Raw genomic sequence first — 230,686 nt, forward strand, 5'->3', positions numbered from 1 at the left:
CGAAAATGGCGGTGTCACGCGGTCGGCACTTTAACTGGCGCCGAGGATCATCTGGCTGTTCACGATAGTGCCGGGTCATAGCCGTCCCATCTGGGCACGCTTCGTCATGCATCAGATGACCGGCCTGCGTTTCCACATCGCGGCCTTCGAGGCTCTCGGCGGCGCTCCGCGGGAGTGCTTTGCGACCGGATGAAGACTGCCGTCATCGGTGAGCGTCAGACAGAAGGCATCGTCTATAACCGTGCCACCACCAGCCTTAGCCCCAACCAAAGCCACGCGGACGGCCGCTGAAACATCCTAGTTGGTGGGATCCCACACCGCAGGCGAATCCATCACCTCCTGTCCTCCGATAGTCTCCAACGAGCTGGGAGAAACTGCTGATCCAGGCTGAATGAAGACTTTGTGTGGCTTTCCCTGGCGACGAGCTTGCTGCCCCCTCTCCCGGCGTAGCTGGCTGACCCAGTGCTTGGCATAGACATTGCAGGGGATGAATGCGGCGGTAACTCGTTGGGGTCGGAAGTCGTCAAACTGCTTTCCTAGGCGTCGGCATTGCCTACCGAGCACCTCGCCAGACGGAAGCACGATCGATCTGGCACGTATGTATGCGTACGGGATCATAACCATAGAGGAGTTGAAACGATGGCGGATATTCTTACATCTCTAAACCCGCTCCGGTGGATTGAAGCGCCATCCACGGAACTGGACAGCCAAGTGACCCAAAGTCTATTCCCGATGTTCCAACGCTTGGCGGCAGCGGGCGCTGAAACCGCTAAAATTCTGCAGGTTGCCTTATTGCGCCGCGTGCAAGTCATGTGCGACACCCACTCTACCCGCCAGGGAAAGCTCTTTACTGAGGCCGAACGTCTTGCCGAGAGTCTACGCGAGGTGCACGGCAATGGGAATTTGGGCCACGCTTGGGCGGAATACCTGCGCGACGCTAGTGAGCGCGCCATATTGTGCATGGATCTTCTCCGACAGCGCGGCGACATCTTCCTCGAACATGAAGCGGCAGGCTGTCCGCCGGTTTTCTTCTGCGACTACGAGACAGTTATGGATGGAAACGATCTGCCCTTGAAATCCAATTACGTGTTACTTCGAATGATCCCGCCCCAAGGTGTTAACGTCGATGACACGAAGCGCCCCTTCATAATCATTTGCCCGCGCGCCGGACATAGTCCCGGCGTCGGTGGCCACAAAGAAGACAGCCAGGTCGGCGTGGCGTTCCGGGAAGGTCACCCGGTTTATTTGGTGTCCTTCCGCCGAGAGCCAGAGGGGGGGCAGTATCTCTCTAGGCGGTGTGGACTCTTGGGATTCCCAAGGCTGAGCAAATCAGATTCAAGACTGTCTTTTGGAGGCAGTCATGGGTGTTTTGGATCGTCTGATCCTTCGGGACGAGCAGTGGGAGCGGATATCGCACCACATCATTGGTGACGAGCGCACACGCGGTTCGTCCGGCCGCGACAACCGCATGTTTATGGAAGCGGTGCTTTGGATTGTGCGAACGGGCTCGCCCTGGCGCGATCTGCCAGAAGTGTTCGGCGAGTGGAACAGTGTCTTCCGTCGTTTCAGCCGCTGGAGCCGGAAGGGCATCTGGTGGCGCATATTCGAGGCGATGGCGGACGATCCAGACTTCGAGTACTTGATTGTTGATTCCACCATCATCCGCGCCCATCAGCACGCTGCCGGCGCAAAAAAGGGGCTGAAGATCAAGCCCTTGGCCGCTCCCGCGGCGGATTGAGCACCAAGATCCACATGGCCGTGCGGGGTCTCGGTTGCCCGGTCCGCTTCACATTGACCGCAGGCCAGAAGGGCGATGCGCCGCAAGCCGACGCCCTGATCGAGGGCCTACCCGCCGACATCATCATGGCCGATACCGCCTATGACAGCAATCACCTGCGCAATGCCATCGCCGATAAGGGCGCCGTGGCAGTGATCCCCAACAATCCTTCGCGTGCGCGAAAATACCCGCTCGACAAACATCTCTATGCTCAGCGACACCTGATCGAATGCTGCTTTTCTAAACTCAAGCAGTTCAGAAGGGTCGCGACGCGCTTCGAGAAAACCGCCGAAAACTACCTCGCCGTCGTCACTATCGCGGCGACAATGCTATGGATCAGATAACTGTCCACACGACCTAATGTCACGTATGCGGAAGCGGCCTTTGTTCGTGAGGTCATGCGCCTGCATCCGCTTGCCCGCCTTCCAGTCGTAGTCGGCAACTGCCAAGCTGGCTGGGCTACCCTTCTGATGGTTGCGACAAATCTCGACTTAGCTGGCCCGATCATCCTCAACGGATCGCCGGTGACACCTACCTCGGGAAATATCGGCGAAAATACCCTCCGCTACATGGCGGGCCTCTTCGGGGGAGCTTGGATAACCATGTTTTTGTCAGATCTGGGCGGAGGCATCTTCGACGGCGCCCATCTCGTACAGAATTTCGAAACGCTCAATCCCGAGCGCCAGTTATTCATGAAGTATGTCGAACTGTTCCGAGATGTGGATGCGGCGAGCGAAGCCTTCCTTAAGGCTGAGAAGTGGTGGGGCGGCTTCTGCCTGATGCGGGGAGACGAGATCCGCTGGATAGTTGAGCACCTCTTTGTTGGTAATCGACTGGCGCACAACAAGGCGTATGGGGAGCCGGACCGGCGGCATTTCGACCTTAAGAAGATCAGGGCGCCTATTATCATATTTGCCAGTCATGGCGACAATGTAACGCCGCCGCAGCAGGCGCTGAATTGGATCCCCGAAATCTATGACAACGAGGAGGAAATCCGCCTTCTCGGCCAGCACATTATTTATATGGTACACAACGACGTCGGTCACCTCGGTACATTCGTTTCCTCGAGAGTAATCAACAAAGAATACAATGAGGTTGCAAGCACGCTCGAGGCAATTGAGGCGTTGTTGCCTGGCCTTTACGAGATGCGCATCACGGACATTCAAGAAGATGCTGGACACAAGAGCTATAGTGTTGAACTGATCGAGCGCACCTTCGAGAATATCCGTGAGTTTAACGACGGCCATGACGATGGAGGTCCCTTCGCTGCCGTCGCCCGCGTCTCTGAACTGCAAGCGCAGATCTATCACACAGTTGCCCGCCCCTTTGTGCAGGCCGCGGTCACAGACATCTCAGCAGACGCCAGCCGAATGTTCCATCCAAAGCGGCTGGAGCGATCGCTGCTGTCTTCTCAGAATCCGATCATGGTTGGCTATAAGTCAATTTCAGAGCAGGTACGGAACTCCCGGGCGAACGCAGCAGCGGAAAATCCTTTCCTGGCTGCGGAAGCGCTCTATTTCAAGGCTGTCGAACAGGCGATCGTGGTCATGCGCGACTGGCGCGACATGGGTTATGAGCTCGCGTTTCACATGATCTGGAACAACCCTTGGCAGCGATATTTTGACAATCCCCACGAAGCATACCGCAAAGGGACGACACTTGACGATATGAGATGGCAGCCGGACATCGCCAATGCGCTCAGGAGGATCGCGATCGGCGGACTCGCCGATGCCATCATCCGTATGGTCGTACTCCTGGTGAGCGATCGTGGCGGGATCCGACGCGACCGCCTGGCGCGCTGGTCACGGGTGCTGACCGAGGACGAGCCCTTCCGCTCACTAAGCGCTGATCATTTGGCCGAAATCACTCGCGTGCAGACGGCTATCGTCACCTTTGAGCCGGAGCAAGCAATCGAGACGCTGCCGCTGTTGCTAACGGAACCGAGGCAACGGCAACTCGCTTATGCAGCCGCTTGCTATATCCCGGGCTCCAGGGCGGAGATGTCATCGAGTACTGTTGCCATGCTACAGCGCTTCGCGGACGTGCTTGGCCAGCCATCGATCGTCGATGTGATTGAGGATCCGCTGGCAGTGACATAGTTTGTTCGTAGAGTAGCGTCTCGATCTCACCGAATCACATAATTATTGGTTTTCGCTCGTTGGTCACGGAGGCGCTTGAAACAATTCCATCGCAAATCCAGCCAGGACCGCAGATCGGAAAATTGCCATTGGACATCCGTCCTTTACAACGCAACGATGCCGTAATCCGGTTCAGTGATCGGGCCGGCAGAGGGCGGATTGAAACTGTGGAGGAAGGCTCTCGTCATAGGGCTGGCGCTCGCTGCAAATCATCGTGATCGAACGCACTGGCCATACGGTTGATCTCGGCTGACCGCGCACCGACCGCCTTGGCGGTCTCGCGCCACCTTGCGGTGTCGCGACTTCCTTAATGATCGCGCGAGCCTCGGCGAGCGTTAGGGCGTAGAGCCCTGCAGGTTCTTCCAGCAGGTCAAGGGAGCAGGTGCCTTCATCAAGATCAATGTTTGTCGTCAGCGCGCGCGCCTTGACATCCGTAGGCACTGGATTGAGGTCATAGGCAGGGGACAACGACCAGCTGGCTTTATTGAGCCACAGAAAGCCGTGATTTTTCTCCCCAGCTCAGAGCTAGAGCGGGCTGCAGCGAGAAGCGGCCCGGGTCCTCGAGCCAGGCACGATCATACTCAAACACGATTGTTTCGGCACCACGGGCGCGATTGCTCCGGGCCAGATGGGACGTGTGCGGCCGTGAAGGTCGAGATGAACTTCGAAATCAGCCATCGCGTGACGATCCCGGTGATCGCCTTGGGTGAGCGTGCTTGGGCAACTCTGCATTGGCCAGAGACTGGCCGACGCTGTCGTCACCGATGTCGGCGACTTGGCTCAGCCCATCTAGCAGGCCGAGTGCCTGGAGGACGCCTGCATAGATGCCGATGCTGACATTGGTGTCGCCGGCCTCGATCTTTTGAAGCGTTGAGCGTGAGGTGAAGGCACGTTCGGCTACTACCGCCATAGGCAGGCGGCGACGTCGACGTGGATGTCTGCGCCCAGTTTGCGCAGCGCGCGCCGCACCCGGAGGGTTGTGAGGTGTCGGAATTTGTCACCTTCGCACTACAGATTGCACTAGATATGTAGCACGAAGGTTACAATTTTTCAAGAGAGATGGTCAGAGAGAAAAGTGGTTAGAATGGGAATTGCGGATAGCGCAAGTACGAGCCAGGCTGGCAGGCGAAGAAAGATGGCGGATCTTGAGGCGCTCAAGATCGATGCCGCCTCCGGACCGGAGGCGCGATCGGAACCACTATCGTCTGCTGATGCGGCTTTTGCCGATTGCCAAGCTGCACCCGGCCGTTAGTCGAACGGGTGCTCCTGGAAGATGCGGTGGTGTCGGTGACCGTGGACACCTCGTCGATCAGGGTCGCAACGTGGCTGGTTTTGAGAAATCGGCGGGCGGACATTGTCGGCCATCAGGACACCAATTGAACTAGGCCATTTGGACTAGAATTTCCACTTATGGCGCGCCAACCGATCGGTTCCTCATGGATCGGGAAGCCGACCTCTACACAGCGGGCTCAATCCTCGAGAATAGTTGCTAATGACCGCTCATCAGACAATCTGATTGAAAGTTCCCCGCGAAGCAGCCATATATTGCTCAAATTCATTAGTGCTACGTAGGACATTGATCATGGTAGATGTGGAGCTGCAGGTCGCTCGGCAAAATGCCTCTCTTCGAGTGCAAGTCGAAGAAAGGCTCAGACAGGCTATTGCGACGGGCAAGTTCAAGCCGGGGCAAAGGCTCGTCGAGCGCGAGCTTTGCGAAATGATCGGCGTGGGTCGCACGTCCGTCCGTGAAGCGCTTCGGCAGCTTGAGGCAGAGGGATTGATCACAAGCTTCCCCCACAAGGGTCCAGTTGTCAGTATCATAACCTATGAGGAGGCCGCTCAGCTCTACACCGTCCGCGCGCTGCTCGAGGGGTTTGCTGGTCAGCAGTTCGCCGAAAATGGAACGGCGGAAGATATTGCCACTTTGCAAGATGCCGTTAGAGAATTCGAAGCGTCGGCGGAAAGCGGCGTGGGACACAGGCTCATCGCTGCCAAAAACGCCTTCTATGACTGCTTGATGGATGGCAGCAAAAACGTCTTCGTCAGGCAAATGCTAACATCGCTGCACAACCGGATCAATCTTCTGCGCATGACTTCGATGACACAACCGGGGCGCCTCAAACATAGCATTGCAGAAATCAAAGAGATTGCCGAAGCGATCCAAAATCGCAACGGACCCAGGGCTGCGGCCGCTTGTAAGCACCACATTGATATGGCTGCGAAAGTCGCACTCGAGTACCTGCGCAACAACACCTCAGGCTGATGCCATAAGATTTTCCGAAAATTGACAGATTGTCTGATGCTGGAGGTGGCCGGGTGTAATTAAATCCTTCAGGCACGGTGCTTTTGACAACGCAACAACCTCTCTGGTGTCCATCGGACGATAAGATGGGTGCTGCTTGCACGTCATTTTAAGTGAGGTGATTGAAGAAGCGACGGCAAAATTGGCGTCGTAGCGAGGGCGCGCCGGCCCAAGCATGAATTTTCCGATTGACAGATTGTCTGATAGGTCGTTAACTACTCCTCACTAACGGAGGTAGCTGATTGTGCTTGCCTCACATTCGGGAGCGGGACGTTGTCACCACGAAAAAATCTGCGCGTCGCCTTTATTGGTCTCGGCGCAATGGGCGGGCCGATGGCACAACATCTGTTGTCGGCTCAATTCGAAGTCACTGGCTTTGATCTATCGGCCGAGGCTAGGGAAAGGTTCGCGGCCGTCGGCGGCGTTCCGGCAGAGACGGTAGCGGAAGCATTCAATGGGGCCGATGTTGCGGTTACCATGCTTCCCAACGGCAAGGTTGTTCAAGACGCGCTCTTCAAGGATGGGGCCTGGCAATCCCTGAGTGCTGACGCGCTTGTCATCGACATGAGCTCATCGGCGCCCAATGATACTCGTGAGCTCGCAGAGCGCTTGCATCAGAAGGGCTTGCGGCTGGTCGATGCTCCCGTGTCAGGCGGAGTGAAGCGAGCCGTCGAAGGCTCTCTTACTATCATGGCAGGCGGTGCTTCTGACGATATCGATCAAGCTGATCCCATCCTGTGCGCCATGGGCGGCCAGATTTTTAGGACAGGCCCGATCGGCTCAGGGCACGCCATGAAAGCCATCAACAATTTCGTATCGGGAGCCGGGGTTCTGGCAGCTATCGAAGGCGTTCTTCTTGGCCGAACGTTTGGTCTCGATCCTAGAACGATCGTCGATATTCTCAACTCGTCGTCTGGCAAGAACAACGCAACAGAAGTGAAGATGAAGCAGTTCATCCTCTCGGAGACTTTTGGCTCTGGTTTTGCTTTGGGGCTTATGGCGAAAGACATTAGGATTGCAGCGGACTTGTCGAAGGCGCTCAATCTCCAGCTGCCGACATTGGCCGGTACCGCTGATGCCTGGGATGCTGCTCGGCATGCTTTAGGCCCCGATGTCGACCATACGAAAATTGCGCAGTTCGTGAAAGATCAGGCCTGACCGCGAAAAACTACGCCAAACTGACAGTTGAAAATTGTCTGATAATCTGTCAAATATGATGAAGGGAGCGAAACCCAATGGCCACTTTGGACAGGAAAGATAAGGGGTCTAAGGCCGGCGAGCGAACAGCTCCATCGGAGCAGTTCAAGCGCGGACTTGCTACTCGTCGGCAGGTGATGGGGGACGCTTACGTTGATGCGGCCCTCGGAAAGGCGACCGACTTCACCTGGCCGATGCAGGAACTCGTCACCGAGTATTGTTGGGACAATATCTGGAACCGACCTGGCCTCGACCGTCGCGCTCGATCGATCCTCAACCTTGGAATGATAGCGGTTTTAAACCGACCGCACGAGCTCAGAGGCCACATCCGCGGCGCCATCAACAACGGTGTTACGAAACAGGAGATCCAGGAGATCTTCCTTCAGGTGGCTATCTACGTTGGTGTGCCAGCAGGCATCGACAGTTTCAGGCATGCCCAGGAAGTATTCACCGAAATGGGCATTTGAGAATGTGCTGTCCCGTGAGGGGGCATGTACAACATGCGCGGAGTTCTCAGCGCTTATCAACAAGGGAGGAGCCTAAAATGGCGATAGATCTCAAGAAATTCATAGAATTCGTGCGGGAGGATTTCGAGTTCAAGCGCGAAACTCGTTATCTTAACGGTATATTAAAATGCGATTTCCCTACCCGCAGTGTAGCGCTTCATTTCGAGGACGGTACGTTGCTAAAGGTGGAAGAGGCCGAATACGACGACGACAAGTGCACTATCGTCATACGCGGGACCGGTTCACAGTGGGAGGCGCTGCTTCAGCACAAACCCTTGCCGTTTTATCAGTGCTTGCAGTCATCAAACATCAAGCATGGCCTCTACCTTAGCAGTAACAACGAAACCTTCGCGTATCTGCCTGCTCTCAACCGCATGACCACCCTGATGCGCAATGCCCGTTCTGAAGGAGCAGCAGCATGACCAAGTTTGACCCCATTATCGGCCGTTATCTCTATCTCACCGTAGAAGGTATCGAGTACCGCGTCTATTACGAAGAAGCGGGCCAGGGGATTCCGCTTCTCGTCGGTCATACGGCAGGGTCCGACGGTCGCCAATACCGTCATATGCTTTGCGATTCCGACGTGACGAAAAATTTTCGCGTCATCGCGTTCGATCTGCCGTATCACGGCAAGTCCCTTCCCCCCTACGGCGTTCGCTGGTGGGAGAAGGAATACAACATGACCAAGAAGTTCATGATGGACTTCCAGCTCGAACTCTCAAAAGCGCTCGACCTAGACCGCCCCGTTTATTTGGGCAGCTCCATGGGCGGCCATCTCGCGATCGACCTGGCATCGAACTATCCGGACAACTTCCGCGCCACGATCTCGGTCGAAGGTGCGTTGCGCTCGGCGGCGGAGTACGTCGACGTCGGTATGGCTGGCATCCGCAGGGAGTTCGACAATCCAAACGTCAATCGCACCTCCATCGGTGCGGCGATGATGCTGAATATCTCACCGTACTCGCCAGAAGCGAATGTCCGTGAAATCCAGTGGGAATACAGCTGCGGTGGACCGGGAATCTTCGCGGGTGATCTTTATTACTACTACTACGACCACGATGTGTCGCCAGAAGAAGCCAGCAAAATCGATACGTCGAAATGTATGCTATACTTCCTCACGGGCGAATACGATCCAAACACGTCCCCGGCCGATACCAAGATTGCTGCAGACCTGGTCAAAGGCTCCAAGTTTTGGACAATGGAAAAGCTCGGACATTTTCCCGTTACTGAGGACTATAGCGAGTTCCGGAAGTATCTGTTGCCGATTCTTGAGGAGATCCAACAGTCATCAGCAGCCCGGTCTAAGGTTGCCTGATCCTTTTCTCGGGAGGAGAACTTCAATGAGGTGCATTCTGAATGTCACACTTGGGGCGCTGATCTCGGTTAGCGCCCTGGCGACAACCGCTTACGCGGATGGTGTCGATCAGCTACCGGCTACAGAAAAGAAGATCTATGAAACTGTAGATCCGCAGATTCCATTGGGGGCGAGCGCCTACAAAGACTTCAAGCCCAAAAAGGGTCCTCCGTGGAAGATCGGCTATGCAAGCAGCTACGCTGGCAACACCTGGCGAGCCGCAGCTCTCGATGCGGTCATGAGCGATCTTTTACCGCGATCAAAGGCTGCGGGCCTGGTGTCTGATGTCGTGGTCACCCAGTCGGATCTTAAAGACGCCGTTCAGATCCAGCAGATGCGTCAAATGGTGGACGAAGGCGTCGATGCAATCATCATCTGCTGCTCGAACGTCACGGCTCTTAATCAGACGATCGAATATGCCTACAAAGCCGGTGTGCCGGTGTTCTCATTTTCGGGCTACGTGACGTCGCCATACGCCATCAATGGCGCGGCCAATCACGCGCAGGGCGGTGCCGAGATGGCGACGTGGCTGGCGGAAAAAATAGGAAAGAAGGGCAATATCCTTCTCGTTTCTGGTATTCCCGGTTTCGCTTCTTCGGACAGCTTTGACAAAGCGGCTAAGGAAGCACTTGCTAAGTACCCCGACATAAAGATCGTCGGTGAAGTTGCAGGGAAGTGGACCGACCAGGTGGCCCAGGTCGAAGTTCAGAAGTTTCTTGCGACGAACCCGACGAAGATTGATGGGATCCTCACGCAGGGGGCCCAAGAGAACGGCGTTCTCAACGCAATGCTGCAGTCAGGTCGAGACATGATCCCGATTACTCTCGGGGGGAAGCTTCCGCCGCGTGCTACTGGCGCAAGAACCCCGAGTTTGTGGACAGGAGTTTCCATATTTGGCCGCCGCGTCGCGAGATGCAACAGATGTGGGAGATCATGCTCCGCACATTGGAGGGACAAGGCCCTAAGGTTCAGTCCTTCCTTCGACCCGTCTTGCCTTACACCATCGATGAAGTCCGCGCGGCGATACCAGAAGATTGCGACTTGAACTCGACAGACTTCGTGGAGCCCAAGGCGGACGGGTGGTTTCCTGCTGCGATTGCTGCAGACTACTTCGAACGCCCGGCTGATCCCTGGAAGCCTGTGTCGAAGTGAAACTGTTCTGCCCGGTGGGTCTTGCCACCGGACAGAAGTTTCTCTTGTGGGAGGACCGCCTCGCGCGGCCGTTGGGATTAGAGGATCTCCGATGCAAAACCAAACTACGATCAAGTTGATCAATGTTGCCAAGTCTTTCGGCGAGACTAAGGCCTTAAAGAAGTGTGATTTTGAAGCCCGGGCCGGAGAAGTGCACGCCATCGTCGGAGAGAATGGAAGTGGCAAAAGCACGATGGCGAAGATCATGTCTGGAGTGTTGCACCCAGATTCCGGGAGCGTTTCGGTCCTTGGAGAAGAGATTTCGACTCCGACTGACGCCAAGCGCATCGGGCTGACAACGATCTTCCAGGAAGTGCTGGTGGCCGACGAGGCCAGTGTATTGGAAAACCTGTATGTCGGGCGCGACGGCATCTTCCGCTCGCAGGGCGGCAGTGGTCGGCGTACCGAGGCTGAGGAGATCCTGAAACGCCTCGTCGGCAAGCCCGTGGATCTCGATCAGAACGTTGGGGCATTGCCTCTGAGCGTCAAGCAATGGATAGTTATTGCGCGAGCGGTCTTGCGCAGGCCGAAGGTCCTCATCCTCGATGAATCGTCTGCGGCATTAGACCTCGATTCCACGATCCGCCTCCACGAGGAAATTGATCGTCTCCGTAGGGAAGGTGCGACCGTGCTGATCGTAACGCATCGGATCGCTGAACTTGTCCGCATCGCCGATCGAGCCACGATCCTTCGCGACGGCGTCACCATTGGTACGCTCGAGAAGCATGAAATAACTGAAGAGAACCTGCTTTCAATGATGACGCCCGCGGACCGAAACGCAAGCGACGCGAAGGCGTACGAATCAAAGCAAGTAGGCGCCGCCGCGCCGGCCGTGGTAGCGGTAAGAGACCTCGTTACTCACAGCGCGGCAGCGCCCTTCGATTTCGATCTACCGAAAGGAGCGATCATCGGTGTTGCAGGACTCGACGGGCAGGGGCAGGACGCTTTCGTACGCGCCGTTGCGGGTATCATCCAGCCTTTTGGTGGTAATGTCCAAGTCTGGTCATCCAGCACCGAGAGAATGAAAAAGGTCGCATCGCTCGAAGACGCTACCAAAGCAGGAATCTCGTATATTTCCGGCGACCGCAAGCGTGAAGGTATCTTCCCTCAGCAGAGCATCTTCGAAAATCTTGCCATCGGCGTCTATCGCAAGAACCTCGGTCCTCTTGGTATAATCAATAAGGCCGGCCTCAAACCCATGTTCAAACGCGAGGTGGATCGGCTCCGGATTAAGATTGGAAGTCCGGCGAACAAGATCACCTCACTGTCGGGCGGAAATCAGCAAAAAGTTTTGATCGGCCGTGCCTTTGCAAACGAACCGTCCGTCATCGTCCTTAACGATCCCGCTCGCGGTGTCGACCTCGGAACGAAGCGCGATCTCTACCGCGAACTGCGCCTGTTCACGGAGAAGGGTGGCAGCGTGATTTATCTATCAAGCGAAATCGAAGAGTTCATCGGCTTTGCGGACCGCGTCGACGTCTTCTTTGCTGGAAGGCTTTTCCGGTCGCTAGCAGGCGAGGACATAGCGGAAGAGCCAATCTTGGCCGCAATGTTTGGAAAATCGCCAAACGCCTCCATCGAGTTCGATCTGGAAAGGACTGCATGATGTCTGGAATCGCATTCCGTCAAATCACCCAGGACCGTTCCCTCTTCGTGCCGGCCGGCCTATTCATTGTCCTTTTGGTCGCCGTTGCCCTACGCGGACACGGGCTATTCACGAACAACGGCCTCGCAGGTGCAATCCTTGTCGCCACGCCCTTGATTCTAACGGCGCTTGCCCTCACCCCCATTGTCATGGCGGGTCGTGGAGCAGTGGACCTTTCAGTTGGCCCCTTGATGGGGTTCATCAACGTTACCCTTATTACCTGGCTTGTGGGTAACGGAATTACCAACCCTATCGCAGTGATAGTATGGGCAGTCGGCCTGGGAGCGGCATTCCAGCTACTCCAGGCGCTGGTTATCATTTATGTGCGTGTCGCTCCGATAATCGTTACGCTGTCGGGTTTTCTTGTCCTCTCCGGGTTGAACCTGATGGTGATGTCCCGACCGGGTGGAGTCGCGCCCGACTGGATGCTTAGCTGGGGGGCGGGGACCGACATCATGTCACCTGTTTTGCTGTTGCTGGTTGCAGCGTATGCATTATGGCTCCTTCTCAGGGGGACTATGTTTTACCGCAACCTTCGCATGACGGGTGCGGATGAGCGCATGGCGTATACGAGCGGCGTTCGAGTGGACGCAGTCCGCATCATCGCCCACGTTGTTGGTGGAGCATTCGCTGGACTTGCCGCCCTCAGCTACACGGCGCTGATCTCCTCTGGTGATCCGACGCAGGGCAGCACCTACACCCTTCAGGCTGTTACGGCCCTGGTTCTCGGAGGTGCGAGCCTCTCCGGTGGTCGTGGTGGAGCACTTGGATCTACGCTTGGCGCGATCAACATGTTCCTCATCTCCTATCTCCTCTCCACCTTCAACTTCGGCACGGTTTCGGGGTTCGTTACCCAGATGGCATTCGGCTTAATCCTCGTCGGATCACTTCTCGTGAACGTCTTTGTCATCAGTCGCCGCGCGGTTGTGTAAGGAGCAAGATAATGGTCGCGACAGTTATGAATTCCGAAATCAAATCGGCTCAGAAGTCTAACCCGCTCAAGGCTCATCGGAGCATCGTCATTGGCTTTGTTCTTCTGGCCTCTCTCTTAGCACTCGGTGCATTGCTGGTCCCCGGCTTCGTATCATCCCAAAACGCGCGTTCAATCCTTCTTCTCGCAGCGTTTCTGGGGCTTGCCTCCATTGGCCAGACCCTGTGCGCTCTGGTCGGTGCGCTCGATCTTTCGATACCATATATTATTGGAGGCGCGAACATCCTCCTTCCCAGCCTTATGGTCGCAGGTATTCCCGCTCCCCTCGCGATGCTGGTTGTCATGCTCCTCGGTGCGCTTGTCGGGGCCGCCAATGGCGCCCTGAGCTTCCGTCTCCAAGGGCAAGCGCTGATCATGTCGCTCGGAGTTGGCTTCGCGGCCGTCGGTGCGGTCCAGATCTACACCTCACTCGGCTCGGCGTTTGGTGGTACAGTGTTTGCTCCGGTACCCGAATGGCTGAGGAACATTTCGGCGTTCAACGGAAAGTTTTTCGGCCTGTCGCTGCCTCCGGTCATCGTGATCTGGGCTATCGTCGCCATCGCGCTTGGATGGTTCATGTACAACACCTGGTTTGGCCGCAGCATTTACGCCGTCGGCGGAAGCCGGACGGCGGCCGCCCGCCTCGGAATCTCCGAATTCAAGGTCTGGACCGTCATCCATAGCGTCAGCGGTGCCATGTCTGCAATCACGGGCATGCTGCTACTAGGGTTTTCCGGTGGTGGCTTCGTCGGCGTGGGCGACCCTTATCTTTTCACCACCGTAGCAGCGGTGGTGATTGGAGGGACGTCGCTTCTTGGTGGGGCGGGCGGCTATGGCGCGACAGTGCTCGGTGTTCTTGTCCTGACTGTACTGACCTCGCTTCTAGTTGGCCTCGGACTGAACTTTCCGGCGCAGCAGGCTGTCGTCGGTCTGCTCATCGTTCCGATGGTCGCGATATACGCACGGTCACCACACATTCGAAATCAGATATGATCAATGCATAGAAAGGAAGATCCATGGCAATCTCCAGCACCCTGCTAGGCCGTTTAAAGGACCAGACTCTCGTTCGCGAGCAGATGCTGGTTGGAGGAAAGTGGTCGAGCGAAGGGGTAAACGGCACACGCATCAACGTGCTAAACCCCTCCACGATGGACGTCCTTGCCTCTTTGCCTAGCGCTGGCCTTGCTGAAGTGCGAGCCTCTATCGATGCTGCAAAGGCTGCACAGAAGAAGTGGGCTAAGGTTTCGGCGAAGGAACGCTCGCTGATCATGCGGAAGTTCTACGAAGAGGTGGTAGCTAACGCTGAAGACCTGGCCGTAATTCTGACATCGGAAATGGGCAAGCCACTGGCGGAAGCGCGTGGCGAGATTGCTTACGGCGCTTCCTACATCGAATGGTTCGGTGAGGAAGCCAAGCGTGTCTATGGTGACACCATTCCAGGTCACCAGGCCGACAAGCGACTGCTTGTCATCAAGCAGCCGGTTGGCGTTGTGGCCGCCATCGCTCCTTGGAACTTTCCGTCGGCGATGGTGTGCCGCAAGATCGCGCCGGCGCTCGCGTCCGGCTGCGCGATCGTATTCAAGCCTGCTGCCGAGACTCCGTTATCGGCGCTTGCATTGGCGATCCTCGCGGAGCGTGCCGGAATACCCGATGGCTTGTTCAGCGTCCTCCCGACGGATAATGCAAGAATGTTTGGCGAGGAGGTCTGCTCCAACCCGGTCGTCAAGAAACTGACCTTCACCGGTTCGACCGAAGTTGGCCGTATCTTGATGGCGCAAGGCGCCCAGAAGATCATGAAGCTGAGCCTGGAACTCGGCGGCAATGCGCCGTTTATCGTTTTCGACGATGCAGATCTCGACCAGGCGGTCGAGGGGGCTATGCTTTCTAAGTTTCGTAACGCGGGTCAAACCTGCGTGTGCGCGAACCGTATTTACGTACAGAGCGGGATCCATGACAGGTTCGTCGAGAAGCTGGCAATGCGCGTGAGTGCCTTGCAGGTTCTTGACGGGTTTGAGAGCGGGGCGACGATCGGCCCGTTGATCAACGATGAAGCGGTAGCAAAGCTCTATGGTCATATCGATGACGCTGTGACCAAGGGTGCGACTGTCGTGGTTGGTGGTGACCGCGATGCTCGCGGAGGCACGTTCGTCCAACCAACGCTTCTCTCGGGTGCCACAAAGGATATGAAGGTTGCGCGTGAGGAAACCTTCGCGCCTCTGGCTCCGGTGTTCAAGTTCGATACTGTCGAGGAAGTCATCGAACTCGCGAACGATACGGAATTCGGCTTGGCAGCCTACTTTTTCGCCAACGACCTCAGGAACGTTTGGAAGGTCACAGAGGCGCTGGAATACGGCATGGTTGGCGTGAACACGGGTCTGATTTCCACCGAATTAGCGCCATTCGGCGGCGTCAAGCAATCCGGCTTCGGCCGAGAGGGCTCAAAGTACGGAATGGATGACTTCTTATCCATGAAATACGTCTGCATGGGCGGGATCGGCGCATAGCGATCGCCCAAGGGTCGCTCGCCGACTGAACTTAAAGGGGGAGAGGTCTGTTGAATAGAGGCAGGACAGCAACATCCTCTCCGCCGGTTGCGAGGTCTCAAAAGGCTGGACTTTTCTAGAGGTTTCGCGGGAGCTGTCCTACGGATCTTCCCTTCCGACCCCTTCTGGGGCCGGCCTTGCAGACGAGATTTCTGCCTGTCTTTTCGATTGTCGATCCTTCCGCCAATGCCCTACAAGGTAAGTCTTTCCCAGATAGCTTGTAGCCTTCGAAGAGGTAACACGACATGAACGAGCTGTTGCACCGTGGCGTTGTCGTTTCAACGTATCGGAGTCCTGAGCAGGAGCATGATCACCACCCGATCGATGCACGCGTTCGTCCTGAAATCGATCAGGCCGACGATGCTGCACGTGCCAGCGTGGAGGGTCAAGCGAAAGCCATTCGCGTCAACCAGCGACGCGTCAAGGTGTAGTTGTCGGCGGCCGCACCCTCAGTGTCGGTTTGACGTAGCCGCCGATCTTCGCCGGCGCCAGGCCTTTATGGTAGATCCGGATGCGTCCGGGTCATCCAGACGTCAAACGCGTAATGCAGGAAGAGATTCGATAGGATCGGGCTGACCACGCCCCCTTGCGGGGTACCACGCATCCGCTCAATGACTTCTCCGTTCTTTTCCATAGGCGCGGTCAACCATCTTTCGATGTAGAGCAGAGCCCAGTTGCATTTAACGTCTTTTCTGACCGTCTTCAGCAAGAGATCATGCGGAAGATTGTCGAACAGCTTTGATGTCGGATTCCGGATCAATCATCTGCTTGACCACCATCTGCGCGATCCGATCACTGACCGCCGGTTCCAGATCTTGTAGAGATTTCTCGCAAGGTCTTTGTCAAACATCTCCAGGGTCTCACCGTCCACCCGGCTGCACCACGGTTGGCTTTGACCGCTTTGTAAGCTTCGTACACTTGCCGCTTCTCAATCCGAAACGGCTTGTCTGTCGTACCTATCGAAGTCATCCTGTTTCCAGTTGTTCCAAACAATACGACCACCTGATCCGATCCCTTTGCTCCGGCCCCATTACAGGGCCCTCAACGCTCATACGGATCGGTCCGCCCCAGTCTCCTGCATCGGTACTCTCGCCTTACGGTTTCTCCGCTTGGGCTTCTCCCTTGGCATCAGGAGCCTGGTTCCTGCAGTTCCGGGTGAAAGCCTGTGTCCAACTCACGCCCCCTCTACGCCGGTCGCCGCCCGCCCAATCATCAGGCACCCGGCGGACTTGTCCCAGGATTGTCAGTACCGGAGCAATACTCCTCATTAGTGCCGTTTGAATCTTCCCCAGGTGCTGCGGCCGCCGGTCTTCCGGGGCGCGCCCCGGAAGACCGGCGGCGCGTCATCGCCGATACTCCTTCCGATGGTCGGAAGGGGGATATTGGTGATCAAGCTGAGGGAGACGATCATGATCCTGGATCTGCATCAGCAGGGGCTGACGGTGTCGGCTATTTCCAGAGAAACTGGCATCGATCGCAAGACGGTGCGCAAATACATTGAGCGAGGACTTGAGGCTCCGGCCTATGGTCCAAGAAAGCCTCGGGCGACGGTCATCGACCCGTTCGCTTCTTACTTGCGGGAGCGGGTCAAATCCTATCCCGGTCTGACCGGCAGTCGATTGTTTCGAGAACTGCGTGAACGAGGCTATACCGGCGGCTACACGGCTGTGACGGATTTTCTCCGCGATGTACGCCCCGTTGCAAGTCAGGGCTTTGAAGTTCGTTTCGAGACGCCGCCTGGTGAGCAGGCCCAGGTCGATTTCGCCCAGTTCCATGTCGTCTTCACCGACGAACCGATGACGCCGAGGATCGTCTGGCTGTTCTCGATGGTGCTGGGTCATAGCCGCCTCATCTGGGCACGCTTCGTCATGCATCAGAACCTGCCGACCGTCCTGCGGTGTCATATAGCGGCCTTCGAGGCCATTGGTGGCGCTCCAAGAGAGGTGCTTTACGACCGGATGAAGACGGCCGTTATCGGCGAAGGCCAGACAGAAGGCATCGTCTATAACCGTGCCCTGATCGACCTGGCACGCCACTACGGTTTCCACCCGAAGGCCTGCAAACCTTATCGGGCCAAGACGAAGGGCAAGGTCGAGAGACCCTTTCGCTATATCCGCGAAGACTTCTTCCTCGCCCGTTCGTTTCGCAACCTCGATGATCTGAACGCCCAGCTCCGGCACTGGCTGGATACCGTCGCCAATCCAAGGAAGCATGCCACGACCCTGCGTGTCGTCAATGAAGCCTTCGCCGAGGAGCGGAAGCACCTGCGACCGTTACCGCTGGCTCCGTTCAAATCCGTTCTGAAGCTGGAGCGCCGGGTATCGCGGGAGGGAATGGTCAGCGTCGGCGGCAACACCTATAGCGTTCCGGATGCTACGCGAAGCCGAACGGTGGAAGTCCATTCTCTCGCTGACGAGGTCCGCATCTTCGAGAACGGCGTGCTGATCGCAGCCCATCCCGTCCTGGAGGGCCGCAAACAGCGCCGAGTTCATCCTGAGCATCGACGAACACTCGCGCCGCAACATCGGTCCAGGACGCGCGACGACGCCATTGTCGTCAAGCCCGCCGGCGACACCGTGCTTCAGAGATCTCTCGCCTTCTACGATGCCGTCGGCAAAGTCCTGGCACAGGAGAATCGCCCATGAGCGCGGCCCTCGATGCCATTCCGTCCATGATCGATCGTATCCGTCATGATCTCGTCGGCCTGAAGATGCCACGTGCACTCGAAGCTCTCGACCACGTCGTTCGACGCCTCGAGCACGGTGAGCTTTCCGCGCTGGAAGCCATTGATATCCTTCTCTCCGAGGAACTCACCTTACGCGAGAACAGCCGGATCAAGACCGCACTGCGAATGGGCAGGCTTGCGACGATCAAGACGCTCGCCGGCTTCGACTTCACCTTCCAGCCTTCGCTTGATCGAGATCGGATACTCACCTTGGCGCAGCTCGGCTTCGTCGATCGTCACGAGGCCGTTCATTTCCTTGGTCCGCCGGGAACAGGCAAAAGCCATCTCGCCACAGCGCTCGGCGTCGAAGCCGTGAAGGCCGGAAAGAGTGTGTATTTTACGACGCTCGCCGATCTGATCGGCTCACTTGCCCGCTCCGAGCGGGAAGGCAGATTGCAGGAGCGCATTCGCTTCTTCTGCAGGCCCAGCCTGCTGATCGTCGACGAGATCGGCTACCTGCCCGTCGTCCAGGGCGGCGGCAATCTGTTCTTCCAGCTCGTCAACGCGCGATATGAACGTGGCGCGATGATCCTGACGTCAAACCGCGGCTTTGCAGAATGGGGCGACGTCTTCGGAGATCCCGTCGTCGCAACGGCGCTGCTCGACAGATTGCTTCATCATGCCGTGGTCGTGCAGATCGAAGGATCAAGCTATCGGCTGCGGCAGCATGCCGAGCTGATGCCGGAGCATGTCCGATCCAAAGCCCTGATCGCACCGCCGGCGTTCGCTCCACCTCAAAAGCCACGTGGACGTCCGCCAAAAAATCCCCAAATCTCCGTGGCGTCCACATCGGCATAAATGGGGAATTTTACTTCGGCACTTCTGAGGAAAATTCACGCGGCATTGACAAGGATGACGAAACAGTCCTGGTTTCGACGACGCTTATATTCATAACGGCGCGTCTTCGGAGGGTTCACTTTCGTTCGTCTTCGGACACGCACCTGCTCGGATCTCGTCCGAACTTTTCATCCGGCGCTCACCACCACGGCTCTTTACCGCAGCAGCTCGGACTGGTTTGAGACCCGCTCCTGAAAGCCGATCCCGGAGGGCCATCCTCCATCATTCACGCAGCTTCACGTTACGGGGTTAGCTCACACTGAACTCCTTCCGTGCCTCTGCAGCACACTTTCGTCGATGAAGATCAGTTTCTCCGGATCGAGGTCCAATTGACCATCGAACCAGGCGCGCCGGCGCTTCAGGACGTCCGGTCGGTCCTGCTCCAGTGCGTGTGCGGTCTTTTTTAAAGGTCCACCCACGGCTTCGAAGCCAAGCGCCAAGTGCGCTGCGGCTGATCTTCACCTGCCGCTCGACGGACAAGCGCTCAACCATCTCATCGAGCGTCACATCCCTACGCTCGTTGATCAACGCGACAACGAATTCCTCGTGTGCATCCACTGCCGAAGGTCGTCTCCAGCCCTGTGGCCGAGCAGTCAGCTCACCCTCTTTCGCTCTTGCAATCCAGCGGATCGCCGTCGAAATCCCAACTCCGAAACGAGCCGCAGCCTGTCGAGCCGACATGCCCGCCGCAGACGCTTTCAAAACCCGTATTCGAAGATCATCGCTCAGGGCCTGTCCCATCATCCACCTCTTCTCTGTGGAGTTGAATCAGCTTCGATGGACGCCGTCACATCACAATCGATTCATCGATCGCAGGACTTGCTCTAGGTCGCTCGTGGCGGGGCGAAACTCGGTTGCTGAAAACGATGATGCTCTTCGAACGGCGCCAAATAAAATTTTGCCGGCTGCATCCTCCTTGTAAGCGCGGACGATCCATTGGACGCCTGACTATCCTTAAAACGTCGTCTTTTTGCATTCGAGACGGGCAGGAAAGGCTTCATTAACCAACGCAACCAATAGGTATTCTCAGCTATGTCACAGACCCACAAGATTGATCTGCCGTTCGAATGAATGAAACGGCAATTGGAAGATTTGAGTAGACAAGTCGATCGTCCACCTCACCTAAAAGGTTTGCCTTTATGCCCAAGTCCATTAGACTCGCTTTATCTTTGATATTTGTTCTGCTCTCTCTTCTCGCGGCGGGCCAGGGCATCGTGAGTATCGTCAAGCTGCTGTCCATTAGGAGCAATATATCCGAAGTTGCCAGCAACTGGCTGCCATCGATCGATGTGATAAATCGGATCAATACGATCACCGGGGACTACCGCATCCTGCAGTTCAGGCTGGTGACAAACTCATCAGATTCGACGAGCCTTGCGCATAATATCACCACCTTCCGCCAGAAGATGGAGGATCTCGCGAATGCCCGTGGTGAATATGAGCCGATGGTGACATCCGGCGAGGAGCGTCAGGCCTATGACGCGTTCTCCGCTTTGTGGACGCAATATCAGGAGGATGGCGAGCGGATTGTTAAACTAATGCAGGCAGGCAAGAAGGATGAAGCATTTGCTCTTCTAACGAGTGACGCCACGACGAAACTGTATAATGATAGCGGAGCGCTCCTTGACCAGGATGTCGCAGTTAACAAGCGTGGTGGAGTCGCGGCCGTCGGAAACACGATGGGCGCCGTTTCATCGACGGTTTTGGTCACCATTCTTGCCATGGCGCTGGCAACTACGACGGGCATTATAGCCCTGCTTTACTGCATCCGGAAGATTACCGATCCGATCTCGCGGTTGACTACCACGATGGGCGTACTGGCAGATGGTAATCTCGACACTGAGGTTCCTTTCGCAATGCGCGCCGACGAAATCGGCAAGATGTCGAGAGCCGTTGAGGTATTCAAGCAAAACAGCATCAAGGCCCGCGATCTGAACGCGCAGGAGGCCGCGTTGCAGGCCAAGAGCGCCGACTTGCAGTCGAGCATTGCCGAGGTGGTGTCAGCCGCCGTAGCCGGTGACTTCACCCATCGCATCACCAAGAAATACGGCGATGCGGCTCTCGACCGTTTTGCAGGAAGCGTCAACGAGCTGGTCACCTCTGTTGACCGGGGCATCGCCGAAACTCGCCGAGTTATCTCAGCGCTTGCCGATGGGGATCTGACGGAAAACATGTGCGGCGAGTTTCAGGGAGCCTTTGGTGAACTGAAGAGTAATGTCAACGCCACCATGGCAGCCCTTCGATCCGTATTAGGCGAGGTTCGCTCCGCCGTCGACACGATCAACGGCGGAGCCGGCGAGATGCGCATCGCCTCAGGCGACCTTTCAAAGCGCACGGAACAGCAAGCCGCGGCCCTGGAGGAGACCTCTTCGGCGCTTGAGGAAATCACGGTGGCGGTAAAAAGCTCGACAGAAAGAGCCACGGAAGCCAGCCATATGGTCGATGAGGCACGCAGAAGCACCGAGCAGTCGAGCGCGGTTGTCAAAGACGCGGTCGCCGCCATGGGCCGCATCGAGCAGGCCTCGGATGAAATCGGCCAGATCATTAACGTCATTGACGAGATCGCCTTCCAGACCAATCTTTTGGCCCTTAACGCCGGCGTCGAGGCGGCGCGTGCGGGTGACGCTGGAAAGGGTTTCGCCGTTGTGGCTCAGGAGGTGCGTGAACTGGCACAGCGCTCCGCCACTGCCGCCAAGGATATCAAGGCGCTGATCAACCGGTCCGGCGACGAGGTCAAAACTGGGGTCAGGCTGGTAACGGCCACAGGCGATGCCCTTGGTCTAATCCGAGGCCACGTGATCAAGGTGAACGAGCACGTTCATACGATCTCGACGGCGGCACGAGAGCAATCGACCGGGCTGGCGGAAGTCAGCACTGCGGTCAACCAGATGGATCAGACGACCCAGCAGAATGCGGCGATGGTGGAAGAATCGACGGCGGCCACCAACCGGTTGGCGGATGAGGCTTCCAATCTGGCGCGGCTTATTGCGCGCTTCAGGCTCGACGGTTCGACTGTTGTACGGCGTGTTGCCCACCAGAACGGTAAGCCGGCCGCCTCGCCAGCGCGTGCCCTCTCCCAGAAGCTTGCCGGCGCCTTCGGCGGACGTACTACAGCCGCTGTCGCGACTAAGGAATGGGAAGAGTTTTAATGAATCATGTCATAATTCACCGCAGGATATTATCGGTTTCCATCTGGCAGCCAGCAGTTCTGCATGAAGACGACGTTGATCCCGGAAATCCGGGGGTTAGCAGAGGCGACGCCGCTGCCCCTAACGCATGTTCTCGGTTCAGGGATCTGCCGGTTCTGTCATTCCGGTGATAGAGCTTGCTGCCGAGATAACCAATCCCATCGGTCTAGCCACAGCGCCATTGTCGTCGTTGAGGTAGCAGATGGTATCATCGGCCCGGTCGTCGATCAGGTCTCTGGCATTCTATCGATCAACGGCGATCGGATCCAACCGGTTCGGACTTAGGCGCGACTTCGACCCAACCTTCAGCTACGGAATCACTCCGCTTGAACAAGGGATGGAATGCTTCCTTAGTTTTGAGCAAAGGTTTGGCACCAATCAGGACGCATCGCAGCTGCCTAGCAGACTTTTGCTTTTTCACCTTCCGCGACTGTCTTCCTTCAAGACGCGGAGTATTAACGAAATTCAACGAGAGTTCGAAGATGTCCAAAGTTATCGCAATCAATTTCGGGCAACAGGCTAAGACAGATACCCACTTAGAAAGCCACGAAGATGCACAGTCGCAGCGCCTGGAGCAAGAGCGGCTGCAAATGATCCAAATCACCAATCACCTTGAAGCACTGTACGCTCGGCTGCTGACCGTCTGTGGCGACAGACCGAAAAATTAAGGGCGCAGCGATGGTATAGCCCGGTGGAGCGCTGCGAACCACAGCGCCATCGCGAAGGGCTATTTCCGGGTCAGCTTTCGGGCGGAGAGGCCTGCGAAGCACACATAGATCGCCTATGCGGCAGAACATCGCTCATATGCACTGTTTTAGATGGCAGTTCGCCGTAACGTCTCTTGTACTCTGCAGCAAAACGGCCGAGGTGTGTGAAGCCCCACTTAAGCGCTATTTCCGAAACGCTGATTTTAGCGCCGTTTTGCAGCAGTTCCTGTCGAGCTGCGCACATACGCAAGTCTCGGAGGTGCATTGTGGGGCTGGTATTACGAAATTGTCGGAAGCCGTGCTGCAAAGTCCGCACGCTGACCTTGGCCGCAGCGGCGATATCGTTAAGGGAAATGGGTTGAGCCATATGCTCTTCCATAAACTCCATTGCCCGTTTCACGTGGCGAGGCGTGGGAGACGGAGACGGACGACGAAGTTCATCGGTATAGCGATGCATACAGCTTTCGATCAAAAGGTACTCTATCGCGTCGAGGAGCGAGCTATAGGCCGACGGGCATTGTCGCAGAGCCCCCCGGCACTGAGGCCGCGATGGGCAGACAGGGCTAGTTCTCGCATGAGCGTTCCCGCGCTCGATGCAAGATCAAGGGTCGGCTGAATTTGCAGATTTCCGCTGATCGTCCGATCGAGCATGCGAGAAAGCTTGTCACGCAAGGATTGCGTATCGATCGTCAATGACAGTTGAGATCTTATGCCATCTTGTCGGGCATTCAGCGGAGCATTTGCAACATGCGGCGACTCTACCTGTTGCCCAGACCAATGAAAGACTGCATTCCCGGACGCCGGCAGGAAGACCGTTACGACGTCAACTGGGGAATCTATCATGACCGAGAACGCCCCTTCATGATGGGCATCCGCAACGCCAAAACCATCAAGGGAAATTCGACTGCAGCGAGAGTTAAGCGATCTACTGTCGTGTTGAGCAAGGTCAGAGGACGCCAGGGGCGATGATATCAAAGGCAAAAGACGTTCGGGATCGGAGCCCTCGATAAAGTTGTCTTTCACTAAGGTCCCTTCATCGGGCTTGCTGAACAAACTTTCGGTCATCCAATATAAACCTATCTATGAACACCAACTCGCACATGCCGGGACTAGTTTTCCAAACCTTCAAAGCTCGAGACCGGATGGCGTGCGAGCGATTTTGATCGCGTACATGACCGATTCGGACCTTTGTGGAGGCCGGTTGAATCTCTCATTCCCTAGGCTTTCGTCATGGCGGATCATCACCAGCACCGACATCCACGTTCTCCCGCTCGAGATGGCCTCCTAGTTTTTCAGCGCTGCAGTTGGGAAGCCTCTAATGATGCGATGACTGGCTTCCACAAGCCTCGAACAGATTGACAGATTGTCTGATATACGTTAATGCTATTCCTGATCAAAGGCAAGGCAGCATCAGGGAAATCTGCCACGGTTCTAGTGGAGTTCCCGCACGGCAAATCAATCTAAAGATGCCTCCCAAGGCGAGGGGTGACGGGCTGCTTTCGATCGCAGCCCGTCACGGGAAGGGTGGGAGTGCTATGAGTGGGAGAGAACCTACGCCAACCGACCTTGGAGGCCGTTGAGTCGACACGGAGAAAAATGATTGTGCTGTAGGATGGCCCCACGATTTCGCCACACGCTGGTCCTCTTAACCTGCGCATCAGCATACTTCGGTTATGACGTATAAGAGAGGCACGCTCCAGGCTCAACACTCGGAGACGCAAAGACGTCGACGAGTTCTTTTGGCCTACTAAGCGAGGCGGTCGCGGCAAATATCAATGCGTAAGCCGCGCCTCGTCGCATTGAGTTGACTTTGCGCTCTTCTTAGCGGGTACGGACTCCGGGCGTCTGATTGGGCAAAAGAAGAGCTTAAGGACGAAACCTGATGATGGTCAAACAGCTTGTGCTGCCATAGGCGTGCTGTTGTCTGTGCCGCGCGAACGCGAAAAGCGCGATCAAATCGGAACGTGGCGGCGAGAGAAGACTAACAGGAAAGACCACATCAAACTCAACCGGGTGTCGGAATACCGATGCTTACGGCATTGCGTGCATGAGGCCTCAAAATGACGCCGGTCTCGACATGTGTCCGCCGAAAATCGCAAAAAAGGAATTGACAGATTGTCGGACAAAAATTTTACTATATCGCCCGCGCATTGCTTGTTCGCGGGAGACGCAGCGACGGACCGGGAGTTATAAGTGCTAAACTTGGCCAAAAATGCACAAATTGTCGACCTTCTTAATCTGCCGGAAGCGGCGACCGGCGCGTGATACAAGCGTCTCTGACTCACAAGGCGTGTCATACTCCATCGACCGAGGTACTGGTTGAACGTGACAGTGACGCCAACATTTCTCCTGGGGAAAAAGTCTGTGTCTTGATAGGCGCGTCAAATCCTGTTGGTCTTTGTTTGGCGCGCTCATTTATAGAAAAAGGCTATCGGGTCGCCGTAGGCGACGCCAATCCCGCCGACTTCGCCTCCCTGGCTGAAGGCCAGGGAAACAATTTTTTACCGGTCAAAGTCAACCCGAACAGAGACGTTTACGTCAACTCAATGGCTGACCAGGTGTATTTGCGCTGGAGACGGGTCGACGTTCTGGTGAACATAGTTTTCCGCAGAAATGAAACAACCCAAACTGTAACGGGATCGCTATCCAGCGCGAATCTGGGGCTTGATGCCGTATCCAATCTAATCAGAGTTACAGGTGCCTTTAGCTCTCGACTTCAGGGCGCGGAGCTTGCCGTAGTGGACGTCGCATGGTTCGAAGAGACGACCTCGCTGGAAGCAGAAGCCGTCCTTCAAGCGGCGTTGCGCACTACTACCTCCGCAATTGCTAGGCAATATTTCGGTTCCGGGCTGAGGATAAATGCTGTACACGCCAGCGATGTGAACTCTACGTCTTCAAGCGAAAATGACGTGCTTCGAACAGTGATCCACGCCGTGCAATTCCTGGCGAATTCGGAACTGTCCGGAAAGCTGACAGGGAACGTGCTGGAGATCGATCCTCGGTGCAGATAGATCCACTCCCACGTTCTGATCCGGCAAATCTGCAGGTATTAACCTTCCGTTAAGTTTCTCGAAAGACGCAATGGGTAAGAGGTCAAATCCTAACAACACGTAAAAAAGTTTCGATTGTTTTAGTGAAACTCTTATCCATGTTCGTTCAGGCTCAAACATTACTATTCCAAAAGCGAGGCCCCAGCACCGTTTGAGCCCTTTGGAGGTAAGTATGTTCGTCGATCGCCTGTTATCCACCTTTACCATAAGAGCAAAGGTGTTATTGGTACTTGTACCCTTGATCCTGATATTGGCGGCAGTTGGTGGGGTCGGCTTAAAAGCAACTGGCTTGCTTCAGTCTCGTCTTCGGCTTTCAAATGAGGTTCTTCAGACCTTGAGCGGGTTTCGAAGTGTCGCGGAAAGCATGAACCGCTTTTTGGCGCAAAGCTCAACGGAGTACCGAGATGAGGCGCTGACAAGTTTAAACGGGCAGAGCGCAACCATGCAGTCGCTCCAGGAAGCGGCGGCAGGTAGCGGGAGCGAAACTGGTGCGCTCGAAAACAGTGTATCGGCAATGTCCGTTATCTCGGGCAGCATCGGCCGCATGTGGTCTTTGCATAATGACGAGGAATCCGTTCGCAGCGACATTGTTTCCAACTTGTCGAAGATCAAGGAGGTCGGAGGCGCCCTTAAATTGGCTGCGGTTGATGTGCGCTCACAAGTACGCAATCAGGAGAACTCCGGGAAAACCATGCTCCGGGAGGCTACCCGCTCACTCGATACGGCATCAGTTATGCAACACATGGCGGAAGACTTGGTGAGCTTGCCGGACGGAGCGAAGCAGCCTCCGACTGTCGCCCAGCAAGGGCTTGTGATCAAAAAGTCGCTAAAAACAGTTAAGCGGGTAGTCTCGACTGCTGACGAGCAGGCCGTTACTAAAATTGAGAGGACTATCGCCAAGCTAATCGCCAACCCCGAATTTGTCGACCCTTCCACACGGCTTGCCGGCTCTGACCTACAGAGCTTTGCGACGAACCTGCGAGTGGATGCGATCCAGCACATGATTGAAGGAACAAATGCGATCCGGGCGTTGGATAAAGCGTTGACGGATTCCGAAATGCTTGTTGCGACGGCGACAACGATCGGCCAGGACGCCGATTCGATCGAAATCGAAATCAATAACCTGTTCCGTACAGCCAACGCAGAGAATCAGCAGCGCCTCGTTGAGCAACTTACAAAATTGGCGCGTGACACCGTGGCAGTTGGAGGCGTTGCCAGCTCGATATCTGGCTTCGATAAAATGCAGGAAGATCTATTCGCCCAGGTGGATTCTATCCAAGAGAACACAGAGAAGCTGGTCAAGATAGCGGAAGCCCGCCAAGCGCAATATTCTGAGGCGGACAAAACCGGTCAGGAGATCTGGAAAAACCTCGTAACTTTTGCAGCAACTCAGGAAAACGATGCTCGCAATGAAAGCAATCTTGCCCGCTTGCTGTCAACTATCGCCACAGTGTCCGGCGTCTTGGTAGCCTTGGCGGCTGGCGCCGGCCTGATGGCGACACTTCGCGCCCCGATCGAACGGATCGCGAAGCGCATGCAAGAGCTGGCAAAGGGCGATCTTCGATCGCAGATTGTCGGACGTGACCGGAGAGACGAAATAGGTGAAATGGCTCGCGCACTCGAGGTTTTCCGTGAAAATGCTGTCTCGAAGATGGACATCGAGACACGAACGGAAGCCGATAGGAAAACCGTTGAACAGGAGCGGATGGATCGTGAACGCGAACGCGCTCAGATGGAGGAGGAGGTCGCAACTGCCGTCACCATTCTAGGAGAGGCGTTATCTCGATTGGCGCGTGGCGACATCTCTCAAGAAATTGACCGCCAATTCCATCCCAATCTTGAGCCGCTGAGGCGCGATTTCAATCACTCGCTTTCGATCCTGAGAGAGACAGTGTCTCATATCGACGAGAATACCAATCAAATTCAATGGGGAACCAGCGAGCTTTTCAAAGCCTCAGATGATCTGTCGCGGCGAACTGAATTGCAAGCCGCCTCACTGGAGGAGGCTGCGGCCGCCGTCGAACAGGTGACGGTCACGGTCAGAAAATCATCCGAGAATGCCTATGAAACCCAGGCTTTCGTGTCCGTTGTTAAAGAACACGCCGAGGGTGCGGCAACCATTGTGACCGATGCGATCAACGCAATGGGCAGAATAGAAGACGCGTCCCACAAGATCGGCCAAATCATTGGTTTGATCGATACGATTGCGTTCCAGACAAATCTTTTGGCACTAAATGCTGGTGTCGAGGCGGCTCGTGCTGGAGATGCCGGAAAGGGTTTTGCAGTCGTAGCCCAGGAAGTGCGCGAACTTGCCCAGAAATCATCAGCTGCAGCCCGCGAGATTCGCCACCTGATTTCGGAATCCTCTTCGGAGGTGGCGATCGGCTCAGATTACGTGGGGAAAGCAGGTGAGGCGTTACACAACATAACGGCGTCGATCTTGAAGATTTCCGATCGGATTGATCAAATCGTCAATTCGAGCCGCGAGCAAGCGGCGTCCCTCGCCGAGATCAACAATAACGTCAATGTACTTGACCAGGGAACACAACAAAACGCTGCCATGGCCGAGCAGACAAATGCCGCGGCAAAGACTCTCTCGGATCAGACTAACGAACTCAGCGAGCGGCTCGCTTCATTCAAATTGACCGAAGATAAGTCGACGCGTCGGGTTAGGTTAGTGGCGTAAGCTACGCATCGAACGGGACTGCCACGCGTCGGATGGCCACTGTGATAGCGGCGTTCTACTGAAGGGAAATCCGCTTACGGAAGCGAAATCCGGCCTTAGGCTCTTGGTCTCCCTTTCGCCGCCCGTCTGACTGTAAAAAACCCACCTAGAGCCGATCAACCTTCAAGAGATCAACTGCTTTGCAATGCTCAGAGACACGAGAGGTATCAAATCCGTGCGCATACGTGAAATTACAAGAGCCATTATTCTAATCACCGGCTTGGTGATCCCTTCTGTAGCGGCCGCCGGTGGCCTTACGGAATTGCCGCGGGAGGAACGAAAAACCTACGAGTTGCTCGATCCAAAGTTGCCTACAGGTGAATCTGTCTTCCGCACGTTTAAGGCACAGCGAGCACCGCCGTGGAAAATTGGGTACGCATCGACATATGCTGACAATTCTTGGCGTGCGAGTATTCTTGATGAGTTCACAAACAAGATTGTTCCAGCTTTCAAGAAAGCGGGGCTGGTCTCCGAGTTCATCGTCACCCAGTCAAATCTTGAAGACGCTGTCCAGATCAGGCAGATGCGGCAGATGGTAGACGACGGCGTTGATGCAATTATTATCTGCTGTTCGAACCTCACGGCGCTTAATCCTACGATAGAGTATGCGTATTCAAAAGGAGTGCCTGTGTTCTCGTACTCTGGTTACGTAACATCGCCGTTCGCCGTCAACGCAACTGAGAACAACATGCAAGGCGGGTTTGAGGCGGCGAAGTGGCTCGCTGAAGAAATCGAAGGAAGTGGCAATGTGCTTCTCGTTTCGGGGATCTCCGGCTTTGCCTCCTCGGACAGCTTTGACGTCGGCGCAAAGAAGGCTCTGGAGTATTATCCCGAGATAAAGATCGTAGGTCATGTCGACGGGAAGTGGACAGACAAGGTCGCGCAGGCCGAGGTGCAAAAATTCCTTGCAGCGAATCCCGGTCGAATTGATGGTATTATCGTTCAGTCGGGAGCTGAGAATGGTGTTATCAACGCGGTGCGCCAGTCCGGGCGCGACATGATCCCAATCGTTCTAGGGGGCGAAGCTTCGGCAGCCTGTTACTGGCGACGGAACCCCGACTTCGTAAGCAAGAGTTTTCATTTCTGGCCGCCGCGCTCTGAGGCGGGTTTCGTATGGGACGTAATGATGCGAACTCTTGAGGGACAGGGCCCCAAAATTCAGACAATCCTGCGGCCAGCAATTCCCAGTACCATAGAGGATGTAATGGCGGATTTGCCAGCTGATTGCGATCCTAACTCTGAGGATTGGATCGAGCCGAAGAATACAGCTTGGTGGTCTGCCAGCGCTGCTGCTAAATATTTCGATAACCCAGCGGATCCGCTCTCCTGGAAGCCGGCCGATTGAAGATCGCATGCGGGGTCTGTGTGGAATGCGGTGCCTTCATGATCGGCTCTCGTGCAAGGTAGGCTGCGCTAAGGAATGACAGTTCAAATTGGGAAATGCCCGGGTCGCCTCAGGAGACATGAGACAAGCGATCCGGTTCCAACGAACATATTTGCTCCGCGGTAGCATTCTTCCTCCGGCCCTCCTCTCGCCAAACGGGACAACATACTCATTGCGCCTTTCAATCTACGTGCTGCCGCGAAGGTTGTTGCTTCGAATGTGAAAGCAAAGTTCATTTCCGACCGCACTATCCGGCTCAGGCCGACGCGCGGTTCGACGCCTTACTGACATATCTGCATCAATTTGTTGCTCGAATGATTTGGGTGGCGTTCCCGGAATTCCTGATCGGATGGATGATGCATCTGTCTTGGCCCTCGGTAAGGAGCTTCACGATGAATTCGACTTTACAACCGCTTTGGCAACGCTCCTTTTTTCAGAAAAGGCGCAATCGCCGGAGAGACGAAGCGCTGCATCATGATACCTCAGCCGACCGAGGAGCGCTGCTTGAAGCATTGATCGGCGTGTTGCCCCTCCCAATTTTCTTCAAAGATCTGCACGGTCGCTATGTCGGTTGCAACAAGGTTTTCGAAGATCTCCTCGGTCGCTCGCGCGACGAGATCATCGGGAATACAGATTTTGATCTCAGTTCAACGCAACTGGCGGAAATTTATTCTATTGAAGAGAAAGGCCTTCTTGAAAGGGGTGGAGCCCAAGTCTCCGAGCGTAAGATCGCTCTCGCAAACGGCGCCATCCTGGATGTTGTCTGCAACAAGGCAGTTTTCAGAGGTCACGACGACGAGCCCGCGGGTCTGATTGGCGTTATCATCGACATAACCGAACACAAGTTGGCGGAGCAGGAACTCAAAAACGCTCTCGAACTAGCCCAAGGGATCGTCACCGCTATTCCAGACGTTCTGTTTGAGGTCGACGAGGATGGGCGATATCTTCAGGTCTGGACCAGAAATCCCGAACTACTAGCCCAGCAGCGGGAAATGCTACTGGGTAGGACGGTCGACCAAGTTCTTGCGCCTGATCAAGCGGCTATTGCAATGGAGGCGCTTCGAACTGCAAGCAGTGAAGGAGTTGCCTACGGTCGATGCATTAGCGTATCCTTGCCAAACGGCGAGACCCGATGGTTCGAGTTGTCGGTGGCTAGACGACCAAGCGCCGATCCTGACGCCGCCACCACGCTCCTGGCATTTTCGCGTGATGTCACGGAACGAAGGCAGGCGGAAGACGCCATCAACTCCGTGCGGACGCAATTGCTAAGTGTGCTGCAAACCATTCCTGACATGGTTTGGGTAAAGAATGTCGATGGCGTACACCTGTTGTGCAATCATGCATTTGAGCGGCTGACCGGGAAATCGGAGGCGGAGGTCGTTGGAAAAACGGACCTTGAATTGTTCGGGGCTGAGAGAGCTCACATTTCCGGAAAATCTGATGAGGCCACGATCGAAGCCGGTGGCATACTTATCGACGAGAATTGGGTGGTTTCCCCGGAGAACGGTCAGTCCATTCTTCTCGAAACACGTAAACTTGCGGTCCTCGGCGCCGGGGGAGAGGTTACAGGAGTCCTCGGGGTCTCTCGCGATGTCACGGAACTGAACGCCTCGCGGGAAAAAATCAGGCAAATGGCCTTTTACGATCCGGTGACTTCTTTGCCGAACCGCTTGCTGTTTAACGAGCGATTGCAAAAGGTCGTCAGTGACGCGTCGTCTCAACGTCGGCGGACAGGGGTAATGCTGATTGACATCGACCATTTCAAAGTCGTGAACGATACGATGGGTCACCCTGTGGGTGATCAACTACTCTGCCAGGTCGCTACCCGGCTTAAGAAATCTGTCCGCGATCTCGACACGGTTGCGCGTCTCGGCGGCGACGAGTTCGCGATTCTGTTGCCGGAAATCCAGACAACCGACGATCTCGATTGGGTTGCGTGCTCGATCCTCGAGAGATTCAAGGAATCTTTCCTATTGGATGGCAAGGAAGTCTACGTGTCATGCAGTGTAGGCATCGCGATCTCGCCCGACGACAGCACAGATGTCAACGATCTGGTGAAATACGCCGACTCTGCGATGTATCTTGCCAAACGCTCGGGGAGAAACAGTTTTCGCTTTTATTCGAAGGATTTGACTGTGGGCGTGGAGGAGCGCATGCAGTTGGAATCTGAATTGCGCCGCGCTATCGAGCGCGAAGAATTGGAGCTGCACTACCAGCCCAAGGTGCTTCTGGACAGCGGCGTAATGATAGGATCGGAAGCGTTGTTGAGATGGCCTCATCCCGAGATGGGCATGATTCCGCCGGTTCGATTCATTCCGGTCGCTGAGGATACCGGGCTGATCGTTGAACTCGGGCGATGGGTGCTGCGTGAAGCGTGCAAGACGGCGAAGGAGCTGAACGCCGATTGCCACCACCTGCACAAGATTGCAGTCAACCTTTCGGGTAAGCAATTCCAATGCTCACGGTTGGTAAACGAGATCGCTGCAATCCTCGGTGAAACCGGTTGCCGCGCGGAATGGATCGAAATCGAAATCACGGAGAGTCTGCTTCTCGATCGGAAGGGCGAGACCCTGCAGACGCTTCTTAAGCTGCGTCAAATGGGATTTTCGATTGCTATCGATGATTTTGGCACCGGTTACTCGGCGCTCAACTATCTAGCCCGCTTCCCGATCGACACGCTGAAGATCGATCGGTCATTCATAAATAGCTCGGACAAAAGGAACGAAGAATTGGTCAAAGCGATTCTGTCCATTGCACAATGTCTTGGGCAGGACGTGGTGGCGGAAGGTGTTGAGACCGCCGAGCAGGCAGCATTTCTCGCAGCGAACGGATGCGGTTCGGCGCAAGGCTTCTTTTACAGCAAGGCCCTGCCGAAGATGGAATTGATCGCTCTTTGGGTGCGCGCGTCCGCCACCGGCTTCGTTTCAGATCGTTACGCCGCTTCGCGATGATGAGCGCGAATAAGGGAAAATGTCACCTGTCTGATGGACGGTGATGCGGTGCGCGCTGTGAGACAACTCAACTTGAGCCTCGTCAATCTCTGAATGTCTGCGGTTTTTCGCGGAACAGGGGGCAACGCTGGGTCAACGACCATGCGTTGTGCGGCCCCGCGAGCCGCATTCTCGAATGCTCTGCTCCTACTGCGCGGCATTCGGTAGGCCGGGGAAAACGCGGTACACCGGCTCCTAAAGCAAGGCAGTCGCTCTCGATATGGCTTTCTTCAAAAATATTTGACAGATTATCATACAATCTGCCAAAAATGTCGCCAAGCACCTGATGGGAGGAAAATCAGTGTCTCTTAGTATGCATCACCTGGCCAAGCTTCCGTATTTTTATCCGTTCGAATTTGGCGATGGAAAAATCACGGTACTGTCCGACGGGCCGTTAGAGCTAGGAGATCCTCGCCTGAACTTCTTGGGGGTAGAGCCACGCACGGTCAGCCTGATGCTAGAGGACAATTTCCTGCCAACGAACAAAGTTGTACTCGAGCAAAACGTGCCGCTTGTTGAGATAAATGGAAGAACAATTCTATTTGATACCGGGATGGGGTCTTCCAAAGCTTTCGGGCCCACCACAGGTCGACTCCTAGCCAGCCTGAGAGAGGCAGGTCGAGATCCGACGGAGATCGATGCGGTGGTTCTGTCGCACGCCCATATCGATCATATCGGCGGTCTGTGCGATGGCAATGGAAGGTTAAATTTCCCGAACGCCGACATCTTCATCAGTGAGCGAGACTTCACGGACTGGACGGACGGGTCGTCGATCGATTCTTCATTTCAATTTCAAATCGATAACGCTCGGCGAAACCTGCTTCCCCACAAGGATCGGACCTTCTTTTTCAAAGACGGCGAGGAGTTCTTGCCGGGCGTTCACGCGATTTCGGCCCCCGGCCACACGCTCGGTCATCATTGTTTTATGCTGCAGTCGGGAAACGATCGCCTCTGTTTTCTCGGCGACCTTACGCACCATCATATCCTGTTGATGGAGAGGCCGATGATGGAATTCCGATACGACACGGACCCGAAGCTGTCAGCTAGATCCCGCACGCGCGTGCTTGATATGCTGGCGACAGATCGCATTGCGGTAATGTCCTATCACTTCGCATGGCCAGGTGCCGGGCATGTGGTGCGAAACGGAGACGGATTCCGCTATATCCCCTCTCCAATGCAGTTGCTTGCACATCGATAAGGAATTTCAAAGATGCAGATGCGTTCGGTAATCCTCAGGGAGTCGGGTCTGCCGAAGCCCTATTCAAATTCGAAACCTCTTAAGATTGAGCTTGTGGAACTGACGCCGCCTGGCCCCATGGAGGTGTTGGTCAAGATCAAGGCTGCCGGTGTCTGCCACTCTGACCTGTCCGCAATCAATGGGGACAGACCGCGTCCGCTTCCAGTCGCTCTAGGCCATGAGGCATCTGGCGTCGTCGCAGCAATCGGACCGAGTGTCGAGAAGGTTGAGGTTGGTGACCATGTAGTCATGTCATTTCTGCCGGTTTGTGGCCATTGCTCATATTGCGCTGAAGGCCGCGCCAGCCTCTGCGAACCGGGCTACCAGGCCAATGCTGCAGGAACGCTTCTATCCGGCGGCAAGCACATCCGTTTGAGAGGATACGAAATTAACCACCATAGCGGCGTTTCTGCGTTTTCCGAATATGCTGTCGTGTCGGCGAGCTCGGTAGTCAAAGTGACCAAAGATATCGATTTGGCGACAGCTGCTCTCTTCGGCTGTGCCGTTATGACCGGCGTTGGAGCTGTGATGAACACGTGTGGGGTCCGCCCAGGCCGTAGTGTGGCGGTAATCGGGCTCGGCGGCGTAGGCCTTTCGGCGATACTTGGCGCTGTTGCGAGCGGTGCAAGCGATATCGTGGCGATCGACCTAATCCAAGCGAAGCTGGATCTTGCCAAGGAGCTGGGAGCGACGAAGACTTTTTTGGCCACCTCGCCGAATATTGTTGCCCAAGTAAAAGGCGCGACAAGCGGCGGGGTAGACTACGCGATAGAGATGGCTGGATCCAAAAAGGCATTCGAGCTTGCATATGAGATTACCCGGCGCGGAGGGATGACCGCTACGGCCGGACTGGCCAGCGCAAATTCCCGTTTCGAGGTTTCGCCCTTGCCGTTGGTCGGAGAGGAGAGAACGATCAAGGGCAGCTATATGGGTTCCTGCGTGCCATCGCGCGACATACCCCGCTATATCGACCTTTACCTCAAAGGTAAGCTGCCAGTGGACAAATTGCTGTCGAGCACTGGCCCCCTTGATGAGATCAATGAGGTTTTCGACCGTCTTGACAGGGCCGAGATCAATCGACACCTAGTCTTGATGGACTGATGGCGGGGAGAATTCTCTTGAACGAGTGGACAGTGCTCGCCATCCATTACGGCACCGCGCAAAGACCAGTAAGTGACCTGATACTAGAGACGAATGACATTCATGATCGTCCATCACAAATCGACTACTTCGTGTGGCTGATCCGTCTCGAGGACCGATTAATTCTTGTTGACACTGGTTTCGAAGCCGGAGAGGGCGCGGCCAGAGGGCGGACCCTCTTGATCCATCCGGTGGCAGCACTGAGCAGCCTTGGCATCAAATCCAGCGAAATTACTGATGTCGTTGTGACACACCTGCACTACGATCACGCCGGAAACCTCCCGGCCTTTCCTAACGCCACTTTTCACATTCAGGATCGGGAGATGGCGTATGGAACGGGGCGGTGTATGTGCCATGAGCGAATGCGTCGGCCTTTTGCTACAGAAGGTGTCGTCGACGCGGTCCGGCTCGTTTTTCAGTCACGGGTACGGTTCCATGATGGGGATGGGGAAATTGTTCCTGGATGCAGGGTGCATCTGGTTGGCGGTCACTCGAAAGGTTTGCAAGTTGTTACGGTGGCAACAGGCGGCGCTTTGCTGGTTATCGCTTCCGACGCGCTTCATTTCCAGCACTATCTTGAAAATGACGGCGCGTTTCCCCTGTTTGCAGATTACCTAGAGGTCATCGAGGGTTACAACAAGCTCCGCGTCCTTGCCGGAGCAAACGGACTCATCATTCCGGGTCATGACCCTGAGGTGCTACAGAAATTTTCTCCCCTTGCGCCAGACCTCCAGTTCGCTAGAGTTCTCCTGTGACCCACAATAAACCGATTGAAATTTTTTGCTGTTTGCAGACAATCGGGTTGTCCTACGAAACGCTCCGGCAGTATATTGATTCTGTGCGTCACTAGAAATTTCATCGAAGGTTTGTTGTGAATGGGAACGATCGACCTCCAGATTAGACGTCAAAACGCCTCTCTTCGAATCCTTGTTGAGGATAAGCTCCGGCAGGCTATTTCAAGTGGCCGTTTCAAGCCCGGGCAGCGGCTGGTGGAGCGCGAGTTGTGCGAACTTATCGGGGTTGGCCGAACTTCAGTTCGCGAGGCGCTACGCCAGTTAGAAGCTGAAGGGCTTATTACTAGCTATCCGCATCGGGGGCCGGTTGTCAGCACTATCAGCTACGAGGAGGCTAGGCAGCTTTATAGTGTACGCGCGCTGCTTGAAAGCTTTGCCGGCCAGGAGTTCGCCGAGAACGGTTCGAATGAAGAGATCGTTGCTCTCCTCGAGACCGTGGAAGCGTTCGAAGCCGCAGCCAAGAGCGGTTCCGGAACGCGGATCATCGAAGCCAAGACCGCTTTTTACGATTGTTTGATGACCGGCAGCAAGAACGTGTTTGTGAAGCAAATGCTCACGTCGTTGCACAACCGGGTCACATTGTTGCGGATGACATCGATGACCCAGCCAGGGCGGCTGCAGAACAGCGTTTTCGAAATAAGAGAGATTGCGGCCGCTATTGCGTTGCGTGATGGCGACAGGGCAGCCGCGCTTTGCAAGCGCCATATCGAAATCGCGGCTAAGGTGGCGTTGGACTACTTGAGCAAGAACCCCGTCGAAACCTCCGAGTAGTTCCACAAAACGAAGTTCAGGCGACGGCTAAGGTTGACAGATTGTCTGAAAATCTGCTTACCTCTCTTATGGGAGGTGAGACACAGGAAGTGCGGCTTCCCAACAACATCATTTTGTTAGGGAGGACGTATGGGCGCCCATGCCGAGCTGATTAAACGCGTAACCCTGGCGATCGAAGATCCGGAGCTACCGCGACTGACCCCAGGTCTTACAACACGGATCTCGTTGCAAGTTGGACCAGAAAAGTCATCACTTGCTGTGGGAGGCGGGATAGTCGCACTGGACGGCGCGGACGAAAATGCTGACGTCATACTGAGTGCCCCAGAAGGAGCTTGGGAAAAGGTTATGCAGGTGCCGCCGCCGGCAACCTACCATTCGTTCACCGCCTTTCAACTCGCTAACCCTGAGTTCACGTTATCTGGTTCGCCCGTAGCAATCGCTCAAGCGCGTCCCGCTCTGGAGCGACTGTTCGAAATCGTCGTAGCGTCTCCGCCCCTAGTTGCGCCGAAGGTCGATCGAAATATTGAACAGGTCACCGGACGCTATAAGCGGGTAGAGGTCGGCGGCGTAGAACACGATATCTTTTACGAGGAAGCCGGTGCAGGAACTCCTATCCTTTTCCTCCATACGGCTGGCGCAGACGGCCGTCAGTTTCTACCGCAACTCTCCGACACTGGGTTTGCGCGTACGAACCGATTGATCTCAGTTGATCTGCCGTTTCACGGACGTTCGATGCCTCCTTTAACTTGGGACGGCTCGCCCTATCAACTCACAACGGATCTCTACCTGACCTGGTGCACGGCGATACTCGACCAGCTCGTCGGAGACAGAGCTATCGTCGTTGGAGGATCTATGGGCGCGGCGATGTGCATGGTGCTGGCGGCGGAGCGACCGGAACGTCTAATGGGTGTAATTGCGGTCGAGCCGCCGTTGAAGTCAAAGGGCCGTCGCAACCCCTTTCAACACAACGTCAACGTTCATGGGTCGCTTCATAACTCAGCCTATGTCCGCGGAATCATGAGCCCGCTCAGCCCGCAAGAAGAGCGACGCCGCGCCAGTTGGATCTACTCGCAGGGTGCTCCTGGAGTTTATCCCGGCGATCTTTCGTTCTACAGCGACGAGTTCGACGGTGCCGTCGTCGGTCCGAAGATTGATGCCAAGCGAACACCGACCGTTCTTCTCTCCGGGACCTATGACTACTCTGCGACGCCTGCAGACGGAGCAGCGCTAGCGGCCCTCATTCCTGGCAGCCGTCATGTCGTTATGGAGGGGCTTGGGCACTTTCCGATGTGCGAAAATCCTGACTATTTCCGGAGCTTCTTGCAAGACGCTATTCGGTTCGTCGAAGATAACGGCTGATCACAAAGCAACCGCGTTGGCCATTTACCGATCGTGTCCCAGTACGTGGCGTAGGTGACGGTAGGGAGTAAAGCCGAGCGCCCGCGCGCTTCTCGTTGCGCTGTAGCGGGTGATCGGCTTTGCGGGCGGCCATCAGTGTTTTCCGCTAGGGTCGGGTTGTTCAAGACCAACCTGACGGAAAGATCACCGATGACCAATGACATGATGAACGTGCGCTCCCTTGTTGAGAAGAGTGCCGATGCAGATTTGTTGCGTGAGATGATTGGCTTTGCCGCCGAGCGGCTGATGGAGTTGGAGGTCGGCTCGGCTACGGGTGCTGACTTCGGTGTGAAGAACCCCATGCGGCTCACTCAACGCAATGGCTACCGTGACCGCGATTGGGAGACGCGGGCTGGCACCGTCGAGCTTCGCATTCCGAAGCTGCGCAAAGGCAGCTACTTTCCGAGCTTCCTTGAACCGCGCCGCATGGCAGAGAAAGCTCTGACGGCCGTTATCCAGGAAGCGTATATCCAGGGAATCTCGACTCGTTCTGTCGACGACCTGTGGTGGATGCGACCTATCTCAAGGTCCGGCGTGGCGGCCGCATCGTCTCAGTCGCCGTCATTATCGCGGTCGGCGTCAATAACGACGGTCGGCGCGAGGTCCTGGGTATGGAAGTTGGCACCTCGGAGGCCGAACCGATCTGGACGGAATTCCTGCGCAGGCTAACGCGCCGCGGTCTACGCGGGGTGAAGTTGGTTGTCTCTGATGCACATGAGGGCATCAAGGCTGCCGTTTCCAAGGTTCTCAATGCCACTTGGCAAAGGTGCCGGGTTCACTTCATGAGGAACGTGCTCGCGCATGCTGGAAAGAGCGGCAGGCGGGTCGTATCCGCCTTCATCGCGACGGCCTTTGCCCAGGAGACCCCGGAGGCAGCAAGCCGCACAATGGCGCAGTGTCGCCGATCAAATCAGGCCGAAAGTGCCGAAGCTTGCCACCATCATGGACGACGCTGAAGAGGACGTGCTCGCCTACATGACCTTCCCGAAAGAGCACCGGGCAAAGCTGCACTCGACGAATCCAATTGAGCGTCTCAACGGCGAAATCAAGCGACGCACCGAGGTCGTCGGCATCTTTCCGAACGACGAAGCCATCGTCCGTCTCGTCGGCGCACTGCTGCTCGAACAGAATGACGAATGGGCCGTTCAACGCGCCAAGTATATGACGCTTGAGACCATGGCCCAAATGAGATGAGCCCCAAATCAGCCTGCCCCGCTGTGGCACGCTGATATCCCCTTCCGACCCATGTCGGGAAAGCACGGCCATCAGCCGCGACCTACACCACCTCCCGGGACACGATCGTATCACCTTGTATTCCGGACTAAACTTATGCCGACAGCGTTGCGATAGAGGGCATTCGGAACCAGCATGCGGCTATTCCGGAAGGTCGGCACTCGCATGACGTCATCTGACCGACATCGTGGGGTTATTCGACAAAAATTGCGAAATGTCCTTGATCCAGTTTCCGCTGTTAGATCTCGTTGTCGCCGGCAGTCCTTCTCCTTCTCTATCATATTTGCTGGAGCGTGCCGCAAGTCCGACAAGAGCTGCGCCTAGGCCAACAGCTCTGTGCTGTCATTGACGGGTTAGGAACACGTCAATGATCAACGAGGCTGGAGCCTTATACCCGGTGTTCCTGCCTCAAATGTAAGGGCATGACGAGTGCCGCCCTTTCCTTCACTTGACCAGGTGGTTTCCGATCGAGGAGCCGCCATCGACCGTCAGAATGCTACCGGTCGCGAACCTCGAACGATCGGACGCAAGAAAAAGCATTGCTTCAGCAATCTCTTCAGCTGTCCCCATCCGATCCATGACGGCACGGGCGTTGAAATCGCTGCGAAGCTTCGCGGGGTCCTTCGCTTCGGCGAAGATTTTCGTGAAGTAAGGAGAGTCGATTGTCCCTGGAGCGACCGCGTTGACACGAATTCCCTCTTTCGCATGATCCATGGCCATCGCGCGCGTCAGCGAAGATATTGCTCCTTTCGATGCTACGTAGGCAGTCCTGTCCGCGATTGCTGAGGTTGCGGTGTAGGAAGTCGTATTGATGATCGAACCTCCGCCGTTCCGTCGCATAACAGGAATGACGTACTTTGAGCAAAGGAAGATCCCTTTGACGTTTACGGACATAATCCGGTCCCAAGTTTCTTCAGGAATGGTCACCACATTCCCCGTCGTTCCGAACCCGGCATTATTGACGAGCACGTCGACCCGGCCCCACTTTGCGGTCGTCTTCTCAACCATGCTTTCCGCGTCCTTGGCGGACGAGACGTCGACGCGAACACCGAAAGCCTTCGAGCCGATCTCGTTCGCCACACGAACCGCGGCGTCTTCATTGACATCAGCAACAACCACATAGGCGCCGTTCTTTGCGAAAAGCTCGGCGGTCGCACGACCAATGCCGCTGCCGCCCCCTGTGACGATACAAACCCTTTGATTCAAATCCATCGACCATCTCCTCATTTTTGGGTGCCTTAGAAGACATTTTAGCAGACAATCTGTCAATTGTGAAAATCCAGTTGACAGATTGTCTGCTGATCTGTTTATCTAGGCTCGATCGAATTTGGCCGTGGGAGGACAATATGGCCGATACCAGCACTGAGGCGCAGTTGGCTTTTAAGGCAGCTATGCGTCGGTTCACATCAACCATCTGCTTGATCACGACCGAACTCAACGGGGTCCGTCATGGCATGGCCGCCACCGCGGTCCAGTCGGTTACCGCGGACCCACCAACTGTTCTTGTCTGCATCAACCAATCGGCTTCGGTGAATCAGCCTTTGAAGATCTCCGGGAAGTTCGCCGTGAACATGCTGCATCTTTCACATGCCGATCTTGTGCCGCTGTTCAGTGGGCAATTGAAGGGTGAAGAGCGCTTTCATTACGGCGAGTGGCTGTCTCTCGACGGCATGCCGGTCCTGTCCGATGCGCAGGCGGCGTTTGTCTGCAAGCTAAAAGATGTCGTTCACGTTGGAACGCATGATGTTGTGCTCGGAGAAGTGCTCGAAGCACGGTTCATCGAGTCAATCGCGCCGCTTCTCTACGAAAACGGTCAACTCGTCAGGTCGTCGTCCATCAGTGGATCGGCCGCATAGTAGGTGGCTTTAACCACCAATCACATCACTCATCGAAAGCCCAAGGGCGGCAAGGAGAAAAGCGTGAGCAATATGGCACCCGCAAGAGAAATTCATGGACGTGAAGTCACAGAGCGCTTTGAGCGCGGACTAAAGACCCGGCGCGAAGTCTTGGGGGGGGCCTATGTTGATGCGTCGGTCAGCAAAGCCACCGACTTCAATTGGCCGATGCAAACCCTCGTCACGGAATACTGCTGGGACGCGATTTGGAATCGGCCGGGCCTGGAGCGCAAGCAGCGCAGCATCCTCAATCTCGGGATGATTTCGGCCCTCAATCGTCCGCATGAGCTGAAACTGCATGTTCGCGGAGCAATCAACAACGGTCTTACCAAAGAGGAAATTCGGGAGGTTTTCCTCCAGGTTTCGATTTACTGCGGTGTTCCTGCGGCCATCGACAGCTTCCGCGTGGCAGCGGAAGTTTTCGACGAGATGGGCATCTAGTTATTCAACGCATTTGAGTGGGCTGAGCATCATCCGTTGCCAGCCCGAGGAGGGACTACAGTGACCGCACAAGACGATTTCCGCGCTGCCGGAAACCCAATGTTCAATGATAACAAGCTCAAGCTCGGCGTATTTGGCACGAATTGCTCGAATGCATGCGCGATTACGCTCGCTGAGACAACGTTCGAACCTACCTTCGACCACAACGTCGAGATTGCAAAGAAGCTTGAGGCAGCCGGTTGGGAATGCATGGTGCCGATTGCACGCTGGCGTGGTTTTGGCGGTCCTTCAAACTTCAATGGCGTGAACATGGATACGTTCACCTGGGCGGCCGCTCTCGCGGCGGTCACCACGAAGCTCCAGTTCTTCTCAACGACTCACATTCCGACGCTAAACCCGATTGTTGCAACCAAGATGGCGACAACAATCGATCACATCTCGAAGGGTCGATACGGCCTCAATCTCGTGACCGGCTGGTTCACTCCCGAAATGGAAATGTTCGGAGTTCCTATGATGGAGCACGACACCCGCTATGAATACGCCACTGAATGGATGGATATCGTCGAGACGCTCTGGAAACGCAATGGCGTTACCTTCGAAGGCGAGTTCCTCAAAGTCAAAGACGCCTTCAGTGAACCCAAACCCTACAACAAGGCGGGTCGCCCGCTCCTGATCTGCGCCGGCGCCTCGGGCAAGGGACTGCATTTCACCGCCAAGTTCTGCGACTTCAACTTCGGCTTCATGCAAGACATGGAATCCGGCGCTGCCTGGGTCAAAAAGGTGAAGGACCTGGCGCGTACTGAATATAACCGTGATCTTGGCACATTCACAGCTTGCCCCGTTATCGTTCGCGAAACGGAGAAGGAAGCAAAGGAATACTACGACTACTACGTCAACCAGAAGGGTGACTGGGAGGCATGCGAGAACATCTGTGAAGTTCTGCAGGTGCAATCTCAAAACCATTCTGCCGAAATGTATCAAAAATTCAAGGAACGCTTCGTCGCTGGCTGGGGTGGATACCCGATCGTCGGCAATCCAGAACAAGTCGCCGACAAGCTCGTGGATCTCAGCAATACAGGCGTCAACGGCGCCTTGCTGACAATGGTCGATTACAACGAGGAACTTCCCTTCTTTAACGACCGTGTCATGCCGCTGCTCAAGCAAGCCGGTCTGCGCAACTGAACCAGTCCTCGGGACGGCGATTGCCGTCCCGACACGAACTCTGCCAGATTCTGGCAGGATTTTCGCGGCTGGCGGCCAAAGGGGCCGGCGGTTGAGCGGAACCACAAGGGGAGGAGGCCCTGAATGCTGAAGAAAATCGTTGCAGCGCTTTTTACGCTGTCGAGCCTTTATCACATGAACGGCGTGGCGAAGGCTGACGGCCTCGATTCGTTGCCGCCGGACCAAAAGGCGCTTTACGAGAATATCGATCCCGCCATTCCGCTCGGGGGGACGGTGTACAAGGATTTTGTTCCAAAACGTCCACCGCCGTGGAAAATTGGTTATGCATCCACATATGCCGGTAATACCTGGCGCGCGAACATCCTGGACGAATTCACCAACGTATTGCTTCCGAAATATAAGGAAGCAGGCCTAGTCTCCGATCTAATCGTCACGCAGTCTGACCTCAAAGACGCTGTCCAAATCCAGCAGATGCGGCAGATGGTTGACGACGGTGTTGATGCGATCGTCATTTGCTGCTCGAACATTACCGCACTTAACAAGACCATAGAGTATGCTCATTCGAAAGGCGTGCCAGTCTTCTCAGTCTCGGGCTATGTCACATCACCCTACGCAATCAATGCCACAGAGAATAACACCGACGGTGGCTACAAGGCTGCTGAATGGCTTGCCAAGGAAATCGGTGAAAAAGGCAACGTCCTGATGGTATCGGGCATCCCCGGTTTCGCATCATCGGACAGCTTCGACATCGGCGCGAAGAACGCGTTCGATAAATTCCCCGGTATCAAAATTGTAGGCACGATAGCTGGCAAATGGACCGACCAGGTCGCCCAGGTTGAGGTTCAGAAGTTTCTTGCCACCAATCTTGCTGAGGTTAATGGCATTCTCGTTCAGTCCGCTTCAGAAAACGGTGTCGTGAACGCAGTACAGCAATCCGGCCGCGACATGATGCCTATCGTGCTCGGGGGTGAGGCTTCGGCAGCCTGCTACTGGCGTAAGAACCCTGATTTCATAAGCAAGAGCTTCCATTTCTGGCCGCCGCGGTCTGATGCCCGCCTTGTGTGGGACGTCATGATGCGAACGCTCGAAGGCCAGGGACCAAAGATCCAGTCGATTCTTCGTCCTGCGCTTCCTTACACCATTGATGACGTGAAGGAAGTGCTGAAGGAAGATTGCGATCCCAATTCCACGGATTGGATCGAGCCGAAGAACAACGGCTGGTGGCCTGCAGACGTCGCTGCAAACTACTTCGAACGTCCTGAAGATCCGTTAGCTTGGCGGCCGAAGAAGTAATGAATGTTCTCCGGAAGGAGACCTCCCAGCCTCCCGCGTCGGTTTCTATAATCGGCGCGGGAGGTATCTGCGATTTGATTGGAAATAGTGTGCTGGACTTTCACAGAATTCAACGTTTGCCGCCTTATGTTTTCGAACAGGTCAACCGTTTGAAAGCAAGCGCGCGAGCGGGCGGCGCCGATATCATTGATCTCGGCATGGGAAACCCTGACCTTCCCACTCCTCAGTCGATCGTCGACAAGCTGTGCGAGGTCGTGCAGGATCCGCGCACCCACCGCTATTCCTCCTCCAAGGGCATTCCGGGGCTGCGCCGTGCCCAGGCCGCCTATTATGCCCGCCGATTCGGCGTCAAGCTCAACCCGGATACCCAGGTGGTCGCCACCTTGGGCTCCAAGGAAGGCTTCGCCAACATGGCGCAGGCGATCACCGCGCCCGGCGACGTGATCCTCTGCCCGAACCCGACCTATCCGATCCACGCCTTCGGTTTCCTGATGGCGGGCGGCGTGATCCGCTCGATGTCGGTTGAGCCGGATGAGAGCTTTTTCCCGCCGCTGGAGCGGGCGGTCCGACATTCGATCCCGAAGCCGTTGGCGCTGATCCTCAACTATCCGTCGAACCCGACGGCCCTCGTCGCGACGCTCGATTTCTATAAGGACGTCGTCGCCTTCGCCAAGAAGCATGACATCATCGTGCTTTCCGACCTTGCCTATTCCGAGATCTACTTCGACGGCGCTCCGCCGCCATCGGTTCTCGAAGTGCCTGGTGCAATGGATGTGACCGTCGAATTCACCTCGATGTCGAAGACCTTTTCCATGCCCGGCTGGCGCATGGGCTTTGCCGTCGGCAACGAGCGGCTGATCGCGGCGCTCACCCGCGTCAAGTCCTATCTCGACTACGGCGCCTTCACGCCGATCCAGGTGGCCGCGACCCATGCGCTGAACGGCGACGGTTCCGACATTGCGGAGGTTCGCAACGTCTACAAGCGTCGCCGCGACGTCATGGTCGAAAGCTTCGGCAAGGCCGGCTTCGACGTGCCGCCGCCGGCTGCCACCATGTTCGCCTGGGCGAAGATCCCGGAAAAGTTCCGTCATCTCGGTTCGCTTGAATTTTCCAAGCTGCTGGTCGAGAAGGCCGACGTCGCCGTTGCACCGGGTATCGGCTTCGGCGAAATGGGCGACGACTACGTCCGTCTGGCGCTCGTCGAGAACGAACACCGCATCCGCCAGGCTGCGCGCAACATCAAACGCTGGCTTAGCGGCGACGAGAAATTTGAAATCAACGTAATGAATCAGTGAAAGGATACCCGATGCCAATCTTCGGATCATGCCAATGCAAAGCGGTTACGTACCAGGTTCAGGAAATTGATGGACCCATGTGGAATTGCTTCTGTCAAACATGCCGGAAGTCACACGCCGCTGATCACAATACCGCTGCGAAGGTGAAAAGCGAGCACTTCAAGATCCTTACAGGCCAAGATACGCTTCATAGCTTCGAATCGACGCCTGGAAAGCTGCGGTGGTTTTGTTCGGTATGTGGCTCGCACGTTTATGCGGAGCGGCCGGCCAGCCCGGAGCTCAAAGTCGTTAGAGCCGGCACGTTCGATACCGATCCTGGAAGTGTGCCGATGTCAAACGTATGGGTATCGCATGCGAAACCTTGGCTCGCCCATGATCCATCGAAGGCAAGCTCACCAGAGTTCCCGTAAGTGACCGGGATACTACCTGTCGTAACTGAGGTGGAGCCACGGCGACCGTATATCAAGCGGCAACGCCTCATTCCGTGTCCAGGAGGTTCTAACGCAAACGTGCTGGGTCGGTAAAAGCGGCAGGGATTGCAGACAGTAGGTGCGCTTGCACGGCGAGCCCACCCATTGAGAGAATAAAGTCGTACGAGACAGAAGACTTCTGCGAAGCAATCCAGCCTTCGAGGTTGGGAAATTACGGGTTGTGAGGGCTCAGGACACCGCAGGACTATTTTTGCCCCCACGGGTCCTCAACGACCTCCATTGCGGTGAGTGAAAATTGTAAGATTGTCTTATGCGAGAATGTTGGGAGTCCTGTGACATGAAAGTTGTTGTAATAACGGGGAATTTATCGCGCCCCTCGAAAACCCGGGCCGTAGCAGACTTCATGGTGGATCGGGTGCGCGCGTCCGGCAACGAAGCAAGCTGCTGGGACCTTGTCGACCTTCATCCGCACCTTGGGGCAACAGTGTTGCCCTCCAGCGCCGCTGAGATTGTTAAAGCGGCACTCAACGATATTTTGGCTAGTGACGTGCTAGTTGTTGGTAGTCCGGTCTACAAAGCATCTTACACTGGGTTGCTGAAGCATTTATTCGACCTTGTCGACATGAAAGCGCTTAAGGGCCGCTATGTGATCCCTTTTGCAACCGGTAAAGCATCGAGTCACAAGCCGCTCGTCGAAGCCTCGATGGAAGCCTTATTCGACTTTTTCGAAGCGCAAATACATAGCCGTTTCATTTTCGCTCTCGATGAAGATTTTCAGAACGATGCTCTTTCTGAGAACCTGCGCGCGCTTGTCGACAGAGAGCTCGATGCCGCGCGTCGCGCCGTCAGCCCATAATAAGGAGGAGGATTCCATGTCTTTTTCGAGCATAGATGAGGCGATCGAGGCGATCGAAGCGGGCGAGATGGTTATCGTGGTCGACGACGAAAACCGGGAGAATGAAGGCGACCTAGTCGTTGCTGCCGAAAAAATAACAGCTGAGCACATCGCTTTCATGATGAAATATGCGAGAGGCCTTATCTGCGTGCCACTTCCAGCCGAACGTCTCGACAAACTCGAGATCCCCCTGATGGTCACACGTAATTCGGACTCACTGCAGACGGCATTTACCGTTTCCGTCGATTGCAAACACGGCACAACGACAGGGATTTCAGCCGAAGATCGAGCAGCAACCGTCAAGTCGCTCATCGATCCGCAGACGCGGCCGGAAGACCTATCGCGACCGGGTCACATTTTTCCTTTGCGTGCAAATCGTCTCGGTGTCCTGGGCCGTCCTGGCCACACCGAAGCTGCCGTGGATCTTGCACGACTTGCCGGCCTGGCGCCGGCTGGCGTAATCTGCGAGATCGCCAATGACGACGGAACCATGTCTCGACTGCCAGATCTCGAGAAGTTCGCAATCGAACATGGCCTGCACATAGTAACGATCGACGCTTTGATTGAGTACTGCAGGAGTCGTGATACGAGGGTAAAGCGTTACGCGCAGTCCTTTATGCCAACGCGGTTTGGGGATTTCAAGGCAATTGCTTATCGCGATAGTTTGACGGGAACTGAACACTTAGCTTTGACACTTGGCGAGTTGTGCGAGAAGGAAGACGTTCTGGTACGGGTGCATTCTGAATGTCTGACAGGTGAGGCGTTCCGGTCCATGCGATGCGACTGCGGTCAACAGCTCGAAATGGCTCTTCGGGCGGTCCAGTTAGCGGGCGCTGGTTGCGTGATCTACATGCGTGGGCAAGAGGGGCGTGGCATTGGCTTAGGAAACAAAATTGCGGCTTACAGCCTGCAGGATCATGGTCGTGATACTCTTGAGGCAAATCGGGAACTCGGCTTCGCATCTGATTCCCGCGAATATAACGCAGCGGCGGATATCATCCGCGACCTCGGTATCGGCAGCGTTCGGCTTCTGACCAACAATCCTACAAAAATAGAGGCGCTGCGAACGTCAGGCGTCATCGTGTCGTCTCGCCAGAGTCTGATCGCCGCATCTAGCGCGTCCAACATCACTTATTTTAAGACAAAGCGCGATCGGTTTGGCCACCTGTTGGACCAGGACACGTCAGCTGAACACGTCGGCCGGAGCAACGTCTTTTCAGTGTTTGGCGCGCAGGTGTTCTCTGGACCCCTTGGATAACGGAGCCGCCCTCGCCACTTACCTGCCGGTGATTGTAGGGGGCCGCCTTTGACCGGCAGAGTCCTAGAGCTTTTGCGTGGGCCCTGCCAGCACATCATTCGTGCAGGCCTATCGGAGTGATGTGGCCCGCGATTGCATCGAAAGCAGCGTTCGACCATATCTCGTCTTGAGCACGGCTGTTCCGACGGATCGCATTTAATCGCGGTCCGTCTTGTCTTTCGAAAAGTCTCGCAAAACTAATGCTTCATGCGAAGGATCGGCTTAATGACTTTGCCGCTCTCGGAATCAGCCATCGCCTCGTTGATCTGGTCGAGGTCATAGAACTGAACCAGTTTGTCGAACGGGAAAAGTCCCTGCTGCCAATACTCGATCAACTGCGGGACGAACTCGGACGGAACGCTTTGTCCTTCGACAACGCCGATCAATGTGCGGCCGAAAAGGAAGTTCCCGATATCGATCGTGCCTTCAGTGCCGAGAGCGGACGAGCCAACGAGACCGCATGTTCCCGGCGTACCAAGGCAGTCGACTGCCTGACGGAAAACTCGCGGCGAACTCGTGCATTCCAAGCTGAAATCAACGCCTGCGGGGACGATCTTCCTGATCGCGGCAACGCTGTCCAATTTGCGGGCATTTATCGTGTGCGTCGCCCCGAGTTCGCGCGAAAGTTCCAGCCGTTCATCGTTCAAGTCGATCACGATGATGGTCGCGCATCCGGCGATTTTCGCGGCCATCGTAGCCGCCATGCCAACCGCACCAGCACCGAACACTGCTATTGACGAGCCGGGCTTCGGCTTGAGGCAATTCAGTACCGCGCCAGCACCGGTCTGAAGCCCGCACCCGAGCGGTCCGATCAACTCGAGTGGAACATCCTTTGCAACCTTCACGGCGTTTCGTTCGCTGGCGATGGCGTAGGTTGCAAATGACGACTGCTCGAAGAAGCAGCCACTAATCTGTTTCCCGTGAGAATCATGGATCGGGCAGGTGCCATCCGGACGAGTGCCGCGGAAATTGCGACCGAAGAAGTCCTCGCAGTAGAAAGGTGTACCGGAAAGGCACTTTTCGCACTTGCCGCAATAGGCGTAGCTCAAAGCAACGTGATCACCGGGCACAAGATCTTTAACTGCGCTCCCGACGGCCTCGACGACGCCAGAGCCTTCGTGTCCCAACACAACAGGTTGAGGTACGTCATATCCCTGGTCCCTGACCACCAGGTCGGTATGACATACCCCCGATGCGACGATGCGGACCAAAATCTCGTCTGCACGAGGTTCCTCAATCCCTATGCACTCCAAGATCAAGGGCTTCGCCTTTTCGCGCGAGACCGCCGCATATGCCTGCTTCATGTAACTGTTCCTCCAAGGCTCACAACGCAATTCGCGCGAACGTACTCATCGTCAGACAATCAGTCAATAATTACTCTATTAAATTAGATCAGTTCAACCGGAGCAGGGCTGCATTTTTGCAAAGTCACGAGTGAACGCTGATTTGAAGTGATCAAAGGGTTCCGATGCATGTTCGAAAGGGAGCATGCGTCTTGTCCCGCTTTGGGCTGAAAGATCGGCAGACGAAAATTTAGTAGCAACGTGTGAGGCGAGCCGGATGGCGTCGCTTGCCGACGTCGAGCCGGTTCTGAAGGCTATCGACAGCTTCGAGACACCGGTATTGCCAAGTTCAACCGACTACAAACGATGCTACTGCCAGCCAGGCTTAACAGACAGTACCAACCAGGACGTTAGTCTTCTCGATGATCGAGAGGTCCGACGCAATCCGGTATACAGTTGGCGCGGCGGTCGGTGACTCAATAGCGAGCGTATCCTGGATCGTGAGGCGTTCGATGCCCTGCTTTAGTGACCTGATCGTATTCCCGTGGGCCACCACAAGAACCGATTTCCCTCTCAACAAGGGGGGGAACACTTCGCTTATCAAAAAGGGCAGAACCCTCGCGCTTATGTCCCGTATGCTTTCTCCCCCAGGTGGTGGAGTGCTGTACGAGCGGCGCCAAACCTGGACAACATCCTGGCCCCACCGCTCACGTGCCACGTTCTTGTTGATGCCGGTGAGCTGTCCGTAGTCGCGTTCGTTCAACTCGGTTCTCCTGATTGGCTCCAGCAGATCGCCGTTGGTTTCGTTCAAAATCGCTCTGCAAGTGTCGACTGTGCGCAAGAGGGCAGAGCTAAACGCAATATCGAACGAGATGCCGAGGTTCGCGAGCAGTGAGCCGGCTCGCCTGCTCTCAGACCAGCCCTCCTGTGTGAGCGGCACGTCGCTCGTACCCGTGAACTCCCCGCGCGCGTTCCCTTCGCTTTGGCCATGCCGGACAATCACCAGAGTGGACATTCATAACCCTCCCATCGATTTAGCGAACACGAATATTGTCGCACTATCGGACAATCCGTCAAGTGCGACTATGTGCAAGTGAAAACAAAACGATGTCGAAAAAACAAACGTCGAAGTTTATATTTATTGACAGATTGTCTGATAGCTCATACCAATGCACTCCGCCGTATTGAGGAGAGTCCGGCACGGCTTGGGAAGGCAAGGCTCTCGCCTTAACAGACAATGCCGCCCAGAGCGGCCGGAGGAGGAATTTTCATGAAGAGACGTACATTTCTACAAGCGAGCGGGGCAATTGCTGTAGCCGGCACGTTCGGAATGGCGGGGATTCTTCGCGCCGACGACGCGATCAGTCTCCTACCTGACACTTGGCCCTCCGAAGGCGCCAACCCAATTGTCGACGCGGGTAAGTTCAAGAAGTCAGGCCCGTGGAAGATCGGACACAGCCACTACGGCCTCGCTGGTTCAACGCATACCTACCAGACGGCGTTTGAAGCCGAATATGAAATAAAAAAGAACAAGGATCGGATCGCTGATTACCAGTTCCGGAGCGCTGATCTCAATGCCTCCAAACAAGTTGCCGATATCGAGGATCTGATCGCCCAGAAGGTCGATGCGATCATCATCGCACCGCTAACCACCGGTTCCGCCGTCGAGGGCATCAAGAAGGCAAAGGCTGCTGGCATTCCAACCGTAGTCTATCTCGGACGCGTCGACACCGAGGAGTTTACGGTTCAGGTCCAGGGCGACGACTTCTATTTCGGGCGCGTGATGGCTCAGTTCCTCGTCGACAAGCTTGGCAACAAGGGCAAGGTATGGGTTCTGCGTGGCGTCGCCGGGCATCCCATCGATGCAGATCGTTATGCAGGCGCCATGGAAGTCTTCAGCAAGTCTGGACTTCAGATCACGTCGACCCAGCACGGAAGCTGGTCTTATGAGGACTCAAAGAAGATCGCCGAAAGCTTGTATCTCTCCGACCCAGATGTCGCGGGCATCTGGACCGATGGAGCCAACATGTCTCTTGGCGTTTTGGATGCCTTGCAGGAGGCTGGCGCCTCAACGATCCCGCCAATCACGGGCGAAGCACTTAACGGCTGGATGCGTCGTTGGAATGACGAAAAACTTTCCTCGATCGGTCCGATTTGCCCACCCGCTCTGTCTACTGCCGCGCTACGGGCCGCCTTCGCCTTGCTGGATGGGAAGCCGATTCAGCGTAACTGGACGAACCGCCCCAAGCCGATCACCGACGAGACGCTCTCCCAGTTCTATCGCGCAGATCTCACTGATGCGTACTGGGCGCCGACCGAAATGCCGAACGAAAAGCTCCTTGATTATTTCAAGGCTTGATGAACTACGGGCACGATCACTCGTGCCCGTATCCCTGTCGAAGATGGAAATTCCCATGAGCACGCTTGTCGAGATGGTCGGCATCAACAAATCGTTTGGTTTCACGAAAGTCCTTTCGGACGTTCGCTTTTCCCTGGAACGTGGCTCCGTGCACGCTCTGATGGGGGAAAACGGCGCGGGGAAGTCCACCCTGATGCGTATTCTGGCGGGGGTATATCAGCCGGGCGCAGGAAGTGTTCGGCTCCGCGGGGAGGAAGTCAATTTCCGTTCCCCTAAGGAGGCACGGTTGGCGGGAGTGTCGACGGTGTTTCAGGAGTTTACCCTGATCCCCAATCTCACCGTTGCTGAGAACATGTTCCTGGGCCACGAACCTCGTCGCATTGACGGTTCGATCGATAGCGTCGAGGTAGTGAAACGCGCTCGCGCTTTGCTGGCTGACGTATTTCCACAGCTCGACGCAACCGCGATCGTCGAGACACTGACTGTCGCGCAGCAGCAGGCAGTAGAGATCGCGAAGGGACTTACGTCGAACGCGGACGTATTCATCTTCGACGAGCCAACGGCGGCGTTGAACTCGACCGATGTCGCGCATCTTTTCAAGGTTATCCGCGACCTTAAGGCTCAACATAAGGCTGTCGTCTACATCTCTCATCGCATGAATGAAGTCTTCGAACTATGCGACACCATCACCGTCATGAAAGATGGCGCTTGGGTAAGGACTGCAAGAGCGCAGGACTTCAACTTGCAAACGCTGGTAGCGACAATGGTTGGTCGCGAACTTCAGAACTTCTTTCCGCCGCGCTCGCAGGCCACCGGAGCGGCAATGCTGGAGGTTTCGGACTTGCGCCTCGACGACAGCAGCTCGACAGTCACTTTCGTTGTCAGAAAAGGTGAAATCATCGGGCTGGCAGGGCTCGAAGGACAGGGCCAGCGAGAGATAATGCGTGCCATTGTGGGCGTTGAATCGCCAAAGGCCATCGCCGTGTGGCGTGCCGGCCCCGACAACAGCATGCACGTGGTGAATGTAGGGTCAGGGTTCGCTCGCGCGGTCGCATCAGGAATCGGTTTTATCCCTGAGGACAGGAAGCAGGAAGGGCTGTTCCTGCGCCTGCCTATCTACGACAACATCGCGCTGGGAAAACAGCTCAATCGGAATATGGCAAGCGTTGCGTGGCGATCGGTGTCGAGGGTCCGCGAGGTGATCAAGTCGTTACGAGTTGCGGCCGCCGATCCCAATGCGCCCGTAGGTAAACTCTCGGGCGGGAATCAGCAGAAGGTGCTGCTGGGCCGCTGGTTGCTCTCCGGAGTGGACATCCTCGTTATTGAGGAGCCCACGCGCGGCGTCGACGTCGGTGCAAAGGCAGAGATTTACAGATTGCTGCGGGACTTCAGTGATCGTGGCGGTGCGGTCGTGGTTTCGTCGCGCGAGCACGCTGAGCTTATAGGGCTCTGCGACAGCATTTTGGTCGTTCATGACAGGAAGATCGTCGGGCAGATGTCCGCAGAGGGGGCGACCGAGGAAAGAATCCTCGAGACTGCGCTGGGGGCGAGTGCGTCACCGGATCCCCGTGCTGCGGTGCATTGAGGAGGATAACTTATGAATTCATTTGCCAGTCGCCTGAAGCTCCCTTATCGCGCGGGAGCGATCGGGCTTTCCATTGGAACGCTCCTGGTGATGGTTGTCGCCTCGGTAATATTATTGCCGGACTTCATGGATCCGGAGAATTTGTCTAATCTCCTGGCGCAATCGACGGTGCTCGTCATCTCGGCTCTCGGTCAGACGTTCGTCATTCTCACTGGCGGCCTCGACGTGTCGGTTGGGTCCGTCATCAGTCTAACGACGACGATCATGACGCTTGATCTTCCTGAGATAACCCGCGTGCTTATCTGCATCGCGGTGGCGATGGGGTTCGGAGTAGCGAACGGTTACGGTGTCGCGCGCCTCAATGTACATCCAATCATCATGACGCTGACAACAATGGGCATCGGCCAAGGTATCGCGTTGATCATTTTGCCAATCCCAGGCGGGCGCGTGCCGGAGTGGCTTTCCGGCTCGGTAGCCGGATCCATCGGCCCCGTACCTAACTCATTGTTTTGGTTGATCACGGCATCGCTCTTCGCATCCTGGATTCTCTATCGTCGTCCCTTCGGCCTCTACCTCTTCGCTTCCGGCGGCAATGACTTCAACGCACGGATGAACGGTGTTCCCGTCGAGCGCACCATCATCAAAGCGTATGTTCTTTCCGCTCTATTCGCATGCGCTGCGGGGATGTTTCTTGCAGGTCGCCTTGCATCGGGTGATCCTAAGGGCGGCGCTTCATTCGGGATTGAGTCTGTAACGGCTGCAGCATTGGGTGGGGTCCACCTCGCCGGGGGCATCGGAAGCATTGTGGGAACCGTCGTTGGCGCGGCGATCCTCGGGACAGTGAATAATGTGATGAATCTGGCCAACGTCTCTGCATTTCTTCAGTCGGTCGTCAAGGGTGTGTTGCTTCTCGTACTCGTCGTTTCGCAGCGACGCAAAACAATCGGACTTTGAAAGAAATGGACTTCTCGATGACCACATCAGACTCGAAAACTGAAGCACCATCTCGCTCATTGAGGGGTAAGAGCGCCATTTCGTGGATACTCGGGCTACCGCCCGCATACTATGTGCTCGCAATCCTGGTTGCGGTTGCTCCAGCAGTGAGCGCCACGCTCATAAATCCCAACTACTGGTTTGTAATCCTCAAGCAGTCAGCGCCGCTCGGGATCGCGGTGCTCGCCCAGTCGCTTGTCATGCGGGTGCGATCCATCGATCTCTCTGTCAGCGGTATTTTCGCGTTCGCGATTTATCTGGCCAGCTCGGGCCAGCTCAACAACTATCCACCGCTAATGACCGTCCTCATGCCTGTTGTGATTGGGCTAGCTGTGGGGGGTGTAAACGGAATACTCGTAGCATACGTGCGCGCTTCTGCCGTTATCTCCACACTAAGTGTTTCGGCCATTCTGATTGGGATCGTCCAATACATGAGCGCCGGCCGCGCGCCCGGTTCAACGCCAAGCTGGCTTCGAATACTTACGAGCGGCAATATCCACGGCCTTTCCTATTCCGTGGTCCTGTGGATCGTCATCGCCGCCCTGATTTCTATCGCATTTCGCTTTCTCATCGTCGGGCGTTACTTCAGGGCCGTCGGCGACAATCCGAGGGCGGCGGAAACTACAGGAATTCCGTTGGCACGTACGATTTTTGTCTCGCACACGCTCGCGGGCGCCCTGACAGGCATCGCGGCCCTGGTCCAGGTATCCGCGTTGGCGGTCGGCACCATCAAGCCAGGCTTCGACACCTTCATGAATGCTCTCGCCGCCACGATCCTCGGCGGTGTGACGTTCGGCGTCGACCGGGGCGGCGTCGCCGGGCCGTTCGTTGCCGTCGTTGCCTTCAGCTTCCTGTTCGCGATGCTGACCGTCTTCGGCATCCAGGAGCCGGGCAAGCTTATCGTCCAGGGCGTGATCATTGCATTTGCCGCAATCATCTACGGTGCGCGCGCGGGTCGCGTCTAGTCCGTCGGGCCGATCAAGTCATTCCCGTAGCAATTGCGGGAGAACGCAGGAGAATATAATGGTGAAAATCACTGCGGCTGTCGCCGTGAAGCCAAAGAGCCCGCTGGAGTTCCGTGAACTCGAACTGGCTGACCCCGAAGGCAACGAGATCCTGGTTCGCACGGTTGCGAGCGGGATCTGCCACACGGACTTGCTGCTTCGCGACGGTATTTTTGGCCCGCCGGCACCGGTGATCCCGGGGCACGAAGGCGTCGGCGTCGTCGAGGCGGTCGGACCAGAAGTTCAGAGCCTCAAAGTGGGTGATCACGTCGCACTGAGCCAGAGCTCATGCGGATTCTGCGCCGACTGCCGCCGTTCTCACCCAATGAACTGCCAAAATTATACCCAGTACAATCTTACGGGGCTTCGTCCGAATGGTAAGAAGGCATTGCTCTGCGATGAAGTTGGCATTGGCAGCAATTTCGTGGGCCAGTCGTCCTTTGCGACGCATATCCTTGCGACTGAAAACAATGCAGCGCTTTTGCCGAAAACAGACCTCGACCTTACCGACGCTGCGCCACTCGGGTGCGGCATGGCAACGGGTGCAGGAACAGTGATAAACGCGATGAAGCCGGAAATAGGGTCGACGATAGCCGTTTTCGGCGCAGGTGCTGTCGGCATGGCCGCCGTGATGGCCGCCAAAGTTCGTCGGTGCAGCAAGATTATCATCATAGATCTGAATCAGCAGAGGCTAGACATGGCCATGGGGCTTGGTGCCACACATGCGATCAACGGCAAAGATCCCGACGTAGTCAACCAGATCCATGCGCTGACGGGCGGCGGTGCCGACTTCGCGATCGACGCAGTTGGCATCATTCCGGTTATTCTGAACTCGATCAAGTGCACCCGTGCCGGCGGGCACGTTGTCTTGCTCGGCCTCGACGCGCTCGGTAACGACATTCCCATCCCCCTCGATCTAATGGTGTTCAATCGCAAGATCCAGGGTGCGATCCTTGGTGATCAGATTCCACAGCTGTTCATTCCGCAGATGATGGATCTTAATCAGGCTGGGCTTTTCCCCTTCCAAAAATTGATCACCAAGTATCCCTTCGAGAAGATCAACGAAGCGATCGCGGACGCCGAAGCCGGGCGAGTGATCAAGCCGGTCGTCGTTTTCAATTAGGAGCCAGCGCAAATGACATCGAAGAAGTCAGAGGAACAGCACCTTGTCGTGGAATTCAAAACCACGTCCCAAAATCGAAATCGCGTAAAAGAACTCCTTCAGGAATTCATTGGACCCGCCCGCGAAGAGTCTGGTTGTCTCTACTACGACCTCTACCAGCGGTCGGACGATCCGAACACTTTCATCATCTTAGACGGCTGGCAGAATGAGGCGGCTGTCGTTGGCCATGGCGAACATCCTAATGTCAAGCGGGTGCTGGAGCCTCTTCTTCCACTGTTGGTGAGTCCACCGTCGATTAATGTAAATACCCGTATCAGCGACTGATCGGGCGCAATGGCCATTTCTACGAGGCGCGCGCCCCGAGCGCGCAGGTTTGAGGGAGACGAAATGGATACGCATCGAGTTGTCGTAGTCGGCGGTGGCTTTGCCGGACTCCAGTTAGCGAAGGACCTCAAGTGTCCCGACACTTCCATAACGATCGTCGACAGGCGCAACCATCACCTCTTTCAACCGCTCCTCTACCAAGTTGCCACGACTGTATTGGCAACCTCGGAGATAGCCTGGCCCATCAGAGCATTGTTCAGAGGACGAAAGGATGTATCGACGCTGCTGGGCGAGGTTGTTGGCGTTGATACCGAGGCACGCGTAGTATCGCTCAAGGATGGGAATGCTATTCCCTATGACACGCTCGTTCTCGCGACAGGTGCAAGGCACGCCTATTTTGGCCGGGACGAGTGGGAGCCGTTTGCGCCCGGGCTAAAGGCACTCGAAGACGCGACGACCATCCGGCGGCGGCTTCTTCTCGCGTTTGAGAAGGCCGAATTGGAGGCTGATCCCGAACGGCGGAAGGCAATGCTCACGTTCAGCATAATCGGAGCAGGCCCGACAGGCGTGGAGATGGCTGGGATTATAGCGCAACTGGCCCAACGAACTCTTGTTGAGGAGTTCCGTAGCATCGACACCAGATCGGCGCGCATCCTTCTCATCGAGGCAGGTCCACGTGTCCTACCCGTGTTCCCGGAGGCACTTTCGAGATATGCCGAGCAGTCGCTAATCAAGATGGGCGTCGAAGTGAGAACAGGCATTCCCGTGACGGCATGCAACGAGAACGGCATCGCGATCGGAGATGAGTTCGTTTCAAGCCGGACCGTCATCTGGGCTGCGGGGGTGCAAGCGTCGAACGCCGCCGCCTGGGTCGGTGCTGAAAAGGACAGGGCGGGTAGGGCGGTCGTGCAGCCAGATCTGACTGTTGGCGGTAAGCCCGAGATTTTTATTATTGGAGATACTGCCTCCGTGAAGGCCGCTGATGGAACACCCGTCCCCGGAGTGGCTCCCGCCGCCAAACAGCAAGGCAAATATGTCGCTTCGGTAATTGAAGCACGACGTCTGGGTACACCCACTCCAAGTGCGTTCAGATATAGGCATCTGGGAAACCTGGCTACCATCGGGCCGAATTCGGCTGTTATCGACTTCGGGAAGATCCGGCTCAAGGGCGGAATTGCATGGTGGATTTGGGGGCTTGCCCATATCTACTTCCTGATAGGTACGAGGAGCAGATTGGCAGTGGGACTAAGCTGGCTATGGATCTTTGTTTCCGGCCATCACTCCGCACGTTTGATCACGCAAAAAGAAACCTTAAAGGATGAGGTTTAGTCGCTAGCGCGAGCACGCCCGAGTCTGCTGGGCCGTGAATGGAGACCATCAAAGGCCAGACATTTGGGAATCGGTTGCGAAGCGATGGTTGGCAGCAGGTAACAATTCTGTCGGAGTTCCATATATAACAATGATTGATCTTCGCACTATCAACTTAGGCGACTTCGACTGCGTCGAATTCACGGCGAGGACTGGCCGCGACAAGTCAATTGCCCTGTCCGCCTGTCGTTAGCGATAGGCGGGCCTCATGCTTGAATACCGTTTCGGGAAGGAAGTGATGATGTGGAGAGTTGAGAGTGTCCCCCTCTAAGATTGACCATTTCTCGCTCAAAGGTACCTGCAGCGAGGAACTCGCGGCAGCGCTTTCGAGGCTTTCCCCGCAATCTGAAGCGCATGTACATGGCGATAAGACGATCGCCTACGATGTACATGCGATTACCAATGGTCCGATTGCAGTTATTGCCGCGCACTACGAGGGCGACCTAACGGTCCAGCACCGGGGACCGGCGGAGGCAAACATCATCATGCTTCCACTACATGGGCGATCGGTCGTTACCGTTGACGGCAGACAAATCCCCTCAGAGGGAACGCGGGGCGTTTTCGTGAACAGTATGTCGGCGAGTACGACCCAATTCATTGGGCCCAGGAAACATTTGGGGCTTAGGATCGCCCATGATGAGCTGACGCGCCGTTTGGGATGTCGGCTCAATACGCCAATAAGAGGCAGCCTCGATTTTTCGCCAGAAATCGACCTATCGGTCGGGTTCGGCTCCCTTTTGGTTCAACTGGTACCAGTGCTGTATGCTGGATTACGAGACGGAACCCTCCTTCAATCACCGATAGCACTTCATCACCTCACTGAAACGACGATGGAGCTTTTGATTGAAGCTGCGCAGCATCGCTACTCATCTGAGTTATGCCGCGTTGCTGAATCACCCTTACCCAAGGCCGTTAAGCGGGCGGTCGACTATATGCGTGCCAATATTACTCGGCCGCTATCTCTTGAGGAAATCGCAACGGCTTGTGGCGTAAGCCGACGCACTCTTCAAAGCGGTTTTCGCAACTTTCGGAATACGACCCCTCTGGCATTCCTGCAGCACCTACGGTTGGAATTAGTGCATCAGGAACTGATGACAGGCGAACCTGGCCTCTCGGTCACGCAGGTCGCTCTGAAATGGGGCTTCGTGCATAGAGGCAGATTTTCTGCGGACTATCGCAAGCGCTATGGGGTACTTCCCTCGGAAACATTGCGTATATCATAAGCAGATTGCGCCGACCGAGCTACGATCAGCCGGCACGCTCGACCGTCCTCAAGGCTTGCAGCAACAGCACTCTCCAGAAAAGCCGACTGCCTCGGCCCAAGATCTGTCTTGCAGTTGATCCCCTGAACGCGACGATGTTCCGATCTGCGCAACGCAGTTCAAGACCACTACAGGGGTTAATCTTATAGTAATTATGCCGAGGTCATCTCACACATAGCGGTCAATGTCGCAATGTTCTGGACCGCGTCGCTAATGGAAGCCGGTGTAATTTATAGTCGTCTATGAGGAACATATGTCGAGACTGCCGCTATCTCTACTTTTAATGATTTTGGCAATTATCCCGTTGACGGCGTTCGTAATCATCGGAGTATCAACATCACTGGGATATTACCGAGAATACTCTACCTTCCGCAGCGCACAAACAACGCAGCGACTTGGGCGGGAAGGCGGATTCCTCGCCCAAGCTATAGCGGCGGAAGCGTTTGCAGGCGCCGACGTGCGTCGGGCAAAGCAAGCTGCATCGGACAGGGCTTTTACAGCGGTCTTTTCCGCTTACGACTCTTGGAAAAAGGCATTCGACGATCCGGCCATAGAACGGGCGGTACAGATCATTCGTGAAAGGCGGGACAATATCGATAGCTTCCGCCGGCGCGTCGATGACGGAACGGCTAGCGAGGCGGAGGGAGCTGTTGCTTTGCGCCCGGCTGCCCTTGCGGGCTTGGAGCTCGTCCGTCGCACTGGGGCGACTGTCAATGATTTGGATTTAGCACGCCAAATTACCGGTTTTCACGCGCTCATGCAGATCACGGAAGCTAGTTTGCTGGAGATCAGGCCCGGCCGAGCCTACGTCAAAAATTCAGCCATGTCCGTCGATCTATTTTCGTCCCTCTTACAGTCAAAAAATCTAAAGCAGCTTTATGTGCCTGCGATGCAGGAATTTCTCCCCGCCGATCTCGTCAAATCTTATGACGACTTCGAGGCCAGCGCCGCAGGCAAGTTCATCGCGGGCGTTCGCGATCAGATGTATGCAAACCAGCCAGGCGTTTCCTTCCCCCCGAGACGTTGGATCGATGGAATGAAATCACCCAACAGCGGGCTGCTTTGTTGACCGCACTCATTATGCGCACCGGCGACGAGTTGGACGAGATGGCATTTCAGCGTTACGCCGATCTTCGCAATGCCTTTATCGGCTACTCCGGCGCCACGCTTCTGATCATGTCTACGGTACTCATTTTGTGCATTTCGGTCGTTCGGAGAATTTCAAGCTCCATTCGGACTCTGACAAGCCGAATGAAGGCACTCGCAGAAGGCGATACGTCGGCGCCGGTGCCCTTGACGATCCGACGCGACGAGATCGGGGACATGGCGCGTTGCCTTGAGTTTTTCCGCGGCGCGGCCATACAGAAAAGTAACCTGGAGACATCCGCGGAAGCTGAGCGCATTCGTTCTGACCAAGAGAAGCTGGATATTCAGGTAAGGGCGGAAAAAGAAGCAGAAGAGCGCCTCATCCGAGCGACGACGGCATTGGCAACCGGGTTGAAGCGGATGGCGGATGGAGACTTGATTTATGAGATTGAGGAGCCGTTAGCGCCACAGTTTGAAAGTTTGCGCAGGGATTTCAACGCTTCCATTCGTCAGCTCCGGGACGTGCTTGTTACCGTCGGCCATTCAGTCGAAACGGTCACGAATGGCAGCTCGGGCGTCTCGGCCGCATCTGAAAATCTTTCAAGACGCACGGAGCAGCAGGCGGCTTCGCTCGAGGAAACTGCAGCGGCGTTGGAGGAGATAACCGTCAACGTTGCATCGACCACGAAGAGGACGGCTGAGGCGCGCGGAGCCGTCCAACAGATGCGAGATCATGCGGAAATGTCCGGTCGGGTTGTACGCGATGCTATCGGCGCCATGAATCGCATTGAAAACTCCTCCAAGCAGATTTCCCAGATCATCAGCGTCATCGACGCGATCGCCTTCCAAACGAACCTCCTGGCGCTGAACGCCGGCGTCGAAGCAGCGCGTGCTGGCGACGCGGGAAAAGGCTTTGCGGTTGTTGCCCAGGAGGTCAGGGAGCTTGCACAGCGCTCAGCGACAGCGGCAAAAGAAATCAAGGATCTCATCGGCAATTCAGCTCTTGCCGTCGACGAAGGCGTAAGGCTCGTGAGTGAAACCGGATCGGGCCTGAGAACGATTGAAGAGCTTGTGCAGGATGTAAATCTTCATATGGACGCAATCGCAACGGCCTCCCAGGAACAATCGTCGGGCCTGCGCGAGATCAACGGCGCGGTTAACCATATGGACCATGCCACTCAAGAAAATGCGAGCATGGTCGCGGAGATGAATACTGCAGGATCGCACCTCGCTCAAGAGAGCCAAAGCCTAGCCGCACTGTTGAAACATTTCCACTTCAAAGACGAGAGCGGGAAGCCACAGAAGGTCACGGGCGAACTTGGGAAGAGCTTCCCGCCCGGTCAGACAATGGTTGACCGCGGAGACTATCCGATGCGCCGTGGTAACCTGGTGCTCGCGCCTTCGAATGATGATTGGCAAGCGTTCTAAATGATATGGGCGGCGTCGCCGACCACATGCAAATACACGTCTTTGATGATTCTGAATGAGAGCGATATCCCGGTGGGGTAGCGGCATGGTACTCCGCCAAATGACTTGTGCGGTCCTAACAAAATGCTGGCTTGACGGATGATTGCTCAGCCACGTGACAAAGCAGGACAGGCACATGAAACACGTACGTCAATCGGAACGCACATCCCGCCCCGAACAGCCTGTGGAAGTGCAGATGGCGACTGATGCTCAAATCGACCAGGGGCGTGGAGCCTTCCGCAACGCGGTCAATGCCAGCCCTCCGCTTGCCACGGGCACGGCCCCGCCATTTTCGGAAGCCTCCGTTGTCCGGCCATCGCACGGTCACGACGCAGATGTCGCAAGTCTGAAGCAACCGTTTGAGAAGGCTTTCCGGGCGAATCCCCGGCATCCTGCGACAAACGTCGACTTGCCATTCAACGCCGAAGAGATGTCCAGTGCCGTCGTACTCGACGCGATCCCGTTACCCGTCTTCTTCAAAAACAGAGATGGGATACACCTTGGTTGCAACAGGGCCTTCGAAAGCTTCTCCGGCCGCTCAAAGGGAGATATTATCGGAAAAACCGTTTTCGATTTGGTGCCCGCACCCATAGCCGAGACGTATGCCGCGTTGGACGAGGCGCTTTTTGCAAATGGCGGTGTTCAGCAATATGAAGCAAAGGCCACCACCGAGAATGGTGGTGTCGTTGATCTTTTACTCAGCAAGACCGCAATCACTGATATCGCTGGTAACAGGATCGGCTTGGTTGGCGTGATGTTGGACATCACAGAGCGAAAACGTGCGGAGCATGATCTCAAAGAGGCTCTTGAATTCGCAGAGGGAATTATTGCCGCCATTCCTGACGTTCTGTTCGAGGTAAATGCCGACGGTCGCTACCTGCAGGTCTGGGCAAGGAATCAGGAGATCCTGGCGCAGCGAAAAGAAGTGCTGCTCGGCAAGCTTGTCCGCGATGTGCTCCCTCCAGATCAGGCCGACATCGCTATGCTGGCTCTTGAAGAAGCCGATGAAACCGGCGCCTCCTACGGTCGTTGTGTCCGTATAGCCCTACCAAACGGCGAATCCCGTTGGTTTGAACTGTCGGTCGCAAGGCGACCAAGCAGCAATCACTCAACCGTCACTTTTCTGGTGTTATCTCGCGATATTACCGAACGAAAGCACGCCGAGGGCACGACTATTGAAGCTCGGGCTCGCCTCCTAAGTGTCCTGCAGACCATTCCGGATATGGTATGGCTGAAAGACGTAACAGGCAAATATCTGTTGTGCAATCATGCCTTCGAAGAATTGGTCGGCAAGGCAGAAGCGGAAATCGTCGGGAAAACGGATTATGACCTGTTTACTCCCGAACTCGCCCAGTTTTTTCGTGACAAGGATGAGGAGGCCATGCAAGCCGGCCGTATTCTCATCAATGAGGAACGGTTTACCGCTCACGAGGACGGTCGATCAACGCTTTTGGAGACTCGTAAGGTTCCGGTATTCACGGGGGGAAAGCTGATGGGGATCCTCGGCGTCGCCCGCGATATCACCGAACTGGACACGTCCCGTAAGAAAATCCATCAGATGGCATTCTACGATTCTCTGACCGGCCTGCCTAACCGGACACTTTTCAATGAACGGCTACGCGAGATGATCGGGGACGCGGCTTCGGCGGGCCAGCGAGCCGGGGTGATGCTGATCGACATGGACCATTTCAAAGCGATCAATGACACTATGGGACATCCCGTCGGTGACGAGTTGCTGCGGCAGGTGGCGACACGCATGAAAAAAGGCGTCCGTGCCAGCGACACCGTGGCGAGACTCGGTGGAGATGAATTTGCAGTCTTGCTGCCCAATGTTCAGGACAATGACGATTTGGCTCAAATTGCCAGCAGAATGCTTGCCGCATTCGGCGAACGCTTCATGCTTTCCGACAGGGAGATCTTTGTATCCTGCAGCATCGGGATATCGGTATTTCCAAATGACGGCGACGCTCCCGACGATTTGGTGAAATATGCGGATTCTGCGATGTATTTGGCGAAGCGCTCGGGGCGTAGCAACTTCCGCTTCTACTCAAAGGATCTCACGATTGGGGCTGAAAAGCGCCTAGCGCTAGAATCAGACCTACGCCTAGCTTTGAAACATGAGCAACTTGAACTCCATTATCAGCCAAAGGTCCTATTGGACAACGGAAAGGTGATCGGTTCAGAAGCACTGCTACGATGGCATCATCCGAAGATGGGAATGATCCCTCCGGGAGAATTCATAGGTGTCGCCGAGGAAACGGGATTGATCATCGATCTTGGACGATGGGTGCTGCATGAGGCGTGTTGCACGGCTGCCGTCATGAATGCAGATGGACTGCCCCCGCACAAGATTGCGGTAAATTTGTCTCCTAAGCAGTTTCAATGCCCGCGTTTGTCGCAAACGGTGGCGGACGTATTGCAGGAAACCGGTTGTCGTGCGGAGTGGATCGAGGTTGAAATAACTGAGAGTCTCCTGCTCCATAACTGCGAGGGCGTTTCGACGACACTCTCTCAATTGCATGCGAGCGGAATTTCCATAGCGATCGATGATTTCGGCACCGGCTACTCATCTCTGAGCTATTTGGCTAACTTTCCCATTGATACCCTCAAGATTGATCGGTCATTCATCAATCGATCCGACAAGCGAAGTAGAGAACTGGTCAAGGCAATTCTCTCAATTGCGCGCTGCCTAGGGCAAAATGTAGTCGCTGAGGGCGTGGAGACGGTCGATCAAGAAAAATTCTTGGTTGAAAGCGGCTGCGCTGTGGCACAGGGGTTCTACTATAGCAAGCCCATCCCGAAGTCCGAACTTCTCGCTGCAAACGCAGTGCCCGAGTTCTCTCGCGGTGATTCCCATCTTACGCCGATGCCCGCAGAGGAAGGGGTGGCACTCATGCGCTTGCCGCCCGCAACTGTTGGGACCCGAACCGCGTGAAGCCTACGGCTAACAGCGCGCAGGATCCACGCCACCTGCGGCGCTGTTTATACCGCACTCATCCAACGGAAGCCCAAACTACTCTGGGCGAATGGATAAAACGCGGACCAATAGGAACTACTGAAAACTTCAGGTGCTTTGATGTTCCGAAATATGCAAGCCCTGTACCGAATTGCGCGACGAAACATACGTTGACGTGTTTTCGCTTTCGATTGCCATTGCAAAGACTTGCCCAGTACAATCTACTATTCTGAGTCAATATCGTCAAAAGCATAACCGTGCAAAAGCTCATCCCATTTCCCCATCCGAATAGAAATTCTGCGGATTTGAAAAGTTCAACTGCGAATTCGAATGGCTCCGGACATTTCGACATCATCCAATCGCTGAAATCGGAACTTCACGATTTGGCTAGTGCCGTAAATCAGTTGGAGGCGCTATGTGAGTCATACCGATCCCAAGCTGATACGTGCTCGCAACCTAACTGAACGACTGAGCGTCCGCGCTTGTCATCGTATTCCCTATGACCCTCTCTGGGCGTGGCGGCCAGTGGTTCGTTGAATCTTGCCAAACGTTCCCGGATCCCACCACTTCCCGAACACGGGAGCTTCAATTCGATCAACTCGAAACTTTCGGCCATTTGAACGGGTGGCGGAAAAAAACGTCAGCGATTGCGCCGTGATTTCGTAATGGTTCTGCCTATTTGCTGAAGGCGGTCGGCCGATTGGAATGCTCCATCAGACCTCAACTTACCGGCAGCAAGGACTGCAGGTTCGATAGCTTCTTTTCGTGGATGAGGATATACGGATCCTCGAACTCTACCCGCATCTTGTCCTGGTTGGCGACGAAGTAGGGGCTGAGGTACGGGTCGAATTGCATGCGCGCGAAGACTACGAGTTTGGTCTCGGCGGTCTTGGCTTCCTCGACGAAATGGCACTCTCGTTGCTAACCTTCTCCATTGCGTCGACGAGGAACGGCCGCGCAAGGTCGATGCCACGCTTCGGGTCCATCGATTCATCCCGGACGCTCCCGCCTTGCGTAATAGACTGGATTTTTCATTTCTGCCTGGGTTTCAAACCTGTCTCGCCGTGGTGTTGCTGCATCCCGTCCTGCCCCGGCTTTTGGTCCTGCCAGGCTCGCGCTGCCCGCAACGGCTTTGCCGTCCTTCACTTCGTTGCGGCCCTGCGGGTGCTGGCCGCACTTGCAGCCTGGCTTTTGGACCGCCGTAGCAGGTCGCGATGGCCGCGACCTCGAACGGAGGTTCAGAGATGAACAGGCAGCAATCCAATCAACGATCCGATATCTACAGCCGCATCACCACCAAGATCATCGCCGATCTCAAACAGGGCGTCCGTCCATGGACCAAGCCATGGACGACGGGAGGCTGGACAGCCGAGGTCAGCCGGCCACTGCGCCACAATGGCCAACCCTACACCGGCATCAATGCTCTGCTCCTCTGGTCTGAAGCCATCGCCCGCGGCTTTGCATCACCAAGGTGGATGACGTTTCGCCAGGCAATCGAGCTCGGCGGCGCCGTCCGCAGGGGCGAAACCGGCACGACCGTCGTCTTCGCCAGCTCTTTCATCCGCGCCGAGACGACGGAGACAGGCGCCGAAATCGAACGCGACATCCCCTTCCTCAAAACCTACACCGTGTTCAACACCGACCAGATCACCGGCCTTGATGGCCTTGCCCATTCCATCGCGCCTGACCAGGATTGGATGAGCCGCATCGGTGCTGCCGGCCGCTTCTTTGCCAATACCGGCGCCCTGATCCGCCATGGAGGATCGGCGGCCTATTATGCTGCTGCCCGTGACTACATCCAGATGCCGTGCTTCGACGCCTTCCGGGACGATGCATCCTATGTCGCCGTTCTCAGTCACGAGATGACGCACTGGACCGCTGCACCGCGAAGGCTCGATCGGGATCTCAGCCGCTATGCGAAAGACAGGAGCGAACGCGCCCGCGAAGAGCTCATTGCCGAACTCGGCAGCTGCTTTCTCTGCGCCGATCTTGGTATCGTCCCCGAGCTCGAACCACGCCCCGACCATGCAAGCTATCTCGATGACTGGCTCAAGGTTCTCGGCAGCGACAAGCGTGCCATCTTTTCAGCGGCAGCTCATGCCCAGCGCGCGGTCGACTATCTGCATGACTTGCAGCCGGACCTCAACGAGGAGGAGGCGGCGTGAGCCGTCTCCTTCTTAGCCACCCGGACGCCGCCCACTGCCGCGACCCGACGGCCGCAAGCTCCTATCCCGCGAACCGGCGTCTAAAATCGTCAGGCATTGACCTCGCGCAGCTAGTGGGGCGTGTTCACCGGCATATTGAAAGTGACGCGCGAAGTATTCCGACGGCGTCGTCATGCGGCCCGTGGTGAGAACCAGCGCATCCCCTCGACCGTCGATGCTGAAAATCACGCGACTGTGCAGGCTTGCAACCTCCTCCGGCAGATCCTCCCTTAGCATCGCGATGGCGGAAGCCATCGTCCGCCGAGGGCGAACGAGAACGATGTCCCGCGCGAACGAGTCGTCGTGCGTAGCATCGAGAGAAGCGTTGATGACAGCGGGTCGTCGGATGATCTATTTGGAACTAGCAAAAAATATTGCTTTGATAAATTTGCGCTGACAGCTTTGGCCGCGGCCTCAACACGAGCGGGTGCCTGCAGCCGCTGGCGCGCATTGGAAAGATGGAGGCGGACGGTTTGAATGGATAAGTTTCAGTCTCCTATGGATAGCACCGTCACTATCGCCGTCGGATAAAAGCTACAAACAACGTCTTTCCTGTTTCGTCGTAAGCCTCCGGTGAAGGCCGCAGGTCAGGCCGCTTGAGCGTTGACGGTCGGCGGCGTCCAATTCCACGGACTGCTCCAGCCTGGTAATCGACGTATCAGCGATGCGGGCAAGAACGTCGGCCAGCCACACCTGCGGATCGATGTCGTTGAGTTTTGCCGTCATAATCAATGTGGCCATGAAGGCCGCACGATCTGCACCGCGGTCTGATCCGGCGAAGAGCCAGGATTTTCTGCCGAGCGCAATGCCCCGTTCATTCTGCCCATGTCGGCGATGAAGTCGAGGTTCACTATCGCTGGCATCCATATTTTGGCCAGAAGGTTTCCATTCGTCGCGTCGAAGAACGAGCGACAGGCCGGTTTTTGAAGGTTCTGGGGCCGACAGGTGTCGTCATCGCGATCTCAGGGTGGATGATCGATCCCGTGGTCTGCCGCGGCATGACCATGGGAACGCCACGCGTCGATCTTGCGACGCTAATCGAATTGAACAGGCTGGTCTCTGGCGGCAGCAAAGCGGCACCCTTCCGAAGTGGACGTAGAATCACTCAGGAGGACCATGATGAGATCCCGCAATACGCTGGTGCCGGCGTCGGGCCGGCAGCTCGACCTGATATTCAAAACTCGGATGCTCGACGGACTGAGCGACAAGGAACGCAAGAAGGCGATTTCAACGCTGGCTTGCCTGCTGATGCAGGCCGCAGGCCTCGTCGTCGAGGAGGTCAACGATGACCAGCACTGATTTGATTCCGACAGCGCTGCTCGCGCGCAAGGCCGTCGTTTATGTGCGGCAATCCACGCAGTCGCAGGTTATAACCAATCTGGAAAGCCAGCGACGGCAGTATAATCTTGTTGACATTGCGCGACACCACGGCTTCAGCGACGTCGAGGTGATCGACGACGACCTCGGGCGCTCTGCCAGCGGAACCGTCGCCCGTCCGGGCTTCGATCGTCTCGTCGCCCTACTGTGCGCCGGCAAAGTTGGTGCCGTTTTCTGCTTCGATGCTTCACGGCTTGCGCGCAACGGTCGGGACTGGCATCACCTGCTCGAACTGTGCGGCCTGGTCGAAGCCCGCGTCATTGACATGACGGCGTCTACAATCCATGTCGACCCAACGATCGGCTGCTGCTGGGAATGAAGGGCAGTATCAGCGAGTTCGAACTGGGCGTGCTGAGAGCCCGGATGCTCGATGCCGCCAGGTCGAAGGCGCGCCGTGGCGAACTGCGACTTTCCGTTCCGTTCGGCTACATTTGGCATCGGGAGGCCGGGCTTGGGCTCGATCCTGATCTGCGTCTGCAAGAGGTAATTCGATCCATCTTCGCCCGCTTCCACGACCTTGGAAGCGCGCGTCAGGTGCTGCTGTCGATGACGAAAGATCACATTCACTTCCCTCGGCCGTCGGATGAAGGGCGCATGACCAACTTCGTATGGATGCCAGTACGTTATCGCAATGTGATCGGCATCCTCAAAAACCCCTTCTACGCCGGCGTTTACGTCTATGGGAAGAGCGAGAAGCGGACTGCCATCGTCGATGGACGGGCTCGGCGCAGTTACGGGCACGGCAAGCCCGTCGGTAGCTGGGAGGTGATGATCCGGGACCATCACGAAGGTTACATTAGTTGGGGCGAATACGAGCGTAACCAACAGCAACTGGCCCTCAATAATTATGGCCGCTCGGGTGGGACTAAATCGGGCCGCGGCGGCAAAGCATTATTATCAGGTCTCCTGACCTGCGGACGGTGTGGACGGCGACTGAGTGTTGCCTATACGGGAAATCCACAAAATCCTGTCTATCGCTGCTATAAACAGAACCTGATGATGGGCTTGCCCCGTTGCATGACGTTCGGCGGCTCGAAGGTCGATGCGGCGGTTGCGCGCGAGTTGTTGCGCGCGGTAGAACCATTAGCGATCGAGGCGACTTTTGAAGCAGAGCGGATGCACCGGGAGCGACAGGAAGACCAGCGCCACATTCACGATCTGGAGCTACAACAGGCCCGCTACGAGGCTAGCCTCGCCGAGCGCCGCTATGCGGCATGCGATCCCGACAACCGCCTGATAGCTGCACAGCTTGAGAAGAATTGGGAAACGGCGCTACGCCGCGTCCGTGATCTGGAAGTGCGCGGCCTACCGAAAGTCCTTCAACCATCGAAGTTGACCCAGGCACTTTCGCAAACCTCGCCGACAATCTGCAGGCGGCCTGGGAGTCGCCGGATGTCACCATGCGCGTGCGCCAGCAACTGCTACGTACATTGATCGCCGACATTGTTGTCGATGTCGTGATGAGGTGCGCGACGTGGTGCTGACCATCCATTGGAAAGGCGGTCAGCATTCGGAGCTCAAGGTTCGCAAGCCCCAGACGGGTGAACACGGGTGCGCCACAACGGAAGATGCTTTGGCAGTGATGCGGAGCATGGCAGGACGCTGGTCCGATGAACATATCGCCGCGTCGCTCAATCGAATGGGAATGCCCACGGGGCAAGGAAAAACCTGGACTGCACACCGGGTCGCTTCCGTAAGGCGGGTCCGGGCCATTCACGCGTACAAATCAGCCGATAAAGAGGGCGAATGGCTGACCATGACAGAGGCGGCGGCGGTTTTGGGCGTGACCAACCACCGAATACGCCACCTGATCAAGACGAACGTGTTGTCTGCCGAATTGCTGACACCGAGACGCTTCCAATGTTTACAGATACTTAAAGAGGGAGTGCACAATGACTCAGGTCCGGCAAAGCCTCTGAGCGCTCGCTCTGCCGCATTATTCGTCAGGCAAATCCGGCCGTCCTGCAGAAATGATGTGAAGCCATCCCAGCGCTTGAGCATGTAGTCGATCGCCTCCGCCACCGGAGAACTGCGTGAGAGCTTTGCCCGCTCGGTTTGAAGCCAGACCTGCAGATCATCGACGAGTGGCAGACAGTCTCTCCGGCGACGCTCCAGGCGTTGATCGGCCGGAAGCCCGTTGATCTCGCGCTCAATATCGAACAGGCCGTCGATCCGTTTGACGGCTTCGAGCGCCATAGGGGAGATCGGCGCGGCGTTCTTTCCACGCTTGGCATTTGCGGCAATGTCGGCGAGCACGAAGAACTTACGCCGCGAGTGTGCCCAACAAAACGCCTGCCTTAGAGGATTTGGATCGCGATCAACCTTGAACAGCGGATTGTAGCCGCCATAGGCGTCCGCCTGCAGAATGCCTTTGAAGGTCTTCAGGTGGCGCTCCGGATGCTCCTGCCGTCGGTCCCGCGAGGCATAGTAAAGGGCCGCCGGCGGAGAGAGCCCTCCGAACGGCCGATCGTCCCGGACATAGGTCCAGATGCGGCCCGTATCGGTCTTTCCCTTGGCCAGGATCGGCACGGTCGTGTCGTCGCCGTGCAGACGTTCGGCAGCAAGGACATGCGCCTCGATCAGGGAGTGAATGGGCTTCAACGCCGCGGCACATGCTCCAACCTGATCGGCCAGCGTCGACAAGCTGAGGTCGACGCCCTCGCGGGCGTAGCGCTCGCTCTGGCGATTGAGCGGCTGGTGCTGGGCGAACTTCTCAAACAGGATCATCGCCAGCAGGTTCGGCCCGGCAAAACCGCGGGGTGTCACATGGAAGGGTGCGGGTGACTGCGTGATCTTCTCACACTCGCGGCAGGTGAACTTCTCCCGCACCGTCTGGATGACCTTCCACTGACGCGGGATGACTTCCAAGGTCTCGGTAATGTCTTCGCCAAGCTTCGACAGTTTAACCGATCCACAACAGGCGCAATTCGTGGGAGCGGCGATTACGACGCGCTCACGCGGCAGGTGTTCGGGAAAGGGCTTGCGTGACGGACGCTTGCGCTCGAAGGCTTTGACGGCTGAAGCTTTGGCTGCGATCTCCGCCGCCAGTTCATCTTCACCGGCGTCCGCTTCCAACTCCTCGAGCTGCAGTTCCATCTGCTCCAGGAGCCGCGCCTTGCGCTCGGACCGGCTGCCGTAGAGTGCACGGCGAACCTTGTCGATCTCCAGCTTCAGCCGCGCGATCAGCGCCTCGGAATGCGATACGAGTGCCTTTGCGCTGGCGGCTTCTGCCTTGGCGGTCGCTGCTTCTGCTTCGGCTGCGACACGTCGAGCGCGTTCCTGGGCCAGCAGTGCAAGCGCACTGGCAAGGTCGTCCGGAAGCTCTTCGGTCGCATTGCTCATGACAGGATGGAATCATATTCGACCCTGTCATTCCAGTGTTTTTGGTTATCCGGCCGACGTCGGCCGCCAGGTCTTTTGCGGCATCCGCCAGTCGATACCTTCCAGCAGATAACCGAGCTGCGCAGGCGTGATCACCACCGTGCCATCGGCCGCTGATGGCCAGATGAAGCGGCCGCGCTCCAGCTTCTTCGTGAACAGGCAAGCGCCCTGGCCGTCATGCCAGATCACCTTGATCAGACCGCCACCGCGGCCGCGGAATACGAACAGGTGTCCACACATCGGGTCGCGCTTCAGCGCCTCCTGCACCATCAACGACAAACCGGGGAAGCCTTTTCGCATATCGGTGTGGCCTGTCGCCAGCCAGACCTTCACGCCACTCGGAACCGGAATCATCGCAGCCCCAGCACGCAATCGAGAATCCGCCAAGGGCATCCGTATCGATGTCGCTATCCACGCGCACGCGCCGACCCCGTCCAAGCTCGATTGTCACATCGCTACGCTTCCGACGAGGGTGGGATGTGGTGGGCGATTCCGGTTGAACGGGAGAGACTGTCGAAGCGGCCTCGGATACGATCACCGGCACCAAAGTCGCCGTATCAGACCTTGGCTCCTCGATCCGGCAAAGCTCTTTGCGCCAACGGAACAACTGGCTGACATGGATGCCGGCCGCGCGGGCAATCTCGGAGATGACCGCGTCTGGCTCAAAGCACGCAGCGACAAGGCGCTCTTTATCTTCGCGTGACCAGCGCCGACGGCGCTCTACAGACGTGATCACCTCAATTGGGTAAGCGACAAGCAGCCCCCGTCTGGCATTGATGGCGGCGATTCCGGTATTGCGGTGAGACGATTCACGAACTGTGAGCTTCTATGTCTGCGCCTAGCTCTGGAACTAGAAACTTCCATATGATCGAGGCCGTTCCGGAACGGCTTGAAGGTGCGCCGCGACAGTTTCGGCGGCGCTGGTCCGACGAATTCAAAGAACGGGCAGTGGCCGAGGCGATGGAGCCCGGCGCCAGTGTTTCGGCGATCGCACATCGCCTAGAGATACATCCCTCACAGCTATTTGGTTGGCGCCGTGATGCTCGTGACGGACGCCGATCTGCGCGGCAGGATCAGGCTACGGTATCGAGAACGACGTCAAGTGGTGCGCTTGCGGTGATCGACGTGATCATCGGCGACGTTGTGATCCGGGCTGGCGCTGGGATCGATGAAGCACACCTGCAACGGGTTATCCGAGCGGTGCGCTCGGCATGATCCCGTCGAACGTAAAGGTCTTTCTCGCGAGCCATCCAATAGACTTCCGCAAGGGGCCAGATAGCTTGCTATCGCTGGTTCGAGATGCCGGCAGCGATCCGTTCAGCGGATCTCTCTATGTCTTCCGGGCGAAGCGAGCGGACCGGATCAAGATTGTATGGTGGGATGGATCCGGGGTTTGCCTTTATGCCAAGCGGTTGGAAAAAGCGCAGTTCTGCTGGCCGCGCATTGGCCACAGCCGGGTCCAGCTCAACCATGCCCAGCTCTTGGCATTGGTCGATGGAATGGACTGGAAGCGGGTTCGCTTTACGCCCGTCAAACCGCCTGAGATTGTTGGGTAAAACCACTGCGGCGAAGTGAATCAGGGGCCTGAAACTACGGGCGGATCACGGCAAAATATGCTCTGATCAGATCCATGACGCGACCCGAGATCGAGCTCCCGGATGATGTTGAGGCCCTAAAGGCCATGGTCCTTGCCATGGCCGAAAAGGCAGCCCGTGTCGATGCTTTGGAAAAGCAGGTCGATGACCTGGAGGCCCGCAATGCTGACGCCGACGAGCGTATCGAGAGGCTGACGCAGATCCTCAAGGCCTTCGATCGGGCTCGCTTCGGACGGCGCTCGGAAAAGCTCGGCGCATCGGCTATCGACGATGAGCAGCAAGCCTTTGTCTTCGAGGAGATCGAGACCGGCATAGCCGCGATTAAAGCCCAGGTCACGAAAGGCAGCTCGAATACGGATGGCAAACGCGCACCGCGGCCACGCAAGGGCTTTGCACCGCATCTTGAGCGCGTCGAGGTGGTGATTGAGCCGGAAGAGTTACCGGAACACGCGGGCAAGCAAAGAATCCTGATCGGAGAAGACGTCTCCGAACGGCTAGATGTCGTGGCGGCGAAGTTCCGTGTCATCGTCACGCGCCGTCCCAAATACGCTTTTAAGAACGAAGACGGCGTCATCCAGGCTGCGGCCCCGCCACACATCATTGAAGGCGGCATTCCAACAGAAGCACTTCTGGCGCAGATCGCCGTTTCCAAATATGCCGATGGTCTACCCCTCTATCGCCAGGAAGCGATCTACGCGCGGGACAAGGTCGAACTCGACCGCAAGCTCATGGCTCAATGGATGGGCAAGCTGGGGTTCGAGCTCGATATTCTTGCTGATTACATCCTGAACGAGATCAAGAAGGCAGAGCGGATCTTTGCCGACGAAACGACCTTGCCGACGCTTGCACCTGGATCCGGATCGGCAAAGACGGCGTGGCTATGGGCCTACGCGAGGGACGATCGGACCTTTGGAGGCAGCGGTCCGCCGATGGTGGCCTATCGCTTCGAGGACAGCCGAGCGACCGAATGCGTTGCGCGGCACCTCAGCGGCTATCACGGGATCCTGCAGGTCGATGGATACGGTGCCTACAGCAAACTGGTCCGCAAGGATGGAGGCAACGACGGCGTTGTCCTGGCTGGCTGCTGGTCACATAGCCGCCGGAAGTTCTATGAATTGCATGTTGCCAAGAGCTCGAAGGTCGCCACAGAGACGGTCGAGCGCATGGCAAAGCTTTGGGAGATCGAGGAAACCGTTCGAGGCCAAAGCCCTGAAGCTCGTGTCGCGGCGCGACAGAAGAGTTCGGCGGTGATCGTCCGTGACCTCTTCACACTTTGGCAGGCGACCCTTCCGCGGGTCTCGGGAAAATCCAAACTCGCCGAGGCTCTCCGGTATGCCATCTCGCGTCGAGACATCTTCGAGCGCTTTCTGACGGATGGGCGCATCGAGATTGACTCCAACATTGTTGAGCGGGCAATCAGGCCTCAAGCCATCACCAGAAAAAATAGCCTCTTCGCTGGTAGCGACGGCGGCGGCAGGACATGGGCGACGATCGCGACCCTGTTGCAAACGGCAAAAATGAATACCGTCGATCCTCAGGCTTGGCTGACCCAAACGCTTGAGCGTCTCGCAAACGGATGGCCCAGCAGCGAGATAGATGCCCTCATGCCATGGAACTACACGGCCTGAACGGCCTCAGCTTGCCGCTTACTCAATTGGATGCTTCGTCATATGACTACTCCTAGTGTTACCACTAGGACGGGCAGTCAGAAGCCCTCTATCGCAAGACGGCCTTCACCGTGGGCTTACGTTTCGTCAGATCCTGCCTGGGATTAGCGATCTCTCCGTCCAAACGCGTTGGACCTGTTCATGAAATCTGTTTTCGCTTGGCGCGTAATGCCGGATAGACACTGGAGAGCCAACCATCGGCGCCCTCACCGGTAGGTCATGTTTCAGCCGAGTTCGCCGGTGCGCAACGCGCTCCATATGCTGAGCGGCGACGGAGATAGGGAACGCACGGGCGGGGGCAGTCGGTCCCGCCTCCCTTGACGGCCGCTATGCTGAGGCTCCTGCGGCTGCCCTTGTTCCGCCCTTAGCGTGGCGAGAATTCCCGAAATCCGCCTCACGGCGCCGCTATGCTGATTTCTCCGATACTCTTCATTGTTTGATTGCAACCCGCCTGCGGACGGGTTGCCTGATCGTCCCTGATGACTACCGGCAGCCATGCGATCGGGCTGGCGGATGATTCGCATCTCACTCCATTAAAGCCGAAGATCAGTCAGTTTAACCCCGCCTCCTGGCTGACGCGGAAAGAGCTCAGCTTGCTCAGGAGGTCCTGAGAGATCTCGAATTGCCGCGCCGTCCCCCGGCCCATGGCGTTCTTCCCCATCGTCTCCACCAGCATTCCCCGCTTTACCAAAAGGTCGACCGTCTCCTTCACACCGCTGCGTGTTAGCTCGGTAATCTCAATTATATTAGAGAGGGTTAGCTTCTGATGGGCCTGAGTCATCGTATAGAGGATCGTCATCATGCCGATCTGCTTCAGCCGCGCCTGCGGCGTCTCGTCCTCCAGCGGATGGTCAAGAATCTCATGGAGAATGAGGCCGGAAAACGCAAGGTTGTGCCATTGAGTTTTAATCGCGCTTGTCATGTGATTTAACTGTGTTATATAAGTCAGTATAAGCACGGGCAGTCAAAGTTGACCTCCCCGAATGCAAAAAGGGCGTCGTCGTCTCGAAGGGTCCTGTCCATGAAAAGCCTTCTGCTGAATTCACTGCTTGCCATCTGCTGCACGGTGCCACCCTATCTCATTTCCGGCGATAATGCGCGGGCCGAAGAATGGGGATGCCAGGTTATCCTATGCCTTTCCAATCCCGGCGGGCCAACCCAATATGCCGAATGCCGGCCGCCGATCCAGAAGCTGTGGCGGGAGCTTGCCGAGGGGCACTCATTCCCGACCTGTAGCGGCGTCGGTTTTCAGAGTTCGCGGCCGGGCTTTGAACCCTATTATTGCGATGCGGGGTACAAGCTCACGACTGATAGCGGTCGCGGCGGTCGGCAAGCAACCTGCGTGTCGACATCGCCGCAGCCGGTGAGCAACAGCCTCTGCTGGGATGGGAACGACTATACTTCCCGCGACAATTCGGTCCTGTCGCCACATTGGCAGCGCGTGGACGGGCACCGCCAGTGCATGGGCTATCCGATAGTGCGCCCCAATGTGCGATCGCAGCCGCATTATATCGACGTTACCATCGACGGCGCCGGTAAACAGCGCGTCTGGTATTGATCCATGGCCGCGGCATTCGTTGACATTGCGCAAACCTGCGCGCCGATGGTTCAGGTTGAGACGCTTGCCGGCATTGTCAGCCTTGAGAGCCGGTTTCAGCCGTTTGCCATTCGCATCAACAGCGGTCCGCCGCTTGCCGCCCAACCCGCATCGAAGGCGGAGGCGATCGAGGTCGCCACGTCTCTGATCGCCGATCATCAGGATATCCAGATCGGCCTTGGCGGTATCGGGATCGAGCAGCTTCAGAAACTGAAGCTCTCTGTCGCCGACGCCTTCGATCCCTGCATGAACCTCAAGGCCACGGCTACGCTTCTCGACGGATACTACCGCGCCGCACTACGCGCGGGGGATCCGGCTCAGGCCGAAAGGGTGATGCTCCAGTCCTATTATGGCCGCGATGATCCATCCATCGGCGCCATAGTCAAATATGACGAGCAGGTACGCCAGGAAGCAAAGCAGTTATCGCCGACGCTTGCCTCGCTCACCATTGGCGAACGAGGTGACCAGGCCGGGTCTGGCGGGCAGCCACAGGATGAGGTGATACCAGCACTTCGCGAACCGCCTTTACAACCCACCCAAACCGTCGAGGCAGCATCCTGGGACGTGTTCAGCTCAGGGCGGCAATCCTCGGTTCTCGTTTTCCAGAATGATCGATCGGAGCTAAGCGAATGATCTCCAAAACCAGACTTCGCCTCCTTGCCGCATCCACGCTCATGGCGGCCGCCATTGTCATCTGCCTGGTCGAGCCAGCCTTCGCCCAGGCCGCCGGCATCGAAACCGTGCTGCAGAATATCGTCGACATGCTGACCGGCAATATCGCCCGTCTGCTGGCCGTTATCGCCGTCATCATCATCTGCATCGCCTGGATGTTCGGTTACATGGACCTCAGGCGCGCCGGCTTCTGGATCATCGGGATCGGCGGGATTTTCGGCGCCACCGAGCTGGTCAACACCATCGTCGGCAGCTGAGCGTGTCATGACGATCATTCCGAGCCTTGAAGACGATACGCTGTTTCTCGCCTGCACGCGCCCGGCAATGATCGCCGGCGTGACGATGGAGGCGATGGGCGTCAACATCATGCTGACGACCATCCTTTACATCACCGCGGGATCAATCGCCTACGCGCTGGTCGGGATCGTCTTCCATGTCCTGTTTCGCGCGCTCGTCAAGCACGACCACAATATGTTTCGGATCCTGATTGCGTGGGTCGAAACCCGTGGCCGCTCCCGCAACGTCGCCTATTGGGGCGGCGCCACGCTCTCGCCTCTGACGCTCACCCGGCGTTATGACGAAAGGGATCTCAGCTTTGTCTAACATTGCGACGCTCCGGTCGCGCGAGCTCGGGCCGGAGACCTTCATTCCTTATGTCAGGCATGTCGACGAGACAACCATTGCGCTCGAATCCCGAGCGTTGATGACGATGATCGCTCTCGACGGCGTTTCTTTCGAGACATCAGACGTCAGGGACCTCAACGGCCTGCACCGCAGCCTGAACACGCTCTATCGCAATATCGCCGACGAGCGGCTGGCGCTCTGGACGCATGTCGTGCGCCGCCGTGACAATGCCTATCCCGAGGGACGCTTCGCCAATCCGTTCTCCAACGGTTTGAACGCAAGATATCGCGAACGGATGGTGCGCGAAGACCTGTTTCGCAACGATCTCTACCTCACCCTTGTCTGGCATCCCGGCCGGGATCCTGCCGAAAAGGCGGCCAGGCTTCTCTCTCGACTCAGCAAGGCGCGCCGATCCGATACCGAGCTCGACGGGCAGGCTCTGAAGCATCTGCGTGACCGCGTGGCGGATGTCGTCGCCGGCCTGCAGCGCTTCGAGCCGCGGCTGCTCACCCTCCACGAACATGACGGGATCCTGTTCTCCGAGCCGAGCGAAGTTCTCCACCAGATCGTCGGTGGCCGGCGGGAACCGATCCCGTTGACGGAAGGACGAATTTCTTCGGCGATCTATTCCGACCGGGTCATTTTCGGGCGCGAAACCGTCGAGATCCGTCACGAGGCCGACAGCCGCTATGCCGGAATGTTCGGCTTCAAGGAATATCCGGCGACGACGCGCAGCGGCATGCTCGACGCAGTCCTGACCGCACCTTTCGAGCTCATCCTGACGCAGTCCTTCGCCTTCGCCTCGAAGGCCGATGCCCGAACGATCATGGGCCGCAAGCAGAATCAGATGGTCAGCGCCGGCGACAAGGCGGCCTCGCAGATCGCCGAACTCGGCGAGGCGATCGACGATCTTGAATCCAATCGCTTCGTTCTCGGGGAACATCACCTTGCGCTTGCCGTCTTCGCGCCCTCGGTCAAGGAACTGACCGATCACATGGCGAAGGCGCGCGCCTACCTCACCAGTGGCGGCGCGGTTGTCGCCCGCGAGGATCTCGGGCTCGAGGCTGCCTGGTGGGCGCAATTACCGGGCAATTTCCGCTATCGGGCGCGCTCGGGAGCGATCACCTCCCGTAACTTCGCAGCCCTGGCGCCCTATCATTCCTATCCGGCGGGCAAGAAGGACGGCAACGAGTGGGGACCGGCGGTCGCCATGCTCAAGACCGCGTCTGGCTCACCCTTCTATTTTAACTTTCACCACGGCGACCTCGGCAACACTTTCGTCTGCGGCCCGTCGGGTACGGGCAAGACGGTGCTGTTGAACTTCATGCTGTCGCAGCTCGAAAAGCACGATCCGCATATGGTCTTCTTCGACAAGGACCGCGGCGCGGATCTCTTCGTCCGTGCAGCCGGCGGTACTTATCTACCGCTGAGGAATGGTGTCTCCACCGGCTGCGCGCCGTTGAAAGCACTGGAATTCACGGCGGAAAACAAAGTATTCCTCACCGGTTGGATCGCCAAGCTGGTCCGATCCGGATCTGGCGAACTATCGATCACCGAGTTGCGCGACATCGCCTCGGCGATCGACGGGGTGGCGGACTTGCCGGTGGAGCGTCGCTCCATCGGCGCCCTGCGCACCTTCCTCAATAACACCGATCCCGAGGGCATTGCCGCACGTCTGCGACGCTGGGAGAGGGGCGGGCCGCTTGGTTGGGTCTTCGACAACGAAGCCGACGGTATCGGCATCGGCGCCAGGTTCATCGGCTACGACATGACCGATTTCCTCGACAACGAGGAGATCCGCACACCGTTGATGGCTTACCTGTTCTATCGCATCGAGCAGCTGATCGACGGGCGTCGCATCATCATCGTCATCGACGAGTTCTGGAAGGCGCTACAGGACGAAGGCTTTCGCGATCTCGCCCAGAACAAGCTCAAGACGATCCGCAAGCAGAACGGTCTCATGCTGTTTGCGACCCAGAGCCCGCGCGACGCCATTGTCTCGCCGATCGCCCACACGATCATTGAGCAGTGCCCGACACAGATCTTCCTCCCGAACCCACGCGGCGACCGGGCCGACTATGTCGACGGATTCAAGCTGACCGAGCGCGAATTCGAGCTCGTCTCGCGCGAGCTGTCCGTCGAGAGCCGCCGGTTCATCGTCAAACAAGGGCACAACAGTGTTGTCGCCGAACTGAACCTCAACGGTTTCGACGACGAGCTCGCCATCCTCTCCGGCCGGGCGGCCAATGTGGAACTGGCCGACACGATCCGATCTGAGATCGGCGAGGGACCGGAGGACTGGCTTGCCGTGTTTCACCAGAAAAGGAGGACAGCATGATCCATACAGGCAGATTGAGGCCGTTGCTTGCATCGGCCGCCTTTGTGGCTTCAGCGGTGCTGACCTATGCCCAGGGTATCCCGGTCATCGATCAGACCTCGATCGCCAAGCAGATTGAGAGCATCACGCAGCTCAAGTCCCAGCTCGACACCTTGAACCAGCAGCTGCAGCAGGCCCAACAGCTCTACGGATCGCTGAACAAGATCACCAACATGGCTGATGTCGCCAACCTGCTGAACGATCCGTCGATCCGCAAGGCGCTGCCGCAGGATTTCAACGCGATCGAGGGGCTGTTCAAAGGGTCTGGCAGCGGCGTCTTCGGCAGTTCCGCCTCGAAATTCCTTCAGGACAACTCCAGCTATCGCACCGATGCCGATGATTTCTATGCGCAGGAACTGTCGCGCATCCAGAACCAGAACGCCGGCCAGATGAGCCTCGGCCAGCAGATCTACGATGCGGCGACCAAGCGCATCGACGGCATCGATGAGCTTCGCCAGAAAATCTCAAGTGCTGCCGACGCCAAGGACATCGCCGATCTGCAGGCCCGCCTCCAGGCCGAAACCGCCTTCTTGCAAACCGACGTCTTGCGCATGCAGGGCCTGCAGATGGTCCAGCAGGCCCAGGTGCAGGTCGATGACCAACGGAAGGCCGAGGACTGGCGCAAGCGCATGGACACGATGGGAGCGGCGCTCAAATGAAGTGGCTTCTTTTTAGCGCGGCAATGCTTTTTCTGGCGGCCTGCTCCCCGCAGGCGGAGAAGATTTACACGGTCGATGAGTTCATGGCGGACGATGCTCTGCTCGCGAAAATCATCGGCGAATGCCGTAACAATCCCGGAGAACTCCGTGATACGCCCAATTGCCGCAACGCCGAGGCGGCCGACGGCAAGCTGCGGCTGGAGCGGATGGGCAAATCGTTGGGAGGCTGACGATGTATCAGGTCTTCAGCTTCGTCGACGGGCAGTTCAAGGCACCGCTCGAGAACTTCATTTCGTCGGGCACCTCCAATATCGCCAGCTGGGTCAGCGGCCCGCTGACGGCCGCACTTACACTTTATGTCGTGCTCTACGGTTATCTCGTTCTGCGCGGCTCCGTGCAGGAACCGATCCTCGAATTCGCTTTCCGAGCGATGAAGCTCGCCATCATCGTCATGCTGGTGAGGAATGCCGGCGAGTATCAAACCTACGTCACCAATATCTTTTTCGATGCGCTGCCGCGCGAAATCTCGCAGGCGCTGAACTCCGGCGCGGCGCCGAGCGCCTCCACATTCGACAGCCTGCTCTTATGTTCATTTGCAAGCTTTTTGGTCATGATTTTCCTTTCCGACTTTGACGACGGAGGGACCAGTGTGAAGCTGTTGAACAAAGGAGGAGACAGGGCGTTTTGACGACGGCTGGCATACTCTTATGCGCGGGTTGGATACCGCATTTCCGTTTGTTCGTCTGGGGCTACCTCGATCTAGGATCGGGCATGGACGGTGTCCGCCACATAGTAGGCGCGAGGATTCCCCACCGGAGCCCTGCCTCCATCTTTGTCCAACAGCAGATGACCTTTATGTTTCCACTAAAGCGTTGCTCTTCAAGCTGACCGATGAGGTCTAGCCTTTTGCCGTGGGTGCGACCTCCTGCCCGATCGCCCACAGGAATGCTGCCATTTCCCGAGCAATGGCAGTGACTGTGATGACCTTCGGCTTGCCTGCCGCCATCAGCTTGCGATACCGCGCGCAAAGCCTCACTTGGCCTTTCCAGGCAATCTCTCGAACTGTCCTCGGTAATCCCTCTAGCCGGGTCTGGATCTTCGGACTTACACGTGCGGGGAAGCGATACGTCCAGGCGCCTTCGATGAGGACCCGACGCACCCTTGCGTTGCCCGCCTTGGTGATCCCGCCCCGCTTGATCCGTGCGCCGGTTGAGCTCTCCGATGGCACGAGACCGAGATAGGCCATCAGCTGACGAGGATTGTCAAAGCGCCTGACATCGCCGATTTCGACGACAAAGGTAACCGCCGTCATGAATGCAACGCCGCGCATCGATTGGTAGGCGGCCACAACCGGGGCCATCGACCAGGATGCTGCAGTCTCCACCACCAACTCGGTCAGCCGGTCCAGGCGTACGCCGGCATCTTCGATGGCTTGGCAATATTCCGCCAACAGGATGTGGTGGGCGGGGTGATCGAAGGTCTGGCGTGCCAGCCATCTTGTATGGGCGCGCGTCCATGGGGTGCGACCGGTATAAATCCGGCCGTGGCGCAGGAGAAAAGACTGGAGTTGCTGGCGTGCCTGCTTCAACGCGCCGTTGGCAGCCTCGCGCGCCCGCACCAGGTCGCGGATCGCCTCATGAGCTTCATCCGGAACCCAGACCGCGGTCAACTCGCCCGCGCGGTGCAGGCGCGCCAGGCTGACGGCATCCCGGCGGTTGGTCTTCACCCGGTCGCCCACTCGCTTGGGCACCAGCGACGGCGCCACCACCACGCAGTCATGCCCCAGTTCGACAATCTGCCGGTAAAGACCGTAACCGGTCGGACCTGCCTCATAGCAGAAATGAAGCTTGGCTCCACGCTTGGAAAGCTTGTTGACCATCGATGCCACCGACGCCGGCTCCGAGGAGATGTCGCCGAAAAACCGCACCTCGCCGTTGCGCTCTCCATCCGCAACCGCCACTGAAATCTTCAGCTTCGACGTATCCAAGCCGATGAAAGTTACGCTATTCTCTTCCATGGTTCGCCCTCGCTTAAGCGTGGGGCTCGGCTCCGGCCTATCCAGAGCAATCCCCGAATTCAGCTTAGCGCGGGGGCGGGCCACCTTCACCCCACGAACATACGGTCTAGATAAGGGCCAGAGGTGCGCCAAAGAGATATGGTCGCGGGGCTCGTGGCCTATCGATATCGTCACCGGCGTGGGCGGCCTGCTGGTTATCGGCGCAAGTTTTCTTGTCGCGGCGATCGGTTATATAGTTTCGCTCTATGCCCGGCTGGCGCTTGCCATCGTGCTGGCAATAGGTCCGATCTTCATCGCGCTCGCCATGTTCCAGTCGACCCGCCGATTCACGGAATCCTGGATCGGCCAACTCGCCAACTTCGTCATCCTGCAGGTGCTGGTGGTGGCGATCGGCTCGCTGCTGATCACCTGCATCGACACGACGTTTACGGCGATCGAAAGCTATAGTGACGTGCTTATGCGGCCGATCGCGCTCTGCGCCATTTGCGTTGCCGCACTCTACGTCTTCTACCAACTGCCCGGCATCGCTTCAGCTCTCGCGGCGGGCGGGGCGTCGCTCACCTACGGCTACGGCGCCGCCCGCGATGCGCATGAAAGCACGCTCGCCTGGGCGACATCCCACACAGTCAGAGCGGTCGGCCGCGGCGCGCGTTCCGTCGGCCGCCGCCTGACTCCAGGCCGGACCGAATGACGGCCACCAATGCTTCAGATAATTGAACAGGTTTTTTGGATGCTCCGAATCGTTTTATCGCTTTTTCTGACCGCTGGTCTCGTAGGCTGCGGTTCGATGTCCCACCCGCTGCCGAAATGTGATGGTTATTCCCGCCGGCCGCTGAACCGCGCCATGTGGCAATGGCAGGACAGTGGAGGCGAGCAGCCGGCGACGCGGGGCGTTCCCGCTGAACCGACAAGCCACGCTGCCTCCTATGTGTCGGAACCATCTTCAGGCACACCGGCCGCTTTCGGGCATTTCGATGTCGCGGGCTCCTACCGTCCATGCGAGGGCGAGTGACATGGTGACCACGAATAACCTCAAAAGTTACTTCGACAAAGCCCGCCGGTTCGATCAGGACCGGATGATCCAGGTCGAGCGTTCCGCCCGCATCGCTTGGTTCGTCGCTGCTTGCGCCGGCACGCTTGCTGCCGTTTCCGTCTTTGCCGTTGCCGGCCTCACTCCTTTGAAAACCGTCGAGCCCTTCGTCGTGCGGGTCGATAATTCCACCGGCATCGTCGATGTGGTCTCGGCGCTGACATCCACCGCCGGCACCTACGACGAGGCCGTCACCAAATATTTCGCGGCCAAATATGTCCGCGCCCGCGAGGGCTACGTCTGGAGCGAGGGCGAGGAGAATTTCCGCACCGTCGCCTTGCTGTCGACGCAGCCGGAACAGACTCGATTTGCCGCAGTCTACCGCGGCAGCAATCCCGATTCCCCGCAAAACATTTATGGCCGCAGCGCCACGTCGCGGATCAACATTGTTTCCATCTCGCTGATCAACGCCAATGTGGCATCCGTCCGCTATATGAGGACCGTGACCCGCGGTGACGAGGTGCGCACCACGCACTGGGTTGCGACCCTGACCTTCTCCTATGCCAACGCTCCGATGTCCTCGACCGACCGGCTGACCAATCCGCTCGGCTTCGTCGTCAGCGAATATCGCGCCGATCCGGAGACCATCAATTGAGACCGCACTTTCTCCTTCCGCTCATCCTGGCCACCGGGTTTTCGTCTGCAGCGCTCGCCCTCGAGACGCCGCGCGGCGCCACGCAGGACAGCCGCATCCGTTTCGTCGACTACCAGCCCTATAACATCACCAAAGTCGTCGGCACGCTGCGGTCTTCGGTGCAAATCGAATTCGCCGCCGACGAGGAAATCGCTCATGTGGCGCTTGGCAACAGCGTTGCTTGGGAAGTGGCGCCGGCCGGCAACATCCTGTTCCTGAAGCCCAGGGAAAATCAGCCGGTGACGAATATCTCGGTCGTGACGACACGACGGGACGGCTCGACCCGCAGCTATCAGATGGAACTCACCGTCCGCGACGGCAGCGTCGAAGCCGGTCAGAACACCTATTTCTATGTGAAATATCGCTATCCCGCTGATGAGGCGGAGCGGCGGCGCCAGGAAGCAGCTGCGCGCGCGCAGGCGGCACAGGCCGGCGAGGCCGATCGCGTGCTTGCCCTTCACGAAGCTTATGGACCGCGCAACTGGCGTTATTCGGCGCAAGGGTCCCAGGCGCTCGAACCGCAAGCGGTCTATGACAACGGCAAGGTCACCACCTTCGCCTTTGCCGGCAACCAGGAAATGCCGGCGATCTATACGGAAAATTCCGACGGCAGCGAAAGCCTGGTTCCGAAGTCAGTCGACGGCAATCTCGTCCTCGTTCACGCGATCAGCCGCAAGTTCATACTGCGCCGTGGCGGCGACGTGCTTTGCGTCTTCAACGAAGCCTACGATCGCGTCGGCACCAATCCCGAGACTAACACGACGTCACCATCGGTCGAGCGCGTCGTCAAAGTGCCGCCCGGCGCGGCGCAATAGGAGGTGACATGGCCGAGGAAGAGATGACCCAGATTCCGGGCGAGCGCGCCGAGACGTCGGCCGGTGGCCGGCTCGACAATAACCCGATCCTCAAACGCGGCGTTGTCGCCTTGGCGATCGTCGTCTTTGTCGCCTTCGCTCTCTGGTCGATGCGAGGGCAGGACAAACCGTCAGACGGTGCCCAGCCGGAGCGGGTTGTCATCCGGCAGACATCGGATTTCGAACCGGCGAAGGAGCCGGTCCAACCAGTGGTGCCGCCGCCAGCAGTCCAACTCCCGACGCCTGTCGCCGCCGAGCGGGCGCCGACCGACGATGACAAGCTGCTCGACGCTGCCCGCCGTGCGCCGGTCATCGCCTATGGCAGCGAGAAATCGCCGGCCACGCGGCGGCAGGATCAGGATGCGGCGGCGGATCAGGCTTCGAATTATGTGCCGTTCGGCAACAATCAAGCAGGCCTCGGCTCGCAGGGTGAAAACGAAGACCAGCGCTTCCGCTTGCTGACGCCGACGCAATTGCAGGGATCGCGTGCCGGCACGTTGGGCAACCGCGATTTCATTGTCGCAATGGGGACATCCATTCCTTGCGTTCTCGAGACCGCGCTCTCCTCCGATCAGCCAGGGTTCACGAGCTGCGTCATCAACCGGGACGTTCTCTCAGATAATGGCCGCGTGGTGCTGATGGAAAAAGGCACGCAGATCGTCGGAGAATATCGCGGCGGTCTTCGCCGTGGCCAAAAGCGCCTGTTCGTTCTCTGGAACCGGGCGAAGACGCCGAAAGGCGTGATCATCACTTTGGCTTCGCCGGCAACCGATGCGCTTGGCCGGGCCGGCATCGATGGTTATGTGGACACCCATTGGTGGGAGCGGTTCGGCAGCGCAATGCTCCTGTCGATCGTCGGTGATGCCAGCTCTTATGCCAGCAGCCGGCTGCAGGACAGCGATGTCGACGCGCAAAACACCACCAGCGCCGGTCAGCAGGCGGCGGCGATCGCCGTCGAGCAATCGATCAACATTCCGCCGACGCTCATGAAACATCAGGGCGAGCTGGTTTCGATCTTCGTCGCACGCGACCTCGACTTCTCGAGCGTTTATCGGCTTCGCGTGACCGAGCCCCGCAATCGCGTCTACGACCGTGCTGTCCTTGGGGATTTCAGCCCCTCCTCGAAGCTCGTGACAAAATAGGTTCGGCAATGACTGAAGCTGCCGACGCCGGCGTCGTGCGCGAACTGCTTTCGCCGCTATCACGCTTCCTGCGTGACAAGACCCTCTATGAGGTCATCGTCAACCGGCCAGGGCAGGTTGTCACGGAGGGGAGACAGGGATGGCAGACCTATGAGATGCCCGAACTCTCTTTCGACAGGTTGATGCGTCTCGCCCGCTCGGTCGCGAGCTTTTCCAATCAGGCGATCGACCAGACGCGACCGATCCTGTCGGCGACGTTGCCGGATGATGAGCGGATCCAGATCGTCATCCCGCCGGCAACGACGAGGGGAACCGTCAGCATCACCATCCGCAAGCCGTCCTCCGTGTCGCTGACCCTTGAGCATCTCGATCATGGGGGATTGTTCGCCGATGTTTTGCGGGTCGACGGCGACGGGAGCCGATCGGACCAAAGGCTGTTGGAATACTATCGCATTGGCGCCTACAAAGCGTTTCTCCGGGAGGCGGTGTTTGCAAGAAAGAACATCATCATCTCCGGCGCAACCGGGTCGGGAAAAACAACTCTATCGAAAGCGCTGATCCGCCACATTCCGCAAAGCGAGCGGATTATTTCGATCGAAGACACTCCGGAACTGGTGGTCCCGCAGCCCAACCACGTTCGACTGTTCTATTCCAAAGGCGGCCAGGGATTGTCTAAAGTCGATGCGAAGGATCTGCTGGAATCCTGCTTGCGCATGCGGCCCGACCGCATCCTACTTCAGGAGCTCCGAGACGGCACGGCATTCTACTACATCCGCAATGTCAACTCCGGCCATCCTGGCTCCATCACCACCGTCCATGCCGACTCCGCCCGCCTCGCCTTTGAGCAGCTGACTTTGCTGGTCAAGGAGTCGGAGGGTGGTGGGGACCTCGAACGGCACGACATCCGCGAGATGTTGACGATCGCGGTCGACATCATCATCCAATGCAAGCGTATCGACGGCCGGTTTCGGGTGAGCGAGATCTACTATCGAGACGCCACGACTGACCTCGGCCGCTCTTCGTCGGATCGAGCTTAACGGGTTGCTTCCGGGCCTCTAACAATTCTGTCGGTCTCGACCGTCAGTCCAATTGTGCTGCCTTCTCACGCAGGACCACTGAAAACGCGCGGAGCCCCTGATGGTCCAGTGCATCAATGAATTCGTGAACCGCCGGCACCGTCTTGCGTAAATTCAACCGGGCGTGCCTGATGCTGTCGATCAATGCGCTCGAAAAGGTGGAATGGAGGCCCACGAGGAAATTGTCTGGCGATACGCAGGTCACCCCATGAGGCCGAAGGTCCGCGGCTGGGAAATCCTTGAGATTCCACGTGACAATCACAGAAGCCTTTCCGGCGATGGCTGCAGCTAAAACATGACGATCATCCGGATCCGGTAGCGAGAGGTCGGGGATGAGAATTCGGCGGTTGCCGACATCGGCATCGGGCAAGACTTTTTTGATCCGATCACGGGTCGCTTCCAGACGGGGGAAGGGTATCTCGGGTGAGCCGATGGCCAGATTGCGAATCCACTCGGCGTGGATGTCGTCGGTCCAGCGTGCGTCGACGAGACCGTCGAAAGCACACTGGACCAAGACATTACGCAAATGGAAAGGGTAGAGGACGCAGGCATCATAGACCGCGACAGGCGGCTTAGAGGCCATGATTGACGATCAGATCCTCTGTGTCCTCGGCCAGCGCGTCGAGGCTTTTCTGGCGAGCATCGAGCTTGGCCTTGAGCGAGAGAACATCCTTCAACTTGGCTCGGCGGTGCTTGCCGACATAGCGGAAGGGCAGATCGCCGCGATCCATGCGCAGCACCACGAGAGGACGTGAGATGCCGAGGATGGTGGAGGCGTCGGTCGGGCTCAATTCCTGATCTTCCGTGAGCACGGCAACACGCTTGCCGCGCAACAGATGATCGAGGAGTGCTTCGACAGGCGCGAGAGCCGAGGCTGGGAGAGAAAGGGTTTGAAGTTGTCCACTTTCACGGCGAATCCGTAGTTCCAGTTGGTCGCCCTCCGCCAGATTTGGCATAGGCGCGACGGCCTTGCGGTCGCGATCCGACAATTTGGTAAATTGAAGAACATGGCTGGTCATGGCGAACACCTCTGACCATGTATATAGGGCAAGTCGCTCATAACTGCAATAACTGAAATATCCTCCGCTTTCCATCTCCGATTTCCGGGTGCCATAGGAGCGCGCGGCGAACGAGCTCGACCCGCCAACTTGAAGCGTGGGTTACCGCCAACGGCAAGCGCTCCGCTTCCGATGTGATCGTGCAATGCAAAGGGGCCGCCTCACCAACTATGCAGAAAAATAGGGCCGCTGGAAAACCAGGGCCCTTTAAGGTGTGAAGGTCAATAACCTCCAGAGGGGAACAGCTGATACGATGGCACTGGGAGGAAAACCATCGACTGCATCAACTGGAGGCAATATGCTCATATTTTGACCGCTTGGTAAAACATTTTTTGTGCAGTGCAGCTATGCAGAAATGGCAGAGAGTTCTCTGGGCCGATTTGACCGGGATATAGCTTCACGCATTCGAGATCGCCCGGGCGATGGCTTCCTTTTAGGGCGCCTACGTCGCTGACCAAGGAGGCTGGTGTGGATCATGGCAGCCGCGGCATTTCGCCGTCGGCCACACGCCAGATCCACGGCGTCATCTCGGCTCTCGCGGCGATCATCTCATTCAGTGCAACGTCATAGTCTTCGTCGGCCTTCGTCGGAACGATGAACATGGCGATCGGCGCTGGCTTTGCCTCCGGTAAGGTCACGGAGGCAATCGGCTGGTCGCGCGAAAGATCGAACCGGAGTCCTTTCACGCTTCTTCGCTTCAGGCTTGAGAGCCGCTCCAGGAGACGCTGTTCATGGATGGTTTCGAACGGGATCCAGTTCTCGTTGACCACCATCAGCGCCACTTCCTCGACCGAAGCTATCCCCGCTCCCGAAATGCCGAACGTGGCGATGACGATGAGATGAAACCCCTCGTTGGATCGCCACAGTTCCAGTTCGGTTTCATATCGGGCATTCAACCGTTTCCACGCACCCTCATCGAGCATGAAGGGGAAAGGCAGGTGGCGCACCAGCATCTTCTGGCCATCGCGCGCTGAGGAAAATTCCTTTACCTCTCCGACGGTCATCATCAGTTTCCGCGGACCGGGACCGGTTAACTGGGCTCCGGCCAACATCGCTGCGCGCCTGGCGGAGATCCCTTCCTTGTCCTCCTGATGAAACACTTCCGGCACGAACAGGATGTCGCTAAGCGGACCGCCGCGGACAATCATCTGTCGCGCTGCGTTCAGCAGGCTGCTGCGGACGCGACCCCAGCCGCGTCTCCCAGCCCACAGCGCCGTCCATTCAGTCAGTTCCCCTGTCTCCCAGAGATAATGGAGCATGGCCTTGAGCGACAGCTTTTTCGGATCGTTTCGCACCGTTTCCGACGGCTCCGAAGATGAGGCCGAAGCCGATCGGTTCCCTCGTTTCGACAGCGAGAAATCGAGTTTCAGCACAGCCGCGCCCGTCGCTGCGTCGATCTGGATGGCATTGCCGATCAATGGACCAAGACCCGACAGCTCATATGGCGGTTCATAGGATGGGCAGCCGGGATCGTGATCTCGTCCTGAAAGCGGCATCCGTTTGATCAGGAATTGGCCATCCATCCGGGCGATATACATCGGCACCGGCGGTTGCCGACACGGGCAAAGTGGCCTGAGCTTCTGTTCGTAAGCGCGTTCGAGCTGCGGCAGAAACTCTGGAGAACTGTCGTCGAACGCCTGGTTGCCGATCAAAAACTGTCGCACGTCGTTCCTCCCTTGCCTGGCCAAAGGCTGATCGAGCCGTAAAAGGAAGGCGTAGCATGAGCTTCGCGGACTTTACTAGCGCAAAATAGTTAGTATGTAAATGTTACGGCCGCTGGGGCCGGATTTCAACGCCAAGGCAGGAAAGAAGATACGTGCATTCCAGCCTCCAAAAATTAAAATTAACGATCATGATAATTAGAAGTCAACGGTGCGTTGATTAGAAGTCAGCCGGTCAAAATGTAGAGGCTGCGCCAGCATGAAGTGAGTTCTAATCGCGTGCTACCCAGCCCTTCGAGCCGGCCGGCACTGAACCGCCGATCACCTTGCCGCCTTCCGACTGCCCGATGGCTGCCGGCGTCTCTACATCGCAGCTGACGCCGATGCGGCCGGCCGGCACGTATCGAGGGATTGAGCTACCGCGCCCAGGCGCTGGGGATCCTGCCGCTAGTGCTTGCCCCGGAGTTCGGCGACTTCAACGAGGATCTGCGCCGGCTCAGTCCGGAACGGCTCATCGCTAATCTCAGGGCGCAGCTCGTTCTGAAACGCTCTGGCCTTTCTGCCCGCATGATCGAGCCGGACGGGGAAGGTGAGGGCGTGAGGGCCTACAGGATGGCAGGTCTCTGCCGGTCGCCGCACGGGTAGGCGCCCGCCCGCGGGCCTGCCGAGAGGCGACCCTTACCATGCGGCGGGCGGGCCTTCAGCGGGTCGCTCAGGTTTCTTCCCCTAGCTTGGGCCGCGTGCGGCCCGCCATTCCTGGCACAAGCCCCGCCCCGCCTCGTCCCCAACCGACCGTTTCATCTACGAGATGCAGATCTACGGCCATCGCCCCTTCCAGGATGAACCGGACCCGCGTCCGCTGCCGGAGGAGCCGGTCGTCCAGTCGGCGCTGACCGCCATGTTCGATGCTCTATTCGAAATGCTCGGCGATACCCGCCTGGAGCCCGATCTCGAAGACCTCCTGTGGTCGACGGTCAATCTCTTCCACCGCGCCGGCGAGCGCATCCAGCGGGAGCTTCAGCGTAATGAGGATAGCCAACGCAACGGTCAGCGCGAGCAGGACGGCTCGGAGGTCAAGAGTGTCGAGTTGGAGCGCCTCGTTGCCGAAGGCATCACGCTGCTTGAGCGCCGCAATGCCTTCGAGTTCATGCGCGCCTATGCGGGCGACCACTTCGAAGCCAATGCGGCTCGGCATGGCGGCCGCGGACGGGCTCCAAGGTCAGCCACGCCAACATGACCGCGGCGATGATCGACTCCAGAGACTTTCCATCCGCCCGCCGGCGCGCCGAGACCGAAGTGCTGATCCCGGCAGGCACCAAGATCGCCTTCGGCGGCGGCATCGACTACAATGATCACGAACGAATCTGGGCGAAACTCGATCAAGCCCTCGCCAAATATCCCGACATGGTGCTGCTGCACGGCGGCTCGCCGAAGGGCGCCGAACGTATCGCTGCCTGCTGGGCAGAAGCGCGCAAGGTGATACAGATCGCCTTCAAGCCGAATGGACGAAGCACGCCAAGGCCGCACCGTTCCGCCGCAATGACGACATGCTCTCGGTCATGCCGGCTGGCGTCGTCATCTTCCCCGGCTCCGGCATTACCGGAAATCTTGCCGACAAGGCCCGCCGACTTGGCATCTCCGTTTTGGCAAGCGGCGGGAGATGGCGCGTAAGCGCCATCTGTCCATACGGCTGAAGGAGATGCTTGCATTTCGCAAAAATTGTGTACACATTTGCCGCTGAAACGGAGCTTCGCCATGACCCAATCTCGGCAGCAGATACCATCTCCCCGCCGTGTCGGCGTGCGGGAATTTCGCGGCAACCTGACGTCTTTCCTCAAGCAGGTCGAAGACGGCCAGCGGTTCGTCCTGACGTCGCATCACAAGGTTGTCGCCGAAATCGGCCCGCCGTCAGCCGGCGTCGTCATGCGGAAACCAGGCGCGTTGCGCGGAAAGATCAAAGTTGCCGATGACTTCGATGGTCTGCCGGCGGATGTTCTGAAGTCCATGGAAGACGGGACGTGAGGCTGCTGCTCGATACACATGCCTTGCTGTGGTGGCTGAACGACGACGAGAAGCTAGGGAACCATGCGCGTCGCCTTATTGGCGATCCCGAGAATGATGTCCTCGTCAGTGCTGTCTCCCTTTGGGAAATCACTGTGAAGCTGCGCATCGGCAAACTTGATGCCGATATCGAAGAGATTGTTGCGATTTTGCCGGATCAAGGTTTCGACCGGCTGGATATCTCGGACGCGCATCTTATCGCTCTCGCTGCTCTTCCACTTCATCACCGCGATCCTTTCGATCATCTGCTCATGGCGCAAGCCGTGGCGGAGGGAGCGTATTTGGTTTCGGACGATCAAAATGTCGCGCTTTATGGCATTCCGTTTGTGACTTGCTCCGATCCTGTTGCCTTGTGATCTCACCGAGCTTGGCTCCGCGGATGAAGCCGGCTCAGATCGTTCCGGTTGCGTGTTTGCCAATGGCGATGTACCTGGCGACCCATCGGCGGCTCAGGTGCTTGGGAGCGGGCACGTTTGGGGAAGATCACTCATTCGACGCCCGCGTGAACAGCTTCACCCGGGATTGGAGCATGGTCTGCAGACGGCAATGCGGTGCCGCGGCGACCTCGCCGATCAGCAGAAATGTTATCGAGGTGCTCACAGCCTGCCGCAGCCGGGAGCGGGCGAGGGTATTATGTTGATCGACATGCGGGCGAAGCGTCCGTGGAGTGTGCGGCCAATATCCCCAGTGCTTGGACCGGGGGGCCATGGTTGTTGTCTCCTTCGATTGCCCCGAACCATTCCCGTTTTATATCGCTCGTATAGACGACCGCCTGCTTTGGCGGCCAACCCCTGAAGGGGTAAGACTCGCCCGAAATTTTTGCAAAATTCGATTTCGGTTCGTTTATCCTGGTGGAAAATAGAATTTTGCAAAATTTTCAGGCGAGCTGACCGCAGCAGGTCGGCCGTCTCTTCGTGCGCCATCGGGAATGGTCCCGAGCAACCGGAGACAACAACCATGGCCACCACGATCGCAACGCTCACGCAGAAGACCGACGGCATCCTCGAAGGCGTCTTCGCCACGATCCGGGTCAACGCCCCGATCGCCATCGTCCCAAATGCCAGCAAGGCAAGCGAAGAAGCGCCCGACTACCGCGTCATTCACCGCAAGACGGGCTTCGAGATCGGCGCCGCCTGGAACCGCATCGCGCGGCAGACCGGCGAGGAATACCTCTCAGTGAAGCTTGAGGCTCCCGAGATCGGTGTGATCTTCGGCAATCTCGCACCGGCACCCGGCGGCGATCCTAGCAAGAAGGTGATCCTCTGGAACAGCCCGAACTGAAGAACAAAGCGAGCGGCCCCGAGCAATCGGGGCCGGCTTCGCCGTATCTCAGGTTTTGCGCGCAATAGCGGGATTGAAAGCGGGCATCGAGCCCGCCTTCAATCCTCCTGTCGTGCCACACGAGACCAAGGACCCTGTCTGCTCAGATACTTGAAGTCTGCCGTGAGGCTCGTGCCGCCTCAAGGACTTCGCGGCCCCTCCAATTTTCAGCCGGCGCCCTGAAGGGCACCGTCAGAAAATCGGTTTCTCTATTCGGCCGTTGATTTCAAGCATCTTTTTCTGGGCGCAGCTTCTCCAATGTCCACATAGCTTGGCGATTTCGACCGCAGGCCCTTGCTTCTCTTCGAGATCGGCACCGTGACCCTCTCATGATGGATTTAGGAACAAGATGGAACTATCTCCTTTCGCGTCCTGGCATCCAGTTGGGTGCCGGCACTACCGATTTTCCGTTCTCATCTTATCCTTCGTCCTGCGGACGATTTCACTCCGCGCTACGCGGAATTCCGATTTCTTGCGTTGATGCTCTCAAGCGGTGATTCAAGTTGTTGCAGCGCGTTCCTCTTTGGCCCAGCGAAAGTCGGTCTGGTCCTGCCACATGCGGTGCATGATCACAGCCAGGCGCCGAGCGATGGCAACAAAGGCTTTGTTGACGCCTCTACTTTTTGCGATCCGCATGCCCCATGCTCTCAGCCATGACCATTTCTGACCTCGAGTCAGAAGCGTAACGGCCGCTTCGTACAGAAGCGTTCGCACCATGGTATCGCCACTGCACGATACCTTGCCGACCCGGCTTTTCTCTCCCGATTGATGAGATGCTGGCGTCAGCCCGACGAACGCGCCGACGGCTTTTGAGTTCTGAAAGCGAGCAGGGACATCGATGGCGCTGCGATAGGCGAGCGCGACGACAGCTCCCACGCCCGGCACCGTCATAAGCCTGCGGCAAATCCCATCGTTCTTCGCAATTGCCAGAAGCTGACGATGAAGAATGTTGAATTGCGAGCGGATCTCGCGCCTGGCCGCCAGCAGCGGCTTTACAATGGCGAGCAGCTCTTCGTCATCATCTATCAGTTCGCGTATTCTCTGCTCGAAGTTCAACGTGCTTACGATGCCGACCTTGAGGCCAAAATTTCGGAGAATTCCCCTCAAGTCATTCTCTATGTCCATAGCCTTGGACTGAAGCATCTTCCGGGCTCTGAGCAGGGCACGCTGCTTTTGGCTTGTGATCGTTTTCACATGGACCGGGCGAAAGATGTTGACGCGCATCATCTGGGCGATCCCGCGGGCGTCGTTCCGATCAGTCTTGTTGATCTGCGCTGTCAGGAAGGCCCGTGTGTGCCTTGCCTCGATGCAGAAAACGGGAAGATTCGCCTCAGCGAGCGCACTGTAGAGCCATTGAGACAAGGGACCAGCTTCGAGACCAATGCGTCTGTACTGATGGCCGCTCTCCGACAGAACACGTAAAAGATCTTCGGGGTGACTGGGCACCTTTGTCTCCCGAACGATCCTGCCCTCCGCATCCACAATGCAAACGGATGTCTCTTTCACGGAAATATCGAGGCCGGCAAAATACTGCATGTGCATATCTCCTGAGATGGGTTGGTGAGCGTTGCAGCGTGCAGCATAGCCGCTGGCTGGGCGCAGGCCGAATACTCCATCTCCTCCGCTCGCCGGCTCCGCCGGTCGCTGACGCGATCCTTGACCCGGCCCGATCCTCACGACCCCGGGCGTCATCTTTCACATTTCAGGAGACGACGACGATGACGATTGCACTCGAAATTCAGGTTGAGGAACTGCGGGCCGAGCTCAGGAACGCCGATCCGGCTGAGCGCCGCCAGATCGAAGCGGAGCTGGAGATCGCTCGGGCCGAACTGAGGGTAGCGATCGCCGAGCAGGAGGGCGCCATCGACGCCGCGCCACCCTTCTGAGGCGGCGTTTGCCTCCTCGCCTGGGCCGGCACGCCGGATCGACCGGCGCGTCGACCCGAAGCTGCGCTTCACGCCGATAATTACCGGCAAGGACCAGGAAGACTTCCGCGGACAGCCCGGACCGTGGGTTCCCGTCCGACATTTGTGTTCGGCCTATAGCCGCGCGCCCGTTTTGATCGGAGAAGTTCGAGGAACATACGGACTGCATCCTCCTCTCTGTCGAAGTGATGCACCATGGCTTGTCCGATCGTTCCGATGCGTCCCCATCGCCGCGTCAGGCATGGTGTGCCGAACAACGTCGGTTCGATTGCGAGCGCGTAGAAGCGCGCCATGTTTTTCGTCGCGTCCCTGCGTTCGATGTAGAGCTGATAGGGTTGAGTGAGCATGACGGAGAGTCGCCTCTTCCAGCTTTTGCGTCTAACGACACTTATGAATCGGTCGGCCCACACCGATTCATTTTTGTGATGATCGTTGAAGCCGAAGATCATGGATTTGGGCGAGCCGGCCAATCGGCGGCCGGGTGCTATTCGCTCCGCTCACGGAGCCCGAACACCGTCTCCGCCTCCGGTCACGCCCCCTCTCGCGGAATGACGTGAGCGAATTGCCCAGCCGCAGGGCGGCGGTTCTATCCTCGACACCTCCTGCCGGCTCACGCCGGAAACGGTCGCGTCCCCTTCGGGTCCGCGGGTCTCTTCTCTCTCTGACGTCCAATTTTACTCCAGCAAATCCGGCGTCAAGGACGGCGCGTCTCCCCCAATTTTTCCGCTGCTGCGTTTCACTGCGCTCTGGAAAAATCGGTTCCCCCGCTTGCGAGCCGCGTTCCGCGGTCCTTGACCCCTCTTTGCAAGAGAGTGGCCGATCTCCGTCATCAACGAAGGAGATCACATTATGACAACCGATCAGAACCTCATACTCTACACCAAGTTTGCCGGCTTCCGGCTCGTCGTCCTGGCAAACCGCTTCGGCTGCGACAGCGATTTTTCGCGAGAGCTTCACGATCGCCTGGTTGAGGGGCTCGACGCGGCAATCGATCGGATCAGCGTCATCATGGAATTGGAACGAAGTGTTCTCATCGGGGAGGATGAATTCGCCGAATATCAGCTGGAGGGCGAGATCGAGATTTTCGGGCGCTTCACTATCAATCTGCTGGACGAACTCGAAATTGATTACGACACGCATGAATTCCGCGTCAACGGCGGCGATTGGATGAGCGCTTGGGCTGCCGACGACACTGGCGTCGATATCAACTATCCTGAGCTCGTTGCGCTGATTGCGGACGAACTCGGCTCGCTGGCGCCGATCATCAAGGATATCACGTTGGCAACTCGCATCCCGGTCTATGCGGGGCGCGTCGTTTGGTCATGGTGGTAGCAGCACCATCTCACATACTGAGAGGCGACAGACGAGGTTGCCTCTCAGTTGCCGATGGCCCTCAAGTGAGCCGAGGAAGGACGGCTGCGAAGTTTCACAACAATCGCAGTAATGTTGTAAATGCTGTAAATTCCAGCGATAGCAAGGAAGCCCAATGCCGAAGCCAAGCGGGACGTATTCAACCAGTGACCTCTCACGTAAATCCGGCGACATCATCGCCGAGGCGCTGCGTCATCCGGTGACGATCACCCAGCGGAACAAACCCCGGCTGGTTCTCCTCAATATCGAAGATTATCAGCAACTGATCAGGCAGGCAGACCGACGCACCGTCGGCACTATCGAAACGATGCCCGATGAGCTTTTTGCCGAACTCGAAAACGCCGTCGACGCCTATGCCGGCGAGGACGAGGTGGGCCGCTCATAAAACCACGATCATAGCACCGGTTTGACGAAACGATTGACCTTCGCTGCCTGATCCATCTCCTTTCGCCGGAAGTAGATCGCCCGGCCGCAGCGGATCGGACTATGCCCCTGGACGATGATGATCTGCTCGTCCTTCCTCATCGACTGGGTGATCTCGTGCGGCATGATCAGCGGCCGGCGCTGGAAGTTGACGTTCTCGGATCTCCTGGATGCATTGTTCTTCGTGTCCCAGCCGATGTTGCGGGAACTGCCCTTCACCTCCACCGTCATCTCGCCACATTGCGCAGAGAGGTTGCGCGCCGTGTCGAGCGCCTTGATCGCTGCGTAAGAGGCGAAAGCGCAGCCATCGATCCATGACGTCGCGCCATCCTTCCCGAAATGCCGCTCCAACTGCCCGACCGACTGGTACATCAACATCATCGAGATGCCGTACTTGCGGCCGCGGTCGCGCGCCTCCTCGAGCACCCTCATGTAGCCGAGCAGATCGACCTCATCGAGCATGAACAGCGCCCGGCGCTGGAAGGCGCCGTCGGCCTGCACCATGGCGTTGATGAGCGAGCCGATGATCACACGAGCGATGCCCGGATAGGAGCGCAAGATCGATGCGGAGATGTTGAGGAAGACGTCCTTCTTGCCCGAAACGATATCACCCGACTTGAAGGCATTGCCGCAGACGAGCGCGGCATAGCTGTCGAGCGACAGCCACTGGGTATCCTTCGATGCTGTGGAATAGACGCCCGAAAACGTCTGCTCGGTCATGTTGGTGAAGACGCCGAGCGTTTCGCGGATGAAGGCCGAACCGGAATGCTCCTGAATGTCGCGCAGCATAGCGAGCACCGAGGGCTCCGGTTCGGAAACGATCTGGCGGAGACTGCGCAAGCTTCGCCGGCCCTCATATTCGGGCGAGAGCATCACATGGGCGAGCAGACCGGTCAGGAGGTTGTGCGCCTGGTTCTGGAAGTAGGATCCCGTCGAGCTTTCGAAGCGAAGGCTTTCCGACAGCAGCATATGGGCAATGCCGACGATGTCCTCTTCCTTTTGCTTGGATGCTTCGATCCCGTCGAGCACGTTGAAGCCCATGATCGGGTTCGTCGGATCGAGCACCATGACCTCGCGCCCGAGCGCATTGGTGCGGTGCTCGACGACCATGGGCGCGACCTCAGTGGAAGGATCGAGGCAGATCATGGGTCCGGTATATCTGAGCGCCGTCGGCACGACGTTGCTGGTCGTTTTGTATCCGCCCGATCCCGCGAAAAACAGCATATGGGTGGAATCGAAGTCCTGTCTGTAGGTGAGCAATGGCGCCTTCCCGCCCTGTCCCCATGTGCTGCGATCGTTTACATCGAAGGGAAGCGCATGGATGATTTCCTTGTCGACCCGATAGCGCTCGCCGACGACGATTTCCCCATCCGGCGGAAACAGTTTTCCTGCTGCCGTCATGGGCAGCCAATCGGCATCTCCAAATATTCCACGCCGGGCACGTTTTATTTCATCTGGGACGACGACGGAGATGCGGGCCGACATCGCCACTGCCATGAAGCCGGCGACGGCGGCGATGACTGCGACCATATCAAGATAGGACAGCGCTCGATCCCATGTGATCACTTCGGCCTGCACAGCAGGTGCAAGCCGGCCGAATTCGCGCAGCGCATAGAACGCGGCAACACCGAGAAAATACAAAAGGCTTGCCATGGCGACCGGCCTTCGCCGATGCAGCGGCAAGGCCCAAACTGTCAGAAGTCCGGCAAGAGGTCCGAACAGTAGAGGCGGCACAGGTGCTGCGCGCAGGAACCAGTGTTCTATCTTCCCGGACATGCCGGCGGCGAGTCCCGGCCATCGCCAGCCAACAATGTAGATTGTGATCGTGGTGACGGCGATCGGTACCAAAACGAGTAACAGGCTCGGATGCGGTTTCCCTCTTAGGCCCATCTTACTTTCTCCTCGAGATGCGATGAACCGTTCCTCAGAGAGGAGACCTTGAAAGCCTCTTCGCCGATATCGCGCAGCCGCCGATGCTCGATGGAGCCTGGGACGAGCCTTGCCATTTCTATGAGGCCGCCGAGCAGGAACGCCCGATCCGCCTTCGATAGCCCGGCTTTGACGACGATCCCGCCGAGCAGGATCTTTTCGCGCGTGTCGCGCTTGCGGTCAGCCGTCATGTGGAACCTGCCCCTGCGCTCCAGCGCCGCTATCTGCTGGTCGACGCGTTTGAGGAGTGGGGCCAGCGGCGCCTTTCCTTTCCCCCTTCCGAAATCGCGCGGCGATTTCCTCGATGATCCGATCGACCTCCTCGTCGGCGATCTCCATCTCCGCCAGCCCGGTTCTGGTCGCGGCGCGGGCAAACCGCTCGGCCGATTTAACTATCAACAATCGTTTGCGTTCGCGCAGCTTTTCGATCTGGGCGTCGAGATCGGAAATCGATGATTTTGTCGCCATTCCTGGTTCCTTTTCTGCTTTGATGTCGAAGGTGCGATTATACTAACTAGAATAAAACAGTAAAATGCGCTACCGTGCAACCAGAAAAGCGGCATCGGCCCTTCGGTCCGATCTGTTTGAGGGCGCAATATACGTCGCTGTCGCGACGTGCTTGGGCCAGTCTGGAGACGCCAGTGGCGATCATGTTCGTCAGAGCGCAGGTGATCAGCAGGGGATCGGGACGCAGCATCGTCTCGGCTGCCGCCTATCGCCACCGCGCCCGGATGATGGACGAGCAGGCGGGAACGTCGTTCAGCTATCGCGGTGGGGCGGGCGAACTGATGTATGAGGAACTGGCGCTGCCGGATGAGATCCCGGATTGGCTGCGGTCGGCGATATCAGGTCAGTCCGTCAGCAAGGCCAGCGAAGTGTTTTGGAATGCCGTTGACGCCTTCGAGACGCGGGCAGATGCGCAGCTCGCCCGCGAACTGATCATCGCGCTGCCGGAGGAGCTGACGCGGGCCGAGAATATCACGCTGGTGCGCGAATTCGTCCGCGACAATCTCACCTCGAAAGGAATGATCGCCGACTGGGTCTATCACGACAAGGACGGCAACCCGCACATCCACCTGATGACGACGCTCCGGCCGCTGACGGAGGAGGGGTTCGGGGCAAAGAAGGTTCCAGTGCTTGGTGAGGGTGGCAAGCCGCTGCGTGTCGTCACGCCGGACCGCCCGAACGGCAAGATCGTCTACAAAGTCTGGGCGGGCGACAAGGAAACGATGAAGGCGTGGAAGATCGCCTGGGCGGAAACGGCCAACCGGCATCTGGCGCTGGCCGGACATGACATCCGCCTCGACGGTCGCTCCTATGCCGAACAGGGCCTCGACGGCATCGCGCAAAAACATCTCGGGCCGGAGAAGGCGGCGCTGGCGAGGAAGGGCAGGGAGCTCCACTTCGCGCCGGCCGATCTCGCCCGCCGCCAGGAGATGGCCGATCGGCTGCTTTCAGAGCCGGAGCTTTTGCTGAAGCAGCTCGGCAATGAACGCTCTACCTTCGACGAGAGGGATATCGCCAGGGCGCTGCACCGTTATGTCGACGATCCCACCGATTTTGCCAACATCCGCGCCAGGCTGATGGCGTCGGACCAATTGGTCATACTGAAGCCGCAGGAGATCGAGGCAGAGACAGGAAAGGTGTCGGAGCCCGCGGTGTTTACGACGCGGGAGATGCTGCGCATCGAATACGACATGGCGCAGTCGGCGCGGGTTTTGTCGGAGCGTCGCGGCTTCGGTGTTTCCGAGCGGAATGTGACGGTGGCGATCGAACGCGTGGAGAGCGGCGATCCAAAGAATCCGTTTCGGCTCGATGCAGAGCAGGTCGATGCTGTCCGTCATGTCACCGGTGATGGTGGCATTGCCGCTATTGTAGGCCTTGCCGGCGCCGGCAAATCGACGCTGCTTGCTGCCGCACGTCTTGCCTGGGAGGGCGAGGGACACAGGGTGATCGGTGCAGCCCTTGCCGGCAAGGCCGCGGAAGGGCTGCAAGACAGTTCCGGCATCAAGTCGCGGACGCTTGCCTCCTGGGAACTGGCCTGGGCCAATGGGCGCGATACGCTCCATCGCGGTGATGTGCTGGTGATCGACGAGGCCGGCATGGTGGCCTCGCAGCAGATGGCCCGTGTGCTGAAGATTGCCGAGGAGGCTGAGGTAAAGGTCGTGCTGGTCGGCGATGCGATGCAGCTGCAGCCGATCCAGGCCGGTGCTGCCTTCCGGGCAATTACCGAACGCATCGGCTTTGCAGAGCTTGCCGGCGTGCGCCGCCAGCGTGAGGCCTGGGCACGTAATGCCTCGCGGCTGTTTGCCCGCGGCGAGGTCGAGAAGGGCCTCGACGCCTATGCCCGGCATGGCCATCTGGTCGAGGCAGGGTCACGCGAGGAAACGATCGATCGGATCGTCTCCGACTGGGCTGCTGCGCGCAGAGAGGCAATAGAGCGATCAACGTCTGAGGGCGGGGATGGCCGCCTTCGCGGTGATGAACTGCTGGTGCTCGCCCACACCAACGACGATGTTCGCAAGTTGAACGAGGCGCTGCGATCGGTGATGACGCAGGAGGGAGCGCTTGGCGAAAGCCGCAGCTTCCGGAGCGAGCGGGGCGCACGGGAATTTGCCGCCGGCGATCGGATCATCTTCCTGGAGAACGCCCGCTTCCTTGAGCCGCGCGCCAAGCACTCCGGGCCACAGTATGTGAAGAACGGCATGCTCGGCACCGTCGTTTCCACCGGCGACAAGCGTGGAGATCCGCTGCTTTCGATTCTGCTCGACAACGGCCGCAAGCTCGTCTTCAGCGAAGACAGCTATCGCCATGTCGATCACGGCTATGCCGCAACGATCCACAAATCGCAGGGCGCCACCGTCGATCGCACCTTCGTGCTGGCAACCGGGATGATGGACCAGCATCTGACCTATGTGTCGATGACGAGGCATCGCGACCGCGTCGATCTTTATGCGGCCAAAGAAGATTTTGCGGCAAAACCTGAATGGGGACGCAAGCCGCGTGTCGATCATGCCGCGGGTGTGACCGGCGAGCTTGTCGAAACCGGCCAAGCCAAATTCCGGCCTGATGACGAGGATGCCGACGACAGCCCTTATGCCGACGTCAGGGCGGACGACGGAACCGTCCATCGGCTTTGGGGCGTGAGCCTGCCGAAGGCACTCGAGGAGGCCGGCATCCAGGAAGGCGACACCGTGACGCTCAGAAAGGATGGTGTCGAGCGGGTCAAGGTCCAGATTGCCGTAGTCGACGAGAAGACAGGTCACAAGCATTACGAGGAGAGGGAGGTCGATCGCAACGTCTGGACGGCCAGTCAGGTCGAGACCGCTAGCGCACGACAGGAGCGCATCGCGCGGGAAAGTCATCGGCCGGAACTCTTCAATCCGCTCGTCGAACGCTTGTCGCGCTCCGGTGCCAAGACGACGACGCTCGATTTTGAGAGCGAGGCCAGTTACCGCGCACACGCGAACGACTTCGCCCGGCGCCGCGGGCTCGATCATCTCTCGCTTGCCGCAGCCGAGATGGAGCAAAGCCTTACCCGGCGCTGGGCGTGGATTGCCGCAAAGCGGGAGCAGGTGGAAAAGCTCTGGGAGAGGGCAAGCGTGGCGCTCGGCTTTGCCATCGAGCGCGAACGGCGGGTCGCCTACAATGAAGAGCGGAGCCAGACGATGGTCGAAGCGACGTCCAGTGACGCGCGAACTGCATCCCACTCCGTCTCGGGCGCAAGTGCTGCTGAAACACGCTATCTGATCCCGCCGGCCACGTCCTTTGTCAGCAGCGTCGAGGAGGATGCGCGGTTGGCGCAGCTTGCGTCGCCGGCCTGGACGGAGCGGGAGGTGATCCTGCGGCCGCTGCTGCAGAAGATCTACCGGGATCCGGATGCAGCGCTCGTCTCCCTGAATGCACTGGCGTCGGATATCGGGGTCGCACCCCGCAGGCTCGCCGACGACCTTGCGGCAGCCCCTGGTCGGCTTGGCCGGCTGCGTGGCTCCGAGCTGATCGTCGACGGAGGCGCGGCGCGTGAAGAGCGCAATCTCGCTGTCGCGGCCGTGAAGGAACTGCTTCCGATGGCCCGTGCCCATGCGACCGAGTTCCGCAGGAACGCCGAACGGTTCGTACTGCGCGAGCAGACGCGCCGCGCGCATATGTCATTGTCGATCCCGGCGCTCTCCGAACGCGCCATGGCACGTCTGATGGAAATCGAGGCGGTGCGCCGCCAGGGCGGGGACGATGCCTACAAGACGGCCTTTGCGCTTACCGCCAAGGATCGATCGGTGGTGCAGGAGATCAAGGCGGTGAGCGAAGCTTTGACGGCCCGCTTTGGCTGGAGCGCATTTAGCGCGAAGGCGGATGCGATCGCTGAACGCAACATTGTCGAGCGCATGCCGGAGGACCTCACGGATGAACGGCGCGGAAAGCTGACCCGCTTGTTCGACGCCGTGCGACGCTTTGCCGACGAGCAGCACCTCGCCGAACGTCGGGATCGTTCGAAGGTCGTCGCCGGCGCCAGTGTTGTTCGGGGCCAAGAGACAGAGAACGGACCGGGGAAGGAGAATGTCGCCGTGCCGCCGATGCTTGCTGCCGTCATCGCGTTCAAGACGTCGGTCGACGATGAGGCTCGATTGCGGGCGCTCTCCAACCCTTTCTATCGCCAGCAGCGTGGCGCATTGGCCAACGCGGCAACGACAATCTGGCGCGATCCGGCTGAAGTCGTCGGCAAGATCGAGGAACTTCTCCAGAAAGGTTTTGCCGCCGAGCGCATTGGAGCCGCGGTGACCAACAATCCTGCCGCCTATGGTGCCTTGCGTGGTTCGGATCGCCTGATGGACCGGATGCTGACCTCTGGCCGAGAGCGGAAAGAGGCTGTGGCGGCCGTGCCGGAAGCTGCAGCGCGCCTGCGCGCGCTCGGTGCGGCCCACCTCAATGCCCTCGATGCCGAACGCCAGGCTATCACGGACGAACGGCGGCGCATGGCGGTTGCCATTCCAGCTCTTTCGAAAGCTGCGGAAGAGGCGTTGGCGCACCTGACGGTCGAGGTGAGCAAGGACAGCAGGAAGCTGAGTGTTTCCGCCGCTTCCCTCGATCCGGGCATTGGCCGGGAGTTTGCCGCTGTCAGCCGAGCGCTCGACGAGCGCTTTGGTCGCAATGCCCTCGTCCGGGGTGACAAGGATCTTGTCAACCGCGTGCCGCCGGCGCAGCGTCGAGCTTTCGAGGCGATGCAGGAGCGGCTGAAGGTCCTGCAGCAGACTGTCCGTCTGCAGAGCAGTGAGCAGATCATAGCGGAGCGGCGCCAAAGGGCTGCTAGCCGCGCTCGCGGCATCAACCTCTGAGACTCGAAGAAAAGCGGGGGGACGAAATGGTTGGTCGATTGGAAAAGCACTACGACCCGATTGTCCCGAGATCGATCTTCCTTTGGGTGGCGGAGCGGTCGAAGCTACTGTTCGTCCGTTCCGCAGCGGTCGTTGTAGAGGCGATTGCAGGTTTCACCAGATCGGGTGCCGTCTGCGTGAAGCCACTCTATAGCCCCCTCGGACACGGACGTGGCCAGAAACAAGCCTGCTTCCAGCAGCGCGCGGATGCCACAGAAAGTGACGAGGTCTCGCGCTGAGACCGTGAAGAACAGGCTTTCACTGGTCGGCCTTATGATCGCGCCTCCACCTTCGAAAGCTAGAAACCTGTCAGGTCCCACGGAGACGAGGGATTGGTAGAAGTTCTCGATTTGCGTGCAGATCTTGTCGGCAACGTGCTGCGTGCGCGTGATTGCGACACACGCTTCGGCGACGTGCACGCACTTTGGAACATCTTCCTCACCCGCGAATGATGGCGCTCGTGGCAGGACCAGATGCGCGTTGCACGGCGGGCTCAGCTCAACGAAGTGACGGACTTCGCCAATCGATTTCTTCATGCTGTTCCTGCCTATTTGGAGAAAAAAGGCTTTTAGAGGTGGCAAAGCGCTGAGGGCTGCTCAACGTGATGGAGCGCTTTCTGCTGACGCGAACGTTGTTCCAGTTGAGGCTCGTGAAGACGTGACGCAGTTGCGCTTACGCGACGGTGAAGATGAGGAATCGCTAAAGGGTCCAAGATCGCCCCGATAGCCGCCTTGCTTCGGATTCCGGGTAAAGGCGGTAGGGAAGGTCCGCATAGACATATTCTGCCGGAATCGCGGGTGGGGACAGCTTCGATAGGAACAGGTCGAGATTCTCCTGACTGTTGCTGGAGACAAGCGTGTAGAAATTGCCGCTGTTCCAGGTGACGAATGAGTGTACGAAGAACCGGCGTAGTGTTTCGCTCATCTTCGAAAGGGTGACTTCGTTTCGATCCATTCGCGTCAGCACCGTCTCTTCCTTCGCGCGAATGTCTGACGCGCTGAAGAAGCGAGCTTTGAAGCTATGGTCCTTCTGGCGTTCCCGTCGCCGATATTCCTCGTCGTCTTCATGCCTGAACTTCTCGACGAACATGAAGAGCCCATTGGTCTTGAGATGCTGCTCCACGAAACGGATCTGATCGAAGCGATTTGATGAATACATCTGGAAAGTCGTGTCCTCGAGGATGATATCGAAACCGCCGCCAAACTTTCGAAGCTCCACGTCTTCTTGGATTCTTTGCGATGTCAGATGATGAAATGGTCCGTGGAAAAACATGGCATGAGGAGGAACGCCATAGGCATAGAAGCTTCTGAGGTTCTCGACGTTGGGACTGCAGGACAATGTTTCTATCCTGCCATTGCCAAGTTCGCCGATCACACGGGCCATCGTCCCCTCGGCCGTGCCTAGAGTGTAGAGCTTCAGCCGCCCCTTTCTGGCGCGCGCATATCTGAGGATCGCGCTGCCCATGCGGCACTCCTCTTCGAACCGGTAGGGTATGCTGCACAAGTAGTGCTTATCGAACGGGCCTTGGCGCAGCGGGTGAAGGCCTGAAAAGCGCCTGAACGTCATGTCCAGTGGGAACAAGCGGCGATCGAGCTCAGGCGATCGAACAGGCATTCCAGCCTCTCCGGACGCGGTTGTCGAAAAGAATTCGGAAAGCTCGTTAAGACGAGGTGCGCGGTCGCACTCTTCAATGAAGTCGGCAAATTCACGCATGCGAAAGCCTGCCTTTCTCTCGCACCATCGCGTTTTCCGGGTTTCAGGGAGGAAATCGCGCATCCCGAAAAGATTGCGCCCTCAGCGACGATGCTCCCAGAAGATGATCGTGATCATCATGTTTTCGCATCCACGATTTTGATCGGGTTTCACGAAATTGACATGAAATTCGACCTGAGGTTAAAGCCGGGTATTTTAGCAACTTCGGGTGAGGTAGGCTCGCTGCCTGCGGTCTTTTGAGGAGCAGCTACTCGAGTGGGAATCCTTCCAATAATTCAGCCCGAACGGATGAAGAAGTCACAAGGGGAAACCATCCTTCACCAACAAGGCCTCTGGAGCCATGCCCGCGCCGATGTCGTTCGCCGGCGCGGTCTGGGGCGACAGGTCATCGACGTTGTCGCTGATGACCACCTGATCTTCCTCAACATAAGAGGTACTGCGGCTTCCGGCGAAAACTTCCTGGACGGACGAAGGGTCGAGTTCAGTCCGCGGCCGGACGGCTCGCTCGTTTATATTCCCCCCGGTTGCCATTGGACCGGTTGGGACGAAGGGGATGCTGAGGGTTGTTATCTTATGATAACCATGACGCGAGACTTCTTTTCCAACCTCACGACCAAGCTGTCGCGCGCCGGCACATTACGTCCGGAACTTGGATTTAGAGATCTGCCGATCCAATGCTTGGCGCGGCAGATTGCCGGAGAACTTTCACACGACGATTCCATGGGGAGTCTGATCGTTGAAGGGCATCTTGCGGCTATCTTCGGACTTCTGCAGCGCCGCTCCGGTACATCTGGCAGAGTGTCTCGAGGAGGATTGGCGCCTACGGTTCTCAAGCGGGTGATAGGGCGGATTGAAGCTCACATCGATCGACCTCCGAGCATGCGCGCTCTAGCCGAAGAGGAGGGATTGACCTACGAGCATTTTTCCCGCGCTTTCAAGCAGTCGCAAGGCTCGACGCCCTACGGGTTCTATAACCAGCGCCGTCTTGAACGCGCGACCGACCTTCTCCGCACGACTGCGATGAGCGTGACCGAAATCGCAATCGCCTGTGGCTACGCCAGCGGGAGCCACCTCTCGACCAGATTTCGCCGAGAGACGGGATTTTCACCCGCCGAGTACCGGGCACTCTGGAAAGAATAGGTGGTTCTGGACAAGAGATAATATCAAATTCATGAAAGCCGCCAACTATTCAGGGGAATAACATGTCCTCACGAACCTGCCAGTAGGGAGTGTGGATGAAGTGGGCGCGACAGAAAGCAGTTGCATTGGGTGTTATGCCTCTCGCGGCGTCTATCTTTTCTGTGTTCTGGCGTCGGCCACCGGCCGCAATGTCTACTTTGTGCTGGCGGCATGGGTTGCGACAGATGTCAGCAAGAGCGCGAGCGCTCTCGCCATCCTTTTGGCGCTCGGCAGTGCCGCTGAGTTGCTCACCAGCAATATTGGTGGGGTTCTAGTTGATCGATTTGATCGTCGCTTCGTCTGTATCGCTTGCGATTTATCCAGATTGATCCTCATATTTTCAACGGGCATTGGTCTCTCGTTCGGTGACCCACTTGGTGTTCTGTGCCTATCGTGGACCACCTTCGCGTTCCTCGACAGAACCCATTCGACTGCGCTGCAGGCCATCATTCCAGACATCGTTCGTCCTAAGAACCTCACTTCATTCAATTCGGCGTCTTATATTGCGATGCAGGCGGGCAATCTCATCGCCGCCATCGTCACCGGGTACAGCTTAGCTGGCATCGGCATGAATCTGACGTCGATCCTGCCTGGCGCCTTTTTCGGCCTATCACTGTTGGGGCTGCTGGCACTCGGCCGACAGCCGCTTTCTCGTTCTCGATCGGATTTGCAGGCAAAGAGCATTCGTCGGATGGATCTGTTGCCGACGACCTTTGTCGTTCACTCACTGAAGGCCAACGCAGTCATGTACGCGTTGACCTATGCGATGGGCATGCTTGTGAGTGTATTGGGCGCCGCATATGTCACCCGTGAACTCAAGGGGTCGGCGCTCGAGTTCGGTTATCTCGAGGCAGGTTGGGCCCTCGGTTCGATCGCGGGGTGTTCAGTCCTACTTCTCAGAAGGGCGCGTCCGCGACGGCAGAGCATCCTCTTCCAGTCGGTGCTCGCCGGCGTAGTCCTGTTGGGCTTTCCTGTTTTCCAGAGCTTTTTGTCCACGCTCGTCCAAATGCTGTTGCTTGGCTTCTGCTACAACCTCACCCGGATTCTAATCGATGTACGGGTTCAATCGACTGTTTCGATCGACATTTTGGGGCGGGCGCGGAGCCAGATCCACACGATCTGTGTTTCGATAGGGCTTCTTGCTTATGGCATCATCGCGACCATCGGAGACGCAATTCCACCGTCGGGGATTTTCGGCCTCTTCGGGGCGCTGATGGTGGCCGTCGCGCTCTTCTTTCATTTCAATATGGATCGGGGAGCGCCGGTGGAAAGCCGGTTCGTCTGAGGATGGAGACGTCGCCCAATACCGAATTGGTATCAAAAAGTGAGGTGTTGGCCCTCATTTTTGAATTATTCCCTTGGTTGCGTCAGTTTCAGCAGGCATCGCTGAACGACTATGCAAAAGCGGCGTTCACGGTGGGGTCGGAGCCATCGGGTTGCGTCGCGCGCAGCCAGGCAATGTCTTTATTGCGCTCACACGTGGGGGCCGTCGCGCAACGTCACGGTTATTCAGCCGAAGCCGTGTCGAGCTTTCAAACTGAAATCGAAGTCGCTCCGGTGCTGCAGTGTGGCCCCCACCTCCACCTGTTGATCGAGCCTGACGCCTTTTACACCCATCTGTTCTCCCTGATGGGACTTCGCGCGCATGGCAGGACATCCTATATCTCCTACGCTTGCTCGACAGTGAAGTTCGTAGAACGCGGTCGCAAGGGTCCGGCCTGGCTCCACGTCGATGGCGATGCAGTCAATGTCTTCGGGCTGTCGCGCAGCAAAATGATCCCCTACAGCATTCTTGGCAGAAACGGCTGCTACAGATTCCATCTTCAAAACGTCGACAGGCCCGGTGATGACTCGGAGGCAATTTCGAGCTTGCGCGACCTTTTGCCTCGTGGCGAATTCCAGTCGGCGGCAGAGGCGATCAAAGCGGCGAATCTTTGCCTCTGGGAGCGGTATTTTGGCAGCCAAGTCGACTTTCTTCAGCTTGATGATAGCGACGTTGCCGATCTGGTCGCGGACCACCTTTCCGATGGCCGGTCCTGGCTGCGAGGCTCGCTGATCGAGGACCGGGCATTCGCGATGCGCCTGATCCATTGCATCGATCAACTCGCTGACACGGTGTGGCGTGGCTGGCTGAAAAACTCGACTCATTTTTTCTGGGGCTGCACTGAAGGACGGCTTTTTCCGCTTTGGCTGGATGGCCGGTTCCTCCGGTCGAAAGCGCCCGAAGATGTCCGTGTTGAATTCTCGCCGGCAAGTCTTGTGGAGGCCTTGAGAACTGGCCGGATCGTGCCGAACCTTTTGCTGATGTTCATCGTAACTTCGATCCTGCCTGGCGTGCGTGTTCTCGGTGGAAGCCGGCATACGATCTATTACCCGTTGATGCGCTGGGCATTCTGCGAGGCGTTGAGGAGCAGCCATCGTGACGCACAGCTTCTCAACGCTTTGTCGAACGACGAACGGCCAGGGGTTTGGGGCCATCGGATCATCTCCTGGCCTTGCGAGCCGCTTTTGCTGCTGAATGCGGTTGGCCGTGGGAGTATTGCAACGCTTCTCGAGCAGTTCGGCAAGATGAGCATTATCGACGCTTGCGGGTCCTTTTCCAGCTTCACCCAGGACCCCTTATGGGCGGAGCTCAACGCGGCATATTCCTCTGGGAGAGTGGACAGGCACTCCTCGCAATGGGCGTTCCGCTGATCGCACCTCTTTCAGTCTCCTTCATCACTTTACCGCCCGAAGCGTGACCTCTCGCTCTTTGAGACAAGTGTCCGCGCGTGAAGCGAAGCTATTGAATCTTGTAAAGAATTCGGTTGCACGGCGGGCCGATTTCCACTATTTTTGGTAGCGAGGCAGTACGCGCTGCCTTGGGGATTAGAACCCCCTACGAGCGGTTGGTGCCGGCCGATTCGGCACCACACTCCTTGACCTTCGGTCGAGGAGCCTGTGGCGTATGTCCAGGTTCCTCGGAACTAAAGGCCACAGGGCCGTCTCGTACGGTGTTCTAACTCCCCGATCAGTGGGTTGAGCGAGTTATTCCGCGGGGGCGCACCGCGCGAAACTCTCCACACGGGGTGTCCACCATGAAGCGCTATTCAGCAGCCCAGGTCCGACCTTCGAGGCCTGCGCGAACCGAACAGCCGAATGTTGCACGCGAGTCGGTGCATCCAGTCGATCGACATGTCGGACAGCAGATCCGCATGCGCCGAATGCAGTCGAATGTGTCCCTGGGGGATCTCGGCGCCGGCATCGGGGTCAGCTTGCAGCAGGTGCAAAAATATGAAAGCGGCAAGAACCGCGTCAGCGCTTCGATGCTCTACGAGCTTGCAAATTGCCTCAAGATCCCTGTCTCAAGGTTCTTCGAGGGCCTTCCAGATCCCGAAACCACTCAAGACCAGCAATTCACCACCGAGATCGATGAGAAGATTGCCTACATTTCCACCGCGCAGGGACGGCGCCTGATAGAAGATGTTTTGCTCCTTTCCCCGCGAGTGCGCAGTCGCGTCGTTGCCCTCGTCAGCTCTCTTGTCGACGAACAAATGGAAGAACAGAAGAACGTTTCTCGCTAAAAAGAGACAACGGAGCGGCGGCTGCAAAATTGGTCAGCGGTTCGCAGAGTTCTCGCCGCGTGCTGCAGGTCTATTCCGCATCTACAAAGCGATCTGGCCGACGTTCTTCTCTCGTTCAAGCACAGTGCCGAAACCGGCACTGCGGTCGGCAAGGTCATCAAGGATGTCTGCCGCCATCCCGCCGTCGGCAAGCACAGGGAAGGGGAGGCGATCGCGGTCAGGATTCGATAAGGCCTCAGTTCCACCGATCACAATGGGACGCAAGTGGATACTCTCCAGCCGTCCGCTAGATCCAAAGTTGCAGGTCGCGATAACGCTCCTCCACACCTCCGGCGGGCTCCATTCCTGTTCGTCCCTTTCCGTATGGAAGAGGAAGTTGCCAAGGCCGTAGAAAATTGGCGTATTCCGATATATCTCAGCCGCTTGAAGGACCGGAGCGCCATGGCTGACAAAGAGGCCTGCGCCGGCATTCACGCAGTCGTGCGCGAATTCCCGGACCCAGGCGGGGACTTGCTGCCAGTTCGGCTCCCAATGGTGATGATGCAAATATACGATGACGAATGTGTCGCGGCCCGCTTCTTCCGCGATCGCCGAAAGGTGAGCCCGGGCGCTGTGCCGGTCCACCACGATGCGGCGAGCGGTCTCGTCTGATCTGCGAAACACGGTTCCATAGAAATCAATTTCGTCTTGGCCGTTAAGATTCGGCGGATCCTCCGGCTGGGCATAATTGGCGCGCTCCAAAGGCGAACTTAGAAGATGTTCCTGAATGGAGCGAAGCAGGTTGAATGTTCCCGTTTCCAAGTCGAATACCCTGGAGACCTTCAGCCTATTGATGCCGGGCCTTGCTATCCTGTCCTGGCTTGCGTTCTCGGCGTACATGAAAGACGGGCCCGGCCCGGCATCCATGGCAATGAGGGCAACACTCCGGGATCCGAACGTCATTTTCTGTGCCGTGGAAGCATGATGCTTGTTATGGCCGATGCCGGCATGCAGGAAATTGTGTGCCGCAACCTCCTCCAGCGTCGACAGTATCCCCGGCGGTCCGAGATCGAAGGCATGGTTATTTGCCAGGGCCAGGCTATTGAAACCGAGCTCCTTCAACGCAGGCAAAACCTCCGGTGTCGCGGCGCCGAAGTAGCTGCCTTTGAGCGGCCATCCACCATGACGACCATAGATTGTCGTCTCGAGATTGGTGAAGGCAATATCGCTTGCTTTTAGGATCTCGGCGATTTCAGCGAGCCGTGGATCGCTGATGGCTCGAAGATCATGACGAATGAGCGACTGGCCGGTGACGGCAATGGAAAAGGGTGCGGACATATGGTCTGCCTTCGATCTTTGGAACGGCCGATTGCTCACGCGCTGTGGCTTCGGCGGAAATACGGGCCTTAGAGCCAGTGCTAGTTTGACGTACGCGGCGAAACATCGATCTTGAACCACTGCTCGCTCAGCCGCTTCAAGGTTCCGTCACGCGTGGCGGCCTCGATGGCGCTATCGAATGCCGCAACGAGTTCGCTGTCGTCTTGCCGAAGTCCGACGCCGACACCCGGGCCCCACAAGCCACCGGAGAGCTGCGGGCCGTAGAGCGTTGCAATCCCGCCATCCTTGCTGTCGAGAAAGGCCTTCCAGGTGAAATAGTCGGCAAGGCCGCCATCGATGCGCTCAGCCACGAGATCGAGATGCATGTTGTCCTGGGAATCGTAGCTCCTGATCGTCGCGACCTTTCCGAACAGTTCATTGAGCACCGCTTCCGAATTCGATGATCGCAACACGCCTAGAGTTCTGCCGTTGAGAGCGGCTCGAAGCTCCTCGATCTTTGCCTGCTTTTCAGGGTCGATAGTTGTGAGGTCGAGCTCGGCCGACGTATCCGTGGGCGGAAGATTGAGATCTTTGCGTATGACGAGTTGGTTGAAACCTCCGGCGTAGGGCTTGGAAAAAGCGATCGATTTCTTCCGCTTCTCAGTTATCGCCATGCCCGACATGATGGCATCGAACTTTCCAACGGTGAGCGCCGGTATGATTCCGTCCCAGTCCTGAGGCACGAAAGTGCACTCGAACTTCATCCTCCGGCAAAAATCGCGGCCGACGTCGATGTCAAAGCCGGCGAGCTCCCCTTGGGGGGTGATGGCATTCCAGGGCGGCGAAGCACCTTCAGAGGCGATTGTCAGTGTCTTCCTGTCCATTGCTCCCGCGTTGTTGGCGCAGACGACAAGAGACAGGGCAAGCAGAAGTGTTCGTTTCACGACGATGTTCCTTTCATTGCTGAGTTTGATTGTTGGCGTCCGGGATGTGGGCTGGCGTCAAGTTTCAGCCGAGGCGAGAGGCGGCTTTCCGTTCGCTCTTCGAGGTACAGGTTGCGCCCGCGGTGGACGCTTTGCCGTCGGCGTCCAACGCGTCTCCAGCATCTGGAAACCTTGCGTGATCAAGAGGGTAAGCAGCAGATAGAAAGCCCCCGCGGCAATGAAGACCGCGTATGGGGCGAATGTCTCCGACACCAGCTGTCGGGCGAGCCCGGTCACCTCAAGCAGCGTGATGGTGCTTGCAAGGGAGCTTGCCTTCAGCATTCCAACCACCTCATTTGCATAGGCGGGAAGAGCGATCCTGAGGGTCAAAGGGAACACGATAAGACGGGCAGTGTGAAAACGGGAAAGGCCCAAGGCTTTGGCCGCTTCAATCTGCCCACGCGGGACCGCCTGGATCCCGCCGCGCAGAACTTCTGTCGTATGGGCGGCGCTGTTCAGGGTGAAAGCAATGAAGGCGCACCAGAATGGCTCTCGCATCACGGCCCATAGAAAGCTTTGACGGACGAGGGGAAGCTGGCCAATCCCGTAGTAAATCAGGAAAAGCTGAACCAGAAGTGGCGTGCCGCGGAACGCATAGGTATATGCCAGCACGGGCGCGGAAGCCCACGGATTTGATGATGCCCGTAGGAAGGCGAGCGGGACCGAGACGGCGAAGCCTGCGGCAAGCGATGCGAATGTCAAAACCAGAGTGAGAAGAAGGCCGCGGGGAAGGGTGAGAAACGCTTCAAGCGCGATAGTCATGCTCATTGCCTCAACCTTTCATCGCCGGGAGCGAATAGCGGCGCTCCAATAACCGGAACGAAAGAAGCGACAGGCTTGTGAGGGCGAGGTAGATTGCAGACGCTGCGAGATAGAAGGGGAGTGGAGCGCGCAGTGAGCCTGCGCCTATATAGGCGACGCGCATGACATCCGTCAGCCCGACGACGGAAATCAGCGATGTATCCTTTATCAAGGAGATGCAGAGGTTACAGAATGCCGGCAGAGCGATCGGGATCATCTGGGGAATGATGATCAGAAACCAAATCTGCGAGTTCGAAAGCCCGAGTGCCGCTGCAGCCTCTCGTTGGCCTGGTGCAACCGCGTTGATCGCACCACGGAATATTTCCGCGGCGTACCCACTGAACACGACGGTCAGTGCCGCGACACCGGCCGCAAATGCATTAATCTCGATGTAGCCACCGGCAATCGCGCTCAAAAGGGCGGTTCCGCCGAAATACGTTAGGAGGATGATCAGAAGTTCCGGAACACCCCGGATGATGCCCGTGTAGGCCCGCATGCACGATGAAACCGACTTGCGGGTCGAGTTGCGGAGAACGGCAATAAGCAAACCTAATAGGGTCCCGAAAGCGCAGCTCAAGGCAAACACTAAAAGTGTGTTCTTCAATCCAGATAAAAATTGATCTACAAATGCGTACAATGAAAGTCTCCAATATTCTAGCGAGCGCACCGAAATCGGAAAGGTATTCTCCCGACATATACTAAGAGCTTGCCGAGATTTAACCGAGGGTAGATTGGATTTATTAGCTTAACCAGCGCTCTAAGTTTGGCGTATGTCAAAAATATACTTTGACTTGCCGCCGTCAATTTATAAGATTCAGGAAGTTTTGATAAGCGCAACTTATGAGGCGCGTCGCTCGACCACGATTGAGATTCCCGGCCATGGAAATCACCGACTCCGGAGTGAAGATCCGCCACCTTCAAATATTGCGGGAGGTTATGCGCGCCGGCTCGGAAAGGCTCGCAGCGCAGATGTTGCGAATAACCCAGCCGGCGGTCAGCCAAAACATCAAGCAGCTAGAGGAGACTGTCGGCTTCGCGCTCTTCCGTCGGGAAAACAACAGGTTGATCCCCACCGTCAAGGCATGGGAATTTCTACGCACGATCGACGCGGCGTTTGCCGGACTTGATCGGATCGGACCGTCAATCGACTTCCTGCGGAACAACGATACGCGAATGATCGGCATCGCGGCGCCAAGCGCTTTCTCCTTCGCGACCTTGCCGAAAGTGGTCAAAAGGATTCGGGAGAGAAGCCGCTCTTACGCCGTTCAGGTGAAATCAGGAACTTATGAGCAGATTGCAGATCATGTGTTAAACGGCCGCTCGGATCTTGGCATCTCCCGATTGCCTCTTGATGAGCGCATTCTTGATTGGGTGCCCGTCGGCTCGGCCACCAACGTATGTCTTTTTCCGGCCAACCATCGATTTGCGGCACAGCAGCTTGTCACTGCCGAAGATCTTGCTAGTGAGGCGATCATCGATATCGACCCGCAAATTGCCTCTCACCAAATGAGCGTCAATGCCCTTCGATATATGGGAACCGCTCCTGACATCGCCGTGGAATATGACGCCAATGGCCATGACATTGGCTATGTCATGGCAGGGATCGGCGTTTCGATTACGAACGAGATCATTGCGAGCGAATATGCTGAATTCGACGTTGCATTCCGCGAATTTCAGCCAGGGGCAACATATCACTACGTCGTCGTTTGGCAAAAAGATCGAAAGCTGAGTGATAGCCTAAGATTTGCATTGGAAGAGATAGTCGCGGCTTTGACAGATCGGGCTGCTTGACGATCGCATCGAGGTATGACCCTCGCACCGGAAAACAGATGTTGCGAGTTCATGCTGAACCGCGAGTTGTGCGCGTAAGCTTAGAGCGGGATGATTTTAGGTAGACCCGTGAGAAGGATTCCCTATGACGCAAATCAGATTCATCCTTCTGGCCGGTCAGGAGGCTGAGCTGGATGGCGAGACCTGTTTCGAATAACCGCGAGAAGTTGTAGAAGCGGTGATACAGGAGGGGTGTGGTGCCGGGCGGCGGTGCCGGGCGGCGTCCAAGCGCTTCCGCATTGGCATCAGCATCGCGATCGATTGGGTGCGGCGCGTGACGCGACGGACAGCGCAGCCCGGCAGGATGAGTAGCCACAAGCCGCGAACGGCGGTGGCTTACCTAAGCCACCGAGCAGATAGTTGCGCCATATCGTAGAAGAACATCGCGACAATCGGAACTGCGTCGGTTGGCAGAAGCGGACCGGTTGTTTGTGCGATCATTGGTGCCATGTTCTCTTTAAGTGATTCTGCAGTTATCTTAAAATGGCGGATGACACTTCAATTGGACGCAATATCGACTAGAGCAAATCCTGTTCAATCCGGCTCATATCCAGCAGCCCTGAAGTAGTTTGCGCATTCTGTCGGCGTGAAGCGGAGCATCAATGCGCCTAGGACGTCCCATAGAGCATCGATCTTTCGTTCCGCGCCCTCCGTGGTTGACTGCGGCCCCTAAACCGGGACCGCGTGCCGGTGGCGACGGAAGCTATGAGATCACATGCTCAATGCGCTCGAGGTGGTGCTGAGGCACGATCTGAAGGGGTTCCTCGGCCGCTGCGATTTCCTCGACCGTAAGTCCGGTGGCGATGGCCAGGTCCTCAAGGCTGTAGCCCTTCGCAATCCTGGCTTCGCGGCGACGAGCGGCTGCGGAGGTGTTGTCGGCGGTAGCAAATTGATCCATTCCAAACTCCAAATCACGTTGATGTAGCGGCTGAGGGGGATCTGTCCCCGATGGGTTGGCTCCTTCGTGGTGCCGACTCGGTCAGAGGTTAGCCGCAACCTGCCGAGCCGCTTGGTTTCTCTTCGCAGACGACGCTCTTGCGTGGCTTCCGCCGCGATCTTGTTCTGCGTTCGGATGCCGAGCGCTCCTGCATTAGCGCTGTTGTTCTAGTCCTGCTTTCTATGACAATCAATCCATGGGTTTGCTCATAGGCACACGACGAGCCGTACCAACTGCCTGGGAAGAATTGTCCGCTACTGATTAACTGCGGTCGCAGATATGCCTTGCGCGATCTCATCGTCGAAGTGAACCATCTCGCCCGAGGCCATGTGCAGCGCGTCCGCGACATCGCCGAAGCGCGCCTCACCATAACGGAGGCCGGAACTTATTGAATCGGCGCCCGTTCGTAAGGACCGACATTAGGAGGATCTCACCATGGCAACCACATCCAAAGCCCCCAGCCAGGATCGTGCTCGCGTCGCAGGTGGTCAGGATCACGAGGTGAAGTACGAAGCCCGGAAGGAAGGCATTTCCAAGGAAGCGGTGAAGAAGACCGTGAAGAACGTAGGCAACAGTCGCAAGAAGGTCGAAGCCGAACTCGACCGGCACTAATCCGGGTTGGAGAGTTCAACCGTGAGGGTCCGCAGCCATAAAGTCAGCGGCGGAAACAGCCGCTGAAAGTCTGGCTCCGACGGATCATAACGCAGCGGCGGAAGGCGCCTGACTGCAGGAGTTGACGACCCCGCAGGAAGCGTTTCGGAGCAAGGCTATCGAAGCTGCGGGATACAGCGCCGTCGAGCAAAGCCAAAAGTATTGGGACGCCGGAGCGTTTCTTGCAAACGGGCGGAGCCGCATCGCATGAGGAAGGGGCTGGCGAGCGAACCCAACGAGCTCCAAAGTCGCGATACGCGACGGCGTCGGCTGACTTTACCTGCAGAACAGAATTCAGAGGCCGACAGACCGTGGGGCACCGCGTGCGGACGCCGGTCCCGACCGGTCCGTTCAATCGACTTCTAGAAGCTGCCATCCCGTTTTTGGGACCGGCCAGCATCGTCGATCTTCTCGTGCTCACTGCGCTGAATAGGAAGCGCGGTCGGTATTAAGCCATTCTCCCGTAACGCCAAAGGCGAGCGGCGGAGCGCCGATCAATCGCCCGAGTCGGGTCTCCAGTGTTTGAAACGATGCTCAGGGAAGCGGTCGACGTGAACCTCGCTAATCCTGCGGAGTATTCCATTGCCGACATGCCAGTCGATCAGATCCCGAAACAGGCTTAGCGAGTGCCACGTGCATCGTCGTCCCGATGTGGACTGTAGACTAGCTTCCTGCATAGGGCGATGCGATCCTGAGTTGCGTTCATGTGTCCTCTCCTTCGCGACGGAGAGACCCAAAGCTATGCCGACTAGGCGGCCGCTATGGTGCCGGAAACGTTGGCAAAGTCGGTTAATCGGCATAGTTTGCTGGTCAGTATAAACGTGCTTTTGCCGCGCGCGGCAAAATGCAGTTTGAAGCAGCGTCGCGATCGTCGCCCAAGTCCTGCCGCCGCCTTCCGAGCCGGGTTCATAATGCCGGATTTCCGACGTTTGAAGCAAGGGTCACCTATCCCTTCCATCCACTGGTTGACCAAACCGTCTTGGTAACCGGCAGCCATGAGCACGAAGGCGTTCACTATCTGCTCATTCTGGCACACGGTGGTTCATTTCAAATTCCGGCATGGATGTTTGATCCTGCGGCAAGTTCGATCGAGATCGTAGCTGCGCCGCGCCTTTCGGCAACCAAACTCGTTGAACTGCGCGCCAAGCTTTGTTGCCTGACTATTCCGTTGCGGTCGCTGCGGTCGCCGATTGCACATTCAATACTCCGGGAAAGGCGGCAATACGCAGCGATATGTTTGTCGCGGCACGTTCGGCGCCATGGCGGTCGGCAACTGTATCGGGTTCGGCGGCATGCGGGTCGATCGGGCCGTGGCGCAGGAGGTGCTCGAGCGATTGCAACCTCTGGGAATCGAGGCGGCCTTGCGGGCAATGGAGGCGCACACGCAGCGTCATAGCGACAATCAACAGCAACTCGAGAACTTAATCAAGCAAGCACAATACGAGGCTGCCAGGGCGCGCCGCCAGTATGATGCTGTCGATCCGGGCAATCGGTTGGTCGCCGGCGAACTGGAGCGGCGCTGGAATGAGAAGCTGATCCTATTGCGTGATCTCGAGGTCCAGTTCGAGATGCTCTCGACCGACCGTAACACGCCTGCTTTATCGGCCGACGACCGTACAAGATTGATGATGCTCGGTAGCGATCTATAGTAAGGCATGGCACAGGTCCCGACGCGTCTATCGAGACACGCCAAAAGATCATTCGGCTGCTGATCAAAGAAATCATTGTCGATACCGTTGACGACACATTGGCGCTCGTCATTCATTGGCAGGGTGGCGATCACACCCGGATGACGGTGAAGAAAAACAAGATCGGCCAGACCCGCTGGGCAGTTAAGGCTGATGTTGTCGATCTCGTTCGCAACTTGGCGAGGCAGTTGCCCGATTTGTCGATCGCAGCGATCTTGAATCGATCCGGCAAGCGGACAGGGCATGGCGCCAGCTGGACGCGAAGCCACGTCTGCAGTCTTCGCAACATCCACGGCATCTCCGTCTATCGAGAAGGTGAACGGGCCGAACGCGGTGAGAGAACCCTCGACGAGGCCGCCGACATTCTAAAGGTGAGTCGAGCTACCGCCTACCGGATGGTCAGCAGCGGTGTCCTTCCCGCTCGCCAGTTATGCACCGGAGCGCCGTGGATCATCCAGCTTTCCGACCTTCAACAACGAAACCGTGCGCCGCGAAGCCGATGCCAGGCGATCCCGGCGTCCGATATCTCAGGATCCGGTTCAAAATCCTCTTTTATAGACATCATCAGATGAGGAGTATGTCGCGCCCTCGTCACCTTCAGCAAACAGGCTATTTTTTCTTAACGCCTGGGGCTTGATTGCCCGCTCAACATGTGGAGTCCACTTCGACGCGGCCGTCTTTCAGGAAGCGCTCGAAGATATCGCGGCGCGATATGGAATAGCGGAGAGCTCCGCGAGTTTTGATTTTCCGGGTAACGCCCCTTAGCCACGAACAGGCACATGATCCTTGGCGCGATTTGAAGTCCACGTGAATTCCCTTGTCCCCAGCGCAACCGTCGACATTTCTCGCAAATGTCGGGCATCCGCCACTTTTGTCAGGTTTGTCGTGATTGGAACGTTTTGTTCGCCGGTCTCTCCCTCAAATACACATCAACCTGCCCTCAACCCGCCCATTGATAAAAGAAAATCATCTTCTTGGCGCGTCGGAGCAGTTGGCATGGTGTTTGCTGATCCCTGGTTACAAGCGGCAGAAAGCAGTCTGCATTATGCCGGTTCATGAAACGAACGGAACGGAGGCCACCTGACCGTTCGTCATCGGATCCGCGTTCTACCAAGCGGCCATGCATCCGCCGGCGGAAGGGTCAATCCCGATGTCACAGCTTGCAACCAACTCAAAGAGAAGGAAAATGCAATGACCAAGATTTCCGAAAGATCCTTTGAAACGATCGAAAACCCGGGGTCATCGTCGCTCAAGGTGCCAGATCAGTTCGCCGCATCTGTTGAAAAGGGGAACAAGAAGGTGACAGAGGCTTTTTTGAAATTTGCGTCCGGCGCTGAAGCGACACAGAAAATGCTGCCTCCGATCCTCGAAACGACAAGTCTATTCGGCAACGAATTGTGGTGGAAGACGATCGCTGCACTGCAGGCCGACGCCGAGGCCAGCTTCTCACATTTGCAAGCTTTGCTGGGCGCGAATTCGCCGTCGCAGATCCTCGAACAGCAGTCGACCTTTTTCCGCAAGCGGGTTGAGACAAGTTTGCAGCACGCCAAGGAAGTCCGGGTGCTCTCAAGCAGGGCGGTGGAGGAAATCTCAAAGCCGGTCAAGGATGCTTTTGACAAGGTGCTGACGGACCTCAAGGCGACGTAAAAGCGGACTCGCACTTAAATCGCCTGGACTGATCGGGGGCGGCCTACCTTATTCATGGACGGAAAAGATGGTGACGGGGACCATCAGGTCGGGAGAGAGCTGGAAAGTGTGTCCTGCGATCTCGATAGCTCCAGCTAACAAGCTCCTGAAAACGGATCGCGGGCGGCCGGCGTGACATATTGGACGGTTTGAACTGGCGAAGAACCCACCATCTTGGTATCTAACCGCGTAGGGGGCAGGGGGCAGGGAAGTGGTAATGGATTCACGCAGGGACATAGCCGAGCGGGTCATCGCGCGTTGGAAGGCGCGAGGAATCCGGATCGATGAAGACCCGGGTTTCATGGAACTGGTCGCTCTTTGGACGGCAGGGTCGATTGCGTCCGGTGAAATGCGCCGCCGGTATTCGGCGCTCCAGCGCGAGCGGTCGCTGTCCAGGTCAATGCCACTTGATGTGTATCCCTGCGACGAAGGGGCGGAGGTCGATCATCGATCGATTGCGATTCCAGACGACGAACCAGATGAACGGGGAGGTCTCGGACTGCCGGCGCAAGGGTGACTCTTACAAAGGGCTCATCACGCACCATTTCCTGGCGAGCGCGAACTTCACGAAACAGCGGGTCGACAAGCGCTGCGTCGCGTTGTGCATATTCTCGGGAAGAGTCCGAAAAATCCTTGCCACGAGCCGCAATGGCTGGCGGCTCAGCAAGGTAGAAGGTGAGGAGCGGCCGGCGGTACTGAGTCGACATCTTTATCAACTGTGGGCGTGTCGGCTCAGGGCATCTTCAAGCATGGCAAGGCGGTCGCTGCCCGCTATACAGGGTGCATCGCTAATGCCGAGCTTGTCGGCACATCTTCAACGCTGAGTCCCTCAGTCTCGTGCGCCCAGCGTCCGACAAGTTATTGTCTTCCATGGGAGTCCGGCTTGCGCAAATTGCCCCCGATGAAGGTTGGTCCGCCCGGGTCTTCCGCATGGAAAACGCGCGTTGCCTCAAAAACGCCGGTGCGCCATGCATAGGTCGTATCGTCGATCATCTGCGGCAAGACCTCCTGGTTTGTCGGACGACCGTACCATTTGGTGACGATGCGGGCGACTTTGGCGACGAGCGCGGTACTCATGCGAAGGTTCGAGTGTGCATCGAACATCTCCGGCGCCAAATAGCATCGAGACCTCGTTTGGGCGAAAGGTTATTCCTTTGCTGCAAAGCCTAGCTCAACGCGGCTGACATCTAAGATCGCCCGAAGGACGTCGATGCCGAATTTGAGGCTTTCCACCTCGACATCCAGCGAGATGCCCTCGGTGACTGTGCCTTTTGCGTTAGCGATTACCACCTCCTCCAGGTCTTCGAACCACTGAGGACTGTTCCCTTTGTGAAGCTTCGATAGTTCCGCAATCGCGACACTAAATGCCGATTGGACCGCGATTAGAGCGGCGCCGAGCTTTCGTTCGTCTACACCCGAGATGCAAACAATGGGGCTGTTTTTCTCATCCATGGGCTGTTCCTCTGCTGGCTCGCCACGAAACCCTATTTCAACTAATAGGCGACAGAGTCGTCGATCGCCGACGAATGCAAATAGGCCCGTAGGCTGGAGTCTCGGGTAGTTAGATCAACGAATACGCGATGCTGGGGGTGGACCATGTGGAAATGGTGGATGCGCTTGAGGCCTGTTGAAATCTGGGTCCAGCTTCCGAACGTTCCAACCGGCGGCAATGCCTCTAGGCCGTAAGCGTCGCACCTCCTGGTACGCGATAGCGGGTAATCCTTTGTACGAACTGGCTCGCATGCAAGGTCGCCCGAAGGACACAAGTGCCGAGCCTGGGCTTTCCGGCCATAGTCTTCAGTGAGACGTCTGTTGCTTCCACAACTCAACACATTCCGGCGAGCGGCATAAACCTGCAAACTCATTGTTTTTGATCCGCACGCGTCATACCTGGCCTGCACCCCACCGCCATGGCTTCGGCAAAAGGCCTTTTACTCAAAACGCAGGGACCTAGTTTGGCCCGTTTGTCAGGCAGCATCACAAAAAGATCTGCGGAAGGCTCGTCCCGCTTTGCGCGCTCAGGTGCGCCCGCAGTCGATCTGGCAGCGGATTGTTATTCAGGTACACTTTGCAATGAGGCGGAAGCTGCGACAGAATGTACGGCAGTGCAGTTCGCCCGTCGCCAAGTCCTCTCAGGTTGTTTCCACGAACGCTAAGCTCCTCCAGCCCCCTCGGCAGGTTAGGGGGCAGGTGGGTCAGTTCATTACTGTCGGTGCTGAGCCACTTTAGGGTGGCCGGGAGGTCCTCGGGTAGGCTAGTCAGTTCATTGTGAGGGACTTCGAGCCTCGTGAGCTTTGCAGGAAGGCGCTCGGGCAGGCGAATTATATTATTGAGTTCGGCGCGGAGATCCGTCAATTCGAGGGGGAGATTCTCCGGCAGGTGCGCGATTTCGTTGCGGGTGACATGAAGCTCCCTGAGCTCAGGCGGCAGGTTATCGGGCAAACTGGTCAGCCGGTTGTGGTTGACGTAGAGATACTTTAGTCCGGAAGGAAGCTCGTTCGGCAATCTGGTCAGCCGGTTGCCGTCGACGTAGAGCGTCTCGAGCATGTCCGGAAGAACCTCAGGCAGCGTGGTCAGCTGGTTGTCGCAGGCAGAGAGCTTTCGCAGACCGGGCGGGAGGTTGTTGGGCAGCCTGCCCAACCGGTTGTCATTGGCGTTGAGCCGCTGGAGGCCGGCCGGTAAGGTGGGGGGCAGTGCCGTTAGGGACAGCGATGTTAAGTTCAGGGGGGCACGAAAATTGCGGGTTTCCGTCCAGGCCTCGATCCGTGCCATTGCCTCGTGCCGGTCCTCGTCCTGCTCCTGCTGCCCGTCTTCCGCCCAGGCCAGTAAAATTTCTTTCAGTGCCGCTTCGCCGGACGAGGAGCCAGTCAAGCCTTCAACCCAGTTAAAGGTGTCTTCACCGCCTTGTTCGGAACTATTGCCAACACCCCCTGCCTTCTGCCGTACATTGCGTCGTTCCTTAGGTCATTGCGTCACTGCTGATGTTATTTCCGCCGCGACCTTTCCTTCCAATACCAAATTCGTATCCCGTTATGCTTCGGGGGCATGGCCAGCGTCCTCCCTCGAGCTGGACAGCGCATGATTTTTATCGCGACGTTGAACAATCCCACCATTGACATGCTGCGCAAACTCGGCCTGACAGGCATGGCCAGCGCCTATCAGGAACTCGAAACGCAAATAGAAGCGAGACACCTTCGAGCATGGTGAAAGGCTTCGACTGCTGCTCGAGGCGGCCACGCTCCGCCAGAAGCGCTTCGAGGCGAGAGCCCGCCCTGCAAAGCAGCGCTGTAACGCCCAGATCGAGAACGCTGATTTTTGCGCCGCCCGCGCCCCTGATCGCAATTTCGTGACGCCGAGTGATAAAGGTATTTCATCCACCAGTTCCAGCTTGGTGGAGACCTAAACCAGACGCATTTGGAGCCGCTTGCGGCCGATTTCGCGTGGCAACTCCATCTAACTGAGGCGCAAGTTCCCGGAACAAACGCTCACGCGCGATAACCTTTCCTCATTTTCGGGCAATCTCGCAGTGTCACGTTGATTTGGTAGGTCAGCTTACGACGCCGAAGCCGTTACGCTTTTTCTCTACGCCTGCAGGGCCCTGCCGACTTAAAGGCAACGACTTCCGGACAGCCGAGGCCCAGAACCAGTTCACCTTGACATCGTGTCACTCGGGCGTAACAGGCGGCAGCCCGAGTGTCGCAATAAGCTTCATTATCGACGGCGTGGGTGGACCCGGTGTCGGCGGCGGCATGGAGACGATGGACCCGAGCCGCGGAGGCGTTGCCATAACGCCAATCATCGTGCCGATAATGGCGATCCCATCGCCGCTGATTTCGATGGCCTGCGGGCCGGTTCTGCCCGATACTACAAGGCGGATCTTGTCGGGTGTTACCTCGACGCGGCTACCTAAGGCCGCTGCGGCAGGGGAGTCGGGCGCGGCGCCGCCCGAGGTCAGGAGGAAGTGTCTCTTGACGTCGATGCTGTAGATATTCCCGACCTCGACGGTATGATTCTTCTGGGCCTTCAAATAGACCTCCTCACGGCCCTGCTTGTCCTCAAAGCGCAGTTCATTGTAGGCATTAGCGGCGCCGCCATCGGTATGCGTCCGGAAGGTCGACCGCGTTTTGTCAGTCGGCAGGGTTTCAGGCGGCAGATTTGAGCCATTGTATACGACGCCGGTCACCAGGGGCGTGTCGGGATTGCCGTGGATGAAATCAACCACGACCTCATGGCCGATCCGTGGGACGACCAGGTTGCCAAAACCCTTACCAGCGAAGTTCTGGGCCACCCGAATCCAGCAGGAGCTGTTCTCGTTCTTTCCGCCTTCTCGGTCCCAGAAGAACTGAACCTTCACACGGCCGTACTTATCCGTCGCGATCGACTCGCCCTCGGGGCCCACGACGACGGCCGTCTGCGGTCCGTGAATCAACCGCGCCGGTGTGCGGCGCCTCGGTCGGTACTGGGTGGTCGCGGGGATAATCTCCACGTTGCTGTGATAGAGGAACCGCACGCCCTTCCCCCCCACGGTGTCCGCAGTGAGATCGTCCCCCACCTCACCGATGACAGTGAAGTCCTGTCCGACTGCCAGGAAGCGATCGGTGGGTTTCGGGCGGGAACCGACCTGGCCGTAGTAGAAGGGATTTGCCGCCTTGAATAATGACCCGGTCGTTATCTGGCGCGCAGTGCTTTCGATCCGCGCGCGATAAGCGTTGCAGGCGAGTTCCTCGGCACGGATGGTGGCGTAGAAATCGCCATCGCTTTTTTTTGTATACTGGCCTGGATACTCGAAGACCTCCCGCATTGCCGTGCAGCCGCTGCTTGCCGACGAGGTCTCGCCCGTTCTGACCGCCACGCTCTCCCGCGGTCGGGTGATGGCGCTTCCCGTGAGCTTGCATGGCGGAATGCCGCCTGTCCTCACGGGAGGAACACGCGCGACAGACGTCAGTTCTGCCATCGGCTTCTCATGGTCATAGTCCCTGAGAACGACCTTGTTCGGCTGTAGCGATACGACCTCGTCCCAATGCAGGATGACATCTTCTTGGTAAAGACTTCGGGCAGGCCTGAGATTGTGGTGGGTCTCTACGATCTCAGGCGTGCAGGCCATGTGACTCGCGGCGTTGTCGACCAGCACCAGGTCATGTTGGTCCTCAGCATGTTCAAAATAGTAGTAGATGCCGTCCTGCTCCATGAGGCGGCTGACGAAGGCCAGATCCGTTTCATCGTACTGGACGCAATATGGGCGCTGTGGGAACCGTCGGGCGGTCTGATTCTTGAAATTGCCTTTATGTTCTCGAAAAATCGTGGTGATGATCTCGATGCTCGTCTTGTTCTGAAAGACCCGACTGTTAGAGCGATGCTCGAGCAATGAAATCCACGGCCGCACCTGCGCCACGTAGTTGAGGTGCTCGGTATCGTCGAGGCCGAGATATTGGAAGCGCGTAACAACACCGTTGAAGAAGCGCGTTTGCGAGTCCTTGAGCTTAAGGCCGATTGTCAGGTTTTGACCGGGGATCGTAGCAAAGTTCTGAACTGGATTGCGGCTGGCGAGCTTCACCTCGTAGAGGAAAGGTTCCCCCAGTCGCTCGGTGCCACTGAGCCGCCGGAGAGAGATTTCATTCAACTCGGACGCGGCCGAAGTGACCGCAACAAAACGATTGTGCCTTAAGAGACTCTCGATTCTTGACTCGACCATGGTGGTGTGTGTTCCGCAGATTTGATGAGAAGGCGCGGTTGCGCCCGATGGCGTGAGTAGGATGCTGCCGAAGCCATCGGCGAAGATGCCGAAAAGCGTTTATTTCGTGCATCGAAATCGCCGACCGTTGCTCAGCCAAGATGTCTTGCTGGCCCGCATCGTCAGAGCCAAGCGGGGGAGGGCGGGGTGAAGAAAGCGTGTGGGTCTCTTGGAACTCACCCACGCTAAGTCCCACCCAAATCTCGCCATGCGGCCTTGTAACATCGATGAGTTGGCGGATTCCGGCGGTGCTAGCGACGACGTGTCTCCTGGAAGATTCAACCAGGCCCAGGGCGCAGCGCCCGAGCGGACAACCACGGTGGTCGAGTTTCGCCGCGATCGTCGGCTCGATAGGCCTCTCCGCTGCTGAAGCCTCAAGGGCGTCAAAATGGCGATAACGTTCCAAAGAGGCGTCACGGCGAATTTTGCAAAGGGCCTTGGCGGTCCCATTGCAGTTTGCGTTGAGCTTACTGAAGAGAGTCGAGCTTCCGATGCTTGTCATAACGGGCCTTCCAAGCCGCCGCCCGCCGTGCCGCCGCACTTGGTATCGAGGTTACGTGGGCCATTCACCCGTTCCAGATCGATCTCGCCAAGGAGATCTTCTCCCCGCCCGAAAAGAAGGTCGAGCGGGCCCGCCGCATCATGGATGTCCGTTTCAGGAGAGTGCCATGCGGCAGCCGGTGGGCCCCGGTCAGTCGGGGTAGTTGTCAAGTCATCGGCGTGCTGGCGCGTTTTCCTCTTGCCCATCCAACTGGACCATCCGAGTCTGCCGCAGCGACCCAACTGCACTTCCGGGACCTGCTCCTGACGGAGAACGAGGTTAATCTCCCAGTCAAGTTCATCTCCAAGGTAGTTGCAGATGATCTCCGCTATCGACTTAAGGCCGGGAGCTGCGGGCAGAAGCGATTCGTAATGAGCCAGGCTGAGGGGACCCACAATGAGTCGGAACCGATGGTGCCACACTCTGACCCTCGCACCTGCAATAGCGTTGCTGTTCAGCGTGCCCGTGGCCGGGTCGCGGCCCAGGAGGCAGAGCGATATGCGGGGCAGATCCACCCACTTTGGGACAAATTCACGGATATCAACCGGCGCCTCGACGAAGCTGGCGAGGATGGCAGCGAGCCCCTCGGCGTTGCGGGTGTGTGAGGCGAGACGGCCGGTGAAGTGGAGTTTGGCCAGATCAGGCATAGCATCCCGCGCGCGCAGGGAGGTCATCCCGAAGCCGGCTAGCGCGCCGAGCTGAAGGGCAAATCGATCTTCTTGTGGCCTGTCATAGCTCACGGTCGGTTCGCCCTCCGCCCATGCGCGGAAGAAGAACGAGGCCATTCGATGATGAAAGGTATCAGCAAATCGGATCAGCGTCTCATCCGCGGCGTTGTGCTGCCGGAGAAGGGCGTACTCCGTCAGATGCAATGGGAGGGGACCGTGGGGTCCAAACAAGCCGAAGGCGTAGGTGGAGATTACGGGGTCGTTCTCCTCGTGCGCAGTCACGCCCGCGATCGATCGAGTCGGAAATGCAAGGGAGGGCTGCTGGGCGATCCGCACGCGATCCAGGCTGGGACCGCTCGATTCTCCCAGCCGAGGCCGATCTGAGCAGATTGCATCGATCCGCCGCAGAGCCTGGAAGAAGTCGCAGGCATGCGGTTCGGCCCTGAGCGAGCTTAGGAAGTCGCCGAGTGCCCCCGAAATCAAAGGATCGCCCGGCGGCCGGCCATCGTCGGCCATCGCATTACCTCCCCGCGCTGTAGCGTCGAGACGACCATCTCGGTGAAGCTGTTGATGGATACGTATTTCGCGAAGAACTGGTTGAGCACGGAGGCGAGCGGAAAGATGCCAACGCCTTCGAAGGCCGCTTCGTCCAGGATGATACCAACCTCAATCCCACGTGCTACGGCGGCTTGTCCACCGCTGGACAATCGCCTGACCGCAGGCCTGGACCGAATCTCCCGGATCCCGTCGATCTGCCGTGAGGCGAAGGCATTGACTGGATCGACGTAGAGGCGGAGGAGTTCACGTAGCGCTTCTGCGCCCCGGTGGTCGTTCCTATCGGAATTGCTGATCGAGAGGTAGTTCAGTGAAAGATGGCTAATTAATCGCCAAGTGATATCGCCATTGGCGAAGGAGTGACGCGGTCGGCTCGGGGGCGATACGCACCGGGTGGCGGTAACTGGAGCGCCGATTTCCAGGGTGAAGTCTGTCTCGTCCCGGCCGATCGGCAGCAGCAGCGCCAGATCCCGGTTCGAGCACAGGCAGTTTACAGACAAATGCCGGAGTTCCGCCGAATAGGGAGCCGCCTGGCGATCAACTAGAGAAACGAACGTTTCGCTGCCGATGTAGCCAGTCCGCGCGCCATTTAGACGCTGGTGCTCCGACATGAGGCGCTGCTCCCGGCGGATCGCGTAGTATCTGGAATGCTGCTCCTCCTGACCGTGCGCGCTGATGCTATAGAACGGGTAGAACCTCACGGGAGCCGCTTCGTTTTTCGCCCCGTCTCCGCTCATCTCGAGGATCGAGTGGACCTCAAAGTCGAGCGGCCTCATCCTGTCAACAATCACATGATGCTCGGTGTTCTTGTCGCTCACGTGGACGAGATCTGCCTGGCGTTCGAAGAGATTAATCGCGGGCGTTGCGAAGAGAACGATATTTTGGGGCCCGAGCTGTCGTTCCAGCCGTGGCTCGACACGTCTGAGTGCGAAGACGATCTCAAGGGTCTCGGCAGTTGACAGGGCTACTGCGTCTGCCAGCCCGCTAACCTCGACGAACAACGTCCGCTCCGCGAGGGCGAAATACTCCTGTAGGAGACGGTACCCGTCGAAAGAGCGTGGCACCTCGGGCAGGAGAGCACAGCTCGGCTCCAAACCGCGTTGCTGCAGCGCATGAACCGGAATCTTTTCCTGCCAAGGGATAGGCCGGCCGACCGGACGGGCTATGATATTGCATGCGTCACCGAGAAGCTGTTCGGCGAGTGCGGCGCCGATGCCACCGGGGCCTGTTAGGTGCAGTGTGAGAGCCTCTAGTCCGAGTTTATTGAACGGCATGCCATTGGTGGTACGAAGGCGTAGTCGCAAAGCAGCCTTCGCATCTTGCCGGGCCGGAAGATCCAGTGCGGCGATCTGCCCCGGCGTCGAAAAATAATCGGCAGCGCTCACCACAATTGGCCAGAGATGCACATCATGGGCCGTGCGGAACTCGCAATGTGTGACGGCGCCCGGAGCAAGACGGCCCAAAAGCTTGGTTCCCCGCGGCACGAGGTATCCATTTTCAAGTCGTCCGGCATCCTGGTCGGGCTCGAAACGGACGATCGTCATCGAGGGGAGCGGCGGTAGAAAATGCGGATAGACCATCTCCAGGAGGTGCTGGGTGAATTCCGGAAAGCGAGACTGAAGCTTCAATTGCACCCGCGCCGCCATGAAAGCGAAGCCTTCCAGAAGCCGCTCGACGTAGGGGTCGGCGACCTCCGCTGATTCCATCCCGAGCCGGGCGGCGACCTTCGGGAATGCGCGGGCGAACTCGGCCCCCATCTCGCGCATATAAGCAAGTTCGTCGTTGTACAGTCGCAGGAGCCGGGGATCCATCAGCTTATCTCTGTACCGAGATGAACGCGGGCGGATTCGAGCTCGGAATCTACCTCCGTACGCATCACCATTCGCACCGGCAACGGCTGCGCCCACAGATCGGCTTCGATCCTAAAGCGAAAAGTGCCGCAACCCTGACCATCGTCCAGGACCGTGACCTTCAGGGTGTCCGGTAAGAGACGCGGCTCAAAGCGCTGAAGGCTCTCGATTATCGCTTCGCGCAATGCGCTCTTATCCATGCCTTCGCGAATTTGTCCGCTGAGAGGCCAGGCACCATAATTAAGTGCACTGGCCGCTACGTGAGGGTACGCTTGTAGATCTACGGTTGCACCCAATTGATTGGTGTTCAACAACCAGGAAACATCGCGTAGAATCACCTCTTCCAGTTGGCGAACAGAGAAGCTGCGCTTGTCCTGCGCTTCACACGAGCTGCGCGGCTCATCGTCCGTAAGCCGGTCCAGGAGGGATGGTTGCACGAGATCCCGCTTAACATCTCTGCCCATGTTACAATCTCCAGGTGCAATAGCGACGAGTCGATCCGTCGTTTTCGCGCGCAGCCCCGAATATTCCCGGGTTGCCGATGGCCCCATCAGCCGACGAGCCTATTGAAGTCGGTGCTGTTCGCGATTTGGTTCCAGATGCCCTCGCCGGCTTTGGTAAGAGCGCCTTTTTCATCCTGCCTGTAATAAATGACCTTGCAGGCGCCGAACCGGAATGTGATCGTCTCCTCGGGGGCCTCTTCCGCATAGGACCACTCGACCTTCTCGACTACCAGCATGTTGAAACTCCAGTGCAAGAACAGGTTCGATTCTGATGTAGCTTGTCCGCTCCCCGTCGCTTTGAAAAGTTTCAGTTCGACGCTATTGAAGTGGGCGCCGCGACCACAGGCAACGTACAGAGAGGGCGATGACGTATCCACCTGCTTCTTGATAGTGAAGACCTCGAATTCGGCCTTGCCCGCGCCCGCCCCGGCGGTATGAGGCCCAATGTTCAGCTTGTTTTCGAGTGAAAAGCTCCATTCGTCCGCTAGGGTGATACCGTCCTTTAGAATGATAGATTCGCCCTTGGGCAAAATGCCGTCCTTGGACGCTTGCGTGAATTTTATAACCGCGTCGAACGCCATGATGGACTTTCCTTTTCTCGTTGATCTGATTGGGCCTGGATTGCATCGGCCAGCCCGGGGCAGCTATTCCGGAGTTTTGGCGCCGAGAACGGAGCACAATCATCTGCGGGTTTTCTCAGTCCTTGCGGGCGGATGGCAGGCGCGAGACAAGTCTCAAAGAGATGGTTAGGCCTTCGAGCTGGTAGTGTGGCCGCATGTAAAATCTCGCAACGTAATATCCGGGATTATCTTCGACCTCTTCCACCTTGACCTCGGCTGAGGAGAGCGGCTGCTGTGCCTTACTCTCTTCGCTCCCAAGCTCGGGCGAGGGGTGGACATAGCCCTGAATCCATTGGTTGAGCCACTCCTCGACCTCGTGGCGCTCCTTGAACGTGCCAATCTTGTCCCGGACCATACACTTCAAATAATGTGCGAAGCGGCAGGTTGCGAAGATGTAGGGTAGCCGGGCACTGAGTTCGGCGTTCGCTGACGCGTCGGGGTCTTCGTATTTGACCGGCTTGTTAATAGTTTGAGCGCCAATAAATACGCCGAGGTCCGTGTTTTTGCGGTGCAACAGCGGTAGAAGACCGTTTTTGGACAGTTCGGCCTCACGGCGGTCGCTGATCGCGATCTCAGTGGGGCATTTTAGGTCGACGCCACCGTCGTCGCTGCGGAAGGTATGTACCGGCAGACCCTCGACCAGGCCGCCGGATTCGACGCCACGAATTCTGGAGAGCCAGCCATAGAGCTTGAACGAGCGCGTGATATTTACGCCCATGGCGTAGGCTGCGTTCGTCCAAAGGTATTTCTCGCTGTCGCCGCCGTCTGTGTCCTCCTCGAAGGCGAATTCATCGACCGGGTTGGTTTTGGCCCCGTAGGGCAGCCGGCCAAGGGTGCGTGGTAAGGTCAGGGCCACGTACCGAGAGTTCTCGCTCTCGCGGAACGCCCGCCAAGGGGCATGTTCGGGCGTGAGGAAGATTTTTGTGATGTCACGCGGGTTCGCAAGCTCACGCCAAGAATCCATCTGCAGCAGATGTGGTGAGACGGCAGATATAAGCGGTGAGTGGCTCGCCGCCGCGATCTGCGCCAGTCCCGAAAGCAACTCTACGTCCGGTGGGGTATGGTCGAAATAGTAGTCGGCAATCAGGCAGCCATAGGGTTCACCGCCGATTTGGCCGTATTCGTCTTCGTAAATTTTTTTGAATAGCGGACTCTGATCCCAGGTGACACCCTTATATTTCCGCAGAGTTCGGGACATCTCCACCTTTGAAACTGGGAGAACGCGAATCTTCAACGTTTCATCGGTTTCGGTGTTGATGGCAAGGTGATGCAAGCCCCGCCAAGCTGATTCCACGCGCTGGAAATTTTCGTGATGGAGGATCTCGTTGAGTTGTGCAGAAAGCTTCTGGTCGATCGAAGCAATCATTGCTTGGATAGTCGTGACGACATCGTCGCTGATTAGCGACGTGTTTTGAAGTGCCTGCTCGGCCAGTGTTCGGACGGCACTCTCCACCAAGTCACGGGAGTGGTCCGAGCGGATCTTGAACTCGAATCGAAGCATGCGGGTGAAATCGCCGAGATCAACGGTGGCGACCTGTACATCTGTGGCATCTGCAGGCATCATGATCAGTTCTCCTCTGTGTCTGGGGATGCCAATGGCGGAGCGGCAACCAATGCATCAGGCTTCTCAGTCTCGATGCCATTGCCGAGGGCGCTTAGCAGTGCCGAATCCGCGAGGAAGTGGGTGAGCAACTCTTCGGCACCGTTCTTACCGTCCATATAGGCCAGCAGATTGGAGAGCTCCGTTCGCGCCTCGAGCAGCCTGCTAAGGCTGTTGACCTTGCGCGCCACGGCCGCCGGCGAGAAATCTTCGAGCCGCTCGAACGTCAAGTCGACAGCGAGTTGGCCTTCTCCGGTCAATAGGTTCGGCACCCGCATCACCACCCTGGGCCTCAGCGATCTGAGCCGATCATCGAAATTGTCGATATCGATCTCCATCATCTTGCGCTCCGCGACAGGGGCAAGCGGCTCGGCAGCATTGCCGGCGAGGTCGGACATCACGCCGACCACGAAGGGAAGCTGAACCTTCTTCTGAGAGCCATAGGTCTCGACGTCGTATTCGATCTGTACGCGAGGCGGACGAACCCGCGCGATGAACTTTTGACTACTCGCCTTTGTCATGTGTTCCACTCTCCTGATAGGGAAGATTGCGCACGTCACGTGCCCTCGCCGACCGCCAGACCGGCAATCGAACGGTATTGGGCAACCCCTTCTGGCGCCAACTCTTTGATAAGAGCCATGAAGTCCTTCGAGACAAGTCGCTGCGCGCGCTCCAGGAGGGCTGGCAGCGGGCTCGCGGGCTCATTCACCTGGTACCAGTGGCAAATGCGGCCAAGAATTTCGACAACGTCATCGCGGTTGCGGATCACTTCGGGGTAAGAGGCCTTGCTAGAGTCTGGCAATGGAGATGCCGGGGCTGCAGGCTGGGCCCTTTTCCGATGGGCGTCGACCAGATCCTTGGCCTGGGTGAGTAGCACTATCAGAGGGTCGAATCGAACGGCCTCGTCACTCGCGACGTGCTGCCGAACACTCGCGTCTAGATGGGTGGCGGCTGCCAGGCTGGCGTGGAGACCAGTGCTGATCTGCTCGAGCTGCAGTGGATCGGTGTCGATGAAGGCGTGCTCGATGGTCGAACGATCAATTTCCGTAGATTGGGACCGTAGCGCACCAGCCCAATCGCGGAGCGTAAAAGTCCCGAATTGCCTGGAGGAGGTGAGTGGGACTTGGCGTATTTCTGCCAAGAGCCCGGAGAGATCGCAGAGGCTCGCTAGAGCGTTGAGGCGAACGGTCTGATCTTCGTCATCTTCTGGATCCGGTCGCGGATGTAGCTCTGACCAGTAGAGCTCGACATAGGCCGCGAGCAGCTCAAGCCCCCGACTTAGACCAGAGAAGCCGAACTGACTGAGGGCGGATCGTGTGAGCAAGATTCCGACTCTTAGATCCTTAGTGCGGGCAGAAAGGTCGAGGCCAAGCCGCCACACCTCTGTCCAATCGGGAGCCTCCTCGGTGGCGATGGAGTCGCCTATCTGCTGGTGCGGCTTGCCATGCGACGCTATCTCCAGCTCCAGGAAGCTCAAATCGTAATCGAGAGCATCCCCGCATGCGTTGCCGTCGCTGATCGGTTTTAATAGATGATCTGCATCGAGCATGACCCAAATCCCAGTTTTCCCGACATAAAAGATCGTCGCGCCTCTGTTTCTCAATGTTTAGCAATGAGCAGACGCGATTGCTCATGCACAATCGACATTCGTATATGTCGTGAATGCTTGGGGCGTGAATGCCGCCGCTTCGGATCTTGACGCAGCTATGTGCTGCTCAGGCGCGAGGGACACCTTGTGAACAACAAGAAGCTCTTCCGGGTCCATCGGGAGGAGAAGCTCACGATGCGCAAGCGCCGTGGCCGGAAACGAGCGAAAGGCAAGCGTTGGTGTTGATCCCGCTGGCTGCCAATGATCGTTGGCGCGGGTTCAGGCTTCTGATGGTCGTGAGGAAAGCCGGACTCTCGTCGCCGATACTTCGCTCTCCGGCCTGCGGTCGCCTGTGGACTGGATCGGGTTATCGAGGAGCGTGGCAAGCCAAGCACTCTGGCCTCGGCTAACTAACCCTGCAGAGTTCGCCCAGATCGGCAACCCGCGACGTGATGCAGTGCTGCGCAGCCGGAATGGTCTCCGCACCTAAACCCGCCGATGCCGCCGCAGATGCGCAACCCACCGCTGGAGCGAACCCCAAACTGGATAAACTTGACGGTACAAGCTCAGCCAGATTGAATTGACATCGTCGGGCAGTCGTTGCAAAGGGCAACCTGCGGAGTACCGTTGCAAACGTGAGCCTGAAGGCCTCCAACTACGAAGTCTTCGCGCGGCCGCCTCCGCGCCAGTTGCTGCATAAGGTGGATGGCGTCCTCGGCGATCGCTCTTGGGGGTGTCGGCGCGCGGACCCTCATCGAACGAGCGGCCAGCCGGCGGTCCATCGCGCGTGCAGCGACCCGGCGTCAGTGGTAGAACGGCTCGAGCACTTCAACGGCATTATACTCCTGCGCTCCGCCGGACCGCCGCACGAGGCATATAGGGCGACAATCTGGATGAGATCCGTATTGACCGCATGTAACGATGCTCCCCGAGATCTGCACGTTGCCTCATTCATTTTGCTCCCAGTTGGAGCGAAGGAGTGGGGTGCGGAGATGGCGGGGTTTCGCAGCGGCCGGCCTCCTTCGTGAGCGCCATTGCCGTTTTCGACGGAAGTCGAAGGTTAATAACCATCGTCGCGGTATTTACTTTTGACAATGGGTGTGATGCGGCTTTGCGTGATCTTCTAAAAAGAATCGAGTCCCGCCGCCAATCCCCCGTTCTATCGCGCACCTACCGCATCCCAACGTGACTGTCGACCCTGCTTCCATTAGTCGTGCAGGGCAACCACGCGGTCTCTCGTGCAGATCCCTGCGATTTCGAATTGACGGACACCGACCCCGTTTGACGGTCGTGGAGTGCACGCACTTAGTCACCCTAGCCGCCCGCGCACTGCAACCCCGCTGTAGCGATCCTTCTACCTCTATGCTAAAGAAAGTTTTGGAAAAACTTGCCTCGTCGCCATCGTTCGACGGCGGCCTTGGCGCCAATCTTGCGAGGAGCGGGCTGATGGTCGCAGCGGCATGCGAGCCGACATTCTGCGCTCCCGACCGTCGAAGACGAGGTCGCTCTCGGCGTGTTAGTCAGCCGGAATGCGCCGGCCGTCGTGCCCCTAAATATCGATCTCGAGCCAGGTATTGGCCTCCAGACTGAAGAAAAATTCGGCGCTCTCACATGCTCATGCAATCCCGTGGTGGACAACCAACGCACATGATGGTGCAGTTCCTAGGGAATGTGGTGATGAGTCATGAGCCGTCCTATATCACCTTGAACGCTGCCCTCCTGGCTATCCGTTTCTTCGAGGCACCCACGATTATGGCGGCATCGGCGGCGCTGAGATCGGGATGGGCCGCCTTCAGCGCGTCCGCCCACGCCCCCTTGCTCTGCCCCGGCAGCTGCGGTGTCGCCGCCTTGATCTCGTCCAGCCTCGCCTGATCCTGGGCCGACACCGTCCGGAACGCCGCCCTCCTGGCGATATCGTCCCTAAAGGTGCCCAGGATGGTGGCGGCATCGGCGGCGCTGAGATCGGGATGGGCCGCCTTCAGCGCATCGGCCCAGGCCGCATTGCTCCCCCCCTGCCGCGGTGTTGCCGCCGCGATTTCGTCCAGCCTCGCCTGGTCCTGGGCCGACACCGTCCGGAACGCCGCCCTTTTAGCAATATCCTGCTTTATGGCACCCACGATTACGGCGGCATCGGCGGCGCTGAGATCGGGATGGGCCGCCTTCAGCGCGTCCGCCCAGGCCGCATTGCTCTGCCCCGGCAGCTGCGGTGTCTGCCTAGCGAGTTCGTCCAGCCTCGCCTGGTCCTGGGCCGACACCGTCCGGAACGCCGCCCTCCTGGCGATTTCGTCCTTTGCGGCGCCCACGATGGTGGCGGCATCGGCGGCGCTGAGATCGGGATGGGCCGCCTTCAGCGCGTCCGCCCAGGCCGCATTGCTCCGCCCCTGCCGCGGTGTCACCGCCGCGATTTCGTCCAGCCTCGCCCGGTCCTGGGCCGACACCGTCCGGAACGCTGCCCTCACGGCGATATCGTCCTTTAAGGCGCCCACGATTGTGGCGGCATCGGCGGCGCTGAGATCGGGATGGGCCGCCTTCAGCGCGTCCGCCCACGCCCCCTTGCTCTGCCTCGACTGTCGCGGTGTTTGCCTGGCGATTTCGTCCAGCCTCGCCTGGTCCTGAGCCGACACCGTCCGGAACGCCGCCCTTTTTACAATATTATGCTTTACGGAACCCACAATTATGGCGGCATCGGAGGCGCTGAGATCGGGATGGGCCGCCTTCAGCGCGTCCGCCCACGCCCCCTTGCTCTGCCCCGGCAGCCGCGGTGTCTGCCTAGCGATTTCGTCCAGCCTCGCCTGATCCTGGGCCGACACCGTCTGAAAAGCCGCCCTCCTGGCGATAACCCGCTTTACGGCGCCCACGATGGCGGCGGCATCGGCGGCGCTGAGATCGGGATGGGCCGCCTTCAGTGCGTCCGCCCACGCCCTCTTGCTCTGCCCCTGTAGCTGCGGTGTCTGCCTGGCGATTTCGTCCAGCCTCGCGTGGTCCTGGGCCGACACCGTCTGGAACGCTGTCCTTTTAGCAATATCCTGCTTTACGGCATTCACGATTATGGCGGCATCGGCGGCGCTGAGATCGGGATGGGCCGCCTTCAGCGCGTCCGCCCACGCCCCCTTGCTCTGCCCCGGCAGCCGCGGTGTCACCGCCGCGATTTCGTCCAGTCTCGCCTGGTCCTGGGCCGACACCGTCTGGAACGCGGCCCTTTTAGCAATATCCTGCTTTACGGCACCCACGATTATGGCGGCATCAGCGGCGCTGAGATCGGGATGGGCCGCCTTCAGCGCGTCCGCCCACGCCCCCTTGCTCTGCCCCGGTAGCTGCGGTGTCTGCCTGGCGATTTCGTCCAGCCTCGCCTGGTCCTGGGCCGACACCGTCCGGAACGCCGTCCTCCTTGCAATATCGTCCTTAAAAGAGCCCACGGTTATGGCGGCATCGGCGGCGCTGAGATCGGGATGGGCCGCCTTCAGCGCGTCCGCCCACGCCCCCTTGCTCTGCCCCGGCAGCTGCGGTGTCGCCGCCTTGATCTCGTCAAGCCTCGCCCGGTCCTGGGCCGACACCGTTCGATACGCCGCCCTCCTGGCGATAACCCGCTTTACGACGCCCACGATTACGGCGGCATCGGCGGCGCTGAGATTGGGATGGGCCGCCTTCAGCGCGTCCGCCCACGCCCCCTTGCTCTGCCTCGACTGCCGCGGTGTCTGCCTGGCGATTTCGTCCAGCCTCGCCTGGTCCTGGGCCGACACCGTCCGGAACGCCGCTCGATTGACGAGATCGCCCGTTGAGGCCCCCACGATTATGCCGGCATTCGCGGCGCTGAGATCAGGCGCCAACGCCAGCGGCCTTTGAGCATATAACGTCTGCCTGCGGCTGGGCCTGGGATCTGCGTCCTTCTCAGTAGTCCGCCTCTTGCGCCCGCCACCGGTCGGATCGCTGGGCTCCGCGGGCACCTCGGACATGGCCGAATGCTCCTCTCTTCCACCCGGCACCTCGGTGGGCCCGGCAACCGCTGAGGCTTCTAAATTCCCAAGGCCATGCAGCCCCCCGCGCTGAGGGCCAGTCTCCAGCGGCTGGCCCTCGACGAGGTGAATAGTGCGATCGGCATTATTGTATTCATCTGTTGTCCTCGTGAGGTTGAACGCGGTCTCTGCCGGGACGACCGGAACTCTCGTCAGTTCCGTCATGTCAGCCATCATTTGCGGGGTTTGTTCTTCAGGGCTTTGAAGCTCGGTCGGCGGGCTTGGCTGGTCGACGCTTAGCCTTTCCACGTAACGCAATACCGAATTCTCTTGCCAGATGTCGTCCGAATTGAAGTTGTCGGCCACTTGATCGACACGCGCCACTGAAGACTGCGCTCTTTGATCCGCTGGGTGCCGGCCCTCATCCGGCCGCGAAGAGCCCTGCCCCTTAGTCCGAGGGTCCCTGTCAACCATGCTCACCCCCCTGGGATATGGCCTTCAGGAAACAAGGGGTCAGCTGTCGGGCACCGACTGCTGACGGAAGGTCAGAATTTATCAGGGGCTCAAGCGACTTAACCAGAGTGCAAGGGGCGCGACTGCGACCATCGACCGCTCCAGCTTGCCGAGCCTCGTTCGGACGCCGCTCAATCACCGTGGGTCCCGTTTTTTGCTGTTGTGGCATGGGGCGGCTCTGCGGAATCGAGCTCAGGTGACGGGAGGCCGGCAGATCCCGAAGACATGGCCAGGCCGTTGATAACTGGTAGCGTAAACGCATCATTGCAGCAGAACCTCAAAAACCACGGAGAAGAGCCCGCGATTCAAACTAGCGCAGTCCCGGTATTGGATTGCATGCACAGGTGATATGCTCGCATCCGGTTAGTGAGCGGCTATGGCGCAGCTCCTGCGTGAACCCATAACGACAGCGGCGATCCTTCGAGAGATGCAGCGACGACCCGTTCTCCAGACCGGAGGTCCGTGCTTGATGTGGCGATCGGCACGGATTGCTATCAACGCTGACGGCCGCCGGTGCCGCGCAAGCCGGTTACGACGAAACATCGACATGATCTCTTCTATGGTGGGATTGGCCCAACGATACCAGGGTAGTGGCAACTGTCGCCAATTGCGGCGCCAGTGAGGTCGGCCTTCGTCTTCGAACTCCTTGCTGGCTTCCGCTAAACAACGCGGCCTTATCACAAAAGGCTGGGAGATTTAACGATGATTCCGGCATCCGGACTTCTGCGCATTGCCGGCCGGTAATAGCGCGAAAGACTTGCAGCAATCGCAGCGCCGGCGGCACCCGTGACTAGTATCCGCACTGCCTGGCCCGTAACAATGCGCTGTGACCAGCGGAAGCCGATCTCGTGGAAAGACAAGGCATGCTGCGGGCTGATATGATGAAAGACGCCGGCAATGGTGCGGCGGACCCGGGACTTGAAACCTCCCACCGAGTGGACGGCGACTTGGACGAATTCGCGGCTCGAATGCTTTACGTTCTCATGCGTAGCAAAGCTCTTGCCAATCGCCATGAACGCCTCACCGCCCATCAGGCAGGTTGCGGTTCGATCCCTTTCGCCGTCGCGCGCCCTGCATGTATCGAAAGGCCTTTTCGGCCCCGTCCAGGCGGTAGACCGTCCGGATCCATTCTCGGTCGCTCACCGAGATGAAAACGGTCGATCTCCACCGTGCCATCTTGCATGTGCTCGCGCGCCAACATGAGGCGCAGCGCATATCCCATTCGCTAGCTATTGGGCATCACCAAATGTGGAAATGCCTATCTTCGCCGCATGAATGATCCATGCCGCCAGGGCTGCTATCCCGCACCTGGCGCGAACCGGGACTGCAACCGGTTCGTGGATCGTGTCCAGGAGGTGGTTGTCTAATCGCTAAACTGGTCGTCAAGGTGCTTTAGGGGCGGCGGCGCGTGAAGACGATGTTGGCGGCGGCACTGCCTCAGCGTATTCAGGAACATTTTCGACGAGGCAATGCGCATCACGTGTCACCTTGCCTGTTGCGCTGCTCTTTTGGCCCCGTACTTGCGGCGCCGGGTCTCAAGGCTTCCGGGCGGTCATTTGCGAGATTCATCCCGTACGAGTGACAGGACAGGCGAATTGGCGCGTTGTAGGTCAGTGTGAACATGAACGACCAATAAGGCTCTGAGGGCAACGGGCTACTGAGCGACAGTCTAGATGAGACCCCTTGCTTGTCGCGCTGCAAGGGGGCTCATGACCAATCCTGATGAGCTTCGGCGCTTGCATATCTGAGCTGTCCCGACACGCGATGCCCTTCTACCAGCGCATTGTTGGATATCAGATGTGCATGCAAGGGGGCAGTGAAGCTCTGCTACTTTTACGGAGAAAGCCGTTCTGTCAGGTGGACGCGAGGCGAGTCTTGAATGTCGTGGAATAATAGGGTCGTCTGGTCGGAGGGCTTGTTCCTCCGCCCGCAGCATTTTCAGCAGGCCGATCGTCACGTCGAACAGCTGGTGCGCAGCAGGACGGCGGTTTTGCATGGGTACGGGTGGGGTATCAGCGAGCTGCGGCTCAATCGAGAGCTGCTTGGTCTCGGTAAGATCGCCATCGAAGCGGCTCGCGGCGTCTTGGAGGAGGGGATGCCCTTCAGTATTCCTGACGAAGCCAACCAGCCAACTCCCTACGACGTTCCGCCGGATTTTCGAGATCCGCTTATTCACTTGGCGGTACCGTTTTATCAACCCGGCGCTCTTGAAACCGACGCGCAAGCGGGAATTGACGTACCTATCCGCTTCGCAGTCTCCACTGAGGATGTTGTCGACACCAACGCTGGCGAGCGAGGCAGCGCCTCCATCGACGTAGCGAGGCTGGATTTTCGACTGCTGCCGGACGCGGCAGACCGGTCTGGCTACACTTGCATCCCAATCGCCCGTATCATAGAGGTCCGGGCCGACCGACAGATCATTCTGGACGAAACGCACGTGCCGCCAACCCCCGACTGCGCCAGCTCCCGGGTCCTCTCGAACTACATCACTGAGATCACCGGCCTGCTTCACCATCGTGGTGAAGCTCTGGCCACTCGGGTCTCCCAGTCGGGAACGAACCGGGTTGCAGAGCTCGCGGACTTCCTTCTGCTGCAGGCGATCAATCGGTACGAGCCGTACTTCTGCCACCTGTCCAAGGCCGCCGTTGTAAATCCGGAATCGCTGTATGTTCTCATGCTCCAGTTGGCGGGTGAACTAGCCACGTTCGCCCGCGTCGATAAACGTGCCCCGACCCTTGGTGTTTACAAGCACGACTCTCTCGCGGAGGCGTTTTTGCCAGTGATACAGTCGATCCGGGCTTCGCTGGGTGCAGTGATTGAGCAGACTGCGGTCCCCGTACCGCTGCAGCGGCAAAAATACGGTGTCCATGTGGCTGAGGTGGCCGACCGCTCTCTCTTTACGACCTCGAGCTTCGTGCTGGCTGCTCGGGCTGATATTGAGGTCGAGCGCCTCCGGCGCGAGTTCCCGTCTCAGATTAAGATCGGCCCGGCGGAGAAAATCACGGAACTCGTCAATGTCGCACTGCCCGGCATTATCATCAATCCCCTACCGGTCGCGCCGCGTCAGATCCCGTTCCATGTTGGATTCAGCTATTTCGAGATCGATCAAAATAGCCGCTTCTGGAAGGATATGCCCCAATCCGCCGGCTTGGCGCTGCACGTTGCTGGCGACTTCCCAAATCTCGAAATGGCTCTCTGGGCCATCCGAGCCGGACAGAACCCACATTTGAGTTAGCCCACCAATGCCCCTCACGCTACGTGTACACAGCAATAGATGTAGTTTTCCGGAATATCTCGTGCCGGGCGACGCGGCTGGTGGACTGACTACCAGCCGAGCAGGCAACAGCCTGGTTCTGCCGGATGATCAGCAGATGGTCTCGAAATCCCACTGCTCAATCGAGTGCATGGCACGGCGATACGTACTGATCGACCGAGGCCGCGACGACACATGTCAAAATGACGAGGCGGTGCCGCTTCCGTCAGAGGCGCCGGTCGCCCGGAAAACCAGCGATGTTATTCAGATCGGCGCCTATATGACCGATGTCGTCGCGGTGTCGCCTTCGATATCCATTGCGGAGAGTGCCGCCGAACCGGAGGGACAACTTGCAGCGACAAGTGAGGAGTTGAGTCTTCTTGGCCCCCTCGAAACGGCCTCGTCGCTCCTGGCGGGCAATTGCACCCGGGGTGAAGAAGCGCTGCTGGACCTGAGGGACGGCGAGTTCCTACCATTGCCGTTCTTAGGCACTCGTTTAGACGCGCTGGCGGGCATGATGAGAAGTCCGTGGGATATCTACGCAGACAGTGTGCCAGATCGGGCCCCCATCTTGACGCAACCCAAGGTGGAGCAATCATCTCGCCAAGAATCATCGAGCGGCGGTCACGGCTTTCCTTGCCGCCTGCGGCTTATCATTGGCAGATGTCCGGAATGCCGGCATCGTAAGCGTGCTGGATCGTGCAGGGAAAATGCTTCTGTATTCCGCCGCGCTGCACAGCATACTCTCCGAGCGAGAGCTGGCGAACAATTATTCAGAAATAAGAGTTCCGACGAAAAAACCCTGAGTCTCGTTCCCGATGTCGGCGAGGCGTTGCGCGCAGTTCTGTGCAATGACTCCAGCGGGTCCCTCCGCGGAGACCTGGCCGTTGAGCAAGCCTTCACCGACCGTGGGACGCATGACGTGTCATTCGCGGTTGTGCAGAAGGCTCTGTCCAGCGTCCGTGCACGCTTGTCCCTAGCAGGGATCGAGAAGGCGATGGGGCGGCCCCGTTCCCTTTTGCACCGCAACCATAAGGCGCGAAACCGGAGTGCGTACGTGCGCGTCTTCAATGACGTCGTATCGAGCATCGAAACCGATTTGCTCCGGAGCTTCGGCGCCGACTTCGCGCGCCCAGTGCGAGAGCGTAGTCGACCCGCCCGCCGATCCCACGATGAGAGCGTCCGCTCCGAAGGGAAGTGGGCGGGTTGATGGTGGTGATTGAGGAAACGATGCCAAAATCCCAGCCACTCGTCCTCCTTCACGCCGAGGAGCAGTTGGCTGTCCCTTCGCCGTCATCGCCAGTGGCGGACGAACTTACCTGGGAGATGCTTGCGCTCGACCGACTTAATCCACTGGTCGCGGCCGCGGCGGCGCTGCTGGGTCTCAGCGCTCAGCTCAAGAGCAGTGCTAGCCATATCGACGTTGAAGCACTGCGCCTTAGGGTGCTGCGGGAGATCGATGCTTTTGAGCGTCGGATCACGCCGCTCGGATTGCCCTCGCGAGCGATCAAGGTCTGCAAATACGCCCTCTGCGCGACCATCGATGACATCGTTCTGAACACAGCCTGGGGCAGCAACAGCGTCTGGACGACGCGCAGCTTGGTGGGATCGCTGTTCAGCGATACCTGGGGCGGCGAGCGCTTCTTCGATCTGCTGACGCAATTGAAAAATGAACCGGCCATCAATATAGAACTGCTGGAGCTGCTCTACTACTGCATGAGGTTGGGCTTCGAAGGCCGCTACCGCGTCACTGCGGGAGGAGCCGCAGAGCTCAGTGTGCTGTGCGAAGACGTCTACCGCCTGATCCGAGCAGCCCGTGGTGACTTCGAGCGCGAACTATCCCCGCACTGGCGGAGGAACTCAAATAATCCGAAGCCACGCCGCACAATCGTTCCAATCTGGGCCGTCGTAGCGTTTGGGGCAGGATTACTCCTCTCGATCTATACCGGACTCCTGCATGCATTAAATGCCCGCGCCGACGCTGTCTTCAACGATATCGCGACATTGCCGCCGAACGGCGTTGTCAGATCGGCGAGAATCGCATTGCCACCAAAGGTTGTTATGAGCAGCGACCGACTGCGTAACTTCCTCGAGCCCGAAATCCGCGAAGGGCTTGTCACTGTGTCCGAGGACCCACAGCAGATCGTCGTTATCATTCGCGCCTCCGGGATGTTCGATTCTGCTAGTCCGGAAGTGAAGAAAATGTTCCTGCCGCTTCTTTTACGAATTGGTCGTTCTCTGAACGGTGAGTCGGGATCGGTCCTCCTGACCGGGCACACCGACGCCATTCCGGTGCAATCACTCGCCTTCCCTTCAAACGATTCCCTTTCGCTCGCGCGTGCGAGCGCAGCTGCCGAGATTATCAAATCCATGATGGATGACCCAGGCCGCGTGCGAGAAGAGGGCAGAGGGAGCGGAGAACCGGTCGCTTCGAACCACACGCCCGAGGGCCGCGCGCGGAACCGTCGGATTCAAATCATCATCACAAAGACACAATGAAGACAAGCCATGCAGTCAATCAAGAAAGCGCTTAGGTGGCAATGGCTCCGTGTCGGCGGGGCGGCGATCGTATGTGCCTTAATCTTCACGCTCGGACCGCATATCTCGGTCGGAGGATTTGCGCCGCTTGACAGCCTTCGCAGCCAGATCGCGGCATCGATGCTGATTCCGGTCGGATACACCGTGATCTACTTGATCCAGTCCCAGCTTTACAAGGTTCAGGCCTATTTTGAAGACCTCGTCCAATCACGAGTGTCGGGAGCGCTGGACGCGGGTGGGGCCGAGCAGAAGAAGGGAGACCCAAGGCCTTCCGACCGAAGTGTGGGGCAAGCCAGCACGCTTGCTGAAAGAGAGCTGGAGGCGATTCGTCATCGTTTCCGCGAGACCCTTACCACACTCAAGGGGCGCCGCTACGCAGGAGGTATCAGCAGGCGGTGGCTCTATCAGCGGCCCTGGTATGTGATGATCGGTCCGCCCAACTCGGGGAAGACCACAGCAATAGTCAATTCCGGGCTCAGCTTTCCGATGGCGGCGAGGTCCGGTCTGAGAGCCGCCGGTGGGTTAGCGGGTACGGAAAACTGCGACTGGTGGATCACCGATGACGCGGTGTTCGTCGACACTGCTGGGCGCTACACGGTACAGGAGGGTGATGCAGACCGGGACAAAGCGGTTTGGCGTGGCTTGCTTCGTATGCTCAGACGCTCCCGGCCACGGCAGCCGCTGAACGGTGTCTTAGTCACGATCGCAATCAGCGAGCTGAATTCTACATCCGAGGAAGTGCTCGCCGATCGCGCGCGCTGTATCCGTGAGCGGCTCCTCGAAGTGTACAGGGAGCTTCGCCTGCAACTGCCGATTTATGTGCTTTTCACTAAGAGCGATCTGCTGGCGGGATTTGTTGAATTCTTCGACGATCTGGGTCGCGAGGGGCGGGAGGCGGTGTGGGGGTTCACCTTTGCGCAAGAGGCGTCGGAGGACGAAGGCGATCCGATGGCGTTTGCCGCAGCATACGATGCGCTTGTTGGCCGCCTAAACGAAAGGCTGCTTGAACGAATGCAGCACGAAAGCAACCTCCAGCGTCGTGCGCTCATGTTCGGCTTCCCACAGCAGGTCGCTAGCCTCAAGCACCTGACGCAACAGTTCTTGAAGGAAGCCTTTGGCGGGAATTCGTTCCAGGAACCGCTTATGCTCCGCGGCGTCTACTTCTTAAGCGGCACGCAAATTGGCATGCCCTTCGATCGAGTTGCGAACGCCAGATCTCAGACCTTCGAGATCGCTCAGCCGCCCTGTACAGCGCTTCGTGGCCCGGGCCGTAATTATTTCATCAGCCGGCTGCTGCGCGAAGTCGTTTTCGCCGAAGCTGGGCTCGTCGATGCCAATCACCGCTTCGATCGGCGCCAGCGGCGGATCCGGTATGGCGCCTACACGATGATAGCGGCGGTCATTGTTACCGCCAGCGTCTTATGGACGTTCAGCTATATTCGGAATGTTCAGCTGATCGAGAGCGTTCGCCTAATGGCTGGCAGCTATGCCAGAGGGGCTGAAAAGCTGAAGCTCGACCGGGTTGAGAGTGGCGATCTTCGACCCATCCTGCCACTGCTTCAGCGGCTGCGTGATGCCAACGGCGACAGCGCGGGCGGCCGCCTATCAAGTTCGGGTCTCGACCAGAGTAAGAAAATCAAGGTTCAGACGCTCGCGGCGTACCGCCGCGCCGTGAACACCATCCTGCTGCCGCGGCTGATGTTCCGGTTGGAAACCTTATTGGTCGAGCGGCACGACGATGATCAGTTCGTCTACCAGGCGTTAAAGGTTTACCTGATGCTGGGTCAGCAGGGTCCGCTCCAGCGCGCGGTCGTCAAAAACTGGATGGCTGCCGACTGGCGAGTGATGTTTCCGGCCGAAGCCGATGCCGGCCTGCGCAGCGCGCTCGCTGATCACCTGGATGCACTCATGGAAGGGCCGCTGCCCCATAGTGAGCTTAATGGCGAACTGATCGAGAGGAGCCGCGCGAAGCTCCAGACCGTCTCGATGGCGCGCCGCGTCCTCGACATCATCGCGACCAGTCCCGAAGCCTCGCGGGCGCCAACCTGGCGTCTGGCCGACCATGCCGGGCCGCTGGCGCAGGGCGTCCTGGCTCGCAAATCGGGACAGCCGCTCAGCGAGGGGGTTCCTGGCATCTACACGAGGGCGGGGTTTTACGGAACCTTCCTGCGATTGCTGCCGCAAGTGGCTGACGCTGTCGCTGCAGAAGGCTGGGTTCTCGACTCACAGGTAGTCGCGCCGATTGCAGCCGGTGATGTGAGCCAGAAGCTGCGGCGTTCGGCGGCGGATCTCTACGCTCAGGAGTTCGCGTTGCGCTGGGACCAGCTCATTGGCGATATGTCCATCCGCCCGTCTGGGGGTATCGATGACGCGCTGCGCACCTTGAACACGCTGTCCGCGCCGACGTCACCAATGCGCCTGTTCCTTTTCGCGGCGGCGCAGGAGCTAAAGCTCAAGCAACCACCGGCTCCCGAGGACGGCTTGACGAAAGGTGACAGTGTCCCCCAGGGCGAGGTGTTGCCAAGCGAGCTCGAGGCACTGTTCCGGTCTCAACCGGCCGCGGACACGCCTGAAGCTCACGTCCAGCTCTATATGGGCGATCATTTCCGGTGGCTGCACCAGCTGGTCGAAGTGCCGTCGAACAGCCAAGCGGGCGCGCAGGCGCCGATCGACAGTGCTCTCCGGGATCTCGGCGAACTGTATCGCTCCCTCAGCCAGGCGCAGGGGCTGGCGGGTTCGAACATCTTGGAACACAACGGGCAGGCGGGCGTCGCCATCCAACAGATCGAGGCGGGGGCGGCCGATCTGCCCGAACCCATCCGGCAATGGATCCTCGGCCTCAGCCGCCACAGCTCGGACCTAACCGTCAGCGGCATGAGGCGCGGGTTGGCGAGCGGTTGGGCGGGCGGCCCCGGCGATTTGTGCCGACGGGCTACCGAAGGACGGTATCCCTTCGCGAGCGGATCCCGCCGGGATATCCCTTTGAGCGATTTCGCCCGGCTGTTCGGCCGCAAGGCGGAGATCGACACTTTCTTCGCCGAGAACCTTTCCCCATTCGTCGACAAATCCAAAGGTTCGTGGCAGTTTCGGCCAACGAGCGGTGTCGATTTCCCTATCGGCCGCAATACCTTGGCCCAGTTCCAACGGGCAGCCACGATCCGCGACACCATGTTCGATGATGCCGGCCAGGTGTCAGTTGGATTCCTGCTCACCGTCGCCGAGACCGATCCGTTGACAGACCAGGTGGTGGTAGACATCGACGGCCAGCGCCTCGAACATCGACGAGGAACGGCCGCCGCGGCCATGCATTTCCATTGGCCTACGGCCGGCGGCGTCGGCGGCGCTTCCGTCGCTTTCATCGGTTTTCAAGGCGCCACCCTCTCTAAGAGCGGCCATTGGGCGCTGTTTCGCCTCTTAAATGAGGCGGATAAGCAGCCATTGGGAGGAGGGGACCTTATTCAGGTACGACTGGTGTCCGGTCGCCATTGGGCGGTTTTTAACCTCCAGCCTGACAGCGTGATGAGCCCGTTGTCCCGCAATCTGCTGTCAGAATTCCGATGTCCAGATTTCTTATGAACGCCGGGATAGCATCCGACTGGCGCTGGGAAAGCCCTATGGGGTCACGAGACGCCCACGCAGGTCTGCGGCGGGAGAGGTCGGCATGTCGGTTGCCGGCCGGATCGGAGGCGGTCACGGCTGCGACTGGCGGCGATCGTCGCTTGATCTCGGCGCGCCGCTTTCCCGCTCGACTAGACCGCTGGAGAGCGCGGTCACCTCCATCAGGCAGATCTTCGGGAAGTTGGGTGATCAGATCCTGTCCCACCCTATCAACCGACGTACACTGATCTAGAACAGGAAACTGGAGAGATATAATGGCCGGAATGAAGCACAATAGGACAAGAGCGAAGAAATTTCTGCAGTTGATCGACCAGACGAAGAACAGAGCGGATTTGGAGTTCTGCTTTGCGGTCGGCACGGTTGGCGATCTGCGGAAGCCTGCTGTCCTGGTGAGTAAGAAAAAGCTCAATGGATTGGCACAAACTTTGAAAAACATGCCTTTTGAAGATGATGAGGATAGTAGTAAGGAGAACTTTTCGCTTCTGCGGAGAGGCACGGGCAGGATGAACGAAAACGGCGTTATCCTCGTCAAGTTGGCTGATGGTGGAAAGGCCGGGTTCCCGCAGGTCCAAAAGGTGATGAAGAAGTATTTCGTGAACTTCCGCATGAGGTTGCCTGACATGCAGGAAGCAGGAATCTTAACTGAAGAAGACATTCAGCAGTTTGAGATGAACGCCGAGGAGAACTCCCAATTTCTTCCACCCGACGACTCTGAAGAATTCAATCGGCCGATGACGGCGCTCGATAGCGCGGAAGGGAACTCTGCAGGGAGTGTTGAAGAAACCGAAGAGAGAAGCAAGCGTGAAGGCGGGGCTGAGCTCCTGGAGCAGCTTCTCCCGGAAGTGAAGGAGGGCATTGCCGCCGCGGCCGCGACCATTTCCAATCACGCAGTAAGTCTCAGCGCGCAAATTGGCGCGGGACAGACCGCAGAGTTGTCCCATCTGACCACGAAGATCGCGGATTGGCTGCAACGTGTGCTGGCTGCGACGCCTCCGGAAGAGCAGGAGGCAACGCTGCACAACTTCGCCGGCCGACTTCTGTTGATGCTGGCCTATCCTGAGAATCTGCGAAATCTTCAATATGTGGATGACATGCCCGATGGGGCGGGGCAGGGCGAGACAAACGGCGACCGCCGCGAAGAGGTCGTGGTGAATGGGATCGATCTGAACAGAGTTCCAACGGGCGCTCTCGATCAAGACGAGGTAGTAGAGTCCTTGTTCCGTCTGATCAAGGCAAAGGCTCAGGAGCGACAGCTTTCTTATCCGCTAGAGAACGCGAATTCTGAGAGGATTGCGAAGATAGTGTCGTCGCAATGGCCGAAGGAACTAGGCGATGCAGCCCGTAGGCGCGCGGTTGTGGAGCGTCTGATCGCAGCGGTGGTCCCGCGGCTCGGTAACGATGATCAACTTCTGGTCCTTCTTGGCATCGCAGACCAGCCCGAAAGGACCAAATCCATCGAGAACTCGGTCGAAAGTATCATAGCTATATGGCAGGCTCATCTCGACACTGCCTTGACGCTGCGGGATGAGGTAAAGAGCAAGATCAACCAGATGGTCGATGTGGAAGCCCGCGGCGGAACGTGGAAGTATGTCGACGACATCTTCCTGCAGTTCGGAGGAGAGCTTTCAGATCAGCTCTCCGCCATCACCGAACGCAACGGTGAGGCACTGTCGAGCGCGACCGAGCGTGTCCGAACCACAGTCCAGAAGAAGCTCGATTATCTCAACGGCAGCGACATTGTAGCCATGCTTGACAATCCTCCAATCGACATCGGTCCGGGCACTATAGGGCAGACGCTGCGGGAAGGGCTCGCGGCCATCACCGATGGACTGAAGCGCATCGAAACCTCGCGCGCCGCGCCCGCCGCGTAATAATCGCCTGTCTCGATGCCGGCCGACCCACCGGAAGGCCGGGCGAGCAGGCCATCAACGGCCTCATCAGCGACGGAAGGAGTTCCGCCGCTCAGGTGGGTCAGCGAAGCGGTGAAGGAGCGGCGCACCAACAGAGGCTCTTCTTCATCGGCTGCCGCTTCAACGACCAGATGCTGCGCACCTACGCCCGACGGATCATGACGCGATCCAACGCACCACGTTTTGCGGTGCTGGATGCGGCAGCGCCGACCAACAACCAACGCCGTTTCCTTGCAGCAAGCCCGATCACGCTTATCGACGTGCCGACTGGCGAAGCTGCGGCTAGGTTTATCGGCTGAAAACCAGAGTAGAGAAGGAGTGTTGCGGGTACGACGATACACGAGGATTTCGGAGGTCGGTCGTCGGCACCGACGTCGGAGGCGGATTTGCCGTAAACGTTGATCATCACGGCCGCTGTTTGAAAGTGCCGCTCGCCTTGCTATGATCCACCCATTCCTTTTTGCACGCATTCCATCCACAAAAACGATTTTACTGCTCAAAACGATTGCCCTTAGAAAACGCTGAAGAGCGCTGTGTAGATTATGTGGAGTTCTAAAAAAATGGGTCCACAGGTGCGGAGACGATGCTGGAAATTCGACCTGGAGCCCTCTGTCAGTTGCCTGGCCTCGATTGTTATCTTACGCTGGTCGTGATCGGGCAGAATCTTCACCGTTGCTTCTCCCGTTTCAGTGCTGATAGGGCTCTCACAAGAAGCACTGTTCCCTGGTCGACTAACCTGTGAGTGCATCTCCCACAATCACTAGAAGCCAGAGCAGGCGCGCTCGCAGCCGCGAGGACTTGGTCTGCGCCTTTTGCAGGGCCACCAAACCTCGTGATGTTTTCTTGCGGCTGTCGGGCCGAAATATGAAGGATTGAGTGATGTGGATAGGTTAGGCAGTTCTGCTGCAAGCGCTTCGGCCCGGGTTTCTGTGCGGCGTCGCAACAATGATCAAGAAGGTTGCGCAGGATCGGTTGTCGGCAATGTCGCCGCGCCGGTCACTAATGGTATCGGCTTCGACCCCGTGAGCTCTAGCTGCACTGTCAAGCGCCACCCTATGAAACTACGAAGGCCGGTGGCCAGGCCAGAGCGACCTACCTTCCGAAACGAACTGGAGAGCAACATGCTGTGTCTAGGGCTCAGTGGCGGTCTAAGCAGAGTCTACGAAAATTCGTTCGATCTACCGAACACCTTTATGCACGATGGGGCTGCGGTTCCCGTTCGCGACGGGCGAGTGATAGCGGCGGTCGAGGAGGAGCGCCTTAACCGGATCAAGCACTCCAACAAGTTACCAACGCGTTCGATTCAATATTGCCTCGCATCTGCAGGTGTTCACCTGAGCGACATCGACCGCATCGCGTATTATGCGACCGAGGCCTATTGCAACGCTGTGCTCGAGCGCGTGCGCCTCTTTCACCCAAGCACCCCAGCATCGGATCCGAGACTGTTGCAACGGGCTCGGGGAAGTCGACACGGGCGCTATATTCCTGTGGGACACCCCGATGTTCCATGTGATCGCCATCGTCACACAGATCTGGCCGCCCCTTGGACGCGTGATGGCACAATGCCATGAGGTTGTCACCCGCGCTCCACCGCCGAGATGAACTCGAAAACGTTGGACCCGGAATTGATTGTTGAGGAATGAACGTCATGAAACGCTATGTAGAAAAAGAGGTGACGGATCAACTCGCTTATAGGCGAAAGATGTTGCAAGATTGGAGAGGAGAGCGCCTCACTGGACACCAGATAAACTTGGCATCAATAGACCTCAACCTCCTGGTCGCGCTCGAGGCTCTGCTCGAATACCGGAACGTGACGCACGCGGGCCAGCACATCGGGCGGAGTCAACCGGCGATGAGCCGGGCACTGGGAAGGCTGCGCGGCATGTTCAATGATGACCTGCTGGTGCGGTCTTCAACGGGTTTGATCCCAACGCCGCAAGGCGAACACTTGGCTCAAAGGCTGCCGTCGGCACTGCGTACGATCCGAGAGATGGTGACAAGCCGCAGCGTAATCTCAAAAGAATGGGGGAGGGGGGCAACGCTGGCGATCCCCGATCATCAAGCTTTGGCTGTACTACCGCGCCTCCTGCCGTGGTTACGCGAGCGTGCCCCTCATCTCGACACACTCGCCTGTTTGCCGTTTGATCGTGCCATGCGGGGGCTTGAGCAAGGTGATATTGATTTGGCCGTTGGGCATATTGACGTGCAACTGCCTGGCTATTTTCGGCGCAGTCTCTATACAGACCGCTTCGCGTGTTTGTTGCGCCACGACCATCCCGCGCTGGCGCAGGAATGGACGATCGACAACTTCGCGACCTTGCGTCACGCTGCCATCAGTACGGACTCCCCGACCATTTCGGCCCGATCTACGACCACTTGCCCAACCTGCGAGAGGATCGTAGTCCCATACTTTTTTCCAGCGTTCTCACGGCAGCGGTGGTGGCTTCGGGGACGGATTTGGTATTGCTCGTCCCGCGCCGCGTTGCGACCCAAGTTTCCGCGATGCTGCCGCTTAGGGTTGTTGATCCACCCCTCGAGCCGGCACCGTACAAGGTCATGCTCATCTGGCACGAGCGGTGCCATCACGACCCGCAGCATAAATGGCTGCGCAAGGAGGTCGCCGCAGCGTTGGAGACGGGAGCAGACTGACACAAGAAGCGGTGATCGGGATGCTCCCGAAGCATCAAAGAGAGCAAACGGGGATTTTGCGCGGGGAGATGACCAAGGGCTCAGCGCTGCTGCGCCCGAGAGTGCCAGGCATGTTGGACGAATATCGAGACTTGGATGCCTATGTGCTCGCGGGGTCTGCTTGTATCCGGGCTTCTGCTGAGCTGCGGCTCGGCCCTGCAGTGGCGCGGATATCTTCGCGCCGGCTCTCGGATCGACCATTTTGATGGTGATCGTCAAGTGATCAACATTTTTGTCAGCAGGCTCGCCGACACGGTCTGGCACTGCCGGACCGTTGGTTGAAAGACACAGCTTGATATCGGGGACCTCTGTGGCTCCGCGTGCAAATGTCGCCTTTGTCTTCTTCCGGTCATAACAGGCATCGCTTGGTCCGGCGATAAAGAGCACGGAAAGCTGAGGGACTTCATTGGCGACCGCAACGACCTTTCGCAGCGCCTGGTCAGGCGTAGGCCGGCTTTCGTTGGCGCAGTATTTACTATTGCAGTAGTTGCACTGGATATTGCAAGCTGGTGCGGCTACGACGTGCATGCGCGCGAAATAGTAGTGCGCTTTTTCTAAATAGCAGGAAAGGTCCGTGATTTTCTCCCAGACAGCCGGCTCGACGTGGTGCGGCTTTGCGGACGAACCGCACAATGACGCGGCGCAAGCAGTGGACTTCGCTGTGGCCAGCAGTTGGTTCATAGTTGTCGTGCTGGTCAGGTTCTTGAGCGAAATCATTGGTGGGGGCATTAAAGGCTCCGTTGCTGCTTAACGTCCCGGTTCAAGAAGCAAGGGCCATGCCAATGAAAATTGCGTTAGTTTTCAATTGGTTAGAGTTTTTTGTCCGGTTCCCTCCATTTGCGACCCGACATAGGGTTGTCAGGCATTCGACAATAGACCTACGCCGGTAAAATGGCGGCTCGCCTCGAGTGCTTGAGTTGAGGAGGGCAGGTCGGGCCGCTCGACCACACCAGGCTTAGAACTTTCTTTCACCCCGATTTGATGCCCGCGGATGGCATAACCAGCCTAACGTGGGGTGACGCCGAGAGGCGAGCCGCCTGGCCCCAGATTTCTCCCTCGCGTCGATCAGCCGCTCCCGCTCGGTCAGACGAGCCCGATTGGGAGCCAGGCAGGATCGTTCGGATACAGGCTTTGGAGGAGACTTCGCCGAGACAGGCACCGGCAGCCCCGGCGGCCGCAAACGGGGATCCAGTCGACATTGGGCTCTTTCTGGCGAACTCGTCGATCGCATTGTCGCCGAATGGACCGTTAGCTACCTTCCACACAAGCGCAGAGAGGCCCTGGCTGTTCTTGCAGACAAAATCCAACGCACCAATGGTCCTTGATTGCGCGGGAGTTGCTGTCCTACGCACGCTGTTTGAGTTCACAGACGTTCCCTGGGAAGTGGCATTGCGAGGCCAAGTCAAGCGCCGACGGCGCGAATGTCCGTTCGCAGATGCATAGAACGCCATTTTCAACTCAAGACCAGACTTGCGACGGGCCATGGACCACGAAAATGGGTCGAATTGCATGATCGCGAAACGATCCGCGACTGTCCTATCGGTATTGCCGCGGGATAGACGGGCGGACGAGGCGGGGCTGCGCAGCTCCTTCTGGCCTGATGCGCAGGACGTTCACGGAGCGTACACGGGCTCCGCCGAGGGATTCATTGAGTTCACGCTTGGTGTCTTCAAGACCGAACCGCGCAACATCCACCAGATCACCAACGTTCTGATTGAGTTTATCAGCCCGGCTGAAGCACCTGTCGAGAGCTACTTCACTGCGCTCCAACGAGGGCCGGACTGCGGCCGGATCAAACGTTGCCAGGTTTCTCCTATGTGGTCGATATTGCGACCATTTTCTGAAAAGGGAAGGGGAGTGGAGAATTGCCGACCGCACAGTGGTCTATGATTGGCTCGAGGAGCAGACACAGCAGGCGGCGTCGCCAGAGTTTGAGCGGTTCGGTTTCAGGCAGCCGATCGGAACATCGCATTCTAACGACCCGGTCTATACGCTCGGAAGCGGCAAAGAGCATGAAAAGCCGAGGCGGAATAGCGGCGCGTTCAGCTGGTGCCGAACTCTTCTTTTCCGGGACGTGGTGCTAACTTGCTGTCATCTGGCTCCTTTAGCGTTAGATCGCATACGCCGGAGCAGGAGAAGCTAATCCATGAAGCAAGCAGACACCCGCCGTCATTACACGCGCTGCAGGCGGGATTGGCCGCGCTCTGGTCGATGCCTTTGCGACAAACGGCGACATTGTCGTTGCCGTGGATCTTCCTGGAAGCGGAACGGTGCGGTGCGGCGTTGCCGCGCGGCCCTGCGATCTTCAATGTGGCCTCGCTGGGCGGGTTGCTGGGCGCCCCAGACGCAACGGCTACGCTGCCTGGAAGGGGCCTGATCTTGATCACGAAAAGTTTGGCATGCGAGTTGGCGTCGCGTCGAGTGGGCCTGACGGCCATAAGAGCTCGGCTATGTGCGCACGCCGATGGTCGAGAACTGGAACGCGCCGACGAGACGGATCTCGCCGCTATTCGCCGACGCGTGCCGATGGGGCCCATGGGCGCGTCCCGATGATGTCGACCGGACCTTGCGGTTTCCGGTCAGCTCGCACGTCGATCATTCATCGACATCGTGTCGGACGGTCGCCTTGGGCTTGGCGACGGGTCCGGATACGAGCGATTCGAGTTCAAGCGCTTCGGTGTCGTTATTCATGAGGCGCCTGGGGAGTACCTGGGTGATCTTTTAGGGGCTCAACCAGAAGGTTTTCGAACCCGACGGCCATTATCAGAAGATACCCCCAACGGCGATATCGTTGCGGACCACCCAGAAGCCAGCCCCGCCAATCTGCATCGCGGCAGGATCGGAGTGCAGCATGAGGCGGGCCGTCGCAGAGAGTCGCAGCAATTATTGCAGTCTCTAATCTTCGCCTGCGTCCTCCCGTAATACAAGGGCGTATCAACTCAGCCGGCGGCGCAAAAAGTCCTCACGATGAGGCAAGCTTTTAGCCGCGGTTCAAATTGAGGTGTTCGAAGTACCAAGACGGGTCATCATCGGATGAATCTGTCTCGACACTGGCGTCACTCGAATGCTCCTCGACACCTGCTTCATCGTCGCTAAGATACTCCACGGTTTTAGAGAGATAACTCCAAGGTTTGTCGGCGCGCTGCCATCCACCCTTGCTATTCTTTGTCCACTTGTCGGGATGTTGCGTAGGGTCGAGCACCCAGCGATTTTCACCCACATTAACGAAACCCATCTGCTCTAGACGGGTTCCCATCTCCGGCGTAGCGGGACGTGACATGATCAACGGCTGTTCGCCGTCGAGTTGAAGTTGATGTTCGAGCAGAATATCGCCTGCGTTCTCGACAAGCGGATGAGTAACGCGAAGGTCTACAATCGACGTGATTCTTCTTCGACCGGGAAATAGTTCCCGCCACGGCTCGTTTTCGATGCTAAATCCATCCTCTGTTCTTAAAAGCCCAACGCTTCGTTCTCCCAGATCATAGCTGAAATATCGCGCGCTGGGCGTATCATTGTCGGTGCCGCCGTAGAGTCGAGCGATGGTAGCCGTACGCAGGGCTTTAGAGGACACGAAGGGCGAGTACTCTTGTGGATTGACGGAAATGTGCTTGATTTCATCACCGTAAAATTCCCTTACTTTTCTGGCAAATGTCGATCTGTCGAGCACCTTAATTGGAGGTTCGGAAGAGAGCGAGTATGGTCGCGTTGGCGACGAAGGCGAAAGAGCATGGGGATCTGGCGTTGATCGGGACGGCATGCCCGTAAGCGTTTGTGCCCCGGTCATATTCTCGATCCACCCCGCCATGGCCCGGGTGCGATCATCTTCCTCGGAAATGTTGTAGCGCAGCGATCGTTCTGAGTTATCCATGGCGGTCTCTCCTGAGAGTGAAAGGTGTGATGAAGCGCATTCTTTTCAGTCGCTTCACATGGGAACGGTGCGCTCACATGTCCGGCCTATAAAGCGGATACGTGACTGCTAGACTCGATGAAGCGGGCGGTGCGCGTTGCATGCGCCGCTCCTGATCCCTTTACCTCAGCCCAAGCCTCGAGGATCCGCGAAAGCGTGGCTCCCTTCGCCAGACCATCGTCGAATCGGCTGACAGTCCGTCGGAGGTGTCTGCGCCGCGGCAGGGCTAAGATTAGCTTGAATGTTAGAGGCGTCTCGGAAAATTTACCGCCCCGCGGGCCTGTTCTGTTTTCACCGTTGTTGGTCTCCAATTGCAGATTACGCATATGCTAGTGCAACCGGACTGGTCGCCATCATGCAAAATCGATATTCTAAAATGCTTTGGAAAAGCGGAGCCACGTGACCCCTTAGGTGGTGAAGGTGACCTGCCACTGCGAATTTCCTCCAGAATTGATTAGAGTCCGGCCCATCAAAGGACGGACGAATGAAGAAGCAGAGGTTTACCGAAGAGCAGATAATTGCGGTACTGAAGGAGCAGGAGGCAGGCGCGAAGGCGGCCGACCTCTGCCGTAAGCACGGGATTTCGGAAGCGACGTTTTACAACTGGAAAGCCAAATACGGTGGTATGGAAGTGTCCGAGGCCAAGCGGCTGAAGGCGCTTGAGGACGAGAACGCCAGGCTGAAAAAGCTGCTGGCCGAACAGATGCTGGATGCGGCCGCGCTCCGCGAGCTTCTTGCAAAAAAAAATGGTAGGGCCTGCCGCCAAGCGTGAAGCCGTCACGCATCTGAAGGCCGTGATGGGTCTTTCGGAGCGGCGGGCCTGCCAGATCATATCCGCCGACCGCAAGACGGTGCGTTATCGGTCCTGCCGACCGCCGGAGGTGGCGCTGCGGGCAAAGCTGCGTGACCTTGCAAACGAGCGTCGGCGTTTCGGCTATCGGCGACTGTTCGTCCTGCTTCGACGGGAAGGAGAGCCGTCCGGCGTCAATAGGATCGAGGTTCCAAATTTGATTTCCGGAGGACCGGCATCGATGTACCCAAGACGGAACCAGCCGCGCGATGACGATTCTCGCGAAGTAAGTGAGTGGATCGAAGGCGTGACCGGAGCTTTCGATACGGACGCCTGGATCCGGGAGTACAATTCACAGAGACGAGATGTGGAACAGGATCTGAGCGACTTGCGCCTCGGTTCGCACGACAGTGACGCCGGCGACCGTGTGCCGCGTCGCAGATCCGTGGGCGGTTCGATGCGAGTGACGCCGCAGTCGTTGGCGCCGGAGAACTCGTTGAGCGGCGCCCGCCACAGCATAGACGTCTCTCGGGCGGGCTCCAGCAGCTTGCGATTCGGCGGCTCGGGGAGCAAGACATCGAGCAATATGGCGGAGGCGGGCGAAGTCGCCGCGGCGCCGCAGGGCAAACGCCGCGGATTTACGTCGCGCATGGCGTCAGGGTTCAAGAAGGCGTTCGGATTGAGCAGCGGCAAGACGTCGTCGCGGAGTTCGGGGCAGCAAGACGTCGATGCCGCAACGGAGACTCACGTGGTCTCAACCAAGGCTCGCGTCGGCGCCAAGCGTGGTCGCCCCGCCGACCGGGACATGCATCCCGATGACGAGACCCGCATCAACCAGTTCGCGGAAGCAGTCCGAAACTACGAAATTCTACCCGACGGTAGCGTCGGCCGAGGGGACGGAAGGGTTCCCGAGGCTACCGTCGAGAACAATTTAGGGATTCTTAGGAGGTTCGCTCGTTGGCTCCGAGCAGAAAACAGAGATTCGATGGCTTCTCGGTTTTTAAACGATCCAGATTCGCTAGCCGGTGATATCGCGGATTACTGGGCAAACGGTGGGGACGATCGTAAGCGTCTTAACTCAGCACTGTCTCATTTCAGGAGGCTCTCGCCTGAGGGGCAAGAACTCCAAGCCGTTGGACCTGGGCCGCGCCTGATGGGGCGCCGAATTCATGTTCCCTATCCCGACGACGCCCTCATTATTGATGCCTTGGCCAACGAAGAGCGGAGTAAGCTCGGATCGGCCTCGACTTCCAAGAGGAATGTTGTCTTGAATATGGCCAGCAATCAACGAAAGTTTAGCGCTTGGCTCCAAAGGGAGGGCAGGGAGAGCATAGTCAGCCGACTCACCGGTACTGATCAGCAGCAACAGTCGTTGCAAAAAGATTACCAAGACTTCACCGAAGACATGGGAAAACACACTATCTCTTTCAAGCGGCTTCGGCAGTACCAGCAAGTCGTTGAGGCGAACGCAGCGTCGGGGTTGTCCCCTGAGCAGGCAAGTGGCCGGGAACCGGCCGGTCTGGACGGCCGTTCGGATCCACGTGCCGAGTTCAGATCAACTTCGCCGCTGCAGCAGGTTGATCCATCGATCGAAGGCCGCAGCGGATTGTCGCTCGACCATATCGAATGGCTGGGCGACCAGCATATCCAGACGGATTATGAGCTGCTAATGCAGGACTTGCAGCGAAACGATCCGGATCTCGCAGCCAGGACGCGGCTTATCGATCCCCTGATAGCCCATTATCATCTGCGCCTGGGCGATGAGAGCACCGCGCTGAGCGCTTTCCAGCGCATCGTTAATGATCAGAATGGAAGAGATACAGCCGACTTCCTGTTCCTTCCAGTGAGCGATGCCAGTGCTTCGGATCCTGATCACCGCGGCACCCATTGGTCGCTGCTACTCGTTGACCGTCGCAACCGCGAGGGGCCGGCTGCCTATCACTATGACTCCTTCCGGGGCCAGAACGACGAGTTTGCAGCAATGCTCGCACAAAGGTTGGGTACCCGTCTGGAGCCCGTCCGCATGACCCAACAGCGGAACGGCTATGATTGCGGAGTCTTCGTGGTTGACGGCACGCGGGCGCTCGTTAGACGTCTGGCGCGAAGAGACCGGCCAGCCGTGCTGCACCTCGACAACCTCGTCGCCGATCGGGAGCAACTCCAACGACGTCTGAGCACCGCGCCCAACAGTGCTCGAGCGGGGGCTGCGGCGGCTGAACCGGAGTCCTCCACACAGATCGCCGATCCCGCAGAGTTTTGGCATGGAGTGGGTCAACCCGGCCAGCTTCCCGATAGCTGGAATACAGCGACCTTCCGGCAGGATTTGCCGTCAGCCGCCTATTCACCGGTGCAAAGCGTCAATCCGCCAGACGCACCATGGGAGCAAAGCTTGGGGGCATCGATCTTCGGCACCCCACAGTACACGCTGCCTGTGGACGACTTGGGAGGATTTGTCCCTCCGAGCTGGCAACACGGCAATCAACCGGTACCAGATGACCTTCTGCCTGCAATGTACTTGTTTGACTTGCTGCCGAGCGCGGACAAACCCACCAACTTCAGTATCCATGGTGTGCCCTACACGGCCACTCTGGGGCCATCAGGCATGCAGAGCGACATTTACCTTTTCCTGCAATAGGGTGGAGATGGATCGAGCAATAGATGCCAGTCGTTCTTGAAAAGCACCAAACCGTTGAGAGAGAATCCGTTTTTACGCGGCCACGTGCAGCGCGCCAACCCAGATGAGACGATCCCCAGTGCCGGGGGCGACATCGAATGTGCACGTCGCCAGTCTTCCTTCAAAACGTGACGTTTGGCCAGCATCCCAAGAGGCGACGGCTGTCGCATCTGAGGTGTAGACAGATACGGATGCGGGAAGAGCCTCGGGTGCGAAGGATGCTGGCGCGGTCGCTGAAGTGCTTAGTGCCGTCTATGACGGCCTACCCTTTGCGGGTTCTACTATGGCTTCAGGCCAGGACGAAACCCGCCCATGGCGCCGGATGCATTTCATACAGCGATCATGAGCCAACGTGTGAGTTGGGTGCTCGATGCCGACCCCGTATCCTGCAACTATCAAACTATGCCTGCTGTCAAGCGAAGTGAAGATTTGACCCCGTAGGCGAAACGAAGAACTGACCCCTTCATTGATTTGCTGTTTCGTTTGTCTCAAGCGCTGTTCCGGCCTTCTGCAGAAGGCCGGAACGGCGCTTTTCGCGAAGCCTGTAGCTATCACCTCGGATGGTGATCACCGTCGAATGGTGCAGCAGGCGGTCCAATATCGCGGTGGCGACGACAGGGTCTCCAAAGACGCTCCCCCACTCTCCGACCGATCGATTGGAGGTAATCAGGATCGATCCCCTTTCATAGCGGCGAGAGACCAGTTGGAAGAACAGGTGGGCGGCGTTAGCTTCGAAGGGCAGATATCCCAGCTCGTCGATGATCAGCAGTTTCGGCCGCGATAGGATTGTCAACTGCTTGTCCAATGAGCCATCGTTATGGGCCTTGGCGAGCATCGCAACCAGAGTGGCCGCCGTGACGAATTGAACGTTGTAGTTCTGGCGGATTGCTTCTCGGCCAAGACTGACAGCAAGGTGCGTCTTACCGGTGCCCGGAGGTCCGAGGAATAGGACGGTGTCGCCGTGAGCAATCCAGCGGCAGGTTGACAGCTCCCTGATTTGTCCTCGATCCAGCGAGGGCTGTGCCTCGAAGTCGAAGCCATCGAGTTCGCGTACGAAGGGGAACTGCGCCAACTTGCTCGACATCGAGATGCGCCGTTCATCGCGCCGGGCAATCTCTCGTGAGACCAGGAACGCCAGAGCTTCGCGCAACGTCATCTTCGAGCGCCTCGTCCAGCAACGTGTCGAGTTGATCGCGGATCGCCGTCAGCTTTAGCCGATCGAGTGTCGCGATGAGTAAATCGTGATCGACGGTCGTCATCACCAGCCACCTCCAACAACGGCCTCGTATTCCGCAAGAGGTCGCAGCAAGGCGGCTGGTGCCAGCTCGACTGGAGCGGTGCGAACCAGTCCTTCGCTACCCGCGAAGCCAACAAAGTGATCCCGGTCGACGATCCGTTGTCGCCGTCCCTGGCAGAGAGGATGATCGGCCACAACCTGGCCAGCGTGACGGATAATTACACGGCCAGCCAATACAACGACTTGGACGCTCTCGCCGATGAGACGCCAGGGTACGGAATAGCTGTTTGTGTCGAGATCGATGGCGCAGTCCGCCTGCACTTTGCGCACGAGGTCGCGTAGTTGTCCAAACGGTACGCGGCCGGATAGCGGCCGAAGGGCTTCGGCCTCCGCAGCAAAGCGTTCAATTGGTGCTTCACCAGTCGTGCCGTGTTCTCGTCGGTCTGCGATCTCTCGTATCCATCGGTCAAGGTGCGCCTCGAACGAAGCCCAGTTCTCAAACCGGCGACCAGCGATAGCATTCTTCTTGACGTACCCGACCCCGCGCTCGTCCTTCCCCTTTGTTCGCGCCCGGTAGGGAGCGCAAGCGCGTGGCGCGAAGCCCCAGTAACGGGCAAACGCCCAGAGTCGCGCATTGAAGCGAACCTCCCGGCTAACCGCGTCGTGATGTTCGACAAGTGCCTTCGCATTATCCAGCAAAACCTCAACGGGAACGCCGCCAAACCGAAGAAACGCGCCTTCCATCCCCTCGAACCAATCTGTCTGCCCTTCTCTCAATGAGGCACGGATATGAATGCGTCTGGAATAGCTTAGCGTGGCGACAAAGACGTTTACCCGAAGCCGCTCGTCACCGATCCAGACACGCGTCTGCCCGAAGTCGATCTGCAACTGACGACCAGTCGGCGTTTCAAACCGCACTGTCGCACGCTTTTGCGCCTTGAGTTCCCGCCGCCATTCCCGGACTCGAAGCTCTACCGAACGCAAACCGATGATAATTCCATGCTCGCTCGCCAGCTCCTGCCGGATCACATCGGCATTGGCATCATGGCGAAAGAAGCGTTCACGAAGCCAATCATCAAGGCCATCAAAAGCACTCCTCCGAACCGGCTTCTTGAAGGGTACCGCTCCACCCTCACGAAGATATCGACGGACAGTGTTGCGAGCACATCCAAATTCCTTCGATAGACGCTTGGCACCCCAACCAAGCTCGTGCAGCCGCAACATTGCCACCACCTCATCTGCCTCAAGCATATCTTCGCCCTGCATCGTTCCCCACGATGCAGGATGCGCTGAAATCGCACTTGTCATCCATCTCTCCTCGTTGTCACACGAGGGGGCAGTTCTTCATTTCGTTAGGGGGTCAGTTTCTCATTTCGCCTGACACCTGCGGGCGGGTGCCGCGGTGGACCGACTTGTTCATCACGCAACGATCATTCGAAATGAACGTCGAAAGCTGTCGACGACGTTCCGCCATGGAGGCCAAACGCCAGCGCGGCAGGCCAGCCTCATTCGCGACAATCAAAGGCACCGCACAGTTTGTCGCGGAGCGGCAATCAGACCACGATGAAGCTCTTGCCAGCGACAATCAACATGATAACTTCATCCCGACCGCGACATAAGAATCTCATCCAGATTGTCGCGCGCGTCTCATCCTGATCGCCGCCCCATAGGTCGCATAACTATCAGGCGCGCAACGGGTTCTGTCAGCAGCTACACCGCAATGGTTCCGTTGCCTGAGGCGGCGAAATCAGAAAGGCCGGCGGAAAGATTGGTTGGAATCGGAAATTCTGACGGCACCCTTCGCGCTGCATGTTCCACACATCACCCGAAACTGCTGGCGAGCCTCTCAAGCCATGTGCCGGCCTGATGGTCGAGTGCAGACGATTGTCGGCAAGCCGTCGCCATATGGTGTTCGGCCATGCCTTGAGGGCATGATTGGATCTGGCTTTAGCATGCTGGGCGGCGGTCGGCAGGCATTAGGATCGAGGTTCCAAATTTGAATTTCCGGAGGACCGGCATCGATGTACCCAAGACGGAACCAGCCGCGCGATGACGATTCTCGCGAAGTAAGTGGGTGGATCGAAGGCGTGACCGGAGCTTTCGATACGGACGCCTGGATCGAGGACTACTATTCAGAGAGCCGAGACATGGAACAGGATCCGAGCGACTTACGCCTCGGTTCGCACGATAGTGACGCCGGCGACCGTGTGCCGCGTCGCAGATCCGTGGGCGGTTCGATGCGAGTGACGCCGCAGTCGCTGGCGCCGGAGAGGGGTTCGGGGCAGCAAGACGTTGATGCCGCAACGGAGACTCACGTGGTCTCAACCAAGGTTCGCGTCGGCGCCAAGCGTGGTCGCGCCGCCGACTGGGACATGCATCCCGATGACGAGTCCCGCATCAACCAGTTCGCGGAAGCAGTCCGAAACTACGAAATTCTACCCGACGGTAGCGTCGGCCGAGGGGACGGAAGGGTTCCCGAGGCTACCGTCGAGAACAATTTATGGGTTCTTAGGGGGTTCGCTCGTTGGCTCCGAGCAGAGAACAGAGATTCGATGGCTTCTCGGCTTTTAAACGATCCAGATTCACTAGCCGTTGATATCGCGGATTATTATTTGGCAAGCGGTGGGGATGGTCGGAACCGTCTTAAGTCAGCACTGTCTCATTTCAGGAGGCTCGCGCCTGAGGGGCAAGAACTCCAAGCCGTTGGACCTGGGCCGCGCCTGATGGGGCGCCAGATACATGATCCTTATCCCGACGACGCCCGCGTCATTGATAGCTTGGCCAAGGAAGAGCTGAGTAAGTTCGGACCGGTCTCGACTTCCCGGAATAATACCAGTCACCAACGAAAGTTTAGCGCTTGGCTCAAAAGGGAGGGCAGGGAGAGCATAGTCAGCCGGCTCACCGGCAGTGATGAGCAGCAACAGTCGTTGAAGGAGGATTTTAGGGCCTTTACCAAGGAGGAAGGAAAAAAAGTGGTCGTGAGTTTCGATCGGCTGCGGCAGTATCTAGGCGCCGAGTCGCAGTTGAAACAGCATCATCCTTATCCCGACGACGCCCGCATCATTGATGACCTAGCCAAGGAAGCGCTGAGCAAGCTCGGATCGAACTCGACTTCCAAGAGGAATGTTGTCTGGAATATGGCCAGCAATCAACGAAAGTTTAGCGCTTGGCTCCAAAGGGAGGGCAGGGAGAGCATAGTCAGCCGACTCACCGGTACTGATCAGCAGCAACAGTCGTTGCAAAAAGATTACCAAGACTTCACCGAAGACATGGGAAAACACACTATCTCTTTCAAGCGGCTTCGGCAGTACCAGCAAGTCGTTGAGGCGAACGCAGCGTCGGGGTTGTCCCCTGAGCAGGCAAGTGGCCGGGAACCGGCCGGTCTGGACGGCCGTTCGGATTCACGTGCCGAGTTCAGATCAACTTCGCCGCTGCAGCAGGTTGATCCACCGATCGAAAGCCGCAGCGGATTGTCGCTCGACCATACCGAATGGCTGGGCGACCAGCATATCCAGACGGATTATGAGCTGCTAATGCAGGACTTGCAGCGAAACGATCCGGATCTCGCCGCCAGGACGCGGCTTATCGATCCCCTGATAGCCCATTATCATCTGCGCCTGGGCGATGAGAGCACCGCGCTGAGCGCTTTCCAGCGCATCGTTAATGATCAGAATGGAAGAGATACAGCCGACTTCCTGTTCCTTCCAGTGAGCGATGCCAGTGCTTCGGATCCTGATCACCGCGGCACCCATTGGTCGCTGCTACTCGTTGACCGTCGCAACCGCGAGGGGCCGGCTGCCTATCACTATGACTCCTTCCGGGGCCAGAACAACGAGTTTGCAGCAATGCTCGCACAAAGGTTGGGTACCCGTCTGGAGCCCGTCCGCATGACCCAACAGCGCAACGACTATGATTGCGGAGTCTTCGTGGTTGACGGCACGCGGGCGCTCGTTAGACGACTGGCACGAAGAGGCCGGCCAGCCGTGCTGCACCTCGACAACCTCGTCGCCGATCGGGAGCAACTCCAACGACGTCTGAGCCCCGCGCCCAACAGTGCTCGAGCGGGGGCTGCGGCGGCTGAACCGGAGTCCTCCACACAGATCGCCGATCCCGCAGAGTTTTGGCATGGAGTGGCTCAACCCGGCCAGCTTCCCGATAGCTGGAATACAGCGACCTTCCGGCAGGATTTGCCGTCAGCCGCCTATTCACCGGTGCAAAGCGTCAATCCGCCAGACGCACCATGGGAGCAAAGCTTGGGGGCATCGATCTTCGGCACCCCACAGTACACGCTGCCTGTGGACGACTTGGGAGGATTTGTCCCTCCGAGCTGGCGACACGGCAATCAACCGGTACCAGATGACCTTCTGCCTGCAATGTACTTGTTTGACTTGCTGCCGAGCGCGGACAAACCCACCAACTTCAGTATCCATGGTGTGCCCTACACGGCCACTCTGGGGCCATCAGGCATGCAGAGCGACATTTACCTTTTCCTGCAATAGGGTGGAGATGGATCGAGCAATAGATGCCAGTCGTTCTTGAAAAGCACCAAACCGTTGAGAGAGAATCCGTTTTTACGCGGCCACGTGCAGCGCGCCAACCCAGATGAGACGATCCCCAGTGCCGGGGGCGACATCGAATGTGCACGTCGCCAGTCTTCCTTCAAAACGTGACGTTTGGCCAGCATCCCAAGAGGCGACGGCTGTCGCATCTGAGGTGTAGACAGATACGGATGCGGGAAGAGCCTCGGGTGCGAAGGATGCTGGCGCGGTCGCTGAAGTGCTTAGTGCCGTCTATGACGGCCTACCCTTTGCGGGTTCTACTATGGCTTCAGGCCAGGACGAAACCCGCCCATGGCGCCGGATGCATTTCATACAGCGATCATGAGCCAACGTGTGAGTTGGGTGCTCGATGCCGACCCGTATCCTGCAACTAATGCCTGCGGGCGGGTGCCGCGGTGGACCGACTTGTTCATCACGCAACGATCATTCGAAATGAACGTTGAAAGCTATCGACGACGTTCCACCCATGGGGGTCAAACGCCGGCGCGGCAGGCCAGCCTCATTCGCGACAATCAAAGGCACCGCCAGTTTGTCGCGCGCATTGCCTCGCCTGAACTGCTCCCTGAGAATGGGTTATTGCCTCATCTAAATTGCTCCCGCCGAATCAACCTCGGGAGCTGTGATGAGGAAGGTCAGCATGGCGACACGTGCGGAATTGGTGGCAGCGATCAGTTGTCGCTATGTGTTAGGCGGGCGGGCCGAGAAGGCGAGGATGTTAGACGAGTTCGTGGCGCTCACGGGCTTTCATCGCAAGCATGCGATGCGACTGCTGCGAGGAGAACGCAAACCGGCGAAGGGTGGTCCTCGGCCAGGGCGCCGGGTTTACGGCGACGACGTGCGGGCAGCGCTCGTCGTTGTTTGGGAGGCGTCGGATCGAATTTGCGGCAAGCGACTACACCCCCTGTTGCCAACACTAATCGAAGCGATGGAACGTCATGGACACGGCGATATGAATAGCGAGACGCGCCGGCGACTCTTGACGATGAGCCCAGCGACGATTGATCGGGTCCTCAAGGATGGTTCGCGAGCAAACGGTACTGATCACTGCGTTGGCCGAACTGCGCAAGTTGCTGCCGTTCCCGCTGCTGGGCTTCGACACCGATAACGACAGTGTGTTCATGAACGAGAGTGTTCATGAGTATTGCTTGCGCGATAATATCGAACTTACCCGTTGCCGCCCTTACCGAAAGAATGATCAGGCATTTGTCGAGCAGAAGAATGGCGCAATCGTGCGCAAGATCGTTGGATACCGACGCTTCGAGGGGCTGCGAGCCACTCGGGAGCTGGCCAAGCTTTATTCGTCAATGCGGTTGTTCGTGAATTTCTTTCAGCCATCATTCAAGCTGAAAGAAAAGCACCGTGACGGAGCCAAGGTGATCAAGCGCTATCATCGTCCTGCCACACTCTTCCAGCGGCTGCTTGACGACCCACGCACGCCGGAGGATACATGCCTTTGGCTCAAGGCGATGTACCTGACGCTCGAAGACTTTCTTTCTGGCTTACGGATTGCTTGGCGTGGTGGTGAAGTGAAACCGACTGCCAGCTCCAAGCCAGCGGCCAAGCGAGAGCGGCGGAGGCCCGATCCTCTACTCGCCGTCACTGCCGAACTCGAGGAATGGTTCGAGGCGGAGCCTTGGCGAACTTCGCGAGAGTTGCTTGAACGCTTGCAGGTCAAATGCCCCGGCGTGTATCCCGACGGCCTCATTCGGACCGTGCAGCGCCGAATGAAAATCTGGCGCAGTACACAGGCCATGCGCTGGTGTTCGGGCCATTCGCCGATGCCGCGCGGCAGACGGAAAGTATAGAGGTCGGGCAGTGAGATCATTACCGAACAATACAGGATCGTCATCCGCGCTCTTACCGCCAGGTTGGCCTTCGACAACCGACCCCACCGGAAAACATGATGACCGCCCGCGAAGCCGCCCGCTCGCTACAGCGCTATTGAGAGGCGCGCTCGCGAGCGGCTTCGCTACCTCCGTCACCTGCACCAGGTGCGGGGATACGATCGGAACAACCCGTGAGGCATTCGAAAACATCGAGTGAGCCAACGACATTATTCTCCGGGAACACTCTTGGGTGAGGCAATACGGCGTCTCATCCTGATCGCCGCCCCATAGGTCGCATAACTATCAGGCGTGCAACGGGTTCTGCAAGCAGCTACACCGCAATGGTTCCGTTGCCTGAGGCGGCGAAATCAGAAAGGCCGGCGGAAAGATTGGTTGGAATCGGAAATTCTGACGGCACCCTTCACGCTGCATGTCCAACACATCACTCGAACTGCTTAAATGAAGGCCAATTTTAGCGGGCTCCGCATGGCAAGCGGCAAGCTGGCGAGCCTCTGTGTCGGCCTGATGGTCGAGTGCAGACGATTGTCGGCAAGCCGTCGCCATATGGTGTTCGGCCATGCCTTGAGGGCATGATTGGATCTGGCTTTAGCATGCTGGGCGGCGGTCGGCAGGCATTAGGATCGAGGTTCCAAATTTGAATTTCCGGAGGACCGGCATCGATGTACCCAAGACGGAACCAGCCGCGCGATGACGATTCTCGCGAAGTAAGTGGGTGGATCGAAGGCGTGACCGGAGCTTTCGAGACGGACGCCTGGATCGACGACTACTATTCAGAGAGCCGAGACCTGGAACAGGATCCGAGCGACTTGCGCGGGCAGCAAGACGTCGATGCCGCAACGGAGACTCACGTGGCCTCAACCAAGGTTCGCGTCGGCGCCAAGCGTGGTCGCCCCGCCGACCGAGACATGCATCCTGATGACGAGACCCGCATCAACCAGTTCGCGGAAGCAGTCCGAAACTACGAAATTCTACCCGACGGTAGCGTCGGCCGAGGGGACGGAAGGGTTCCCGAGGCTACCGTCGAGAACAATTTAGGGATTCTTAGGAGGTTCGCTCGTTGGCTCCGAGCAGAAAACAGAGATCTGATGGCTTCTCGGCTTTTAAACGATCCAGATTCGCTAGCCGGTGATATCGCGGATTACTGGGCAAACGGTGGGGACGATCGTAAGCGTCTTAACTCAGCACTGTCTCATTTCAGGAGGCTCTCGCCTGAGGGGCAAGAACTCCAAGCCGTTGGACCTGGGCCGCGCCTGATGGGCCGCCGAATTCATGATCCTTATCCCGACGACGCCCTCATTATTGAGGCCTTGGCCAACGAAGAGCGGAGTAAGCTCCGACCGGTCTCGACTTCCCGGAAAAATGCCAGTAACCAACGAAAATTTAGCGCTTGGCTCAAAAGGGAGGGCAGGGAGAGCATAGTCAGCCGACTCACGGGTACTGATGAGCAGCAACGGTCGTTGCAGGAGGATTTTAGGAAATTTACCGAGGCCGAGGGAAAAGTGGTCGTGAGTTTAGATCGGCTGCGGCAGTATCTAGGCGCCGAGTCCCAGTTGAAACAGCATCATCCTTATCCCGACGACGCCCGCATCATTGATGACCTAGCCAACGAAGAGCTGAGCAAGCTCGGATCGGACTCGACTTCCAAGAGGAATGTTGTCCGGATTACGGCCATAAATCAACGGAGGTTTAGTAATTGGCTCCAAAAGAATGGTAGGGGGAGCATAGCCAGTCGCCTGACTGGCAGTGATCAGCAGCAAGGGTCGTTGAAGGACGATTTTAGGGGCTTTACCAAGGCTGAAGGAAGAATAAACGTGGGTTTTGATCGGCTGCGGCAGTATCTAGGCGCCGAGTCCCAGTTGAAGCAGCATGATCCTTATCCCGACGACGCCCTCATTATTGAGGCCTTGGCCAACGAAGAGCAGAGTAAGCTCGGACCGGTCTCGACTTCCCGGAAAAATGCCAGTAACCAACGAAAATTTAGCGATTGGCTCAAAAGGGAGGGCAGGGAGAGCATGGTCAGCCGACTCACCGGTACTGATGAGCAGCAACGGTCGTTGCAGGAGGATTTTAGGGCCTTTACCAAGGAGGAAGGAAAAAAAGTGGTCGTGAGTTTCAATCGGCTGCGGCAGTATCTAGGCGCCGAGTCGCAGTTGAAACAGCATGATCCTTATCCCGATGACGCCCGCATCATTGATGACCTAGCCAAGGAAGCGCTGAGCAAGCTCGGATCGAACTCGACTTCGCAGAGGAAAGTAGTCTTGAATCTGGCCAGCAATCAACGGAGGTTTAGTGATTGGCTCCGAAAGAAGGGTCGGGGGAGCATAGGCAGTCGCTTGACTGGCAGTGATCAGCAGCAACAGTCGTTAAAGGACGATTACAGTAACTTTACCAACGCTGAAGGAAAAAGAATAAGCGTGAGTTTCGATCGGCTGCGGCAGTATCTAGGCGCTGAGTCGCAGTTGAAACAGCATAATCCTTATCCCGACGACGCCCTCATGATTGATAGCTTCGCCAACGAAGAGCTGAGTAAGCTCGGACCGGACTCGACTTCGCAGAGGAGAGTCGTCTGGAGACTGGCCAGCACTCAACGAAAGTTTAGTGATTGGCTGCAAACCAGGGGTAGGGAGAGCATAGCGAGCCGGCTCAACGGCAGTGATCAGCAGCAATGGTCGTTGAAAAAAGATTACCAAGACTTCACCGAAGACATGGGAAAACACACTATCTCTTTCAAGCGGCTTCGGCAGTACCAGCAAGTCGTTGAGGCGAACGCAGCGTCGGGGTTGTCCCCTGAGCCGGCAAGTGGCCGCGAACCGGCCGGTCTGGACGGCCGTTCGGATTCACGTGCCGAGTTCAGATCAACTTCGCCGCTGCAGCAGGTTGATCCACCGATCGAAAGCCGCAGCGGATTGTCGCTCGACCATACCGAATGGCTGGGCGACCAGCATATCCAGACGGATTATGAGCTGCTAATGCAGGACTTGCAGCGAAACGATCCGGATCTCGCCGCCAGGACGCGGCTTATCGATCCCCTGATAGCCCATTATCATCTGCGCCTGGGCGATGAGAGCACCGCGCTGAGCGCTTTCCAGCGCATCGTTAATGATCAGAATGGAAGAGATACAGCCGACTTCCTGTTCCTTCCAGTGAGCGATGCCAGTGCTTCGGATCCTGATCACCGCGGCACCCATTGGTCGCTGCTACTCGTTGACCGTCGCAACCGCGAGGGGCCGGCTGCCTATCACTATGACTCCTTCCGGGGCCAGAACAACGAGTTTGCAGCAATGCTCGCACAAAGGTTGGGTACCCGTCTGGAGCCCGTCCGCATGACCCAACAGCGCAACGACTATGATTGCGGAGTCTTCGTGGTTGACGGCACGCGGGCGCTCGTTAGACGACTGGCACGAAGAGGCCGGCCAGCCGTGCTGCACCTCGACAACCTCGTCGCCGATCGGGAGCAACTCCAACGACGTCTGAGCCCCGCGCCCAACAGTGCTCGAGCGGGGGCTGCGGCGGCTGAACCGGAGTCCTCCACACAGATCGCCGATCCCGCAGAGTTTTGGCATGGAGTGGCTCAACCCGGCCAGCTTCCCGATAGCTGGAATACAGCGACCTTCCGGCAGGATTTGCCGTCAGCTGCCTATTCACCGGTGCAAAGCGTCAATCCGCCAGACGCACCATGGGAGCAAAGCTTGGGGGCATCGATCTTCGGCACCCCACAGTACACGCTGCCTGTGGACGACTTGGGAGGATTTGTCCCTCCGAGCTGGCGACACGGCAATCAACCGGTACCAGATGACCTTCTGCCTGCAATGTACTTGTTTGACTTGCTGCCGAGCGCGGACAAACCCACCAACTTCAGTATCCATGGTGTGCCCTACACGGCCACTCTGGGGCCATCAGGCATGGAGAACGACATTTACCTTTTCCTGCAATAGGGTGGAGATGGATTGAGCAATAGATGCCAGTCGTTCTTGAAAAGCACCAAACCGTTGAGAGAGAATCCGTTTTTACGCGGCCACGTGCAGCGCGCCAACCCAGATGAGACGATCCCCAGTGCCGGGGGCGACATCGAATGGCGGGCTCCGCATGGCAAGCGGCAAGCTGGCGAGCCTCTGTGTCGGCCTGATGGTCGAGTGCAGACGATTGTCGGCAAGCCGTCGCCATATGGTGTTCGGCCATGCCTTGAGGGCATGATTGGATCTGGCTTTAGCATGCTGGGCGGCGGTCGGCAGGCATTAGGATCGAGGTTCCAAATTTGAATTTCCGGAGGACCGGCATCGATGTACCCAAGACGGAACCAGCCGCGCGATGACGATTCTCGCGAAGTTAGTGGGTGGATCGAAGGCGTGACCGGAGCTTTCGATACGGACGCCTGGATTGAGGATTGCTATCCAGAGAGCCGAGAGATGGAACAGGATCCGACCGACTTGCGCCTCGGTTCGCACGATAGTGACGCCGGCGACCGTGTGCCGCGTCGCAGTTCCGTGGGCGGTTCGATGCGAGTGACGCCGCAGTCGCTGGCGCCGGAGAGGGGTTCGGGGCAGCAAGACGTCGATGCCGCAACGGAGACTCACGTGGTCTCAACCAAGGCTCGCGTCGGCGCCAAGCGTGGTCGCCCCGCCGACCGGGACATGCATCCCGATGACGAGACCCGCATCAACCAGTTCGCGGAAGCAGTCCGAAACTACGAAATTCTACCCGACGGTAGCGTCGGCCGAGGGGACGGAAGGGTTCCCGAGGCTACCGTCGAGAACAATTTAGGGATTCTTAGGAGGTTCGCTCGTTGGCTCCGAGCAGAAAACAGAGATTCGATGGCTTCTCGGTTTTTAAACGATCCAGATTCGCTAGCCGGTGATATCGCGGATTACTGGGCAAACGGTGGGGACGATCGTAAGCGTCTTAACTCAGCACTGTCTCATTTCAGGAGGCTCTCGCCTGAGGGGCAAGAACTCCAAGCCGTTGGACCTGGGCCGCGCCTGATGGGGCGCCGAATTCATGTTCCCTATCCCGACGACGCCCTCATTATTGATGCCTTGGCCAACGAAGAGCGGAGTAAGCTCGGATCGGCCTCGACTTCCAAGAGGAATGTTGTCTGGAATATGGCCAGCAATCAACGGAGGTTTAGCGATTGGCTCCAAAGGGAGGGCAGGGAGAGCATCGCCAGTCGCCTGACTGGCAGTGATCAGCAGCAACAGTCGTTAAAGGACGATTACAGTAACTTTACCAACGCTGAAGGAAAAAAAATAAGCGTGAGTTTCGATCGGCTGCGGCAGTATCTAGGCGCTGAGTCGCAGTTGAAACAGCATGATCCCCATCCCGACGACGCCCTCATTATTGATGCCTTGGCCAACGAAGAGCGGAGTAAGCTCCGACCGGCCGCGACTTCCCGGAAAAATGCCAGTAACCAACGAAAATTTAGCGCTTGGCTCAAAAGGGAGGGCAGGGAGAGCATAGTCAGCCGACTCACGGGTACTGATGAGCAGCAACGGTCGTTGCAGGAGGATTTTAGGGCCTTTACCAAGGAGGAAGGAAAAAAAGTGGTCGTGAGTTTAGATCGGCTGCGGCAGTATCTAGGCGCCGAGTCCCAGTTGAAACAGCATAATCCTTATCCCGACGACGCCCTCATGATTGATAGCTTCACCAAGGAAGAGCTGAGCAAGCTCGGATCGGACTCGATTTCCAAGCGGAAAAGCGTTTTGAATCTGGCCAGCAATAAACGGAGGTTTAGTGATTGGCTCCGAAAGAAGGGTCGGGGGAGCATAGCCAGTCGCCTGACTGGCAGTGATCAGCAGCAACGGTCGTTAAAGGACGATTTGAGGGCCTTTACCAAGGCTGAAGGAAAAAGAATAAACGTGAGTCTCGATCGGCTGCGGCAGTATCTAGGCGCTGAGTCGCAGTTGAAACAGCATAATCCTTATCCCGACGACGCCCTCATGATTGATAGCTTCGCCAACGAAGAGCTGAGCAAGCTCGGATCGGACTCGACTTCGCAGAGGATAGTCGTCTCGAAGCTGGTCAGCAATCAGCGAAAGTTTGGTGATTGGCTGCAAACCAGGGGTAGGGAGAGCATAGCGAGCCGGCTCAACGGCAGTGATCAGCAGCAATGGTCGTTGAAAAAAGATTACCAAGACTTCACCGAAGACATGGGAAAACACACTATCTCTTTCAAGCGGCTTCGGCAGTACCAGCAAGTCGTTGAGGCGAACGCAGCGTCGGGGTTGTCCCCTGAGCCGGCAAGTGGCCGCGAACCGGCCGGTCTGGACGGCCGTTCGGATTCACGTGCCGAGTTCAGATCAACTTCGCCGCTGCAGCAGGTTGATCCATCGATCGAAGGCCGCAGCGGATTGTCGCTCGACCATATCGAATGGCTGGGCGACCAGCATATCCAGACGGATTATGAGCTGCTAATGCAGGACTTGCAGCGAAACGATCCGGATCTCGCAGCCAGGACGCGGCTTATCGATCCCCTGATAGCCCATTATCATCTGCGCCTGGGCGATGAGAGCACCGCGCTGAGCGCTTTCCAGCGCATCGTTAATGATCAGAATGGAAGAGATACAGCCGACTTCCTGTTCCTTCCAGTGAGCGATGCCAGTGCTTCGGATCCTGATCACCGCGGCACCCATTGGTCGCTGCTACTCGTTGACCGTCGCAACCGCGAGGGGCCGGCTGCCTATCACTATGACTCCTTCCGGGGCCAGAACGACGAGTTTGCAGCAATGCTCGCACAAAGGTTGGGTACCCGTCTGGAGCCCGTCCGCATGACCCAACAGCGGAACGGCTATGATTGCGGAGTCTTCGTGGTTGACGGCACGCGGGCGCTCGTTAGACGTCTGGCGCGAAGAGACCGGCCAGCCGTGCTGCACCTCGACAACCTCGTCGCCGATCGGGAGCAACTCCAACGACGTCTGAGCACCGCGCCCAACAGTGCTCGAGCGGGGGCTGCGGCGGCTGAACCGGAGTCCTCCACACAGATCGCCGATCCCGCAGAGTTTTGGCATGGAGTGGGTCAACCCGGCCAGCTTCCCGATAGCTGGAATACAGCGACCTTCCGGCAGGATTTGCCGTCAGCCGCCTATTCACCGGTGCAAAGCGTCAATCCGCCAGACGCACCATGGGAGCAAAGCTTGGGGGCATCGATCTTCGGCACCCCACAGTACACGCTGCCTGTGGACGACTTGGGAGGAGCTGTCCCTCCGAGCTGGCAACACCGCAATCAACCGGCACAGGCTGGCCTTCGGCTTGCGATGTCCTGGCTTGAGTTGCTGCCGAGCGCGGACAAACCCCAGACCAGCATCACTATCCATGGTGTGCCCTACACGGCCACTCTGGGGCCATCAGGCATGGAGAACGACATTTACCTTTTCCTGCAATAGGGTGGAGATGGATCGAGCAATAGATGCCAGTGGTTCTTGAAAAAGCACCAAACCGTTGAGAGAGAATCCGTTTTTACGCGGCCACGTGCAGCGCGCCAACCCAGATGAGACGATCCCCAGTGCCGGGGCAACATCGAATGTGCACGTCGTCCGTCTTCCTTCAAAACGTGACGTTTGGCCAGCATCCCAAGAGGCGACGGCTGTCGCATCTGAAGTGTAGACAGATACGGATGCGGGAAGAGCCTCGGGTGCGAAGGATGCTGGCGCGGTCGCTGAAGTGCTTAGTGCCGTCGATGACGGCCTATCCTTTGCGGGTTCTACTATGGCTTCAGGCCCGGACGACCCCCCCATGGCGCCGGATGCATTTCATGCGGCGATCATGAGCCAACGTGTGAGTTGGGTACTCGATGCCGACCCCGTATCCTGCAACTAATGCCTGCGGGCGGGTGCGTAAGCGCCCGGTGAGGGCCGTCTTGCGAGGTTGAGACGAACATCGGAAGTCCTAGTGCAAACACTAGGAGTAGTCCTATGACGAAGCATCCGATTGAAGTGATCACGTCTGTCGAGCGCCGACGGCGCTGGTCTCGGGAAGACAAAGAGCGGCTTGTTGCGGCCTGCTTTGAGCCAGATTCGGTGCTTTCCGAGATTGCCCGTGCGGCCGGTATCCATGTCAGCCAGCTTTTCCGTTGGCGCAAGGAGCTTTGCCAAATCGAGGAGCCGAAGACGGAAACGGCGAGCACGTTGGTGCCGGTGATCCTGTCCGAGGCCGCGCCTCCAGCCACGCCCATTCCCTCGGGGCCGCCCGCCCCATCGCAGTCCCGCCGGAAGCGTAGCGATGTGACGATTGAGCTGGGTCGGGGCCGTCGTATTCGCGTGGACAGCGACATCGATACCGAGGCGCTGGGCCGCATTCTCGATGTCGTGCTGGAACGGAGATGATCCCGGTTCCGAGTGGTGTGAAGGTCTGGCTGGCGACAGGCCATACGGACATGCGCAAAGGCTTCCCCGGTCTATCGCTGATGGTGCAGGAGACGCTGAAGCGCGATCCGATGTGCGGACACCTGTTCGTGTTCCGCGGTCGCGGTGGTGGCCTGATCAAGGTCATCTGGCATGACGGCCAGGGAGCCTGCCTGTTTACGAAGAAGCTTGAACGCGGACGCTTCGTCTGGCCGTCGGCGGCAGATGGATCGGTGGTGATCACACCGGCGCAGCTCGGTTATCTGCTGGAAGGTATAGACTGGCGGATGCCGCAAAAAACCTGGCGACCGACGTCGGCAGGATGAGCAAAAGCACTGGAATGGCTGGGTCGAATATGATTCCATCCTACCATGAACGATGGTAAGCGACAAGCAGCCCCCGTCTGGCATTGATGGCGGCGATTCCGGTATTGCGGTGAGACGATTCACGAACTGTGAGCTTCTATGTCCGCGCCTAGCTCTGGAACTAGAAACTTCCATATGATCGAGGCCGTTCCGGAACGGCTTGAAGGTGCGCCGCGACAGTTTCGGCGGCGCTGGTCCGACGAATTCAAAGAACGGGCAGTGGCCGAGGCGATGGAGCCCGGCGCCAGTGTTTCGGCGATCGCACATCGCCTAGAGATACATCCCTCACAGCTATTTGGTTGGCGCCGTGATGCTCGTGACGGACGCCGATCTGCGCGGCAGGATCAGGCTACGGTATCGAGAACGACGTCAAGTGGTGCGCTTGCGGTGATCGACGTGATCATCGGCGACGTTGTGATCCGGGCTGGCGCTGGGATCGATGAAGCACACCTGCAACGGGTTATCCGAGCGGTGCGCTCGGCATGATCCCGTCGAACGTAAAGGTCTTTCTCGCGAGCCATCCAATAGACTTCCGCAAGGGGCCAGATAGCTTGCTATCGCTGGTTCGAGATGCCGGCAGCGATCCGTTCAGCGGATCTCTCTATGTCTTCCGGGCGAAGCGAGCGGACCGGATCAAGATTGTATGGTGGGATGGATCCGGGGTTTGCCTTTATGCCAAGCGGTTGGAAAAAGCGCAGTTCTGCTGGCCGCGCATTGGCCACAGCCGGGTCCAGCTCAACCATGCCCAGCTCTTGGCATTGGTCGATGGAATGGACTGGAAGCGGGTTCGCTTTACGCCCGTCAAACCGCCTGAGATTGTTGGGTAAAACCACTGCGGCGAAGTGAATCAGGGGCCTGAAACTACGGGCGGATCACGGCAAAATATGCTCTGATCAGATCCATGACGCGACCCGAGATCGAGCTCCCGGATGATGTTGAGGCCCTAAAGGCCATGGTCCTTGCCATGGCCGAAAAGGCAGCCCGTGTCGATGCTTTGGAAAAGCAGGTCGATGACCTGGAGGCCCGCAATGCTGACGCCGACGAGCGTATCGAGAGGCTGACGCAGATCCTCAAGGCCTTCGATCGGGCTCGCTTCGGACGGCGCTCGGAAAAGCTCGGCGCATCGGCTATCGACGATGAGCAGCAAGCCTTTGTCTTCGAGGAGATCGAGACCGGCATAGCCGCGATTAAAGCCCAGGTCACGAAAGGCAGCTCGAATACGGATGGCAAACGCGCACCGCGGCCACGCAAGGGCTTTGCACCGCATCTTGAGCGCGTCGAGGTGGTGATTGAGCCGGAAGAGTTACCGGAACACGCGGGCAAGCAAAGAATCCTGATCGGAGAAGACGTCTCCGAACGGCTAGATGTCGTGGCGGCGAAGTTCCGTGTCATCGTCACGCGCCGTCCCAAATACGCTTTTAAGAACGAAGACGGCGTCATCCAGGCTGCGGCCCCGCCACACATCATTGAAGGCGGCATTCCAACAGAAGCACTTCTGGCGCAGATCGCCGTTTCCAAATATGCCGATGGTCTACCCCTCTATCGCCAGGAAGCGATCTACGCGCGGGACAAGGTCGAACTCGACCGCAAGCTCATGGCTCAATGGATGGGCAAGCTGGGGTTCGAGCTCGATATTCTTGCTGATTACATCCTGAACGAGATCAAGAAGGCAGAGCGGATCTTTGCCGACGAAACGACCTTGCCGACGCTTGCACCTGGATCCGGATCGGCAAAGACGGCGTGGCTATGGGCCTACGCGAGGGACGATCGGACCTTTGGAGGCAGCGGTCCGCCGATGGTGGCCTATCGCTTCGAGGACAGCCGAGCGACCGAATGCGTTGCGCGGCACCTCAGCGGCTATCACGGGATCCTGCAGGTCGATGGATACGGTGCCTACAGCAAACTGGTCCGCAAGGATGGAGGCAACGACGGCGTTGTCCTGGCTGGCTGCTGGTCACATAGCCGCCGGAAGTTCTATGAATTGCATGTTGCCAAGAGCTCGAAGGTCGCCACAGAGACGGTCGAGCGCATGGCAAAGCTTTGGGAGATCGAGGAAACCGTTCGAGGCCAAAGCCCTGAAGCTCGTGTCGCGGCGCGACAGAAGAGTTCGGCGGTGATCGTCCGTGACCTCTTCACACTTTGGCAGGCGACCCTTCCGCGGGTCTCGGGAAAATCCAAACTCGCCGAGGCTCTCCGGTATGCCATCTCGCGTCGAGACATCTTCGAGCGCTTTCTGACGGATGGGCGCATCGAGATTGACTCCAACATTGTTGAGCGGGCAATCAGGCCTCAAGCCATCACCAGAAAAAATAGCCTCTTCGCTGGTAGCGACGGCGGCGGCAGGACATGGGCGACGATCGCGACCCTGTTGCAAACGGCAAAAATGAATACCGTCGATCCTCAGGCTTGGCTGACCCAAACGCTTGAGCGTCTCGCAAACGGATGGCCCAGCAGCGAGATAGATGCCCTCATGCCATGGAACTACACGGCCTGAACGGCCTCAGCTTGCCGCTTACGAACGATGCGGCCGAACAGCTTCCTGACGATCTTGCCAGTGCGCTTGCACTGCTGGCGCAAGAGCGTGCCTGGCGTATGAAAGCCGAGGCGGAAGCCGCCAGTGCCAAGGCGCTCGTGTCACATTCAGAAGCGCTGATCGCGCGGTTGAAGCTGGAGATCGAGAAGGTTCGCCGTGAACTTTACGGCAGCCGGTCCGAGCGCAAGGCGCGACTTCTCGAGCAGATGGAGCTGCAACTCGAGGAACTCGAAGCCGACGCTGGTGAAGACGAACTGGCGGCGGAGATTGCTGCCAAGGCTTCTACAGTCCGGGCGTTCGAGCGAAAGCGTCCATCACGGAAGCCGTTTCCCGAACACCTGCCGCGCGAGCGCGTCGTCATCGCCGCCCCGACGAGTTGCCGCTGCTGCGGTTCCGCCAGGCTGTCGAAGCTCGGCGAGGACATCACCGAGACGCTGGAGGTGATCCCGCGCCAGTGGAAAGTCATCCAGACTGTGCGGGAGAAGTTCTCCTGCCGCGAATGCGAGAAGATCACTCAGCCGCCCGCACCTTTCCATGTGACGCCGCGCGGTTTTGCCGGGCCGAACCTGCTGGCGATGATCCTGTTTGAGAAGTTCGCCCAGCATCAACCGCTGAACCGCCAGAGCGAGCGCTATGGCCGAGAGGGGATCGACCTCAGCTTATCGACACTGGCCGACCAGGTCGGTGCTTGCGCGGCGGCGCTGAAGCCCATTCATTCGTTGATCGAGGCGCATGTTCTGGCCGCCGAGCGGCTGCATGGCGACGACACCACCGTGCCGATCCTGGCGAAAGGCAAAACCGATACGGGGCGCATCTGGACATATGTCCGGGATGACCGACCGTTCAGCGGGCAGTCACCACCCGCAGCTCTTTACTATGCGTCGCGGGACCGGCGGCAGGAGCATCCCGAGCGCCACCTGAAGACCTTCACCGGCATTCTGCAAGCGGATGCTTATGGCGGCTACAATCCCCTGTTCAAGGTTGACCGCGATCCCGATCCGCTGACGCAGGCACTGTGCTGGGCGCACTCACGCCGCAAGTTCTTTGTGCTCGCTGACATTGCCACGAATGCCAAACGCGGCAGCCGTGCCATGCCGATCTCGCCGCTGGCGCTGGAGGCTGTCAAACGGATCGATGCCCTGTTCGACATCGAGCGGGAGATCAACGGGCTTGCCGCCGACGAACGCCTGCAGCGCCGTCGCATCGACAGCCTCTCACTCGTCAAAGAACTCGAGGACTGGATGCGGACCGAGCGGGCAAAGCTGTCGCGCAGTTCTCCTGTCGCCGAGGCTATCGATTACATGCTGAAGCGTTGGGACGGCTTCACGTCATTCCTGGAAGATGGGAGAATTTGCCTGACGAACAATGCAGCCGAGCGGGCGCTGCGAGGCTTTGCTCTCGGAAGGAAGTCATGGCTCTTCGCCGGATCGGATCGTGGTGCTGATCGCGCAGCCTTCATGGCGACGCTGATCATGAGCGCAAAGCTCAACGACATCGATCCGCAAGCCTGGCTTGCTGATGTCCTCGCCAACATCGCCGACACGCCGACGAGCAAACTGGAACAATTGCTTCCGTGGAACTGGACGCCGACGGCGCTGGATGCTCAAGCGGCCTGACCTGCGTCCTTCACCGGATGCTTACGCGGGTGCCGCGGTGGACCGACTTGTTCATCACGCAACGATCATTCGAAATGAACGTTGAAAGCTATCGACGACGTTCCACCCATGGGGGTCAAACGCCGGCGCGGCAGGCCAGCCTCATTCGCGACAATCAAAGGCACCGCACAGTTTGTCGCGGAGCGGCAATCAGACCACGATGAAGCTCTTGCCAGCGACAATCAACATGATAACTTCATCCCGACCGCGACATAAGAATCTCATCCAGATTGTCGCGCGCGTCTCATCCTGATCGCCGCCCCATAGGTCGCATAACTATCAGGCGCGCAACGGGTTCTGTCAGCAGCTACACCGCAATGGTTCCGTTGCCTGAGGCGGCGAAATCAGAAAGGCCGGCGGAAAGATTGGTTGGAATCGGAAATTCTGACGGCACCCTTCGCGCTGCATGTTCCACACATCACCCGAAACTGCTGGCGAGCCTCTCAAGCCATGTGCCGGCCTGATGGTCGAGTGCAGACGATTGTCGGCAAGCCGTCGCCATATGGTGTTCGGCCATGCCTTGAGGGCATGATTGGATCTGGCTTTAGCATGCTGGGCGGCGGTCGGCGGGCATTAGGATCGAGGTTCCAAATTTGAATTTCCGGAGGACCGGCATCGATGTACCCAAGACGGAACCAGCCGCGCGATGACGATTCTCGCGAAGTAAGTGGGTGGATCGAAGGCGTGACCGGAGCTTTCGATACGGACGCCTGGATCGAGGACTACTATTCAGAGAGCCGAGACATGGAACAGGATCCGAGCGACTTACGCCTCGGTTCGCACGATAGTGACGCCGGCGACCGTGTGCCGCGTCGCAGATCCGTGGGCGGTTCGATGCGAGTGACGCCGCAGTCGCTGGCGCCGGAGAGGGGTTCGGGGCAGCAAGACGTCGATGCCGCAACGGAGACTCACGTGGCCTCAACCAAGGTTCGCGTCGGCGCCAAGCGTGGTCGCCCCGCCGACCGGGACATGCATCCCGATGACGAGACCCGCATCAACCAGTTCGCGGAAGCAGTCCGAGGCTATGAAATTCTACCCGACGGTAGCATCGGCCGAGGGGACGGAAGGGTTCCCGAGGCTACCGTCGAGAACAATTTAGGGATTCTTAGGAGGTTCGCTCGTTGGCTCCGAGCAGAGAACAGAGATTCGATGGCTTCTCGGTTTTTAAACGATCCAGATTCACTAGCCGTTGATATCGCGGATTATTGGGCAAGCGGTGAGGACGATCAGAACCGTCTTAACTCAGCGCTGTCTCATTTCAGGAGGCTCGGACCTGAGGGGCAAGAACTCCAAGCCGTTGGAGCTGGGCCGCGCCTGATGGGCCGCCGAATTCATGATCCCTATCCCGATGACGCCCGCGTCATTGATAGCTTGGCCAAGGAAGAGCTGAGTAAGTTCGGACCGGTCTCGATTTCTCAGAAAAATGCCAGTAACCAACGAAAGTTTAGCGATTGGCTCAAAAGGGAGGGTAGGGGGAGCATAGTCAGCCGACTCACGGGTACTGATCAGCAGCAACGGTCGTTGCAGGAGGATTTTAGGAAATTTACCGAGGCCGAGGGAAAAGTGGTCGTGAGTTTAGATCGGCTGCGGCAGTATCTAGGCGCCGAGTCCCAGTTGAAACAGCATAATCCTTATCCCGACGACGCCCTCATGATTGATGGCTTGGCCAACGAAGAGCTGAGCAAGCTCGGACCGGACTCGACTTCCAAGAGGAAAGTTGTCCAGAATATGGCGATAAATCAACGGAGGTTTAGTGATTGGCTCCAAAAGAATGGTCGGGGGAGCATAAGCAGTCGCCTGACTGGCAGTGATGAGCAGCAACGGTCGTTGAAGGACGATTTTAGGGAATTTACTACTAACGTTGAAGTAAAAATAAGCGTGGGTTTCGATCGGCTGCGACAGTATCTAGGCGCCGAGTCGCAGTTGAAACAGCATGATCCTTATCCCGACGACACCCGCATGATTGATGGCTTCGCCAATGAAGAGCTGAGCAAGCTCGGACCGGACTCGACTTCCAAGAGGAAAGGCGTCTTGAATCTGGCCAGCAATCAACGGAGGTTTAGTAATTGGCTCCGAAAGAATGGTCGGGGGAGCATAAGCAGTCGCCTGACTGGCAGTGATGAGCAGCAACGGTCGTTGAAGGACGATTTTAGGGAATTTACTACTAACGTTGAAGTAAAAATAAACGTGAGTCTCGATCGGCTGCGGCAGTATCTAGGCGCTGAGTCGCAGTTGAAACAGCATAATCCTTATCCCGACGACGCCCTCATGATTGATGCCTTGGCCAACGAAGAGCTGAGCAAGCTCGGATCGGACTCGACTTCGCAGAGGATAGTCGTCTCGAAGCTGGTCAGCAATCAGCGAAAGTTTGGTGATTGGCTGCAAACCAGGGGTAGGGAGAGCATAGCGAGCCGGCTCAACGGCAGTGATCAGCAGCAATGGTCGTTGAAAAAAGATTACCAAGACTTCACCGAAGACATGGGAAAACACACTATCTCTTTCAAGCGGCTTCGGCAGTACCAGCAAGTCGTTGAGGCGAACGCAGCGTCGGGGTTGTCCCCTGAGCCGGCAAGTGGCCGCGAACCGGCCGGTCTGGACGGCCGTTCGGATTCACGTGCCGAGTTCAGATCAACTTCGCCGCTGCAGCAGGTTGATCCATCGATCGAAGGCCGCAGCGGATTGTCGCTCGACCATATCGAATGGCTGGGCGACCAGCATATCCAGACGGATTATGAGCTGCTAATGCAGGACTTGCAGCGAAACGATCCGGATCTCGCAGCCAGGACGCGGCTTATCGATCCCCTGATAGCCCATTATCATCTGCGCCTGGGCGATGAGAGCACCGCGCTGAGCGCTTTCCAGCGCATCGTTAATGATCAGAATGGAAGAGATACAGCCGACTTCCTGTTCCTTCCAGTGAGCGATGCCAGTGCTTCGGATCCTGATCACCGCGGCACCCATTGGTCGCTGCTACTCGTTGACCGTCGCAACCGCGAGGGGCCGGCTGCCTATCACTATGACTCCTTCCGGGGCCAGAACGACGAGTTTGCAGCAATGCTCGCACAAAGGTTGGGTACCCGTCTGGAGCCCGTCCGCATGACCCAACAGCGGAACGGCTATGATTGCGGAGTCTTCGTGGTTGACGGCACGCGGGCGCTCGTTAGACGTCTGGCGCGAAGAGACCGGCCAGCCGTGCTGCACCTCGACAACCTCGTCGCCGATCGGGAGCAACTCCAACGACGTCTGAGCACCGCGACCAACAGTGCTCGAGCGGGGGCTGCGGCGGCTGAACCGGAGTCCTCCACACAGATCGCCGATCCCGCAGAGTTTTGGCATGGAGTGGGTCAACCCGGCCAGCTTCCCGATAGCTGGAATACAGCGACCTTCCGGCAGGATTTGCCGTCAGCTGCCTATTCACCGGTGCAAAGCGTCAATCCGCCAGACGCACCATGGGAGCAAAGCTTGGGGGCATCGATCTTCGGCACCCCACAGTACACGCTGCCTGTGGACGACTTGGGAGGATTTGTCCCTCCGAGCTGGCAACACGGCAATCAACCGGTACCAGATGACCTTCTGCCTGCAATGTACTTGTTTGACTTGCTGCCGAGCGCGGACAAACCCACCAACTTCAGTATCCATGGTGTGCCCTACACGGCCACTCTGGGGCCATCAGGCATGCAGAGCGACATTTACCTTTTCCTGCAATAGGGTGGAGATGGATCGAGCAATAGATGCCAGTCGTTCTTACATTCTAACTTTGCGGTTACAATTGCTGTCAAAGCTGATTAGAGGGGCGACATTGTCAGCCAGTTAGAAACGCGACGCTGGCTCTTGATGATCAGCCCCGATCCGACCGGCTGGGCCGGGTTGAAAGGGCGGAGCGGGGGCGGGTGAGGGGCGCCCATCGGCTTTAGCTTTAAGACGATGCGATCGACGCCTCACTCGGCAGCATCGCGCTTTGCCAGCGCAGCTTTATGGCGTTCGATGACGGCCGGATCGTTCGTAAAATCCTTCCGCCGTACCACCGGCTTCGACGGCTGCTCCTGACGCTCCTTGATATTCCCGGACCGTGAGCACGTCGCACATAGCCGTTCATCTCGCTGTTGGTCATCAAAGACAGAACGTCGCCGAGCCGTTTGTTCTCGGTGATCGCCGCATGCGTCACCCGCTGGTCCTTGTCGAAGGTTTTGTAGGGCAGGGAATGTCCCTTCCATCGTACATCGAGCCGGCCGTCGGCATAGGCATAGGTCTCGACATAGCGGCCGGCCAATCCGCGCGTCACCTCGCTTTCCACCAGCATGATCCGCTTGCGCTCAAACGAAAACGTCAGCTGCGCTCCAACATAACGCTGTTCGCGTTTGCACAGGATCTCGGCCAACCGACCCGGAGCCAGATTCATCGGCCGATGCAGATCGTCTGATCGGGCAGGGACAATCGCAAACCGCGCATTGTAGTCCTCCATGAAGCCAGGCAAAAATGTATTGCCCGCCTCCATGCTGTCGATGCCTGCCAGTCGCAATTCCTTGACCAGACGATCCTGCAGCGTCCGGTTCATCCGCTCGACACGGCCTTTGGCCTGGCTGGAGTTTGCACAGAGAATCTCGATATTTAGCTCCGAGAGTGCCCGAACTGGGTCATGCCCTGACCACCCTTGGCCTCCTTCTTCGTCACCCGGAAGACCGAGTGCTTGTCGGAATAAAAGGCAGAGCGCACGAACCGCAACTGCATCAACCGGCCCGTCGCATCGTCGACAAACACCAGGAGCGAGCACGGATCTCCACGATCTTCGAACCAGCGATGCTCGGACCCGTCGATCTGCACCAGCCCGCCATAGGCTTCGCGCCGCAAGCGCGGCTGATGAAACGTCCGCCGCTGCTTGCGTGACAGCCACAGGCCGGCCTCCGACATCCAACTGCGCAACGTCTCGCGCGACACACGCAATCCATCGCGCTCGGCAAGCTTCTCGGCCGCCAGCGTCGGACCGAAATCCGCATAACGTTCACGAACCAGCGTCACCGCATAATCGCGAACACCATCGCTGATCCGGTTGTTCGACGGCCGGCCGATCGCCTTGTGCCGGATCGATGCCGCACCGGTCGTTCTGATGCGATCCAACAGCCGCCGCACCTGGCGCTCGCTGAGAGCAAGCACATGCGACGCCGACACCATCGTCATGCGGCCGTCGGCAACCTTCGACAAAACCGCGATCCGCTGCAGATCACGCTCGCTCATCGCTATCAATCCCATCCGCAAATCTCCGCCGTCATCGAAAACGGGGAGAGAGTGACATTCTTACTTTGCAGAATCAGGACATTCTAACTTTGCGGTGGAGAATCTAACCCAAGCGCATCATGCCGTTTTTAAGGGTAGGGGATCAGGCCCCGTCTTGCAAATGTGTGAGGAAGACTTCGGCTGGCGTTCGATAGCCGAGGCACTTGCGAGGCTGATCGTTGAGCTGGCGAGCGAGCTGAATCAGGTCCTGCTGCGAGATGGCCGTCAGGTCCGTCTCGCCTGGCATGAAGCGGCGGATACGTTTGTTGGTGTTTTCCACCGCGCCTTTCTGCCACGGTGCGCTGGGATCGCAGAACCAGCTGCGTGCGCCGATGCCATCTTCCAAAGCCCTGAATCCGGCAAACTCCGTGCCGCGGTCGAAGGTGAAGCTCTGGCGTGCGAATGCCGGCAAGGGAGAGAATGCTTTGATGATCTTGTCCATGATCGGTCGCGAGTGCCGGCTCTGGTTCTTGATCATGACGGTATAGCGGCTTTTGCGCTCGACCAGTGAGGTGACGTTGGCGGGACCCATATCACGTCGGAAGATCAGCAGGTCACCCTCCCAATGACCGAATTGCGATCGATCGTCAATAAAATCAGGTCGTTGCGATATCTTGCATGCCTCAGGAAACACGCTGTCGCGTGGTTTCCTGGAGCCGCGGGGACGGCGTTTGCGACGTGCCTCGGGCAGGTAACGATAGAGGCCCAACCCATAGTCCTCCTTGGAATAGACGAAGCGATAGATCGTCTCGGCGCAAATCCTAACGAGGCTGAGGCCGTCCGCCCATAGACGGCCGGCGATCTGCTCGGGCGACCAGGAGGCCTGCAATCTGTCGACGATCAGGTCGCGCAATTGCGGATGCCGTCTGAGCTTCCGCAGGCGCTGCCGCCGGTCCTTGGCGATGTCGTTGGCAACCGTCGAGAAGTAGCCGCTATATTCGGGAAGCTCGCGATCATGGAATGTATTGCGCCTGATCTCGCGATAGATCGTTGAGCGGTGCCGGCCGAGCTGGCGGGCCATCTCATTGACCGGCACCTTGCGTTCGACAAGCTGGTGCAGCCGACGGCGATCGGCGAGGGTCAGTTGCAAATAGCATCGGGACATTCCAAAATCTCCAAGGGGAAGCCATTGTTTTTTCTGGCATGTCGCACTTGGAAATAGAATGTACCGGCTACAAACACCAAATAGCATAATCAACGTTATGGAACTTTACGCTGAACCGGCCGCGATAGTTACAAGCAGGTCCTTGGCATCGATCTGGTCGCCGGCTTTGACGAGAACTTCGGCGATCGTGCCGTTCTCCTCGGCGTGAATTGCCGTTTCCACCTTCATCGCTTCGGTCGACACCAGCACATCGTCGGCATTGATCGCCTGTCCGGGCGACACAAAGACGCGCGAGATGGCGCCCGGCATCGGTGCGCCGACATGAGCGGCATTGCCGGGTTCGGCCTTGGGTGCGAAGACGGCGGCCGGTGACGCTGAGGAATTTTGCGAGCTCTTGCTGTTGGTTCCTCGCGGACCCGAGCCGCATCTCGTTGTGCACCTAACCAGCTCGGCTCACGTGACAACAAACACAAGAACATCTGGTTGTTTCTATCGAGTTTGGCGCAGGAGGCGCAGGAGGAAAATCAACATGACTGTCGCGGCTAGGCCCATGATTGCCAAAGCGTATAGGCCTGTGGAAAAACCTCCGGGCTGACTACGGAGATACCCTATAACGAACGGCCCCACAAATGCTCCTAGGTTCCCGAGTGAGTTAATGAATGCGATCCCGCCGGCGGCAGCGGAGCCACTAAAGAAGCAGAAGGCAGCGCCCAAAGGGTCCCTTGCAACCCAATATGCCGCGCATGAGCATCCCTCGCCAGAACCCGTCAGGGCCGGGTTGATCTACCGTCCGGCCGGGGCAATACTCCAGGATTGGCTTAGCTCCTCCGATGCGTCAAAATTCCGCTTGATGAGTGCCATATCAAGGCATAACCAATCGGCCATTCTCCGATTCCCGGAGAATTGCCGGACATGACTTGGAGCAGGTGCCATTTCTCCGCAGCCATCCCGGATATTGCAAAAGGACCGATACCATGTGCTTTGAATGCAATTCCTCCCCACTCAGCCGTCGCTCCCTGCTGAAATTTGCCGGCATCGGAGGCGTGGCCGTCATGACTGCAGGCTTTGACATGACCATGCCGGCATTCGCCTCGAACGCTCCCGCCCTTCTGCCGGATGAAGCACTGGCAAAACTCCAGGAAGGCAACAAGAAATTCGTCGCCGACACGGAAGCCTGCGCCGCCAATATTTCCAAGCGCCGGCAGGACGTCGCCAAGAGCCAGGCACCCTGGGCGATCGTGCTGACCTGTTCCGACAGCCGTGTCGTTCCGGAACTTGTATTCGGCGGCGTGACGCTCGGCGAACTCTTCGTCGCCCGCAATGCCGGAAACGTGGTCGACACCGATGTGCTCGGCACGATCGAATATGGCACCGAACATCTGCATGCGCCGCTGATCGTCGTCATGGGCCACAAGCGTTGCGGGGCGGTCTCCGCCGCCTGCGAGGTCGTGTCCAAGGGCACCAAGCTCGATGGCTCAATCGGCAAGATGACCCAGCCGATCCTGCCCGTGGCTTTGGGGGAGACCGATCGCGGCGACAATTTTGTCGACAAGACCGTCCATGCCAATGCCTTCAACGGCGCCGAGCGCATCCTCACGGAAAGTGCGATTGTTTCTCGCCTGGTCGAGGAAGGCAAGGTGAAGATCGTGCCCGCCTATTATGATCTCGATACCGGCGTGGTCGATTTTCTGCACAAGGTCTGACCTACGAGGCGACTTCATGTTGCCGACGGCTATCCGCGGGCGCCTCGTCGCGTTCGCGGAACCATAGTCGCTGATGACCCTTGCCGCCCGCAGCATCTCCCGGCGGGTTACACTGACCGACGCGGGCCGGAGCTGAGGTCGCGAGCTGGCTGCCTGGGCGACGCTCTTCTGGAAATTTCTGACCATACCCCTGCGCAACTTGGTGAGCTCAATCGACAGGTCCGACAGCTGCGCGATGACATCTATCGGAACCTGGGCAGCTGGGCCGCGCCCTCCTGAGCCAGTACAAGGACATAGGCGTCGCTCGTTTCAAAGAACGCGAGACAATCGGCCTCCGGCAGGATCTCAACAAGATCAAGACGGCGAAACCGCCTGTGGAGCTTGAACGCAAAGGCGCGATCTGGGTTCAGCCAACCCTATTCGCTGAATCGAGTATCGCGCCTGGAGGCATAACGGAAAACTACGGCATCGAAACTGGCCGCATTGATCGAAGATTGGTACGAACCGTGAAATTGACGCATGGTGGCTGGAAAAAACGCCGAGCTATGCATCCGGTTCGAGGATCACGCCCGTTATGGAATGCCTGCGATACAGGGCTCCAAATTCGGTTCAAAATCCTAATCCGCCCACTCAGGATCGGTTGTAAAGGCGATGGTGAGCCGACGACTCGGACCCTCGTTACCAATCGCGAGCCCGATTTCGTCACGGATCTTATCCCATTCCTGCAATTTCCTCGCCGGGAGGTCCTCTGAGACAACGAAATGTAGCTCGATTTGCCGGCCTCGGCCGACCCGGGCCACATAAGCCCGGTGGGATATGAATCCATGTCGTTCGATGATTGTTTTGGCGACCGCGTCAACTTGTTGTTTGAGATCTAATGGCGTAACAAGCAGTATGTCGGCGAGCGCTCGCCGAACCGTGCCCGCCGGAATGGGAATGATCACAATGCAGATTAATGCCAGCGCGACCGGGTCAATAAACGGCGAGATCCATTCGTAAGAAGACCCCTGAATTAAATATCCGATGGCAAACGCGACGAGTAACCCGATCGTTAGCCCGGCGGACATCAGCCAAGCTTTCGTATCCAGGGCAACGAAATCAGATTTGATCTTACGATTAGCTCGATCACCAATAACCCCCATGGTGGCTGTCACACCGAGTGTTACGACGGCGTAGACGATCGCTTGACTAAAGTTGAGCGGACGTCCCCCATGCAAAATGCTGCCGATTGCGTTGACAAGTGCGTAAACAGCCGACCCGGTTATGAGAATGCCGTTGAGAGCCAAGACTATGGGCTCAAGATGCCAGAACCCCATCGTGAAATGCTCGATAAGTTTTCCTTTGCTGGAGGGCGCTTCGGATGACGCGATGAGCTTTGTAACAAGCAGAGCTACGACAGTCATAGCAGCGTCCGTCAATGCGTAGACACCATCGAATATGATTGCGAACGAACCTGAAATGATCCCGAACAAAATGCCGATGCAGGCAAGGAGGATGGTAACGGCAATTGAAACGCAGAGAAGCCCCTGCTCCGTTCTCATGAAATTCATAGGCTCAGCCTTATAACTTACGTTTCTTTATGGTCCTCTGGACGCGGTACAGACCATCCAATTCAGCTACTGAAGCGAGCACATCCACTTTTGGATCAAGGTACCTTTTTAAATTCAAATGCTGACCTCTCCTGTCCAGTGGGCTCGCATGAGCGTCTTTCACATACCTGGCCACAAGACAAAATCGCCTCGCTGTGTTCTGGCAGTGCGGCCTCGACTATCTAAACAAGGGCCAATTTTGCTTTGCAGGTAAAGCGGGGCTGGACATGATGCACGACACGGAAGGACGCATGAACATAGTCCAGCACTTCGCTGACGGTCTCGCCGCCGCGAATGAAGTCGGAGCCACCACAGATAGGGCATGAGCAGGCCACCTGTTACACGTCATCATGGCACGGCCGAGGTTGCAGAGCTTGCGCGGCGATAGGGCTCTCGACGCATCCACGTAATCCGGCAGGTTCGAATTCCGTTGACTCATGGTTGGATCTGATTTGATGAGAGGCGTTCCAAAGAACGCCGAGGTTTTCGCCCTCATGATAGGCTGTGGCTGACACCACGTTCTAGTCTAGCGATGATCGGATCGTCTAGCCCTTTGGCGACTCCTGCAATTACGGCTGGATTGCCAGATGGAAAAGAGCAGGCTTGCGATATACGCCCACTGAAGAAGCAACAAACTAGCCACCATTGCAACGATGACTTCGTGGATGGAATGCCAGACGAAGTAACTCGTTAGTGCCTTCGCCCAGACGACGAGCAGCAGGAGGCCGCAAAAGATTGTGAAACGCAACACCGTTCTCCTAATTTGTTCGCGAGATTGCGCAGCAATGTCGTCTGCGGCAACGAGAGTCTGGCAGTTCTTCAGGCGGCAACCGCCGCGTGGTTGAGAGCCATGATCATGCCAGTGAGCTCACCATCGAACTCTCGTTCTGGCCATTGCAAATGCTGAGATTTTGGCAGCGGCGGCGCGGGACTGCAGCTTGCGGACCTTCTTCAGCTGCTCCACAATGTCTGACATGATCTCTTTCCTCGAAAATTGATTTCATGATGCCCGCGCCACGTCGGGATAGGTTTCGATAACTTCAATAGCGTCATCGACCATTTTCGTGCCGGTCTCGGCGAGCTTGCCTAGCGTCTCAAAGCCGAACCGGTGGACATCGCGCAGGGTCTTCGACAGAACGACCAACCGTCCAGTCGTCAAAAGCAAGCGGCCGAAGCCCTCATGGCCGATCGTCATGATCGGCGATGCCAACAGGCCTGTGCACTCTTCGATCACAAGCCCCACGCAACTGTAAAAGTTCTGTAGCCTCCACAGCACATACGGATCCGGATCGCCTATGATCGGGATCTTACGGCGCTGCTCCTTGGTGAGGATGAAGTCGGCCAGCAGGTCAGTGTCCGATTTGCCTTCCCACGCCCCATGGGCATCCTGAGCGCGAATGAGCCTTATCAGGCATCTGAGAAAAGGGGTGGCGAGATCCCCATCCTCGTTGACAGCAGGGCCATCCGTACTTCCTGTCAATGTACCCATTTCTTAGTCCTCCTCATCGAAAGGCTTCTTTTCAATGGCGCCTGCTTCGGTTAGCACCTTGCGTAACCAGGGTGGCGGAGTAGTCCTGAGCATCGCCCGAGTTCGCGACAAAACATCTTCGATCAGTTGAGGATCGGATACTTTAATTGGGTGGATTTTGGCCGAAACAACTCGGGCTGCCGATGGCCCACCGATCGCCAGACAGAACAATAAGTGACAACCTTCCAACGCCTTCACCTTCGGGTTAATACGATCGACGTCCTCGTTCCGATGCTTTCCGCTCTGGTCGGAAACGTCTTCGAAGTCCAGGACTTCCACCAGTTTCCAGTCGTCGGGACTCACATCATAGACGACGAAACGTTTTGCCGATCCGAAATGGGCGTCGAGAGATTTCATATCTTGAGTGGCGATTGCGACGCGCAACGCGCCAGCCTTCCGTTTTGGAGCTGACGAGTGAACCCCGTCAGGGACGAGGGAAAGGCGACGAGCGGCGATCATCTAGGCAGTTCTCCTTTGCGGGAGGGATCAAGCGATCCAGGACACGGCGCGCGCTGATTGGCCTGGAAGATGTTGGAAACATCGAAGATCAGGTCGCGCGTTCCCTGATAGAGACTTGTGAGCTTATGCTGGCTGCCGAGTCGGTCGAATATCGGGAAGCCCACCCGCATGAGCGGAATCCCAAGGCGCTCCGCCGCTTGTCGTCCATGCGAATGCGTGACGAGAAGATCAGCGCCGACGGCAAGTTCTTCGAGATCGCCAAGATCACCGACCTGGAGCGATTCGGCCGGCATTTCCGCGAGTATTTTTGAGGTGCCGGTCGTGGTGACCGCTGCCGCGATTTCGGCGCCCATGCCGGTGAAGAAGGTAGCGAATTGGTAGAGCTGGTCCGGCTCCACAGCAATTGCGATCTTCTTGCCTCCGAAATGGAAATGTCCGTCGAGCAGGGCGTCCTGCAGCTGTGCTCGGCGACGGCGGATGTTTGCTGGCACCGGCGCACCAGAAATCTCAGAAAGAAACGAGACGAACCGGTCGGCTCGTTTCAATCCTGTCAGCGACTGGAACAATGCGTAAGGGACTCCCGTCCGGGTCCGCAGTAGCTCTGCGGGGCGGCGCATATGCTCGCCGATCGCGATACATTGCGCCGCCGTGCCAAGCTCTTGTATCTCGTCGACGGGAGTACCGCCATAGGTGGTCGGAACCCAACGATCGCCGGGCACCGTGCCGTCGAGAGAGCCGGAAATGTCCGGCAGGATCACCGGCTTCAGACCGAAGCTTTCGACCGTTTCGCGCAGAAGCTCGATGTCAGCGACTGTCAGATGCCATCCTGGTAGGATCGCAATCTTCTTTTGGTGGCGGCTCTGCTCGCCTGGAGTGGTGATGCGCTCGACCATAGAGATGACGGCCTTCGCCCATCCCTCTTCGATCGCTCCCTCGAAATCCGGGGTATTCGCCAGCACAACCTCCGTACCCGCGAGCTCATCGGCACGATCCCGCTTGATGTTGGCGAGATCGCCTGCGAAATCTTCGCCGCGGGTTTCCACCAGGGCTGTCGTGCAAATTCCGATCAGCTTGGGTTTTGCGCGCCTCTTGAGATTTAGGATCGCCTCTTCCAGATTGCCTGCGCCGCCAAGAATGGTCGCCACTGCGTCCAATGCCGTTGTCTGCAAGGGAATGGCTTCCTTAAAGTGCCGGACTAAAAGTACCAGCGCCAAGCTGGTGCAGCCCTGGCTGCCGTGGAACAGCGGCACGGCACGCTCGACGCCAAGAAAGGCGAGCGCGGCGCCGAGCGGCTGCGACGATTTCAGCGGATTGACCGCAGCTGATTTGGTCTGGGGAAAGACTTGAACCATCGGCTTTCCTCAACGCTTGCAGAAGCTGCCGGCGACCGCGCCGACAAAGTTTTGCAAGACGTACCCAGTCTCGTTCTCGCTCTTGGTATTCGTCAGTTCTTCTTCCACCGCATGCTGGCATTCCCACGGTGCCGGCTCCCGCACCTCCATCCAGATCGGATTGTGAATAGCAAGATCGATCTGGCGAACGAGCTCCACCATGCCGTCATAGCCGGCATAGGGGTGGTGGCGTTCCTGGTTGATATCGAGCCAAGGTGTCTTGGCCTTCAGCGCGATGAATTGCGTGCGCCCGCCAGACAACATGATGTCGGCTTTACCGTCGGCGAGCATGTTATAAAGCTCGCGCGGCGCCATTGACTCGAACAGGTGGTTTTCGTCTTTCAGGAGTTGCTTGATACGTTCCTTGTCTTCAGGCGTGGATTTCTTGACCGAGGTGCCCACGATCTCGATGCCCACCTCCATCAGCGCATGGACAACCGACCAGGACTTGACGCCGCCGGTGTTGAGCAACACGCGCTTGCCTTCAAGCCTTGGTCGATATGCTGCGAGTTTCATCCAGGCAATCGCCTCCTCCTCCGCGATCAATGCCTCGGTGCGCTCGAGGATTTCGGGATCCGCCCCCTGCATCACGAGCAGCTTGGCGATCTGTCTGAGTGCTTCCGAGGTGTCGGTAATTCCGTAAAAGGAGCCTTCGAAGAACGGGATATCCCACAGCTCCTCCATTTTGCGGGCGAGGTTGATGAGTGCTGTCGAGCACACCAACATGGACGCCTTGGCGCGATGCGCAGAAGCAATGTCAAGATATCGGGCGTCTCCTGGAATGCAGGCCCTTACTCTGATCCCCAGCCGGTCAAGAAGCGGCTTTACCAGCCAAAACTCGCCGGATAGGTTGAACTCACCAATGATATTGATGTCGTAGGCGGTCACGTCGTTCGGCTCTACGCTGCCGATCACATGATCGAGCAACGCTTCACCGGCGAGCTTATTGCCAAGGTTCTTGGAGCCGGCAAAGCCCGGTGCGTTGACCGGCACCACCGGAAGGCCGAATTTTTCCGCGGCCCGCTTGCAGACGACCTCGATGTCGTCGCCGATCAATGCTGTCACACAGGTCGAATAGACGAAAATCGCCGGTGGAGCATGGGCCTCCTTGATCTCGCGGATTGCTTTAAAAAGTTTCCGCTCGCCGTGCCCCATCACCACTTCGGTTTCAGTGAGGTCGGTCGTGAAACTGGTGCGCCAGAGCGTTGGACCTGAGGAAGCCGATCCGCGGTTGTCCCAGGAATTGCCCTCACAGCCGAGAGGCCCATGGATCAGGTGCGCGACGTCGGTGATCGGCTGCAGCACGATCTTGGCGCCATCGAAAGCGCATCCGCCGGCTGCCGCCCCGGGGATCAGCGGCTTCGAACAGCCGTTTTTGCGCGCCTTGGAATCCTTGCTGCGGTTCTTCTCGCAGGCAGGCTCGTCAAAGACATCCTGGACTTTAGCATTGAGCAAGGGCATTGCGGTCTCCAAGTTCAGATGAAGGCGGCCGGCCTCACAAGGCCGACCGCCGCCGCTCCTAGCGGGTCAGGTCGTAAGAATAGTCCGTCACACCCGGCTCGCTCGTCTCGCGATCGAGCTTGTCGAAGATCTTGTCGAGGATCGTCGTCAGGACGCGCAGGCCGCCCTGGTAGCCCATGAGCGGGAAACGGTGGTGATGGTGCCGGTCGAATATCGGAAAGGTCAGCCGGATCAATGGGGTGCCGGTGTCGCGCTCGAGATACTTGCCATAGGAATTGCCGATCATAAGATCAACCGGCTCGGTAAAGAGCAGCGAGCGCAACGCCCACAGGTCCTTGCCCGCCCAGACCTGGGCATCCTTGCCGAAGGGCGAGGATGCGAGCAACGCCTTCATCTCGGCTTCCCAGGCCGACGTGCCGTTGGTAGCAAGGCAGTGGGTCGGCTCACCGCCGGTTTCCAAGACGAACCGGGCAACGGCGTAGACGAAGTCAGGATCGCCGTAGATCGCGTATTTCTTCCCGTGCAGCCAGGCTTGGCTATCTGCCATAGCGTCGACGAGACGGCCGCGTTCCAGGCCGATTGCCGGAGGAATTTCCTTGCCGGTAATCTCCGAGACCTTCATCAGGAATTCGTCGGTCGCCTGAACACCCAGCGGATAATGGAACGAAGCCGTAACCTGACCGACCTCCTTGCAATATTCCAGCGTTTTGCGCGTGTTATAGTGCTGCAGCGACAGGGTCGCTTCGGCATTCAACGCCGTTTTCAAGTCCTCGATCTTCGTGCCGCCGTCATACATGCGGTACGTACCGTCAGAACGGCGTGTCGAACTGGTCGGAGGCATCCTGGATGAAGATGTAGGATACGCCCATCATGTCGAGCAGGCGCTTCAGTTCGCGGTTGTTGCCGACGCAGAAGCCGTCGAAGCCGGGAATGATGTTGATGGCTTGAGCAACCTCCTTCCGCTCGTTGCCTTTCCAGAAGTTCTCCAGAATGCCCTTGATCATGCCGTCATAGCCATCGACGTGGCTGCCGACGAAGGCAGGCGTGTGGGCGAAAGGAACATCGAAGTCGTGCGGGACCGACCCTTCGTTCTTTGCGTTTTCGATGAAGCCGTGGAGGTCGTCTCCAATGACTTCGGCCATGCAGGTGGTCGAGACGGCGATCATCTTCGGATCGTAGAGCTTGTATGTATTGGCGAGCCCGTCGACCATGTTCTTCAACCCGCCGAACACTGCCGCGTCCTCCGTCATCGAGGACGAGACCGCCGATGAAGGCTCCTTGAAGTGACGCGACAGATGCGAACGGTAATAAGCGACGCAGCCCTGGCTGCCATGGACGAAGGACATCGTTTGCTCAAAGCCTGCGGCTGCGAAGACGGCACCGAGCGGCTGGCAGGCTTTGGCCGGGTTCACGACCAGGGCTTCGCGGCCCAGGTTCTTTTCGCGATACTCCCAGGTCTTCGTGAAGTCGTTTTGATCGGCAACGACCTGATCCGGGTGGGGGCATTCGAAATTGGCTTTCTTCTCGGCGAGCATCTGCCTGTATTCCGGCTCGCGGAACAGGGGAGCATGGTCGAGAACTTTTTCCGCCGACTGCGGCATAGTAAGCACCTTTCTTTTCATCGCGCCGCACCGGTGGCGGCAATGGGATGTCATCTGTCACGAGTGCGGATCAAGTCCGATGGGAAGGGCCTGGCCTGCCCCCTTCCAAGACAGGCCAGGCTCTCATTCGGCCGCAACCGCCTCAGCTGGCGCGGCCTTTTTTTTCCAGGGGACGTCGTAGAGATCCCACACCGGATTATTGATGGCCAGATCCATGTCGCGGGCGAATATGGCGAAGCCGTCATAGCCGTGATACGGGCCGGAATAATCCCAGGAGTGCATCTGGCGGAAGGGGATGCCCATCTTCTGCACCGGATACTTCTCTTTGATGCCGGACCCAACAAGGTCGGGGCGGATGCCTTCGATGAACTTTTCCAGCTCGTAACCGGTCACGTCGTCATAGATCAGCGTACCCTTGTTCACATAATGGCCGGTGCGCTGATAGTCGTCGTTGTGGGCGAACTCGTAGCCGGTGCCGACGATCCGCATGCCGAGGTCCTCATAGGCCGTGATGACGTGGCGAGGACGCAGGCCGCCGACATAGAGCATCACCGTCTTGCCTTCGAGGCGCGGCCGGTACTTGTCGACGACAGCATCGACCAGGGGCCGGTACTTGGTGATGACAGCCTCGGTCTTGTCGACGATTTCCGGACCGAAGTGCTTGGCTATTTCGCGCAGGGAGGTTTCGATCTGGGACGGACCAAAGAAATTGTATTCCATCCACGGGATGCCGTATTTTTCCTCCATGTGCCGACAGATGTAGTTCATCGAGCGGTAGCAGTGGATGAGGTTCAGCTTGGCCTTTGGCGCGCGCTCGACCTCAGCGAGCGTGGCATCACCCGACCAGTTGCCGACCACGCGCAGCCCCACCTCCTCCAATAGAATGCGCGTAGCCCACGCGTCGCCACCGATATTGTAGTCGCCGACGACGTTGACATCGTAAGGGCCGGTCTCAAACTCGACTTCGTTCTTGTCGAAAACCCAGTCACGGATGGCGTCGTTGGCGATGTGGTGGCCGAGCGATTGCGAGACGCCGCGGAAGCCCTCGCAGCGTACCGGCACGATCGTCTTTTCGTGCTCCTTGGCCTTCTTGCGCGACACCGCCTCAATGTCGTCGCCAATCAGCCCGATCGGGCATTCCGACTGCACGCTGATGCCGTTGTTGAGGGGGAAAAGCTCCTCGATCTCGTCGATGACCTGTTCAAGCTTCTTGTCGCCGCCGAACACGATGTCCTTTTCCTGGAAGTCTGAGGTGAACTGCAGCGTCACGAACGTGTCGATGCCCGTCAGGCCGACGTAGTAGTTGCGGCGTTGCGACCAGGAATAATGACCGCAACCGACCGGCCCGTGCGAGATGTGGACCATGTCCTTGACCGGCCCCCATACCACGCCTTTGGAACCGGCATAGGCGCAGCCGCGGATCGTCATCACGCCCGGAATGGACTTGATGTTCGATTTGACGTCGCATTCGGAAAGGGCCTTCGGCTCATCGCCAGGCTCGTCGCCGCTCGTTGCGACGCTGAGGTGCTTCTTGCGGCGCTTCGCCGCCTTGTCTGGATATTGCGCTAATACTTCCGCAATGAGCTGTTCATGCAAAACGCTGTCATTCTCGTAATCAAGGCTCATGGGCCCCTGCCCCCTTTCAAGGTTCGGGTTAGGTCGTCGTCGCCGAAGCGGCTTTCTTGGAAGGACGCGCTGGCGCAAGGGCCAGCGCGTCCTGTCGACAGCGGCAGTTATTGAGCCGCAACCACCGCTGACTCCTTGGCCTGTAGTTCGGCCAGCATCTGCTCGTCGCTCTTCATGATGCCGAAGTCGAGCAGCATGTCTTCGAGCTCTTCCATGGTAATCGGGGTCGGAATGGTCCCTTGGCCCGAATTGGCATGGATCTTCTCGGCTAGCGCCCGATATTCCCCGGCCTGCTTGGAGTCCGGCGCGTACTGGATCACCGTCATCTTCCTGAGCTCGGCGTGCTGGACGATGTTGTCACGCGGCACAAAGTGGATGAGCTTGGAATTGAGCCTGGCAGCCAGCGCCTCGGAGAGGTCGAGCTCGCGGTCCGTCTGGCGCTCGTTACAGATCAGGCCGCCGAGCCGCACGCCGCCGGAATGGGCATATTTCAGGATGCCCTTGGCGATGTTGTTGGCGGCATAGAGCGCCATCATCTCGCCGGACATCACGATGTAGATCTCCTGGGCCTTGTTCTCACGGATCGGCATCGCAAAGCCACCGCACACCACATCGCCGAGCACGTCATAGGAGACGTAGTCGACATCGTCATATGCACCGTTCTCTTCAAGGAAATTGATCGAGGTGATGACGCCGCGCCCGGCGCAGCCGACGCCCGGTTCCGGACCGCCGGACTCCACGCACTTGATGCCTTTGTAGCCGGCCTTGAGCACGTCCTCGAGCTCAAGGTCTTCCACCGAACCTTCCTGCGCTGCCAGATGCAGAACCGTGTCCTGTGCTTTGGCGTTCAGGATCAGCCGGGTGGAGTCGGCTTTCGGGTCGCATCCGACGATCAGGATCTTCTGCCCGAGGTCGACAAGCGCTGCGAGCGTATTTTGGGAGGTGGTGGACTTGCCGATCCCCCCTTTGCCGTAAAATGCGATTTGACGCAAATCTGACATATCGCCTTCCTTCTTTCGTTCCATCCATCGCTGAGTAAAAGGCAGGCAGCTCGCGCCGCCTCGCATGGCAATCTTCAAAACCCGTGCCATGTGGGCCGATCGAGCCAAAGGAAAGATCTTTTTGTTGGGTTTCAGAAAGTTACTCCGAACCACCACAGGAAACTGCCAAACAAACCTAATGTCGCCGATCAGACAAAGCCGACAGACGGTGTCGTGATGGCATCACTTGCACCGCTAGGTCGACCGCGACTATCAGCAGGACAACGGATCCGAAAACTGGAGACAATCGCACCCAGCTCCCAATCGAAAAATGTTGAAGCTTTCGATCCTGACCTGCCGCTGACGGCGATTAGAGCCTCGGCGGTCTTGAACCGCTCCCAAACGTTGGACCACCGGATGCTAGAGTTTTCCGGCTTCATTCAGGGAGGCGGGCTGGTTGCGCCTCCCGAATTCACCAACGAGATCGGCGCCTTGTTGCCGATCGCACCATGAGGTCTTTCCTCATTGTAGTATCTACGCCAATCCTCCATCTTTTCGCGGGCATCCGCAAGGGTCAGGAACCAATGCTGGTTCAGGCATTCTGCACGGAAGCGGCCATTGAACGCTTCGATGAAAGCATTATCAGTCGGCTTTGAACTCAATCAGAATGTTCGTGATTTGATGGATGTTGCGCGGTCCCGTCTTGAAGACACCAAGGGCGAACTCGATGAAGCCCTCGGCCGAACCGGAATAGGTCCCGTGATTGTCACGTGCATCGGGCCAGTAGGAACTGCGCAGCGCCCTTTCATCGGCGCGGTCTATCCCGCGGCAATACCGATAGAGGCAGTCGCGGAGCGCCTCGCGGTCGAGCAATTCGGTAATTTTTTTGTGTTTCATCGCTTGTCGCACATCTGATATCGGGGCGCTTACCCATCCAGTGACGCAGCCAGCTTTCAACTGCTCGGCTGACGTAAGGAAAAACCCTCCCTCTGCTTAGGCATGCATGTAAACAACTGCCCTTAGAAGTAGACATCAATGGGAGAGCTGCGGGTAAGGTGTTTGGACAGCGACGGCGCCGTCATGCACCAGTCGCGTTGCGTTTCAACCCCCACAATGTTGGTTGAACAAAAGGCGATCGAGCAACGCATCCGAAACGCAATCTATCTCCAGCGCACGTTCAGGGCAGGATCGAGCGCCTCGCGACGCGAACAGTTCGTCCCTCTCCTCGACATCGATTGCACCGGGCAGTATGTATCCCTCGTCGTCAAGATTGAATATTTCGGGCGCTTGGGCCCAGCATCTTGCATGACCTTGGCATTTGGAAGTGTGCACTATGACGCGCATACGGTACTCCATGTCTTTCCTCCTCTCAATTATCAGGACCAGTCCAGGATCAGATTCTCCATTCCAAACACGTGGCCCCCATAGGTGATGGGCGCCGTACCATCCTTGATACGGAAGTCAGGGATGCGCGACAGCCACTCCTCCAGGCCGATGACGATCTCTCGCCGGGCAAGGTGTGATCCAAGACAGCGATGGGGACCGTACGCAAAAGCGGTGTGGCGATTGTCTTCTCGTGCCAAATCGATCGTGTTCGGATTTTCGAATTCCACCGGATCACGATTGGCAATCATCGTGGCGCAGGAAATGTAGTCCCCCTTACGGATCGGCGCGCCTTCGAAATTGATATCTTTCGTCGCCACACGGATCATCTGCACGGTCGAATAGGCGCGAAGCAGTTCTTCGGCTGCGAGCACAATTCGATCCGGTTTGCTCCGCAGCAATTCCTGTTCTGTCGGATTGCGCGCGAGATAGGCCAGGTCAAAGCCGATCGCCGTTGCCACGGTGTCCAGTCCCGCGACGAATAGAAGCGCGCCTATTCCATGGATTTCCTGGTCTCTCAACAGGCGGCCGTCGACCTTTGCCTGCACGACGAAGGTCATGAAATCGTCGGCCGGTTCTTTGCGGCGCATCGCTGCAAGTTCATCGATGAACGCCAAAATTGTTCGGGCGGCTGCGGTTCGTCTGATGCCGTCGCCGTGGAGCAGGTCCTTCCCCCAGCCCACGAATGTATTGAGGCGCTCATCGGATAAGCCGAGCAAACGGAGGAAGATACTAACCGCAAAAGGAAAGGCGAAGTCCGTCAAGATGTCGCAGCTTGTGCTCGACGCGGAAATCTTGGAAATCAACGCAATCGCCCGATCACGGACCGCCGGTTCAAGCTCCATTATCCGCCTGGGCGAAAGCAGCGGATTGAGAAGTGAGCGAAACACGCTGTGAGCCGGGGGGTCGAGTTCAAGCGGGATCAGCGGCCAGTTTTCGCCAAGCGCCGAGGCGAAAAGGCTCCGATGGCTGGAAAAGGTTCCGGTGTCCTGCAGCAATTTGCGTTGGTCCTGAGCGCGAACGATGACCCAGGTACCTCGGCCATCGCGCGTATTGCAGGGAGAATAAAAGATTCTCGGTCCATTATGGAGGCAAGCGACAGCTGCGTGCGGATCCCCATTTGGCATGCGCTCCATGCCGGGCGACGTGAACAGGCTGAAGTCCTTCACCATTTCGGGAGGGACATGTTCTGGAACCCTAATGGTAGCCACTGCTTTTCTCCTGTCATCAAAGCCCCTTCGCCGAGAACGAATTCTCCTCGGAGAGGGAGCGAGCAAAATCGTTGAGCGCCAGATTTCCAATCTCAGCAGCGCGAGGCGCCAATGACATGCGATGCAGCGATCAGATCGCCGTGCGGCTCGAAATCCACGCTGCTTTGTTGGCCGAAGTCGAAATTTCTTGGATGCCTCGCCCGCCCTTCCGGTCGACATCGGATTTTCACGGGTACCTCTCTTCCGGTAAATGCGTTCTGAGCACAGATGCATTTTGATTTCCTCCGCTCCATGGCGGTCACCAAAGAAACCGGCCGACAGTCCTTGCCGCCCCGCAAGAAGAACTTCAAAGTTCATGCCAATTTGATTGATTTGGCCGGAAAGAAATTTTTCAATTGCCTTTCAGCGCTTTGGCTCAAGGCAGAACTAAAGATTGGCTGATCAAGGCCGTGTCGCGTATCTAACAAAACCCGACATCAGGTGCCGGATGCCATCTATTCAGGTGCGACTTTTTTCCAGCCACCACAGCCGGGGGCCAGAGACAGCGCGACGAGTAACGAATGTCCTGATGTACTGCGATGCAGTGGGATAGCTTGAGGGTGGGTAGCTTTGAATTGTGGCATCGAGCTAGCGGCGGAATTCCGGGAACAGCTCGAAGCGTGCTACTCCTTTGTCCTGAATGTCAGTTCTACCAGCCCGACGACACCACCCTAAGAGTCGGCGGCAATCTGCCGATTGGGTGTTGCCTGACAGCAATGGGTATGGTGGCCTACCGTCCGCCGAGACGGAAGGCGATGGCCGCAGAAAGCCCGCTCAAGCGGCGGGCCGAAAATGCCGTCCGAAACAAATCCACAAACTACCCTGCCTGGCACGGCAAGAGCGTGGGTACGGAGATTTGATCTGGATCAAATCGCAATCCCGATGAAATTGATAGCCATCAAAGACGCGCTGGAAGAAATAGGGATAGCCGAAGTCGCAACGGCCGCGTGGTCGTCTCGGGCATGTCCGGCATAGGCGGTTTTCGAAGGGATCAGGACATGGACGTCGCACGCAGTGAGGTTCTCGTGATTGGCACTTCCGTCGCTTGCCGTTCCTGCCAGGCGCGGCACGGCGTCGTTTGCGGCGCCTTGTCGGCTGGCCAGCTTAGCGAACTTGGCCGCCACTCGCTGCGCCGCAAGGTCGACGCAGGCTGCGAGATCATTGCACAAGGATCGGAAAACTCTTTCTATTCGAACATCACGCGCGGCGTGGTGAAGCTCTGCAAGGTGATGTCGGACGGGCGCCAGCAGATCGTTGGCCTGCAATTCGCCCCCGATTTCGTCGGCCGCCCCTTCGTGCGCGAAAGCACGCTGTCGGCCGAGGCCGCGACCGATGCGGAGATCTGCGTGTTCCCCCGCAATTTGCTCGAACGCATGATATTGGAGACTAGGGAATTGCAGCGTAGCCTGCACGCTCAGGCGCTGAACGAGCTGGATGCCGCGCGCGAATGGATGCTGACGCTCGGCCGGCGGACCGCCGAGGAGAAGGTCGCAAGCCTGCTCCACCTCATTGCCGCCCACGCCGAGACGGCGACGAGCACTGCCTTCGATCTGCCGCTATCGCGTGCCGAGATTGCCGACTTTCTCGGGCTGACGATCGAAACCGTCAGCCGCCAGTTGGCCCGGCTTCGCAAAGAGGGCGTCATCCGCATCGAGAACATCCGGCATATCACCGTGCCCGACATGGATGCGCTCGCAAAGAAAATCAGCGGGTAATTACCACCCGCGTATTGGAAAGGCCAGCCTGGCGCGCCAGCGTAAAGAACTAGGCGGCATTGTCGGGATGCAGACGGACGTGCCGGGCGCTACCACATCGAGCATTCCGGGCGAGAAAACTTCCTAGTCCCGGAGCCGCCGGCTTGCAGCTCGGGATAGCCGCCGGGCAGGTGGGTGGCGTCGCCATCGGCGCCGGGCGCCCAGCAGGTCGCCAGCGAGCTGAGCGGTGAGCGGTGAGAGGAACAAAATATCAGCTCCGCGGCGACGTCAGCCGAGCAACAAATGCTCGTAGGCCAAAGGCTACATAGCGCGACCCGGGTGCCGGTCGGCATCAGCCGATCGATATTGGCGGCTGCGAGCTCTTCACGCCCCCAACCTGCGGATATCCGCCATCGTCGTCTTCTGTGACGAAATTATCGGAGCCGTTTGCGTTTCACCATTTTTCGATGCGCGGTCCGAGCCTGGCGCCCCCTTTTTGTCGGACCTCAAACTTTCTTGTGCAGTTTCAAACAAGAAAACGTGCGCGGGTAGACATACGCACGAGCAGAACCTCAAACCCCGTGACCCGCGCCTTCCCGCCGCGACCGGACTGGCGGGCAGTATGCTAAGGTTCTAAAAGGCGGCAGAGAAACCTTGATCGAGATGCGGTCGGAAGTAGCCGAAACAGCGCCCGGCCGTCAGCGCGGCACAACGGCTTCACAATTCGCTCGCCCGCACGAGCAGCGCACGAGTGCGGCGACGAAGGCCCTGTGCTGACCGCAAGTCCATCTCCTTCAGGCCAAATGGCATGACGCTTGCTTGCCCTGGCGTGTGGGCCGAGGTCGGATTCGTGTTAGCCGTGACTGAGAGGCCGCAAACAAATTTTCCTAGAGGAGCTTCATTGATGACCATGGAAAAGCAGGTCCCTATTGTCACCTTTCGCACGCGGGTTCGCGACGAGTCTATATCCGGTCCCAACCCCTACCGCTGGGAAGACAAGACGACCGACGACTATTTCAGCGGTAAGCGGGTAATCCTTTTTTCGCTGCCGGGCGCCTTCACGCCAATCTGCTCCACCTTCCAACTGCCTGATTTCGAAAGTCTTTATGTCGAGTTTAAGAAGAATGGCATTGACGACATCTACTGTCTCTCCGTCAACGATGCCTTCGTCATGAATGCTTGGGGCAAGTCTCAGGGGTTGAAAAATGTCAAGCTTATCCCGGACGGTTCGGGAGAATTCACTCGGAAAATGGGTATGCTCGTCGCCAAGGACAATCTCGGTTTCGGTCTGCGCTCCTGGCGCTACGCTGCCGTGATCAATAATGGCGTCGTGGAGGGGTGGTTCGAGGAAGAAGGCTTTGGCGACAACTGCGCAACCGATCCGTATGGCGTTTCTTCGCCGCAAAACATTTTGAAATGCCTTAAGGCCCCAGCCTTCGTATGAGCATTGAAGCCAACGACCAGCAGCTACGACTTGTCGTGCACACCTGCGCCGAACGATAGGAGTTTTGCTCGAACCATGAAGTCCTTTACAAGCCTTCATCAGCGTCAGCAGCAATCGCTGGTTATTACGCCCCAGCTCATCGCGTCTATTCGCTTGCTGCAGCTGGCGCACACCGAACTGAATCAGTTCGTGGAACAGGAAATCGAGAAGAACCCATTTCTCGACCTGGCGTCGAATGACGGCGGGGCTTCTGGCGTATCGCCAACTGCGGCGGATGATCCAAATGTCAGCGCACGCGAAGACCACGTTGATGGACCGGCCAGGACGGACATGCCTGAGCTGTCTAGTCCCTGGAAATCAATCCGTGACACAGGCAACCTTTCGCCGGGGGAAAGGCCTTCCCTGGATGAGTTCGCCGCCTCAACTGAGACATTGCACGAACATGTCGCCCATCAGATCGCCCTCACTGCCTTCACACCCCAGGAGCGGCTGATTGCTGGCGCGCTTGCCGACCATCTGGATGACACTGGGTATCTGCAAGTGAACCTTCTGGAGCTAGCAGAGAGGCTAAATAGCCCTGAGGCTGGAGTGAAGCGGGTTCTTGAGGCTTTGCAGCTATTTGACCCGCCGGGCATATTTGCGCGAAGTCTGGGCGAATGCCTCGAGATTCAGTTGCGCCAACGAGACCGGTTCGACCCGGCCATGGCAGCTCTGGTCGCAAATCTCGAGTTGCTTGCGCGACGCGATTTTCGAGCACTGAAGCGACGTTGCCGGGTCGATGAAGACGACCTTCTCGATATGTTGAACGAAATTCGTGCACTTGACCCAAAGCCTGGAAACCAGTTCCAGTCCGCAAGGTCGGAATCCATCATACCCGACGTCTTCGTCCTACCCTCGCCGGGAGGCGGATGGCACGTCGAGCTTAATCGGGAGATTTTGCCCAAGGTACTGATCAACCAAACCTATTTTGCGCAAGTTACTCGCCTAACCGCCCAAAGCTCGAAAGATCAGTCATTCCTCAACGAATGCTTCCAGAGCGCGAGCTGGTTGGTTCGGAGTCTCGATCAGCGCGCCACGACGATCCTTAAGGTGGCGACCGAAATCGTGCGCCACCAGGATGTCTTTTTGGAAGATGGCATTGCTCATCTTCGCCCTCTCAATCTTAAGACCATCGCTGACGCGATCGACATGCACGAGTCCACTGTAAGTCGGGTAACGTCGAACAAATACATTCTCACGCCCCGCGGCGTGTTCGAGCTCAAGTATTTTTTCACCGTCGCGATCCCGTCCTCACAAGGCGGTGACGCGCACTCGGCCGAAGCTGTGCGCCATCAGATAAGGGCACTTATTGCCGCAGAGACGCTCCATGATGTGCTGTCCGACGATGGCATCGTTGCCAAGCTCAAGGAAACAGGCGTCGACATTGCTCGCCGCACAGTCGCCAAATATCGCGAGGCGATGAACATCCCCTCGTCCGCGCAACGCCGGCGGGAGAAACGGTTTGTACTGGCGGCCGCGGAGGGATAAGTCCTTTGTACCGTAGGTGATGCCCTTTTCCCAAAAACCGCGGAACTGAGGCACATGTGACATTGTGCCTAGTCCTCTCCATGGAGGATCGACTTCATATGGGCTGGCGACCGCAGCCTCGTCACGGGAGCTTCAAAAGTTGTTCCGGCCGCTTAAGCTAACGTTCTAGAAAAGATTAGATGTCTGTTCCATAGCCCAAGCGCTTAGGGGCTAAGCGGTTAATCACGAAACTCGTGCAGAATTTTTATGTCGCGCAAGCGACAAATCTAGAAGCAGTTGTCGCCTCCCATTCATTTTCGCCGAACCGCTGGGATTTCGGTGCGGCGGCAACGAGAGCCTCAACCGAAAATGATAGACGGAGATACGCGGGCAGACGTTCTGGAGTTGGCGCGCTTTCGAGATCTCCGATGTTCGACGACGCAGGAATACAACACGCGGGCTGATCGAACTCTTGGCCTTCCTTACCGCTTGGCACGACGCATGCACGGTAATCCGAAAATGCGCCATCGAACAAAAAGGAATCATCCCATGATCAAGCTCACAGAGAATGCCGCCGCCATCATGAACGTAACGCTTTCCCGAGCCGAGCAGGCGGAAGGCTTTCGCATCGCGGTCGAGGCAGGTGGATGCGCCGGCTACAAATACCTGGTGGGGCTAGAAAGCGTCCAGGGCGAGGGCGACGCGGTGATCGAAACAAATGGGGTCAAGGTGTTCGTTGACGCAGACTCCCAAGCACACATCAACGGCATGACGATCGACTTCGTGACGGGACCAGAAACCTCCGGTTTTGTCTTCGACAATCCCAATGCGCACCAGAACTGCACTTGCGGCAAATCCTTCGGCTGATCACCGAGAAAGCGAGAGAGCCATGCGGAATTATTGCGAAAAGGTCATGGTTTCCTTTTTCAATCCGAAGAACGACGGCGTGCAGGAAAATCCCCTCAGCGAGACCGCGGCAGTTTCCTACGGTAGAGGGCCTGAATTGATAATTGGAGTCGATCCAACGGTGGGAGCGTTTCTGGTGACGCCGTCGTCCTTGCGTTCCAACCCAGCGACCGCCTTCTCGCCAGCGCTGGCCGAACTCATAACCCTAAAGCCCGCCGAAGCGCCTCAAACCGTCCGTCAGGAGACAGCAGGCTTTTTAAGCGGTTTGCTGCCGGAGAAAAAGGTCTGCTCATCAACGGATTATCCTGAGGCAGCAAAATTTTTTGGCGGGCATCCGGGCCAGGATTCCAAAGGAGACGCTCCCTCTGCAAGCAGTTCCGCGCCGAGGAAAGGTGAGCGAAGACGCGTGCGTGTCAAGAGGCTTGATTTCATGACCAAGTCGCTCACTTCGCTAGATCTGGCAGTAGACGGACGACACTCGTTCAAGCCGTCGAAGACGTGTCAGCGGTTTATACAGTACTGGTCGTCGAAAGCCTCGCTCCGGCAGAGGAGGACGATCAGACCGTCACAACAGAAATCTGAGGCCTGGAGAAATTGGCAGGGTCGAAATCGATGTTGTAGCCGGCAATCGCGTAGGACAGGGTCTAAAAATCGCCGCAGCCTGCAACAGTTCAGTTCTCAGCGACAAGCTAAGCTGGCGACCCATCTAGTTAAGCAGCCGCGGCGAATCCAACCGTTGGAAAAGGCGCGAGCGCACAACGTTCTTCCCTTCCTACTGATGGCGGCGATGCGACGTTATCGATGCCAACAAGATCGCGTGACGCGCCATCGCACGACTCCACCCCGCGCTGCTTGCCCGAGGTTAGCAAACAACAGCATGTGCAAGACGCCGCAGCATTGTCACCGCTTCCCCTCAGTCGAGATCCACCCATGAGAGCGATCTATCTCGACAATAATGCAACGACCAGAGTCGATCCTGAAGTGGTTGAAGCCATGCTGCCGTTCTTTGCGGATCAGTTTGGAAACCCTTCGTCGACGCACGCTTTTGGCTCCTCCATCCGCGAGGCGGTGAGGAAGGCGCGCCGGCAATTGCAAGCGCTGATCGGCGCCGAGTTCGATCATGAGATCGTGTTCACCTCGGGGGGGACGGAAAGCGACAATGCGGCGATCCTTTCGGCGCTGGAGGTGATGCCTGAGCGCACAGAGATCGTGACTTCCGCAGTCGAGCATTCAGCGGTGCTGACACTCTGCGGCCATCTGGAGAAGACGCGCGGCATTAAGGTACACAGGATCCCAGTGGATCGACATGGACGTCTCGATCTTGACGCCTATGAGACCGCCCTCACTCATCGTGTAGCGATTGCTTCGATCATGTGGGCGAACAACGAGACGGGAACCATTTTCCCGGTCGCTAAGCTTGCCGAGATGGCCAAGAGAATCGGTGCACTTTTCCACACCGACGCGGTCCAGGCGGTCGGCAAGGTTCCAATGGACCTCCAACCTACTGCAATCGACATGCTTTCGTTGTCCGGACACAAATTCCATGGACCAAAAGGCATTGGTGCACTCTATCTCAGGCGGGGCTTATCTTTCTCCTCACTGATCAAGGGAGGTCATCAGGAGCGCGACCGACGCGCAGGGACAGAAAATACGGCCGGGATTGTCGGTTTAGGCAAGGCTGCCGAACTCGCCCTGAAATCAATAGACGACGAGAGCACCCGATTAAAGTCGCTCCGAGATCGATTGGAGAACGGCATTGTCCAGCGTGTTCCAGGCGCCTTCGTAACCGGCGATAGGCTTAAGAGGTTGCCGAACACGGCGAACATCGCCTTTCAACGTGTCGAAGGAGACAGTATGCTCCTTCTTCTCAACCGCTATGGCATCGCCTGCTCTTCCGGCTCTGCTTGCTCCTCCGGTTCGCTGGAGCCGAGCCATGTCTTGAGGGCAATGGATATCCCTCATGCTATGGCGCACGGAACAATCCGCTTCTCGTTCTCGCGCGATAACTGTGACGAGGATGTCGACCGGGTGCTCGAAGTTTTACCGGGCATCGTTGAAAGGCTCCGGAGCCAATGCCGTTCCGGCCACGTGGCCGACACGAGCAGCCGGGTTCGTTCAGGGGAGTAGGAGCAGGCACGCTCATGAAACGGCAATTCCTTTTCACCGATACGACCTGCATGACGGCACCGGCATCGTATGAACGATCAGGTAAAAGCCGGGGCTCTCAGTCACATAGATCGCCGGTTCACCGCCCATGCGTGTTCGTGGAGGGGGCCCAGCGCCATATCATCTTAATCAATCTCTCGACACCATCGGTGGATCGCATCCGACCACCAGCCTATGCCGACTCCAGTTGCAACGCGACTGCCTTGCGCCTAGCCGCGTCGAACCACGCATTCCGTACGTTGCAGCTTAAGCTACGGGAGAACGATCTCGCGATCACCGCTCACGACCAGGGGGAATCTTATGTGCCGTTGCTCCGCTGACAGCAGTCCCGTCGATGTCAAAGACATCCTCAATCGGCTGAAATCTCTCTCGGCTGCGGAGGAGTTCTTCGCAGCCCTAGGGGTCCCCTATGACCCTAAGGTTCTCGATGTCTCACGACTCCATATCATGAAGCGTATGGGCCAATACCTCGCGGCAGAGGACTTCTCCCATCTCCCAGACCGGGTAATCGCTGCTCGTGCCCGTGCCATACTGGAAAGGGCCTACTGTGATTTCGCGACCTCCGCGCCGCTCTCGCACCGGGTCTTCAAGGTGCTCAAGGACCACAATCCGAACAGACCTGTCACACCCGGCCGCACCGTTGTCCCGTTAGACTCTTTCCTGAAGCCGTTCGAAAAGAAGTGAGCACGGTTGCGACACGACAATGTCGGGAAGCTTACAATTCAGTCATATGCTAGCAACGTCGGAATCGAAGCCATTTCAATGTGATAGAGAACGCCAAACGGTTGGCACGAATGATGCACGCAAGCATGTGTACTGACAAGCCCGCCACCCATAGAGGGAGGGAGTAAGAAACCGCCATGCACATAGTTATCTGTATCAAACAGGTACCGGACTCCGCACAAATACGAGTGCATCCGGTGACGAACACAATCATGCGTCAGGGAGTGCCAACCATCATCAACCCCTATGATCTGTTCGCCCTTGAAGAGGCGCTCCAGTTGCGCGACCGCCATGGCGGCGAGGTGACCGTGCTCACCATGGGGCCGCCCATGGCAGAGGACGCGTTGCGCAAGGCGCTCACCTACGGCGCCGACCGCGCCGTACTCTTGACCGACCGTCATTTTGCCGGCTCCGACACTCTGGCGACCTCGTTTGCTCTTTCGCGAGCCATCGCGAAGATCGGAGAGGCCTTCGGTACGCCCGATATCGTCTTTACGGGCAAACAGACCATCGACGGCGATACCGCCCAGGTTGGGCCTGGCATCGCCAAGCGCCTCGACCTCCTGCAGCTCACCTACGTTGCCAAAATCGTCTCTGTCGACATCAATGGGCGCGAGATTACGGTGGAGCGCCGCTCGGAAGGGGGCACGCAGACGCTGATGAGCAAGCTCCCTTGCCTAATTACAATGCTCGAAGGCACAAACGAAATCCGCCGCGGCTCGCTCGATGACGCGCTACGGGCCGCGCGCAGCCAGATCGTGAAGTGGAATGCGGCCGACGCTGGCATAGAGGACCTCACCAAGTGCGGCCTGCGTGGCTCGCCAACCGTCGTTAAGAGGGTCTTTGCCCCTCCTGAGCGGGCGGAAAAGGCGGAGCAGATCGACACCGCGGAAAAAACACCGCGCGATCTCGCGGAGGAGTTGATCGCTGGGATCTTTTTGCGCCAGCCGGCGCTCGAAAGCGAACTCGCCTTTGACGGCGAATGAAGGCAAGGAGCGACGATGTTGAGCACGAATCGAGAGAGCCCTCCTCCAGCCGCTGGCCGTGCCGCCATGAAGAAAGAGCTGCCCGATCAGTTTAAGGACCATCGGCACGTTTGGGTCTTCATGGAGCTGGAGCGCGATCAGGTGCATCCCGTCTCCTTCGAGCTGCTCGGCGAAGGCCGCAAGCTCGCCGACAAGCTGGGCGTCCAGCTTGCCGGCGTCGTTCTCGGACCACCGGGAGAGGCCACGTGGTTTGCCATCGCCGAGGCTTTTGCTTATGGCGCCGACCTGGCCTACCTCGTCGAGGCCCCACTGCTCGCCGACTACCGAAATGAGCCTTTCACCAAAGCATTGACGGATCTGGTTACTAACTACAAACCGGAAATCCTTCTTTTAGGGGCAACGACGCTCGGGCGCGACCTTGCCGGTTCCGTGGCGACGACCTTGTTGACAGGGCTCACGGCGGATTGCACCGAACTTGATGTGGATGCGGACGGCTCGCTTGCGGCGACCCGGCCGACTTTCGGCGGCTCCTTGCTTTGCACGATCTACACGCTCAACTGCCGGCCGCAGATGGCAACGGTCCGGCCGAGGGTCATGGCCATGCCTCCGCGCGGGAATAATAAGATCGGACGCGTCATTCAACACAAAGTGTCGATGATCGAGGAAGAGATCGTCACTAAGGTCCTCGGTTTCTTGTCCGATGGCCAGTCGGCGACGGCGAATCTCGCCTATGCGGACGTCGTGGTTGCTGGAGGCCTCGGTCTCGGCGCGGTGGAGAACGTGAAGCTTATGAAGAAACTCGCGCGGACGATCGGGGCCGATTATGGCTGTTCGCGCCCCCTCGTCCAAAAGGGCTGGATGCCTGCTGATCGGCAGATCGGCCAAACTGGCAAAACTATCCGGCCGAAGCTTTACATAGCAGCCGGCATTTCCGGCGCCATCCAGCATCGCGTTGGCGTCGAGGGAGCTGATCTTATTTTAGCCATTAACACCGATCCTAACGCGCCGATTTTTGATTTCGCCCACCTCGGCGTCGTCACCGATGCGATCCGTTTACTGCCGTCATTAACGGAACTCTTCACCCATCGACTGTCGCCGCACAGTCGCGATAAGCTTGCAAACTGAGGGCGCCCCATGACTGAGGAAAACTTCGACGCCATAGTTATCGGGGCCGGCATGGCCGGAAACGCAGCTGCTTACACGATGTCGAACCGCGGCATGAAGGTGCTGCAGTTGGAGCGTGGCGAGTATCCGGGCTCCAAGAATGTGCAGGGCGCCATCATGTACGCGGACATGCTGGAGAAAATCCTGCCGGATTTCCGGGATGATGCGCCTCTGGAGCGGCACTTAGTCGAGCAGCGCTTCTGGATGATGGACGACTCGTCCCACATCGGTATGCAATACCGGTCGGACGACTTCAACGAGTCGAGACACAATCGCTACACGGTCATTCGCGCCCAATTCGACAAATGGTTTTCACGCAAGGTGCGCGAGGCCGGAGCGACGCTTCTATGCGAGACGACCGTGACGGAACTCGTTCGTGATCCAAAGGGCAAGGTGATTGGCGTTCGCACCGACCGCGCCGGCGACGTGATTCTTGCTGACGTGGTCGTTCTCGCAGAGGGCGTCAATGGGCTGCTCGGCACGCGTGCTGGATTGCGTGACACGCCAAAACCGGAAACTGTCGCGCTCGCCGTCAAGGAAATGCATTTCCTGGCCGAAGAGGTAATTGACCAGCGGTTCGGCCTCCAGGCCAATGAAGGCTGCGTCATCGAGGCAGTTGGCACGATCTCTCGCAACATGGCCGGGCTTGCCTTCCTCTACACCAACAAAGAATCGATCTCGATCGGCATTGGCTGCCTTGTCTCCGAATTCGCGGCAACAATGGAAAGTCCTTATGATCTGCTCGAAAAATTCAAAAGCCATCCGTCGGTAAAGCCGCTGATCGCAGGAGCGGAAGTCAAGGAATATGCGGCGCATCTCATTCCAGAAGGTGGTTACAAGGCAATTCCGCAGCTTTTTGGTGACGGCTGGGTCGTCGTCGGCGACGCGGCACAACTTAATAATGCGGTGCACCGCGAGGGGTCCAACCTCGCCATGACGTCGGGGCGCATCGCCGGCGAAGCAATCGTCCAGATCAAGAATCGCAAAAAGCCGATGGTCAAGGAGAACCTCTCCCTTTACAAGTCGATGCTTGAAAAGTCGTTCGTTATCAAAGACTTGCGGAAATACAAGGACATGCCTGCCCTGCTGCACACCAATTCCCGCAATTTCTTCACGACTTATCCAAGGTTGCTGTCGCAGGCCGCACAGAACTTTGTGCGAGTCGATGGCACCCCGAAGATCGACAAGGAACGGGCGACCACGGGCACCTTCATCAAGGCACGCTCCCGCTGGGGGCTGTTTGGTGACGCGGTTCGCTTGGCGCGCGCGTGGCGATAAAGGAGAGATGAGATGACGGTTGCAGTGACGAACATACGCGTAGAGGACAAGCTTTACCAAAATCGATACGTGGTCGATGCCGGACGCCCGCATATCAGGGTGCGTCCACACGATTGGCCAAGCGTAAATCTGTATGCCCTCACAAGTGTCTGTCCGGCCAAGTGCTACGAATTGAATGACCAGGGCCAAGTGGAGGTTATCGCCGACGGGTGCATGGAGTGCGGCACGTGCCGCGTACTCTGCGAGGCAAGTGGAGATATCGAGTGGAACTATCCGAGAGGCGGTTTCGGCGTTCTCTTCAAGTTCGGATAAAGGTTTGCAACTCCACGATTCAGAACCAACTTGGGTTTGCAGACGGGCGCATCGGAAACTTGCAGAGGTGCGCGTTGCAGATTGGTATTAGAAATTACTATATATACATGCAAGCAAGGGTGATAAGAAACGTTAGACAACCCAAGGCCATATAATGACCCACATGCCCGCCCGACCGGTCGATGGAGCGGAACCCCTATCTGCGCTACCTGCTGGACCTATGCGCCAAGCGGGCACGCAGCGCAGCGGAATCTACGAGATATCAAAGGTACTGACTGCCCCCGCCCGGCTAGAGATTACGCTTGCCAACGTCGTGAACGTCCTCTCTTCCTTTCTGCAGATTCGATGCGGAGCAATCGTTGTTCTAGACGCTGAAGGTCAGCCCGAGATTGCCGCAACTGGCGACATCCCCCCATCCTCTCAATCAGCCGCTCGAGGCGTTATACCTAAGGCCGTAATCGACCATATCGCGACGACCGGTATGCCCTTAATCGTAAAGGATGTCAGCAAGTCCGAATTATTTCAGGCTGAGCCGCAACCGCCTTGGAGCAGCGGCACCGTCCCAATTTCTTTTATTGGCGTTCCGGTAAAAGCCGATAATAAAATACTTGGCACAATATCGATCGATCGCGTCAGGAACGACGCCGCCCCCTTCCCCGCCGACGAGGACGTTCGCTTTCTGACCATGGTCGCCAATCTGGTCAGTCGGACGATCAGGCTTCATCGTTTCCTGAACCTGGAGGGTCGGCGACCTATCGGCGAACAAGAGAGACCGGAGAAGCCGATCATCGCGCAAAGGGGCGCGCCGGGCCGACATCCACCCGTCAAAATCGACGGGATTATCGGGGATAGCCCGGCTCTCCAGCAGGTGGTTGAAACCGTCTCGGTGGTGGCGAGGACGAATTCCACCGTGCTTCTGCGGGGCGAAAGCGGCACCGGCAAGGAATTTTTTGCACAGGCGATCCATGAACTTTCCCCTCGTAAAAACAAGCCGTTCGTCAAATTGAACTGCGCCGCGCTGCCCGAAGGCGTCCTGGAATCGGAGCTGTTTGGGCATGAAAAAGGGGCTTTCACCGGGGCCATCGCGCAGCGCGCCGGACGCTTCGAACTGGCAAATGGCGGAACGCTTCTACTTGACGAGATTGGCGAGATTTCGCCCGCCTTTCAAGCCAAACTGCTGCGCGTCCTGCAGGAAGGCGAACTGGAGAGGGTGGGCGGAACCAAGACGCTTGCGGTCGACGTCCGGCTCATATGCGCCACGAATAAGAACCTCGAGATGGCTGTTGCAAACGCCGAATTCAGGGCCGACCTGTATTACCGCATCAGCGTAGTTCCAATTGTCCTGCCGCCGCTTCGAGAGCGACCCGGCGATATTCCACGCCTTGCGAACGCTCTTCTTGACCGATTCAACAAGGAGAACCAACGCGAGCTGACGTTTTCGTCGTCGGCGATCGAGGTGATGTCGCAATGCTATTTCCCAGGTAACGTCCGGGAACTCGAAAACTGCGTGCGAAGGACTGCCACCCTTGCGCGTTCAAGCTCGATCGTTTCGTCTGATTTTGCCTGCAAGAACAGCCAGTGCCTTTCGTCGCTCCTCTGGAAAACCGACGGGTCGCCCGGCGGCATCACCGTCGATGGGCATGCCCGGAGCAATGTGATGCCGACTTCATCGCCGCGCTCGGGCGGGAGCATCGGTGCGTCGGACGAGGTATCTTCCGTCAAGGCTTGTGATCCGCACGGTTCCGGTTGTCCCGCAATGGAGTCGCGCCTCACGCAACGGGACCGGTTGATCGAGGCGATGGAAAAGGCCGGATGGGTTCAGGCCAAAGCGGCTCGTATTCTCGGCCTTACGCCTCGTCAGGTCGGCTATGCTCTACGCCAGCATCGCATCGAGGTGAAAAAGCTTTAAGCGCCTGGGTGATGTTGGACCTTCTCGATCTCCAATGCCTGGTTTGGTGGCTTACGGACAACTCTTTTGTCGACTGTCGGAAGCTTGACAAGTCTGTGTCCGAACACGGTCGGAATCGGGCAATAAATGCAAATTCTTAAAGCAAATCCCGTCCTTGGGATGGCATGGCTTTTGCGTTTTGAAAGGCGACGTCAACTAGCAACGGAGCACTCAATGTCCGCACCGATGATTTCGCTTGAAAGTGCGACCAGCACGACATCCTTGGATCAATTGCTGGCGACCGCGAAACCGAGTGGCTGCACATCCTCGTCATGTGGCGTGTCCACAAAACCGGCCGACGTGGACCAGGCTATCTGGGCGAAGATCAAAAACCACCCCTGCTATTCAGAAGAGGCTCACCATTATTTCGCGCGCATGCATGTCGCGGTCGCACCAGCCTGCAATATCCAGTGCAACTATTGCAATCGTAAATATGACTGCGCCAACGAAAGCCGCCCTGGGGTCGTCTCGGAAAAGTTGACGCCAGACCAGGCGCTGCGCAAGGTCATTGCCGTCGCCAACGAAGTGCCGCAGCTTTCCGTGCTGGGTGTCGCCGGACCGGGCGATGCCTGTTACGACTGGAAGAAGACAAAGGAAACGTTCGAACGAGTTGCGGGGGAGATCCACGACATCAAGCTGTGCATCTCCACCAACGGGCTTGCGCTGCCGGATCACGTCGCCGAACTTGTCGACATGAATGTCGATCACGTGACAATTACGATCAACATGGTTGACCCTGAAATCGGCGCAAAGATCTATCCCTGGATCTTTTACCGCAACCGTCGTTACACCGGCATCGAAGCTGCGAGAATTCTGCACGAGCGGCAAATGGTGGGCCTGGAGATGCTGACCGCGTGCGGCATCATCACCAAAGTCAATTCGGTGATGATTCCTGGTGTCAACGACGAACACCTGGTCGAGGTAAATAAATGGGTCAAGGAGCGGGGGGCGTTCCTGCACAACGTCATGCCGCTTATTTCCGATCCGGCCCATGGCACCTACTACGGCTTGACCGGACAGCGCGGCCCGCGGGCGCTCGAATTGAAGGCGCTCCAGGATCGTCTCGAAGGCGGCGCAAAGCTAATGCGCCATTGCCGGCAGTGTAGGGCCGATGCCGTCGGCCTGCTTGGGGATGATCGGGGCCAGGAGTTCGCACTCGACCAGCTTCCCGGAGAGATCACCTATGACGCCCGTAAGCGCGAGGCCTATCGGGAAGTGATCGCCCGCGAACGCGGCGATCACGCGACCGCCAAGAGCGAGGCAATCGAGACAGTCAAAGCAGCCGCCGATGGGTCCCTCCACGTCGCGGTCGCGACAAAGGGTGGCGGTCGCATCAACGAGCACTTCGGCCATGCGAAGGAGTTCCAAGTATACGAAGCTTCGTCGAGAGGCATCACCTACGTCGGGCATCGCAAGATCGAACAGTATTGCCTCGGAGGCAGGGGCGAGGAAGCCACCCTCGACGGCATCATAACTGCGCTGGTCGGTATTGACGTCGTGCTATGCGCCAAGATCGGGGAGTGCCCTAAGACTAAGCTCATGGAGGCCGGGGTTCGGGCAACGGATGCTTATTGCTATGACTACATCGAGACCGCCATCGGCACCCTCTACGCCGCCAAGTTTGGCGTCGAACCACAAGCGGCGACGGCGTGAGCGCTCTTAATCCAACATCTTCAGGAGTTTAAAAATGGCCTTCAGGATCATAGCGTCCCAATGCACCCAGTGCGGTGCCTGCGAGTTCGAATGCCCCTCCGGTGCGATCAGGTTCAAAGGTGAGATCTACGTTATCGACCCGGAAAAATGCACCGAATGCAAGGGTACCTTCGAAACGCAGCAATGCGCGGAGGTTTGCCCCGTGCCGAAGACCTGCGTCCCCGCCGCACCTGCGATTTGACCTTCAGCATGGTCGGGGCTCCTGCGGAGAAGCCTTCAATGACATCCTGCAAGGAGGAATGCCCATGGGCCTTGGACGTGAACAGGAGGTCGAAATTCACAGGCCTCCACGATTTACACCCGGCGAGCGGGTGCGGGCCAGACTTCACGTAAAGAATGACGGCACCTATGCTGGCAAAAAAATTGGCGAAAATTTGGTGCGGAAGGGCGACGAAGGCTATGTGCGCGACATCGGCACCTTTCTCCAGCAGTTTTACATCTATGCCGTCGAATGGGTCGAACGTGGCACTATCGTCGGCATGCGTGCCCGTGAACTGACGAGTCTAGACAACGCCGCTGCTTGCGGCCCTGCTGAAATCGCGGGGCCCCCAACGAAGGAATAGCGACATGAAGATAATGATTCGCAGAACGAGCGCCGGCTTGTCGGCTTACGTACCAAAGAAAGATCTCGAAGAGCCGATCGTAGATGTCGAGGCTGATGACATGTGGGGCGGCACGATCACTCTCAGGAACGGCTGGAGACTCGTCTTGCCCAAGCTATCGCGGGATACGCCTCTGCCGATCACCGTCCACGCAAGGAAGATTCCTGACGAGGACTGATGCTGCAAACGAGAGGTAAGAGAAACCAGCATGAACAAAATTTTAACCTCGGACCGTCTCCTGATCATTCGCAACGGTGACGCCGAAAAAGACTTAGGCTGCTCCAGGAAGCGCTCGCTGCGGATCGGATCGTTCCCTATCTCGGTCCAGATCTCCTTCGGCTGCAATCCACGGAACCACCTGTACCGGACACCCCGGAAGCCGTCTCCGCGGCACTCAACGAACGCACACCTGCCCCTTCCAGGATACGCAGCAATATGTGGTCAGTCGCGCAGTTTATTGAACAGCGACGGCATCGCCGGACGCTTCAGGCCTGGATGGCAGAAATATTTGGAGCACCCGTGGCGCCGACCGCCCTCCACGACTGGCTCGCAACGCTGCCGCTCTCCCTTATCGTCGACGGCTGGTACGACGGGACAATGCGTGCGGCTTTCGCGAAGACCGGTCGAACGGATGTCGTCGAGATTCAGGGCGTCACGCGTGCAAACGGCGGCGGCGACATTTGGACAAAAACTTACGATCTGTCCGGGAGAGACGTCGAATGCGTCTCAGCGCCAAAGACGGTCCTCTATGCGCCGTACGGCAGTGTTATACCAGCTTCGAACTTTCTGGTGTCCGATTCCGATTACGTGGAAGTCCTAACCGAAATCGATATCCAGACGCCAATACCTGGAATGGTGAAAGAACGGCGTATAGATCGCGGTTTTCTTTTCATTGGCTGCCGCTTCAACGATCAGATGCTCCGGATCTACGCTCGACAGATCATCAAGCGCTCTCACGGCCCCCACTTTGCAGTACTTGATGCGGAAGGCCTTACCAAAAACGAGCGCCGTTTCCTTGCAGCAAGCGGAATCACGGTGGTCGACCTGCCGATCGGCGAAGCCGCGGCTCTGCTTGTACCATTTGGTAGCAAGGCGGATGGTGACCATGGCCGCACGGCTTCCGCTTCAATCTCTGTAGCGGCTAGAGTGCCGCAGATTGAAAACGTTCTGTTTCTGCCAAGTTCGAATGCCATACTGCCCACGTTTGCTGGCGTGGGGGATTGCGGGTGGGATCAATGGCGATGAGCGAGCGTGATCTTTAGCGGATCGAGGTTCTGTCGCAGGTGATCGACGGAAGATCGGCGACGACCGCAGATTACTGTTCACTCAATGTCAATCGAAGGACCGATTATGAAGAAACCTAAACCATTCCCAATACAGCGGCAGAGCCGCGGCCGGAATCGCCAGAAATAAGCCTCGCATCGGCCACCGGGTGCTCCACTCGTGCGCCAATAACACGCGTAATCAACGGGATCGAGACGGCACACGCTTTACGGTCTTGCGCTTATTTGTGATCTTTATCCCACAATATGGACTTCGATACTTGGTGTTTCCAAGTGACAAGCAGTGTGGCCAATAATTCTAACCGCCTAGCTCTGCGTCTTCATACTTCCAGAAATGATGTCCCTGGCGGCTGAAAGGAACGCGTCCATTTGGGTTCTGGTGCCGATGCTGACGCGGATAAAATTTTCCAAACCGGCATCGGGAAAGACGGCTACAAGTATGTTCTGCCTATCCAAAGACGCTTGCCACCATTTGCCATCTCGTCCGGGTGGCACCCGAGCTAGCAAAAAGTTTGTGTGGGAGGGAATGACAGAAAAGCCCAATTGAGACAAGGCAGTGGTCGTTCTGTGTCTTTCATGTTTAATATATCTGTGGTTCTCGTCGTAGTCGGCGCGGTGCGAAAGGATACTAATGCCCACCGCATGGCCGATCACGTTCATGTTAAAGACATTTTGCAGGTTGCGTAGCCTCCCAATAAGTTCGGGATGACCAAAGCCGAAACCGACGCGAATTCCCGCGGCTGCAAAGCCTTTCGAAAGTGTTCTCAATACTAGAAGGTTTGGATGACGATCGACTAGGCGCAGGGCATCATCGGGTGCAAAGTCGACATACGCTTCATCCACCACTATCAACTGGTCCGATTGCGCGACGAGGCGGTCGATTTCAGCCACCGGAACGAATGTTCCCGTTGGATTGTTCGGATTGGCCAGCAGTATGAATTTTGCATCTTTTGCTGGACCAAGAAGCAGCTGCTCGATTGGCAGAGAATAAGACTCGCCCCATTCGATTTCGAGAAATCTGGCACCCTGCAACTTGGCCAGTTTGCGGTTAAAGGAAAAACCTGGCGATATCATCGCAACGCTATCTCCCGGGTCGAGGAATGCTCTGTAGATGAGCCCAAGCAGCTCCGACGAGCCGTTCCCGGCGACCACCTGATCCTGGGAGAGGCCATACGCGCTGGCGGCTGCGTCGCGCAAGCTCAGATTGTCATCTTCGGGATACAGATAATGCCGTTCGAGGGCCGCCAGCGCACTTTGCAACACCATCATCGGCAACGGAAACGGATTCTCATTCGTGTTTAGTTTAACGCAGTTCGCATCTCGCCCCGGTTGATTGGAGGGTAGCGCATTTAGCTGTCTCGCCATCGGCGAAAGAGCCGAAAGCACGGCTTGCAGCTTTGCATCAGCCATATCTTTTCTCCGTTTCAGTAAGCCGAGTCGTGAGCGCGTGATCGGCCGTCTCCTGTTGAAGCCACATCGGACGTTGGCGCGGGCCGCCTGCGGGCTGCTACGGTCGCCGCGTAGTTAATAGGCCAAGGACCGCCGCGGCCGCTTCAAGCCGCCAATGGTCAAGCCTCCCCACTCTCACACTCATGCGTCACTTGCTCCATTCGCCTTTCGAGGAACTGTTCGATCTCAAACGCCAACGCCGCAGGGGGTCGTGTCCCTACAGATGGTGTAGCTCGGCGGTAGCGAAGCCGCTCGCGAGCGCGCCCTCAACAGCGCGGTAGTGAGCGGGCGGCGAAGCGGTGGTCATCGATGTTCTTCAGTAGGGTTGGGTTGCTGACACCAACCTGATTCGAAGGAACCACCGATGACCGACGACATGATGAACCTGCGTGCGCTCGTGGAGAAGTCCCCCGACGCCGATCTTTTGCGCGAGATGATCGGCTTTGCCGCCGAGCGGCTGATGGAGCTGGAGGTGGGCGCTGCCACCGGTGCCGGCTATGGCGAGAAGAACCCGCTGCGGACGGCCCAGCGCAACGGCTACCGCGAGCGGGATTGGGAGACGCGCGCCGGAACCGTCGAGCTGCGCATTCCAAAGCTCAGGAAGGGCTCTTACTTTCCGGGCTTCCTGGAGCCGCGGCGCATGGCCGAGAAGGCGCTGACGGCGGTCATTCAAGAGGCCTATGTGCAGGGAATCTCGACCCGCTCGGTCGACGATCTGGTCAAGGCCATGGGTATGAGCGGCATCTCCAAGAGCCAGGTCAGCCGGCTGTGCGAGGAGATCGACGGAAAGGTCAAGGCCTTCCTCGAGCGGCCGATCGAGGGCGACTGGCCATATCTGTGGATCGATGCCACCTACCTAAAGGTCCGCCGGGGCGGCCGCATCGTCTCCGTTGCCGTGATCATCGCCGTTGGTGTCAACAACGACGGTCGCCGCGAGGTGCTGGGCATGGAGGTCGGCACCTCCGAAGCCGAGCCGATCTGGACCGAGTTCCTACGCAAGCTGACTCGCCGTGGCCTCAGAGGCGTCAAGCTGGTCGTCTCCGACGCCCACGAGGGCCTCAAGGCCGCCGTCACCAAGGTGCTAAACGCAACCTGGCAGCGCTGCCGGGTCCACTTCATGCGCAACGTTCTCGCCCACGCCGGCAAGAGCGGTCGGCGTGTCGTCTCCGCCTTTATCGCCACCGCCTTCGCCCAGGAGACGCCGGAAGCCGCAAGCACCCAATGGCGCGCCGTCGCCGACCAAATCCGCCCGAAGGTCCCGAAGCTCGCCGCCATCATGGATGATGCCGAAGAAGACGTTCTCGCCTACATGACCTTCCCGAAGGAGCACCGCGCCAAGCTGCACAGCACCAACCCGATCGAGCGCCTCAATGGCGAAATCAAGCGCAGGACCGAGGTCGTCGGCATCTTCCCCAATGACGACGCCATCGTCCGCCTCGTCGGCGCGATCCTGCTCGAGCAAAACGACGAATGGGCTGTCCAACGCGCCAGATACATGACGCTGGAAACCATCAGCCAGATGAGCGATGATCCGCTCATCAGCCTGCCAGCCGTGGCGCGCTGATCGTCCCGGCCCATGCCGGAGAACGCGGCGACCAAAGCCGCCACCTACACCACTCCCTGGGACATGATCCCGCAGGGTCGTGGCCAACCGTTTCGAGATGTAATTCAGCGCCCTCAGGGATTTCGTACGGCGAGGAAACGCCGGTGAAATTGGCGATCTTGCCGGCGAGCGCCTTCCGATAAAGCCCCTTCGGATCGCGTCGCGCGCATTCCTCAAGCGGCGTGTCGACGAGGATTTCAATAAGCTCCCCTCCTCCATCAGCTCGGCGACCTCGGCAACGCGGCGGATGTTCTCGACGCGATCGGGTTGATTGAAGCCAGGTCGCGATTGAGCCCGTGGCGCACGTTGTCGCCGTCGAGGATGTAGGTGTGCTTCCCGTGGGCATGCAGCAGCCGGTCGAGCGCATTGGCGATTGTCGACTTGCCGGAGCCGGAAAGTCCAGTGAACAAAAGGACGGCTGGCTGCTGACTCTTCATCGCCGCGCGCGCCCTTGTCAGCGTCGGTCGCCTGCCAATGCAGGTTGTCGGCGCGCCTTGCCCAGCTTTGGCTGCCACTGAAATTGAAGACCCCGGTCGGCCCTTGGGCTTTGCGAAAGAGCTCGGGAGGATCGACGTGGTCGATGAGTTCCAGCTCGTTTTCCCAGCACAGCTTCCACCGCACCTCAGAACATGCAAAGACCTCCTTTGGTATTTCCTGCTGCTGTTTTTGAAGCCCGCACTGTGCGATCGAAGCAGTGGCCGCCCCGATGCATGTCGGCGCCGTTGCTCGGGTTCGCGCTATAGCCAGTCCGGATCGTCAAATGTTTCGCCGTCACTCGCGTCTGAGATCATTCCTAATGCATCATCACGGGAGATTGGTAAAATGGATTGTATGAATGGAATTATCGATGCTTTGTATGTCGAATATACGGGTTTCTTAGACTTTGACGTGACCTCCCTGGCACTCGCGGCGTAAAGACGACCGCGCGTCCCCTCCAGCGGCCGAGAGCAGGGATGCGTTGGACCAGTTGACCCAACTGCGCCCTCCCCGGTTTACCCACCTATGTCCCGGAGTGGCGATGAACGGTCGCCAGCTAGTCCTTCGCGGTTTCTGATGGAACTTCATCAGGGACGCACGTTCTGTTTATTGAAGCTAGCGATCTACGTCCTATTCGCGATCGTCTGCAGTGGCGCTGGTAGACGCGACTTTCATGGCACGATCGCCGCTATCGCTACCGGTCTCGTCTATGCGGCTTAGTAAGCTGAAAATATCTTGCAAGATCTCTTCATCGAAAGTCCGCAACTTCACGATAGTAGCCAGCAGCAGAACCGCTTTGGTTTCAGTTTCGCCCCAAAGATAAGGTGCCGCCGGGGCGATAATCTCTTCCGGAGTGGCATCCAAAACCTCACACAGATGAATCAGTCGGCTCACGGTCAAGCGGGATACTCCATTTTCGTACCGGCCGTAGACCTGCTTAGTGATGCCAAGCAAGGGCGCCAGTTTCGAGCGCGGGAGTTTTCGCTTATCGCGGGCTTCGCGAAGGCTGATGCTGATCAAGTTTTCGAGTTCGGCGCTAAGTGCAATCCGTCCGTCAAAAGGTTTTCGATAGACCGGCTTGTCTATGCCCGGATCATCGACTTGTTGCAAACCGAGTTCATTAATCCATTGCTTCAATGGTGGTCCTGACATTGCTCCGACTGAGGTAAATGCGCCAAAGCTCTTTATACGGAAAGTGATGTGCTTGGAACCACCAATGTTTCGTTTCGATCTAATTTGGCGCATTTTGGGCCACGCGGACCTCACCCGATAGCTATCGTTCACCAAAATATATAAGTGATCGCAAGTACATAGACATAGATCATACCGAAATCGCTTCACGCAAGGATTATCCACTTGCGCCAAATTGGCTATGACCCTCAGTGATTTTGGTGATAACGGTGATCATGTCCCAGGGAGTGGTGTAGGTGGCGGCTTTGGTCGCCGCGTTCTCCGGCATGGGCCGGGACGATCAGCGCGCCACGGCTGGCAGGCTGATGAGCGGATCATCGCTCATCTGGCTGATGGTTTCCAGCGTCATGTATCTGGCGCGTTGGACAGCCCATTCGTCGTTTTGCTCGAGCAGGATCGCGCCGACGAGGCGGACGATGGCGTCGTCATTGGGGAAGATGCCGACGACCTCGGTCCTGCGCTTGATTTCGCCATTGAGGCGCTCGATCGGGTTGGTGCTGTGCAGCTTGGCGCGGTGCTCCTTCGGGAAGGTCATGTAGGCGAGAACGTCTTCTTCGGCATCATCCATGATGGCGGCGAGCTTCGGGACCTTCGGGCGGATTTGGTCGGCGACGGCGCGCCATTGGGTGCTTGCGGCTTCCGGCGTCTCCTGGGCGAAGGCGGTGGCGATAAAGGCGGAGACGACACGCCGACCGCTCTTGCCGGCGTGGGCGAGAACGTTGCGCATGAAGTGGACCCGGCAGCGCTGCCAGGTTGCGTTTAGCACCTTGGTGACGGCGGCCTTGAGGCCCTCGTGGGCGTCGGAGACGACCAGCTTGACGCCTCTGAGGCCACGGCGAGTCAGCTTGCGTAGGAACTCGGTCCAGATCGGCTCGGCTTCGGAGGTGCCGACCTCCATGCCCAGCACCTCGCGGCGACCGTCGTTGTTGACACCAACGGCGATGATCACGGCAACGGAGACGATGCGGCCGCCCCGGCGGACCTTTAGGTAGGTGGCATCGATCCACAGATATGGCCAGTCGCCCTCGATCGGCCGCTCGAGGAAGGCCTTGACCTTTCCGTCGATCTCCTCGCACAGCCGGCTGACCTGGCTCTTGGAGATGCCGCTCATACCCATGGCCTTGACCAGATCGTCGACCGAGCGGGTCGAGATTCCCTGCACATAGGCCTCTTGAATGACCGCCGTCAGCGCCTTCTCGGCCATGCGCCGCGGCTCCAGGAAGCCCGGAAAGTAAGAGCCCTTCCTGAGCTTTGGAATGCGCAGCTCGACGGTTCCGGCGCGCGTCTCCCAATCCCGCTCGCGGTAGCCGTTGCGCTGGGCCGTCCGCAGCGGGTTCTTCTCGCCATAGCCGGCACCGGTGGCAGCGCCCACCTCCAGCTCCATCAGCCGCTCGGCGGCAAAGCCGATCATCTCGCGCAAAAGATCGGCGTCGGGGGACTTCTCCACGAGCGCACGCAGGTTCATCATGTCGTCGGTCATCGGTGGTTCCTTCGAATCAGGTTGGTGTCAGCAACCCAACCCTACTGAAGAACATCGATGACCACCGCTTCGCCGCCCGCTCACTACCGCGCTGTTGAGGGCGCGCTCGCGAGCGGCTTCGCTACCGCCGAGCTACACCATCTGTAGGGACACGACCATAACGGTCGCTTCATTTCCTCGTCTAGCTCCCGGGACGTCGTGTGCGGGCATGGTGGCCTTTTGTCCTGCACGTGGAGCTCTCGGTTCACGGCAGACCAATCACGGCTCCGCGCGCTGGCTGCTCTGGTGTTTGGTTCCGGCATTTGATGGTGCAATATTTTCCTTGGCATGGAGGGAAGCACTATGGGCCAGGTTCTACACGGGAGCGCCACGACGACAGAGGCAATCCGTCGAGCAATAGTGAAGAGAGCCTGAAAACGCTTTCGAAGCGATACGGGATCAACCAGAAAACCGTGGCGAAATGGAAGAAGCGGACATCGTTGGTCGACCTTCCTACAGGCCCAAAGGACCCGCACTCGACGACCCTTTCCCTCGAAGAAGAGGCCGCTATCGTCGCCTTCCGCCGGCACACGTTGCTGCCGCTCGATGATTGCCTCTACGCTCTTCAGCCGACCATTTCACATCTGACGCGTTCGTCGTTGCACAGGTGTTTGCAGCGCCACGGCATTTCACGTCTGCCGGAGGTCAGAGGCGACAAGGAGCCGAAGAAGAAGTTCAAAAGCTATCCGATCGCTTACTTCCACATCGATATTGACGAGGTGCAGACGGCTGAGGGCAAGCTCTATCTCTTTGTCGCAATTGACCGAACATCCAAGTTCGCGTTCGCGGAACTCTACACCAAAGCCGGCAAGATGAATGCCGCTCAGTTCTTGCGCAATCTGATCGCGGCAGTGCCCTACACCATTCACACCGTTTTGACCGACAATGGCATTCAGTTCACCAACCGAGCTTGTGATCGAAATGCCTTCCAGCACATCTTCGATTGGGTCTGCGACGATCACAGCATCGAGCATCGCCTGACCAAGGTGAAGCATCCCTGGACCAACGGACAGGTCGAACGGATGAACCGAACGATCAAGGAGGCGACCGTCAAGCGCTTCCACTACGACGATCATGCGCAGTTGAAAAAACATCTGGCCGACTTTATCGACGCCTACAATTTCGGGCGCCGGCTCAAGACGTTAAAGGGCCTTACGCCTTACGAGTTCATCTGTAGACGATGGACTTTGGAGCCGGATCGATTCATCATCGACCCCATCCATCAAATGCCGGGACTAAACACCTAGGCGATGCCCTTACCTCTGAACGGCGACAGCCATGAACAGCGTTTCCAGTCTCAGCGACTCGACCCCGTTTTCGCGGAACCTGATCGTGATGTCAAAAGGCTGTTTCCGAGCCGAATGGCAAAAAGGATCGGCGCGATGGAACGGAGGCGCGGAGAGGACGGGCTTAGATTCAGCAATCGAAATCAAAGCATGCGCGCCGGCAGCTCGAATACCCACATGGCATTGAGCGGGAAAACCCAACGAGGGAGTTTAACACAGACCCTACTGTCGAAGCAAAGCGCATGCAAATAGACTTGGCGTCGCTCGCCGACGAATCGCTCGAGCATCGAGCGAGATCAACGCCAACCAAAGATCGAAAAATTGCGCAATCGGCGCGTATTGTTGATCAGACGGAAATTCGAGTGAAAAACTAAGTTGTGAGATTGCGGGTGTCTGCACACCGACGACAGCGCGTCGGCTGCGACAGCTATCACCAATACTGCTAACTACTGGTCGGGGCGTCATAGACAAACCCAGCTCACTTCACGGGCTCCGCTACATCACTGATACCTCTGTCGCTCTCGTCGTCATCGGGGATCATTCGCTGCAGGAGCCGAATAAGATCGCGCGTCGTGCCGTTCGGAAGTCTCCTAAGAATCCTCGCCAGTGTGAGACAATCCTCGGCCTCCTCCGATGTGCGGCCCCAAAGATGTGGCGCAGCTTCAAAGATCATATCGATAGGCATGAAGCCAAGAATCTCACACAGATGGATCATCCGAGTAACAGTCATTTTGGAAAATGCCCGCTCGTAGCGTCCGTATACAGGGATGGACAGACCAAGCATTGGAGCAACGTCTGCGCGAGACAGGCCCTGCGCTTCGCGTGTCTTTTTCAGGAACGCGCTGATCAATTCCTCCATGTGACCCAACGATGTAATTTCGCCGCCGAAACCTGGCTTTCGATAGATCGCCTTGTCAACCTCCGGATCGGCGGTGCTGACGAGGCCTCTCGAACTTCTGTAGCTTGCTAGATCTTCCGTCACCGCACGTCCCTGTTTTCCTGCCACTCGTTGTAGGCTTGAGCCAACCTGAACCGATTTGAACCACTTGTCATCGCCACACTACAACCGTTTTAAATACCCATTTTGGGCATTTTTTGCGTTATAGCAAATATTTGAGAGTTTAGCCAAATTGCTTCATGAATGCATTCAAAACAGTCTCGCTAGACCGATGGCCCAGTTCCATGAAAGATGAGTCGGCTATGGCCGCACCCGCCACTGAAACATCTAGGTTGCGTCGAATTTGAGCGAAAATTCACATTCAATGCTCAACATCTTCTAAGCGGTCTTCGTTGAGGACGATAAGACATGATCCTCGAAAACCGATCCATTTCCCCGTCCCACGATATCCCATTTGGCTAGCTGGGAAAGCTCCGCCGTGCTGGAAATCACTCAGCCAAGAACCCATATCGGTTACCGCTCCCGCTAGCGTGTAGGTTCGATGCTCTCTGAAAATTCCGGCATCATGGAGCAAGTGCCACAAACGTGAACTTTGCTAAACGAAGCCGCCACCTTATCGCATCCACACAAAGGGCTTGAAATAGTCGACCGTGTGGGTTATATCTTTGTGAGCAGCAGACAACGAGGCTTCCGAAAGGTCGCTGTTGCAGGTGCACCCTTAGAGGTCGGTACACCACGGTAGGGCACACGCGTTCGGCGGAAACGCCATGGGAAGGCTCCTTTAGGGGGCCTTTTTTGTTTCTAGGGCACCCTTATTTGCTGGAAATGAGCCTTTTTTACGAGTTGGCAGACGTTACACCTTCGCTTGATGCGGCTGAAATTAATTTCTTTCTGATCAGCGCTTTTTACCACCAGTTCTACGTTGTGTTCGTCTGATCTGCTCGGGAAAAGGTAATAAACAACAAGATCATTAAGGCCAGAGGTCAGGACAGGGCCTGAAACGGCAATGTTACCTGCCCAGTAAGGCATACAGAGGTAGGCACAAGATGCTCGAACGTGAATCTACCTTGCGGATGTTCGATTGTTGGGAACGAGTCGTTAATAGTCGTCATGAGGCGCGGTCACCCGAAGACAGCTCTCACGATCTGGACCCATTCACTGAACTGGATTATAGATTGCGCTGGGTAGTCTGGCTCTGAGACATTGAATTTTCTCCCGATATAAGGGCACGGGTTTGACAACCTTACGAAAGTGCTAACCCCTGAACGTGGTTTCGTTCTCCTGGTAAGGGTCCTTTCATGTTCAAATCGATACGAATAGAGCACTGACCTTTCGCTTCCGTCCTTACGACGGAGTTGTCTGCTTATGTCTCGCGTATGGACCGGAAGCCTGAACATGCTGCAGGAGCGAA

165 protein-coding genes and 42 pseudogenes are annotated in these 230,686 nt (G+C 57.7%); 134 read left to right on the forward strand and 73 right to left on the reverse strand.

Annotated elements, in window-relative coordinates:
- Positions 1-43: 43 nt before the first annotated feature.
- The 4 genes and pseudogenes from NE852_RS00580 to NE852_RS00595 all read left to right on the forward strand — a co-directional run.
- Positions 44-261, forward strand: a pseudogene (locus tag NE852_RS00580) (IS21 family transposase); the annotation flags it as partial.
- A gap of 378 nt (positions 262-639) precedes the next feature.
- Positions 640-1,431, forward strand: coding sequence for a DUF3141 domain-containing protein (locus NE852_RS00585; RefSeq protein ID WP_245428256.1), 792 nt, complete (start codon positions 640-642; stop codon positions 1,429-1,431).
- Positions 1,361-2,121: pseudogene (locus NE852_RS00590) on the forward strand (IS5 family transposase). The gene NE852_RS00585 and the pseudogene NE852_RS00590 overlap by 71 nt, the downstream one beginning before the upstream one ends.
- Positions 2,122-3,876, forward strand: coding sequence for a DUF3141 domain-containing protein (locus tag NE852_RS00595; protein ID WP_258155647.1), 1,755 nt, complete (start codon positions 2,122-2,124; stop codon positions 3,874-3,876).
- A 223-nt stretch (positions 3,877-4,099) separates the two neighbouring features.
- Here the strand turns inward: NE852_RS00595 and NE852_RS00600 are convergent.
- A pseudogene (locus NE852_RS00600) lies at positions 4,100-4,425 on the reverse strand (HipA domain-containing protein); the annotation flags it as partial.
- A 160-nt stretch (positions 4,426-4,585) separates the two neighbouring features.
- Positions 4,586-4,909, reverse strand: a pseudogene (locus NE852_RS00605) (hypothetical protein).
- A 588-nt stretch (positions 4,910-5,497) separates the two neighbouring features.
- Here NE852_RS00605 and NE852_RS00610 point away from each other — a divergent pair.
- The 11 genes and pseudogenes from NE852_RS00610 (at position 5,498) to NE852_RS00660 (ending at position 16,054) form a co-directional block, all read left to right on the forward strand.
- Positions 5,498-6,178 carry a GntR family transcriptional regulator gene (locus tag NE852_RS00610; RefSeq protein WP_004668612.1) on the forward strand — a complete coding sequence of 227 codons (681 nt, stop codon included), beginning with the start codon at positions 5,498-5,500 and terminating at the stop codon, positions 6,176-6,178.
- 312 nt (positions 6,179-6,490) lie between these two features.
- The gene (locus tag NE852_RS00615; protein ID WP_004668614.1) at positions 6,491-7,375 is read left to right on the forward strand and encodes an NAD(P)-dependent oxidoreductase; all 885 of its coding nucleotides are present in this window, start codon (positions 6,491-6,493) and stop codon (positions 7,373-7,375) included.
- 77 nt (positions 7,376-7,452) lie between these two features.
- Positions 7,453-7,881 (forward strand): carboxymuconolactone decarboxylase family protein, encoded by a 429-nt coding sequence (locus NE852_RS00620; RefSeq protein ID WP_004668619.1) that lies wholly within the window; start codon positions 7,453-7,455, stop codon positions 7,879-7,881.
- A gap of 77 nt (positions 7,882-7,958) precedes the next feature.
- On the forward strand, positions 7,959-8,342 hold the full coding sequence (locus NE852_RS00625; RefSeq protein WP_004668622.1) for a hypothetical protein: 384 nt from the start codon (positions 7,959-7,961) through the stop codon (positions 8,340-8,342).
- A complete protein-coding gene (locus NE852_RS00630) occupies positions 8,339-9,235 on the forward strand; it encodes an alpha/beta fold hydrolase (protein WP_004668623.1) in 897 nt (298 codons plus the stop codon). The genes NE852_RS00625 and NE852_RS00630 overlap by 4 nt, the downstream gene beginning before the upstream one ends.
- Before the next feature lie 25 nt (positions 9,236-9,260).
- Positions 9,261-10,426: pseudogene (locus NE852_RS00635) on the forward strand (ABC transporter substrate-binding protein).
- 91 nt (positions 10,427-10,517) lie between these two features.
- Positions 10,518-12,071 (forward strand): sugar ABC transporter ATP-binding protein, encoded by a 1,554-nt coding sequence (locus NE852_RS00640; protein ID WP_004668627.1) that lies wholly within the window; start codon positions 10,518-10,520, stop codon positions 12,069-12,071.
- On the forward strand, positions 12,068-13,042 hold the full coding sequence (locus NE852_RS00645) for an ABC transporter permease (RefSeq protein ID WP_008534336.1): 975 nt from the start codon (positions 12,068-12,070) through the stop codon (positions 13,040-13,042). The genes NE852_RS00640 and NE852_RS00645 overlap by 4 nt, the downstream gene beginning before the upstream one ends.
- A gap of 11 nt (positions 13,043-13,053) precedes the next feature.
- Positions 13,054-14,073 carry an ABC transporter permease gene (locus NE852_RS00650; protein ID WP_004668632.1) on the forward strand — a complete coding sequence of 340 codons (1,020 nt, stop codon included), beginning with the start codon at positions 13,054-13,056 and terminating at the stop codon, positions 14,071-14,073.
- A 23-nt stretch (positions 14,074-14,096) separates the two neighbouring features.
- Positions 14,097-15,584 (forward strand): NAD-dependent succinate-semialdehyde dehydrogenase, encoded by a 1,488-nt coding sequence (locus NE852_RS00655; protein WP_008534338.1) that lies wholly within the window; start codon positions 14,097-14,099, stop codon positions 15,582-15,584.
- 284 nt (positions 15,585-15,868) lie between these two features.
- Positions 15,869-16,054 (forward strand): hypothetical protein, encoded by a 186-nt coding sequence (locus NE852_RS00660; protein ID WP_004668636.1) that lies wholly within the window; start codon positions 15,869-15,871, stop codon positions 16,052-16,054.
- Between the two features lie 68 nt (positions 16,055-16,122).
- Here NE852_RS00660 and NE852_RS32570 read toward each other — a convergent pair.
- Positions 16,123-16,592: pseudogene (locus NE852_RS32570) on the reverse strand (reverse transcriptase domain-containing protein); the annotation flags it as partial.
- A gap of 416 nt (positions 16,593-17,008) precedes the next feature.
- Here NE852_RS32570 and istA (NE852_RS00670) point away from each other — a divergent pair.
- Positions 17,009-18,268, forward strand: coding sequence for an IS21 family transposase (gene istA, locus NE852_RS00670; protein WP_037175809.1), 1,260 nt, complete (start codon positions 17,009-17,011; stop codon positions 18,266-18,268).
- Entirely contained in the window at positions 18,265-19,146 is an 882-nt protein-coding gene (gene istB, locus NE852_RS00675; RefSeq protein ID WP_008536647.1) for an IS21-like element ISRel3 family helper ATPase IstB, read from the forward strand. Before istA (NE852_RS00670) ends, istB (NE852_RS00675) begins: the two co-directional genes overlap by 4 nt.
- 320 nt (positions 19,147-19,466) lie before the next feature.
- On the opposite strand, the pseudogene NE852_RS00680 reads toward istB (NE852_RS00675), so the two are convergent.
- Positions 19,467-19,926, reverse strand: a pseudogene (locus tag NE852_RS00680) (helix-turn-helix domain-containing protein); the annotation flags it as partial.
- Between the two features lie 398 nt (positions 19,927-20,324).
- Between NE852_RS00680 and NE852_RS00685 the strand changes: the two are divergent.
- Together NE852_RS00685 and NE852_RS00690 are read left to right on the forward strand one after the other, a co-directional pair.
- On the forward strand, positions 20,325-22,334 hold the full coding sequence (locus tag NE852_RS00685; RefSeq protein ID WP_012489469.1) for a methyl-accepting chemotaxis protein: 2,010 nt from the start codon (positions 20,325-20,327) through the stop codon (positions 22,332-22,334).
- Positions 22,335-22,855: 521 nt separating this feature from the next.
- Positions 22,856-23,041, forward strand: a complete 186-nt coding sequence (locus NE852_RS00690; protein ID WP_004673279.1) for a hypothetical protein — start codon at positions 22,856-22,858, stop codon at positions 23,039-23,041.
- Between the two features lie 70 nt (positions 23,042-23,111).
- Here NE852_RS00690 and NE852_RS00695 read toward each other — a convergent pair whose 3' ends face one another.
- On the reverse strand, positions 23,112-23,447 hold the full coding sequence (locus tag NE852_RS00695; protein WP_239789243.1) for a helix-turn-helix transcriptional regulator: 336 nt from the start codon (positions 23,445-23,447) through the stop codon (positions 23,112-23,114).
- Between the two features lie 1,894 nt (positions 23,448-25,341).
- Here NE852_RS00695 and NE852_RS00705 point away from each other — a divergent pair.
- The 10 genes and pseudogenes from NE852_RS00705 to NE852_RS00750 all read left to right on the forward strand — a co-directional run.
- A complete protein-coding gene (locus tag NE852_RS00705; RefSeq protein WP_011053351.1) occupies positions 25,342-26,091 on the forward strand; it encodes an SDR family oxidoreductase in 750 nt (249 codons plus the stop codon).
- 211 nt (positions 26,092-26,302) lie between these two features.
- Positions 26,303-28,816, forward strand: a complete 2,514-nt coding sequence (locus NE852_RS00710) for a methyl-accepting chemotaxis protein (RefSeq protein ID WP_008534365.1) — start codon at positions 26,303-26,305, stop codon at positions 28,814-28,816.
- 184 nt (positions 28,817-29,000) lie between these two features.
- Positions 29,001-30,200 carry an ABC transporter substrate-binding protein gene (locus NE852_RS00715; RefSeq protein ID WP_008534366.1) on the forward strand — a complete coding sequence of 400 codons (1,200 nt, stop codon included), beginning with the start codon at positions 29,001-29,003 and terminating at the stop codon, positions 30,198-30,200.
- 431 nt (positions 30,201-30,631) lie between these two features.
- Complete coding sequence (locus NE852_RS00720; RefSeq protein WP_004673285.1) at positions 30,632-33,190, forward strand: EAL domain-containing protein; 2,559 nt, start codon at positions 30,632-30,634, stop codon at positions 33,188-33,190.
- 352 nt (positions 33,191-33,542) lie between these two features.
- The gene (locus NE852_RS00725; protein ID WP_008534368.1) at positions 33,543-34,427 is read left to right on the forward strand and encodes an MBL fold metallo-hydrolase; all 885 of its coding nucleotides are present in this window, start codon (positions 33,543-33,545) and stop codon (positions 34,425-34,427) included.
- Positions 34,428-34,439: 12 nt separating this feature from the next.
- Entirely contained in the window at positions 34,440-35,567 is a 1,128-nt protein-coding gene (locus tag NE852_RS00730; RefSeq protein ID WP_004673287.1) for a zinc-dependent alcohol dehydrogenase family protein, read from the forward strand.
- On the forward strand, positions 35,567-36,361 hold the full coding sequence (locus tag NE852_RS00735; RefSeq protein WP_018247149.1) for an N-acyl homoserine lactonase family protein: 795 nt from the start codon (positions 35,567-35,569) through the stop codon (positions 36,359-36,361). The genes NE852_RS00730 and NE852_RS00735 overlap by 1 nt, the downstream gene beginning before the upstream one ends.
- A 120-nt stretch (positions 36,362-36,481) precedes the next feature.
- Entirely contained in the window at positions 36,482-37,171 is a 690-nt protein-coding gene (locus NE852_RS00740; protein WP_004673291.1) for a GntR family transcriptional regulator, read from the forward strand.
- A 129-nt stretch (positions 37,172-37,300) separates the two neighbouring features.
- Complete coding sequence (locus tag NE852_RS00745; protein ID WP_008534369.1) at positions 37,301-38,530, forward strand: alpha/beta fold hydrolase; 1,230 nt, start codon at positions 37,301-37,303, stop codon at positions 38,528-38,530.
- A 189-nt stretch (positions 38,531-38,719) separates the two neighbouring features.
- Positions 38,720-39,757 (forward strand): annotated as a pseudogene (locus NE852_RS00750) (IS256 family transposase); the annotation flags it as partial.
- A gap of 489 nt (positions 39,758-40,246) precedes the next feature.
- Here the strand turns inward: NE852_RS00750 and NE852_RS00755 are convergent.
- Positions 40,247-41,014 (reverse strand): SDR family oxidoreductase, encoded by a 768-nt coding sequence (locus NE852_RS00755; protein WP_004671535.1) that lies wholly within the window; start codon positions 41,012-41,014, stop codon positions 40,247-40,249.
- 134 nt (positions 41,015-41,148) lie between these two features.
- Here NE852_RS00755 and NE852_RS00760 point away from each other — a divergent pair, with 134 nt between their 5' ends.
- The 8 genes from NE852_RS00760 to NE852_RS00795 all read left to right on the forward strand — a co-directional run bounded on the left by NE852_RS00760 (position 41,149) and on the right by NE852_RS00795 (position 48,492).
- On the forward strand, positions 41,149-41,658 hold the full coding sequence (locus NE852_RS00760; protein WP_008534378.1) for a flavin reductase family protein: 510 nt from the start codon (positions 41,149-41,151) through the stop codon (positions 41,656-41,658).
- Positions 41,659-41,730: 72 nt separating this feature from the next.
- The gene (locus NE852_RS00765) at positions 41,731-42,138 is read left to right on the forward strand and encodes a carboxymuconolactone decarboxylase family protein (RefSeq protein WP_008534380.1); all 408 of its coding nucleotides are present in this window, start codon (positions 41,731-41,733) and stop codon (positions 42,136-42,138) included.
- A gap of 60 nt (positions 42,139-42,198) precedes the next feature.
- The gene (locus tag NE852_RS00770; RefSeq protein ID WP_011053356.1) at positions 42,199-43,320 is read left to right on the forward strand and encodes an LLM class flavin-dependent oxidoreductase; all 1,122 of its coding nucleotides are present in this window, start codon (positions 42,199-42,201) and stop codon (positions 43,318-43,320) included.
- Positions 43,321-43,443: 123 nt separating this feature from the next.
- Positions 43,444-44,613, forward strand: a complete 1,170-nt coding sequence (locus NE852_RS00775) for an ABC transporter substrate-binding protein (RefSeq protein WP_008534383.1) — start codon at positions 43,444-43,446, stop codon at positions 44,611-44,613.
- Positions 44,613-45,908 carry an LL-diaminopimelate aminotransferase gene (locus NE852_RS00780; RefSeq protein WP_011053357.1) on the forward strand — a complete coding sequence of 432 codons (1,296 nt, stop codon included), beginning with the start codon at positions 44,613-44,615 and terminating at the stop codon, positions 45,906-45,908. The genes NE852_RS00775 and NE852_RS00780 overlap by 1 nt, the downstream gene beginning before the upstream one ends.
- 11 nt (positions 45,909-45,919) lie before the next feature.
- Positions 45,920-46,318, forward strand: coding sequence for a GFA family protein (locus NE852_RS00785; protein WP_008534386.1), 399 nt, complete (start codon positions 45,920-45,922; stop codon positions 46,316-46,318).
- 358 nt (positions 46,319-46,676) lie between these two features.
- Complete coding sequence (locus NE852_RS00790; protein WP_004671524.1) at positions 46,677-47,195, forward strand: NAD(P)H-dependent oxidoreductase; 519 nt, start codon at positions 46,677-46,679, stop codon at positions 47,193-47,195.
- Positions 47,196-47,211: 16 nt separating this feature from the next.
- A complete protein-coding gene (locus NE852_RS00795; RefSeq protein ID WP_004671523.1) occupies positions 47,212-48,492 on the forward strand; it encodes a bifunctional 3,4-dihydroxy-2-butanone-4-phosphate synthase/GTP cyclohydrolase II in 1,281 nt (426 codons plus the stop codon).
- 236 nt (positions 48,493-48,728) lie between these two features.
- On the opposite strand, the gene NE852_RS00800 is transcribed toward NE852_RS00795, so the two are convergent.
- Together NE852_RS00800 and NE852_RS00805 are read right to left on the reverse strand one after the other, a co-directional pair.
- Positions 48,729-49,835, reverse strand: coding sequence for an NAD(P)-dependent alcohol dehydrogenase (locus NE852_RS00800; protein ID WP_004671520.1), 1,107 nt, complete (start codon positions 49,833-49,835; stop codon positions 48,729-48,731).
- 364 nt (positions 49,836-50,199) lie between these two features.
- Positions 50,200-50,829, reverse strand: a complete 630-nt coding sequence (locus NE852_RS00805; RefSeq protein WP_008534389.1) for a 2,3-bisphosphoglycerate-dependent phosphoglycerate mutase — start codon at positions 50,827-50,829, stop codon at positions 50,200-50,202.
- Positions 50,830-51,084: 255 nt separating this feature from the next.
- On the opposite strand from NE852_RS00805, the gene NE852_RS00810 reads away from it, so the two are divergent.
- The 11 genes from NE852_RS00810 (at position 51,085) to NE852_RS00855 (ending at position 65,320) form a co-directional block, all read left to right on the forward strand.
- Entirely contained in the window at positions 51,085-52,173 is a 1,089-nt protein-coding gene (locus NE852_RS00810; protein WP_037174931.1) for a substrate-binding domain-containing protein, read from the forward strand.
- Positions 52,174-52,228: 55 nt separating this feature from the next.
- Positions 52,229-53,758, forward strand: coding sequence for a sugar ABC transporter ATP-binding protein (locus NE852_RS00815; protein WP_004671513.1), 1,530 nt, complete (start codon positions 52,229-52,231; stop codon positions 53,756-53,758).
- Positions 53,759-53,770: 12 nt separating this feature from the next.
- Entirely contained in the window at positions 53,771-54,712 is a 942-nt protein-coding gene (locus NE852_RS00820) for an ABC transporter permease (RefSeq protein ID WP_004671512.1), read from the forward strand.
- Between the two features lie 5 nt (positions 54,713-54,717).
- Entirely contained in the window at positions 54,718-55,716 is a 999-nt protein-coding gene (locus NE852_RS00825) for an ABC transporter permease (RefSeq protein WP_026188838.1), read from the forward strand.
- Between the two features lie 58 nt (positions 55,717-55,774).
- Positions 55,775-56,878 carry an NAD(P)-dependent alcohol dehydrogenase gene (locus tag NE852_RS00830; RefSeq protein WP_004671507.1) on the forward strand — a complete coding sequence of 368 codons (1,104 nt, stop codon included), beginning with the start codon at positions 55,775-55,777 and terminating at the stop codon, positions 56,876-56,878.
- Between the two features lie 12 nt (positions 56,879-56,890).
- Positions 56,891-57,202: a putative quinol monooxygenase gene (locus NE852_RS00835; protein ID WP_004671505.1), complete on the forward strand. Its 312-nt coding sequence runs from the start codon at positions 56,891-56,893 to the stop codon at positions 57,200-57,202.
- A 63-nt stretch (positions 57,203-57,265) separates the two neighbouring features.
- Positions 57,266-58,531: an NAD(P)/FAD-dependent oxidoreductase gene (locus tag NE852_RS00840; RefSeq protein ID WP_004671504.1), complete on the forward strand. Its 1,266-nt coding sequence runs from the start codon at positions 57,266-57,268 to the stop codon at positions 58,529-58,531.
- A gap of 296 nt (positions 58,532-58,827) precedes the next feature.
- Positions 58,828-59,793 (forward strand): AraC family transcriptional regulator, encoded by a 966-nt coding sequence (locus NE852_RS00845; RefSeq protein ID WP_008534397.1) that lies wholly within the window; start codon positions 58,828-58,830, stop codon positions 59,791-59,793.
- A gap of 292 nt (positions 59,794-60,085) precedes the next feature.
- The gene (locus NE852_RS32675) at positions 60,086-60,901 is read left to right on the forward strand and encodes a nitrate- and nitrite sensing domain-containing protein (protein WP_374991983.1); all 816 of its coding nucleotides are present in this window, start codon (positions 60,086-60,088) and stop codon (positions 60,899-60,901) included.
- Positions 60,898-62,346 (forward strand): methyl-accepting chemotaxis protein, encoded by a 1,449-nt coding sequence (locus NE852_RS32680; RefSeq protein WP_374991984.1) that lies wholly within the window; start codon positions 60,898-60,900, stop codon positions 62,344-62,346. Before NE852_RS32675 ends, NE852_RS32680 begins: the two co-directional genes overlap by 4 nt.
- A gap of 175 nt (positions 62,347-62,521) precedes the next feature.
- A complete protein-coding gene (locus tag NE852_RS00855; protein ID WP_037174937.1) occupies positions 62,522-65,320 on the forward strand; it encodes a bifunctional diguanylate cyclase/phosphodiesterase in 2,799 nt (932 codons plus the stop codon).
- Between the two features lie 747 nt (positions 65,321-66,067).
- Here NE852_RS00855 and groEL read toward each other — a convergent pair.
- Positions 66,068-66,291, reverse strand: a pseudogene (gene groEL, locus NE852_RS00860) (chaperonin GroEL); the annotation flags it as partial.
- 294 nt (positions 66,292-66,585) lie between these two features.
- Here groEL and NE852_RS00865 point away from each other — a divergent pair.
- The gene (locus tag NE852_RS00865) at positions 66,586-67,506 is read left to right on the forward strand and encodes an ArdC family protein (RefSeq protein WP_004673402.1); all 921 of its coding nucleotides are present in this window, start codon (positions 66,586-66,588) and stop codon (positions 67,504-67,506) included.
- A gap of 626 nt (positions 67,507-68,132) precedes the next feature.
- Here the strand turns inward: NE852_RS00865 and NE852_RS00870 are convergent.
- A pseudogene (locus NE852_RS00870) lies at positions 68,133-68,358 on the reverse strand (transposase domain-containing protein); the annotation flags it as partial.
- Between the two features lie 306 nt (positions 68,359-68,664).
- Here NE852_RS00870 and NE852_RS00875 point away from each other — a divergent pair.
- Positions 68,665-68,844, forward strand: a complete 180-nt coding sequence (locus NE852_RS00875) for a hypothetical protein (RefSeq protein WP_077994911.1) — start codon at positions 68,665-68,667, stop codon at positions 68,842-68,844.
- Positions 68,831-70,927: pseudogene (locus NE852_RS32575) on the forward strand (recombinase family protein). The gene NE852_RS00875 and the pseudogene NE852_RS32575 overlap by 14 nt, the downstream one beginning before the upstream one ends.
- Here the strand turns inward: NE852_RS32575 and NE852_RS00890 are convergent.
- From NE852_RS00890 to NE852_RS32685, 3 genes and pseudogenes are all read right to left on the reverse strand, one after another.
- Positions 70,828-72,264 (reverse strand): annotated as a pseudogene (locus NE852_RS00890) (IS66 family transposase); the annotation flags it as partial. The pseudogenes NE852_RS32575 and NE852_RS00890 overlap by 100 nt on opposite strands.
- A gap of 45 nt (positions 72,265-72,309) precedes the next feature.
- Complete coding sequence (tnpB, locus tag NE852_RS00895; RefSeq protein ID WP_008536653.1) at positions 72,310-72,657, reverse strand: IS66 family insertion sequence element accessory protein TnpB; 348 nt, start codon at positions 72,655-72,657, stop codon at positions 72,310-72,312.
- Positions 72,658-72,943: 286 nt separating this feature from the next.
- A pseudogene (locus NE852_RS32685) lies at positions 72,944-73,039 on the reverse strand (hypothetical protein); the annotation flags it as partial.
- Positions 73,040-73,167: 128 nt separating this feature from the next.
- Here NE852_RS32685 and NE852_RS00900 point away from each other — a divergent pair.
- From NE852_RS00900 to NE852_RS00910, 3 genes are all read left to right on the forward strand, one after another.
- On the forward strand, positions 73,168-73,518 hold the full coding sequence (locus NE852_RS00900; RefSeq protein WP_225897245.1) for a transposase: 351 nt from the start codon (positions 73,168-73,170) through the stop codon (positions 73,516-73,518).
- Positions 73,515-73,859, forward strand: coding sequence for an IS66 family insertion sequence element accessory protein TnpB (tnpB, locus tag NE852_RS00905; protein ID WP_008536637.1), 345 nt, complete (start codon positions 73,515-73,517; stop codon positions 73,857-73,859). The genes NE852_RS00900 and tnpB (NE852_RS00905) overlap by 4 nt, the downstream gene beginning before the upstream one ends.
- Before the next feature lie 74 nt (positions 73,860-73,933).
- Positions 73,934-75,526 (forward strand): IS66 family transposase, encoded by a 1,593-nt coding sequence (locus NE852_RS00910; RefSeq protein ID WP_008536638.1) that lies wholly within the window; start codon positions 73,934-73,936, stop codon positions 75,524-75,526.
- 589 nt (positions 75,527-76,115) lie between these two features.
- Here NE852_RS00910 and NE852_RS00915 read toward each other — a convergent pair.
- Positions 76,116-76,487, reverse strand: a complete 372-nt coding sequence (locus tag NE852_RS00915; protein ID WP_258155640.1) for a MarR family transcriptional regulator — start codon at positions 76,485-76,487, stop codon at positions 76,116-76,118.
- A 99-nt stretch (positions 76,488-76,586) separates the two neighbouring features.
- Between NE852_RS00915 and NE852_RS00920 the strand changes: the two genes are divergently transcribed.
- The 8 genes and pseudogenes from NE852_RS00920 to NE852_RS00955 form a co-directional block, all read left to right on the forward strand.
- A complete protein-coding gene (locus tag NE852_RS00920) occupies positions 76,587-77,123 on the forward strand; it encodes a hypothetical protein (RefSeq protein WP_258155641.1) in 537 nt (178 codons plus the stop codon).
- A gap of 3 nt (positions 77,124-77,126) precedes the next feature.
- The gene (locus tag NE852_RS00925; protein WP_258155642.1) at positions 77,127-77,795 is read left to right on the forward strand and encodes a transglycosylase SLT domain-containing protein; all 669 of its coding nucleotides are present in this window, start codon (positions 77,127-77,129) and stop codon (positions 77,793-77,795) included.
- Complete coding sequence (locus NE852_RS00930) at positions 77,792-78,091, forward strand: TrbC/VirB2 family protein (RefSeq protein WP_008535987.1); 300 nt, start codon at positions 77,792-77,794, stop codon at positions 78,089-78,091. The genes NE852_RS00925 and NE852_RS00930 overlap by 4 nt, the downstream gene beginning before the upstream one ends.
- A gap of 7 nt (positions 78,092-78,098) precedes the next feature.
- Positions 78,099-78,437 carry a type IV secretion system protein VirB3 gene (locus NE852_RS00935; RefSeq protein WP_008535988.1) on the forward strand — a complete coding sequence of 113 codons (339 nt, stop codon included), beginning with the start codon at positions 78,099-78,101 and terminating at the stop codon, positions 78,435-78,437.
- Positions 78,430-80,796, forward strand: a complete 2,367-nt coding sequence (locus NE852_RS00940; RefSeq protein WP_258155643.1) for a VirB4 family type IV secretion/conjugal transfer ATPase — start codon at positions 78,430-78,432, stop codon at positions 80,794-80,796. Before NE852_RS00935 ends, NE852_RS00940 begins: the two co-directional genes overlap by 8 nt.
- On the forward strand, positions 80,793-81,494 hold the full coding sequence (gene virB5 / locus NE852_RS00945; protein ID WP_258155644.1) for a P-type DNA transfer protein VirB5: 702 nt from the start codon (positions 80,793-80,795) through the stop codon (positions 81,492-81,494). Before NE852_RS00940 ends, virB5 begins: the two co-directional genes overlap by 4 nt.
- Positions 81,491-81,724: an EexN family lipoprotein gene (locus NE852_RS00950; protein ID WP_008537008.1), complete on the forward strand. Its 234-nt coding sequence runs from the start codon at positions 81,491-81,493 to the stop codon at positions 81,722-81,724. The genes virB5 and NE852_RS00950 overlap by 4 nt, the downstream gene beginning before the upstream one ends.
- A gap of 2 nt (positions 81,725-81,726) precedes the next feature.
- A pseudogene (locus NE852_RS00955) lies at positions 81,727-82,077 on the forward strand (type IV secretion system protein); the annotation flags it as partial.
- Between the two features lie 315 nt (positions 82,078-82,392).
- Here NE852_RS00955 and NE852_RS00960 read toward each other — a convergent pair.
- A complete protein-coding gene (locus NE852_RS00960) occupies positions 82,393-83,511 on the reverse strand; it encodes an IS110 family transposase (protein ID WP_008536701.1) in 1,119 nt (372 codons plus the stop codon).
- A gap of 106 nt (positions 83,512-83,617) precedes the next feature.
- Between NE852_RS00960 and NE852_RS00965 the strand changes: the two are divergent.
- From NE852_RS00965 to virB11, 6 genes and pseudogenes are all read left to right on the forward strand, one after another.
- Positions 83,618-84,202, forward strand: a pseudogene (locus NE852_RS00965) (type IV secretion system protein); the annotation flags it as partial.
- Positions 84,203-84,241: 39 nt separating this feature from the next.
- Positions 84,242-84,523, forward strand: coding sequence for a hypothetical protein (locus NE852_RS00970; RefSeq protein ID WP_080712063.1), 282 nt, complete (start codon positions 84,242-84,244; stop codon positions 84,521-84,523).
- A 1-nt stretch (position 84,524) separates the two neighbouring features.
- On the forward strand, positions 84,525-85,196 hold the full coding sequence (locus NE852_RS00975) for a virB8 family protein (RefSeq protein WP_008535994.1): 672 nt from the start codon (positions 84,525-84,527) through the stop codon (positions 85,194-85,196).
- Positions 85,193-86,050 (forward strand): P-type conjugative transfer protein VirB9, encoded by an 858-nt coding sequence (virB9, locus tag NE852_RS00980; protein WP_037146970.1) that lies wholly within the window; start codon positions 85,193-85,195, stop codon positions 86,048-86,050. Before NE852_RS00975 ends, virB9 begins: the two co-directional genes overlap by 4 nt.
- A gap of 8 nt (positions 86,051-86,058) precedes the next feature.
- Positions 86,059-87,231, forward strand: coding sequence for a type IV secretion system protein VirB10 (gene virB10, locus NE852_RS00985; RefSeq protein ID WP_037146971.1), 1,173 nt, complete (start codon positions 86,059-86,061; stop codon positions 87,229-87,231).
- An 8-nt stretch (positions 87,232-87,239) separates the two neighbouring features.
- A complete protein-coding gene (gene virB11, locus NE852_RS00990; RefSeq protein WP_258155645.1) occupies positions 87,240-88,268 on the forward strand; it encodes a P-type DNA transfer ATPase VirB11 in 1,029 nt (342 codons plus the stop codon).
- A 43-nt stretch (positions 88,269-88,311) separates the two neighbouring features.
- Here virB11 and NE852_RS00995 read toward each other — a convergent pair whose 3' ends face one another.
- From NE852_RS00995 to NE852_RS01005, 3 genes are all read right to left on the reverse strand, one after another.
- Positions 88,312-88,890 carry a PIN domain-containing protein gene (locus NE852_RS00995; RefSeq protein ID WP_008536010.1) on the reverse strand — a complete coding sequence of 193 codons (579 nt, stop codon included), beginning with the start codon at positions 88,888-88,890 and terminating at the stop codon, positions 88,312-88,314.
- On the reverse strand, positions 88,880-89,401 hold the full coding sequence (locus NE852_RS01000; RefSeq protein ID WP_008536011.1) for an excisionase: 522 nt from the start codon (positions 89,399-89,401) through the stop codon (positions 88,880-88,882). Before NE852_RS01000 ends, NE852_RS00995 begins: the two co-directional genes overlap by 11 nt.
- 437 nt (positions 89,402-89,838) lie before the next feature.
- On the reverse strand, positions 89,839-91,029 hold the full coding sequence (locus NE852_RS01005) for a DUF1173 domain-containing protein (protein ID WP_037146978.1): 1,191 nt from the start codon (positions 91,027-91,029) through the stop codon (positions 89,839-89,841).
- Positions 91,030-91,339: 310 nt separating this feature from the next.
- Between NE852_RS01005 and NE852_RS01010 the strand changes: the two are divergent.
- The 5 genes and pseudogenes from NE852_RS01010 to NE852_RS01030 form a co-directional block, all read left to right on the forward strand.
- Positions 91,340-91,597: pseudogene (locus NE852_RS01010) on the forward strand (toprim domain-containing protein); the annotation flags it as partial.
- Between the two features lie 237 nt (positions 91,598-91,834).
- A pseudogene (locus tag NE852_RS01015) lies at positions 91,835-92,697 on the forward strand (DUF2493 domain-containing protein).
- Positions 92,698-92,781: 84 nt separating this feature from the next.
- A complete protein-coding gene (locus NE852_RS01020) occupies positions 92,782-93,048 on the forward strand; it encodes a type II toxin-antitoxin system Phd/YefM family antitoxin (protein WP_004676093.1) in 267 nt (88 codons plus the stop codon).
- A complete protein-coding gene (locus tag NE852_RS01025) occupies positions 93,045-93,443 on the forward strand; it encodes a type II toxin-antitoxin system VapC family toxin (RefSeq protein WP_008536014.1) in 399 nt (132 codons plus the stop codon). Before NE852_RS01020 ends, NE852_RS01025 begins: the two co-directional genes overlap by 4 nt.
- Positions 93,444-94,044: 601 nt before the next feature.
- Positions 94,045-94,368, forward strand: a complete 324-nt coding sequence (locus NE852_RS01030; RefSeq protein ID WP_004676095.1) for a DUF736 family protein — start codon at positions 94,045-94,047, stop codon at positions 94,366-94,368.
- Between the two features lie 537 nt (positions 94,369-94,905).
- Here the strand turns inward: NE852_RS01030 and NE852_RS01035 are convergent.
- Positions 94,906-95,943 carry an IS110 family transposase gene (locus tag NE852_RS01035; protein WP_008536016.1) on the reverse strand — a complete coding sequence of 346 codons (1,038 nt, stop codon included), beginning with the start codon at positions 95,941-95,943 and terminating at the stop codon, positions 94,906-94,908.
- A 182-nt stretch (positions 95,944-96,125) separates the two neighbouring features.
- On the opposite strand from NE852_RS01035, the gene NE852_RS01040 reads away from it, so the two are divergent.
- The gene (locus NE852_RS01040) at positions 96,126-96,293 is read left to right on the forward strand and encodes a hypothetical protein (RefSeq protein WP_004676096.1); all 168 of its coding nucleotides are present in this window, start codon (positions 96,126-96,128) and stop codon (positions 96,291-96,293) included.
- A gap of 80 nt (positions 96,294-96,373) precedes the next feature.
- Here NE852_RS01040 and NE852_RS01045 read toward each other — a convergent pair whose 3' ends face one another.
- Positions 96,374-96,679 carry a WGR domain-containing protein gene (locus NE852_RS01045; RefSeq protein WP_037147023.1) on the reverse strand — a complete coding sequence of 102 codons (306 nt, stop codon included), beginning with the start codon at positions 96,677-96,679 and terminating at the stop codon, positions 96,374-96,376.
- A gap of 502 nt (positions 96,680-97,181) precedes the next feature.
- On the opposite strand from NE852_RS01045, the gene NE852_RS01050 reads away from it, so the two are divergent.
- Positions 97,182-97,664, forward strand: coding sequence for a hypothetical protein (locus NE852_RS01050; RefSeq protein ID WP_004676098.1), 483 nt, complete (start codon positions 97,182-97,184; stop codon positions 97,662-97,664).
- A gap of 154 nt (positions 97,665-97,818) precedes the next feature.
- On the forward strand, positions 97,819-98,088 hold the full coding sequence (locus tag NE852_RS01055) for a type II toxin-antitoxin system prevent-host-death family antitoxin (RefSeq protein WP_008536018.1): 270 nt from the start codon (positions 97,819-97,821) through the stop codon (positions 98,086-98,088).
- 8 nt (positions 98,089-98,096) lie between these two features.
- Here the strand turns inward: NE852_RS01055 and traG are convergent, their stop codons facing one another.
- Genes traG through NE852_RS01070 form a run of 3 tightly spaced genes read right to left on the reverse strand, consistent with a single transcriptional unit; the run spans position 98,097 to position 100,523 of the window.
- Positions 98,097-100,016 carry a Ti-type conjugative transfer system protein TraG gene (gene traG / locus NE852_RS01060; protein ID WP_008536019.1) on the reverse strand — a complete coding sequence of 640 codons (1,920 nt, stop codon included), beginning with the start codon at positions 100,014-100,016 and terminating at the stop codon, positions 98,097-98,099.
- Positions 100,007-100,246 (reverse strand): conjugal transfer protein TraD, encoded by a 240-nt coding sequence (locus tag NE852_RS01065; RefSeq protein WP_009983795.1) that lies wholly within the window; start codon positions 100,244-100,246, stop codon positions 100,007-100,009. Before NE852_RS01065 ends, traG begins: the two co-directional genes overlap by 10 nt.
- Entirely contained in the window at positions 100,236-100,523 is a 288-nt protein-coding gene (locus tag NE852_RS01070; protein ID WP_080712064.1) for a TraC family protein, read from the reverse strand. Before NE852_RS01070 ends, NE852_RS01065 begins: the two co-directional genes overlap by 11 nt.
- A 173-nt stretch (positions 100,524-100,696) precedes the next feature.
- Here NE852_RS01070 and traA point away from each other — a divergent pair, with 173 nt between their 5' ends.
- Complete coding sequence (gene traA / locus NE852_RS01075; protein WP_258155646.1) at positions 100,697-105,385, forward strand: Ti-type conjugative transfer relaxase TraA; 4,689 nt, start codon at positions 100,697-100,699, stop codon at positions 105,383-105,385.
- A gap of 104 nt (positions 105,386-105,489) precedes the next feature.
- Here traA and NE852_RS01080 read toward each other — a convergent pair whose 3' ends face one another.
- On the reverse strand, positions 105,490-105,960 hold the full coding sequence (locus NE852_RS01080) for a hypothetical protein (protein WP_008536021.1): 471 nt from the start codon (positions 105,958-105,960) through the stop codon (positions 105,490-105,492).
- A gap of 163 nt (positions 105,961-106,123) precedes the next feature.
- On the reverse strand, positions 106,124-107,137 hold the full coding sequence (locus NE852_RS01085; protein WP_037146989.1) for a class I SAM-dependent methyltransferase: 1,014 nt from the start codon (positions 107,135-107,137) through the stop codon (positions 106,124-106,126).
- Positions 107,138-107,425: 288 nt separating this feature from the next.
- Between NE852_RS01085 and NE852_RS01090 the strand changes: the two genes are divergently transcribed.
- From NE852_RS01090 to NE852_RS01105, 4 genes are all read left to right on the forward strand, one after another.
- Entirely contained in the window at positions 107,426-108,277 is an 852-nt protein-coding gene (locus NE852_RS01090; protein WP_185171511.1) for a helix-turn-helix domain-containing protein, read from the forward strand.
- A gap of 100 nt (positions 108,278-108,377) precedes the next feature.
- Positions 108,378-109,601, forward strand: a complete 1,224-nt coding sequence (locus NE852_RS01095) for an MFS transporter (protein WP_008536024.1) — start codon at positions 108,378-108,380, stop codon at positions 109,599-109,601.
- A gap of 2 nt (positions 109,602-109,603) precedes the next feature.
- On the forward strand, positions 109,604-111,010 hold the full coding sequence (locus NE852_RS01100; RefSeq protein WP_008536025.1) for a hypothetical protein: 1,407 nt from the start codon (positions 109,604-109,606) through the stop codon (positions 111,008-111,010).
- Positions 111,011-111,393: 383 nt separating this feature from the next.
- Complete coding sequence (locus tag NE852_RS01105) at positions 111,394-111,879, forward strand: helix-turn-helix domain-containing protein (RefSeq protein WP_008536026.1); 486 nt, start codon at positions 111,394-111,396, stop codon at positions 111,877-111,879.
- Positions 111,880-111,960: 81 nt separating this feature from the next.
- Here the strand turns inward: NE852_RS01105 and NE852_RS01110 are convergent, their stop codons facing one another.
- The 4 genes from NE852_RS01110 to NE852_RS01125 form a co-directional block, all read right to left on the reverse strand.
- A complete protein-coding gene (locus NE852_RS01110; RefSeq protein ID WP_008536027.1) occupies positions 111,961-113,196 on the reverse strand; it encodes a CapA family protein in 1,236 nt (411 codons plus the stop codon).
- Between the two features lie 80 nt (positions 113,197-113,276).
- Positions 113,277-114,119 carry a transporter substrate-binding domain-containing protein gene (locus NE852_RS01115; protein ID WP_008536028.1) on the reverse strand — a complete coding sequence of 281 codons (843 nt, stop codon included), beginning with the start codon at positions 114,117-114,119 and terminating at the stop codon, positions 113,277-113,279.
- Between the two features lie 57 nt (positions 114,120-114,176).
- Positions 114,177-114,926, reverse strand: a complete 750-nt coding sequence (locus NE852_RS01120) for an ABC transporter permease (protein WP_008536029.1) — start codon at positions 114,924-114,926, stop codon at positions 114,177-114,179.
- A gap of 4 nt (positions 114,927-114,930) precedes the next feature.
- Positions 114,931-115,596 (reverse strand): ABC transporter permease subunit, encoded by a 666-nt coding sequence (locus NE852_RS01125; RefSeq protein ID WP_029875813.1) that lies wholly within the window; start codon positions 115,594-115,596, stop codon positions 114,931-114,933.
- 242 nt (positions 115,597-115,838) lie between these two features.
- Between NE852_RS01125 and NE852_RS01130 the strand changes: the two genes are divergently transcribed.
- Together NE852_RS01130 and NE852_RS01135 are read left to right on the forward strand one after the other, a co-directional pair.
- A complete protein-coding gene (locus NE852_RS01130; protein ID WP_008536031.1) occupies positions 115,839-116,750 on the forward strand; it encodes a LysR family transcriptional regulator in 912 nt (303 codons plus the stop codon).
- Between the two features lie 173 nt (positions 116,751-116,923).
- A pseudogene (locus tag NE852_RS01135) lies at positions 116,924-117,114 on the forward strand (IS630 family transposase); the annotation flags it as partial.
- A gap of 209 nt (positions 117,115-117,323) precedes the next feature.
- Here the strand turns inward: NE852_RS01135 and NE852_RS01140 are convergent.
- Both NE852_RS01140 and NE852_RS01145 read right to left on the reverse strand, forming a co-directional pair.
- Positions 117,324-117,434, reverse strand: a pseudogene (locus NE852_RS01140) (IS630 family transposase); the annotation flags it as partial.
- Between the two features lie 58 nt (positions 117,435-117,492).
- Complete coding sequence (locus NE852_RS01145; RefSeq protein ID WP_010068053.1) at positions 117,493-117,687, reverse strand: hypothetical protein; 195 nt, start codon at positions 117,685-117,687, stop codon at positions 117,493-117,495.
- A gap of 474 nt (positions 117,688-118,161) precedes the next feature.
- Between NE852_RS01145 and NE852_RS01150 the strand changes: the two genes are divergently transcribed.
- Positions 118,162-118,338 carry a DUF3606 domain-containing protein gene (locus NE852_RS01150; RefSeq protein ID WP_008536033.1) on the forward strand — a complete coding sequence of 59 codons (177 nt, stop codon included), beginning with the start codon at positions 118,162-118,164 and terminating at the stop codon, positions 118,336-118,338.
- A 787-nt stretch (positions 118,339-119,125) separates the two neighbouring features.
- On the opposite strand, the gene NE852_RS01155 is transcribed toward NE852_RS01150, so the two are convergent.
- Positions 119,126-119,392, reverse strand: coding sequence for a hypothetical protein (locus tag NE852_RS01155; protein WP_185185231.1), 267 nt, complete (start codon positions 119,390-119,392; stop codon positions 119,126-119,128).
- Between NE852_RS01155 and NE852_RS01160 the strand changes: the two are divergent.
- From NE852_RS01160 to NE852_RS01170, 3 genes and pseudogenes are all read left to right on the forward strand, one after another.
- A pseudogene (locus tag NE852_RS01160) lies at positions 119,357-119,431 on the forward strand (hypothetical protein); the annotation flags it as partial. The gene NE852_RS01155 and the pseudogene NE852_RS01160 overlap by 36 nt on opposite strands.
- 136 nt (positions 119,432-119,567) lie before the next feature.
- Positions 119,568-120,026, forward strand: coding sequence for a hypothetical protein (locus NE852_RS01165; protein ID WP_011053402.1), 459 nt, complete (start codon positions 119,568-119,570; stop codon positions 120,024-120,026).
- 98 nt (positions 120,027-120,124) lie between these two features.
- The gene (locus NE852_RS01170; RefSeq protein WP_225897203.1) at positions 120,125-120,637 is read left to right on the forward strand and encodes a helix-turn-helix domain-containing protein; all 513 of its coding nucleotides are present in this window, start codon (positions 120,125-120,127) and stop codon (positions 120,635-120,637) included.
- On the opposite strand, the pseudogene NE852_RS01175 reads toward NE852_RS01170, so the two are convergent.
- Positions 120,605-120,821 (reverse strand): annotated as a pseudogene (locus NE852_RS01175) (transposase); the annotation flags it as partial. The gene NE852_RS01170 and the pseudogene NE852_RS01175 overlap by 33 nt on opposite strands.
- 435 nt (positions 120,822-121,256) lie before the next feature.
- Between NE852_RS01175 and NE852_RS01180 the strand changes: the two are divergent.
- Positions 121,257-121,712, forward strand: coding sequence for a phasin (locus NE852_RS01180; protein WP_096478357.1), 456 nt, complete (start codon positions 121,257-121,259; stop codon positions 121,710-121,712).
- A 256-nt stretch (positions 121,713-121,968) separates the two neighbouring features.
- The gene (locus NE852_RS01185) at positions 121,969-122,268 is read left to right on the forward strand and encodes a hypothetical protein (protein WP_004680434.1); all 300 of its coding nucleotides are present in this window, start codon (positions 121,969-121,971) and stop codon (positions 122,266-122,268) included.
- 341 nt (positions 122,269-122,609) lie between these two features.
- On the opposite strand, the gene NE852_RS01190 is transcribed toward NE852_RS01185, so the two are convergent.
- From NE852_RS01190 to NE852_RS01200, 3 genes are all read right to left on the reverse strand, one after another.
- Positions 122,610-122,828, reverse strand: a complete 219-nt coding sequence (locus NE852_RS01190; RefSeq protein ID WP_037147006.1) for a hypothetical protein — start codon at positions 122,826-122,828, stop codon at positions 122,610-122,612.
- Positions 122,829-122,897: 69 nt separating this feature from the next.
- Complete coding sequence (locus tag NE852_RS01195) at positions 122,898-123,203, reverse strand: hypothetical protein (RefSeq protein WP_004680432.1); 306 nt, start codon at positions 123,201-123,203, stop codon at positions 122,898-122,900.
- Positions 123,204-123,728: 525 nt separating this feature from the next.
- Positions 123,729-124,622: a hypothetical protein gene (locus NE852_RS01200; RefSeq protein WP_258155571.1), complete on the reverse strand. Its 894-nt coding sequence runs from the start codon at positions 124,620-124,622 to the stop codon at positions 123,729-123,731.
- A 207-nt stretch (positions 124,623-124,829) separates the two neighbouring features.
- Between NE852_RS01200 and NE852_RS01205 the strand changes: the two genes are divergently transcribed.
- Complete coding sequence (locus NE852_RS01205) at positions 124,830-124,958, forward strand: hypothetical protein (protein ID WP_010068000.1); 129 nt, start codon at positions 124,830-124,832, stop codon at positions 124,956-124,958.
- Between the two features lie 457 nt (positions 124,959-125,415).
- Here NE852_RS01205 and NE852_RS01210 read toward each other — a convergent pair whose 3' ends face one another.
- Entirely contained in the window at positions 125,416-127,443 is a 2,028-nt protein-coding gene (locus NE852_RS01210) for a type VI secretion system Vgr family protein (RefSeq protein WP_008536037.1), read from the reverse strand.
- A 549-nt stretch (positions 127,444-127,992) separates the two neighbouring features.
- On the opposite strand from NE852_RS01210, the pseudogene NE852_RS32585 reads away from it, so the two are divergent.
- Positions 127,993-128,130, forward strand: a pseudogene (locus NE852_RS32585) (CoA ester lyase); the annotation flags it as partial.
- 153 nt (positions 128,131-128,283) lie between these two features.
- Here NE852_RS32585 and tssG read toward each other — a convergent pair.
- The 7 genes and pseudogenes from tssG to tssA all read right to left on the reverse strand — a co-directional run.
- Positions 128,284-129,207 (reverse strand): annotated as a pseudogene (gene tssG, locus NE852_RS01215) (type VI secretion system baseplate subunit TssG); the annotation flags it as partial.
- Positions 129,171-131,057: a type VI secretion system baseplate subunit TssF gene (tssF, locus tag NE852_RS01220; protein ID WP_008536039.1), complete on the reverse strand. Its 1,887-nt coding sequence runs from the start codon at positions 131,055-131,057 to the stop codon at positions 129,171-129,173. The gene tssF and the pseudogene tssG, both read right to left, overlap by 37 nt.
- Positions 131,057-131,560, reverse strand: coding sequence for a type VI secretion system baseplate subunit TssE (gene tssE, locus NE852_RS01225; protein WP_004680427.1), 504 nt, complete (start codon positions 131,558-131,560; stop codon positions 131,057-131,059). Before tssE ends, tssF begins: the two co-directional genes overlap by 1 nt.
- A gap of 86 nt (positions 131,561-131,646) precedes the next feature.
- Positions 131,647-132,180, reverse strand: coding sequence for a type VI secretion system tube protein Hcp (locus tag NE852_RS01230; RefSeq protein WP_004680426.1), 534 nt, complete (start codon positions 132,178-132,180; stop codon positions 131,647-131,649).
- A gap of 115 nt (positions 132,181-132,295) precedes the next feature.
- A complete protein-coding gene (gene tssC / locus NE852_RS01235) occupies positions 132,296-133,783 on the reverse strand; it encodes a type VI secretion system contractile sheath large subunit (protein ID WP_004680425.1) in 1,488 nt (495 codons plus the stop codon).
- Between the two features lie 2 nt (positions 133,784-133,785).
- Positions 133,786-134,340, reverse strand: coding sequence for a type VI secretion system contractile sheath small subunit (tssB, locus tag NE852_RS01240; RefSeq protein WP_008536050.1), 555 nt, complete (start codon positions 134,338-134,340; stop codon positions 133,786-133,788).
- A 35-nt stretch (positions 134,341-134,375) separates the two neighbouring features.
- On the reverse strand, positions 134,376-135,368 hold the full coding sequence (tssA, locus tag NE852_RS01245) for a type VI secretion system protein TssA (RefSeq protein WP_004680423.1): 993 nt from the start codon (positions 135,366-135,368) through the stop codon (positions 134,376-134,378).
- A 93-nt stretch (positions 135,369-135,461) separates the two neighbouring features.
- On the opposite strand from tssA, the pseudogene NE852_RS01250 reads away from it, so the two are divergent.
- Positions 135,462-135,818 (forward strand): annotated as a pseudogene (locus NE852_RS01250) (IS3 family transposase); the annotation flags it as partial.
- A 1,283-nt stretch (positions 135,819-137,101) separates the two neighbouring features.
- Here NE852_RS01250 and NE852_RS01255 read toward each other — a convergent pair.
- Entirely contained in the window at positions 137,102-139,585 is a 2,484-nt protein-coding gene (locus tag NE852_RS01255) for a hypothetical protein (protein ID WP_225897202.1), read from the reverse strand.
- Positions 139,586-140,550: 965 nt separating this feature from the next.
- Positions 140,551-141,098, reverse strand: a pseudogene (locus NE852_RS01260) (transposase); the annotation flags it as partial.
- A gap of 654 nt (positions 141,099-141,752) precedes the next feature.
- Here NE852_RS01260 and tssK point away from each other — a divergent pair.
- From tssK to NE852_RS01300, 8 genes and pseudogenes are all read left to right on the forward strand, one after another.
- A complete protein-coding gene (gene tssK, locus NE852_RS01265; RefSeq protein ID WP_258155572.1) occupies positions 141,753-143,108 on the forward strand; it encodes a type VI secretion system baseplate subunit TssK in 1,356 nt (451 codons plus the stop codon).
- A 7-nt stretch (positions 143,109-143,115) separates the two neighbouring features.
- Positions 143,116-144,336, forward strand: a complete 1,221-nt coding sequence (locus tag NE852_RS01270) for a type VI secretion system-associated FHA domain protein (RefSeq protein WP_185171510.1) — start codon at positions 143,116-143,118, stop codon at positions 144,334-144,336.
- Positions 144,336-145,625: a type IVB secretion system protein IcmH/DotU gene (gene icmH, locus NE852_RS01275; RefSeq protein WP_008536065.1), complete on the forward strand. Its 1,290-nt coding sequence runs from the start codon at positions 144,336-144,338 to the stop codon at positions 145,623-145,625. Before NE852_RS01270 ends, icmH begins: the two co-directional genes overlap by 1 nt.
- A gap of 9 nt (positions 145,626-145,634) precedes the next feature.
- Positions 145,635-149,240 carry a type VI secretion system membrane subunit TssM gene (gene tssM, locus NE852_RS01280; protein WP_012489525.1) on the forward strand — a complete coding sequence of 1,202 codons (3,606 nt, stop codon included), beginning with the start codon at positions 145,635-145,637 and terminating at the stop codon, positions 149,238-149,240.
- Between the two features lie 296 nt (positions 149,241-149,536).
- A complete protein-coding gene (locus NE852_RS01285; RefSeq protein WP_008536069.1) occupies positions 149,537-151,153 on the forward strand; it encodes a hypothetical protein in 1,617 nt (538 codons plus the stop codon).
- A gap of 111 nt (positions 151,154-151,264) precedes the next feature.
- A pseudogene (locus NE852_RS01290) lies at positions 151,265-151,491 on the forward strand (SIR2 family protein); the annotation flags it as partial.
- A gap of 822 nt (positions 151,492-152,313) precedes the next feature.
- Positions 152,314-152,640: pseudogene (locus NE852_RS01295) on the forward strand (carbamoyltransferase N-terminal domain-containing protein); the annotation flags it as partial.
- A gap of 191 nt (positions 152,641-152,831) precedes the next feature.
- Positions 152,832-153,841 (forward strand): annotated as a pseudogene (locus NE852_RS01300) (LysR substrate-binding domain-containing protein).
- 210 nt (positions 153,842-154,051) lie between these two features.
- On the opposite strand, the pseudogene NE852_RS01305 reads toward NE852_RS01300, so the two are convergent.
- Positions 154,052-154,609, reverse strand: a pseudogene (locus tag NE852_RS01305) (radical SAM protein); the annotation flags it as partial.
- A gap of 2,251 nt (positions 154,610-156,860) precedes the next feature.
- Complete coding sequence (locus NE852_RS01320; RefSeq protein ID WP_008536079.1) at positions 156,861-157,748, reverse strand: hypothetical protein; 888 nt, start codon at positions 157,746-157,748, stop codon at positions 156,861-156,863.
- Positions 157,749-158,271: 523 nt separating this feature from the next.
- Here NE852_RS01320 and NE852_RS01325 point away from each other — a divergent pair.
- Positions 158,272-158,782, forward strand: a pseudogene (locus NE852_RS01325) (transposase); the annotation flags it as partial.
- 252 nt (positions 158,783-159,034) lie between these two features.
- Positions 159,035-161,212 (forward strand): Ulp1 family isopeptidase, encoded by a 2,178-nt coding sequence (locus tag NE852_RS01330; protein WP_374991985.1) that lies wholly within the window; start codon positions 159,035-159,037, stop codon positions 161,210-161,212.
- Between the two features lie 502 nt (positions 161,213-161,714).
- Here the strand turns inward: NE852_RS01330 and istB (NE852_RS01335) are convergent.
- Positions 161,715-162,510, reverse strand: a pseudogene (gene istB, locus NE852_RS01335) (IS21-like element ISSme2 family helper ATPase IstB).
- Entirely contained in the window at positions 162,510-163,796 is a 1,287-nt protein-coding gene (istA, locus tag NE852_RS01340) for an IS21 family transposase (RefSeq protein ID WP_167862668.1), read from the reverse strand. The pseudogene istB (NE852_RS01335) and the gene istA (NE852_RS01340) overlap by 1 nt, the downstream one beginning before the upstream one ends.
- A gap of 779 nt (positions 163,797-164,575) precedes the next feature.
- On the opposite strand from istA (NE852_RS01340), the gene NE852_RS01350 reads away from it, so the two are divergent.
- The 12 genes and pseudogenes from NE852_RS01350 (at position 164,576) to NE852_RS01410 (ending at position 185,488) form a co-directional block, all read left to right on the forward strand.
- Positions 164,576-166,987, forward strand: a complete 2,412-nt coding sequence (locus NE852_RS01350) for a Ulp1 family isopeptidase (RefSeq protein WP_374991982.1) — start codon at positions 164,576-164,578, stop codon at positions 166,985-166,987.
- Between the two features lie 682 nt (positions 166,988-167,669).
- Positions 167,670-168,852: pseudogene (locus NE852_RS01355) on the forward strand (transposase).
- A 480-nt stretch (positions 168,853-169,332) separates the two neighbouring features.
- Positions 169,333-169,467: a hypothetical protein gene (locus NE852_RS01360; RefSeq protein ID WP_258155573.1), complete on the forward strand. Its 135-nt coding sequence runs from the start codon at positions 169,333-169,335 to the stop codon at positions 169,465-169,467.
- Positions 169,468-169,553: 86 nt separating this feature from the next.
- Entirely contained in the window at positions 169,554-172,829 is a 3,276-nt protein-coding gene (locus NE852_RS01365; protein WP_258155574.1) for a C48 family peptidase, read from the forward strand.
- 411 nt (positions 172,830-173,240) lie between these two features.
- Positions 173,241-176,270: a Ulp1 family isopeptidase gene (locus NE852_RS01370; protein WP_258155575.1), complete on the forward strand. Its 3,030-nt coding sequence runs from the start codon at positions 173,241-173,243 to the stop codon at positions 176,268-176,270.
- 528 nt (positions 176,271-176,798) lie between these two features.
- Positions 176,799-177,209, forward strand: a complete 411-nt coding sequence (locus NE852_RS01375) for a transposase (protein WP_008536946.1) — start codon at positions 176,799-176,801, stop codon at positions 177,207-177,209.
- Positions 177,206-177,553, forward strand: coding sequence for an IS66 family insertion sequence element accessory protein TnpB (gene tnpB / locus NE852_RS01380; RefSeq protein ID WP_008536947.1), 348 nt, complete (start codon positions 177,206-177,208; stop codon positions 177,551-177,553). The genes NE852_RS01375 and tnpB (NE852_RS01380) overlap by 4 nt, the downstream gene beginning before the upstream one ends.
- Before the next feature lie 174 nt (positions 177,554-177,727).
- Positions 177,728-178,078, forward strand: a complete 351-nt coding sequence (locus tag NE852_RS01385) for a transposase (RefSeq protein WP_225897245.1) — start codon at positions 177,728-177,730, stop codon at positions 178,076-178,078.
- Positions 178,075-178,419 carry an IS66 family insertion sequence element accessory protein TnpB gene (tnpB, locus tag NE852_RS01390; RefSeq protein ID WP_008536637.1) on the forward strand — a complete coding sequence of 115 codons (345 nt, stop codon included), beginning with the start codon at positions 178,075-178,077 and terminating at the stop codon, positions 178,417-178,419. Before NE852_RS01385 ends, tnpB (NE852_RS01390) begins: the two co-directional genes overlap by 4 nt.
- Positions 178,420-178,493: 74 nt before the next feature.
- Positions 178,494-180,086 (forward strand): IS66 family transposase, encoded by a 1,593-nt coding sequence (locus NE852_RS01395; RefSeq protein WP_008536638.1) that lies wholly within the window; start codon positions 178,494-178,496, stop codon positions 180,084-180,086.
- Positions 180,087-180,184: 98 nt separating this feature from the next.
- Positions 180,185-181,741 carry an IS66 family transposase gene (locus tag NE852_RS01400; protein ID WP_374991986.1) on the forward strand — a complete coding sequence of 519 codons (1,557 nt, stop codon included), beginning with the start codon at positions 180,185-180,187 and terminating at the stop codon, positions 181,739-181,741.
- Between the two features lie 723 nt (positions 181,742-182,464).
- Positions 182,465-185,488 (forward strand): C48 family peptidase, encoded by a 3,024-nt coding sequence (locus NE852_RS01410; RefSeq protein ID WP_258155585.1) that lies wholly within the window; start codon positions 182,465-182,467, stop codon positions 185,486-185,488.
- Between the two features lie 230 nt (positions 185,489-185,718).
- Here the strand turns inward: NE852_RS01410 and NE852_RS01415 are convergent.
- The 3 genes and pseudogenes from NE852_RS01415 to NE852_RS01425 form a co-directional block, all read right to left on the reverse strand.
- Positions 185,719-187,027 (reverse strand): annotated as a pseudogene (locus NE852_RS01415) (helix-turn-helix domain-containing protein).
- A 127-nt stretch (positions 187,028-187,154) separates the two neighbouring features.
- A complete protein-coding gene (locus NE852_RS01420; protein WP_008536871.1) occupies positions 187,155-188,156 on the reverse strand; it encodes an IS30 family transposase in 1,002 nt (333 codons plus the stop codon).
- 105 nt (positions 188,157-188,261) lie between these two features.
- Positions 188,262-188,510, reverse strand: a pseudogene (locus tag NE852_RS01425) (biotin/lipoyl-containing protein); the annotation flags it as partial.
- A gap of 620 nt (positions 188,511-189,130) precedes the next feature.
- Here NE852_RS01425 and NE852_RS01430 point away from each other — a divergent pair.
- Positions 189,131-189,859: a carbonic anhydrase gene (locus tag NE852_RS01430; protein WP_167862650.1), complete on the forward strand. Its 729-nt coding sequence runs from the start codon at positions 189,131-189,133 to the stop codon at positions 189,857-189,859.
- A 617-nt stretch (positions 189,860-190,476) separates the two neighbouring features.
- Here NE852_RS01430 and NE852_RS01435 read toward each other — a convergent pair.
- The 13 genes and pseudogenes from NE852_RS01435 to NE852_RS01495 form a co-directional block, all read right to left on the reverse strand.
- Positions 190,477-191,409, reverse strand: coding sequence for a cation diffusion facilitator family transporter (locus NE852_RS01435; RefSeq protein ID WP_008536567.1), 933 nt, complete (start codon positions 191,407-191,409; stop codon positions 190,477-190,479).
- A 221-nt stretch (positions 191,410-191,630) separates the two neighbouring features.
- Complete coding sequence (locus tag NE852_RS32595; RefSeq protein ID WP_196411598.1) at positions 191,631-191,783, reverse strand: IS66 family transposase zinc-finger binding domain-containing protein; 153 nt, start codon at positions 191,781-191,783, stop codon at positions 191,631-191,633.
- 665 nt (positions 191,784-192,448) lie between these two features.
- Positions 192,449-192,937 (reverse strand): NifX-associated nitrogen fixation protein, encoded by a 489-nt coding sequence (locus NE852_RS01445; RefSeq protein ID WP_037145513.1) that lies wholly within the window; start codon positions 192,935-192,937, stop codon positions 192,449-192,451.
- Positions 192,938-192,940: 3 nt separating this feature from the next.
- Positions 192,941-193,435, reverse strand: a complete 495-nt coding sequence (gene nifX / locus NE852_RS01450) for a nitrogen fixation protein NifX (RefSeq protein ID WP_008536565.1) — start codon at positions 193,433-193,435, stop codon at positions 192,941-192,943.
- Positions 193,432-194,787 carry a nitrogenase iron-molybdenum cofactor biosynthesis protein NifN gene (gene nifN / locus NE852_RS01455; protein WP_004672660.1) on the reverse strand — a complete coding sequence of 452 codons (1,356 nt, stop codon included), beginning with the start codon at positions 194,785-194,787 and terminating at the stop codon, positions 193,432-193,434. The genes nifX and nifN overlap by 4 nt, the downstream gene beginning before the upstream one ends.
- Positions 194,788-194,796: 9 nt before the next feature.
- On the reverse strand, positions 194,797-196,287 hold the full coding sequence (gene nifE / locus NE852_RS01460) for a nitrogenase iron-molybdenum cofactor biosynthesis protein NifE (protein WP_011053415.1): 1,491 nt from the start codon (positions 196,285-196,287) through the stop codon (positions 194,797-194,799).
- Positions 196,288-196,345: 58 nt separating this feature from the next.
- Positions 196,346-197,888 (reverse strand): annotated as a pseudogene (nifK, locus tag NE852_RS01465) (nitrogenase molybdenum-iron protein subunit beta).
- A gap of 123 nt (positions 197,889-198,011) precedes the next feature.
- Entirely contained in the window at positions 198,012-199,514 is a 1,503-nt protein-coding gene (nifD, locus tag NE852_RS01470) for a nitrogenase molybdenum-iron protein alpha chain (protein WP_012489546.1), read from the reverse strand.
- A 107-nt stretch (positions 199,515-199,621) separates the two neighbouring features.
- Complete coding sequence (gene nifH, locus NE852_RS01475; RefSeq protein ID WP_004675840.1) at positions 199,622-200,515, reverse strand: nitrogenase iron protein; 894 nt, start codon at positions 200,513-200,515, stop codon at positions 199,622-199,624.
- 419 nt (positions 200,516-200,934) lie between these two features.
- Positions 200,935-201,147: pseudogene (locus NE852_RS01480) on the reverse strand (transposase); the annotation flags it as partial.
- Position 201,148: 1 nt separating this feature from the next.
- Positions 201,149-201,391, reverse strand: a pseudogene (locus NE852_RS01485) (nuclear transport factor 2 family protein); the annotation flags it as partial.
- Positions 201,392-201,595: 204 nt separating this feature from the next.
- Positions 201,596-201,850, reverse strand: a complete 255-nt coding sequence (locus NE852_RS01490) for a ferredoxin (protein ID WP_004678571.1) — start codon at positions 201,848-201,850, stop codon at positions 201,596-201,598.
- 20 nt (positions 201,851-201,870) lie between these two features.
- Complete coding sequence (locus NE852_RS01495; RefSeq protein ID WP_008536557.1) at positions 201,871-203,049, reverse strand: cytochrome P450; 1,179 nt, start codon at positions 203,047-203,049, stop codon at positions 201,871-201,873.
- Between the two features lie 306 nt (positions 203,050-203,355).
- Between NE852_RS01495 and NE852_RS01500 the strand changes: the two genes are divergently transcribed.
- Both NE852_RS01500 and NE852_RS01505 read left to right on the forward strand, forming a co-directional pair.
- Positions 203,356-203,529 (forward strand): hypothetical protein, encoded by a 174-nt coding sequence (locus tag NE852_RS01500; RefSeq protein WP_010009909.1) that lies wholly within the window; start codon positions 203,356-203,358, stop codon positions 203,527-203,529.
- Between the two features lie 596 nt (positions 203,530-204,125).
- Positions 204,126-204,842: a Crp/Fnr family transcriptional regulator gene (locus tag NE852_RS01505; protein WP_008536556.1), complete on the forward strand. Its 717-nt coding sequence runs from the start codon at positions 204,126-204,128 to the stop codon at positions 204,840-204,842.
- Here the strand turns inward: NE852_RS01505 and NE852_RS32690 are convergent.
- A pseudogene (locus tag NE852_RS32690) lies at positions 204,832-204,921 on the reverse strand (L,D-transpeptidase); the annotation flags it as partial. The gene NE852_RS01505 and the pseudogene NE852_RS32690 overlap by 11 nt on opposite strands.
- Positions 204,922-205,725: 804 nt before the next feature.
- On the opposite strand from NE852_RS32690, the gene NE852_RS01510 reads away from it, so the two are divergent.
- From NE852_RS01510 to NE852_RS01580, 15 genes and pseudogenes are all read left to right on the forward strand, one after another.
- Positions 205,726-206,265 carry a peroxiredoxin gene (locus NE852_RS01510; RefSeq protein ID WP_004678566.1) on the forward strand — a complete coding sequence of 180 codons (540 nt, stop codon included), beginning with the start codon at positions 205,726-205,728 and terminating at the stop codon, positions 206,263-206,265.
- Positions 206,266-206,340: 75 nt separating this feature from the next.
- Positions 206,341-207,792 carry an RNA polymerase factor sigma-54 gene (gene rpoN, locus NE852_RS01515; RefSeq protein ID WP_008536554.1) on the forward strand — a complete coding sequence of 484 codons (1,452 nt, stop codon included), beginning with the start codon at positions 206,341-206,343 and terminating at the stop codon, positions 207,790-207,792.
- A gap of 528 nt (positions 207,793-208,320) precedes the next feature.
- Entirely contained in the window at positions 208,321-208,638 is a 318-nt protein-coding gene (locus tag NE852_RS01520; RefSeq protein WP_004678546.1) for an iron-sulfur cluster assembly accessory protein, read from the forward strand.
- A gap of 969 nt (positions 208,639-209,607) precedes the next feature.
- Entirely contained in the window at positions 209,608-210,804 is a 1,197-nt protein-coding gene (nifS, locus tag NE852_RS01525; protein ID WP_012489549.1) for a cysteine desulfurase NifS, read from the forward strand.
- Between the two features lie 339 nt (positions 210,805-211,143).
- Positions 211,144-211,527 carry a nitrogenase stabilizing/protective protein NifW gene (nifW, locus tag NE852_RS01530; RefSeq protein WP_008536550.1) on the forward strand — a complete coding sequence of 128 codons (384 nt, stop codon included), beginning with the start codon at positions 211,144-211,146 and terminating at the stop codon, positions 211,525-211,527.
- 176 nt (positions 211,528-211,703) lie between these two features.
- On the forward strand, positions 211,704-212,552 hold the full coding sequence (locus NE852_RS01535; RefSeq protein ID WP_004678528.1) for an electron transfer flavoprotein subunit beta/FixA family protein: 849 nt from the start codon (positions 211,704-211,706) through the stop codon (positions 212,550-212,552).
- A gap of 15 nt (positions 212,553-212,567) precedes the next feature.
- A complete protein-coding gene (locus NE852_RS01540; protein WP_008536549.1) occupies positions 212,568-213,677 on the forward strand; it encodes an electron transfer flavoprotein subunit alpha/FixB family protein in 1,110 nt (369 codons plus the stop codon).
- A gap of 9 nt (positions 213,678-213,686) precedes the next feature.
- Positions 213,687-214,994 carry an FAD-binding protein gene (locus NE852_RS01545; protein ID WP_008536548.1) on the forward strand — a complete coding sequence of 436 codons (1,308 nt, stop codon included), beginning with the start codon at positions 213,687-213,689 and terminating at the stop codon, positions 214,992-214,994.
- Between the two features lie 12 nt (positions 214,995-215,006).
- On the forward strand, positions 215,007-215,306 hold the full coding sequence (locus tag NE852_RS01550) for a ferredoxin family protein (protein WP_004678523.1): 300 nt from the start codon (positions 215,007-215,009) through the stop codon (positions 215,304-215,306).
- A 220-nt stretch (positions 215,307-215,526) separates the two neighbouring features.
- Positions 215,527-217,215: a nif-specific transcriptional activator NifA gene (gene nifA / locus NE852_RS01555; protein WP_011053431.1), complete on the forward strand. Its 1,689-nt coding sequence runs from the start codon at positions 215,527-215,529 to the stop codon at positions 217,213-217,215.
- A gap of 213 nt (positions 217,216-217,428) precedes the next feature.
- A complete protein-coding gene (nifB, locus tag NE852_RS01560; RefSeq protein ID WP_008536546.1) occupies positions 217,429-218,907 on the forward strand; it encodes a nitrogenase cofactor biosynthesis protein NifB in 1,479 nt (492 codons plus the stop codon).
- Between the two features lie 34 nt (positions 218,908-218,941).
- Positions 218,942-219,148 (forward strand): 4Fe-4S binding protein, encoded by a 207-nt coding sequence (locus NE852_RS01565; RefSeq protein WP_008536545.1) that lies wholly within the window; start codon positions 218,942-218,944, stop codon positions 219,146-219,148.
- 64 nt (positions 219,149-219,212) lie between these two features.
- Positions 219,213-219,530 (forward strand): nitrogen fixation protein NifZ, encoded by a 318-nt coding sequence (locus tag NE852_RS01570; RefSeq protein WP_008536544.1) that lies wholly within the window; start codon positions 219,213-219,215, stop codon positions 219,528-219,530.
- A 4-nt stretch (positions 219,531-219,534) separates the two neighbouring features.
- Positions 219,535-219,747 carry a putative nitrogen fixation protein NifT gene (nifT, locus tag NE852_RS01575; protein ID WP_004678514.1) on the forward strand — a complete coding sequence of 71 codons (213 nt, stop codon included), beginning with the start codon at positions 219,535-219,537 and terminating at the stop codon, positions 219,745-219,747.
- Between the two features lie 30 nt (positions 219,748-219,777).
- Positions 219,778-220,714: pseudogene (locus tag NE852_RS01580) on the forward strand (SIR2 family protein).
- Between the two features lie 444 nt (positions 220,715-221,158).
- Here NE852_RS01580 and hisC read toward each other — a convergent pair.
- Positions 221,159-222,262, reverse strand: a complete 1,104-nt coding sequence (gene hisC / locus NE852_RS01585; RefSeq protein WP_008536542.1) for a histidinol-phosphate transaminase — start codon at positions 222,260-222,262, stop codon at positions 221,159-221,161.
- Between the two features lie 403 nt (positions 222,263-222,665).
- Between hisC and NE852_RS01590 the strand changes: the two genes are divergently transcribed.
- The gene (locus NE852_RS01590; protein ID WP_008536727.1) at positions 222,666-223,865 is read left to right on the forward strand and encodes an IS256 family transposase; all 1,200 of its coding nucleotides are present in this window, start codon (positions 222,666-222,668) and stop codon (positions 223,863-223,865) included.
- On the opposite strand, the pseudogene NE852_RS01595 reads toward NE852_RS01590, so the two are convergent.
- The 4 genes and pseudogenes from NE852_RS01595 to NE852_RS01610 all read right to left on the reverse strand — a co-directional run.
- Positions 223,840-224,399 (reverse strand): annotated as a pseudogene (locus NE852_RS01595) (adenylyl-sulfate kinase); the annotation flags it as partial. The gene NE852_RS01590 and the pseudogene NE852_RS01595 sit on opposite strands and share 26 nt — an antisense overlap.
- A gap of 42 nt (positions 224,400-224,441) precedes the next feature.
- Positions 224,442-224,525: pseudogene (locus tag NE852_RS01600) on the reverse strand (adenylyl-sulfate kinase); the annotation flags it as partial.
- A gap of 486 nt (positions 224,526-225,011) precedes the next feature.
- Entirely contained in the window at positions 225,012-225,518 is a 507-nt protein-coding gene (locus NE852_RS01605) for a helix-turn-helix domain-containing protein (RefSeq protein WP_004671987.1), read from the reverse strand.
- A gap of 334 nt (positions 225,519-225,852) precedes the next feature.
- Positions 225,853-227,052, reverse strand: a complete 1,200-nt coding sequence (locus NE852_RS01610) for an IS256 family transposase (protein WP_008536727.1) — start codon at positions 227,050-227,052, stop codon at positions 225,853-225,855.
- Between the two features lie 342 nt (positions 227,053-227,394).
- On the opposite strand from NE852_RS01610, the pseudogene NE852_RS01615 reads away from it, so the two are divergent.
- A pseudogene (locus NE852_RS01615) lies at positions 227,395-228,338 on the forward strand (IS481 family transposase).
- A 517-nt stretch (positions 228,339-228,855) separates the two neighbouring features.
- Here the strand turns inward: NE852_RS01615 and NE852_RS01620 are convergent.
- Entirely contained in the window at positions 228,856-229,359 is a 504-nt protein-coding gene (locus NE852_RS01620; protein WP_010069248.1) for a helix-turn-helix transcriptional regulator, read from the reverse strand.
- Between the last annotated feature and the right edge of the window lie 1,327 nt (positions 229,360-230,686).

This window comes from Rhizobium sp. Pop5 (genome assembly GCF_024721175.1).
Lineage (GTDB): Bacteria > Pseudomonadota > Alphaproteobacteria > Rhizobiales > Rhizobiaceae > Rhizobium.

Coding starts and splice junctions, on each gene's coding strand:
- NE852_RS00585 (WP_245428256.1), top strand. CDS start 640: ATGGCGGATATTCTTACATCTCTAAACCCGCTCCGGTGGATTGAAGCG.
- NE852_RS00610 (WP_004668612.1), top strand. CDS start 5,498: ATGGTAGATGTGGAGCTGCAGGTCGCTCGGCAAAATGCCTCTCTTCGA.
- NE852_RS00620 (WP_004668619.1), top strand. CDS start 7,453: ATGGCCACTTTGGACAGGAAAGATAAGGGGTCTAAGGCCGGCGAGCGA.
- NE852_RS00625 (WP_004668622.1), top strand. CDS start 7,959: ATGGCGATAGATCTCAAGAAATTCATAGAATTCGTGCGGGAGGATTTC.
- NE852_RS00630 (WP_004668623.1), top strand. CDS start 8,339: ATGACCAAGTTTGACCCCATTATCGGCCGTTATCTCTATCTCACCGTA.
- NE852_RS00640 (WP_004668627.1), top strand. CDS start 10,518: ATGCAAAACCAAACTACGATCAAGTTGATCAATGTTGCCAAGTCTTTC.
- NE852_RS00645 (WP_008534336.1), top strand. CDS start 12,068: ATGATGTCTGGAATCGCATTCCGTCAAATCACCCAGGACCGTTCCCTC.
- NE852_RS00650 (WP_004668632.1), top strand. CDS start 13,054: ATGGTCGCGACAGTTATGAATTCCGAAATCAAATCGGCTCAGAAGTCT.
- NE852_RS00655 (WP_008534338.1), top strand. CDS start 14,097: ATGGCAATCTCCAGCACCCTGCTAGGCCGTTTAAAGGACCAGACTCTC.
- NE852_RS00660 (WP_004668636.1), top strand. CDS start 15,869: ATGAACGAGCTGTTGCACCGTGGCGTTGTCGTTTCAACGTATCGGAGT.
- istB (WP_008536647.1), top strand. CDS start 18,265: ATGAGCGCGGCCCTCGATGCCATTCCGTCCATGATCGATCGTATCCGT.
- NE852_RS00685 (WP_012489469.1), top strand. CDS start 20,325: ATGCCCAAGTCCATTAGACTCGCTTTATCTTTGATATTTGTTCTGCTC.
- NE852_RS00690 (WP_004673279.1), top strand. CDS start 22,856: ATGTCCAAAGTTATCGCAATCAATTTCGGGCAACAGGCTAAGACAGAT.
- NE852_RS00695 (WP_239789243.1), bottom strand. CDS start 23,447: ATGGCTCAACCCATTTCCCTTAACGATATCGCCGCTGCGGCCAAGGTC.
- NE852_RS00710 (WP_008534365.1), top strand. CDS start 26,303: ATGTTCGTCGATCGCCTGTTATCCACCTTTACCATAAGAGCAAAGGTG.
- NE852_RS00715 (WP_008534366.1), top strand. CDS start 29,001: ATGCTCAGAGACACGAGAGGTATCAAATCCGTGCGCATACGTGAAATT.
- NE852_RS00720 (WP_004673285.1), top strand. CDS start 30,632: ATGAATTCGACTTTACAACCGCTTTGGCAACGCTCCTTTTTTCAGAAA.
- NE852_RS00725 (WP_008534368.1), top strand. CDS start 33,543: ATGCATCACCTGGCCAAGCTTCCGTATTTTTATCCGTTCGAATTTGGC.
- NE852_RS00730 (WP_004673287.1), top strand. CDS start 34,440: ATGCAGATGCGTTCGGTAATCCTCAGGGAGTCGGGTCTGCCGAAGCCC.
- NE852_RS00735 (WP_018247149.1), top strand. CDS start 35,567: ATGGCGGGGAGAATTCTCTTGAACGAGTGGACAGTGCTCGCCATCCAT.
- NE852_RS00740 (WP_004673291.1), top strand. CDS start 36,482: ATGGGAACGATCGACCTCCAGATTAGACGTCAAAACGCCTCTCTTCGA.
- NE852_RS00745 (WP_008534369.1), top strand. CDS start 37,301: ATGGGCGCCCATGCCGAGCTGATTAAACGCGTAACCCTGGCGATCGAA.
- NE852_RS00755 (WP_004671535.1), bottom strand. CDS start 41,014: ATGGATTTGAATCAAAGGGTTTGTATCGTCACAGGGGGCGGCAGCGGC.
- NE852_RS00760 (WP_008534378.1), top strand. CDS start 41,149: ATGGCCGATACCAGCACTGAGGCGCAGTTGGCTTTTAAGGCAGCTATG.
- NE852_RS00765 (WP_008534380.1), top strand. CDS start 41,731: ATGGCACCCGCAAGAGAAATTCATGGACGTGAAGTCACAGAGCGCTTT.
- NE852_RS00775 (WP_008534383.1), top strand. CDS start 43,444: ATGCTGAAGAAAATCGTTGCAGCGCTTTTTACGCTGTCGAGCCTTTAT.
- NE852_RS00780 (WP_011053357.1), top strand. CDS start 44,613: ATGAATGTTCTCCGGAAGGAGACCTCCCAGCCTCCCGCGTCGGTTTCT.
- NE852_RS00785 (WP_008534386.1), top strand. CDS start 45,920: ATGCCAATCTTCGGATCATGCCAATGCAAAGCGGTTACGTACCAGGTT.
- NE852_RS00790 (WP_004671524.1), top strand. CDS start 46,677: ATGAAAGTTGTTGTAATAACGGGGAATTTATCGCGCCCCTCGAAAACC.
- NE852_RS00795 (WP_004671523.1), top strand. CDS start 47,212: ATGTCTTTTTCGAGCATAGATGAGGCGATCGAGGCGATCGAAGCGGGC.
- NE852_RS00800 (WP_004671520.1), bottom strand. CDS start 49,835: ATGAAGCAGGCATATGCGGCGGTCTCGCGCGAAAAGGCGAAGCCCTTG.
- NE852_RS00805 (WP_008534389.1), bottom strand. CDS start 50,829: ATGTCCACTCTGGTGATTGTCCGGCATGGCCAAAGCGAAGGGAACGCG.
- NE852_RS00810 (WP_037174931.1), top strand. CDS start 51,085: ATGAAGAGACGTACATTTCTACAAGCGAGCGGGGCAATTGCTGTAGCC.
- NE852_RS00815 (WP_004671513.1), top strand. CDS start 52,229: ATGAGCACGCTTGTCGAGATGGTCGGCATCAACAAATCGTTTGGTTTC.
- NE852_RS00820 (WP_004671512.1), top strand. CDS start 53,771: ATGAATTCATTTGCCAGTCGCCTGAAGCTCCCTTATCGCGCGGGAGCG.
- NE852_RS00825 (WP_026188838.1), top strand. CDS start 54,718: ATGGACTTCTCGATGACCACATCAGACTCGAAAACTGAAGCACCATCT.
- NE852_RS00830 (WP_004671507.1), top strand. CDS start 55,775: ATGGTGAAAATCACTGCGGCTGTCGCCGTGAAGCCAAAGAGCCCGCTG.
- NE852_RS00835 (WP_004671505.1), top strand. CDS start 56,891: ATGACATCGAAGAAGTCAGAGGAACAGCACCTTGTCGTGGAATTCAAA.
- NE852_RS00840 (WP_004671504.1), top strand. CDS start 57,266: ATGGATACGCATCGAGTTGTCGTAGTCGGCGGTGGCTTTGCCGGACTC.
- NE852_RS32675 (WP_374991983.1), top strand. CDS start 60,086: ATGTCGAGACTGCCGCTATCTCTACTTTTAATGATTTTGGCAATTATC.
- NE852_RS00855 (WP_037174937.1), top strand. CDS start 62,522: ATGAAACACGTACGTCAATCGGAACGCACATCCCGCCCCGAACAGCCT.
- NE852_RS00865 (WP_004673402.1), top strand. CDS start 66,586: ATGAACAGGCAGCAATCCAATCAACGATCCGATATCTACAGCCGCATC.
- NE852_RS00875 (WP_077994911.1), top strand. CDS start 68,665: ATGAGATCCCGCAATACGCTGGTGCCGGCGTCGGGCCGGCAGCTCGAC.
- tnpB (WP_008536653.1), bottom strand. CDS start 72,657: ATGATTCCGGTTCCGAGTGGCGTGAAGGTCTGGCTGGCGACAGGCCAC.
- NE852_RS00900 (WP_225897245.1), top strand. CDS start 73,168: ATGATCGAGGCCGTTCCGGAACGGCTTGAAGGTGCGCCGCGACAGTTT.
- tnpB (WP_008536637.1), top strand. CDS start 73,515: ATGATCCCGTCGAACGTAAAGGTCTTTCTCGCGAGCCATCCAATAGAC.
- NE852_RS00910 (WP_008536638.1), top strand. CDS start 73,934: ATGACGCGACCCGAGATCGAGCTCCCGGATGATGTTGAGGCCCTAAAG.
- NE852_RS00915 (WP_258155640.1), bottom strand. CDS start 76,487: ATGACAAGCGCGATTAAAACTCAATGGCACAACCTTGCGTTTTCCGGC.
- NE852_RS00920 (WP_258155641.1), top strand. CDS start 76,587: ATGAAAAGCCTTCTGCTGAATTCACTGCTTGCCATCTGCTGCACGGTG.
- NE852_RS00925 (WP_258155642.1), top strand. CDS start 77,127: ATGGCCGCGGCATTCGTTGACATTGCGCAAACCTGCGCGCCGATGGTT.
- NE852_RS00930 (WP_008535987.1), top strand. CDS start 77,792: ATGATCTCCAAAACCAGACTTCGCCTCCTTGCCGCATCCACGCTCATG.
- NE852_RS00935 (WP_008535988.1), top strand. CDS start 78,099: ATGACGATCATTCCGAGCCTTGAAGACGATACGCTGTTTCTCGCCTGC.
- virB5 (WP_258155644.1), top strand. CDS start 80,793: ATGATCCATACAGGCAGATTGAGGCCGTTGCTTGCATCGGCCGCCTTT.
- NE852_RS00950 (WP_008537008.1), top strand. CDS start 81,491: ATGAAGTGGCTTCTTTTTAGCGCGGCAATGCTTTTTCTGGCGGCCTGC.
- NE852_RS00960 (WP_008536701.1), bottom strand. CDS start 83,511: ATGGAAGAGAATAGCGTAACTTTCATCGGCTTGGATACGTCGAAGCTG.
- NE852_RS00970 (WP_080712063.1), top strand. CDS start 84,242: ATGCTCCGAATCGTTTTATCGCTTTTTCTGACCGCTGGTCTCGTAGGC.
- NE852_RS00975 (WP_008535994.1), top strand. CDS start 84,525: ATGGTGACCACGAATAACCTCAAAAGTTACTTCGACAAAGCCCGCCGG.
- virB10 (WP_037146971.1), top strand. CDS start 86,059: ATGGCCGAGGAAGAGATGACCCAGATTCCGGGCGAGCGCGCCGAGACG.
- virB11 (WP_258155645.1), top strand. CDS start 87,240: ATGACTGAAGCTGCCGACGCCGGCGTCGTGCGCGAACTGCTTTCGCCG.
- NE852_RS00995 (WP_008536010.1), bottom strand. CDS start 88,890: ATGGCCTCTAAGCCGCCTGTCGCGGTCTATGATGCCTGCGTCCTCTAC.
- NE852_RS01000 (WP_008536011.1), bottom strand. CDS start 89,401: ATGGAAAGCGGAGGATATTTCAGTTATTGCAGTTATGAGCGACTTGCC.
- NE852_RS01020 (WP_004676093.1), top strand. CDS start 92,782: ATGACCCAATCTCGGCAGCAGATACCATCTCCCCGCCGTGTCGGCGTG.
- NE852_RS01030 (WP_004676095.1), top strand. CDS start 94,045: ATGGCCACCACGATCGCAACGCTCACGCAGAAGACCGACGGCATCCTC.
- NE852_RS01035 (WP_008536016.1), bottom strand. CDS start 95,943: ATGCAGTATTTTGCCGGCCTCGATATTTCCGTGAAAGAGACATCCGTT.
- NE852_RS01040 (WP_004676096.1), top strand. CDS start 96,126: ATGACGATTGCACTCGAAATTCAGGTTGAGGAACTGCGGGCCGAGCTC.
- NE852_RS01045 (WP_037147023.1), bottom strand. CDS start 96,679: ATGCTCACTCAACCCTATCAGCTCTACATCGAACGCAGGGACGCGACG.
- NE852_RS01050 (WP_004676098.1), top strand. CDS start 97,182: ATGACAACCGATCAGAACCTCATACTCTACACCAAGTTTGCCGGCTTC.
- NE852_RS01055 (WP_008536018.1), top strand. CDS start 97,819: ATGCCGAAGCCAAGCGGGACGTATTCAACCAGTGACCTCTCACGTAAA.
- traG (WP_008536019.1), bottom strand. CDS start 100,016: ATGGGCCTAAGAGGGAAACCGCATCCGAGCCTGTTACTCGTTTTGGTA.
- NE852_RS01065 (WP_009983795.1), bottom strand. CDS start 100,246: ATGACGGCTGACCGCAAGCGCGACACGCGCGAAAAGATCCTGCTCGGC.
- NE852_RS01070 (WP_080712064.1), bottom strand. CDS start 100,523: ATGGCGACAAAATCATCGATTTCCGATCTCGACGCCCAGATCGAAAAG.
- NE852_RS01080 (WP_008536021.1), bottom strand. CDS start 105,960: ATGAAGAAATCGATTGGCGAAGTCCGTCACTTCGTTGAGCTGAGCCCG.
- NE852_RS01085 (WP_037146989.1), bottom strand. CDS start 107,137: ATGCGTGAATTTGCCGACTTCATTGAAGAGTGCGACCGCGCACCTCGT.
- NE852_RS01090 (WP_185171511.1), top strand. CDS start 107,426: ATGAAGAAGTCACAAGGGGAAACCATCCTTCACCAACAAGGCCTCTGG.
- NE852_RS01100 (WP_008536025.1), top strand. CDS start 109,604: ATGGAGACGTCGCCCAATACCGAATTGGTATCAAAAAGTGAGGTGTTG.
- NE852_RS01105 (WP_008536026.1), top strand. CDS start 111,394: ATGAAGCGCTATTCAGCAGCCCAGGTCCGACCTTCGAGGCCTGCGCGA.
- NE852_RS01110 (WP_008536027.1), bottom strand. CDS start 113,196: ATGTCCGCACCCTTTTCCATTGCCGTCACCGGCCAGTCGCTCATTCGT.
- NE852_RS01120 (WP_008536029.1), bottom strand. CDS start 114,926: ATGAGCATGACTATCGCGCTTGAAGCGTTTCTCACCCTTCCCCGCGGC.
- NE852_RS01130 (WP_008536031.1), top strand. CDS start 115,839: ATGGAAATCACCGACTCCGGAGTGAAGATCCGCCACCTTCAAATATTG.
- NE852_RS01145 (WP_010068053.1), bottom strand. CDS start 117,687: ATGGATCAATTTGCTACCGCCGACAACACCTCCGCAGCCGCTCGTCGC.
- NE852_RS01150 (WP_008536033.1), top strand. CDS start 118,162: ATGGCAACCACATCCAAAGCCCCCAGCCAGGATCGTGCTCGCGTCGCA.
- NE852_RS01180 (WP_096478357.1), top strand. CDS start 121,257: ATGACCAAGATTTCCGAAAGATCCTTTGAAACGATCGAAAACCCGGGG.
- NE852_RS01185 (WP_004680434.1), top strand. CDS start 121,969: ATGGATTCACGCAGGGACATAGCCGAGCGGGTCATCGCGCGTTGGAAG.
- NE852_RS01190 (WP_037147006.1), bottom strand. CDS start 122,828: ATGAGTACCGCGCTCGTCGCCAAAGTCGCCCGCATCGTCACCAAATGG.
- NE852_RS01195 (WP_004680432.1), bottom strand. CDS start 123,203: ATGGATGAGAAAAACAGCCCCATTGTTTGCATCTCGGGTGTAGACGAA.
- NE852_RS01205 (WP_010068000.1), top strand. CDS start 124,830: ATGATTTTTATCGCGACGTTGAACAATCCCACCATTGACATGCTGCGC.
- NE852_RS01210 (WP_008536037.1), bottom strand. CDS start 127,443: ATGGTCGAGTCAAGAATCGAGAGTCTCTTAAGGCACAATCGTTTTGTT.
- tssF (WP_008536039.1), bottom strand. CDS start 131,057: ATGGATCCCCGGCTCCTGCGACTGTACAACGACGAACTTGCTTATATG.
- tssE (WP_004680427.1), bottom strand. CDS start 131,560: ATGGGCAGAGATGTTAAGCGGGATCTCGTGCAACCATCCCTCCTGGAC.
- NE852_RS01230 (WP_004680426.1), bottom strand. CDS start 132,180: ATGGCGTTCGACGCGGTTATAAAATTCACGCAAGCGTCCAAGGACGGC.
- tssC (WP_004680425.1), bottom strand. CDS start 133,783: ATGATGCCTGCAGATGCCACAGATGTACAGGTCGCCACCGTTGATCTC.
- tssB (WP_008536050.1), bottom strand. CDS start 134,340: ATGACAAAGGCGAGTAGTCAAAAGTTCATCGCGCGGGTTCGTCCGCCT.
- tssA (WP_004680423.1), bottom strand. CDS start 135,368: ATGCTCGATGCAGATCATCTATTAAAACCGATCAGCGACGGCAACGCA.
- NE852_RS01255 (WP_225897202.1), bottom strand. CDS start 139,585: ATGACGGAACTGACGAGAGTTCCGGTCGTCCCGGCAGAGACCGCGTTC.
- tssK (WP_258155572.1), top strand. CDS start 141,753: ATGTCGTGGAATAATAGGGTCGTCTGGTCGGAGGGCTTGTTCCTCCGC.
- NE852_RS01270 (WP_185171510.1), top strand. CDS start 143,116: ATGCCCCTCACGCTACGTGTACACAGCAATAGATGTAGTTTTCCGGAA.
- icmH (WP_008536065.1), top strand. CDS start 144,336: ATGGTGGTGATTGAGGAAACGATGCCAAAATCCCAGCCACTCGTCCTC.
- tssM (WP_012489525.1), top strand. CDS start 145,635: ATGCAGTCAATCAAGAAAGCGCTTAGGTGGCAATGGCTCCGTGTCGGC.
- NE852_RS01285 (WP_008536069.1), top strand. CDS start 149,537: ATGGCCGGAATGAAGCACAATAGGACAAGAGCGAAGAAATTTCTGCAG.
- NE852_RS01320 (WP_008536079.1), bottom strand. CDS start 157,748: ATGGATAACTCAGAACGATCGCTGCGCTACAACATTTCCGAGGAAGAT.
- NE852_RS01330 (WP_374991985.1), top strand. CDS start 159,035: ATGCGAGTGACGCCGCAGTCGTTGGCGCCGGAGAACTCGTTGAGCGGC.
- istA (WP_167862668.1), bottom strand. CDS start 163,796: ATGACAAGTGCGATTTCAGCGCATCCTGCATCGTGGGGAACGATGCAG.
- NE852_RS01360 (WP_258155573.1), top strand. CDS start 169,333: ATGAAGGCCAATTTTAGCGGGCTCCGCATGGCAAGCGGCAAGCTGGCG.
- NE852_RS01365 (WP_258155574.1), top strand. CDS start 169,554: ATGTACCCAAGACGGAACCAGCCGCGCGATGACGATTCTCGCGAAGTA.
- NE852_RS01375 (WP_008536946.1), top strand. CDS start 176,799: ATGACGAAGCATCCGATTGAAGTGATCACGTCTGTCGAGCGCCGACGG.
- tnpB (WP_008536947.1), top strand. CDS start 177,206: ATGATCCCGGTTCCGAGTGGTGTGAAGGTCTGGCTGGCGACAGGCCAT.
- NE852_RS01385 (WP_225897245.1), top strand. CDS start 177,728: ATGATCGAGGCCGTTCCGGAACGGCTTGAAGGTGCGCCGCGACAGTTT.
- tnpB (WP_008536637.1), top strand. CDS start 178,075: ATGATCCCGTCGAACGTAAAGGTCTTTCTCGCGAGCCATCCAATAGAC.
- NE852_RS01395 (WP_008536638.1), top strand. CDS start 178,494: ATGACGCGACCCGAGATCGAGCTCCCGGATGATGTTGAGGCCCTAAAG.
- NE852_RS01400 (WP_374991986.1), top strand. CDS start 180,185: ATGAAAGCCGAGGCGGAAGCCGCCAGTGCCAAGGCGCTCGTGTCACAT.
- NE852_RS01420 (WP_008536871.1), bottom strand. CDS start 188,156: ATGTCCCGATGCTATTTGCAACTGACCCTCGCCGATCGCCGTCGGCTG.
- NE852_RS01430 (WP_167862650.1), top strand. CDS start 189,131: ATGTGCTTTGAATGCAATTCCTCCCCACTCAGCCGTCGCTCCCTGCTG.
- NE852_RS01435 (WP_008536567.1), bottom strand. CDS start 191,409: ATGAATTTCATGAGAACGGAGCAGGGGCTTCTCTGCGTTTCAATTGCC.
- NE852_RS01445 (WP_037145513.1), bottom strand. CDS start 192,937: ATGGGTACATTGACAGGAAGTACGGATGGCCCTGCTGTCAACGAGGAT.
- nifX (WP_008536565.1), bottom strand. CDS start 193,435: ATGATCGCCGCTCGTCGCCTTTCCCTCGTCCCTGACGGGGTTCACTCG.
- nifN (WP_004672660.1), bottom strand. CDS start 194,787: ATGGTTCAAGTCTTTCCCCAGACCAAATCAGCTGCGGTCAATCCGCTG.
- nifE (WP_011053415.1), bottom strand. CDS start 196,287: ATGCCCTTGCTCAATGCTAAAGTCCAGGATGTCTTTGACGAGCCTGCC.
- nifD (WP_012489546.1), bottom strand. CDS start 199,514: ATGAGCCTTGATTACGAGAATGACAGCGTTTTGCATGAACAGCTCATT.
- nifH (WP_004675840.1), bottom strand. CDS start 200,515: ATGTCAGATTTGCGTCAAATCGCATTTTACGGCAAAGGGGGGATCGGC.
- NE852_RS01490 (WP_004678571.1), bottom strand. CDS start 201,850: ATGGAGTACCGTATGCGCGTCATAGTGCACACTTCCAAATGCCAAGGT.
- NE852_RS01495 (WP_008536557.1), bottom strand. CDS start 203,049: ATGGTGAAGGACTTCAGCCTGTTCACGTCGCCCGGCATGGAGCGCATG.
- NE852_RS01500 (WP_010009909.1), top strand. CDS start 203,356: ATGCATTTTGATTTCCTCCGCTCCATGGCGGTCACCAAAGAAACCGGC.
- NE852_RS01505 (WP_008536556.1), top strand. CDS start 204,126: ATGGACGTCGCACGCAGTGAGGTTCTCGTGATTGGCACTTCCGTCGCT.
- NE852_RS01510 (WP_004678566.1), top strand. CDS start 205,726: ATGACCATGGAAAAGCAGGTCCCTATTGTCACCTTTCGCACGCGGGTT.
- rpoN (WP_008536554.1), top strand. CDS start 206,341: ATGAAGTCCTTTACAAGCCTTCATCAGCGTCAGCAGCAATCGCTGGTT.
- NE852_RS01520 (WP_004678546.1), top strand. CDS start 208,321: ATGATCAAGCTCACAGAGAATGCCGCCGCCATCATGAACGTAACGCTT.
- nifS (WP_012489549.1), top strand. CDS start 209,608: ATGAGAGCGATCTATCTCGACAATAATGCAACGACCAGAGTCGATCCT.
- nifW (WP_008536550.1), top strand. CDS start 211,144: ATGTGCCGTTGCTCCGCTGACAGCAGTCCCGTCGATGTCAAAGACATC.
- NE852_RS01535 (WP_004678528.1), top strand. CDS start 211,704: ATGCACATAGTTATCTGTATCAAACAGGTACCGGACTCCGCACAAATA.
- NE852_RS01540 (WP_008536549.1), top strand. CDS start 212,568: ATGTTGAGCACGAATCGAGAGAGCCCTCCTCCAGCCGCTGGCCGTGCC.
- NE852_RS01545 (WP_008536548.1), top strand. CDS start 213,687: ATGACTGAGGAAAACTTCGACGCCATAGTTATCGGGGCCGGCATGGCC.
- NE852_RS01550 (WP_004678523.1), top strand. CDS start 215,007: ATGACGGTTGCAGTGACGAACATACGCGTAGAGGACAAGCTTTACCAA.
- nifA (WP_011053431.1), top strand. CDS start 215,527: ATGCGCCAAGCGGGCACGCAGCGCAGCGGAATCTACGAGATATCAAAG.
- nifB (WP_008536546.1), top strand. CDS start 217,429: ATGTCCGCACCGATGATTTCGCTTGAAAGTGCGACCAGCACGACATCC.
- NE852_RS01565 (WP_008536545.1), top strand. CDS start 218,942: ATGGCCTTCAGGATCATAGCGTCCCAATGCACCCAGTGCGGTGCCTGC.
- NE852_RS01570 (WP_008536544.1), top strand. CDS start 219,213: ATGGGCCTTGGACGTGAACAGGAGGTCGAAATTCACAGGCCTCCACGA.
- nifT (WP_004678514.1), top strand. CDS start 219,535: ATGAAGATAATGATTCGCAGAACGAGCGCCGGCTTGTCGGCTTACGTA.
- hisC (WP_008536542.1), bottom strand. CDS start 222,262: ATGGCTGATGCAAAGCTGCAAGCCGTGCTTTCGGCTCTTTCGCCGATG.
- NE852_RS01590 (WP_008536727.1), top strand. CDS start 222,666: ATGACCGACGACATGATGAACCTGCGTGCGCTCGTGGAGAAGTCCCCC.
- NE852_RS01610 (WP_008536727.1), bottom strand. CDS start 227,052: ATGACCGACGACATGATGAACCTGCGTGCGCTCGTGGAGAAGTCCCCC.